At 61.4% G+C, this 224,377-nt stretch carries 218 protein-coding genes, 3 tRNA genes and 3 pseudogenes (2 of these 224 running past the window's edge); 97 read left to right on the top strand and 127 right to left on the bottom strand.

Annotated elements, in window-relative coordinates:
- Positions 1-114 carry the 5' portion of a nicotinate-nucleotide--dimethylbenzimidazole phosphoribosyltransferase gene (gene cobT, locus ACS3QZ_RS01375; protein WP_456036225.1) on the bottom strand. It extends 897 nt beyond the left edge of the window, so only the first 114 of its 1,011 coding nucleotides appear in the window; it begins with the start codon at positions 112-114; the stop codon falls past the left edge of the window.
- An 82-nt stretch (positions 115-196) separates the two neighbouring features.
- On the opposite strand from cobT, the gene ACS3QZ_RS01370 reads away from it, so the two are divergent.
- The gene (locus tag ACS3QZ_RS01370; protein ID WP_456036224.1) at positions 197-943 is read left to right on the top strand and encodes an adenosylcobinamide-GDP ribazoletransferase; all 747 of its coding nucleotides are present in this window, start codon (positions 197-199) and stop codon (positions 941-943) included.
- Positions 944-946: 3 nt separating this feature from the next.
- Here ACS3QZ_RS01370 and ACS3QZ_RS01365 read toward each other — a convergent pair whose 3' ends face one another.
- From ACS3QZ_RS01365 to ACS3QZ_RS01340, 6 genes are all read right to left on the bottom strand, one after another.
- The gene (locus ACS3QZ_RS01365) at positions 947-1,720 is read right to left on the bottom strand and encodes a potassium channel family protein (protein WP_456036223.1); all 774 of its coding nucleotides are present in this window, start codon (positions 1,718-1,720) and stop codon (positions 947-949) included.
- Positions 1,721-1,823: 103 nt separating this feature from the next.
- On the bottom strand, positions 1,824-2,333 hold the full coding sequence (locus ACS3QZ_RS01360; RefSeq protein WP_093093150.1) for a CarD family transcriptional regulator: 510 nt from the start codon (positions 2,331-2,333) through the stop codon (positions 1,824-1,826).
- A gap of 290 nt (positions 2,334-2,623) precedes the next feature.
- The gene (fdxA, locus tag ACS3QZ_RS01355; RefSeq protein WP_093093152.1) at positions 2,624-2,962 is read right to left on the bottom strand and encodes a ferredoxin FdxA; all 339 of its coding nucleotides are present in this window, start codon (positions 2,960-2,962) and stop codon (positions 2,624-2,626) included.
- Positions 2,963-3,012: 50 nt separating this feature from the next.
- Entirely contained in the window at positions 3,013-3,390 is a 378-nt protein-coding gene (locus tag ACS3QZ_RS01350; protein WP_456036222.1) for an RNA-binding S4 domain-containing protein, read from the bottom strand.
- A 3-nt stretch (positions 3,391-3,393) separates the two neighbouring features.
- On the bottom strand, positions 3,394-6,189 hold the full coding sequence (locus ACS3QZ_RS01345; RefSeq protein WP_456036221.1) for a helicase-related protein: 2,796 nt from the start codon (positions 6,187-6,189) through the stop codon (positions 3,394-3,396).
- Positions 6,190-6,220: 31 nt separating this feature from the next.
- Entirely contained in the window at positions 6,221-6,802 is a 582-nt protein-coding gene (locus ACS3QZ_RS01340) for a tetratricopeptide repeat protein (RefSeq protein WP_456036220.1), read from the bottom strand.
- A 70-nt stretch (positions 6,803-6,872) separates the two neighbouring features.
- Here ACS3QZ_RS01340 and ACS3QZ_RS01335 point away from each other — a divergent pair, with 70 nt between their 5' ends.
- The 3 genes from ACS3QZ_RS01335 to ACS3QZ_RS01325 all read left to right on the top strand — a co-directional run bounded on the left by ACS3QZ_RS01335 (position 6,873) and on the right by ACS3QZ_RS01325 (position 10,060).
- Positions 6,873-7,163 (top strand): SCP2 sterol-binding domain-containing protein, encoded by a 291-nt coding sequence (locus ACS3QZ_RS01335; protein WP_093093158.1) that lies wholly within the window; start codon positions 6,873-6,875, stop codon positions 7,161-7,163.
- Positions 7,163-8,101 carry an alpha/beta fold hydrolase gene (locus tag ACS3QZ_RS01330; protein WP_456036219.1) on the top strand — a complete coding sequence of 313 codons (939 nt, stop codon included), beginning with the start codon at positions 7,163-7,165 and terminating at the stop codon, positions 8,099-8,101. Before ACS3QZ_RS01335 ends, ACS3QZ_RS01330 begins: the two co-directional genes overlap by 1 nt.
- A 138-nt stretch (positions 8,102-8,239) precedes the next feature.
- Positions 8,240-10,060 carry a M3 family oligoendopeptidase gene (locus ACS3QZ_RS01325; protein ID WP_456036218.1) on the top strand — a complete coding sequence of 607 codons (1,821 nt, stop codon included), beginning with the start codon at positions 8,240-8,242 and terminating at the stop codon, positions 10,058-10,060.
- Here the strand turns inward: ACS3QZ_RS01325 and ACS3QZ_RS01320 are convergent.
- Complete coding sequence (locus tag ACS3QZ_RS01320) at positions 10,057-10,293, bottom strand: hypothetical protein (RefSeq protein ID WP_456036217.1); 237 nt, start codon at positions 10,291-10,293, stop codon at positions 10,057-10,059. The two genes, ACS3QZ_RS01325 and ACS3QZ_RS01320, sit on opposite strands and share 4 nt — an antisense overlap.
- A 48-nt stretch (positions 10,294-10,341) precedes the next feature.
- On the opposite strand from ACS3QZ_RS01320, the gene ACS3QZ_RS01315 reads away from it, so the two are divergent.
- Positions 10,342-11,121, top strand: coding sequence for an endonuclease V (locus ACS3QZ_RS01315; RefSeq protein WP_456036216.1), 780 nt, complete (start codon positions 10,342-10,344; stop codon positions 11,119-11,121).
- Here the strand turns inward: ACS3QZ_RS01315 and ACS3QZ_RS01310 are convergent.
- The 4 genes from ACS3QZ_RS01310 to rpoH form a co-directional block, all read right to left on the bottom strand.
- Positions 11,084-11,353 (bottom strand): DksA/TraR family C4-type zinc finger protein, encoded by a 270-nt coding sequence (locus tag ACS3QZ_RS01310; protein WP_456036215.1) that lies wholly within the window; start codon positions 11,351-11,353, stop codon positions 11,084-11,086. The two genes, ACS3QZ_RS01315 and ACS3QZ_RS01310, sit on opposite strands and share 38 nt — an antisense overlap.
- Before the next feature lie 97 nt (positions 11,354-11,450).
- Positions 11,451-12,422 (bottom strand): Gfo/Idh/MocA family protein, encoded by a 972-nt coding sequence (locus tag ACS3QZ_RS01305; RefSeq protein WP_456036213.1) that lies wholly within the window; start codon positions 12,420-12,422, stop codon positions 11,451-11,453.
- A 7-nt stretch (positions 12,423-12,429) separates the two neighbouring features.
- On the bottom strand, positions 12,430-13,383 hold the full coding sequence (locus tag ACS3QZ_RS01300) for a capsular polysaccharide export protein, LipB/KpsS family (protein WP_456036212.1): 954 nt from the start codon (positions 13,381-13,383) through the stop codon (positions 12,430-12,432).
- An 87-nt stretch (positions 13,384-13,470) separates the two neighbouring features.
- Positions 13,471-14,367 (bottom strand): RNA polymerase sigma factor RpoH, encoded by an 897-nt coding sequence (rpoH, locus tag ACS3QZ_RS01295; protein WP_456036211.1) that lies wholly within the window; start codon positions 14,365-14,367, stop codon positions 13,471-13,473.
- A 305-nt stretch (positions 14,368-14,672) separates the two neighbouring features.
- Here rpoH and ACS3QZ_RS01290 point away from each other — a divergent pair, with 305 nt between their 5' ends.
- Positions 14,673-15,164 carry a hypothetical protein gene (locus ACS3QZ_RS01290; protein WP_456036210.1) on the top strand — a complete coding sequence of 164 codons (492 nt, stop codon included), beginning with the start codon at positions 14,673-14,675 and terminating at the stop codon, positions 15,162-15,164.
- Between the two features lie 8 nt (positions 15,165-15,172).
- Here ACS3QZ_RS01290 and ACS3QZ_RS01285 read toward each other — a convergent pair whose 3' ends face one another.
- Positions 15,173-16,210, bottom strand: a complete 1,038-nt coding sequence (locus ACS3QZ_RS01285) for an RluA family pseudouridine synthase (protein WP_456036209.1) — start codon at positions 16,208-16,210, stop codon at positions 15,173-15,175.
- Between ACS3QZ_RS01285 and ACS3QZ_RS01280 the strand changes: the two genes are divergently transcribed.
- Complete coding sequence (locus ACS3QZ_RS01280; protein ID WP_456036208.1) at positions 16,209-16,502, top strand: DUF6476 family protein; 294 nt, start codon at positions 16,209-16,211, stop codon at positions 16,500-16,502. The two genes, ACS3QZ_RS01285 and ACS3QZ_RS01280, sit on opposite strands and share 2 nt — an antisense overlap.
- A gap of 87 nt (positions 16,503-16,589) precedes the next feature.
- On the opposite strand, the gene ACS3QZ_RS01275 is transcribed toward ACS3QZ_RS01280, so the two are convergent.
- From ACS3QZ_RS01275 to ACS3QZ_RS01240, 8 genes are all read right to left on the bottom strand, one after another.
- Positions 16,590-16,760: a hypothetical protein gene (locus ACS3QZ_RS01275; RefSeq protein WP_456036207.1), complete on the bottom strand. Its 171-nt coding sequence runs from the start codon at positions 16,758-16,760 to the stop codon at positions 16,590-16,592.
- A 103-nt stretch (positions 16,761-16,863) separates the two neighbouring features.
- Entirely contained in the window at positions 16,864-17,475 is a 612-nt protein-coding gene (locus ACS3QZ_RS01270) for a PKD domain-containing protein (RefSeq protein ID WP_456036206.1), read from the bottom strand.
- The gene (locus ACS3QZ_RS01265) at positions 17,466-18,269 is read right to left on the bottom strand and encodes a hypothetical protein (RefSeq protein ID WP_456036205.1); all 804 of its coding nucleotides are present in this window, start codon (positions 18,267-18,269) and stop codon (positions 17,466-17,468) included. The genes ACS3QZ_RS01270 and ACS3QZ_RS01265 overlap by 10 nt, the downstream gene beginning before the upstream one ends.
- Before the next feature lie 81 nt (positions 18,270-18,350).
- The gene (locus tag ACS3QZ_RS01260; protein WP_456036204.1) at positions 18,351-18,512 is read right to left on the bottom strand and encodes a hypothetical protein; all 162 of its coding nucleotides are present in this window, start codon (positions 18,510-18,512) and stop codon (positions 18,351-18,353) included.
- Positions 18,512-18,751: a hypothetical protein gene (locus ACS3QZ_RS01255; RefSeq protein WP_456036203.1), complete on the bottom strand. Its 240-nt coding sequence runs from the start codon at positions 18,749-18,751 to the stop codon at positions 18,512-18,514. The genes ACS3QZ_RS01260 and ACS3QZ_RS01255 overlap by 1 nt, the downstream gene beginning before the upstream one ends.
- Positions 18,748-19,119 (bottom strand): hypothetical protein, encoded by a 372-nt coding sequence (locus tag ACS3QZ_RS01250; RefSeq protein ID WP_456036202.1) that lies wholly within the window; start codon positions 19,117-19,119, stop codon positions 18,748-18,750. The genes ACS3QZ_RS01255 and ACS3QZ_RS01250 overlap by 4 nt, the downstream gene beginning before the upstream one ends.
- Positions 19,120-19,443: 324 nt before the next feature.
- Positions 19,444-19,520, bottom strand: a tRNA-His gene (locus ACS3QZ_RS01245).
- A gap of 44 nt (positions 19,521-19,564) precedes the next feature.
- A complete protein-coding gene (locus ACS3QZ_RS01240; protein ID WP_456036201.1) occupies positions 19,565-20,056 on the bottom strand; it encodes a GNAT family N-acetyltransferase in 492 nt (163 codons plus the stop codon).
- Positions 20,057-20,125: 69 nt separating this feature from the next.
- Here ACS3QZ_RS01240 and ACS3QZ_RS01235 point away from each other — a divergent pair, with 69 nt between their 5' ends.
- Positions 20,126-20,314 carry a DUF6324 family protein gene (locus ACS3QZ_RS01235; protein ID WP_456036200.1) on the top strand — a complete coding sequence of 63 codons (189 nt, stop codon included), beginning with the start codon at positions 20,126-20,128 and terminating at the stop codon, positions 20,312-20,314.
- An 84-nt stretch (positions 20,315-20,398) separates the two neighbouring features.
- Here the strand turns inward: ACS3QZ_RS01235 and ACS3QZ_RS01230 are convergent, their stop codons facing one another.
- Positions 20,399-20,851 (bottom strand): MmcB family DNA repair protein, encoded by a 453-nt coding sequence (locus tag ACS3QZ_RS01230; RefSeq protein WP_456036199.1) that lies wholly within the window; start codon positions 20,849-20,851, stop codon positions 20,399-20,401.
- 109 nt (positions 20,852-20,960) lie between these two features.
- On the opposite strand from ACS3QZ_RS01230, the gene ACS3QZ_RS01225 reads away from it, so the two are divergent.
- The 3 genes from ACS3QZ_RS01225 (at position 20,961) to ACS3QZ_RS01215 (ending at position 24,368) form a co-directional block, all read left to right on the top strand.
- Positions 20,961-22,472 (top strand): trimethylamine methyltransferase family protein, encoded by a 1,512-nt coding sequence (locus ACS3QZ_RS01225; protein ID WP_456036198.1) that lies wholly within the window; start codon positions 20,961-20,963, stop codon positions 22,470-22,472.
- Positions 22,473-22,756: 284 nt separating this feature from the next.
- Positions 22,757-23,575 carry a M90 family metallopeptidase gene (locus tag ACS3QZ_RS01220; protein WP_456036197.1) on the top strand — a complete coding sequence of 273 codons (819 nt, stop codon included), beginning with the start codon at positions 22,757-22,759 and terminating at the stop codon, positions 23,573-23,575.
- A 100-nt stretch (positions 23,576-23,675) separates the two neighbouring features.
- Positions 23,676-24,368: a nitroreductase family protein gene (locus ACS3QZ_RS01215; RefSeq protein ID WP_456036195.1), complete on the top strand. Its 693-nt coding sequence runs from the start codon at positions 23,676-23,678 to the stop codon at positions 24,366-24,368.
- Here ACS3QZ_RS01215 and ACS3QZ_RS01210 read toward each other — a convergent pair whose 3' ends face one another.
- The 4 genes from ACS3QZ_RS01210 to ribB form a co-directional block, all read right to left on the bottom strand.
- A complete protein-coding gene (locus tag ACS3QZ_RS01210) occupies positions 24,369-24,677 on the bottom strand; it encodes a hypothetical protein (RefSeq protein ID WP_456036194.1) in 309 nt (102 codons plus the stop codon). It abuts the gene before it with no gap.
- A 107-nt stretch (positions 24,678-24,784) separates the two neighbouring features.
- Positions 24,785-25,255 carry a transcription antitermination factor NusB gene (gene nusB / locus ACS3QZ_RS01205; RefSeq protein ID WP_456036193.1) on the bottom strand — a complete coding sequence of 157 codons (471 nt, stop codon included), beginning with the start codon at positions 25,253-25,255 and terminating at the stop codon, positions 24,785-24,787.
- Positions 25,252-25,803 carry a 6,7-dimethyl-8-ribityllumazine synthase gene (locus ACS3QZ_RS01200; protein ID WP_456036192.1) on the bottom strand — a complete coding sequence of 184 codons (552 nt, stop codon included), beginning with the start codon at positions 25,801-25,803 and terminating at the stop codon, positions 25,252-25,254. The genes nusB and ACS3QZ_RS01200 overlap by 4 nt, the downstream gene beginning before the upstream one ends.
- Before the next feature lie 3 nt (positions 25,804-25,806).
- A complete protein-coding gene (ribB, locus tag ACS3QZ_RS01195) occupies positions 25,807-26,928 on the bottom strand; it encodes a 3,4-dihydroxy-2-butanone-4-phosphate synthase (protein WP_456036191.1) in 1,122 nt (373 codons plus the stop codon).
- A gap of 220 nt (positions 26,929-27,148) precedes the next feature.
- Between ribB and ACS3QZ_RS01190 the strand changes: the two genes are divergently transcribed.
- On the top strand, positions 27,149-28,201 hold the full coding sequence (locus tag ACS3QZ_RS01190; RefSeq protein ID WP_456036190.1) for a proline racemase family protein: 1,053 nt from the start codon (positions 27,149-27,151) through the stop codon (positions 28,199-28,201).
- 118 nt (positions 28,202-28,319) lie between these two features.
- On the opposite strand, the gene ACS3QZ_RS01185 is transcribed toward ACS3QZ_RS01190, so the two are convergent.
- Entirely contained in the window at positions 28,320-28,910 is a 591-nt protein-coding gene (locus ACS3QZ_RS01185) for a riboflavin synthase (RefSeq protein ID WP_456036189.1), read from the bottom strand.
- Between the two features lie 146 nt (positions 28,911-29,056).
- Here ACS3QZ_RS01185 and ACS3QZ_RS01180 point away from each other — a divergent pair, with 146 nt between their 5' ends.
- The 3 genes from ACS3QZ_RS01180 to ACS3QZ_RS01170 all read left to right on the top strand — a co-directional run bounded on the left by ACS3QZ_RS01180 (position 29,057) and on the right by ACS3QZ_RS01170 (position 33,590).
- Complete coding sequence (locus ACS3QZ_RS01180) at positions 29,057-30,349, top strand: capsule polysaccharide biogenesis protein (RefSeq protein WP_456036188.1); 1,293 nt, start codon at positions 29,057-29,059, stop codon at positions 30,347-30,349.
- Positions 30,350-30,445: 96 nt separating this feature from the next.
- On the top strand, positions 30,446-31,594 hold the full coding sequence (locus ACS3QZ_RS01175) for a polysaccharide biosynthesis/export family protein (RefSeq protein ID WP_456036187.1): 1,149 nt from the start codon (positions 30,446-30,448) through the stop codon (positions 31,592-31,594).
- A 10-nt stretch (positions 31,595-31,604) separates the two neighbouring features.
- Positions 31,605-33,590, top strand: a complete 1,986-nt coding sequence (locus ACS3QZ_RS01170; RefSeq protein WP_456036186.1) for a capsule polysaccharide biogenesis protein — start codon at positions 31,605-31,607, stop codon at positions 33,588-33,590.
- On the opposite strand, the gene ribD is transcribed toward ACS3QZ_RS01170, so the two are convergent.
- The 15 genes from ribD to ACS3QZ_RS01095 form a co-directional block, all read right to left on the bottom strand.
- Positions 33,587-34,666, bottom strand: a complete 1,080-nt coding sequence (gene ribD, locus ACS3QZ_RS01165) for a bifunctional diaminohydroxyphosphoribosylaminopyrimidine deaminase/5-amino-6-(5-phosphoribosylamino)uracil reductase RibD (protein ID WP_456036184.1) — start codon at positions 34,664-34,666, stop codon at positions 33,587-33,589. The two genes, ACS3QZ_RS01170 and ribD, sit on opposite strands and share 4 nt — an antisense overlap.
- A gap of 20 nt (positions 34,667-34,686) precedes the next feature.
- Positions 34,687-35,154: a transcriptional regulator NrdR gene (gene nrdR / locus ACS3QZ_RS01160; protein ID WP_456036183.1), complete on the bottom strand. Its 468-nt coding sequence runs from the start codon at positions 35,152-35,154 to the stop codon at positions 34,687-34,689.
- A gap of 215 nt (positions 35,155-35,369) precedes the next feature.
- Positions 35,370-35,777 carry a secondary thiamine-phosphate synthase enzyme YjbQ gene (locus tag ACS3QZ_RS01155; RefSeq protein WP_456036182.1) on the bottom strand — a complete coding sequence of 136 codons (408 nt, stop codon included), beginning with the start codon at positions 35,775-35,777 and terminating at the stop codon, positions 35,370-35,372.
- A 38-nt stretch (positions 35,778-35,815) separates the two neighbouring features.
- Complete coding sequence (locus ACS3QZ_RS01150; protein WP_456036181.1) at positions 35,816-36,220, bottom strand: hypothetical protein; 405 nt, start codon at positions 36,218-36,220, stop codon at positions 35,816-35,818.
- A 49-nt stretch (positions 36,221-36,269) separates the two neighbouring features.
- Entirely contained in the window at positions 36,270-36,704 is a 435-nt protein-coding gene (locus tag ACS3QZ_RS01145) for a hypothetical protein (RefSeq protein ID WP_456036180.1), read from the bottom strand.
- A gap of 119 nt (positions 36,705-36,823) precedes the next feature.
- Positions 36,824-38,800 carry an RNA polymerase sigma factor RpoD gene (rpoD, locus tag ACS3QZ_RS01140; protein ID WP_456036179.1) on the bottom strand — a complete coding sequence of 659 codons (1,977 nt, stop codon included), beginning with the start codon at positions 38,798-38,800 and terminating at the stop codon, positions 36,824-36,826.
- 119 nt (positions 38,801-38,919) lie between these two features.
- Positions 38,920-40,866 carry a DNA primase gene (dnaG, locus tag ACS3QZ_RS01135; protein ID WP_456036178.1) on the bottom strand — a complete coding sequence of 649 codons (1,947 nt, stop codon included), beginning with the start codon at positions 40,864-40,866 and terminating at the stop codon, positions 38,920-38,922.
- Positions 40,867-40,909: 43 nt separating this feature from the next.
- On the bottom strand, positions 40,910-41,215 hold the full coding sequence (locus ACS3QZ_RS01130) for a hypothetical protein (RefSeq protein ID WP_456036177.1): 306 nt from the start codon (positions 41,213-41,215) through the stop codon (positions 40,910-40,912).
- Between the two features lie 40 nt (positions 41,216-41,255).
- Positions 41,256-41,807 carry a sarcosine oxidase subunit gamma gene (locus ACS3QZ_RS01125; RefSeq protein ID WP_456036176.1) on the bottom strand — a complete coding sequence of 184 codons (552 nt, stop codon included), beginning with the start codon at positions 41,805-41,807 and terminating at the stop codon, positions 41,256-41,258.
- On the bottom strand, positions 41,800-44,730 hold the full coding sequence (locus tag ACS3QZ_RS01120; RefSeq protein WP_456036175.1) for a sarcosine oxidase subunit alpha family protein: 2,931 nt from the start codon (positions 44,728-44,730) through the stop codon (positions 41,800-41,802). The genes ACS3QZ_RS01125 and ACS3QZ_RS01120 overlap by 8 nt, the downstream gene beginning before the upstream one ends.
- Positions 44,727-44,999, bottom strand: coding sequence for a sarcosine oxidase subunit delta (locus tag ACS3QZ_RS01115; protein WP_093093225.1), 273 nt, complete (start codon positions 44,997-44,999; stop codon positions 44,727-44,729). The genes ACS3QZ_RS01120 and ACS3QZ_RS01115 overlap by 4 nt, the downstream gene beginning before the upstream one ends.
- Positions 45,000-45,057: 58 nt before the next feature.
- Positions 45,058-46,314: a sarcosine oxidase subunit beta family protein gene (locus tag ACS3QZ_RS01110; RefSeq protein WP_093093227.1), complete on the bottom strand. Its 1,257-nt coding sequence runs from the start codon at positions 46,312-46,314 to the stop codon at positions 45,058-45,060.
- Between the two features lie 136 nt (positions 46,315-46,450).
- Entirely contained in the window at positions 46,451-47,413 is a 963-nt protein-coding gene (locus tag ACS3QZ_RS01105) for a hypothetical protein (RefSeq protein ID WP_456036174.1), read from the bottom strand.
- Positions 47,414-47,443: 30 nt separating this feature from the next.
- Complete coding sequence (locus ACS3QZ_RS01100; RefSeq protein ID WP_456036173.1) at positions 47,444-48,043, bottom strand: DUF6151 family protein; 600 nt, start codon at positions 48,041-48,043, stop codon at positions 47,444-47,446.
- A gap of 4 nt (positions 48,044-48,047) precedes the next feature.
- Entirely contained in the window at positions 48,048-49,478 is a 1,431-nt protein-coding gene (locus ACS3QZ_RS01095) for a Glu/Leu/Phe/Val family dehydrogenase (protein ID WP_093093231.1), read from the bottom strand.
- A gap of 334 nt (positions 49,479-49,812) precedes the next feature.
- Between ACS3QZ_RS01095 and ACS3QZ_RS01090 the strand changes: the two genes are divergently transcribed.
- The 3 genes from ACS3QZ_RS01090 to ACS3QZ_RS01080 all read left to right on the top strand — a co-directional run bounded on the left by ACS3QZ_RS01090 (position 49,813) and on the right by ACS3QZ_RS01080 (position 52,551).
- Positions 49,813-51,459 (top strand): pilus assembly protein TadG-related protein, encoded by a 1,647-nt coding sequence (locus ACS3QZ_RS01090; protein WP_456036172.1) that lies wholly within the window; start codon positions 49,813-49,815, stop codon positions 51,457-51,459.
- Positions 51,456-51,992 (top strand): TadE/TadG family type IV pilus assembly protein, encoded by a 537-nt coding sequence (locus ACS3QZ_RS01085; protein WP_093093235.1) that lies wholly within the window; start codon positions 51,456-51,458, stop codon positions 51,990-51,992. Before ACS3QZ_RS01090 ends, ACS3QZ_RS01085 begins: the two co-directional genes overlap by 4 nt.
- Positions 51,993-52,062: 70 nt before the next feature.
- Positions 52,063-52,551 (top strand): hypothetical protein, encoded by a 489-nt coding sequence (locus ACS3QZ_RS01080; protein ID WP_131814347.1) that lies wholly within the window; start codon positions 52,063-52,065, stop codon positions 52,549-52,551.
- Here the strand turns inward: ACS3QZ_RS01080 and ACS3QZ_RS01075 are convergent.
- The 3 genes from ACS3QZ_RS01075 to speB all read right to left on the bottom strand — a co-directional run bounded on the left by ACS3QZ_RS01075 (position 52,548) and on the right by speB (position 55,269).
- On the bottom strand, positions 52,548-53,018 hold the full coding sequence (locus tag ACS3QZ_RS01075; RefSeq protein WP_456036171.1) for a hypothetical protein: 471 nt from the start codon (positions 53,016-53,018) through the stop codon (positions 52,548-52,550). The two genes, ACS3QZ_RS01080 and ACS3QZ_RS01075, sit on opposite strands and share 4 nt — an antisense overlap.
- Before the next feature lie 106 nt (positions 53,019-53,124).
- Positions 53,125-54,168 carry an aldo/keto reductase gene (locus tag ACS3QZ_RS01070; protein ID WP_456036170.1) on the bottom strand — a complete coding sequence of 348 codons (1,044 nt, stop codon included), beginning with the start codon at positions 54,166-54,168 and terminating at the stop codon, positions 53,125-53,127.
- 141 nt (positions 54,169-54,309) lie between these two features.
- Positions 54,310-55,269 (bottom strand): agmatinase, encoded by a 960-nt coding sequence (gene speB / locus ACS3QZ_RS01065; protein WP_456036169.1) that lies wholly within the window; start codon positions 55,267-55,269, stop codon positions 54,310-54,312.
- 100 nt (positions 55,270-55,369) lie between these two features.
- Between speB and ACS3QZ_RS01060 the strand changes: the two genes are divergently transcribed.
- The 3 genes from ACS3QZ_RS01060 (at position 55,370) to metG (ending at position 59,136) form a co-directional block, all read left to right on the top strand.
- Positions 55,370-55,990 carry an ImuA family protein gene (locus tag ACS3QZ_RS01060; RefSeq protein WP_456036168.1) on the top strand — a complete coding sequence of 207 codons (621 nt, stop codon included), beginning with the start codon at positions 55,370-55,372 and terminating at the stop codon, positions 55,988-55,990.
- A gap of 83 nt (positions 55,991-56,073) precedes the next feature.
- Positions 56,074-57,345: an MFS transporter gene (locus tag ACS3QZ_RS01055; RefSeq protein ID WP_456036167.1), complete on the top strand. Its 1,272-nt coding sequence runs from the start codon at positions 56,074-56,076 to the stop codon at positions 57,343-57,345.
- Between the two features lie 78 nt (positions 57,346-57,423).
- On the top strand, positions 57,424-59,136 hold the full coding sequence (gene metG / locus ACS3QZ_RS01050) for a methionine--tRNA ligase (RefSeq protein ID WP_456036166.1): 1,713 nt from the start codon (positions 57,424-57,426) through the stop codon (positions 59,134-59,136).
- Positions 59,137-59,182: 46 nt separating this feature from the next.
- Here metG and ACS3QZ_RS01045 read toward each other — a convergent pair.
- The 3 genes from ACS3QZ_RS01045 to ACS3QZ_RS01035 form a co-directional block, all read right to left on the bottom strand.
- Positions 59,183-59,270 (bottom strand) — tRNA-Leu (locus ACS3QZ_RS01045).
- Between the two features lie 76 nt (positions 59,271-59,346).
- Positions 59,347-59,901: a tetratricopeptide repeat protein gene (locus tag ACS3QZ_RS01040; protein WP_456036165.1), complete on the bottom strand. Its 555-nt coding sequence runs from the start codon at positions 59,899-59,901 to the stop codon at positions 59,347-59,349.
- 37 nt (positions 59,902-59,938) lie between these two features.
- Positions 59,939-60,412 (bottom strand): Lrp/AsnC family transcriptional regulator, encoded by a 474-nt coding sequence (locus ACS3QZ_RS01035; RefSeq protein ID WP_165610035.1) that lies wholly within the window; start codon positions 60,410-60,412, stop codon positions 59,939-59,941.
- A gap of 105 nt (positions 60,413-60,517) precedes the next feature.
- On the opposite strand from ACS3QZ_RS01035, the gene putA reads away from it, so the two are divergent.
- Genes putA through ACS3QZ_RS01020 form a run of 3 tightly spaced genes read left to right on the top strand, consistent with a single transcriptional unit; the run spans position 60,518 to position 65,092 of the window.
- Complete coding sequence (putA, locus tag ACS3QZ_RS01030; protein ID WP_456036164.1) at positions 60,518-63,946, top strand: bifunctional proline dehydrogenase/L-glutamate gamma-semialdehyde dehydrogenase PutA; 3,429 nt, start codon at positions 60,518-60,520, stop codon at positions 63,944-63,946.
- 31 nt (positions 63,947-63,977) lie between these two features.
- Entirely contained in the window at positions 63,978-64,724 is a 747-nt protein-coding gene (locus ACS3QZ_RS01025) for a rhomboid family intramembrane serine protease (protein ID WP_456036163.1), read from the top strand.
- Positions 64,724-65,092, top strand: a complete 369-nt coding sequence (locus ACS3QZ_RS01020; protein WP_093093251.1) for a GFA family protein — start codon at positions 64,724-64,726, stop codon at positions 65,090-65,092. Before ACS3QZ_RS01025 ends, ACS3QZ_RS01020 begins: the two co-directional genes overlap by 1 nt.
- 78 nt (positions 65,093-65,170) lie before the next feature.
- Here ACS3QZ_RS01020 and ACS3QZ_RS01015 read toward each other — a convergent pair.
- A pseudogene (locus ACS3QZ_RS01015) lies at positions 65,171-65,963 on the bottom strand (inositol monophosphatase family protein).
- A gap of 186 nt (positions 65,964-66,149) precedes the next feature.
- Between ACS3QZ_RS01015 and curA the strand changes: the two are divergent.
- Positions 66,150-67,190 (top strand): NADPH-dependent curcumin/dihydrocurcumin reductase, encoded by a 1,041-nt coding sequence (gene curA, locus ACS3QZ_RS01010; protein WP_456036162.1) that lies wholly within the window; start codon positions 66,150-66,152, stop codon positions 67,188-67,190.
- A 202-nt stretch (positions 67,191-67,392) separates the two neighbouring features.
- On the opposite strand, the gene ACS3QZ_RS01005 is transcribed toward curA, so the two are convergent.
- Positions 67,393-68,427, bottom strand: a complete 1,035-nt coding sequence (locus ACS3QZ_RS01005; protein ID WP_456036161.1) for a Hint domain-containing protein — start codon at positions 68,425-68,427, stop codon at positions 67,393-67,395.
- A gap of 150 nt (positions 68,428-68,577) precedes the next feature.
- Positions 68,578-69,474, bottom strand: a complete 897-nt coding sequence (locus ACS3QZ_RS01000; RefSeq protein WP_456036160.1) for a LysR family transcriptional regulator — start codon at positions 69,472-69,474, stop codon at positions 68,578-68,580.
- A gap of 89 nt (positions 69,475-69,563) precedes the next feature.
- Between ACS3QZ_RS01000 and ACS3QZ_RS00995 the strand changes: the two genes are divergently transcribed.
- Positions 69,564-69,776 (top strand): hypothetical protein, encoded by a 213-nt coding sequence (locus ACS3QZ_RS00995; RefSeq protein ID WP_093093260.1) that lies wholly within the window; start codon positions 69,564-69,566, stop codon positions 69,774-69,776.
- A gap of 78 nt (positions 69,777-69,854) precedes the next feature.
- Positions 69,855-70,361 carry a GFA family protein gene (locus tag ACS3QZ_RS00990; RefSeq protein ID WP_456036159.1) on the top strand — a complete coding sequence of 169 codons (507 nt, stop codon included), beginning with the start codon at positions 69,855-69,857 and terminating at the stop codon, positions 70,359-70,361.
- Between the two features lie 4 nt (positions 70,362-70,365).
- Here the strand turns inward: ACS3QZ_RS00990 and ACS3QZ_RS00985 are convergent, their stop codons facing one another.
- Positions 70,366-71,271: a LysR family transcriptional regulator gene (locus ACS3QZ_RS00985; RefSeq protein WP_093093361.1), complete on the bottom strand. Its 906-nt coding sequence runs from the start codon at positions 71,269-71,271 to the stop codon at positions 70,366-70,368.
- 98 nt (positions 71,272-71,369) lie between these two features.
- Here ACS3QZ_RS00985 and metF point away from each other — a divergent pair, with 98 nt between their 5' ends.
- From metF to dtd, 4 genes are all read left to right on the top strand, one after another.
- Positions 71,370-72,236 (top strand): methylenetetrahydrofolate reductase [NAD(P)H], encoded by an 867-nt coding sequence (gene metF / locus ACS3QZ_RS00980; protein WP_456036158.1) that lies wholly within the window; start codon positions 71,370-71,372, stop codon positions 72,234-72,236.
- An 86-nt stretch (positions 72,237-72,322) separates the two neighbouring features.
- A complete protein-coding gene (locus tag ACS3QZ_RS00975; protein ID WP_456036157.1) occupies positions 72,323-72,829 on the top strand; it encodes a PaaI family thioesterase in 507 nt (168 codons plus the stop codon).
- Between the two features lie 141 nt (positions 72,830-72,970).
- Complete coding sequence (locus ACS3QZ_RS00970) at positions 72,971-73,888, top strand: carbohydrate kinase family protein (RefSeq protein ID WP_456036156.1); 918 nt, start codon at positions 72,971-72,973, stop codon at positions 73,886-73,888.
- Positions 73,876-74,313 (top strand): D-aminoacyl-tRNA deacylase, encoded by a 438-nt coding sequence (gene dtd / locus ACS3QZ_RS00965; protein WP_456036155.1) that lies wholly within the window; start codon positions 73,876-73,878, stop codon positions 74,311-74,313. The genes ACS3QZ_RS00970 and dtd overlap by 13 nt, the downstream gene beginning before the upstream one ends.
- A gap of 2 nt (positions 74,314-74,315) precedes the next feature.
- Here the strand turns inward: dtd and ACS3QZ_RS00960 are convergent, their stop codons facing one another.
- A complete protein-coding gene (locus ACS3QZ_RS00960) occupies positions 74,316-74,837 on the bottom strand; it encodes an alkylphosphonate utilization protein (RefSeq protein WP_456036154.1) in 522 nt (173 codons plus the stop codon).
- On the opposite strand from ACS3QZ_RS00960, the gene ACS3QZ_RS00955 reads away from it, so the two are divergent.
- On the top strand, positions 74,836-76,071 hold the full coding sequence (locus ACS3QZ_RS00955; RefSeq protein ID WP_456036153.1) for a glycerate kinase type-2 family protein: 1,236 nt from the start codon (positions 74,836-74,838) through the stop codon (positions 76,069-76,071). The two genes, ACS3QZ_RS00960 and ACS3QZ_RS00955, sit on opposite strands and share 2 nt — an antisense overlap.
- Here the strand turns inward: ACS3QZ_RS00955 and glpK are convergent.
- The 4 genes from glpK to ACS3QZ_RS00935 form a co-directional block, all read right to left on the bottom strand.
- Complete coding sequence (gene glpK / locus ACS3QZ_RS00950; protein WP_456036152.1) at positions 76,068-77,564, bottom strand: glycerol kinase GlpK; 1,497 nt, start codon at positions 77,562-77,564, stop codon at positions 76,068-76,070. The genes ACS3QZ_RS00955 and glpK overlap by 4 nt on opposite strands.
- A 178-nt stretch (positions 77,565-77,742) precedes the next feature.
- Complete coding sequence (locus ACS3QZ_RS00945) at positions 77,743-79,629, bottom strand: acyl-CoA synthetase (RefSeq protein WP_456036151.1); 1,887 nt, start codon at positions 79,627-79,629, stop codon at positions 77,743-77,745.
- A 257-nt stretch (positions 79,630-79,886) separates the two neighbouring features.
- On the bottom strand, positions 79,887-81,683 hold the full coding sequence (locus ACS3QZ_RS00940) for an ABC transporter transmembrane domain-containing protein (RefSeq protein ID WP_456036150.1): 1,797 nt from the start codon (positions 81,681-81,683) through the stop codon (positions 79,887-79,889).
- A gap of 313 nt (positions 81,684-81,996) precedes the next feature.
- Positions 81,997-82,070 (bottom strand) — tRNA-Gly (locus ACS3QZ_RS00935).
- A 259-nt stretch (positions 82,071-82,329) separates the two neighbouring features.
- Between ACS3QZ_RS00935 and ACS3QZ_RS00930 the strand changes: the two genes are divergently transcribed.
- Together ACS3QZ_RS00930 and ACS3QZ_RS00925 are read left to right on the top strand one after the other, a co-directional pair.
- On the top strand, positions 82,330-83,121 hold the full coding sequence (locus tag ACS3QZ_RS00930; RefSeq protein WP_456036149.1) for a DUF1194 domain-containing protein: 792 nt from the start codon (positions 82,330-82,332) through the stop codon (positions 83,119-83,121).
- A gap of 109 nt (positions 83,122-83,230) precedes the next feature.
- Positions 83,231-83,884 carry an SDR family NAD(P)-dependent oxidoreductase gene (locus ACS3QZ_RS00925; protein WP_456036148.1) on the top strand — a complete coding sequence of 218 codons (654 nt, stop codon included), beginning with the start codon at positions 83,231-83,233 and terminating at the stop codon, positions 83,882-83,884.
- 64 nt (positions 83,885-83,948) lie between these two features.
- Here the strand turns inward: ACS3QZ_RS00925 and ACS3QZ_RS00920 are convergent.
- From ACS3QZ_RS00920 to ACS3QZ_RS00900, 5 genes and pseudogenes are all read right to left on the bottom strand, one after another.
- Positions 83,949-84,352 (bottom strand): annotated as a pseudogene (locus ACS3QZ_RS00920) (transposase); the annotation flags it as partial.
- A 160-nt stretch (positions 84,353-84,512) separates the two neighbouring features.
- On the bottom strand, positions 84,513-85,934 hold the full coding sequence (locus ACS3QZ_RS00915) for a carbohydrate porin (protein ID WP_456036147.1): 1,422 nt from the start codon (positions 85,932-85,934) through the stop codon (positions 84,513-84,515).
- A gap of 89 nt (positions 85,935-86,023) precedes the next feature.
- Positions 86,024-86,758 (bottom strand): DUF3299 domain-containing protein, encoded by a 735-nt coding sequence (locus tag ACS3QZ_RS00910; protein ID WP_456036146.1) that lies wholly within the window; start codon positions 86,756-86,758, stop codon positions 86,024-86,026.
- Positions 86,759-86,789: 31 nt separating this feature from the next.
- Entirely contained in the window at positions 86,790-88,418 is a 1,629-nt protein-coding gene (locus ACS3QZ_RS00905; RefSeq protein WP_456036145.1) for an amidohydrolase family protein, read from the bottom strand.
- 37 nt (positions 88,419-88,455) lie between these two features.
- Entirely contained in the window at positions 88,456-90,018 is a 1,563-nt protein-coding gene (locus ACS3QZ_RS00900; protein ID WP_456036144.1) for an amidohydrolase family protein, read from the bottom strand.
- Between the two features lie 198 nt (positions 90,019-90,216).
- Here ACS3QZ_RS00900 and ACS3QZ_RS00895 point away from each other — a divergent pair, with 198 nt between their 5' ends.
- A complete protein-coding gene (locus ACS3QZ_RS00895; RefSeq protein ID WP_456036143.1) occupies positions 90,217-91,218 on the top strand; it encodes a helix-turn-helix domain-containing protein in 1,002 nt (333 codons plus the stop codon).
- 95 nt (positions 91,219-91,313) lie between these two features.
- Here the strand turns inward: ACS3QZ_RS00895 and ACS3QZ_RS00890 are convergent, their stop codons facing one another.
- A complete protein-coding gene (locus tag ACS3QZ_RS00890) occupies positions 91,314-92,033 on the bottom strand; it encodes a helix-turn-helix domain-containing protein (RefSeq protein WP_456036142.1) in 720 nt (239 codons plus the stop codon).
- 3 nt (positions 92,034-92,036) lie between these two features.
- On the opposite strand from ACS3QZ_RS00890, the gene ACS3QZ_RS00885 reads away from it, so the two are divergent.
- Genes ACS3QZ_RS00885 through ACS3QZ_RS00850 form a run of 8 tightly spaced genes read left to right on the top strand, consistent with a single transcriptional unit; the run spans position 92,037 to position 100,745 of the window.
- Complete coding sequence (locus ACS3QZ_RS00885; RefSeq protein ID WP_456036141.1) at positions 92,037-93,179, top strand: NAD(P)/FAD-dependent oxidoreductase; 1,143 nt, start codon at positions 92,037-92,039, stop codon at positions 93,177-93,179.
- On the top strand, positions 93,176-94,459 hold the full coding sequence (locus tag ACS3QZ_RS00880) for a TRAP transporter large permease (protein ID WP_456036140.1): 1,284 nt from the start codon (positions 93,176-93,178) through the stop codon (positions 94,457-94,459). Before ACS3QZ_RS00885 ends, ACS3QZ_RS00880 begins: the two co-directional genes overlap by 4 nt.
- A gap of 45 nt (positions 94,460-94,504) precedes the next feature.
- Entirely contained in the window at positions 94,505-95,479 is a 975-nt protein-coding gene (locus ACS3QZ_RS00875) for a TRAP transporter substrate-binding protein (RefSeq protein ID WP_456036139.1), read from the top strand.
- Between the two features lie 4 nt (positions 95,480-95,483).
- Entirely contained in the window at positions 95,484-96,005 is a 522-nt protein-coding gene (locus tag ACS3QZ_RS00870; protein ID WP_456036138.1) for a TRAP transporter small permease, read from the top strand.
- 1 nt (position 96,006) lies between these two features.
- Positions 96,007-97,455, top strand: coding sequence for a M81 family metallopeptidase (locus tag ACS3QZ_RS00865; protein WP_456036137.1), 1,449 nt, complete (start codon positions 96,007-96,009; stop codon positions 97,453-97,455).
- A 33-nt stretch (positions 97,456-97,488) separates the two neighbouring features.
- Positions 97,489-98,937, top strand: coding sequence for a M81 family metallopeptidase (locus ACS3QZ_RS00860; protein ID WP_456036136.1), 1,449 nt, complete (start codon positions 97,489-97,491; stop codon positions 98,935-98,937).
- 11 nt (positions 98,938-98,948) lie between these two features.
- On the top strand, positions 98,949-99,353 hold the full coding sequence (locus ACS3QZ_RS00855; RefSeq protein WP_456036135.1) for a RidA family protein: 405 nt from the start codon (positions 98,949-98,951) through the stop codon (positions 99,351-99,353).
- 3 nt (positions 99,354-99,356) lie between these two features.
- A complete protein-coding gene (locus ACS3QZ_RS00850) occupies positions 99,357-100,745 on the top strand; it encodes an FAD-binding oxidoreductase (protein ID WP_456036134.1) in 1,389 nt (462 codons plus the stop codon).
- 84 nt (positions 100,746-100,829) lie between these two features.
- Here ACS3QZ_RS00850 and ACS3QZ_RS00845 read toward each other — a convergent pair.
- The 7 genes and pseudogenes from ACS3QZ_RS00845 to ACS3QZ_RS00815 all read right to left on the bottom strand — a co-directional run.
- Positions 100,830-101,520, bottom strand: a pseudogene (locus ACS3QZ_RS00845) (IS5 family transposase); the annotation flags it as partial.
- A gap of 260 nt (positions 101,521-101,780) precedes the next feature.
- Entirely contained in the window at positions 101,781-102,950 is a 1,170-nt protein-coding gene (locus ACS3QZ_RS00840) for an L-lactate dehydrogenase (protein WP_456036133.1), read from the bottom strand.
- 27 nt (positions 102,951-102,977) lie between these two features.
- Positions 102,978-103,910: a 2-hydroxyacid dehydrogenase gene (locus ACS3QZ_RS00835; protein WP_456036132.1), complete on the bottom strand. Its 933-nt coding sequence runs from the start codon at positions 103,908-103,910 to the stop codon at positions 102,978-102,980.
- A gap of 7 nt (positions 103,911-103,917) precedes the next feature.
- The gene (gene ilvD, locus ACS3QZ_RS00830; protein ID WP_456036131.1) at positions 103,918-105,789 is read right to left on the bottom strand and encodes a dihydroxy-acid dehydratase; all 1,872 of its coding nucleotides are present in this window, start codon (positions 105,787-105,789) and stop codon (positions 103,918-103,920) included.
- Positions 105,790-105,804: 15 nt separating this feature from the next.
- On the bottom strand, positions 105,805-109,263 hold the full coding sequence (locus ACS3QZ_RS00825) for an indolepyruvate ferredoxin oxidoreductase family protein (protein ID WP_456036130.1): 3,459 nt from the start codon (positions 109,261-109,263) through the stop codon (positions 105,805-105,807).
- A 21-nt stretch (positions 109,264-109,284) separates the two neighbouring features.
- Positions 109,285-110,484, bottom strand: coding sequence for a serine hydrolase domain-containing protein (locus ACS3QZ_RS00820; protein ID WP_456036129.1), 1,200 nt, complete (start codon positions 110,482-110,484; stop codon positions 109,285-109,287).
- Positions 110,485-110,499: 15 nt separating this feature from the next.
- Complete coding sequence (locus ACS3QZ_RS00815) at positions 110,500-111,807, bottom strand: metal-dependent hydrolase family protein (RefSeq protein WP_456036128.1); 1,308 nt, start codon at positions 111,805-111,807, stop codon at positions 110,500-110,502.
- A 37-nt stretch (positions 111,808-111,844) separates the two neighbouring features.
- Between ACS3QZ_RS00815 and ACS3QZ_RS00810 the strand changes: the two genes are divergently transcribed.
- Positions 111,845-112,147 (top strand): antibiotic biosynthesis monooxygenase family protein, encoded by a 303-nt coding sequence (locus tag ACS3QZ_RS00810; RefSeq protein WP_456036127.1) that lies wholly within the window; start codon positions 111,845-111,847, stop codon positions 112,145-112,147.
- 14 nt (positions 112,148-112,161) lie between these two features.
- Here ACS3QZ_RS00810 and ACS3QZ_RS00805 read toward each other — a convergent pair whose 3' ends face one another.
- The 3 genes from ACS3QZ_RS00805 to ACS3QZ_RS00795 all read right to left on the bottom strand — a co-directional run bounded on the left by ACS3QZ_RS00805 (position 112,162) and on the right by ACS3QZ_RS00795 (position 115,063).
- Entirely contained in the window at positions 112,162-113,418 is a 1,257-nt protein-coding gene (locus ACS3QZ_RS00805) for a TRAP transporter large permease (protein WP_456036126.1), read from the bottom strand.
- Positions 113,415-113,969 carry a TRAP transporter small permease gene (locus ACS3QZ_RS00800; protein ID WP_456036125.1) on the bottom strand — a complete coding sequence of 185 codons (555 nt, stop codon included), beginning with the start codon at positions 113,967-113,969 and terminating at the stop codon, positions 113,415-113,417. The genes ACS3QZ_RS00805 and ACS3QZ_RS00800 overlap by 4 nt, the downstream gene beginning before the upstream one ends.
- Before the next feature lie 86 nt (positions 113,970-114,055).
- On the bottom strand, positions 114,056-115,063 hold the full coding sequence (locus ACS3QZ_RS00795; RefSeq protein WP_456036124.1) for a TRAP transporter substrate-binding protein: 1,008 nt from the start codon (positions 115,061-115,063) through the stop codon (positions 114,056-114,058).
- Between the two features lie 198 nt (positions 115,064-115,261).
- Between ACS3QZ_RS00795 and ACS3QZ_RS00790 the strand changes: the two genes are divergently transcribed.
- Positions 115,262-116,206 (top strand): LysR family transcriptional regulator, encoded by a 945-nt coding sequence (locus ACS3QZ_RS00790; RefSeq protein ID WP_456036123.1) that lies wholly within the window; start codon positions 115,262-115,264, stop codon positions 116,204-116,206.
- Between the two features lie 48 nt (positions 116,207-116,254).
- On the opposite strand, the gene ACS3QZ_RS00785 is transcribed toward ACS3QZ_RS00790, so the two are convergent.
- From ACS3QZ_RS00785 to ACS3QZ_RS00775, 3 genes are all read right to left on the bottom strand, one after another.
- Positions 116,255-118,855: an AAA family ATPase gene (locus tag ACS3QZ_RS00785; protein ID WP_456036122.1), complete on the bottom strand. Its 2,601-nt coding sequence runs from the start codon at positions 118,853-118,855 to the stop codon at positions 116,255-116,257.
- 3 nt (positions 118,856-118,858) lie between these two features.
- Positions 118,859-119,986: a metallophosphoesterase family protein gene (locus ACS3QZ_RS00780; RefSeq protein ID WP_456036121.1), complete on the bottom strand. Its 1,128-nt coding sequence runs from the start codon at positions 119,984-119,986 to the stop codon at positions 118,859-118,861.
- 95 nt (positions 119,987-120,081) lie between these two features.
- A complete protein-coding gene (locus ACS3QZ_RS00775; RefSeq protein WP_456039293.1) occupies positions 120,082-121,725 on the bottom strand; it encodes a sulfatase-like hydrolase/transferase in 1,644 nt (547 codons plus the stop codon).
- A 446-nt stretch (positions 121,726-122,171) separates the two neighbouring features.
- Here ACS3QZ_RS00775 and ACS3QZ_RS00770 point away from each other — a divergent pair, with 446 nt between their 5' ends.
- The 15 genes from ACS3QZ_RS00770 to ACS3QZ_RS00700 all read left to right on the top strand — a co-directional run bounded on the left by ACS3QZ_RS00770 (position 122,172) and on the right by ACS3QZ_RS00700 (position 139,521).
- Entirely contained in the window at positions 122,172-123,770 is a 1,599-nt protein-coding gene (locus tag ACS3QZ_RS00770; RefSeq protein WP_456036120.1) for an arylsulfatase, read from the top strand.
- A 77-nt stretch (positions 123,771-123,847) separates the two neighbouring features.
- Positions 123,848-125,524 carry an alkaline phosphatase family protein gene (locus tag ACS3QZ_RS00765; RefSeq protein ID WP_456036119.1) on the top strand — a complete coding sequence of 559 codons (1,677 nt, stop codon included), beginning with the start codon at positions 123,848-123,850 and terminating at the stop codon, positions 125,522-125,524.
- A gap of 12 nt (positions 125,525-125,536) precedes the next feature.
- Complete coding sequence (locus tag ACS3QZ_RS00760) at positions 125,537-126,523, top strand: AAA family ATPase (RefSeq protein ID WP_456036118.1); 987 nt, start codon at positions 125,537-125,539, stop codon at positions 126,521-126,523.
- A gap of 13 nt (positions 126,524-126,536) precedes the next feature.
- Complete coding sequence (locus ACS3QZ_RS00755) at positions 126,537-127,511, top strand: DUF58 domain-containing protein (protein ID WP_456036117.1); 975 nt, start codon at positions 126,537-126,539, stop codon at positions 127,509-127,511.
- The gene (locus ACS3QZ_RS00750; protein WP_456036116.1) at positions 127,508-127,993 is read left to right on the top strand and encodes a DUF4381 domain-containing protein; all 486 of its coding nucleotides are present in this window, start codon (positions 127,508-127,510) and stop codon (positions 127,991-127,993) included. Before ACS3QZ_RS00755 ends, ACS3QZ_RS00750 begins: the two co-directional genes overlap by 4 nt.
- On the top strand, positions 127,990-128,976 hold the full coding sequence (locus ACS3QZ_RS00745) for a VWA domain-containing protein (protein ID WP_456036115.1): 987 nt from the start codon (positions 127,990-127,992) through the stop codon (positions 128,974-128,976). Before ACS3QZ_RS00750 ends, ACS3QZ_RS00745 begins: the two co-directional genes overlap by 4 nt.
- Positions 128,973-130,496, top strand: a complete 1,524-nt coding sequence (locus tag ACS3QZ_RS00740; protein WP_456036114.1) for a VWA domain-containing protein — start codon at positions 128,973-128,975, stop codon at positions 130,494-130,496. The genes ACS3QZ_RS00745 and ACS3QZ_RS00740 overlap by 4 nt, the downstream gene beginning before the upstream one ends.
- 1,269 nt (positions 130,497-131,765) lie before the next feature.
- A complete protein-coding gene (locus ACS3QZ_RS00735) occupies positions 131,766-133,700 on the top strand; it encodes a HEAT repeat domain-containing protein (RefSeq protein WP_456036113.1) in 1,935 nt (644 codons plus the stop codon).
- Positions 133,701-133,860: 160 nt separating this feature from the next.
- A complete protein-coding gene (gene pcaF, locus ACS3QZ_RS00730; protein ID WP_456036112.1) occupies positions 133,861-135,063 on the top strand; it encodes a 3-oxoadipyl-CoA thiolase in 1,203 nt (400 codons plus the stop codon).
- A gap of 18 nt (positions 135,064-135,081) precedes the next feature.
- Complete coding sequence (gene paaA / locus ACS3QZ_RS00725) at positions 135,082-136,074, top strand: 1,2-phenylacetyl-CoA epoxidase subunit PaaA (protein WP_093095466.1); 993 nt, start codon at positions 135,082-135,084, stop codon at positions 136,072-136,074.
- Positions 136,075-136,098: 24 nt separating this feature from the next.
- Positions 136,099-136,383: a 1,2-phenylacetyl-CoA epoxidase subunit PaaB gene (gene paaB, locus ACS3QZ_RS00720; protein WP_093095465.1), complete on the top strand. Its 285-nt coding sequence runs from the start codon at positions 136,099-136,101 to the stop codon at positions 136,381-136,383.
- The gene (gene paaC / locus ACS3QZ_RS00715; protein WP_456036111.1) at positions 136,383-137,147 is read left to right on the top strand and encodes a 1,2-phenylacetyl-CoA epoxidase subunit PaaC; all 765 of its coding nucleotides are present in this window, start codon (positions 136,383-136,385) and stop codon (positions 137,145-137,147) included. Before paaB ends, paaC begins: the two co-directional genes overlap by 1 nt.
- Before the next feature lie 51 nt (positions 137,148-137,198).
- A complete protein-coding gene (gene paaD / locus ACS3QZ_RS00710; RefSeq protein ID WP_456036110.1) occupies positions 137,199-137,660 on the top strand; it encodes a 1,2-phenylacetyl-CoA epoxidase subunit PaaD in 462 nt (153 codons plus the stop codon).
- Between the two features lie 12 nt (positions 137,661-137,672).
- The gene (locus ACS3QZ_RS00705; RefSeq protein ID WP_456036109.1) at positions 137,673-138,749 is read left to right on the top strand and encodes a 2Fe-2S iron-sulfur cluster-binding protein; all 1,077 of its coding nucleotides are present in this window, start codon (positions 137,673-137,675) and stop codon (positions 138,747-138,749) included.
- Positions 138,750-138,762: 13 nt separating this feature from the next.
- Positions 138,763-139,521, top strand: a complete 759-nt coding sequence (locus tag ACS3QZ_RS00700) for a Phenylacetic acid catabolic protein (RefSeq protein WP_456036108.1) — start codon at positions 138,763-138,765, stop codon at positions 139,519-139,521.
- A 71-nt stretch (positions 139,522-139,592) separates the two neighbouring features.
- Here the strand turns inward: ACS3QZ_RS00700 and ACS3QZ_RS00695 are convergent, their stop codons facing one another.
- The 5 genes from ACS3QZ_RS00695 to paaG all read right to left on the bottom strand — a co-directional run bounded on the left by ACS3QZ_RS00695 (position 139,593) and on the right by paaG (position 144,383).
- A complete protein-coding gene (locus ACS3QZ_RS00695; protein WP_456036107.1) occupies positions 139,593-141,107 on the bottom strand; it encodes a hypothetical protein in 1,515 nt (504 codons plus the stop codon).
- A 132-nt stretch (positions 141,108-141,239) separates the two neighbouring features.
- Positions 141,240-141,836 (bottom strand): TetR/AcrR family transcriptional regulator, encoded by a 597-nt coding sequence (locus ACS3QZ_RS00690; protein ID WP_456036106.1) that lies wholly within the window; start codon positions 141,834-141,836, stop codon positions 141,240-141,242.
- Positions 141,837-141,839: 3 nt separating this feature from the next.
- The gene (gene paaK, locus ACS3QZ_RS00685; protein WP_456036105.1) at positions 141,840-143,150 is read right to left on the bottom strand and encodes a phenylacetate--CoA ligase PaaK; all 1,311 of its coding nucleotides are present in this window, start codon (positions 143,148-143,150) and stop codon (positions 141,840-141,842) included.
- A 17-nt stretch (positions 143,151-143,167) separates the two neighbouring features.
- Positions 143,168-143,593 carry a hydroxyphenylacetyl-CoA thioesterase PaaI gene (gene paaI, locus ACS3QZ_RS00680; protein WP_456036104.1) on the bottom strand — a complete coding sequence of 142 codons (426 nt, stop codon included), beginning with the start codon at positions 143,591-143,593 and terminating at the stop codon, positions 143,168-143,170.
- Between the two features lie 4 nt (positions 143,594-143,597).
- Positions 143,598-144,383: a 2-(1,2-epoxy-1,2-dihydrophenyl)acetyl-CoA isomerase PaaG gene (gene paaG, locus ACS3QZ_RS00675; RefSeq protein ID WP_456036103.1), complete on the bottom strand. Its 786-nt coding sequence runs from the start codon at positions 144,381-144,383 to the stop codon at positions 143,598-143,600.
- Positions 144,384-144,498: 115 nt separating this feature from the next.
- Between paaG and ACS3QZ_RS00670 the strand changes: the two genes are divergently transcribed.
- From ACS3QZ_RS00670 to mnmH, 3 genes are all read left to right on the top strand, one after another.
- Positions 144,499-145,695 carry a cytochrome P450 gene (locus tag ACS3QZ_RS00670; protein WP_456036102.1) on the top strand — a complete coding sequence of 399 codons (1,197 nt, stop codon included), beginning with the start codon at positions 144,499-144,501 and terminating at the stop codon, positions 145,693-145,695.
- A 12-nt stretch (positions 145,696-145,707) separates the two neighbouring features.
- A complete protein-coding gene (gene paaZ, locus ACS3QZ_RS00665) occupies positions 145,708-147,738 on the top strand; it encodes a phenylacetic acid degradation bifunctional protein PaaZ (protein WP_456036101.1) in 2,031 nt (676 codons plus the stop codon).
- 235 nt (positions 147,739-147,973) lie between these two features.
- A complete protein-coding gene (gene mnmH, locus ACS3QZ_RS00660) occupies positions 147,974-149,014 on the top strand; it encodes a tRNA 2-selenouridine(34) synthase MnmH (RefSeq protein ID WP_456036100.1) in 1,041 nt (346 codons plus the stop codon).
- Here the strand turns inward: mnmH and selD are convergent.
- The 6 genes from selD to ACS3QZ_RS00630 all read right to left on the bottom strand — a co-directional run bounded on the left by selD (position 149,001) and on the right by ACS3QZ_RS00630 (position 154,797).
- Positions 149,001-151,172 (bottom strand): selenide, water dikinase SelD, encoded by a 2,172-nt coding sequence (gene selD, locus ACS3QZ_RS00655; protein WP_456036099.1) that lies wholly within the window; start codon positions 151,170-151,172, stop codon positions 149,001-149,003. The genes mnmH and selD overlap by 14 nt on opposite strands.
- Positions 151,173-151,267: 95 nt before the next feature.
- Complete coding sequence (locus ACS3QZ_RS00650; RefSeq protein ID WP_456036098.1) at positions 151,268-151,657, bottom strand: carboxymuconolactone decarboxylase family protein; 390 nt, start codon at positions 151,655-151,657, stop codon at positions 151,268-151,270.
- Complete coding sequence (gene gst, locus ACS3QZ_RS00645) at positions 151,654-152,334, bottom strand: glutathione transferase, Atu5508 family (RefSeq protein WP_456036097.1); 681 nt, start codon at positions 152,332-152,334, stop codon at positions 151,654-151,656. Before gst ends, ACS3QZ_RS00650 begins: the two co-directional genes overlap by 4 nt.
- Before the next feature lie 60 nt (positions 152,335-152,394).
- Positions 152,395-152,805, bottom strand: coding sequence for a GFA family protein (locus ACS3QZ_RS00640; RefSeq protein ID WP_456036096.1), 411 nt, complete (start codon positions 152,803-152,805; stop codon positions 152,395-152,397).
- A 19-nt stretch (positions 152,806-152,824) separates the two neighbouring features.
- Positions 152,825-153,913 (bottom strand): aromatic ring-hydroxylating oxygenase subunit alpha, encoded by a 1,089-nt coding sequence (locus ACS3QZ_RS00635; protein ID WP_456036095.1) that lies wholly within the window; start codon positions 153,911-153,913, stop codon positions 152,825-152,827.
- A complete protein-coding gene (locus tag ACS3QZ_RS00630; RefSeq protein WP_456036094.1) occupies positions 153,910-154,797 on the bottom strand; it encodes a MurR/RpiR family transcriptional regulator in 888 nt (295 codons plus the stop codon). Before ACS3QZ_RS00630 ends, ACS3QZ_RS00635 begins: the two co-directional genes overlap by 4 nt.
- Before the next feature lie 70 nt (positions 154,798-154,867).
- Between ACS3QZ_RS00630 and ACS3QZ_RS00625 the strand changes: the two genes are divergently transcribed.
- The 6 genes from ACS3QZ_RS00625 to ACS3QZ_RS00600 all read left to right on the top strand — a co-directional run bounded on the left by ACS3QZ_RS00625 (position 154,868) and on the right by ACS3QZ_RS00600 (position 162,657).
- Positions 154,868-157,330, top strand: a complete 2,463-nt coding sequence (locus ACS3QZ_RS00625) for an FAD-dependent oxidoreductase (RefSeq protein ID WP_456036093.1) — start codon at positions 154,868-154,870, stop codon at positions 157,328-157,330.
- A gap of 94 nt (positions 157,331-157,424) precedes the next feature.
- The gene (locus ACS3QZ_RS00620) at positions 157,425-158,507 is read left to right on the top strand and encodes an alcohol dehydrogenase family protein (RefSeq protein WP_456036092.1); all 1,083 of its coding nucleotides are present in this window, start codon (positions 157,425-157,427) and stop codon (positions 158,505-158,507) included.
- A complete protein-coding gene (locus ACS3QZ_RS00615) occupies positions 158,504-159,103 on the top strand; it encodes a dimethylsulfonioproprionate lyase family protein (RefSeq protein ID WP_456036091.1) in 600 nt (199 codons plus the stop codon). Before ACS3QZ_RS00620 ends, ACS3QZ_RS00615 begins: the two co-directional genes overlap by 4 nt.
- Positions 159,100-160,212: a mandelate racemase/muconate lactonizing enzyme family protein gene (locus ACS3QZ_RS00610; protein ID WP_456036090.1), complete on the top strand. Its 1,113-nt coding sequence runs from the start codon at positions 159,100-159,102 to the stop codon at positions 160,210-160,212. Before ACS3QZ_RS00615 ends, ACS3QZ_RS00610 begins: the two co-directional genes overlap by 4 nt.
- A gap of 61 nt (positions 160,213-160,273) precedes the next feature.
- Positions 160,274-161,377, top strand: a complete 1,104-nt coding sequence (locus ACS3QZ_RS00605) for a mandelate racemase/muconate lactonizing enzyme family protein (RefSeq protein ID WP_456036089.1) — start codon at positions 160,274-160,276, stop codon at positions 161,375-161,377.
- 5 nt (positions 161,378-161,382) lie between these two features.
- Positions 161,383-162,657, top strand: a complete 1,275-nt coding sequence (locus tag ACS3QZ_RS00600; protein WP_456036088.1) for an aspartate aminotransferase family protein — start codon at positions 161,383-161,385, stop codon at positions 162,655-162,657.
- Here the strand turns inward: ACS3QZ_RS00600 and ACS3QZ_RS00595 are convergent.
- From ACS3QZ_RS00595 to ACS3QZ_RS00585, 3 genes are read right to left on the bottom strand one after another with little or no spacing between them, the layout of a single operon-like run.
- Positions 162,654-163,058 carry a c-type cytochrome gene (locus tag ACS3QZ_RS00595; protein ID WP_093095427.1) on the bottom strand — a complete coding sequence of 135 codons (405 nt, stop codon included), beginning with the start codon at positions 163,056-163,058 and terminating at the stop codon, positions 162,654-162,656. The two genes, ACS3QZ_RS00600 and ACS3QZ_RS00595, sit on opposite strands and share 4 nt — an antisense overlap.
- Positions 163,055-163,450, bottom strand: a complete 396-nt coding sequence (locus ACS3QZ_RS00590; RefSeq protein ID WP_456036087.1) for a c-type cytochrome — start codon at positions 163,448-163,450, stop codon at positions 163,055-163,057. Before ACS3QZ_RS00590 ends, ACS3QZ_RS00595 begins: the two co-directional genes overlap by 4 nt.
- Positions 163,451-163,478: 28 nt before the next feature.
- Positions 163,479-163,856, bottom strand: coding sequence for a c-type cytochrome (locus tag ACS3QZ_RS00585; RefSeq protein WP_456036086.1), 378 nt, complete (start codon positions 163,854-163,856; stop codon positions 163,479-163,481).
- Between the two features lie 131 nt (positions 163,857-163,987).
- On the opposite strand from ACS3QZ_RS00585, the gene ACS3QZ_RS00580 reads away from it, so the two are divergent.
- A complete protein-coding gene (locus tag ACS3QZ_RS00580; protein WP_456036085.1) occupies positions 163,988-164,401 on the top strand; it encodes a PaaI family thioesterase in 414 nt (137 codons plus the stop codon).
- A 13-nt stretch (positions 164,402-164,414) separates the two neighbouring features.
- Positions 164,415-164,861 carry a DMT family transporter gene (locus ACS3QZ_RS00575; protein WP_456036084.1) on the top strand — a complete coding sequence of 149 codons (447 nt, stop codon included), beginning with the start codon at positions 164,415-164,417 and terminating at the stop codon, positions 164,859-164,861.
- Here ACS3QZ_RS00575 and ACS3QZ_RS00570 read toward each other — a convergent pair.
- From ACS3QZ_RS00570 to ACS3QZ_RS00555, 4 genes are all read right to left on the bottom strand, one after another.
- Entirely contained in the window at positions 164,858-165,541 is a 684-nt protein-coding gene (locus tag ACS3QZ_RS00570) for an ABC transporter ATP-binding protein (RefSeq protein ID WP_456036083.1), read from the bottom strand. The genes ACS3QZ_RS00575 and ACS3QZ_RS00570 overlap by 4 nt on opposite strands.
- The gene (locus ACS3QZ_RS00565) at positions 165,534-166,811 is read right to left on the bottom strand and encodes a lipoprotein-releasing ABC transporter permease subunit (protein ID WP_456036082.1); all 1,278 of its coding nucleotides are present in this window, start codon (positions 166,809-166,811) and stop codon (positions 165,534-165,536) included. The genes ACS3QZ_RS00570 and ACS3QZ_RS00565 overlap by 8 nt, the downstream gene beginning before the upstream one ends.
- A 157-nt stretch (positions 166,812-166,968) precedes the next feature.
- On the bottom strand, positions 166,969-168,306 hold the full coding sequence (proS, locus tag ACS3QZ_RS00560) for a proline--tRNA ligase (RefSeq protein WP_456036081.1): 1,338 nt from the start codon (positions 168,304-168,306) through the stop codon (positions 166,969-166,971).
- A 315-nt stretch (positions 168,307-168,621) separates the two neighbouring features.
- On the bottom strand, positions 168,622-169,455 hold the full coding sequence (locus ACS3QZ_RS00555) for a helix-turn-helix transcriptional regulator (RefSeq protein WP_456036080.1): 834 nt from the start codon (positions 169,453-169,455) through the stop codon (positions 168,622-168,624).
- Between the two features lie 103 nt (positions 169,456-169,558).
- Here ACS3QZ_RS00555 and ACS3QZ_RS00550 point away from each other — a divergent pair, with 103 nt between their 5' ends.
- The 6 genes from ACS3QZ_RS00550 (at position 169,559) to ACS3QZ_RS00525 (ending at position 177,814) form a co-directional block, all read left to right on the top strand.
- Entirely contained in the window at positions 169,559-171,589 is a 2,031-nt protein-coding gene (locus ACS3QZ_RS00550) for an acyltransferase family protein (RefSeq protein ID WP_456036079.1), read from the top strand.
- A 64-nt stretch (positions 171,590-171,653) separates the two neighbouring features.
- On the top strand, positions 171,654-172,727 hold the full coding sequence (locus tag ACS3QZ_RS00545) for an AI-2E family transporter (protein ID WP_456036078.1): 1,074 nt from the start codon (positions 171,654-171,656) through the stop codon (positions 172,725-172,727).
- A 4-nt stretch (positions 172,728-172,731) separates the two neighbouring features.
- Positions 172,732-173,397 (top strand): HdaA/DnaA family protein, encoded by a 666-nt coding sequence (locus ACS3QZ_RS00540; protein WP_456036077.1) that lies wholly within the window; start codon positions 172,732-172,734, stop codon positions 173,395-173,397.
- Between the two features lie 130 nt (positions 173,398-173,527).
- Positions 173,528-175,702: an RNA degradosome polyphosphate kinase gene (locus ACS3QZ_RS00535; protein WP_456036076.1), complete on the top strand. Its 2,175-nt coding sequence runs from the start codon at positions 173,528-173,530 to the stop codon at positions 175,700-175,702.
- 52 nt (positions 175,703-175,754) lie between these two features.
- On the top strand, positions 175,755-177,296 hold the full coding sequence (locus ACS3QZ_RS00530; protein ID WP_456036075.1) for a Ppx/GppA family phosphatase: 1,542 nt from the start codon (positions 175,755-175,757) through the stop codon (positions 177,294-177,296).
- Between the two features lie 26 nt (positions 177,297-177,322).
- A complete protein-coding gene (locus ACS3QZ_RS00525; protein ID WP_456036074.1) occupies positions 177,323-177,814 on the top strand; it encodes a SixA phosphatase family protein in 492 nt (163 codons plus the stop codon).
- A gap of 96 nt (positions 177,815-177,910) precedes the next feature.
- Here ACS3QZ_RS00525 and ACS3QZ_RS00520 read toward each other — a convergent pair whose 3' ends face one another.
- From ACS3QZ_RS00520 to scpA, 6 genes are all read right to left on the bottom strand, one after another.
- Positions 177,911-178,273 carry a hypothetical protein gene (locus ACS3QZ_RS00520; RefSeq protein WP_456036073.1) on the bottom strand — a complete coding sequence of 121 codons (363 nt, stop codon included), beginning with the start codon at positions 178,271-178,273 and terminating at the stop codon, positions 177,911-177,913.
- 44 nt (positions 178,274-178,317) lie between these two features.
- On the bottom strand, positions 178,318-179,343 hold the full coding sequence (locus ACS3QZ_RS00515; protein WP_456036072.1) for an endonuclease/exonuclease/phosphatase family protein: 1,026 nt from the start codon (positions 179,341-179,343) through the stop codon (positions 178,318-178,320).
- Positions 179,343-180,020: a TerB family tellurite resistance protein gene (locus tag ACS3QZ_RS00510; RefSeq protein WP_093095390.1), complete on the bottom strand. Its 678-nt coding sequence runs from the start codon at positions 180,018-180,020 to the stop codon at positions 179,343-179,345. Before ACS3QZ_RS00510 ends, ACS3QZ_RS00515 begins: the two co-directional genes overlap by 1 nt.
- A 42-nt stretch (positions 180,021-180,062) precedes the next feature.
- The gene (locus ACS3QZ_RS00505) at positions 180,063-180,542 is read right to left on the bottom strand and encodes a GNAT family N-acetyltransferase (RefSeq protein WP_456036071.1); all 480 of its coding nucleotides are present in this window, start codon (positions 180,540-180,542) and stop codon (positions 180,063-180,065) included.
- On the bottom strand, positions 180,539-181,144 hold the full coding sequence (locus ACS3QZ_RS00500; protein ID WP_456036070.1) for a VOC family protein: 606 nt from the start codon (positions 181,142-181,144) through the stop codon (positions 180,539-180,541). Before ACS3QZ_RS00500 ends, ACS3QZ_RS00505 begins: the two co-directional genes overlap by 4 nt.
- A gap of 165 nt (positions 181,145-181,309) precedes the next feature.
- Positions 181,310-183,436, bottom strand: a complete 2,127-nt coding sequence (gene scpA / locus ACS3QZ_RS00495; protein WP_456036069.1) for a methylmalonyl-CoA mutase — start codon at positions 183,434-183,436, stop codon at positions 181,310-181,312.
- Between the two features lie 157 nt (positions 183,437-183,593).
- On the opposite strand from scpA, the gene ACS3QZ_RS00490 reads away from it, so the two are divergent.
- Complete coding sequence (locus ACS3QZ_RS00490; protein ID WP_456036068.1) at positions 183,594-184,055, top strand: DUF4174 domain-containing protein; 462 nt, start codon at positions 183,594-183,596, stop codon at positions 184,053-184,055.
- An 87-nt stretch (positions 184,056-184,142) separates the two neighbouring features.
- Here the strand turns inward: ACS3QZ_RS00490 and ACS3QZ_RS00485 are convergent, their stop codons facing one another.
- The 9 genes from ACS3QZ_RS00485 to ACS3QZ_RS00445 all read right to left on the bottom strand — a co-directional run bounded on the left by ACS3QZ_RS00485 (position 184,143) and on the right by ACS3QZ_RS00445 (position 190,856).
- Positions 184,143-186,191, bottom strand: coding sequence for an acetyl-CoA carboxylase biotin carboxylase subunit (locus ACS3QZ_RS00485; protein ID WP_456036067.1), 2,049 nt, complete (start codon positions 186,189-186,191; stop codon positions 184,143-184,145).
- A 138-nt stretch (positions 186,192-186,329) separates the two neighbouring features.
- Positions 186,330-186,536 carry a hypothetical protein gene (locus ACS3QZ_RS00480; RefSeq protein WP_456036066.1) on the bottom strand — a complete coding sequence of 69 codons (207 nt, stop codon included), beginning with the start codon at positions 186,534-186,536 and terminating at the stop codon, positions 186,330-186,332.
- 277 nt (positions 186,537-186,813) lie between these two features.
- Entirely contained in the window at positions 186,814-187,173 is a 360-nt protein-coding gene (locus tag ACS3QZ_RS00475) for a hypothetical protein (RefSeq protein ID WP_093095368.1), read from the bottom strand.
- An 87-nt stretch (positions 187,174-187,260) separates the two neighbouring features.
- Complete coding sequence (locus ACS3QZ_RS00470; RefSeq protein WP_165610109.1) at positions 187,261-187,407, bottom strand: hypothetical protein; 147 nt, start codon at positions 187,405-187,407, stop codon at positions 187,261-187,263.
- 202 nt (positions 187,408-187,609) lie between these two features.
- Positions 187,610-188,023, bottom strand: a complete 414-nt coding sequence (locus ACS3QZ_RS00465; protein ID WP_278247159.1) for a DUF6497 family protein — start codon at positions 188,021-188,023, stop codon at positions 187,610-187,612.
- A gap of 77 nt (positions 188,024-188,100) precedes the next feature.
- A complete protein-coding gene (locus tag ACS3QZ_RS00460) occupies positions 188,101-188,454 on the bottom strand; it encodes a hypothetical protein (RefSeq protein ID WP_456036065.1) in 354 nt (117 codons plus the stop codon).
- A complete protein-coding gene (locus ACS3QZ_RS00455; RefSeq protein ID WP_093095358.1) occupies positions 188,451-188,852 on the bottom strand; it encodes a cupin domain-containing protein in 402 nt (133 codons plus the stop codon). The genes ACS3QZ_RS00460 and ACS3QZ_RS00455 overlap by 4 nt, the downstream gene beginning before the upstream one ends.
- The gene (locus ACS3QZ_RS00450) at positions 188,849-189,298 is read right to left on the bottom strand and encodes a hypothetical protein (RefSeq protein WP_456036064.1); all 450 of its coding nucleotides are present in this window, start codon (positions 189,296-189,298) and stop codon (positions 188,849-188,851) included. Before ACS3QZ_RS00450 ends, ACS3QZ_RS00455 begins: the two co-directional genes overlap by 4 nt.
- Positions 189,299-189,323: 25 nt before the next feature.
- Entirely contained in the window at positions 189,324-190,856 is a 1,533-nt protein-coding gene (locus tag ACS3QZ_RS00445) for an acyl-CoA carboxylase subunit beta (RefSeq protein ID WP_093095356.1), read from the bottom strand.
- A gap of 179 nt (positions 190,857-191,035) precedes the next feature.
- On the opposite strand from ACS3QZ_RS00445, the gene ACS3QZ_RS00440 reads away from it, so the two are divergent.
- The 4 genes from ACS3QZ_RS00440 (at position 191,036) to ACS3QZ_RS00425 (ending at position 195,261) form a co-directional block, all read left to right on the top strand.
- Positions 191,036-192,250 (top strand): multidrug effflux MFS transporter, encoded by a 1,215-nt coding sequence (locus ACS3QZ_RS00440; RefSeq protein WP_456036063.1) that lies wholly within the window; start codon positions 191,036-191,038, stop codon positions 192,248-192,250.
- A 97-nt stretch (positions 192,251-192,347) separates the two neighbouring features.
- Entirely contained in the window at positions 192,348-192,767 is a 420-nt protein-coding gene (locus ACS3QZ_RS00435) for a VOC family protein (protein ID WP_456036062.1), read from the top strand.
- Positions 192,768-193,015: 248 nt separating this feature from the next.
- Positions 193,016-194,416: a helix-turn-helix domain-containing protein gene (locus ACS3QZ_RS00430; protein ID WP_456036061.1), complete on the top strand. Its 1,401-nt coding sequence runs from the start codon at positions 193,016-193,018 to the stop codon at positions 194,414-194,416.
- Positions 194,416-195,261: an alpha/beta hydrolase gene (locus tag ACS3QZ_RS00425; protein ID WP_456036060.1), complete on the top strand. Its 846-nt coding sequence runs from the start codon at positions 194,416-194,418 to the stop codon at positions 195,259-195,261. Before ACS3QZ_RS00430 ends, ACS3QZ_RS00425 begins: the two co-directional genes overlap by 1 nt.
- On the opposite strand, the gene ACS3QZ_RS00420 is transcribed toward ACS3QZ_RS00425, so the two are convergent.
- Positions 195,243-195,482 (bottom strand): HP1242/YdcH family protein, encoded by a 240-nt coding sequence (locus tag ACS3QZ_RS00420; protein ID WP_093095346.1) that lies wholly within the window; start codon positions 195,480-195,482, stop codon positions 195,243-195,245. The two genes, ACS3QZ_RS00425 and ACS3QZ_RS00420, sit on opposite strands and share 19 nt — an antisense overlap.
- Positions 195,483-195,583: 101 nt before the next feature.
- Positions 195,584-197,233 (bottom strand): choline dehydrogenase, encoded by a 1,650-nt coding sequence (betA, locus tag ACS3QZ_RS00415; protein WP_456036059.1) that lies wholly within the window; start codon positions 197,231-197,233, stop codon positions 195,584-195,586.
- 185 nt (positions 197,234-197,418) lie between these two features.
- On the opposite strand from betA, the gene betI reads away from it, so the two are divergent.
- On the top strand, positions 197,419-198,003 hold the full coding sequence (gene betI, locus ACS3QZ_RS00410) for a choline-binding transcriptional repressor BetI (protein ID WP_456036058.1): 585 nt from the start codon (positions 197,419-197,421) through the stop codon (positions 198,001-198,003).
- A 6-nt stretch (positions 198,004-198,009) separates the two neighbouring features.
- On the opposite strand, the gene ACS3QZ_RS00405 is transcribed toward betI, so the two are convergent.
- The 6 genes from ACS3QZ_RS00405 to ACS3QZ_RS00380 form a co-directional block, all read right to left on the bottom strand.
- Positions 198,010-198,228: a hypothetical protein gene (locus ACS3QZ_RS00405; RefSeq protein WP_456036057.1), complete on the bottom strand. Its 219-nt coding sequence runs from the start codon at positions 198,226-198,228 to the stop codon at positions 198,010-198,012.
- Between the two features lie 62 nt (positions 198,229-198,290).
- Positions 198,291-199,196, bottom strand: a complete 906-nt coding sequence (locus ACS3QZ_RS00400) for a DMT family transporter (RefSeq protein WP_456036056.1) — start codon at positions 199,194-199,196, stop codon at positions 198,291-198,293.
- Between the two features lie 76 nt (positions 199,197-199,272).
- Positions 199,273-200,205: a pirin family protein gene (locus ACS3QZ_RS00395; RefSeq protein ID WP_456036055.1), complete on the bottom strand. Its 933-nt coding sequence runs from the start codon at positions 200,203-200,205 to the stop codon at positions 199,273-199,275.
- Positions 200,206-200,303: 98 nt separating this feature from the next.
- Positions 200,304-200,756, bottom strand: coding sequence for a hypothetical protein (locus tag ACS3QZ_RS00390; RefSeq protein ID WP_456036054.1), 453 nt, complete (start codon positions 200,754-200,756; stop codon positions 200,304-200,306).
- Between the two features lie 12 nt (positions 200,757-200,768).
- Positions 200,769-201,131, bottom strand: a complete 363-nt coding sequence (locus ACS3QZ_RS00385) for a hypothetical protein (RefSeq protein ID WP_456036053.1) — start codon at positions 201,129-201,131, stop codon at positions 200,769-200,771.
- A gap of 71 nt (positions 201,132-201,202) precedes the next feature.
- The gene (locus ACS3QZ_RS00380; RefSeq protein ID WP_456036052.1) at positions 201,203-201,808 is read right to left on the bottom strand and encodes a LysE/ArgO family amino acid transporter; all 606 of its coding nucleotides are present in this window, start codon (positions 201,806-201,808) and stop codon (positions 201,203-201,205) included.
- An 88-nt stretch (positions 201,809-201,896) separates the two neighbouring features.
- Between ACS3QZ_RS00380 and ACS3QZ_RS00375 the strand changes: the two genes are divergently transcribed.
- On the top strand, positions 201,897-202,772 hold the full coding sequence (locus ACS3QZ_RS00375; protein ID WP_456036051.1) for a LysR family transcriptional regulator ArgP: 876 nt from the start codon (positions 201,897-201,899) through the stop codon (positions 202,770-202,772).
- Between the two features lie 171 nt (positions 202,773-202,943).
- Positions 202,944-204,023 (top strand): acyltransferase family protein, encoded by a 1,080-nt coding sequence (locus ACS3QZ_RS00370; protein WP_456036050.1) that lies wholly within the window; start codon positions 202,944-202,946, stop codon positions 204,021-204,023.
- A gap of 15 nt (positions 204,024-204,038) precedes the next feature.
- Here the strand turns inward: ACS3QZ_RS00370 and ACS3QZ_RS00365 are convergent, their stop codons facing one another.
- Together ACS3QZ_RS00365 and ACS3QZ_RS00360 are read right to left on the bottom strand one after the other, a co-directional pair.
- Positions 204,039-204,455 (bottom strand): VOC family protein, encoded by a 417-nt coding sequence (locus ACS3QZ_RS00365; RefSeq protein ID WP_456036048.1) that lies wholly within the window; start codon positions 204,453-204,455, stop codon positions 204,039-204,041.
- Between the two features lie 156 nt (positions 204,456-204,611).
- Positions 204,612-205,352: a YebC/PmpR family DNA-binding transcriptional regulator gene (locus ACS3QZ_RS00360; RefSeq protein ID WP_093095324.1), complete on the bottom strand. Its 741-nt coding sequence runs from the start codon at positions 205,350-205,352 to the stop codon at positions 204,612-204,614.
- A 132-nt stretch (positions 205,353-205,484) separates the two neighbouring features.
- Here ACS3QZ_RS00360 and ACS3QZ_RS00355 point away from each other — a divergent pair, with 132 nt between their 5' ends.
- Positions 205,485-207,257 carry an SLC13 family permease gene (locus tag ACS3QZ_RS00355; protein ID WP_456036047.1) on the top strand — a complete coding sequence of 591 codons (1,773 nt, stop codon included), beginning with the start codon at positions 205,485-205,487 and terminating at the stop codon, positions 207,255-207,257.
- Positions 207,258-207,443: 186 nt separating this feature from the next.
- Here ACS3QZ_RS00355 and ACS3QZ_RS00350 read toward each other — a convergent pair whose 3' ends face one another.
- The 4 genes from ACS3QZ_RS00350 to ACS3QZ_RS00335 form a co-directional block, all read right to left on the bottom strand.
- Positions 207,444-209,717 carry an NADP-dependent malic enzyme gene (locus ACS3QZ_RS00350; protein ID WP_456039292.1) on the bottom strand — a complete coding sequence of 758 codons (2,274 nt, stop codon included), beginning with the start codon at positions 209,715-209,717 and terminating at the stop codon, positions 207,444-207,446.
- A gap of 2 nt (positions 209,718-209,719) precedes the next feature.
- Complete coding sequence (locus ACS3QZ_RS00345) at positions 209,720-210,751, bottom strand: type I glyceraldehyde-3-phosphate dehydrogenase (protein WP_456036046.1); 1,032 nt, start codon at positions 210,749-210,751, stop codon at positions 209,720-209,722.
- Positions 210,752-210,940: 189 nt separating this feature from the next.
- Complete coding sequence (locus ACS3QZ_RS00340) at positions 210,941-211,615, bottom strand: SOS response-associated peptidase (RefSeq protein WP_456036045.1); 675 nt, start codon at positions 211,613-211,615, stop codon at positions 210,941-210,943.
- Positions 211,616-211,659: 44 nt separating this feature from the next.
- Positions 211,660-211,965 (bottom strand): DnaJ family domain-containing protein, encoded by a 306-nt coding sequence (locus ACS3QZ_RS00335; protein ID WP_456036044.1) that lies wholly within the window; start codon positions 211,963-211,965, stop codon positions 211,660-211,662.
- Positions 211,966-212,270: 305 nt separating this feature from the next.
- Here ACS3QZ_RS00335 and ACS3QZ_RS00330 point away from each other — a divergent pair.
- A protein-coding gene (locus ACS3QZ_RS00330; protein WP_456036043.1) for an IS5 family transposase occupies positions 212,271-213,028 on the top strand; the annotation gives its coding sequence in 2 pieces (ribosomal slippage) (positions 212,271-212,592 and positions 212,592-213,028; 759 coding nt in all).
- Positions 213,029-213,203: 175 nt separating this feature from the next.
- Here ACS3QZ_RS00330 and ACS3QZ_RS00325 read toward each other — a convergent pair.
- Positions 213,204-214,763, bottom strand: coding sequence for a bifunctional metallophosphatase/5'-nucleotidase (locus tag ACS3QZ_RS00325; RefSeq protein WP_456036042.1), 1,560 nt, complete (start codon positions 214,761-214,763; stop codon positions 213,204-213,206).
- Positions 214,764-214,875: 112 nt separating this feature from the next.
- Between ACS3QZ_RS00325 and ACS3QZ_RS00320 the strand changes: the two genes are divergently transcribed.
- The 3 genes from ACS3QZ_RS00320 to arsC are packed head-to-tail and all read left to right on the top strand — an operon-like array spanning position 214,876 to position 216,619.
- The gene (locus tag ACS3QZ_RS00320; protein ID WP_456039291.1) at positions 214,876-215,217 is read left to right on the top strand and encodes a DUF952 domain-containing protein; all 342 of its coding nucleotides are present in this window, start codon (positions 214,876-214,878) and stop codon (positions 215,215-215,217) included.
- The gene (locus ACS3QZ_RS00315; protein WP_456036041.1) at positions 215,214-216,272 is read left to right on the top strand and encodes a quinone-dependent dihydroorotate dehydrogenase; all 1,059 of its coding nucleotides are present in this window, start codon (positions 215,214-215,216) and stop codon (positions 216,270-216,272) included. Before ACS3QZ_RS00320 ends, ACS3QZ_RS00315 begins: the two co-directional genes overlap by 4 nt.
- Positions 216,269-216,619: an arsenate reductase (glutaredoxin) gene (gene arsC, locus ACS3QZ_RS00310; protein WP_456036040.1), complete on the top strand. Its 351-nt coding sequence runs from the start codon at positions 216,269-216,271 to the stop codon at positions 216,617-216,619. Before ACS3QZ_RS00315 ends, arsC begins: the two co-directional genes overlap by 4 nt.
- Positions 216,620-216,689: 70 nt before the next feature.
- Here arsC and ACS3QZ_RS00305 read toward each other — a convergent pair whose 3' ends face one another.
- The 3 genes from ACS3QZ_RS00305 to ACS3QZ_RS00295 are packed head-to-tail and all read right to left on the bottom strand — an operon-like array spanning position 216,690 to position 218,969.
- On the bottom strand, positions 216,690-218,030 hold the full coding sequence (locus tag ACS3QZ_RS00305) for an MATE family efflux transporter (RefSeq protein WP_456036039.1): 1,341 nt from the start codon (positions 218,028-218,030) through the stop codon (positions 216,690-216,692).
- Positions 218,023-218,544, bottom strand: coding sequence for a PaaI family thioesterase (locus tag ACS3QZ_RS00300; RefSeq protein ID WP_456036038.1), 522 nt, complete (start codon positions 218,542-218,544; stop codon positions 218,023-218,025). The genes ACS3QZ_RS00305 and ACS3QZ_RS00300 overlap by 8 nt, the downstream gene beginning before the upstream one ends.
- The gene (locus tag ACS3QZ_RS00295; protein WP_093095307.1) at positions 218,544-218,969 is read right to left on the bottom strand and encodes a PaaI family thioesterase; all 426 of its coding nucleotides are present in this window, start codon (positions 218,967-218,969) and stop codon (positions 218,544-218,546) included. The genes ACS3QZ_RS00300 and ACS3QZ_RS00295 overlap by 1 nt, the downstream gene beginning before the upstream one ends.
- Before the next feature lie 117 nt (positions 218,970-219,086).
- Here ACS3QZ_RS00295 and ACS3QZ_RS00290 point away from each other — a divergent pair, with 117 nt between their 5' ends.
- The 7 genes from ACS3QZ_RS00290 to ACS3QZ_RS00260 form a co-directional block, all read left to right on the top strand.
- Positions 219,087-219,464, top strand: a complete 378-nt coding sequence (locus ACS3QZ_RS00290; RefSeq protein WP_093095304.1) for a MerR family transcriptional regulator — start codon at positions 219,087-219,089, stop codon at positions 219,462-219,464.
- A 267-nt stretch (positions 219,465-219,731) separates the two neighbouring features.
- Positions 219,732-220,133: a MerR family transcriptional regulator gene (locus ACS3QZ_RS00285; RefSeq protein ID WP_093095302.1), complete on the top strand. Its 402-nt coding sequence runs from the start codon at positions 219,732-219,734 to the stop codon at positions 220,131-220,133.
- A 27-nt stretch (positions 220,134-220,160) separates the two neighbouring features.
- Positions 220,161-221,936, top strand: a complete 1,776-nt coding sequence (locus ACS3QZ_RS00280; RefSeq protein WP_456036037.1) for an acyl-CoA dehydrogenase C-terminal domain-containing protein — start codon at positions 220,161-220,163, stop codon at positions 221,934-221,936.
- A 40-nt stretch (positions 221,937-221,976) separates the two neighbouring features.
- The gene (locus ACS3QZ_RS00275) at positions 221,977-222,189 is read left to right on the top strand and encodes a hypothetical protein (RefSeq protein ID WP_093095300.1); all 213 of its coding nucleotides are present in this window, start codon (positions 221,977-221,979) and stop codon (positions 222,187-222,189) included.
- Between the two features lie 304 nt (positions 222,190-222,493).
- A complete protein-coding gene (locus ACS3QZ_RS00270; RefSeq protein ID WP_456036036.1) occupies positions 222,494-223,132 on the top strand; it encodes a glutathione S-transferase family protein in 639 nt (212 codons plus the stop codon).
- 14 nt (positions 223,133-223,146) lie between these two features.
- Positions 223,147-224,358: an acetyl-CoA C-acetyltransferase gene (locus ACS3QZ_RS00265; RefSeq protein WP_456036035.1), complete on the top strand. Its 1,212-nt coding sequence runs from the start codon at positions 223,147-223,149 to the stop codon at positions 224,356-224,358.
- A gap of 12 nt (positions 224,359-224,370) precedes the next feature.
- Positions 224,371-224,377: the beginning of a 3-hydroxyacyl-CoA dehydrogenase NAD-binding domain-containing protein gene (locus tag ACS3QZ_RS00260; RefSeq protein WP_456036034.1), read on the top strand. 2,189 nt of this gene lie beyond the right edge of the window; only the first 7 of its 2,196 coding nucleotides appear in the window; its start codon is at positions 224,371-224,373; its stop codon lies beyond the right edge, outside the window.

The following is a 224,377-nucleotide window of genomic DNA, read 5'->3' as shown; positions in this document are numbered from 1 at the left end:
CTTGGTCAACTGCCCATTGCGCTCTTCCGCCCCGCCCTGCGCCTTCTGGTCAATGCCCGGTGCGGCCAGAAGCAGGTCACGAAACGCGGCAAGGGTGGAAAAGTCGGCAGACATGGCAAAGCTCCTGTTGATCTCTTTGGTTCTGCGCTGTTTACCTGATTGCCAACGCCCGACAAGGCAGGAAATAGACACACCCATGTCCAGACCCGACACCACGTTCCGCGCAGGCGATATTCTCACCGCCATTGCTCTCCTGTCCCGACTACCGGTCCGTGCCGATTTTTCGCGCGGCGCGCAGGCGGCGTGGGCCTATCCCCTGACCGGCGCTGTGGTTGCGGCCCTTGCCGCCCTGCCGACGGCGCTTGCTCTATCGCTTGGGGTGCCGCCAACGCTTGCCGCGCTGGTCTGGCTTGCCGCCAACGTCATCCTGACCGGGGCCATGCATGAAGACGGTCTTTCGGACTGCGCCGATGGGTTCTGGGGAGGCTGGGAACGCGCCAGGCGTCTCGAGATCATGAAGGACAGCCGGATCGGTGCCTATGGCGTGATTGCCCTTTGCCTGTCGCTGATTGCGCGCTGGGGGGCCGTCGCAATTATCCTTCAGTCCACAGGATGGATCTGGGAGCTTGTCGCCGTTGCGATGCTTTCACGCGCGGCCATGCCCGCCCTGATGACCAGCCTGCCCCATGCCCGCGAAACGGGCCTCAGCCACGCACAAGGCCGCCCTGCCCCCCTGACCGCCCTTGTCGCGGCTCTACTCGCTATCGGCGCGACGGTGGCTCTCACCGGCCTTACGGTACTTGTTCTGGTCCCGCTTGTGCTTTTGGCCGCCGCGGCCTGTCGCGCAATCGCCCAAAGCAAGATTGGCGGACAAACCGGGGATGTTATGGGCGCAACCCAGCAAATCTGCGAAATCACCTTGCTGTTCGCACTGGCCTCCTGACGCTCAGACAAGCCCATCGGTCTCGATATGAATCGTGGCCCCACAATGCTTGCAATGCACCGCGTCGGGATCGTGCTTCATCAACCCGCAGCTCGGGCATTCGCACCGTACCTTGCGCGGCTGGAAAATGGCCTGCGCCAGCCGCACGAACAGCGCAACGCCAATCGCCATCACCGCGACAGAAAACAGCTTCCCGCCCGGCGTTTGCATGGTGATATCCCCGAACCCCGTCGTGGTCAGCGTTGCTACAGTGAAATAGAGCGCATCGATATAGGGCGTCTCGGTTGTCTCAAGATCTAGGAAAAACACCAGAATCGTCGTGGTTGTCACCATGATGAACACGAACAGGTTCACCGACGCGATCACCGTTTCCTCGTGATCCCGAAAAAATCGGCTGTCCCGGCGCAGATCGTTCATCAACTGGTAAGAGTGAATTAGCCTCAGCCCCCGCAACACGCGCAGGAACGCGACATTGCCCGACAGGAACGGATCGAGGAACAGCGTTACGATCACCACGAGATCGGCCAGGGTATAGAGGTGCATGAAATGCGCCTTGCGATCCTCGGCGATCCACAAGCGCGCCATGAAATCGGCCAGAATAAAAAGACCGACAAACTGGCTCAACCCGATCAGCCACGGGCCATGGGGCAGATGCGCCGTACCAATGAAAAAGAATATCGTGATCGCATCAAACAGGATCAACGCATAGCGAAAGCGCACCGACACGATGCTTTCGCCAGTATATAGTTCGCAAATTCTGTCTTTGAGAGTCTCCATCAGGAAACTAAACAGGCCCGGGTCAATTCGCGCAAGTATTTGGCGGCAAAGAAAAAGGCCGTTCCGGTACCGGGACGGCCAAAATCTGGGGCTGCGAACGGACTCAGGCCGCGCGCGAGACCAGCACTTCGTCTACCTGCTTGGCAGCGGCAACCTCGTCACCACCAGCCACGGCAGCCACTTCGCGCGTGAGACGCTCCAGCGCGGCTTCATAAAGCTGACGCTCAGAATAGCTCTGTTCACGCTGATCGTCGTTGCGATGCAGGTCGCGCACCACTTCAGCAATTGCGATCAGGTCGCCCGAGTTGATCTTCTGTTCATACTCCTGAGCGCGACGCGACCACATCGCCCGCTTGACCTTGGCCTTACCCTTCAGGGTTTTCATCGCCTGGCTCACCACATCCGGCGAGCTCAGTCCGCGCATGCCGATCTCGGTCGCCTTGTTGGTGGGCACCCGCAACGTCATCTTGTCTTTCTCGAACGAGATCACGAACAGTTCCAGCTCCATGCCGGCCACTTCCTGTTCCTCGATCGACACGATCTGACCCACACCATGGGCCGGATACACAACATAGTCATTCGGGCGGAATTCGTTCTTCTTGGCTTTCGTCATGCTATCCTTCCTAAGATACGCACCATTCGAACCAGACAAAAATACGCGCTCGGGAAACTGGGTTTTCCGAAACGGTATGTCCTCTGGTAATAAAAGCCACCCTTGGCAAAAGCGCAGGGATGGCTCGCAGGCAGTTATTTCCTTTGTAAAGGAAATATAACACGAAAAACGCCCCCTTTAAAGCTTAACAGCCAAAGGAAGGGCATTATTCCATTTTTTTCAGCCTTTTAGAGGCTGTTCCGTGGTACCGGAGGCCGAGAATCTGCGCGAATCGGTTAAGTGACCTAGGGTCAACCACCTTCGCCCGGCGCTTCCGAGAAGTATTTTTCCATCTTTCCGGGTTCGCCATCGCGTTCATCCGCGTCAGGCAGCGGATCTTTCTTGGTGATGATCACCGGCCAGATTTCCGAATACTTGCGGTTGAACTCGACCCATTTCTCCATGTCCGGTTCGGTATCCGGGCGGATCGCGTCCGCAGGGCACTCGGGCTCGCAAACACCACAGTCGATGCATTCATCAGGGTGAATCACGAGAAAGTTCTCGCCTTCATAAAAGCAATCCACCGGACAGACTTCGACGCAGTCGGTGTATTTGCAGGCAACGCAATTTTCAGTGACGATATAGGTCATGGCTCAGCTCATTCCCATCTGGTTTGACAGCCTGCCTAAATCAGCCTGCCCTAATCTTCAAGACGCGAAGCGCGCAAAGAAACAAGACTGCGACGATCTCGCTTGGTTGGGCGCCCTTTTTCCCCTGCACCCGGCGCGCGCGGAACGCTTTCCTGTTCCGGCGTCAAATCTTCATACAGGGTTTGCGCCTCGCTCGCAGGGCCACGCCGCTCTCCAAGCGCCAAAACCCGGATCACACGCACACGCCTGGCTTGGGGAAAAGTCAGCACATCGCCAGCCACGACACCATGGCTGGCCTTGGAGACCTTGGCGCTATTGACCCGCACATGGCCCCCCGTCACCAGCTTGGCTGACAGGCTGCGGGTTTTGAAGAACCGGGCCTGCCAGAGCCACTTGTCGAGGCGTTGCTTCGGACTCGGCGCGCTCACGCCTCAGTCCTTGGACTTCAGCCCCATCAGCGCTGCGGCAAAGGGGTTGTCCGGGTCGATCTTATCCTGCTTGGGCGGGCGCGCCTGATACTGTTTGGTCCCGCCATCGCGGCGCGGCCCCTTGCCCTTGGCGTTGCCACCTTTGGCCTGTGGTTTACCGCCCTTGCCACGCGGCGTACCCCCTTGGTCACGGCGCCCTTGACCACCGCGGCGTGGGCCACGGGTGTTCTGGCGGCCTGCCCACGTGAAGGTGTAGTAAACCTCCATCTCCGGCACTTCCGGCTCTGCGGCTTCCACTTCGGGCGCGGCTTCCACAACAGCCACCTCGGCCGCTGTGTCTTCGGCGACCTCTGCCTCAGGGACCGCTTCTGCCGAGGCATCTTCTGCCTTTTCGGTCTCGGGCGCAGCTTCGACCACGATCTTCACCTTCTCGCGCTCACCCTTCTCGGCCCGGTAGCCAAGGCCCTGCATCAGGTCGGCAAACTGTTCCAGCGTCATGCCGGTGATCGACAGCATGTCGGCCTTGGCCTCGAACCCGCCACGGCTGTCTTCAACGCGCAGCATATCGGCAAGACGTTCCAGCATGTCGATGCGGATCGCCCGTTCACCAGCGGCACGATAACCCGACATCGCATGATAGCCACGCGGCAGGCCCTGCCCGGACGGTACAGTCACCAGCCCTGGGGGCGGTGCTTCGGGGAATTCCTGCAATCCATTGGCCAGCGACCACAGCACCAGGCGCAGCCGCGTCGGTGCCGGCTTTAGCAACAGCGGCATGAAGATCGTGAACTGACCGAACCGGATCCCGTGCTTGCGCAGCGCGCCGCGCGCATCCTGATCCAGCTCCTTGACCTCGTCGGCAACGTCGCCGCGCGGAATGATCCCGAGGTTCTCGACCATGCGGAACGCAAAGCCCCGCGCCAAACCGGACAGCTCTTCGTCCCGGCTCAAGTTCAACAGCGGCTCGAACAGCGCGGCGACCTTACGGTCGATGAAGTGTTGCAGGCGGCGCTGCACCTTTTGCGCAACATCGGCCCCGGCTTCCTCGTCGACAAACACTTCGACCATCGGCTTCATCGGCTCTGCCCCGGCAACCAGTTTGCCTACGGCATGCTCGCCCCACATCAGGCCACCCTGCTCGGTAAAGTCGATTTCGGTATCGGGCGCGTTATAGAACCGGTCTGCCCGCAAATGGAACTGGGGCACCAGCGACTGCAACGCCGCCTGGCGCAACGTCTTGGCCTCCTGCCCGGTTTCTGCCTTGTCCGCGCTGAAACGGAACCCCTCGAGCCGTCCGACGAATTCGCCCTCAACGGTCACTTCACCCTTGTCGTTTACCTCGGCCAAAAGGGCCTCCTTCTGTTTGAGCCGGCGCAGCAACACGGATGTGCGCCGGTCCACAAATCTTTGAGTCAGACGCTGATGTAACGCATCCGACAGGCGGTCTTCTACAGCGCGAGTCTCGTCGCGCCAATGGTTTTCGTCATTTACCCAGCCTTTGCGCTGCGCGACATATGTCCACGTGCGGATAAACGCCAATCTTTTCGACAACGTGTCAATATCGCCATCTGTCCGGTCCAATCGCCGTACCTGCCGCGCCATCCAGTCGTCCGGCACCCGACCCCGTTCATGCAGATCGCAAAAAATACTCTCGATCATACCCGCATGTTCGGCGTGGCTGATGCCCCGAAAGTCGGGAATCCGGCACACATCCCACAACAGTTTGACCGAAGCACCGTCACTGGTCCGTGCGCGAATCTCCGCCTGTTTCTCCAGCGCCTTGAGCGCCATCAGGTCGTCTGCCTCGCGCGCCTTCATCAGTAACATGTCGTCCGGCGCCGTTTCCAGCGATGAAATCAGCGCGTCAATACTGCCGAAATCAAGCCGCGCATTGCGCCAGTTCAGTTTGCGGATCGGCGTAAAGCGATGCTCCATGATCGCCTCGGCCACCTCATCGGGCAATGCTGGCGCCTCTCCGGTCACGCCAAAAGTGCCATGGCTCATACCTCGGCCTGCCCGCCCGGCAATCTGGGCCAGTTCATTGGGCGCCAGCGGGCGCATGCGCCGTCCGTCAAATTTGGTCAAAGATGAAAATGCGACGTGGTCGATATCAAGGTTCAGCCCCATGCCAATCGCATCGGTGGCTACAAGAAAATCGACATCTCCGTTCTGATACATTTCGACCTGCGCGTTACGCGTACGCGGGCTGAGCGCGCCCATCACCACAGCCGCGCCGCCTTTCTGGCGCCTGATCAGTTCGGCGATGGCATAGACATTGTCGACCGAGAAGCCGACGATAGCCGAACGCGGCTGCATCCGCGAAATCTTGCGCGGCCCCGAATAGCTCAGCGTCGACATCCGCTCGCGCCGCACGAACTGGACCCCGGGCACCAGATCTGTAATCACGCCGCGCATCGTATCCGAGCCAAGGAACAGCGTCTCCTGCGTTCCCCGCGCCCGCAAAAGGCGATCCGTGAAGACATGCCCGCGCTCGGGGTCCGCACAAAGCTGGATCTCGTCAATGGCAAGAAAATCTGGCCCGATCCCCTCGGGCATCGCCTCTACGGTACAGACCCAATATTGCGTGCGGGGCGGCACGATCCGCTCTTCCCCTGTCACCAGCGCCACCACGGACGGGCCGCGCACGGCAACAATCCGGTCATAGACCTCGCGCGCCAAAAGCCGCAGCGGCAGGCCGATCACCCCGGTCCGGTATCCCAGCATCCTCTCGATGGCATAATGCGTCTTGCCCGTATTGGTCGGACCCAACACCGCCGTGATTTGCCGTTCCCCGGCCATGATATGCTGCCCGTTCTGGTCGTTGCGCGTCTTACAGTTCGCTGCCCCGAACCAGTGGCTCGAGTCGCGTCAAAGCCTCTGTTAGGCCCGGTTGATGGGGATGTATAGCCTTGACCTGCAGGTACGCTTCGTAGGCATCCGCGTTGCGCCCCATGGAATCAAGGATCACCGCCAACCCCATGATCGACTCGAAATGTTCGGGGTTGAGCGCCAGCGCCTGCTCCAAATCCCCGACGGCCGGACCATAAAGGTCGAGCGCGAAATAGGCCCGGGCCCGTTCCGCCCAACCCTGCGCAAATCCGGGCGCGTGATCGACGAGCGCCGTGAAATGCTCAACCGCAGTCGCTGCTTCTCCCAGCTCCATCGCTTTGCGGCCACGTCTAAGAAGATAGTCCGCCGTGGCCGACCCCGACAGGCTCCACGCCCGGCGCACCCGCTCGGCAATGGTTTCCGCCTGTGCTGGTTCGGCATCGCGCAGTTGCAGCAGCAGAGCGGGAACATCCTCGTCCACAAGCGCACCTTGCTGCGAAAGAACAACCGAAGGTTGCAAAAATATCGCGAACAGGCTACATGCCGTGACGACAGGTTTGAGATAACGCTTCAAGTTGACCATAACGTAAATCATTGTAGCCTGTGCACGCATGAAACCCAAGATGTGCACGACAAAGTGAAGGATCAAGCACATGAGCGATATCGTATCGGCCGCCGTGGCCGCCCTGCAAGAAAAACTGAGCGGTGACGCGTTCGATGGCTCCGCCAAGTTCGAGATCGAAGGCGAAGGCGCCATCGTGATCGATTCGGACGGCGTGCGCGCCTCAGATGAAGACACCGACGTGACCCTGTCGGCCGATGTCGAAACCTTCCAGTCGATACTCGACGGCGAACTGAACCCCACCGCCGCCTTCATGTCCGGCAAGCTGACCGTCGACGGCGACATGGGCGCCGCCATGCGTCTTGGCTCGGTCCTCGCCTGATGCACCTGCGCGACGCCCCCTTCTATCATGACGTCGCCGACGGCCCTGAAGCACGGGCCTGGTGGTTGCATTGCGAAGATGGCGTCCGCATTCGTATGGCATATTGGGCCAAGGAAGACGCGCGGGGAACGGTTTTCCTGTTCCCCGGTCGCACCGAATATATCGAGAAATACGGACGCTCCGCACATGATCTTGCCGCCCGCGGATACGCGCAGGTATCGGTCGACTGGCGCGGACAGGGTCTGGCAGACCGCCTGATCGATGACCGCCGCTCCGGCTATGTCCAGAACTTCACCGACTACCAACAGGACGTGGCCGCAATTCTCGAAGCCGCCGAACAGCTGGACTGCCCCAAGCCCTGGTATGTCGTGGCCCACTCCATGGGCGGCTGCATCGGCCTGCGCGCGCTGATGGAAGGCCTGCCGGTCAACGCCGCCGTCTTTTCCGGACCGATGTTCGGCATTCAGCTATCCGCCCTGATGCGCCCCGCGGCCTGGGCCATGTCCTGGGCAAGTTCCCGCACGGGCCAGGGACACCGCTACGCCCCCGGCACCAGCGCTCAAACCTATGTGCTCGATGCCCCCTTCGAGGGCAACACCCTGACCACCGATCCCGACATGTATCGCTACATGCAGGATCAGATGCACGCCTATCCCGACCTCGCGCTTGGCGGACCCAGCCTGCACTGGCTGCACGAGGCGCTGCGGGAAACCAAGACCCTGCGCATGCAGCCCTCTCCGGACTATCCCTGCATTACCTTCCTGGGAGACGCCGAAAAGATCGTCGATTCCGCTGCCGTCCACGACCGCATGCAGCGCTGGCCCAACGGAAGTCTCGAGCTCGTCCCCGGCGGCGAACATGAAGTGCTGATGGAAACACAGGCCAAGCGCGATGTCATTTTCGACCAGATCTGCGACCTGTTCGACGCCCACCGCTGATCCCGACTTTCTTTTTCCCCAAGTACCCTGGGGGAGTCGCAGCTTGTCTGCGACGGGGGCAACGCCCCCTTGCCCCTTGAACCTAGCTCGCCCCTCTGCCTATCTGTCACGAAACAGTTGCCTGAACAGGAGCCCCTCATGCTGCACCTTCCCTTCCCCGTCCGTGACGCCAACCCGACCAGCGGTTCGGAGGGACTGGGCAACCTGCCCGAATGGAACCTGAGTGACCTCTACACCGGCGACGACGCGCCCGAGCTTCTGGCCGATCTCGAGTGGCTCGAATCCGAATGCGCCGCCTTTGCCGCCGACTACGAAGGCAAGCTGGCCGAACTCTCCGCGGCCGATCTTTTGACCTGCGTGCAGCGCAACGAAAAGATTTCGCAGGTTTCGGGGCGCATCATGTCCTATGCGGGCCTGCGTTATTACCAGCTCACCACCGATGCCGAACGCGCGCAATTTATGGCCAACTGTCAGGAAAAACTGACGAATTTCTCGACGCCATTGGTGTTTTTCACACTCGAACTCAATCGGCTCGAAGACGAAAAACTCAGCGCGGCATTTGCGGAAAACGCCGATCTCGCCCGCTATGAACCGGTCTTCCGCCGCATCCGCGCCATGAAGCCCTACCAGCTTTCGGACGAGCTTGAGCGCTTTCTGCATGACCTCGGCGTGGTTGGCGACGCGTGGGAGCGTCTGTTTGACGAAACCATCGCCGGGCTTACCTTCGAAGTGGAAGGCGAGGAATACAACATCGAAGGCACTCTCAACTTCCTCACCGATCCCAACCGAGACAAACGTGAAGCAGCGGCCCATGAACTGGCGCGCGTCTTCAGCGACAACATCAAGATCTTCTCCCGCGTGCACAACACCGCCGCCAAGGAGAAGGAGGTCGTCGACCGATGGCGCAACATGCCGACTGCCCAGACCGGGCGCCACCTGTCCAATGACGTCGAGCCCGAGGTGGTTGAGGCCCTGCGCGACGCCGTGGTCGCCGCCTACCCCAAGCTTTCGCACCGCTATTACGAGCTGAAACGCAAGTGGCTGGGTCTGGACCGCATGCAGGTCTGGGACCGCAACGCACCCCTGCCGATGGAAGACCCGCGCACAATCTCGTGGGACGAGGCGCGCAAGATGGTGATGGACGCCTACACCGCTTTTGACCCGCGTATGGGCGATCTTGCCGAGCCCTTTTTCGACAAAGGCTGGATCGACGCCGCCGTGAAACCCGGCAAGGCCCCCGGCGCCTTTGCCCACCCGACCGTCACCAACGTGCACCCCTACGTGATGCTGAACTACCTCGGCAAACCGCGCGACGTGATGACCCTTGCCCACGAACTGGGCCATGGCGTGCACCAGGTGCTGGCCGCCGAACAGGGCGAAATGCTCTCATCGACCCCACTGACCCTAGCAGAAACAGCGTCCGTCTTTGGCGAAATGCTCACCTTCCGCAAGATGCTCGAAACTGCCGAGACCACGGAACAACGCAAGGTTCTGCTCGCAGGCAAGGTCGAGGACATGATCAACACGGTCGTGCGCCAGATCGCGTTCTATGATTTCGAATGCAAACTGCACGCCGCGCGCCGCGAAAGCGAGCTGACCCCAGACGACATCAACGCGCTCTGGATGTCGGTTCAGGCCGAAAGCCTTGGCGAGGCGTTCGACTTCATGGAAGGCTATGAGACTTTCTGGGCCTATATCCCGCATTTCGTTCACTCGCCCTTCTACGTCTACGCCTATGCCTTCGGCGACGGCCTCGTGAACGCGCTCTACGCCGTCTATGCGTCCGGCGCGCCGGGCTTCGAGGACAAGTATTTCGACATGCTCAAGGCAGGCGGCTCCAAGCACCACAAGGAATTGCTGGCGCCCTTCGGCCTTGATGCGTCCGATCCTAAATTCTGGGACAAGGGCCTGTCGATGATCTCGGATATGATCGACGAGTTGGAGGCGATGGAAGCCTAAATCTCCCATCGCACCTGCCCAATGGTGCGTGCGATTGGCAAATTGACCGGATTTGTCATGCCGGACAGGTTGAAAAACCTGTCCGGTTTTTGCTTAATGACCATCGCTTCTGAAATTGCCGCACCCTCTTCATTTTGAACCCATTCCGCTCTTTTCTCATCTGGCTTCTGGCCCCTTTGCCCCGCCTTCGCGGCGCCCCTCTTCGCTTTCGCAAAAAACTCGATGCCCGCCATCACGGCACAGATTACTACGCCGGATCCATCACCACGGCGGACAAGCTCATGTCGAGCGAGCGTACTCCGCTACCCGCACTCGTCTACCATGACTTTCGATTCACATGGCAAGGTCAGGAGTATCGCCTCTACTGGAACGATCGTTTTAAAGCCCACGCACCGCGCCACCTTGCTCACCCCTACCCGGTCTGGATCGATCCGTGGGACCTCTCCTCGGTCTGGTTCCTGACCAGCGAATGCAAAGTGACCCCTGTGCGCCAGGAGGCGGAAGAGGATGAGCCCGAAGAAGGTCCACTGGTGGCCATCGACGTGCACTATGACGGCGACAAAAGCGCCACCGCCGCCGCGGTTCTCTTCACGCATTGGCAAGCGGAGACCGCTTTCGACACAATTACGACAACTGTCTCGCCCATCGCACCTTACGAACCGGGCGCTTTTTACAAACGCGAACTGCCTTGCATCCTCGCTCTTCTCGAAAAGATGGAAACGCCGCCCTGCCTTGTCGTCATCGATGGCTATGTCACCCTCGGACCCAACGCGGTCGATGGCCTCGGCATGCACCTCTACCGGGCATTGAATGAGGAAATTCCTGTCATCGGTGTCGCCAAAAACCGGTTCAAAGACACGCCTCAAGAGGCGGAATTGCGACGCGGAGAAAGTAAACATCCGCTCTACGTGACGGCTGTTGGCGTCTCACAAGAGAGCGCCAAGGCCTTCATACGCTGGATGCACGGCGCGCACCGGATGCCCACCCTTCTTACGGCTGTTGATCGTCTGTGTCGCGACGGGACTACTTCAGCTGACTGTCCTTCGACCCCCGGCGATTGATCCCGCCGCGCGCTTTGAACGCACTGTCGCGTTCCTGCATACAGTCGATGCACAGCTTGACGCCGGGGATCGCCTTTCGCCGCGCCTCCGGAATTTCTTCTTCGCATTCGGCACAATGGGTCAGGCTCTCGCCCATAGGCGCCTTACGCGTCTTCATCCGCGCCAACTCGTCGTTGATCGACGCTTCGATCTGTTCACTCACCGCGCCATCGCGCGCCCAGCCTCCGGCCATGGCAGTCTCCTTTCGCGATCAGGGTAATCCCCCGCCGGGGTTTGGACAACGGGGTGGGCGGGCGGGCGTTGGCCAAACCCCGGCACCGCCCCCGCCCTCAAACCGCAGTCGCCAGCACGTCGTCAATCATCGCCTGCGTGCCACGCGCCTGCTCAAGCGTCCAGTCGAACGGCACCCCATCCAACAAGGTCCGAGCAAAGGCCTCGACCTGCAGGACATACTGATTCACCCCGGGAAACCGCTCGACCACAACACTCTTATCATTCCGCGCAAGGCGCAGCTCCGCCTGATCGAACACCCCTGCGTTGAACGGGCATGTCAGGCTCAATACCGCCTTGTCCCCATGGAAGTGCACCTCCTGACGCGGCGCCATCCGGGTCGAGACATAGCCCTGAAACCCGAATCCCGGAAACCGGAACGCCATCTCGGCAACAAGGTCGATTCCTTCCTGCATAGAAAGCCGCGCGTGATCCAGGTGCGCCGGTTCCTGCCCGGTTGCAAAGCGTGTTCCGCCAAGAATATAGACACCGATGTCGCGCAGCCCTCCACCCCCGGCAGCGGCCTGGTTGCGGATATTGCCTGCGTCGTCATTGAAATAGCTGAACACCGCGTTGACCTGAGCCAGCTCGCCGACCGCGCCCTCTGCCAGCAAGCGCTGTGCGCGTTTCCACTGCGGGTGATGCACGATCATGAAGGCTTCGGCCGCCAGCATCCCCGTCCGATCCCTTACAGCGATCAGCCGGTCGATCTCGTACACGTCCATCCCAACGGGCTTTTCGCACAACACCGCCTTTCCTGCCTCCAGAGCCCGGATCGACCACTCTACATGAAGGTGGTTCGGCAGCGGAATGTAAACCGCATCAATCTCGGGATCGGCCAACAAAGCCTCATAGCTCTCATGCACCCGCAGCCCCGGCGCAAAAGCCCGAAACCCGTTCGCCTTGTCGCCGTTCCGGGTCGCCAGTGCCACAAGCTCTGCGCCCTTGGCTGCGTGAATCGCCGGAGCCATGTGATTCAGGGCAAATTGCGCGGCCCCAAGGATGCCCCACCGCACGATTTCATTCGACATGTCTCGCCTACCCCCCGTTGACCCGCGCCAGTTCAAACCCGGTTGCTTCGATCCGCCGCACAACCTGCCCCACCACATCCGCGCGCCCGGCATCCACGCAATTCATGCGAAAATACCAATAAAGATACTTGGCATAGACCCGTCCCGCCGGGGCCTTGCCCAACAGGGCGATCAACTCGTCAGGTGCGCGCGCCGTGTCCGCAATGTGGTGAAAATCCGTCTGTCCACACAGGATCACCGGCTTGCGATGCATGTAGGCTTCGATCCCAACGGCCGAGTTGATGGTCACGACCCGCACGCAGGCCGAAAGAATGTCGTGAATATTGCCCTGGCTGATCACCAGTCGGGGGTGACGCGCCTGAACCTCAAGCAACCGCGCGAAAACCGCCTCTTCCATCTCGCGCGGATGCGGCTTGACCACCACCGGCCCCGGCCAGCCACGCAACGTGGCCTCCAGCATCTGCCAGCGGTCCATGAAACAGGTCTCGTCAACACCGCGATGCCCTTCGCTCTGAAAGAACACCGCGACGGCATTCTCCGGTATGTCCTCGCGGTCCTCGGGCTGCGCATAGCGCGACTGGCGCTGTTCGGCCCATCGGCCACGAAGCTTGCCCAAAAACGCCCTCGCCTTGTCACCATCCACCTTATGTGCGCGGAACGGCATGTCCCCGATCGAGGAATGAGCCCGGATGCCCTGCGGATCGAGGTTCCAGAACGGATAGACATAGGCCACGCCCGCATTGAGCGCCCTCGGATGCAATACGCGGCGGTGATTGAAGATATGGAAATCCCCGTCTTCGGCGATCCTCGCCCGGGGGTCCGATGCATCCACCTCTTCCAGCGTGCACCCGATTCCCAGTTCCTCGAACCCGTGTTGCAGCTTGCGATAAAACGGCGGCATCTCGCTGCGATCAAGCAGCCAGCCTGCCGGCAAGTGCAAAACCACCCCGCCGCTATTCATCACTGACCCCGCAATCCCACGACAACAAAAAGCCTCTCCCGCCCGTTGCGGAAGAGGCTATGTGTTTTCGAACAAGCTGCCAAGCCGTCAGGCCGAGGTCAGCATCCCGCGCGACGCCGCCAGTTCGCGCATCCGCTTCTGCAGCTTCTCGAAAGCGCGCACTTCGATCTGGCGAATACGCTCGCGGCTCACGTCGTACTGACCACTCAGCTCTTCGAGGGTCACGGCATTGTCCATCAGGCGGCGCTGAGTCAGGATGTCCTTTTCACGGTAGTTAAGTACATCCATCGCCTCGGCCAGCAACTCGCGCCGCGCAGCAAGCTCGTCGCGCGCCTCATAGTCCGACGCCTGGTCCGCGCTTTCATCCTCAAGCCAGTCCTGCCACTCCATCGAGCCTTCGCCGTCGCTGCCCACCTGGGCATTGAGCGATGCATCCCCGCCCGACATGCGGCGGTTCATCGACACGACCTCGTCTTCGGTCACACCAAGGTCATGCGCGATCCGCGCCACGTTGTCGGGATGCAAATCACCCTCTTCCAGCGCGCCGATCCGGGCCTTGGCCTTGCGCAGGTTGAAGAAAAGCTTCTTCTGCGCGCTGGTTGTGCCCAGCTTTACCAACGACCACGAGCGCAGGATATATTCCTGAATGCTCGCGCGGATCCACCACATGGCATAGGTCGCAAGCCGGAAGCCCTTTTCCGGGTCGAACCGCTTGACCGCCTGCATCAGGCCCACGTTCGCTTCCGAGATCACCTCAGCCTGCGGCAGGCCATAGCCGCGATAGCCCATGGCGATCTTGGCGGCCAACCGCAGGTGGGAGGTGACCATCTTGTGCGCCGACGCTGCGTCCTGTTCCTCGACCCAGCGCTTGGCCAGCATGTATTCTTCTTCCGGCTCCAACAGGGGGAACTTGCGGATTTCCTGAAGGTACCGATTAAGCCCGCCCTCTGGTGTCGGAGCGGGAAGATTCGCATAGTTGCTCAAAGCTCTCGGCCTCCCAATGTTTATTCCCTTAACATGGATTTAGTGAGCGCTAACGCCCATTCAAGACGTCTTGCGTTAATTTCCTGTTAAATTCTATCGCCGGATTGCGCTCGCCCCCAACACCGCAAGGGAAAAATCACGCACTTGTGTAAAGGCTGACGCATCATGGGCCCGGTATTGCCAAAATGCTACCCTTCCACAGCCCTTTTGCTGATGCAGGTATTTCTTCTGGTTCACGGGCGCAATCACGCCTTTGATAGGGTCAAAACACCGACCAAAGGTCCGATCTCGGGCAGGAGACAGACATGAAACCCCATTTGGGCGCCCTTTTGGGGCTTATGATTGCATCCGGCGCAGCCGCCGAAGGGTTGAGTCCAGATCGAATCTACATTCCGCTCGCGTCGTATCATTACAATCTGACGCCGCCCAATCCCGGCCAGAACAGCTGGAATGAATTCAATCCGGGGCTCGTTTTCACTTGGGAAGACCGCTTTGCCACGCTTGACTACAGCGTGGGTGCCTATCTCAACAGCTACGAAAAGATTTCGCCCATGGTATCCGTGGGCAAGTTCTGGGACGTCGGAAAAGTCGCTTTTGGCGGAGTACTGAGTTTCGTCGACTACGGCAGCAATGCCCGCCATTTCGACGTCACGCTGGGCAACAGCAATATCACCATCCTGCCCGCCATCCAGATCAACTACAAAAACGCCTTCCTTCAGGTCGTTCCAGCCCCACAATTTCAGGGCGAATCCGGCGCCGTTTTCGGGGTTGGAGCAACTTTTGCCCTAGGGCAATAGGGCGCGCTTCAACGCCCCTGCCCCCCCCCAAGCGCAACAAGCAGATCCGACATGTCTTGCGGCATCGGCGCTTCGAAACGCAACGACGCGCCCGTGACAGGATGCTCGAACCCGAGAACAGCCGCGTGCAGCGCCTGACGCGCAAAGCTGCGCGCCGCCAGCGCACCACATGTCCCGATCGCCTTTTCCGCCAGCTTGCGCCGCCCGCCATAAACCGGATCCCCGATCAACCCGTGTCCGGCATGGGCCATATGCACCCGGATCTGGTGCGTGCGTCCGGTTTCCAGCCAGCATTCCACCAGCGCGGCCACCGAAGGCTGCCCCAGCGGCTCCACGATCCGCACGCGCGTCACCGCATGTCGCCCGCCCTCGAACAGAACCGCCTGCCGCTGACGGTCAGTCTTGTGGCGAGCAAGGTGCGTGTTGATGCGCATGATATTGCCGGGCTCGAAACTCACGCCACGCACCCCACGCAGGCGCGGATCGTTGGCGTCGGGCACACCGTAACAGATCGCCCGGTAATAGCGCTCGACACTGTGCGCCTCGAACTGCGCCGCCAACCCCTGATGCGCCGGGTCGGACTTGGCCACCACCAGAAGACCGCTGGTGTCCTTGTCGATACGGTGCACGATACCCGGACGTTTCATGCCGCCCACACCGGAAAGATTGTCGCCGCAATGATGCATGAGAGCATTGACCAGCGTGCCATTCGGCGTGCCCGGTGCCGGATGAACGACCATGCCCGCAGGTTTGTTGATCACGATCAGGTCGCCATCCTCGAACACCACGTTCAACGGAATATCCTCTGGGCCGATGTGGCTCTCCTCAGCCTGCGGCACCGAGATTTCCACTGTGTCGCCCTCCGAAATCCCGGCCTTGGGATTACTGACAACCACCCCGTTCACGCGCACCGCCCCCTCCGCGATCAACCGCGCCAGCCGCGTCCGGGACAGGGATGCCGCCTCTGGCACATCGCGCGAAAGCGCCTTATCAAGGCGCTTGGGCGGGTTCTCCGCGATCTCGAAGGATACAAGGGCATTGGACATGGATCAGTCTCCGGAGCCGGTCGAACCGGCAAATCTGAAGGTCCTGCGCCTCATGGTGACGGGGCTGACAGGGGTGATGATTGTCGGGCTTGTAGTGGTGGTTGCCCTGATTGTCATCCGTTTCCGTGACAGTGGCCCGGTCCTGCCCGAAGACATCACCCTGCCCGACGGCGCACGCGCCCACGCGGTCACGGCCGCCGAAGGATGGTTCGCGGTTGTGACCGATGATGACCGCATCCTGATCTATGATCGCATCACCGGCGCGCTTCGACAGGAAATCGAGGTGAAATAGGGGCGCTGCCCCATCGCGGCAAGGCCGCGATTCCCCGGGATATTTCTGGCAAAAGGAAGACAGGAACCAGAATACGGCTTCTGCGCCTCAGCCGTGAAAATCAGCCAGAAAGACGGGCACCGGATTGGTGTATCCTTTGAGCTTCACGGGGGGGTGTTCGCTGATGACAAGGTCGTCATTCGCCAGGTCCGACGTCGCGCGATCCACCAGAACCGACCAAGGTCCCGTCTTGCCGCAAAGTCGCGCAGCAAGGTCCACCGTAGATCCATTCGCGAGCGCGCTCGCTCGGCCAGAGTGTCGCGGATCTCGACCCCGCTGCGCACGGCGCGATCCTCCTTGTCCTCACCCACGAGCATCGCCGTTAATTCGTCCCCCACGAACTTGTCAATGTCGCCGCCCGATCCGTGCCAGCATTAAAGGTGGCCCCGCTGTCATCCATGGCGCGCAGTGTCACATCGACGGCCACGGTGTTGTCAAAGCTGCGGCTCACTTCGGCCCCTTCCAGCGTCACCCCGTCCAAAAACTCCCAGAGCACCCGCGTGATTTGCCCATCCGCATCATAGGCCCCGGCTCGGAACACTACGGGATCCCCCGGGCAGACCGTCCGGTCCGGCCCGGCATCCGCCACTGGTAGCGCGTTGACTCTGGCATAAACCTCTTCGCGATACAGCGAATTGGCCAGAGCGCGCCCGTTATCGGTTATCACCGCCACGGGTAAGAGCCCCGGCGCCGTCAGGCGATGCGCCACCCTTTCGCCGGTCTTGCCTGTACTACCATAAAACGTCCAGACATGCGCGGCGATGCGCCCGTCAGGATCAACCGACGTCTCGGCATCCAGTACGAGCTCCTCACCCGGCGCGACCGTCAGGGCCGGCCCCGCATCCGCGATCGGGGCCGCGTTCACCGTCACCGTCATCGTATCGCGGTGGCCGCTCTGGGGCGCACCGTTGCCATCTTTGACCGTCAGTGCCACCTAGTACACGCCCGGTCGCGCGTAAGCGCGTAAGAAGGTACGGACGCGGTCCCTGCCCGGTGCGCCCGTCCCCGAACTCCCAGAGATACTGGGTAATCTGGCCGTCGATATCGCGACGCGCTGCCGTCAAACTGCACATCCGAAGCGGTCACGAACTGATCCGGCCCGGCGTTGGCAATCGGACGCGTATTCACGATCACCTCGTTGCGCGCTACCTGCGTGGCCGAGGCCCGAGTATTCTGTCCCAAGGCGCGCAAGCGCAGATCGGAGTACATCCGATTCAGGCGCAGATCCCCCGCCGATCCGTCGAAATTCTGAATGGTCCGCGGACCAGCCTCGGGGTTGAGGTATTCGACACGAGGCCCGATCGCGCCTCCGGGCCAACGGATTGTCGGTTGATAGGCCACCATGCGAAAACCTTCGGGGCGGCGATGCACATCCCGTGACAAGCTGACGCCCACGTTGAAGCCGTTTCCGTCATACCCGTCCACGCCCAACACGTCCAACCGGAACCACGCCCGGTCCCCGTTCACCTCCCCCTGCCGCGCACGCACCGGGCCCAGCGAAACCCATTCGCCATCCGTTTCCGGGTCGTCAAAGAAAATCCCCTCGCCCAGCACCTTGCCCGGCATCAGCGCAAGAACCTCGGCCTTGCACAGCTTCTTGGCGCGCGCGCCCGAGCGCACCGGCTCGGGCATCTCGACGCCACTAAAAGCCCCCTCGCCTCCTACAAGACGGAAAACCGTCTCGGTATTGCCATAACGACCATAGCGTAAATCGTGCGCGTCGCTCATATCCGGGTCGAAAATGCGCACATGGATCCTGTCGCGCAGATCTGTGGGAACACTGAAGAAAACCGTTTCCTTGTGGTCTATTTAGCCTTCCCGCGTCGGCGCGAGCACACCATAAACCGCCAGCAATCCCTGATCGGGCGGCGGCGCCATGTACTGGGCATGTGCCAGTCCCGCGCCCCCTGTGACCAGTGCCGCCAAAACTCCAGACCGCGGCGCGCGGCGCATCGTTTTCATCATCCACATCACCGGATCACCTCGTTTCCTGCATAATCCCGCACGATAACCTTGATGAGGCCGACCTCTCCGCTGGCGGTGGGCAGACTTGCCCGGCAGATACCGCCAGCACTGTCACAGCGAAGATATCCTTCGAATTCCTCGCCCCCAACCTCCACTAGATAGGTTGCGGCCTGCCGCAGCCCACTGGCATGACGCGCCTCAACCACGATCTCGATCGGACCGCCCTCTCCCGCTGGCCGCGTCACGCGCCAAAATGCACCCCCGGTTGCAGCGCCGCGACCGGGAACGAGGTGTCCTTGAGGCCCCATTCCGTTGACAGCATCCGGTTGAAGCCCGGATCGGCGGCCACCTCAAACCAGTTTTCCGCCGCATCGGGATACGCCTGCCAACCCAGATCGACCGCACTGCCATAAACATCGACCTTGTTGTCCGGTTTCGGCAGCAAGGTGCGCAGCCGCTCGAATTCCTCCAGGATGTCGTTGAGAAACCTGCCCGACCAGGCCACCTCGGTCGGATCGCGCCCCTCGACCTTGCCGTGGATATCCGTGATCAGCGCTTCGGCCGCCCGGTCGCGCAGCGCCACCGCGATTTCAAAGGCTTCGGTCGCATGCATGGTCACCGACCCGGCAAAGGCCACGACAATGGCCGCGCGCCCTATTCGTTTTCCAGTCGCAGGACCAAACGCTCCTGCACTCCTGCCAAAATGCGCGTTCAAAAAGCTTTTGAGGTTTTCATCCGCAGGCTTGCATCGTTCGGCAAATGCGACAATTTGGCGAGATTTTTCACGACTTCCGCATCTCGAGCAAAATTAACGAAAACAAAACCCCAAGGCCCGGACTATTGGGTCAGAACTGGAAGCAAATTCCAAAAAAATCTGCACATTATCATAGCGCAAGATAACGTCCCGACGGGGTGGCTATTCTGCTTTTGGTGGGAATGGTACCGCCTCCCCGGCTTGAACGGGGGACCTCTGGATCCACAATCCAGCGCTCTAACCAACTGAGCTAAGGCGGCACTGTTCGGGCGATTTATCGCCCCCCGCGCGCGAATGCAAGCACCTAAAATGCGATTTCCCAAGTTTGTTCGACCAGATCAACCCCGAAAGAGCGCACCGGCTTAGAAGACGTCACTTTCCACCCGTGCCCGGCATAAAGCGCACAGGCCGCGCGGTGACTTTCATGCGTCCAGAGCCGCATGCCGCGATACCCCTTGTCACGGGCAAACGCCATGCAGGTGCTCAGAAGCTTTCGTCCCAACCCCAGCCCACGCGCTTCCGGCAACACAAGAAACAGGCGCAGCTTGGCTTGCTCCGACTTCGGTCCTCGGACACAGAAAACACTGCCCAGCCGTGCGCCCGCACGCTCGGCAATCCAGCTGCTTTCGCACTCCGGGTCATGCGATTGCAGATAGTCCTGCAGGATATCGCGCACCAGCGGACCGAAGGTGTCGTCAAACCCCTCGTCCTGCGCATAAAGCCGGGCGTGCTCGTCGACCAGCCATTCCAGATCTCCCGCTTCAAACGGGCGCAACACGATATCGTTCTCGGACATGACACTCCCGCACTTCTTGCCAATCCCACGCTTTCACGCTACCCGAAAGTCAGTCACAGGAGAACCGTCATGGGCATCAACACCGAACGCGATATCGAGGCCAATCTTCAGATCGGACCGACCGACCAGGGGTTCGTGCGGATCTTTGTCGAAGCGGACGGGATCGAGATCCCCATGGATTTCGACCCTGACGAAGCCCGCGAAATCGCCGAAGAAATCCTCGCCGCGATCGCAGCCGCCGAGAAAGTCGGGACGTAGCATCACCGGATTCGGGGCGCTGCCCCATCGCGGCGGGGCCGCGATTCCCCGGGATATTTCTGGCAAAAGGAAAACAGGGACGCGTTATGCGTCATCCGGTAGCGCGGGTAGCTTGGGATCGCGGAACCGATGCAAGCGGCGGGCCGCGTCCATGGCGAATTTCTGAATCAGTTTCTTGCGCCGCGCGGAGGCCAGTTTGTCTTCGGGCCCCATGCGGATGATCTCGGCATCATATGCGTCGGCCATAATCAACCCGGTCCCTTCGGGCAAAAGATCGGTGGGAAAAGCGATATCCACCGCCCAGAAATAACGGTCACACCACTCCAGATAGCCCTGCCATTTTGAATCCGTCTGGAAATCGGCACGGCTGGATTTGCATTCGACCACCCACAGTTCTCCCTTTGGACCAAGCGCCATCACATCCACGCGCAATCCCCGCGCCGGAACGAATTCCTCGATCGACACAAAGCCGTGGCTGCGCAGGTGGCGACTGACACCGCGCGCCAGAAGCTGTCCGGGTTGCAAGTCCTGATCCATTCCCCATTGGTGAACAATTCATGAACAAAAGGCAAGCCCCGCATGTCGCAAACGGGCCAGAAACACGTGCCAAGTGACCTAGGCTGGTGCTGTTCAGACAGGAGACACCATGGCCCGCCGCCCTCGTCGCCAGCCAACGCCGCTTGTTCAGGATCGCCCCGAATGGCGCCAACTCCGGCATCCCTTCGCACCGCATGCGCTGTTTTCGGATGACGAGATCGCCGAAATCCACGCCATGGCGTTGCGCCTTTTGGAAGAGCTGGGCCTGTCGATCCTGCTGAAAGAGGCGCGCGACATCCTTGCAATAGGCGGCGCGCGGGTTGACGAGGACATGGTGTTCATCGGGCGCGATATGGTCGAGGCCGCCATGGCCTCGGCCCCCGCGTCTTTCCGCCTGCGCTGCTCCAACCCCGAGCGGGATCGCCAAATGGAGAACGGCGCACTTCTGTTCGGCCCAGGTTCTGGCTGTCCAAATGTTACCGACCGGATCCATGGCAGACGTCACGGCTCACAGAAAGACTATGAAAACACCGTACGCCTGACCCAGAGCTTTGACGTGTTGCACACGCTTGGACCCTGCTGCGAACCCCAGGACATTCCCGTGCACCTGCGCCACTATGGGCTGATGCAGGCGCAACTGACGCTCTCTGACAAGTTCCCTTTCATCTACGGGCGCGGGCGCGCGCAGGTCGAAGACGGGTTCGCGATGATCCGCACCGCGTTGGACCTTGATGAAGAGGCCTTCCTCAACAACGCCTGGGTCGAGACCGTGGTGAATACCAATTCGCCCCGCCTGATCGACAGGCCCATGGCGCAGGCGCTGATCGATTTTGCCCGCGCAGGACAGGTCGTGGTGATCACCCCCTTCTGTCTTTCCGGCGCCATGGCCCCCGTCACCGTCGCGGGTGCTTTGGTGCTGCAACATGCCGAGGCGCTTGGAGCGCTGGTGCTGAACCAACTGGCCCGCCCCGGCGCCCCGGCGGTGATTGGCGGGTTCGGCTCGAACGTGGACATGAAATCGGGTGCCCCGGCCTTTGGTACGCCGGAACATGTGCAGATGTCGATCGGCACCGGACAACTCGCCCGACATGTCGGCCTCCCGTGGCGCGGCGCGGCCGGAGCCGCCAGCAACACCGCCGACATGCAGGCCGCCGGTGAGACCCACATGTCGCTCTGGGGCAACCTCATGGCCAACGCGGGCATGGTCAAACACGCCGCTGGCTGGCTCGAGGGCGGTCTGACATTCGGCTTTGAGAAGTTCATCAACGATGTCGAGGCGCTGCAAACAATTGCCACGCTCTGCACCCCACCTGACACCAGCTCCGACTCACTCGGCTGGGACGCGCTGAACGAGGTCGCACCGGGCGGCCACTTCTTTGCAACGGCCCAAACCATGGACCGCTATGAAACCGCCTTTTACCCGCCGCTTGTTGCAGACCTTTCCAATCACGGTGCATGGGAAAAGAATGGCAGCCAGCGCTCGGACGAGCGCGCCACCGCAATCTGGCAACAGATACTCAAAGATTTCACACCCCCACCGGGAAGCTCCGAACGCTCCGCACGGCTGGAGCCATTCATCGCCCGGCGTCGCGCCGAGGGGGGCGCGCCGATTCTCGACTGACGCCCCTTGTGCGGCGCACGCACCCCGACTAGATAAGGCTTTGGCGGGTTCTGCCCTTCTCGTGATACGGTTGCATTCCGGTGGCCTTAAGCAATTCCGAGGGAGCTGGCTCTGTTCAGGTCCTGGCCTGATTACCTGGCGCCCACCTGTATATACAGGTCCTCGGGAATGAGATAACCCCACGGCTGCGTTTGCGGGCCCGCCACTTCCCCTTTGCATTTTGACGGTTGTTTTCCCTTTCGCAATGCCTAGCTTGAACTGGCAAACGCGCAGAGACGATCACCGTGCCCACACTTGTCATTTTACTGAGTCTCCTGGTTGCGATTGGCGTCGGCCAACAATTCTGGACCCGTCACCAGCATCGAAAAAGCCTTTTCACCACCCCTCTTGCGCAGGATGCCCGCGACATCGTCGCCGCGCAGGTGCCCCTGACTCGCAAGCTTCCGCCCGACATTCGCGTCAGGTTCGAAGGCAAGGTGAACGCCTTTCTGGACCAGGTGGATTTCATCGGCTGCAACGGACTAGAGGTCAACGAGGAAATGCGCCTTTCCATTGCCGCGCAAGCCTGCCTGCTGATCGCCAATACTGACACGTGGTACCGGCACCTGACCACGATCCTGATCTACCCCGGTGCCTTCAAGTCCCGCCAGGTCCGTCAACATGGCTTTGTCGTGACGGAACGCGAAATCGTGCGAAGCGGGGAAAGCTGGTCACGCGGGCCGGTGGTGCTCTCTTGGGCACATACCCAGCAAGGCGCACTGGATGACGCCGATGGACATAATGTGGTGCTGCACGAATTTGCCCACCAGATCGACGACCTGTCCGGGAATACTGACGGTGTGCCCAATCTCAATCCCGCGCAAAGCTATGCCGCCTGGGAGCGCGCCTTTCTCCCGGCCTACAACGCGCATGTCAAAAAGGTGATGGCCGGGCATCGCACTGTTCTTGACCCCTATGGGGCCGAGGGACATGAGGAGTTCTTTGCCGTCGCCGTTGAAGCTTTTTTTGAAACCCCGGTCACTCTCAAACAGGGCGAGCCGGACATCTACAAACAACTCTCCTTGTTGTTCCGCCTTGATCCCGTGACGTGGAACGCACCTTGAGACGCAGGCGGGTCCGCGAATCGTATTCAATCCAGCCTTGCACCTCGCCACGTTTGGGCACACGCTCTGGGCACCCCACGCCAACTACGAGCCGAGCGACATGTTTTCCCGTGACCACCTCACATTTGAGCCGATCCCCTTGCCCGACCACATCGACCTTAGCGATCCGGAAATGCGGGCAGCTTCCCAAGCCTTCTTCGACACCATGTCCAAACGTCATACGGTGCGCGATTTTGAGACGACACCCATTCCGCGTGACGTGATCGAAACCTGCATCGCAACAGCAGGCCGCGCCCCGTCTGGCGCCAATCACCAGCCATGGTCCTTTGCCGCGATTTCCAACCCCGAGCTCAAAGTCCGCATCCGTGCCGAAGCCGAAGAAGAAGAGCGCCGATTCTACGCAGGCGGTGCAGGTGATGAATGGATCAAGGCGCTGGAACCGATTGGCACCAACGACCAGAAACCTCATCTGACAGATGCTCCGTGGCTGATCGTGGTCTTTGCCCAGCGCTATGGCGAATTTGAGGACGGCACCCGCTACAAGAATTACTACGTGCCCGAGAGCGTCGGGATCGCCTGCGGCTTCCTGATTGCGGCCCTGCATCACGCGGGCCTTTCGGTGCTCACCCACACGCCCAATCCGATGAAATTTCTCAACGGCACGTTGGACCGTCCGGCTTCCGAGAAACCGATCATGATCCTTGCCGTCGGGCGCGCGGCGCAACACGCGACCATCCCGGCCGTGGCCAAGATCAAGAAGCCCCTGTCGGAAATCCTGTCTGTCTGGGAATGATCAGCGCCGCTTGGCTGCTACCTTAACCGGCGCCATCTCGCGTGGCATCACCGGCAGGTAATCCCGCTTGCCGCCGCCCGGCGTGTCGTCCCCGGCCATGCGCATGATCGTGATCCCGAACTGCACCCCGGCAAAGACGATACCGTTGAAGACCCAAAGCATCACCACCGCCACGATTCCGCCCGAGGTTGTGCTTACCAGATGCCAGAGGTTGCCCACATTGGCATAGAGCAGCAGCCCCACGAACAGGGCCGACAATCCGAACCCGGCGATAACTTGCGTGATGTAAAGGCGAATGAGCTTGGGCATGACAACGACTCCGCAGGAACAGGGCCAATGATATTCCAGTAGCCGCATATGGCAAGCCACTTCCGCCTGATGGCCCCATCCGCGCGGCTTCCCGCCGCGCAGATGCCTCAGAATGCCTCGGGCTTGGCCTCACGTGCCATGTGATCAAGCACCGCGTTGACGAATTTCGCCTCTTTGCCCTCGGGAAAGAACGCCTGCGCAATCGAGACGTATTCCACGATCACCACCTTGGGCGGCGTGTCCGACTGCAACAGCTCCGCACCGGCGGCCCGGAAAAGCGCCCGCAATGTCGGGTCGATCCGGTTAATCGGCCATTTTGCCACCAGCGCGCGGTCCGTCATCTGGTCAATCGGCGCCTGGTAGTTCACCGCGTCTTCCAGCGTCTTGATGAACAGCCCCTGATCGCCCTCGATCATGTCCGTGCTGTCATCCACCGCCGCGCCAAAGCGATAGTCGAGGAACTCCACCCGCACCTGGTCCACGGTCTGGCCCGAGCTTTCCATCTGGAACAGCGCCTGCACAGCATAAAGCCGTGCGGCAGATTTCATCTTGCGTTTCTGGTTGCCGGAAAGGGTCATGCGGTGGGGTTGTCCTTCAACTCGCCAGCGATCTTGTACTCTTCGGACTCGGGCAGAAAACCCACGCCCTTGCGCTGGCCGCCCCACTTACGGGCAAGCGCGATCAGATGCAAGGCCGCCGCAGCCGCCCCGCCGCCTTTGTTCTGATCTGCAGGATCAGCGCGCACTTCGGCCTGCGGACGGTTCTCCACGGTCAGGATACCGTTCCCAATGCACAAGCCCTGCAAACCCAACATCTGGATCGCGCGGCTGCTGTCGTTGCACACGGTTTCATAGTGCGTCGTCTCGCCACGAATGACACAGCCCAGCGCCACGTAACCGTCGAAATTGCTCATCCGTTCGGCAATGCCGATCGCCGTCGGAATCTCTAGCGCACCGGGCACCTGCACAACCTCATATGTTCCGCCAGCAGCCTCGATCTCGGCCTTGGCCCCGGCAAGAAGGTTATCGGCAATGTCTTTGTAGTAAGGCGAAATCACGATGCACAGCTTGACCGGCGCATCAAACGCGGCGCGCGGCATGATGTAATGTTTCTCGGCACCTGCCATCTCTTACCCTTTCGTCAGAATCGGGCGCGTGCCCACGATGCTCAGACCATAGGCGTCCAACCCAAGGTACTTGGTCTGGGGCGAATCCGTCAGCAACACCAATGCGCTCAGCCCCATGTTCGACAACATCTGCGCACCAAGCCCGGTGTGCTTGATGGTGCGCGGCCCTTCGTCCTCATCAGCATAAAGGCTATGCCGCGGTTCCCGGAACAGGCACACAACCCCGCGCCCCTCTTCCGCGATCAAGCGCATGGCCGAAGGCAGTTCATTGACCGATTTCGGACCCAGCCCCAACACGTCGCTCGCCTCGTGCAGCGCATGGGTCCGCACCAGAACCGGCTCGGGCGTGGTGACGTCCCCTTTGCTCAACACGACATGTTCGACGCCGTGGATCTGGTCGGTAAAGATCCGCATTTCCCAGTCGCCGCCATATTCCGACGTGACCGTCGTGCGCGAGGTTTCGACCACCAGGTTATCATTGCGCGACCGGTATGCGATCAGGTCGCTGATCGTCCCGATCCTGAGCCCGTGTTTCTGCGCAATCTCCACCAGCTCCGGCAGACGCGCCATGGTGCCGTCTTCGTTCATGATTTCGCAGATCACGGCACTCGGATGCAGCCCGGCAAGGCGCGAGATATCTACCGATGCCTCGGTATGCCCGGCCCGCACCAATACCCCACCCCGCTTGGCGCGCAGCGGGAAAACATGGCCCGGCGTGGCAAGTGACGCCATGGTGTTCTGTTCGTTGATCGCCGTGGCAATGGTCAGCGCCCGGTCGCCGGCTGAGATGCCTGTCGATACGCCCTCGCGCGCCTCGATCGACACCGTAAAGGCGGTTTCATGACGCGACGAATTGTTCACCGCCATCATCGGCAGCCCCAAACGGTCGATCCGCTCCGCCGTCATCGGCAGACAGATCAGGCCGCGCCCATGGGTGGCCATGAAATTGACAGCCGCCGCATCGGCAAACTCTGCGGGAATGATGAAGTCACCCTCGTTCTCGCGATCTTCGTGATCCACAAGAATATACATGCGCCCGTTGCGCGCATCCTCGATGATTTCCTCGATCGGGCTGATCGCATCGCGCAGGCTCTGCTCGACGGGGCCCGGCTTTTCAAAGGACATATGTGTTCTCCGGCCAGTATTGAGGCCCAGATATCCCAAGCCCCGCGCGATTGCCAGTCCCGGCACGGCCAAAGCGCGGCGAAACGCGACGGAACACCTGACTTTCTTTTTCGGGAAATACCCCGGGGGTGAAGATTGAAAATCCCTGATTTTCAAACGAGGGGGCTGGCCCCCTCCCTGCTCCCCGCCCTAAGCTTCCCCCACGTTGTCGGAGGTTCCCATGCGCACGACCCGTCTTCTCACCACCGTCGAAGCCCACGCCGAAGGCGAACCGGGACGTGTGATCACCGGTGGCCTGCCACATCTTCCGGGGCAAACCGTATTCGACAAGATGCGCCAAATGCAGGCCCACCATGACGATATTCGCCAGCTGATGCTGCGCGAACCACGCGGCCATCCGGCCCTCTGCTGCAATGCGCTGGTCCCGCCCAGTCACCCGGATGCGGACATGGGGTTCATCATCATGGAGCAAAGCGAATACCCGCCAATGTCCGGCTCGAACACGATTTGCGTGGTCACGGTGCTGCTGGAAACCGGCATCCTACCCATGGTCGAGCCGGTCACCGATCTGACTCTCGAAGCCCCTGCCGGTCTTATCAAGGTTCGCGCCAGCTGCGCGCATGGCAAAGTCACGTCCGTCACTTTTCGAAATGTGCCCGCCTTTGCGGTCCATCTCGATGCACGCATCGACGTGCCGGGGATCGGCCCGGTGACGGTCGACATCGCGTGGGGCGGGATGTTCTTCGTTCTGGCCGAGGCGGCCCCGCTCGGCATCGCGCTGGACGGCGACAATGGCGCCGAAATCCTGCGCGTCTCCGAAGCCATCCGCCACGCTGCCGCCGAGCAACTCCCCGTCGCCCACCCCGACAACCCGGCCATCACCGGCCCGACCATCACAAACCTCTGGGGGCCACCCACCGATCCCGTCACCCACGGGCGCGGCGCCATCACCCTGTCCACGGGGCCTTTCGACCCTGCCAGCCCGCACACCGCCTCCGGCATCCTCGACCGGTCTCCCTGTGGCACAGGGACCTGTGCGAAAATGGCTGTGCTGCACGCCCGGGGCGCACTTGGTGTCGGTCAGGATTATGTCAATGCGGGGCCGCTGGGCACCACCTTCACCGGGCGCATCGTCGAGGAAACCACTGTCGGCCCCTATAAGGCCATCGTACCCACCCTCTCGGGACAGGGCTGGATTTATGGCACGTCCGGTTTCATGCTCGATCCAACCGATCCGTTTCCCAAAGGGTACACAATTGGCGACATGTGGTGAGGTGACACATCCGCGCCGCACGCGTTAACGTTCGGTTCGCGCCCGAACCCGTGACCGACGCAATACCGACACGATACCGACGCAATACCGACGTGCCGTTCGGGGGCCTCAGGTCGTGTTAACCATTCATCTCCGCGAGCCGGGCCACGTATCGCGCCAGGGTGTCGATCTCGAGATTGACCCGATCCCCAACCCGCGCGTCACCCCAGGTCGTCATTTCCTTGCTGTGCGGGATGATGTTCACGCCAAAGTCGCACCCATCCACTTCGTTCACCGTCAGGGACGTGCCGTTGAGCGCGACGGACCCCTTGGGTGCAATGAACTTCGCCAGCGCTTTAGGCGCGCGGAAGGTGAAACGCGTGCTGTCGCCTTCATCCGTCATGGCAACAATCTCGGCCACGCCGTCCACATGGCCCGAGACAATATGCCCGCCCAGTTCATCTCCGACCTTCAGCGCGCGCTCAAGATTGACACGCTTGCCCACAACCCAGCCACCGAGATTGGTCTTCGAGACGGTTTCCGCACTGATTTCAACATCATACCAGTCATCGCCCAGCGCGATCACGGTCAGGCAAACGCCGTCACTGGCAATAGATGCCCCAAGGTCTATGCCCCCCGTATCATAGCGTGTCGCAATCCGCGCTCGCAGGTCGCCGCGCTTTTCCAAGTCGCGGATTTCTCCGATATCCGTGATAATCCCAGTGAACACAGGCCCATCCCCTCGTTTGATTGCCCAAGACCTATCCCTGTCGGCGCGCCCTGACAACCCGCCACGCGCTGGCATAATCTCCCCTTATTTCTGCCTCAACTTACCGCTAAGGTCCTGTCAAATACTCATGGACTATACAGGCAACCATGACGCATTCGAGTGGAGACAACCGGGTATTTCTGTTCCTGCAAGGGCCGCACGGGCCCTATTTTGCGGGGCTCGCCCGCATGCTGAAACGCTCTGGCGCCGCGGTCTGGCGGGTTGGCTTCAACGCCGGAGACCGTGCGTTCTGGCGCGACCGCAGCAGCTATATTGCCTTCACCGAGACACAAGAAAACTGGCCATCAACTTGCGAGTCCATCCTTGCAGACAAGGGCGTGACCGACATCGTTCTTTATGGTGACACACGTCCGATCCACGCACAGGCTGTCGCTATAGCAAAGGCCGCCGGTATCACCGTGCATGTCTTTGAAGAGGGGTATTTGCGCCCCTATTGGGTGACATATGAGCGTGGCGGTTCGAACGGCAACTCCCGGCTGATGCGGATGACGATCCCGCAGATGGAACAGGCGCTCGAAGGGTCCGACATGGAAGCGCCCCTGCCCCCCGGACACTGGGGCGACATGCGCCAGCATGTTTTTTACGGCGCGCTCTATCACTGGTTCGTCATGTTCGCGAACCGCACCTACCGCAATTTCCGCCCGCACCGCGCGCTTTCGGTAACGCGTGAGTTCCAGCTGTATCTGCGCCGCCTCATCTTGATGCCTGCTCAAGGGATCGAGCGCCGTTTGGCCACGATGCGCATCCGCTATGGTGGGTTCCCGTATCACCTCGCACTTTTGCAACTCGAACATGACAGCAGCTTCCAGATGCATTCGCCGTTTGCCTCCATGACGGATTTTCTTGCGCTGGTCATCGAGCAATTTGCGGCCGGGGCCCCGCGACACCACCACCTTGTCTTCAAAGCGCATCCGCTGGAGGACGGTCGCGTCCCCTTGCGTCACGAGATCGCCCGACTTGCTCGCGCGCATGGCATCAAAGGGCGGGTCCACTACGTCCGTGGCGGAAAACTGGCGCAACTTCTGAACGATGCCCGCACCGCCGTGACCGTGAACTCCACCGCGGCACAACAGGTTTTGTGGCGGGGTATTCCCATCAAGGTGTTCGGCAACGCAGTTTATAACCAGCCCGAATTCGTCAGCACCCAGCCTCTCAACGACTTCTTTTCCGGGGCCAGCCGACCAGACAACACCGCCTACAAAACATATCGACGGTACCTGTTCGAAACCAGCCAGGTACCCGGTGGGTTCTACTCTGCTCGCGGACGCCGACAGCTGCTTCGGCAGGTGGTCGACATGATGCTTTCGCCGCATGATCCTTATGACGCGCTGGAAACCGGAACAGCGGCTCCGAGGCAACAGTTGCGTCTGGTGAAGTAGGATACACAAGGTCTAGCGCTGGATTTTTGGTTCCGATTCCGGTAACTTGTCGGGAAAACCTGAGGCAGAATAATAACAGGTCGAGGAGACCGAGCAGTGAAACCCTTAGAAACCCGATGGGCGAAGTGCGCCGCCATCGTGGCCTTGGTGGCCATGGTGTCTTCCTGCACTCTTGTTCCGCGTTCTGGTCCGAACAAGCGTGAAATCTATGCTGGATCCGTGCAGCAAGAAGGCGACGCCTTTGTCGTTGCCGTCAATGACCGTGTCACGCGCGCAACCGCCGTTGTGCCGGCCTTGGGCTTCAGCCCGGAATTCCAGCGCGCCGGACAATTGGGCTCCGATACTATTCGCCCCGGGGACATCCTGTCGCTGACCATCTGGGAAAACGTCGACAAGCCGCTTCTCGGCCCCGAGGGACAGGTCGCCGCGATTCTGGAAGAAGTGCAGGTTGACGGCGCCGGGTTTATCTTCGTGCCCTATGCAGGGCGCATCCGAGCTGCCGGGAACACGCCCGAGAGCATTCGCAATATCATCTCCTCCAAACTGGAAGAGCAGACTCCTGATCCGCAGGTCGAGGTGCGCCGGGTCGCGGGCGACGGATCGACGGTTTCCCTTGTCGGCGCTGTTGGCGCGCAGGGTGTCTACCCGATCGAGCGCCCCACCCGCACGCTTTCCACCATGCTGGCCAATGCCGGGGGTGTGACCATCGTGCCCGAGATCGCGCAGATCACGGTTTTGCGTGGCAAGACAACCGGTAAAATCTGGTTTCAGGACCTTTACGATCACCCCGAATTGGACATAGCACTTCGCGGCGGAGACCGCATTCTGGTCGAAGAAGATACGCGCGCCTTCACCGCTCTGGGCGCCACGGGGACACAAAGCCGCGTGAACTTCACGACCAAGGACCTCTCGGCCATCGAAGCGATTGCCCAGGTCGGCGGGCTTTTGACTACCAGCAGCGATCCAACCGGTGTTTTTGTGTTCCGGAACGAGGCTGAACCAATTGCCAACCAGGTTCTGGGCCGCTCCGACCTTAGCGGCGCGCAGCGGATGGTTTATGTTCTGGACCTTACAAAACCAAACGGCATGTTCGTTGCCCGCGACTTCGTGGTGCGCGATGGTGACACGCTTTATGTCACCGAAGCGCCGATCACGACGTGGAACAAAACCATCGCCGCAATCACGGGTACTCTGACATCGGCAGACTCGCTGCTTAGCCTGGGTGCCATCGGTGGCGGAACCTGATCTAGACCAAATGCAAACAGCCGCCGGGGATCGTGCCCCCGAGCGGCTGTTCGCATTCAACGGCGGATTTTATACCCAACGCCGCCTTCGCCGAATATTAACACTTTGCGGGTACAAACTGAGCCTGGGACGCCCGACAAGCGAGGATCAGATTGCCGTCTGGGGTCAAAGCCCAACGTCGGGGCGCGGTCATGCAATGGCCCGCAAGACCGGTGCTGAGCTGCTGTTTGTCGAGGATGCTTTCATGCGTTCCGTGCATCCGGGAAGAGTGTCCAAAGAGCCGCCGCTGGGCTTGTTCATCGACCGCAAGTCCCCGCATTTCGACCCGGGCACGCCAAGCGATCTCGAGGCTTTGCTTGCAACCCACCCTTTGGACGACAGCGCGCTTTTGAACCGGGCGCGCGCGGCCATCGCCCGCATCCGGGAAAGTCACCTGACCAAGTATTCCGGGGTCGATCCGACCCTGCCCGCACCCGATCCGGGCTATGTCCTCGTGATCGACCAAACCCGCGGTGACGCCTCGGTAACGGCCAGCCAGGCCGATGATGCGCGTTTTCGCGAGATGCTGGTCATGGCGCAGGAAGAGCATCCCGGCTGCCCGGTCGTGATCAAGACTCACCCGGAGACAGCACATGGCCATCGCACGGGCTATTTTGGAACCGAAGACATCTCCGAACGGGTCAAACTGTGCACCGCGCCAATCAGCCCATGGGTTCTGTTCGAAGGCGCAGTCGGCGTTTACACGGTTTCTTCGCAAATGGGATTCGAAGCCATTTTCGCAGGCCACAAACCCCGAATTTTCGGTCAACCCTTTTATGCCGGATGGGGTTTGACCGTTGACGAGTTCCCCGTGCCGCGCCGCCAGCGCAAACTGACCCGCGCACAGCTCTTTGCCGCCGCCATGATCCTCTATCCGAAGTGGTATGACCCGTGCCGAGATCGCCTGTGTTCACTTGAGGACGCGATCAACCAACTGGAGGCCCAAACCCGGTGCTGGCGCGAGGATCGCCACGGCTGGAACGCCCATGGCATGCGACTGTGGAAACGCAAAGCGCTTCAGGAGTTTTTTGGAAGCGTCAAACCTGTTGTTTTCGACAAACCCGCCTCGGATCGACCGAACATGGTCTGGGCAAGCAAAACAGGCCCGGAGAGCGCCGTGAATGTCGAAGACGGATTCTTACGGTCGCGCGGGCTTGGCGCAGAACTGGTGCCACCCCTGTCTCTAGTCTGCGATGATTTGGGCATCTACTATGATCCCACTGTGGAAAGCCGGTTGGAACAGTTGATCGCCGCGCGCAGCGAACTGCGCCCCGACCTGCGGCATCGCGCCGAAGACCTCGTCATTGCGCTGCGACGGCTTGGACTCAGCAAATACAATCTGGATGGCGTCCGGTTAGATCTTCCCGAAGGGCACAAGATTCTTGTGCCGGGTCAGGTCGAAGACGACGCCTCCATCCTCACGGGTACAGAGACGATCACCAACAACCGCGCGCTTCTCGAAGCCACGCGCGCTGCGAATCCCGACGCGGTTCTGATCTACAAACCGCACCCGGATGTCGAAGCCGGATTACGCGAGGGGGATGTCCCCGACGCAGGGGAGATCGCCGATTTGGTGTTGCAGCAGGCCGACATGGCCGCCTTACTGGAGCAAGTGGACGAAGTCTGGACCATGACGTCGCTGACCGGTTTTGAAGCCCTGTTGCGTGGGTGCCGGGTGGTGACGTTCGGCGCCCCATTCTATGCCGGGTGGGGGTTGACCGACGACCGGGGCATCGTACCCGCGCGCCGTACGGCCACGCCGGATCTCGCCGGGTTGGTGCACGCCACGCTAATCGACTACCCACGCTACTTCGATCCCAAGAGCGGTCTGCCCTGCCCGGTCGAAACCGTACTTGAGCGTCTCTCAACAGGCGACATTCCGCATCCGGGTTGGATCAACCGCGTGATATCGAAACTTCAGGGACGATTTGCCAGTTATCAATCGCTTTGGCGCTAGACGGTTTCCTGTCGGTGCCAAACCGACATAGTGTCGTTGCCGATGGCCCTTTGGGACACCCTTTCGAACCGGGGCGCGGCCTGCAGGCGCTCTACCCCCATGGCACCAATTGCAGGATAGCCTTCTGCGCCAAGAATTAGCCCGGCCGAGAAAGTTACCAATTCGTCAACCAAATCCGCCGCAAGCAAGGATGCCGCCAACGCCCCGCCCCCCTCGCAAAACACGCGGGTAACTCCCCTGTCACCCAGCGCGGCAAGGACCGACGCAGGCGAAACATGTGCCCCTTCCAAAGCGCATGGCAGTAATTCTGCCCCGAGGTCCCGCCATGTCGCACGCAGTTCGGGGCTCGCATCAGGGCCGTGGGCGATCCACACCGGAATATCTTTGGCCGTACGCGCGAGGTTGCTCATCAACGGAATGTCAAGGCGCCGTGAGACCACGACACGCACCGGTTGGTGCCGCGCCCCCAGATCGCGCACGGTCAACGACGGATCATCCGCGCGCGCAGTGCCACCGCCAACCATGACAGCGTCGTGACGCATGCGCATCGCGTGAACTTGACGGCGCGCTTCGGGTCCGGTGATCCACTGACTTTCGCCTGTGGCCGTCGCGATCCGTCCATCAAGGCTACTGGCCAGCTTGAGTGTCACAAAGGGGCGACCAAGGTCGGTCTTGAGGAAGAAACCCTGCAAGTCGCGTGCGGCCTCGTCTTCCAGCACACCCGTCACGACCTCGATCCCGGCGGCCCGCAGCATCTCCAGCCCTTTGCCTGCGACGCGTGCGTCACTGTCTTTGACGGCGACCACCACACGGGCAATCCCTGCTGCAATCAGCGCGTCCGCACAAGGCGGGGTTTTTCCGTGATGCGCACAGGGTTCCAATGTCACATAGGCCGTGGCGCCCTTGGCACCGGTTCCTGCCTGGGCCAAGGCCTCTGTTTCCGCGTGCGGGCGCCCTCCCGGTTGCGTCCAGCCGCGCCCTACGATGCGTCCTTCATGTACGACAACGCAGCCCACAGCCGGATTGGGCCAACAATGCCCTTGCCCTCGCCGCCCAAGCTGCAGGGCCAGCGCCATATAGCGTGTGTCAGACAGGGTTATTCCTCGGATTGGGTGTCCGGGCGCAACTCGCTCACGAACTTGTCAAAGTCATCTGCGGCCTGGAAGTTTTTGTAAACACTTGCAAACCGGACATAAGCAACAGTGTCGATCCGGGCAAGCGCCTCCATAACGATCTCACCGATGGTTTTGGATTGAATGTCAGTTTCCCCCATGCTTTCCAGCCGCCGAACGATGCCGGATATCATCTGATCAATCCGATCCGGTTCGACCGGGCGCTTCTGCATAGAGATACGAATAGAGCGTTCCAGCTTGTCCCGGTCAAAGTCCTCGCGCCGTCCATTGGACTTGACCACGACCAGATCGCGCAACTGCACCCGTTCATAGGTGGTAAAACGTCCGCCGCATGCCGGACAGAACCGCCGCCGCCGGATCGAAACGTGATCTTCCGCGGGTCGTGAATCCTTGACCTGAGTGTCGATATTTCCGCAAAACGGGCAGCGCATGGGCTTTCCCCCTGTCCGATAGTCTGTGTTTTCCGCCGTGATATGGGGTTTGCCCCCACTTATCCACAGGCACTATAGGACAGCTACAACTCTTTGGGTAGTGGTCAAATGGCACCGCTATATCGGCCACGAACGGTAGAAATCGCCTTGTCAGCTATTCCATTTGGGCCAAGGCGACCTATTTCAATCTCGAAGGCCATCCAAAGCCTCGCAATTCATGCAGACAGATGCGCCGCCACGGTTCGACTGTGCGGCGCATTTCTGTGTTCGAAGAGATAGATCCCTTGCCAAGTGCCCAGCGCCAATCGCCCCTTCGTGACAGGTATGGACAGGGAAACCGGCATCATCGCCGCCTTGATATGGGCGGGCATATCGTCAGGACCTTCATAAGTGTGCGTGAGATACGACATCACCGGGTCCGTACTGGGCGGCACCAACCGGTGGAAGAAGTTGCGCAAATCCGTTTGTACTTCCGGATCCGCGTTTTCCTGGATCAAGAGACTGCACGATGTGTGACGCACAAATAGCGTAAGAAGGCCGGTTCCTTGCACCCAACGCTGCACCTCGCGCGTGAATTCGTAAAGCCCCTGGCCGTGTGTCGATATCTGAAACTGAGTCTGCATTCACAAAAGGTGACGTGCTCAGCTCAGCCCCGCAAGGCTCAGCCGTCGATTTCAAACACGCAATACCCCGTGCCTTGCCCAACTGTCATGTTGTTACCCACATCCGTCAAAGACAGTGTGCGCGGCCCTTTGAGCGATGCTGCAGCCTCCAGCACCGAATTCGATGGTCGGGTAGAAAAGGCGACCCCATCAATACCCGGCGTTGACAGGCTCGGACCGTAGCCGCGCGTGACGTATAAACGTTCTGTTACGCCAACTCCGCGACTGCGCGCGGCCCGAGCCGCGTCACACCAAATACGCGCGGTATCGGTCCCAAGCCGATCAACCACTTCAAACCCTTTGTTGCCTGGCAGGTCGTAAACCGGGTTGAGGAACAACGCTTGGGCGACCGCTGGCGTTGGGAAACAGAAAACAGGCAGCAAAATGAGTGACAGGCGTTTCATGGCTCCTCCGCGTAACATACCAATATTACGCGGTGATAGCGTGTTCGGATCAGTAGGTGACGCCCAAATTGCAGAACCCACGTGCGTGGCCGATGCTGAGGTTGTAGCCAACTCGTTTCACTGAAACCGAGTAATTGCCTCCATCACCGGGGCGACTGGCCTGTGCCAACACTTCCTTCGTTGGATTGATCGTGAAACCGACGCCATAGCGGTTTTTCTGACTGCGCGCCTTTCCAAGCGGGTAGAGAATATACATCCGGTCCGTCGCCCCAGCCCCCAGTCGCACCGCATAATTCCCGGCTTCGCACCAAAAGCGCTGTGGTCCGGTGCTTGGCCCTTCAATGACCTCGAAATTGCCTTTCCCCGGCAGTGGATTGACCTGAAGACGAGCGACCGCGCCAAAACCAATGCCGAACCCCTGCGCAGCTACAGCGCCTGCTGCTACTGAAAAGACAGCGCCAGCAATGATCTGTTTCAAAGCCATCTCGAACCATTCCCCTTTGAATGCCTCAGCATAGGCGCCAAGACGCGCTGCTGTCCAATCAAAGACACCCAACCAAAACATGATCGCAACCGAAAAAGGGGGCCGAAGCCCCCTCCCGATTATTGATCCAGGAAGCTCCTAAGCTTCCGGCTCCGGCTCGGGTGTTTCAGCTTCCTGAGCGCCTTGGCTTCGATCTGGCGAATACGTTCGCGGGTCACGCTGAACTGCTGGCCCACCTCTTCCAGCGTGTGGTCGGTGTTCATACCGATGCCAAAGCGCATCCGCAGAACCCGTTCCTCGCGTGGGGTAAGGCTGGCCAAAACCCGGGTCGTGGTTTCCTTGAGGTTTTCCTGAATGGCGCTGTCGAGTGGCAGTACGGCATTCTTGTCCTCGATGAAATCGCCCAGCTGCGAGTCTTCTTCGTCGCCAATCGGCGTCTCCAGCGAAATCGGCTCCTTGGCGATCTTCATCACCTTGCGAACCTTTTCGAGAGGCATCTGCAGCTTTTCAGCCAGTTCTTCCGGAGTCGGTTCGCGACCGATCTCATGCAGCATCTGGCGCCCGGTCCGGACCAGCTTGTTGATCGTTTCGATCATATGGACCGGGATACGGATAGTGCGGGCCTGGTCGGCGATCGAGCGCGTGATCGCCTGACGGATCCACCAGGTCGCATAGGTCGAGAACTTGTAGCCGCGGCGGTACTCGAACTTGTCCACCGCCTTCATCAGGCCGATGTTACCTTCCTGGATCAGGTCGAGGAATTGCAGGCCGCGGTTGGTGTATTTCTTAGCGATCGAGATCACGAGGCGCAGGTTGGCCTCGACCATTTCCTTCTTGGCCTGACGCGCTTCCTTCTCACCCTTCTGGACCTGCTGCACGATGCGGCGGAATTCCGAGATATCCAGACCGACATACTGGCCAACCTGGGCCATGTCGTTGCGAAGCTCTTCGACCTTTCCAACCGAGCGCTCCATGAACATCTGCCAGCCACGCCCCGGCTTCTGCGCCATATCATCCAGCCAGGTCGGATCGAGTTCGCGCCCACGATAGGCTTCGATGAACTCACGACGATTGATACGCGCCTGATCGGCAAGTTTCACCATGGCCGAGTCAATCTGCATCACCCGGCGGTTGATCCCATAAAGCTGATCAATCAGCGCTTCGATCCGGTTGTTGTGAAGGTGTAGTTCGTTCACCAGTTCGACAATCTCCGAACGCAGCTTCTGATAGGTGTCTTCTTCCTTGGAAGAGAACGAGTCATCCTCGTTCAGCGTTGCCGAAATCCGGGCGTCCTGCATTTCACTCAGAAGGGCAAAGTCGCGCGCAATGGTATCCAAGGTTTCCAGAACACGCGGCTTGAGCGCGGCTTCCATCGCCGCCAGCGACATGTTCGCCTGCTCGTCCTCGTCTTCATCATCTTCTTTGGCAATCGGATTGCCGTCGGCGTCAAGCTCTTGCTGGTCTTCTTTCTTGGGCGCTGTGGCGACGTTGGCGGCCTCGACCACCGGCTCTTCTTCGTCATCACCCATCTGGTTGCCAAAAGTGGTTTCCAGATCAATCACGTCGCGCAGCAGAATATCTTCGCTCAGGAGTTCGTCGCGCCAGATGGTAATCGCCTGGAACGTGAGAGGGCTTTCGCACAGTCCGGCGATCATCGTGTTGCGGCCGGCTTCGATGCGCTTGGCAATCGCGATCTCGCCTTCGCGGCTCAAAAGTTCAACCGAGCCCATTTCGCGCAGGTACATGCGCACCGGATCGTCTGTACGATCAAGCTTTTCGCTGGTCCCCGATGCTAGGGTCACACCACGATTGGCCGACGAGGTATCGACCACGGCGGTGGATTTCTGATCCTCTTCCTCGGCCTCCTCGTCCTCAATGATATTGATGCCCATTTCGGACAGCATCGACATGACGTCTTCGATCTGCTCCGAACTGACCTGATCGGGCGGCAACACCTGGTTGAGCTGATCGTAAGTGATGTATCCCTTTTCCCGAGCCTCGGCGATCATCTTCTTGACGGCGGCCTGGCTCATATCGAGTGAGATCTCGGCGTCCTGATCGGCGGGCTTCTGGTCGTCGTTGTCCTTGGCGGCCATGCGGGTGCTCCTGCAAATTCGGGCTGAGGGTGATTCGCGTAGAACGAATCAATATCGCGATAGGGTGATTCGCAACCCTGTTTACCCGTATTTCTTTACCTGTTCCTCACCAAAACGCGCTAGCCGCGACGCGGCTTGCCCCCTCGGGTGAAATCGATTCTCTCGGTCAGTGCATCCAATGCCGCCCTCTCATCCTTGTCGATGGGCGCTCCATTGGGGCCGACCTCGTATTCGCCGCTATCCTCCTGACGGCTGCGCAGCGCATTGTTGCGGGCTTCAGCAGCCTGCCCCAAGCGCCAAGTCACGGCTTCATCCGCGACCCCGAGCAGGTCTTCTTCGGCCTCGGCGATCTCGGCAAAAAGCCCTCGTTCGGTCTTGAGCTTGGCGAGCTCCTCGCCCAGCGTCATACGTGCGATATCCACGTCGCCGGGATGTCTGACCGCCGGGGTGATGGCGACATAGGGGTGCCGCAGCAGCTTTTCAACAGCCTCGCTCCCCAAAGCGGCCTCAACCGCTGCGCGAGGGTCGGGATTGTTGGCCACGCGCAACAACACGTCCCGGATACGCGCATTTTCTGGATCCAGACACTCCATGGTTTCTATTTCGTATTCGAAATCATCCAGGACTTCGGGGCTCAACAGAGCGACACTCAACACGACTGCTTCACGCAAACGGTGCTCAACCTGACCTTCGCTGGCTGCAAGCAACGACGACTTCGTGTGCATCTGCACTTTGGGTCCTTGCGCCCATTGCCCCCGACGCTGGGGGCTGCCCCCCCTACGCGGTCGGAACAACTCCCAGCGCATATCTTTGATGGCCTGTCCGTAATGGGCCCGGATCGAAGGGTCCTTGATCAGCTTGATCTTTTCGCGCAGTGCCTTGTCCAAAGCGGCCTTGCGCTCGGGACTGTCAAAGACCCTGCCTTCGATCTCGCGCTGCCAAAGCAAGTTGACCATCGGCATGGCCTGATCCAATACCTTCTGGACGGCCCCTGCCCCTTTTGCTTGGATGAGATCGTCGGGATCCTGCCCTTCGGGCATGATGGCAAAGCGGAGGGACTTGCCCGCCTCCAACAATGGTAGCGCGAGATCAATCACCCGCATCGCCGCGCGCAGACCGGCGGTATCGCCATCAAGAGCGATGATCGGTTCGTCGGCAATGCGCCACAAAAGCTGCAACTGGCTTTCCGTGATCGCCGTACCAAGCGGTGCCACCGAGGCCCCGAAGCCCGCCTCGACCAGCGCAATCACATCCATGTAGCCCTCGGCCACGATCAGGGGCTGCCCCTTCCCGGCGGCCTCGCGCGCGGGTCCGTGGTGATAGAGACTGCGCCCCTTGTCGAAAAGGTCAGTTTCGGGAGAGTTCAGGTATTTGGCATTGTCGTCGGGATCCATGGCCCGGCCACCAAAAGCGATGCAGCGCCCCCGGGCATCGCGAATTGGGAACATGATCCGGTTCCGGAACGTGTCATAGGGTTTGCCGCCCCTGTTCGACGGTTTCGCCAGCCCGGCCCCAAGGATCAGGTCGGGCGCCACCCCTTTGCCGGTCAGGTGATCCCACAGCCCCTGCCATCCCTCTGGCGCAAAGCCGATCTCGAACCGACCGCGCGCCGCTTCGTCCAGACCGCGCCGTTCAAGATAGTCGCGCGCCGCCCCACCGGCCCCGGTGTTCAGCATCAGGCGGTAGTGCTGAACCGCCATTTCCATGACCTCGGCAAGCTGGGTGCGCCGATCGGCCTTTTGCTGCGCGCGCGGATCACGCTCGGGCATCTGCATGCCGGCTTCGTCTGCCAGAATGCGGATCGCTTCCATGAATCCGACATTCTCGGTTTCCTGCACAAACTTGATCGCGTCGCCTTTGGCGTGGCAGCCAAAGCAATAGTAATAGCCCTTGCGATCATCCACATGAAAAGAGGCCGTTTTTTCATGATGAAACGGGCATGGCGCCCACATGTCACCCTTGCCCTGATTGGATTTGCGCGCATCCCACATAACCTTTCGCCCCACCACCTGTGTTAGGCTGGTGCGGCTGCGCAGTTCATCAAGGAAGCCGGGAGGCAAACTCATGGCGTTCAATATAGGAAGAGGCCGGGGACAGAGTCCAGCCGCGTCAGTTGTTGATACAGGTATCCAGATACGCCGCACCAGGATCCTGCTTCAGCTGCTTCCGGCTCAGCGAGTTATAGACCCAGTCAACAATGTGCGGAACTGCCGGAAGGTATTTCTCGGCAACGGATTCATCCTCGCCCGAAGTCATGATCGCCACAGCTTTCTTTTCGCTTTTGCGCTCCATGCGCAGTTCGGCAGCACGGGTTACGATTGCCGCCTGAAGTTCGCACTCTGCTTTCTTGCCTGCAAAGGCAGGGGCCGCCGCTGTGGTGGCAGCAACAATGGCAAATGCGGTCAGAAAGCGCATGGCAGAACTCCATTTCTCGGATCAGGTGACGACTTTGATGTCAGGATGCACGCCGCGCTGCAACCCCTATCATCGCAATCTCCAACTCGTGAACCAGCGTTTTGGCCATGGAGCGAAACGCCATGATCTGAAACCGGGCATCGCCGACACGGGTGATGGAGACCATCATGTGCTGCAACTGGCTGCGTGCTGTGTGCCCTTTTTTGAAATGCTCGCGACGCAGGTCCAGTGGAACGAGCCGCGCAAGAACATCCTCAGCCCCTTCCCCTTCGAGCAGGACGACCGCCCAGGCATCGGACTGATCCGTGAGGGCAGCGTGATCTGCCAAAGACAACGCAGGGTCGGGCCCAATCAGCATCACCTGCCTTTGCCCGAACCAGACCGCGCGCGCGCCTTCTTTCCCGGCACTGCGGTTCGGCCTTGGCAAGGCCATCCCGTGTTCAGTTTTCAAAACGTCCGACAATGCCGCTTCCTGCCCACGATATGGGGACAGCGATGTCATCGTTGCGCGCGTAGCTTCACTAAGGGTCAGACCGTCAACTTCCTTGGGCAACAAACCCTCACAGGGCGATTTCGCCAACAGTTCAGCCACGAACACGTCCTCCTTCAGGATCAAAGAACACTGGATCACAAACCTTGCAGCGGGTGGTTACATTCCGAAGATGATCCACCATCATGACCTCCTCACCATGTCGCGCCCGCCCGTTCCGAAGGAAACCCAAACCAAGGAAGCCGTCCAGCGTGGGCGAGAACCCGACCGAAGTGGTGTAGCCTTGCGCGTTTTCGCGCGTCGGGGCGGCGTCCTTCTCAAAGAGATGCGCTCCGGCGGTGATCTGCTTGACCGGACCAATCGGTTCCAGCCCCACCAGTTGTTCCCGCTCGGGTCCATTCAACCCGGGGCGTTCGCTCATAGTCTTGCCGATACAGTCCTTTTTCTGGCTGACCATCCGCTCCATCCCGATATCAAATGCCGTTACCCGCCCATGAATTTCGGCATGTGTAATAAAGCCTTTCTCGATCCGCAGCACGTTAAGTGCTTCCATCCCGTAAAGCCCACCGCCCAGCGCTTCGGCACGCGCGGTCAACAACCGGAACAGGCTGTCGCCAAAGCGGGAGGGCACAGAGATCTCGTAAGCATGTTCACCACTGAACGAAATTCGGAACAGACGGCCTCGCACGCCTTGGATGGTGACGCCCCCACATCCCATGAAAGGCCAAGTGTCGTGGTTGATATCTTCATCCACCAGCGCATCCAGCAATTCGCGCGATTTAGGCCCGGCCACCGCGAACTGCGCCCATTGCTCGGTGATCGAGATCATCGACACATCCAACTCCGGACACAGGCATTGATGCACATATTCAAGGTGGCGCATCACGAGACCGGCGGCAGCTGTGGTGGTGGTCATGACAAAGTGGGTCTCGCCAAGCCGAGCGGTCGTACCGTCATCCATTACGGTGCCGTCCTCGCGGAGCATCAAGCCATAACGCGTCCGCCCGACCTTCAACGTCGAGAACATGTTGGTATAGACAAAATCCAGGAATGCACCCGCGTCCGGGCCCTGAATATCAATCTTGCCAAGCGTCGACACGTCACAAACCCCGACAGCATTGCGCACCATATTGACTTCGCGGTCACAGGATTGTCGCCACGTAGTCTCGCCCGGCGCCGGGAAATAGCTAGGCCGGTACCAAAGCCCCGCCTCGATCATAGGGGCGCCGCGATCTACACTCGCCGCATGGCTGGTCGTGAACCTCTGAGGGGCGAACCCCGCGCCTTGCGCCGCTGCCCCCATGGCTGCGATCGACACGGGCACGAACGGGGGGCGAAACGTGGTCGTTCCGGTTTCGGGAATGCCTCTCCCAGTTGCATCCGCAAGCACAGCCAAAGCGGCCACGTTGGAGTTCTTGCCCTGGTCCGGTGACATGCCCTGCGTCGTATAGCGCTTCATGTGCTCGACGCTTGCGAAGTTTTCCTTCGCCGCCTGCTTGACGTCCTTGACGGTCACATCATTCTGGAAATCGAGCCACGCCCGCCCCTTGCCAGCGACAGCCCAAAGGGGAGACACACGATAGGGCGCGTCCTCGGCTTCGGGGATGTCGATCTTGTCGAACGCAATGCCCAAGGCTTCCAGCGCCACCTGCGCCGCCGCAACCCCCTCCTGCAGGGCGCCATGGGTCGTCAAGGTTCCGCGACAGGCGCCAGCAGTATCAAGCCCAGGAACCATCCCCTCAACTGGCACAAAGGACTGAATCGCTTCGCTCCATTGCGGGCGCCCGTTCATGTGGCAGGTCAAGTGCAGGCTGGGATTCCACCCGCCGGACACGGCAAGGCAATCGGTTTCAACCTTGTCCTCACCGCTCGCCGTTCGGAAAGTCACGCTCTCAAGCCCCCGGCGCCCGGACGTGTTACAGACTTCCGCGCCCCGATAGATCGGATAAGCGTTGTTCTCTGGGACGTCGCGCCGGCTATCGAAAACAGCCGCTATGTGAACGCCTGCATCGACAAGGTCCCGCGCGGTTCGGTGTGCGTCGTCGTTATTGGCGAACAAAGTGATACGTCGACCCGGCGCCACACCATAGCGGTTCAGATACGTGCGCACGGCGCTTGCGGTCATAATGCCGGGCCGGTCGTTGTTGCGAAACGCAATGGGCCGTTCAATGGCCCCGGCGCACAGGATCGCGCGCCTGGCGACGATCCGCCAGAAACACTCCAGCGGTTGCCCGCCGCGATCTGCAAGGTGATGCGCCACCCGCTCAAGCGCGCCATAGGTTCCTTGATCGTAGGCCCCGGTCACGGTCGTTCGGCGCATCAGCCGGACATTGGGCATCGCCTCCAGCGCATCCACGATGCTTTGGGCCCATTCCGCTCCCGGCATGCCGCCCACGGTTTCGACATCCCCGTTCAGACGCCCGCCGAACAGACTATCCTCGTCAGCCAGGATGACGTCCGCCCCAGTCTGTGCCGCCGTCAAGGCCGCCATCAATCCCGCCGGGCCGCCGCCGATCACCAGCAAGTCACAAAACGCAAAGGCTTTTTCATAGGCGTCCGGGTTGTGCTGGTGGCTCAGGGCGCCAAGTCCTGCAGAGCGGCGGATCACCGGCTCGTAGAGTTTTTCCCAGAAGGCACGCGGCCACATGAAAGTCTTGTAATAGAACCCCGCGCCCAGAAAAGGAGCGGCAAGGTCGTTCACGGATAGAAGATCCACCGTCAGGCTGGGCCAGCAGTTTTGCGGACGCGCCTCGAGCCCTTCGTAAATTTCCTGCACCGTTGCCCGCACATTCGGATCTTGCGCCGCTCCCGATCCGATGGTCACAAGCGCATTGGCCTCCTCGCTCCCCGCGCCCATCACGCCGCGCGGGCGGTGATACTTGAACGAACGCGCAACGACACGGATGTCATTGGCCAACAGCGCCGAGGCCAGCGTGTCGCCGGCAAACCCCTGATAGGTATGGCCATCAAAACGGAACGACACCCGCGCTTGACGATCGACCAGCCCTTTGCCCGCAATCCTCATCCCACGCTCCCTTTGACATCCGAGGCCAGAGCCGTTTCCAAAACCTCATGCGTCATCGTATTGCGGGTCACGACGATCCAAGCGCCGCAGCCCCCCTCATGTTGCCAAAGATCGCGGGTCACACCCGCCGGATTGTCTCGGTTGTGCAGGTAGTCATCCCACACAGCGTCACCAGCCTCGGGGTCAGGTCGCCGCAAGGCCACCGCATCCCCCATGTAATAGAACTCGCGCCGATCCCGCTCGCCGCACACAGGACAGGTCAGCCGCATGGCACCGCTCCCGCAACTTTATTTTGCCAAAAAAGCTCAAAAACCGACATCTTGCCCCTCAATGCAGATTGTGCTGAGAGCCGGTGCCCTCTTCGTCCATGATGCCGATCCCGGTGCGGAACCGGTCGAGCCGGTACTTTGCCGCCACTTCGTGCGGACGATCCGTTGCCATCAGATGCGCCATGCACCATCCCGAGGCAGGCACCGCCTTGAACCCGCCATAGTTCCAGCCGCAGTCGATATAGAGACCATCGATCCCTTCCATCTTGTCGATAATCGGAGATCCATCGGGTGTCATATCCATAATCCCGCCCCACGACCGAAGTACCTTCGCCTTACCGATCATCGGCATCAGCGTCATACCGGCCTCCATGACATGCTCTTTCATTGGGAGGTTGCCGCGTTGCGCATAGGACGCATAGAAATCGAGATCCCCTCCAAACACCAAACCGCCTTTGTCCGACTGGCTGATATAGAAGTGTCCCATGCCAAAACTGATCACATGGTCGATGACCGGTTTGAGCCCCTCGGTCACAAATGCCTGCAGGATGTGGCTCTCGATCGGCAGGCGCCGCCCGGCCATTGCCGCCACCTGCCCAGAACGCCCGGCGACAATGATCCCGACCTTCTTTGCCCGGATTGCACCTCTGGTGGTTTGCACTCCTTTCACGACACCGTTCTCGATGTCGATCCCCGTGACTTCACAATTCTGGACAAGGTCAACGCCACGGTCCGATGCACCCCGCGCATAGCCCCAGGCCACTGCGTCATGGCGCGCGGTGCCTCCACGGGGATGGTACAAGCCGCCATAGATCGGGAAACGGGTCTGCTCGAAATCCAGGTAAGGGAGGTGTTTGCGCACGCCATCTCGATCCAGCAGGATCGCATCATCCCCCTGGTTGACCATCATGTTACCCCGGCGCGCAAAAGCATCCCTTTGCCCGTCGCTGTGGAAAAGGTTGATCAGCCCGCGCTGGGAATGCATTACGTTGTAGTTCAGATCCTCTTCGAGACCTTCCCAGAGCTTGAGAGAGTGCGAGTAGAACTCGGAGTTTCCCTGCAGGAAATAGTTGGCGCGCACAATCGTTGTGTTTCGCCCGACGTTTCCGCCGCCAAGGTAACCTTTCTCCAAAACGGCGATGTTCGTCATTCCGTGGTTCTTTGCCAGGTAATAGGCGGTCGAAAGGCCATGTCCGCCACCGCCAATAATCACCATATCGTACTCGGGCTTGGGCTGGGCATCCCGCCAATGCGCCGACCAGCCCCTGTTGCCAGTCAACCCTTCCTTGATGACCTTCCAGCCTGAAAAGCGCATCCCTGTCCCCCGGGTGTTTGGATAACCTTACCCGTCATGAGTACAAACTGAGCTTCAAAAGACCAGAACGGAATCGACAGAAACGTGTCAATGGGCGACCACCGTCTGGAAATCGCCCCGCAAAGCGGTTCTCAGTTCAGAACATGAAGCGAAAGCTCAGACCAAGGATTGGTGCCACAACAAAGGACTGGGAGCTGACAAGAGTACCGGCGGTGTTTTCCAGTTTCAGTCTCCCATCGAGCTCTGCCCCTGCAAAAGCGCTGATCGAAGCTCCGGGATTGGGGGTATATACCAGCGACAGCACGACAGGCACGCTGGTGTCCTCGCCAACACCGCCAGGCGCCAGACCGGCATTATCCAGCCTGAACCGGCTTTTTTCCGAGCGCGCGATAAATGAAATTCTGGTGCGATCGGTAGCTTGATGACTGAGTGTGACCCCCGGACCTTGGCTCGCCCCCAGACCGGTACCGGTGCTCAGGTTCCATCGGGGCGCCATATCCCAACTGACCAGAAGGGCCGGAAAAAGATCCAGATCGTTACTGCCCAGTTGCGAGAAGGCGCCGAACGCCGGCCCGATCTCGAGTGTGTCTGAGATCTCCCAACTCACACCGGCAAAAACTCCATAGGTCACGCCGTCCGATGCGCTCGCATCGTTCTCGTAGTCCCAGCGTACAGAGGGAGAGATCAGCACCTTGGCGTGCTCACCTACCCCGAAACGAATGGGCGCCGAGAGGCGAATATCCCGCACATCTCCCCAAAGTGCTGAACCGATCGAGTTGAAGTCGTAGGAAAACCGGCCAAAGCTCGCAAGGACACCAAAGCTTGCCCCTTCGGGCGAGCGGTAAAGCGCGCCAACGCGCAAAAACTGGCGATCTACCGAAAAAGCCCCGCCGCCGCTCAGGTCTGTTTCGGACTGATAGACGGCAAGCCCATCGACGATCGCCGCCCACCCCGTCGTCTGTTGTGCCTCTGCTGCATTTGAAACGCCGAGCGCTGCTACTACCGTAGCCTTGAAAATCTCGCGTCTTTTCATTTTGCCCAATAGATCCTTCACCACATGAATGATTGCGTCCTGCTCATTCTTACGAAGGCCGATCAAACCTAGATGATCCGGATTACAAAAAAACTTTTAGAAACGCGTCGCTGCCCTGCGCTCATCCAAAGTAAGCACACGCGGCGAGACAATGGGCACGCCTCTTTCATCAAAAAGCGGATTGTCCCGCGCTGTTCCGCGCAGCTTCTCCAAAACGAGCCGCCGCATGATTTGCCACCCGGCCTTCAGGAAACCCCGATCCCGGAGCGTGCCGGGACCGGGTTGCGCCCCGGACGTGTTGACCACGGCAATAACCGGGCCAATCGCTTCGGCCGCGCCGTCGGCCCGAAGGGTCGGTGTCAAAACACCAACAAAGGCGAGTTTCCCCCTTGGCAGGGTGTTGAAAAGCGGGGTATTGCAGCACCCCGCATACCAACGCATCAGTCCCTTCGGGGACAGACGCAGACACGAAAGATGCTCTGCGCCGTCTTCGATCGACAAACGAGAAGGTGTCGTGTGATAGATGTCCGAGCCGCCCCTTGGCTTGAGCGTATCATCGGCACCAAGGTGGCGAGCGGCGGCCTGACAATCCTTGCAGTAACACATCAGGTGCGACCCCGATCCCGGTCCGACACCGGTAAGACGCGCCCGAAACAGGCCGCAACTGCAAGTTATGTCGAGGTCGCCTCCCTGCATGAAATTACAGCCCCTTTGCCCTGTAGCTTGCCGCCACCTTCCCAATCGACACGAGGTAGGCGGCGGTGCGCAAATCCTCCACATCGGCTCGGTCATGCCACACCTCTCGCATGGACTGGTAGGCGATGCGCATCGTGTCATCCAGCCCCGACCGCACCAGTTCCAGTTCATCCGCCCCGCGCAGATATTTCTGTTTGAACTCGGGGGACAGGGTGTAGGGAATTGCCGCCGCCTTGCTCAACTTTTCCAGCTCATCCACGACCAGCTGGTGCCGCGCTTCTTCCTGGCGGCGCTGCATGCGGCCAAACCGAATGTGGCTCAGGTTCTTGACCCACTCGAAATATGACACGGTCACACCCCCGGCATTGGCGAACATGTCCGGAATGATAACTGTCCCTTTGGCGCGCAAGACATCATCCGCCCCTGCCGTAATCGGACCGTTGGCGGCCTCGATGATCAGCGGGGCCTTGATGTTCTTGGCATTTGACAGGTTGATAACCCCCTCAAGTGCTGCCGGGATCAGGATATCGCACTCCTCTTCGAGCACCGCGGCCCCCTCGGCGGTGTGGGTCGCATCCGGGTATCCCGCCACACCGCCGTGTTTCACCAGCCATTGATAGACGGCATCCACGTCGAGCCCGGCCGGATTGAACAAGGCTCCGTCACGTTCGATGATACCAATGATCTTGGCCCCGTCTTCGTCGCTCAGGAACTTGGCCGCGTGGTATCCCACGTTACCCAGCCCTTGCACGATCACGCGCTTGCCATCCAGTTTTCCACTCAACCCGGCCTTGGCGACGTCGCGCTCATCCCGGAAGAATTCGCGCAAAGCGAATTGAACACCGCGCCCCGTCGCTTCAACGCGGCCAGAGATGCCACCTGCATTGAGCGGTTTGCCGGTAACACAGGCACGCGCATTGATGTCCGTTGTATTCATCCGGGCGTACTGATCGGCGATCCACGCCATTTCGCGCTCGCCGGTTCCCATGTCCGGAGCAGGCACGTTCTGGCTGGGGTGGATCAGGTCGCGCTTTGCCAGCTCATAGGCAAAACGCCGCGTGATCTGTTCCAACTCATGCTCATCATACTGTCGCGGATCAATGCACAAGCCGCCCTTGGAGCCACCAAACGGCGCTTCGACAAGGGCACATTTGTAGGTCATCAGCGCCGCCAGCGCCTCGACCTCGTCCTGGTTCACGGACGGCGCATAACGAATGCCCCCCTTGACCGGCTCCATGTGTTCGGAATGCACCGAACGATATCCTGTGAATGTTTGAATCTTGCCACGCAACCGCACACCGAACCGCACCGTGTAAGTGGCATTACACACTCTGATCTTTTCTTCGAGGCCGGGCGGCAGGTCCATCAGGGCAACCGCCCGGTTGAACATAAGGTCCACACTTTCGCGAAAACTCGGCTCTTTGACTGCGCCCATAAATCCTCTCCTGACACATTACCGACTGCGACTCGCTGCCGCAGCCCTATTAGATCGGACACTAAGCCCATTACCGCATCATTGACGAGGGAAGATTATTTTTTGGGCAGTTTTTTGAGGTTGGTTTCGACACTCGAAACAAACCCGCACCAGATGCAGTAATTGTCTACAAGTGGCTGTATAGAAAGGTCTTATTTAGAAGGGATTCCCAACCTCAACCGCTCTTTCGCCCAATTTTGGCCCAATTCCTAAAGGACATTGACTGTGGCGCATAGTGCCCCCTTGCGGGCGGCACACCCCAAAAACGCGCCGACGCGAGGTACCGAAGATGCGAATGAGTAAACGCCTTTTTCTGCAGGGCAACTGCGCAACAGAAACCGGGCAGCCGCTGGGCCGGTTGCAGGATCGCACCGCAAACTGGATGCACCGTTTTATCCGGGAGGAAGACGGCGTCATCGTTGGATTCGCAATCGCTCTTTTCCTGATCATGCTGATGGTCGGCGGGATGAGTGTTGACCTGATGAACACAGAGCGACAACGCACCAAATTGCAACACACACTCGATCGCGCCGTTCTTGCCGCTGCCGACCTCGATCAGGAAAGGGAACCGATCGAAGTTGTCGGTGACTATTTCGTCAAGGCTGGTCTCAGCGAGTATCTCAACAGCGTGACCGTCAATGAGGGGATCGGCTTTCGTGAAGTCACGGCCAAGGCCGCCGCATCCGTGGATACTGAATTCATGAAACTCGTCGGCGTCGATACCCTGGCCGCCCCGGCAGGAGGTACGGCGAGGGAAAGTATTGGCAATGTCGAAGTGTCTCTGGTTCTCGACATCTCGGGTTCCATGGGCTGGAACAGCCGCCTCGCCAACCTGAAGGTGGCGGCAAAAGACTTTGTTGAGACAATGCTCACCACCGCCGAGGCCGGGACTGTTTCGATCACGATCGTCCCCTATGCCACGCAAGTGAACGCTGGCGCGCAAATTCTGGATCAGTTGAATGTGTCCAGCGAACACAGTTACTCGCATTGCGTGAACTTTGTGTCGGACCAGTTCAGCAAAGCCTACTTCACACCCAACGAGCCGTTGGAACGCACGGCCCATTTCGACCCGTTCACCACGTCTGAAGATCCAATTCAACTGCCCGTCTGCCCGACGCGTGCAGGTTCGCAAATCCTGCCGTTTTCCAACGACAAGGCAGAGATTGATGCATTCATCGATTCCATGTCGGCCGGCGGCAACACGTCCATCGATCTTGGAGTGAAATGGGGATCTGTGCTTCTGGATCCAAGCACGCGCGACATTATCGACGGCTTGATCACCGCTGGGACCGTTGACGCCAATTGGACCGGTCGCCCCACCGACTACACAAATCCGAATGTTCTCAAGGTTCTTGTCGTAATGTCGGACGGCGAAAACACTGATCAGTACATGCTCAACCCGTCGATGCGCACAAGTCTGTCGGATGTCTGGTACAATGCTGAGGCGGACGTGTATTCCGTGTACCATTCCAATGGAACCTACAACTATTTTTGGCCACACATGAATGGCTGGTACGATCATCCCTATGGCGCCGGGGAAATGTATGTCTGCGACGAGAACTACAACTGTGCAATGCACCCCGAACCGGGAGATGCCGTTCAAGTGACCAACCAGGATTTGCTGGCACGTGCGTCCTTGAAGTGGATTGCCAGCAATCTGTTTTCCTTCAGCAGCAGCGCTTATGCGGACTGGTACACTTCGGCGTTTTCCAAAAAAGAATCCACGGCAAAGGATCAGTATACCAAGAACATCTGCGACATAACCAAGGATCAGGGAACGCTGGTGTTCGCCATTGGGTTCGAAGCACCGCAGCGCGGGCAGCGTGTATTGCAGGACTGCGCAAGCTCGGACAGCCATTACTTCGACGCGGAAGGGCTGGAAATTTCTGACGCCTTTGACGCCATCGCAACATCCATTCGCACGCTGAGGTTGACCCAATGATGTCGCTTGTTGGAAAAATCGCCCGCCGGTTCAAGAAAGACGAAACCGGTCATGTGACCGTCGAATTCGCCGTCATGGTGCCCGTGTTTCTGGTACTTCTGCTTTCCTCGGTTGAGGCCGGTATGCTGAACTTGCGCAATTCGTTTCTGGAGCGCGCGCTGGATGTCGTTGTACGGGATATCCGGCTGGGAACAGGCTACGAGCCCACACATGACGAGATCCGCGACCGGATATGTGAAGAAGCGCATTTCATTCCGAACTGTACCTCGAACCTGATGCTGGAGATGATCCAACTCAATCCGCGGGCCTGGACGGGCGTTCCCCCCGGAGCGACCTGCACGAACCGCGCCGAAGAGGTGCAGCCGGTCACCGAATTCCACGCGGGTGAGAGCAACGAACTCATGATCTTGAGGGCCTGTGCCAAGACCGAGCCGCTCTTCCCCACCACCGGCCTTGGCTACCATCTGGTCAAGGACAGCGCCGGTGACGTGTCAATGATCGCTATCTCCGCCTTCGTTCAGGAGCCCAAGTAACATGATGCCCTTTTCTCATATGAAGTCCTTCCTGGACCGGTTCCGCAGAGACACTTCGGGAACTGTGGCCGTGGAAACCGTTATCCTGGTGCCCATTCTGTTCTGGGCTTTTCTTGCCACGATCATGTTCTTCGACCTGTACAAATCGCGTTCCGCCGCGGACAAGGCCGCCTTTACGATTTCCGACATGCTGTCCCGTGAAACGGTGGCGATCAATCAGACCTATCTCGACAATACGCTCGACTTGTTCAACAATTTGGCGCGTTCAGATGGGCCCACCTCGCTGCGGGTATCGGTGTTCACTTACAGCAAGAAGGGCAACAAGTATCGCCTTGACTGGTCGCACGCCAGCGGCGGAGCGCAAACCCTGTCGAATACCGACCTGCCGACATACGTGCCGAATATTCCCACCCTGCTTTCCGGAGAACGCCTGATTCTCGTCGAGACATTCGGCAGGTACGATTCACCGATCGACATTGGTATCGGAGCCCTTGACATCAATACCTTTGTGTTCACGCGTCCCCGCTTCGCGCCGCTCCTTGCCTGGGAAAGGGTCTAGTCCCTTTCCGCAAGAAGGGCTTCGAGCATCTGCGCCATCACCTTGGATTGCGAACCGGGCGTAACGCCGCCAATGCCGACCCGGCGGCCCGTCGCCCACCAAAGCCCCGGTTGCCACCTGCGCGACCGGGGTTCTTTCAAGCGCAACAGGAACCCGTTCGACGGTTTCATCGCAAAAGTCCCGCGCTCGACGTAGGCAATCTGATCCACCGACGCAATCTCCTCACCAGACGAACTGCGCAGCCCCTTCGAAGTCAGCTGCACCTCGTGTTCCGTTGCTTTGCGGGTCGTTTCGGCCAACCAGAGGGCCGCCACCCCGAATACGATCAGGAAAACCTGCCACCCCAAAGACGGGGGTGTCGACAAGGCCAGGTAAATCAGCAGCCCTCCCAGCACTGCCATGACGCCGATCCCGAACCACCGTCGCGGCGCCGACGCGCGCACTACCGCCAAAACTTCGTCTTGCATTGTATTCTCCCGACCCAACTGCCCCGCCCTATCGCGGCACGCATCGCAAAAGCAAGTCCACTCCTGCTTCTCAATGGTCTCAAATACCCAATTCGTAACATCACGGCTAGTAAGGCATCGGATGAGATTTGTGCGCGTCGTCAATCTCCAACAACACCTCGTCACTCAATCGCAAACCATCAAGCGCCAGAATATGTTCGAGCTGGTCAAGATGCGTTGCCCCAAAAATGGAACTGCTCAGAAAGGGACGATGCAGTGTGAAGGCCAGAGCCATGTGCACCGGATCAATGCCGTAGCGTTGCGCGATGGCAAGATAAGCATCAATTGCATCGAATACACGCGGGGTGATCCGTCCGCCGAGGTTTTCAACCAGGGACTTGCGGGACCCTTCCGGGACGGCGCCATGCTGGTATTTGCCGGTAAGCAGGCCGGCCGCGAGCGGCGAAAACGCCAACAACCCGACGTCTTCGTTGACGCTCATCTCCGCCATATCCGTATCGTACAGGCGGCACAGCAGCGAATATTCGTTCTGCACCGATGCCGCGCGGGGCAAGCTGTTGGCCTCGGCAATACGCACCCATTGCGACGTTCCCCAAGCGCTTTCATTGGACAGACCGAACGCGCGAATACGTCCGCGATCCACTTCGCGCTGCAGAGCCCCAAGCGCATCCTCCATGTGAGACATCGTATCCGCATGATCCTGTTTCGAGGGATCATAGCGCCAGTTTTGACGGAACATGTAGGAGCCACGGTTTGGCCAATGAAACTGGTAGAGATCGATATAGTCCGTCTGAAGCCGTTTCAGCGACCCGTCAATCGCTTCCGGGATGGTCTTCGAGGCAATCGGGGCGCCATTGCGCACGTGTGCCAATCCCTGCCCCGAATGCTTGGTCGCCAAGATAACGTCAGCCCGCCGCCCGGTGCGCGCGAACCAGTTGCCAATGATCACTTCACTGCGCCCTTGCGTTTCCGCGCTGACCGGGTTGACCGGGTACATTTCCGCCGTGTCCACGAAATTGATCCCCGCCGCCAAGGCCATGTCGATCTGGGCGTGTGCCTCGGTCTCGTCGGTCTGAGTTCCGAAGGTCATCGTGCCAAGGCAGAGTTCGGACACGGTCATCCCGGTGCGGCCAAGAGGATTCATTTTCATGGCAGGTCATCCTGATATCTGTGCGTTTCCGACAGCCTAGGGGTTGGGTCGCCAAGTGCAAGCGGGTTGGGGGCGTTGCCCCCGCCGCCCCTGCGGGGCGACTCCCCCAGGATATTTCTGGCAAAAGGAAAAGCGAACGGATCAGGTCTGGGCACGGGCGTGGAAGATGAACCCCAGGAAGTTGAGAAGCACCTGTGCCGCGAGGATCGAGGTGGAACCGGTCGGATCGTAATCCGGGGCCACTTCGACGAGGTCGATCCCGACCACCTCGTGCCGTTGCGCCAGCTGTTGCAGCATCTCGAGTACGTCATAGTAGAGAAACCCGCCATGGCTCGGCGTGCCGGTTCCCGGAGCGATTGACGGGCAGAACGCGTCGATGTCGATGGTCACATAAACCCGCACACCCTCGGGGATGTGTGCAATGACGCCTTTGGGACCAAGGGCGCGGGCCTGCCGGACACTGAGGATGTCGCTGCCCATGTTGCGGGCATCTTCGTACCCCTCGCGGGCGGTGGAACTGACATTGCGGATTCCGACCTGCGTCAATCCGGTGACATAGTCCTTCTCTGCAGCCCGCCGCATCGGGTTGCCGTGGCCGTGGCGTACACCGTGACGTTCATCCACGAAATCGAGATGTGCGTCGATTTGCAGGATGTGGATGTCACCCTGCCCGTCAAACGCGTTGATGCAGGGAATGTTGACGGAGTGGTCCCCGCCAATCACAACGGGCAGTGCTCCGGCCTGAAGAATGGCACGGACCCCCTCTTCGATATTCGCGTGGCTTCTTTCGGTATCCGTGTGCACGATGTCCGCATCGCCGATATCCACCATCCGCACGGAGGCCGGAAGGTAGGTGGCATCGTCCTCGTGGTCATAGGCGCCGGCATGACCAAAGCTGAACAGGGTTGAGGCTTCGCGCACGGCGCGGGGACCGAAGCGGGCGCCGCTGCGCCATTGAGTGCCGAAATCGAATGGCGCTCCCATGATCGCGACATCGGCATCCAGCGTGGCCCAGTCCTCGACATACGGACGCTTGCCAAAAGTCGATATTCCCACAAATGGCAGGTTGAGCCTGCCGCCTTCATAACCGTGCGTTCCCATGATGCGCTCCTTTGTTTCGGGGTCGACGGTGGCGGAATTTCCGCGTTGGGTAAAGCCCTGCCGAATTGAGAACAAAGTGGGAACTTGCTATTCTGAAGCCATGGCGACTCATCTGCTCAAACGCGCGCCCGAACGCTCCCGCCCCATTCTCAGCCCCGCGCCGGGGGTGGCATTGGCGTTGGCACGGCTGCATGAAGCCTGTGGTCCGGCGCGCTACAGCTTTGCGTTATGGATGGCATCACAACGCCCCGGGCCAGTGTTCTGGATCGCCCCGGAATGGGGCGCTTCGCCGCTTAATGCGGATGGCATGGCGCGGTTCGTGCAGCCCGGGCGGGTGACTTTCATCACCCCCCGCCGCCCCGAAGATGTGCTGTGGTGCATGGAAGAAACGTTGCGTGCCGGACAGGTGCCGCTGGTGGTGGCCGACCTGCCCGGCCTGCCCGCCCTGACCCCGGTGCGGCGTCTGCACCTGGCTGCCGAAACCGGGGCGCGCGAGAGCGGGCAGGCTCCGCTCGGGCTGATCCTGACACCCGGTGAGGGCGGCGCGCAGGGGATCGAAAGCCGCTGGCATATGGCGCCCGCCCATACTGCGGGCGCCGAGGGCTGGCGGCTGACCCGTCTGCGGGCGCGCACTTCCCCGCGCCAGTCCTGGCATCTCAGTGGTTTACCGGACAAACCGCGGCTGAGCCCAACCGAACTGCACGAGAGCCTGAGTGCCTGAGCAACAGGGCGTGGACCAAAAACGACGCCCGAACGTCGAATAACCGCTTGCCACGCCGCGCCCGCCCGCGATGCTAGGGACTTATGCGCATGATGATTTCCTTTTCCGCCCTGTTCCTCTCCGTGATCTTTCTCCAATTGAGCACGGGCGGGGTGGGACCGCTTGATGCCCTTTCGGGCATCGCACTGGGCTTCACCACTTCACAGATTGGTCTCTTGGGGTCTGCGCATTTCCTTGGCTTTTTCATTGGCTGCTGGTGGGCCCCCCGCCTGATCGGCAGTGTGGGACATTCCCGCGCCTTTGCTGCCTTCACCGCAGCAGGCGCGATTGGCCTGATGGCGCATTTCATCATCATTGATCCCACGGCATGGGCCATCATGCGCGTTGCCTCGGGGTTGTGCGTCGCCGGGTGCTACACCGTGGTGGAGGCATGGCTGCAATCCAAGGTCACAAACGAGACCCGTGGTCGGGCGATGGGGACCTATCGCGTCGTGGATATGGGAGCTTCCCTCGCCGCACAGCTGGTAATCAGTGTTCTGGAACCCGCCATGTACCTATCCTACAACATCCTGGCGATCCTGTGCTGCGCCGCGATCCTGCCGCTCACCCTGACCAAATCGGAACAGCCGGAAACTCCGCATGCGCCCCGCTTGCGCCCGATGCTGGCGGTGACCCGCTCGCCTCTGGCGGCGGCTGGGGTGGTGGTGGCCGCGCTGAGCTCGGCCAGTTTCCGCATGGTCGGTCCGGTCTATGGCAAGGAGGTTGGATTGCAGACGGACCAGATCGCCTGGTTCCTTGCGGCCTTTGTTCTGGGCGGCGCATTGGCGCAGTATCCCGTGGGGTGGCTCGCGGACAAGTATGATCGCCGCTGGGTGCTGATCTGGTTGTCGGCGGCGGCGGTATTGTCTTGTTTTGCAACGATTTCCATAGGCGGCGGCAGCACCGCACTGGTCATGGGCAACGCCGTGATCTTCGGCCTGACCGCATTCCCGATCTATTCCGTGGCCGCCGCGCACGCCAACGACTTTGCCACGTCTGAAGAGCGCATCGAGCTGTCGGCGGCGCTGATGTTTTTTTACGCGATTGGCGCGATTGCGGCGCCGCTCTTTGCCTCAGGGCTGATTCAACGCTTTGGCCCTGCGGCCCTCTTCGTGATGATCGCCGCCGGACACGCCGTCCTGATCGTGTTCGGCCTGAGCCGGATGCGTGCCCGTCCCACGGTCGGACACCGCACACGTTATGTCTATGCGCCACGCACCTCTTTCATCATCGGACGATTGATGCGGCGGCAGCGGGAAGAACCGACGCGGGTTGAGGAAGAACACAACCGCGACGATGGCAAACCCTCCGGCTGAGCGAGCGACGCTCGACCCTCTGGCACTGCGCGCCGCTTTGGTCTAGATGGAGCGCAACAACACATCGAGGGAAAAGACATGGCGCGCCACCTGATCACTTCGGCCATTCCGTATATCAATGGCATCAAGCATTTGGGCAACCTCGTCGGCAGCCAGCTGCCGGCCGATCTTTTTGCCCGCTATCAGCGTGCGCGCGGCAACGAAGTGCTGTTCCTGTGTGCCACCGATGAACACGGCACCCCGGCGGAACTGGCTGCGGCCAAAGCAGGTCAGCCGGTCGCGGAATACTGTGCCGAGATGCACGCGATCCAGTCAAAAATCGCCGAGGGTTTCCGGCTGAGCTTTGATCATTTCGGGCGCTCCTCCAGCCCTGAAAACCACAAGCTGACCCAGCACTTTGCCGGGCGTCTGGCCGATCAGGGTCTGATCCGAGAAGTGTCGGAAACCCAGATGTATTCGCATGCCGACGGGCGCTTCCTTCCCGACCGGTACATCGAGGGCACCTGCCCCAATTGCGGTTTTGAATCCGCGCGCGGCGACCAGTGTGACAACTGCACGAAACAGCTTGATCCCACCGACCTGATCAATCCCTATTCAACGATCTCCGGGTCAACCGATCTGGAAGAGCGCGAAACCAAGCATCTATACCTGCGCCAGTCGGAGATGCGGGAAAAGCTGCAAACGTGGATCGACAGCAAAACCGATTGGCCCGTTCTTACCACGTCCATTGCCAACAAATGGTTAAACGACGGTGACGGGCTGCAGGATCGCGGCATCACCCGTGATCTGGACTGGGGCATCCCGGTCAAACGCGGCGACGAAGACTGGCCCGGCATGGAGGGCAAGGTCTTTTATGTCTGGTTCGATGCACCTATCGAATACATCGCCTGTTCGCAGGAGTGGGTCGACGCGGGCAAAGGCAGTGATTGGGAAAGCTGGTGGCGCACTGACAAGGGCGCCGAAGACGTGACCTATACCCAGTTCATGGGCAAGGATAACGTACCGTTCCATACCCTTTCGTTCCCTGCGACGATCCTTGGCTCGGACGAGCCATGGAAGCTGGTCGATTACATCAAGTCGTTCAACTACCTGAACTATGACGGCGGCCAATTCTCGACCTCGCGCGGGCGTGGCGTGTTCATGGATCAGGCACTGGAAATCCTGCCCGCCGACTACTGGCGCTGGTGGCTCCTGTCGAACGTGCCGGAAACGTCGGACAGCGAGTTCACCTGGGACAACTTCCAGGCGGGCGTAAACAAGGACCTCGCGGATGTTCTCGGCAACTTCGTCAGCCGCGTGACCAAGTTCTGCCGCTCGAAATTCGGCGAGGAAGTCCCGGCTGGCGGAACTTTGGGCGAAACCGAAACGGCCCTGATCGAGGAACTCACCACCCGCATCCGCGCCTATGAAGGCCACATGGCCGCCATGGAGGTGCGCAAATCGGCACAGGAGCTCCGCGCGATCTGGGTGGCGGGCAATGAATATCTGCAAACCGCCGCGCCGTGGTCGACCTTCAAGGAAGACCCGGAGCAGGCCGCAGCGCAGATACGCCTCGCGTTGAACCTGATCCGGCTTTATGCCGTGCTGTCATCGCCGTTCATTCCAGATGCAAGCGAGACCCTGATGGGCGCAATGCAAAGCGACGATTGGACGTGGCCGGATGACGTCCCGGCGGCGCTTGAAACCCTCGCCCCCGGTCACGCCTTTACCGTACCTGATGTGACCTTCCGCAAGATCAGCGATGACGAGCGCGAGGAGTGGCAGGAGCGGTTTGCCGGCAAGCGGGATTGAGGAAAATTCAGGGGCTTCGGCCCTTGTTTTTTCAGGACGTGTAGCATGGTACCCGCGGCCGGACTCGAACCGGCACGGCCCCTTCGGGCCTAGAGATTTTAAGTCTCCTGTGTCTACCATTCCACCACGCGGGCACTCACAACCGACCGATCCCGAAAAATCGGTTGCGCGACAATAGCGGTAATAAGACGGGTGTAAAGCGGCGAAACCCTACAAATCCTGACCGGATTTGTGTCGGTTTTCCGGAGCCCGCAAAAGCACCCGTTCAGGGAGCCACGGGTTCAGTTCAAGTGCCTCTGCCAAGGCGTCTTGCGCCTCGGCATCACGGCCCAATCCGATCAGTGAAAGCGCCCGCCCAGAGAGGGCCCCAATGTGGCGCGGCGACAGTTCCAGTGCACGGTCCAGATCCGGCAGCGCCGCCTCAAAATCCTGCCGCAGGAAATTGACAAAGGCGCGTTGGTTGTAGCCTTCGGCATAGTCCGGGCAGTAGGTCACGAGCGTGTCGAAATCCTCCTGCGCTCCGAGCAAATCCCACGCGGCACGTTTTCGCATGCCCCGGTCGAGAATTTCCTGGGCCGTGTCGTCCGGCGCATCGGCCCAATAGGCCCACATGTCATTGAGGTGTTGCTGCGCCGCGCCTTCGTTCGGAGCGGCCTGCACTTTTTCGATCAGCGCATTCAGCGCCTGTGAATGATCCGGACCGTCCGGACAGGCAAGGGCAAAACCCGGCAGGCACATGAATATCGACATTACCACGCGTTTCATGGCACAAGCCTGCCATGCGACGCGCAAAAGCACCAAGTCACATCTCTGCGAGGCCGGTATCCTTCACGGCTTCCATCGCTACGTAGGTCGAGGTGCTCGCCACATGCGGCAAGGCCGAGATCGCCTCGCCCAAAATGGCGCGATAGGCGGCCATGTTGGAGGTGCGGACTTTCAGAAGATAGTCGAAATGGCTGGCAATCATGTGTGCCTGTTCGATCTCGGGCACCTTGGCCACTGCGGCGTTGAAGGCGCGCAGAGCGGCTTCGCGGGTGTCGGTCAGCTTGACCTCGACAAAGGCGACATGGTCCAGCCCCAATCGCACCGGATCGAGCAGCGCCCGGTAGCCGGTGATCACGCCTTCTTTTTCAAGACGTCGCAATCGCGCCTGTGTCGGGCTTTTGGACAACCCAATCGCCTGCGCAAGATCCGTGATTGAAATGCGCCCGTCCGAAGCCAGGATTTCCAGAATCGCCCGGTCGAACCGGTCCAGCGCCACCTTGTCGTTTTGCACTATCTACTCCCATCATTTCAGACGAAATGCCCTGTCATTCAGCTCTCTTCGGGCAATCTGCCTGAGTTCATCTCCGTATACTAGGGAAAACCAATGGAGTGTGCCATGCCCCAACCCACGCAAGCCCGCCGCCGGATTGACACTGATACCTACCACGATGAAGCCGCTCTCTTGCAACAACTGGTTGCCGAGGCCGGGCTGAGCCCAGAGGATCGCGCGCGCATTGCTGATCAGGCCACGGACCTGGTGCGTGCCATTCGCGAGGCGACTAATCCGGGGCTGATGGAGGTTTTCCTTGCCGAATATGGCCTGTCGACCGACGAAGGCATCGCATTGATGTGTCTGGCCGAGGCTTTGTTGCGGGTGCCCGACGCGGAGACCATTGATGCGCTGATCGAAGACAAGATCGCTCCGTCCGACTGGGGACGTCATCTTGGGGCGTCAACTTCCTCGTTGGTCAATGCCTCGACCTGGGCGCTGATGTTGACGGGCAAGGTATTGGAGGATCGCGAACCCGGATTGATCGGCACCCTGCGCGGGGCGGTCAAACGTCTGGGCGAACCGGTCATCCGCACGGCCGTTGGGCGGGCAATGAAGGAGATGGGGCGGCAGTTCGTATTGGGCGAAAGCATCACCTCGGCCATGGAACGCGCGGCCAACATGGAGAAAAAGGGCTACACCTATTCCTATGACATGCTCGGCGAAGCGGCCAAGACCGACGCTGACGCGATGCGGTATCACCTTGCCTATAGCCGCGCGATCACAGCGATTGCGGCGGCCTGCACCCACGAGGACATCCGCCAGAACCCCGGCATCTCGGTCAAGTTGTCGGCCTTGCACCCTCGTTACGAGGTCGCCCAGCGCGCACGGGTGATGGACGAGCTGGTGCCGCGTCTGCGCTCGCTGGCGTTGTTGGCGAAATCGGCCGGCATGGGGCTCAATATTGACGCGGAAGAGGCCGACCGTCTGTCGATTTCAATGGATGTGATCGAAGCGGTCCTTGGCGAACCCGCACTGGCGGGCTGGGACGGGTTCGGGATCGTGGTTCAGGCCTATGGTAAACGCGCGGGCGCCACACTGGATTATCTTTACGAACTGGCAGTGCGGCTGGACCGGCGCATCATGGTGCGACTGGTCAAGGGCGCCTATTGGGATACCGAGATCAAGCGCGCCCAGGTGATGGGGATCGATGGATTCCCGGTGTTTACCCAAAAAGTGGCCACCGATGTCAGCTATATCGCCAACGCCCGCAAGCTTTTGCGCATGACAGACCGCGTCTATCCGCAGTTTGCCACCCATAACGCGCATACGGTAGCGGCCATTCTGGACATGGCCGACGACAATTCTTCGTTTGAGTTCCAACGCCTGCACGGCATGGGCGAAGCATTGCATGATATCGTTCTGAAGGCGCAGGACACACGCTGCCGGATCTATGCACCGGTTGGAGCACACCGCGACCTCTTGGCATATCTTGTGCGGCGGTTGCTTGAAAACGGCGCCAACAGCTCCTTCGTGAACCAGATCGTCGATGAGGACGTGCCCGCGGAGGACGTCGCCCGCGATCCTTTTGAACAGCTTGACGACCCCGCCCCGACAATCGCGCGCGGACCTGCGCTTTTTGAACCCGAGCGTGTGAACTCAACCGGGTTCGATCTGACCGACACACCGACGCTGGAAACGCTGGAAAACGCTCGCGCGCCGTACCGGAGTGCTGTATGGCATGCTACCCCTCTCATTGCGGGAGATGCCAAGCCAGAAGCCGCTGACGCGGTCGACAATCCCTATCTGCCATCAGACTCGCCGGGCAGTGTTGCCACGGCAAGTGCGGCGGATATCGAGACCGCTTTGGCCGCGGCGACGCCCTGGAATGAAAGCCCGCAAGCACGCGGAGAGATCCTGAACCGCGCTGCGGACCTGTATGAGGTGCATTTTGGAGAACTTTTCGCCCTGCTTGCGCGCGAGGCGGGCAAGACGCCGCTCGACGCAGTGGCGGAGTTGCGCGAGGCGGTCGATTTCCTGCGCTACTACGGCGCCAATGCTCCCGAAACCCCACCCGCGGGCGTGTTCACTTGCATCAGCCCGTGGAACTTTCCGCTGGCCATCTTCTCGGGACAGGTGGCCGCCGCGCTGGCTGCCGGAAATGCTGTACTCGCCAAGCCTGCGGATCAGACCCCGCTCATCGCCTATCGCGCGGTCGAGCTGTTGCATGAAGCGGGTGTTGCGCGCACGGCGCTGCAGTTCCTGCCCGGTGCTGGCGCTACGGTAGGTGCCGCGCTGACCTCCGATCCGCGCGTGAACGGTGTTGCCTTCACCGGCTCGACAGCGACCGCGCAACGCATCCGCGCCACCATGGCCGACCATCTTGCCCCCGGCGCGCCGCTTATTGCCGAGACCGGCGGACTGAACGCGATGATCGTCGATTCGACCGCCTTGCCTGAACAGGCCGTTACCGCGATCATCGAAAGCGCGTTCCAATCCGCCGGCCAGCGCTGCTCGGCCCTGCGTTGCTTGTACGTGCAAGAAGACATTGCCGACGGGCTTTTGACCATGCTCAAGGGTGCCATGAAAGAGTTAACGCTTGGTGATCCCTGGGCGCTTTCCACCGATAGCGGCCCGGTGATCGACGACACCGCGCGCCAGGGCATCGCCGATCACATCGCACGGGCGCAGGTTGAGGGGCGGGTTTTATTCCAGCTTCCGACGCCACAAACCGGCACGTTCATTGCCCCGACCCTGATCAAGGTTGGCGGGATTGCCGATCTTGAACGCGAGATTTTTGGTCCTGTCCTGCATGTCGCCACTTTCAAATCCGATGAGCTGGATCAGGTGATCGAGGCGATCAATGCCACGGGTTATGGGCTGACTTTCGGGTTGCAGACCCGGATCGACGATCGGGTACAGCATGTGTCTGACCGCATGCATGCGGGCAACATCTATGTGAACCGGAACCAGATCGGTGCCATCGTGGGGAGCCAGCCCTTTGGCGGTGAAGGGCTTTCCGGGACCGGTCCCAAGGCGGGTGGCCCGTTCTACCTGAGCCGTTTCGCCAGCGTGGAGCGGCGCAGGGTGAACGATGGTTGGGACGGGCCAATGCCAACGGACGTGCTGGTGCAAAAGATCGCGCTGGCCGATCCCGGCGCCCCCGAAACGACCACCACACTGCCCGGACCAACCGGAGAGTCGAACCGGCTGTCCACCTTTGCCCGCCCCCCGGTGTTGTGCCTTGGACCGGGACGCGAGGCGGCCGAGGCACAGGCCAGCGCCGTGCGCGCGCTTGGCGGACGCGCCGTCGCCGCCACGGGACCGGTGCAGCCGGGCACGCTTGAAACGCTGGCCGGCATCTCTTCGGTGATTTGGTGGGGAGAGGCGGATATGGCGCGGATCTATGATCGGGCGCTGGCACGGCGTGATGGCCCGATCGTGCCGCTGGTCACCGGCATGCCGGACGTAGCGCGGGTGCGTGGCGAACGGCATGTTTGCGTTGATACAACGGCGGCAGGCGGGAACGCCGCGCTTCTGGGCGGGGCGGCTTGACGCCCCACCCGTTTGGCCTCAGGGTCAGCGCATGTTTCCAATTCGTGACCACAACCCGTCAGGGCGGACGCCCTATGTCGTCTACGCCCTAATGATCCTCAATATCGCGATCTTCCTGAGCTATTGGCACCTGATGGGGGATGACCTGAAGCTGGCGATGTTCTTCCAGAAATGGGCGCTGATCCCCGGTGAAGTGACGCATGGCTATAGCCTGCATACGCTGATCACCTCGATGTTCCTGCATGGCGGTTTCATGCATCTTGCGGGCAACATGCTGTTCCTGTGGATCTTTGGCGACAACTTGGAAGACGAGATGGGCCATGTCGGTTTCCTCGTCTTCTACCTGCTGTCGGGGCTGGCCGCGAGCGCCGGACAGATCGTCGCCGCCCCCTTTAGCAACATTCCCATGGTCGGTGCGTCGGGCGCAATTGCAGGGGTGATGGGCGGATACCTGTTGATGTTCCCAAAGGCGCGCGTCGACATCCTTTTCATCATCATCATCTTTTTCAAGATTTTCACGGTTCCGGCCTGGCTCATGCTGGGCCTCTGGTTCACCTTCCAGATCTTTGGCGGCGCGGCGGCTGACATGGCGGGCGGCGGCGTGGCTTATTGGGCGCATGCAGGTGGGTTCGTGGCCGGAGCGATTCTTGCGCTGCCACTGTGGCTGCGCCGGGGCGGACCGCGTTTCTGGGCGGTCAACGAGGGCAAGCCGCCGCATCCCGAAGCCAAGTACCGGCTCTCGCAAAGTTCCATTCCAATCGTCCGGAGACGCCGCTGATGAGCCATAAACTGACTTGCCATTGTGGCGCCGTGGAACTGCGGGTGACGCTGAGCGATGGGCTGGAAACTGCGCGTCGCTGTGATTGCTCCTTCTGTCGCCGTCGGGGGGCGGCAGCCGTGTCTGCGCCGCTGGATGGGATCGAGATTCTGAAAGGGGCGGAGAACCTGACGCTTTATCAGTTCAACACCGGAACCGCGAAACACTATTTTTGCAAGACCTGCGGGATTTACACCCACCACCAGCGCCGCTCGAATCCGAATGAATACGGGGTCAACCTCGGCGCGCTGGAAGGGATCAATCCGCGTGATCTCGGCGACATACCGTGGGTGGATGGCGTGAACCATCCCAGCGATCAGACCGACTGATCCAATCTTTCTTTTTCCAGAAATACCCCGGGGGCGTCACAAGCCCGGCTTGTGACGGGGGCAGCGCCCCCTGCCTGCTCAACCGTTGCGGATGACCTTGGCGAATTGCGAAAAGATCGGCTCGTTGGAACAGACCACTTCGCCGTCTTCCAGAATATCCCCTTCGGGGTCAATCGGTTCGACGAACCCGCCTGCTTCCTTGACGATGATCATGCCTGCGGCAAGGTCCCACGCGTTCAGCGAGCGTTCCCAGAACCCCTCGTAACGTCCGGCGGCCACATAGGCCATGTCGAGCGCAGCCGCACCCCAGCGGCGCACACCTGCGGTGGCGGGCAAAAGCCGCGCGAGGTCCTGAAGGGTTGCAGGCAGGTCGGCGCGGCCCCCAAAGGGCAGGCCCGTGGCAAAGACCGAACTCGATCATGCGCGAGCGGCCCGAAACCCGGAGGCGCTGGCTGTCGTTGAGCCACGCGCCCTCACCCTTTTCGGCATAGAACATCTCGTCCTTGGCCGCGTCAAAGATCACGCCCGCAACCACTTTGCCCTTGTGCTCGAGTGCGATGGAGATCGCCCAGTGCGGCAGGCCGTGCAGGAAGTTGGTGGTGCCATCCAGCGGGTCCACGATCCAGCGGCGTGTCGGGTCCTTGCCCTCGATCTCACCGCCTTCTTCGGCCAGCCAGCCATAGGTCGGGCGCGCGCCAAGAAGCTCTTCCTTGAGGATTTCCTCGGCCCGCAGATCTGCCTTGCTGACGAAGTCACCTGCGCCCTTCATCGACACCTGAAGGTTCTCGACCTCGCGGAAGTCCTTAACCAGCGACCGGCCTGCTTTGCGGGCGGCCTTCATCATGATGTTGAGATTTGCGCTGCCTGGCATGGCTGGGGCTCCTTTTGGCTCAGAGCGCGCGTATACGCCGCAATTCCCCTTTTGCCAAGGGCCTTAGCCCGCTTGCCGTGTGCGTCCGGAACGCCACGTCACATGCCCGCGCGTCAAGCATGCCCGGGCTTGCCAAGTGCCGCCGGGAAACCCACCCTTGCTTGCAGCAGATAAAGGAGAGACGCCATGACAGACCAGATGCAGCGCATTGTGCTGGCCAGCCGCCCGAACGGCGAGCCAAAAGACGAGAATTTCCGACTGGAATCCGTGGACCTGCCAACTCCGGCGGAGGGTGAAATACTTATCCGCAATCACTATTTTTCACTGGATCCCTACATGCGCGGACGCATGGACGATGCCAAATCCTATGCCGCACCCGTGCCGATTGACGGGATGATGGAAGCGGGCTCGGTGGGCGAAGTGATTGTTTCCAACCACCCGTCGTTCCAGCCCGGCGAGTTCGTGTTTGCCATGACCGGCTGGGCCACGCACGGCATCGCCAAGGGTGCGGAGACCCGCAAGCTTGACCCTACGCTGGCCCCGATCACTACCGCGCTTGGGGTGCTGGGCATGCCGGGCTTTACCGGCTGGTATGGTCTGACCGAGTTGGGCAAGCCCAAGGAAGGTGAGACGCTGGTCGTCGCCGCCGCAACCGGCCCGGTCGGCTCGATGGTGGGCCAGGTGGCCAAGATGCGCGGGCTGAACGTGGTCGGCATCGCCGGTGGTGCGGACAAATGTCAAATGGCGACAGAGGTTTATGGGTTTGACGCCTGTGTCGACCACCGCGCTTATGACAGCGCCAAGGAGTTGCGCGCCGCACTCAAGGAACACTGCCCCAACGGGGTGGACATCTATTTTGAGAATGTCGGCGGCAAGGTGCTGGATGCGGTGCTGCCAATGATGAACCCGTTCGGACGCATTCCCCTTTGCGGCATGATCGCATGGTACAATGCAGGCGCGCTTGGCGGCGATGCCTCGATGGAAGCACTCACCGGGCCGCGCTTGTGGCGCACGATCCTTGTGAATTTCCTGTCGGTCAACGGTTTCATCATCTCGAACCACTTTGATCGCTACCCCGATTTCCTTCGGGAAGTGGGCCCGGCTCTGGCCACCGGCCAGATCAAGTTCGTCGAGGATGTTGCAGAAGGGTTGGAGAACGCCCCGGCCGCGTTCCGCTCCATGCTCAAGGGCGGCAACAAGGGCAAACAGATCGTCAAGGTGATCTGATTAACGAGACCTTGCTGCGGCGCGCCGGAGAATTTCCGGCACGCCGCGTGCGAATCGGCTGATCGACCTTGGTTAACAGGCAAAACCGGCTTCGGTTTTGCATCGGTATCACGTCGGTATTGCGTCGGTATGCGTACCCAAAATCGTGCGATGAACGTATCGGGCCACGCGGTGTTCCGGCGTTAACCTTTTTCTGTTCGCTTCAATGCAACAGAAGCTGCGCCTCCCGCCCTCGCAGGCTGGTGCGGGCGTCCTGGCCATAGGCGGTCAGGCCGATCTCCTGCAACTCGGGGAACAGCGTATAGATCTCGTCGCGACAAGCTTCGCCCATTGCCGTCAGGCCCTGTTCACCGGGCATGAAGCTTTCGCTGGGGATACCCTCGGCATAGACGATTTCATGGCGGTCGAACATGATGTGCACATAGGTCACCTCCCCACCTTCGATCTGGCGCACCGATCTGTCGTTCACGAGGCTCATGGCCGGGACCAGAACTTCGCGTTCGCCGAAATGCATCTGAACGCGCCAGCCTGCGACCAGCATCCTGTGCAGGGGGGAGACACGCAATGGCCGATCATTCCCAAGCGCGCCGGGTTCGAAATGGATCGGAGCAAGTTTGCCCTGCGCGGGCACGGTGCGCTGACCGGTCCAGCGCAGCGGCTGGAACCCGTTGTCCATGGTCAGGATCATGTCGCCCGGCAGAAGCTCTTCCACCGGGCGTTCGCCCTGCTGGGTGATGATCATGGTACCGGCGGTGAAACAGACGGCATAATCCCATTCCTGGCGACTGGACGTCAGCCCGCTCCAGGTATTGCCGATCAAGCTGTCCAGTGTCAGCGAGCGAATTGGCGCGGCTTCGAGCGCGGCCTGATCCGCATTGGCAGAGAATTCCGGCGCAAGGTAGGCGTTGCCATCGGTATCCTGAAAGATCACCGCAGAAATCGTGGCAGTGGTGCCGTCGACATAGGTGATCGTGGCCGAATAGACCGACGTGCCGTCAAAGGTCTGGGGGGCGCCACCGTCGACCGTGAACTGGTCGGCGGGACTGTTGTCCATATCGTAGAAAGTGCCGGGATCGCCGCTGGCGGAGATTTCGACAAAATCATTGACGAGCGCGTCGCCAGCCGACCCGAATGTCAGGCCAACCAGCGCGCTGGCGTTCTCGGCGGTGTTGTTGCCTTCGGATGTGTCCATATCGGCAAGCGCGCCCAAGGAAATGGCATTGAAGGTTGTTGGCATATGTTTTCAAGGACCCGAAAGTCCTCCCCCGAATGTGCTTTTGTGCAGACAAGGGAAACATGGCGGCCAAGCGTGGCCTGCGTCAGGGGGAGAATGGCGAAAGAATCGTCACGGCACTGCAAGTTTCATTCAAAAAACATGAAGTCGCGTCTAACGAAAGATCGCCGCATAGCGTGGCGCAAAGAAGCGGACAAATGTCTTGACCTCGGGGCGGCGCCAGGCGTCGGGCGCCACGAGAATATCGTGAGATGCGGTCAGTTCTTCCGGCGGATCGAAACAGCGGATCAGGGTCCCGGCCTCTTCCTCGGGGGCGACCAGCCGTACATTCATGAGCCCCAGCCCCTGCCCCGCGCGCACGGCGGTATCCTTCACCGCGACTTCGGAATAGGAGCGGGAGGCACGGTTGCCCGGAAGGTGGCGACAAATCCAATCATGCAACACCGGGGCGGTATCTTCGCGCTTCCATGACAGCACGGTATGGCCCGCCATCTCTTCGGGGCTGCGCGGCAGTCCGTATTTTTCTGCATAGGCCGGGGCGCCGTAGAGCGTGAATTGTGGATTGCTGACATGCCGACAGATCAGCGATGGGTCATGTTCCGACCAAGTTACACGCAGCGCAATATCCGCCTCGTTGGCCGTAAGATCGAGCAGGTTCAGAACGGCGAGGAATTCGAACTGAACGTCCGGGTACAGTCCTGAAAACTCGCTCAGAATCCGGGCCGCTGCCCCTTCGAGATTGGCAACGAAACCGGTTACTCGGATGGGGCGCGGACCCGCGATTGCCTGCGCCTGGTCGGAAAAGGCGGCTATCGTGTTGGCGACGGCCTCGGTTGCAGGCAGCAGGGACTGCCCCTCGGGCGTCAGCCGAAACCCGCGCGTGTCCCTTTCAAACAGCGTCAGGCCCAAGGCGTGTTCAAGCGCATCAATGCGCCTGGCCACCGTTGGTTGCGCCATGCCTAGATCACGCGACGCAGCAAGGGTCGACCCCGCGCGAGCCACGGAAAGGAAGACGCGCAGATCGGACCAGTTGCGAAAACGGTTATTCATTTTTGTAGAACAGCACAACTCTGCAGCGGATACCAAGCGAAATCGGCGCGGCGTAGCCTGATCAAGAGAGTTCCAAAGGAGAGTTCACCATGTTTGAGGTCACTGCCCCCCGCCCGTTTTTCCGCTTCGGCATCCTGTCTTTTTTTGAGCGTCGCCGCACGGGACGCCGCAATCCCGACAGTCCCGAGGACAATCGCGCACGTCGGGCTTTCATCCGTGAAATGATGGCCCGCAACCCGGATGCGTTTTCCAGCGATCTGGATGTGCAGGCGATGATGGGAGCATATCCGGGGCAATACTGATCGGGTGTTGTTGCTGCCCTACGGTCTGGTTAACCTGATCCATGGCGGGCGCTGTTGCCCCCACTCGGGATCGCTTGCATGGATCAAATCATCAGACGCGCGCGGTGCAGATGCGGCAAGGTTGTCTGCGAGGCGGTGGGCCCGCCGATCCTGACGGCTGTGTGTTACTGCGGCGATTGTCAGGCTGGGGGGCGCATGATCGAAGCGCGCAACGGCGCGGGCCCGGTGTTGGAGGCCGATGGCGGTGCGGCGTACCTGACCTATCGCGATGACCGGTTTCGCTGTGTCGCAGGCGCGGAGCTTTTGCAGGGGATCAAGCTGCGCGACAAGGCCCCGACCCAACGGTTCGTGGCTACCTGCTGCAATTCGGCAATGTACCTGAAGTTCAAGCCCGGCCATTGGGTGTCGACCTATCGCAACCGGTTTGAGGAGGGCGCCCTGCCTCCGGTTGAAATGCGCACCAACATTCGCAAGCGGCAGTCGGATTTGCCCCTGCCGCAGGATGCCCCGGCCTATCGCCGGTTTCCCATGCGTCTTTTCGGACGGCTGATCAAGGCGCGGCTCGACATGGCCTTGGGGCGCTAGGGCCTCAAACCTCCTGAAGCCGCCGCGCTTCTTCTCCCGCCAGACGGATGAGATCACGCATATAGGGTTTTTCCAGATCGTCGTTGCGTGTGGCGGCAAACAATTGCCGTGTGATGCCAGTTTCGGTCAGGGGACGAGTGACGTAATCCGAGGAGTACTTGACCTCGCGCACCACCCAATCCGGCAACACCGAGACCCCCCGGTTGGACGCCACCAGCAATAGGATCACCGCTGTCAGCTCTGCCTGCCGGATCGCCGCCGGTTCCACCTTGGCCGGGGTCAGAAGCTGCGAAAAGATATCGAGCCGCGCCCGCTCCACCGGATAGGTGATCAGGGTTTCCCCCCGGAAATCCTCGGCCTCGATCCAGGTTTTTTGAGCCAAGGGATGCTGGGCCGCCGCCACGAAGACGGGGTTGTAATCGAAGAGATGAGAGAAAGAGACGCCCGGCAGATCCTCGGGGTCCGAGGATACCACGAGATCGACCTCTTCCTTTTGCAGCGCAGGCATCGCGTCAAAGGCAAGTCCGGGGCGGATGTCGACATCCACGTCAGGCCAGGATTTGCGGAATTTCTCAAGCACCGGGAACAGCCACTCGAAACAGGCATGGCATTCGATCGCGATATGAAGCCGCCCCGAGCTGCCATCGCGCAGCCCGTTGAATTCGGCCTCAAGCGCTTCGACCTCGGGCAGGATCTTGTTGGCCAGCCGCAAGAGCCGCAACCCCGCCGCCGAGAGCTTCATCGGCTTGGAGCGGCGCACGAAAAGCTCCACCCCGGCCTGCTCTTCCAGCCCCTTGATCTGATGGCTGAGGGCCGACTGGGTGATGTTGAGTTGTTCGGCCGCCCGCGCCAGCCCGCCACATTCATGAATGGCGCGCACCGTGCGAAGGTGCCGGAATTCGATATGCATCTTCATATGAGACTCATGACGTTCTTGAGGATTATGAGTTTGCTCACATTTGCCATTTGTGAGACATGAGGGCAACAACAAGTTTTGGACCTGATAAAATGACCGCACCTCATATTTCCCTTGAATTCTTCCCGCCGCAGAATCTGGAAGCGTCGTTCCGACTCTGGGATACGGTTCAGGCCCTCGCCCCGCTTGACCCACGCTTTGTTTCGGTGACCTACGGCGCCGGTGGCACGACCCGCGACCTGACGCGCGATGCGGTGGCCACCTTGCACAAATCCAGCGGGCTGAACGTGGCCGCACACCTGACCTGCGTGAACGCCACGCGCGAAGAGACGCTGAAAATCGCGGATGATTTTGCCGCGGCCGGCGTGTCCGAGATTGTCGCCCTGCGGGGCGATCCGCCCAAGGGCAGCGCCGGGTTCGAACCCCATCCCGAGGGATTTGCCAACTCGGTCGAGCTGATCGCGGCGCTGGCCGACACGGGCAAGTTCACCATCCGCGTGGGCGCCTATCCCGAAAAACACCCCGAGGCGGCAAACCAGCAGGCCGATATCGACTGGCTCAAGCGCAAGATCGACGCGGGCGCAAGCGAGGCCCTGACCCAGTTCTTCTTCGAAGCCGAAACCTTCCTGCGGTTCCGGGATGCCTGCGCCAAAGCCGGGATCGACGCGCCGATCGTACCGGGCATCCTGCCGATCGAGAATTGGAAGGGTGTGCGTGGTTTCGCCCGCCGCTGCGGCACCGATGTGCCAGCATGGCTGGACGATGCGTTCGAAAAGGCTGTGCGCGACGGGCGCGAGGACCTGCTGGCCACAGCGATCTGCACCGAACTCTGCTCGGACTTGCTTGACGAAGGCGTCGAAGCGCTGCATTTCTACACGCTGAACCGCCCCGAGTTGACGCGCGACGTGTGCCATGCCCTGGGCGTGGTGCCCCAGGTAAGACTGGAAAACGTTGCGTAACGGAACGCGCCTATCGCAACCCCAAGGCTTGCGGACAGGCGCAATTTGCGGCCTCCTGAAAGGGAGGAGTTCAGGAGGCCGCGCCCATGCCCGACACGTTTCATCACTACGCCCAACGCCCCGAAGAACTGGCTGATCTCGACACGATCCTGTCGCGCTCGGGGCTCGACTTCATGCAGGACATCATCGAAGGGCGCCTGCCCGGCCCGCCCATCGGCCAGACGCTGGGATTCCGCCCCATTCACGCCGAAGAAGGCAAGGTGATCTTCGAGGGCACACCCGAGTTCAGGGTCATGAACCCGATCGGCACCGTGCATGGTGGCTGGTATGGCACCATCCTAGACAGCTGCATGGCCTGCGCCGTGCAAACCATGCTCAAGGCCGGCCAGATCTACACAACCCTCGAATACAAGATCAATATCATCCGCCCGATCCCGATCGGCACGCGGGTGCAGGCGATTGGCACCGTGCATCACGCAGGCCGCTCCACGGGCATAGCTGACGGGGAAATCAAGGGGGTGGACGACGGCAAGCTCTACGCCACCGGCTCCACCACCTGCATCATTATGGATGGCCCGCGCCACCAGCCCTGATCTTTCTTTTTCCAGAAATACCCCGGGGGTGAAGTTTGAAAATCCCTGATTTTCAAACGAGGGGGCTGGCCCCCTCCCCGGTTGCGTTTGCCGCGGCCTTGTCCCAAAGTCGCGCGACCTGCGCATGAAAGGGCTGGCGCGATGTTTCTCTGCTGCGGCGAAGCCGTGATCGACATGATCCCCGAAACCGCGCGCGATGGCGTTGCCGCGTTCCGCCCGGTGCCCGGCGGGGCGGCGCTCAACACTGCAATTGCACTGGCGCGGCTGGATCAGCCGGTCGGCTTTTTTGGCGGTCTTTCGGGTGACGCTTTTGGCCAGACCCTGCGGGAGGTGATGGCGCGCGAAGGCGTCGACCTCGCCCGTACACCCACACTCGACGCCCCGACAACACTCGCCTTCATCCATCGCACCGAGACCAGCCAGAGCTTCAGTTTCTACGATCAGGACAGCGCCACCCGAGGCCTCAGCCCCCTGCATCTTCCGCCGCTTGACGGCATCTCGACACTGGTATTCGGCGGGTTCTGTCTGATCCATCGCCCCGCAGCGGGGGCGTTCGAGGCGTTGATGCAGATGGCAGGCGCTGAGCGGGTGATCCTGCTCGACCCCAATATCCGCCCCGCGCTGATTGCAGATCAGGACGCGGATTACCGAAAGCGTCTCTCCCGGATGATGGCTATGGCGGATGTCATCAAGCTTTCGGACGAAGATATCGACTGGCTGCGGCCCGACCCGCCGGAACAGCTTTTGACCGGACGCGCCTCGGTGGTGATCCACACCCACGGCGCGGATGGTGTAACGCTGTTTACCCGCCACGGTGCCCAGCATGTCCCTGCACCAGCGGCAAAAGTCAGCGACACGGTCGGCGCGGGTGACACGTTCAATGCCGGGTTCCTGACCGGGCTTGCCCAAGCCGATCTTGCGACTCCCGCCGATCTTGCGCGGGCCGACCTCGCCACGCTCACGGGCGCGGCGGAGCTGGGTGTGCGGGCCGCAACGCTCTCTGTCACGCGCCCCGGCGCCAATCCCCCAACCTTGAAGGAGCTGTCATGCGCGCCTTGATCCAACGTGTTTCAGAAGCCTCGGTCACGGTCGACGGCGCCGTTATCGGCGAAATCGGCCCCGGCCTTCTGGTGCTGGTCTGTGCCATGCAGGGCGACAGCGAGACGCAGGCTGACAAGCTCGCGGCCAAAGTCGCCAAGCTACGCATTTTCACTGACGAGAACGGCAAGATGAACCGGTCGGTTCTGGACAATGGTGGCGCCGCGCTGGTGGTGTCGCAATTCACATTGGCCGCCGATACGCGCAGCGGCAACCGCCCCGGTTTTTCCACCGCCGCCGCCCCGGATGAGGGCGAACGGCTTTACGAGTATTTCGCGACCCAGCTGGCAGCCCAAGGCGTGCCCATCGCCAAGGGGCAATTTGGCGGCGATATGAAGGTACGGCTCTTGAATGACGGTCCGGTCACGATCTGGATGGAGGTCTGATCCTAGCTCTTTTTGACGAATTTCGTCAGGATCACGATGCGCTGCCCCTCGACCCGGCCTTCGATATGTTCGGCATTGTCCGGCACGAGGGAAATGTTGCGCACCGCCGTGCCGCGCTTGGCGGTGAAGCCCGCGCCTTTCACAGGGAGATCCTTGATCAGGACCACGCTGTCCCCGGCAGAGAGAATCGCGCCGTTGCTGTCGCGGTGCTCAAGCGCGTCGGGATCAGGCAAACCAGCTTCGGCCCAATCTTTCACATCCGGCTCCAGATAGGCGATCTCGAGCAGGTCCCGCGCCCAGACCGCCTCTCTCAGGCCCTTGAGCAGGCGCCACGCCACAACCTGCACCGCAGCCTCCGTGCTCCAGATTGCGTCATGCAGGCATTGCCAATGCGGTGCGTCGACGGGGCCGTTTACCACGCCGTCCTGACAGGTGGCGCAGAGCGCGATCTGGTCGTCACGCGGGGCGACCTGCACGGGCAGAACCGCGTCGGTCGCGGCACAGAGGGCACATTGGTCGGACATGGACAGACTCCTTGGATTGGCTGGCCATTGCATGACTGGGTTCGATCCGCTTGTCCATCCCGAACCGGGGCTGGTCAGCGCCGCGGGGCTGGGGCATTCTGCCACCCAAATGGGGGCGTTCATGGACCGTGCTGAAATTCTGAAAGACATCTGGCAGGCGGGCGTTGATGCGGTGCGCGGCGATCGCGCCGTGACAACGGCCCTGGCACGCGAACAGGTGGCCCGGCCCGATCGTATCCTCGCCGTCGGCAAGGCAGCCGCCAGCATGGCGCAGGCCGCGCGTGATTTCTTTGGCGGCGATATCCCGACGCTGGTCGTGACCAAATATGGCCACGCCGAGGGGCTTGATTCCGACATTGAGGTGATCGAGGCGGCCCATCCGGTGCCGGATGAAAACTCGCTGCGCGGCGGCAAGACGCTGTTTGACGCGGTGCATGGCATGGGCGCGGACACGCACCTGTTGATGCTGGTGTCCGGTGGCGCCTCGGCGCTGGCTGAATTGCCTGCTGCCGGTCTTTCCCTGCACGCGCTACAGGCCGAGAACAGCCGCCTTCTCGCAGAGGGGCTGGACATTCACGCAATGAATACGCGGCGGCGTGAGCTGTCCGAGATCAAGGGCGGCAAACTCCTTGCCCGGTTCCGGGGCGCGCTGGTGACAACGCTGGCGATCTCGGATGTCGAAGGCGACGCGCTGTCCGTGATCGGCTCCGGCATCGGGGACGCGCCGGATGCCGTGCGTTTTTCCTTTGATCCGTTCATCGTCGCATCCAACGCCATCGCCCGCGACGCCTGTGCCGCGCGCGCCAAGGCCCTTGGCATCCCGGTGCTGGACAACGCGGAAACGCTTTATGACGACGTTTTCACGCTCTCCGCCCGGCTTGGCCCGGTGTTTTGCCAAAGTGCCCCGGGCCTGCACATCCTGGGCGGGGAACCCACCGTCACTCTGCCCCCCGATCCCGGCGAGGGAGGGCGCAATCAGGCGCTGGCGCTGGCGCTGGCCGAAGAGATCGCCGGGCAGGAACGGCTCAGCGTTCTGGTGGCGGGCACCGATGGCACCGATGGGCCAACGACGGCTGCGGGCGGACTGGTGGATGGGGCGACATGGGGGGACGGCGCGCGCGCCGCGCTACGCGCCGCTGACAGCGGGCGTTTCCTGCGCAACCGGGGGGCGCTGTTCACTTCCGGCCCCACGGGCACGAATGTGATGGACCTTGCGCTGGCGCTCAAAACCTAGCTTTCGCCGGCGGCGACCAGTGTGGCCGCCACGGCGCGTTTCCAAGCCGCATAGCGCGCATCGCGCCAGTCATCGTCCCGCTCGGGCGTGAAACGGCGTTCCATCGCCCATGTCCCGGCAAACCCGTCCATATCCGGATAGACCCCGACCCGCATGCCCGCCAGCCACGCCACGCCCCTTGCCGTGCTTTCAAGCACTTCGGGGCGATCCACGGGCGCGCCGAGAATGTCACTGAGGAACTGCATGGCCCAGTCGCTGGCCGTCATACCGCCATCCACCCGCAATACGGTGTCGCCGTGAAATGTGAAATCCGCGTGCATCGCTTCCAGCAGATCGCGGGTCTGGAACCCGACGCTCTCAAGTGCGGCACGCGCGAACTCTGCCGGACCTGAATTGCGCGTGAGGCCAAAGGCCGCCCCACGCGCCTCGGGCGCCCAGTAGGGCGCGCCCAGCCCGGTAAATGCGGGCACAAGGATCAACTCCTGTCCCGGATCGGCCGCCTCGGCCAAGGCATGGGTTTCATGGGCATGCTCGATCAGCTTCACCCCGTCCCGCAGCCACTGCACCACGGCCCCGGCAATGAAAATCGCCCCCTCCAGCGCATAGGTCGGTTTGCCGTCAAGCTGGTAGGCGATGGTGGTCAGCAGGCGATTGGACGATGCAACCGGACTGTCCCCGGTATTCAAAAGCGCAAAACAGCCCGTGCCATAGGTCGATTTCAGCATGCCGGGTTGAAAGCAGGCCTGCCCGATGGTGGCGGCCTGCTGGTCCCCGGCTACGCCCCGGATCGGGATCGGCGCCCCAAAAATCTCCGGGTCGGTCTCGCCGTAATCATCCGCGCAGTCGCGCACGTCCGGCAACATCTGCATTGGCACGTCCAAGAGGGCACACATCTCAGAGGACCAATCCCCGGCGTGGATATCATACAGAAGGGTCCGCGCCGCATTGGTGGCATCCGTCGCATGCACACGCCCGCCGGTGAGACGCCAGATCAGGTAGCAATCCACCGTGCCAAAAAGCAGCTCCCCGGCCTCGGCCCGCGCGCGCGCGCTCGCCACGTTGTCCAGAATCCACGCCACCTTGGTGCCGGAAAAATACGGGTCGAGAAGCAGTCCGGTGATGTCGCGCACCCGCCCCTCGTGGCCCGCCGCCTTCAGTTCCCGGCACATCGCCGCCGTACGCCGATCCTGCCAGACAATTGCGGGATGCACCGTCTCCCCCGTCGCCCGATCCCAGACCAGCGTGGTCTCACGCTGGTTGGTGATGCCGATCGCGGCAATCTCCGCGACGTCAATGCCCGTACTGGCCATCACCTCTCGGCAGGTTTCGACGGTTGTGCGCCACAGGTCCGCCGGATCATGTTCGACCCAGCCCGATTGCGGAAAATGCTGGGCGAATTCCTCCTGCGCCGACGCCACCGGTCGCATCGCTCCGTCAAACAGGATCGCCCGGCTCGACGTGGTGCCCTGATCTATTGCCAGCACATGTCCCATGCGCCCCTCCCCTGATATCCGGGATCAGACTATTGCCGCCTTCCACCCCCTTCAATGTGAAAAGGGCGCAGCCACCGCCGCGCCCCTGCTCTTTCTTTTTCCCAAAATACCCCGGGGGGTGGCGTTTGAAAATGCGTGCATTTTCAAACAAGGGGGCTGGCCCCCTCCTGCGGTCAGCTTACACCCACTCCCAAGGGCGGGTGAACGCGCCCAGAACCTTGGCGACCTCTTCCTCGGACGCATCACCGTTGTTGCTCAGCTGTGCCACGAGCCCCCGTTTCTTATCATCCAGAACCGAGGTCACACGCGCGGGCACGCCTTCCTTTTCCAGCGCCGCATTGTAGACGCGGGTGATGGCGGATTTGCGCAGGTCGGGCTTGAACACTTTACCCACGGCCGTCTTGGGGAGTTCCGGCAGAACCTCGACATGCTTGGGATGGGCGGCGCGCTCATGAACATGAACCTTGCAATGCTCCATCAGTTCTTTGTCCGTCACCTTGCCACCTTCGACCAGTTCGACATAGGCACAGGGCACCTCGCCCGCGTGGGCGTCGGGCTGGCCGATGGCCCCGGCAAAGGCAACCGCCGGATGGGTCAGCAGCGCCTCTTCGATCTCGGCGGGGTCGATATTGTGACCGCCACGAATGATCAGATCCTTAGCGCGGCCGGTGATCCAGAGATACCCATCCGCGTCCACCCGGCCCAGATCGCCGGTGCGCAGGTATTTTTCCTTGTAGAAGAGATCCTTGTTCTTGTCGGTCTCGGTATAGGTGTTGCCCGCGAATACACCCGGGTTGGAGACGCAGATCTCGCCCACTTCGTCCGTGGCGCATTCCACCAGCCCGTCTTCGCCTTCGCGCACGATCCGCACGTCGGTATAGGGGAATGGCAGCCCCACCGAGCCAACCTTCTTGGCGCCGGTGGGCGGGTTGCAGGACACGAGACAGGTCGCCTCGGTCAGGCCATAGCCCTCGACCACGTCCACACCGCAGGCTTCCTCGAACCGCTTGAACAGTTCCATCGGCATCGGCGCGGATCCGGAGAAGGCCGTTTTCACGGTCGAGACATCCGCGTCCACCGGGCGCTGCATCAGCGCCGAAACGGCAGTGGGCACGGTGATCACGAAAGTGGTTTTCCAGCGTTCGATCAGCTTCCAGAAATTGTCGAACACCCCGTCGCCGCGATAGCCCGCAGGGGTCGGGAACACCACATGCGCGCCCGAGGAAATCACCGCCATGACAATCACATGCACGGCAAAGACATGGAACAGCGGCAGCGGGCACATGATGCTGTCTTTTTCCGTGAACAGCAGGCGATGGCCAAGCCAGCCGTTATAGACGATGCCGGAATACTTGTGCTGTGCCACCTTGGGCATGCCGGTGGTGCCGCCGGTGTGGAAATAGGCCGCGACGCGGTCCACCTTGCGGTCCTCGAAATCCAGCGTCGTGTTCTGCTTGCGCAGTTCCTTGTTGAACGGCTTGAGATCGGCGTGATGGGCCACAGCGTCCGGGTTCTTTGGCCGGATCAGCGGCACGATCCAGCTTTTGGGCGGCGTCAGATAGCGCACGAGGTCGACTTCCAGAACCGTGTGTACCTTGGGTGCATGACGCACAGCCTCGGCCACTTTCTGGGCCACATCGGTCTTGACGAAGGATTTGAGTGTCACCACCACCTTGGCGTTGGTTTCCCGCAGGATCGCAGCGATCTGTTCGGGTTCCAGCAGCGGGTTGATCGGGTTGACGATCCCGGCGATGGCGCCCCCCAGCATGGTGATCAGGGTTTCGTTCGAGTTGGGCAGGATATAGGCGATGGTGTCGTCTTCCTTGACCCCCAGCGAACGGAACAGGTTGGCGGCCTGCACAACCTTGTCGTGAAGCTGCGACCATGTCAGGGTTTCGGCCTTGTCATTGGGGCCCGACAAGAGCTGATAGGACACGGCCGGGCGGTCGGGATACTTGTCACGGGTCCGCGCCAGCATGTCATAGAGCGTCACCGGTAGGCCGCGATCCTCCCACGCCATTTCCTGTTCGATCTGTTTCAGGTCTTCGAGCGATGCGAAGCTCATATCCGGTCTCCCCCCGATGCTTTTTCTTGGCGTCCCGCGCCTGCGATGCGACGCATGGTTTGGTTTGCGTCAAAGATGCAGGCTAAATCCTAATCCCGCAAGCTTTTGACCAGCCCTAACCTAGGGTCATGAGCAGGCCGGGACGTTGCGTAAAACGCTGCGGGTACGCCAACAGCGCCGCTCAGACGGTGTTTGCCAGGAAAAAACGCCCCAAATTGGGTCGTTTTCCGAAATCTCAGCCGCCCGTTCAGAGCAGGTCAGACGCCCGCGCCATCCGTGAATTGCAAGCGCGCAAGCTTGGCATAAAGACCATCCTGGGCCACAAGGTCTTCGTGGCGCCCCTGGGCCACGATCCGGCCGTCTTCCATAACGATGATGCGATCGGCCTTCTTTACCGTAGCCAGACGGTGGGCGACGATGATCGTGGTCCGGGTCTGGGCCATTTCGTCCACCGCCTGTTGCACGAGGCGCTCGCTTTCGGCGTCAAGCGCAGATGTGGCTTCGTCAAGCAGCAGCACGGGCGCGTCACGCAGGATGGCGCGGGCGATGGCAATGCGCTGTTTCTGACCGCCCGACAGCATGACACCCCGTTCGCCGAGCGGGCTGTCATACCCTTCGGGCAGCGCTTCGATGAAGTCATGCGCCGCGGCGGCGCGCGCGGCGGTCTCAACCTCGGCATCGGTGGCGTCGGGGCGGCCAAAGCGGATGTTGTCGCGCGCGCTGGTGGCAAAGATCACCGGGTCCTGCGGCACAAGGGCAAGGTGATGCCGGAATTCATCGCGGGCCATGTCCGGCAGGGCCACACCGTCCAGAAGCACCCGGCCCGCCACCGGATCGTAAAAGCGCAGGATCATCTGGATGATGGTGGTCTTGCCCGCCCCGGAGGGGCCGACAAGGGCGACTGTTTCACCGGGTTTGATCGTCAGGTCCACATTGTCCAGCGCCGAAACGCCGGGGCGCGAGGGGTATTGGAAAGTCACGCCGTCAAAGGTGATCTCGCCCCGCACCGGGGTGGCAGGCGTCACCGGGTTCGCGGGGTCGGTTACGGCATCATCGGCGTGCAACAGTTCCACGAGCCGTTCCGTCGCCCCGGCGGCGCGCTGGAGCTCGCTCCAGATTTCCGAGAGCGCACCGACAGCCCCTGCAACCATGACGGAATAGATCACGAATTGCACAAGGACGCCGACGCTCATCCCACCGGCGCGCACATCGCGCGCGCCGATCCAGAGCACGACCACCACACCGGTAAAGATCAGGAAGATCACGATCATGGTCATCAGGGCGCGGGTGTTGATCCGGCGCATGGCGGCACGCAGCGACAGGTCCGTCACCCGGCCAAAGCCTTCGCGGACGGGGGCTTCATTGGTAAAGGCCTGCACGGTCTGCACCGACAGCAGCGCTTCGGACGCGGTGCCCGAGCTTTCGGCGATCCAGTCCTGGTTCTCGCGGCTCAGCTTGCGCAGGCGGCGCCCCAATACAAGGATCGGCACGATCACCATGGGCACGATCAGCAGCACCAGCAGCGTGAGCTTGGTCGAGGTATAGAGCATCAACACCAGCCCGCCGAGGAACAGCAGCATGTTGCGCAACGCGATCGACACGGATGACCCGATAACCGATTGAATGACGGTTGTGTCGGTGGTGATCCGGCTGAGGACTTCGCCGGTCATGATGCCTTCGAAGAACGCCGGGCTCATGCCGATCACGCGGTCAAAGACAGCCTTGCGGATGTCGGCCACGACAACTTCGCCCAAACGCGTCACCAAAAGGTAGCGCAGCGCCGTGCCTACGGCCAGAAGCGAGGCAAATCCAAGCGCGGCGAGGAAATACTTGTCCAGAAGCGCTTCGCTCTCGGTACCGAAGTTGTCCACCACCCGGCGCACCGCCATGGGTAGCATGAGCGACACGGTCGCTGTCAGGGTCAGCGCCAGGAGGGCCAGCACGACAAGCACGCGATAGGGTTTCAGAAACGGCCCCAGGCCACGCAATGCGCCCATGTGTTTGGACTTTTCGCGCTCCTGTTCGCCATTCTGCGGCTGCGGTCTTCTGGCCATGTGACTATCCCCGGCTTCGGTTTCCCGCGTTAGTGACCCCGACAGCGCCAAGGGTCAAGCCATCAGTTGCCGTATGCCGGGCCCGGCATTGTCCACAAGAGAGGGGCGAAGAACGCAAGGGCGCGAACGGCAAGGCGCGCACGTTGGGGTGTTTCGGATCAAGAGGGAGGTGATTTTGGAGCGGGCGGCGGGAATCGAACCCGCGTCATTAGCTTGGAAGACTAGCGCCCAAATCTCAATAAAATATTCAATTTCAATAGCATAACATACGTCATCGAACATCTTTGCAGGTAATGTGTCGGAAAAGAATTTCTGGAGCGGGCGACGGGAATCGAACCCGTATCTCTTGCTTGGAAGGCAAGGGTCTTACCATTACACAACGCCCGCTCAGCGTTCACCGGTACTATTCCATCGGTTTTCGGGCGTCAAGCTAGGAACGACAAACTCTCCGCAGGCTTCGAAACAAGCTGTATGACCTTGACCGAAATGCGCCAAAGTCAAGGGGGGCAGCCGACGAGGCTTCAAGACCCCTGCCCTGCTCGGGGACGCCAAACCGACACCTGTCCTAAATCGAATTACTGATCATGCTGTCCCTCACACCTTCTCGAGACTAGACAGCATCCCTCGTCTCTGGCGCAATGGTAGCATGCGACGCCTGCTTGCTTTCTGTCTTGCCCTCTGCGCCCCGCCCTTGGCTGCACAGCAGATGGTCGAGGTCGATGTCGAGCTGATCCTCGCCGTGGATGTGTCCCGGTCCATGACACCCGACGAGCTGGAAATTCAGCGCCGCGGTTATGCCGCCGCCCTCTCAAGCGATGCGGTCTACGGGGCCATTCGTGGCGGTATGATCGGCAACATTGCGGTGACATATGTGGAATGGGCCGGTGACAGATCTCAAACCGTGGTTATGCCCTGGACCCTGATCGACAGTCGCGACGCCGTCGAAGAGTTTGCGCGCCGTCTGACCACCTGGAACAGCCCGGGGATGCGGCGCACCTCGATATCCGGCGCGCTGCTCTACAGTGCGGAAATGTTTGAGGCCAACCGCTTCGTTGGCCTACGCCGTGTGATCGACATCAGCGGCGACGGTCCGAACAACCAGGGGCCACCCGTTACTCAGGCCCGCGACCGGGTCTTGTCGCAGGGCATCATCATCAATGGCCTGCCCCTGATGACAGAAGACGAAATGTCCTCGGTCTGGGGCATTCCCGATCTCGATGTCTATTACGCCAATTGTGTGGTGGGTGGTCCGGGCGCGTTTGTCGTGCCTGTGTTCAGCTGGGATCAGTTTGCCGCGGCCGTGCGTCGCAAGCTGGTTCTCGAAATCGCCGGGCACGCTCAGCGCCCCAAAGCCACGATCCAAAAGGCGCAGGCCTATGATTGCCTCATCGGAGAGAAGGTGTGGCAACGCAACCGCAGAAACTTTGACCTTCGGTAGGTTGGACACAGGGAGCTATCCATTACACACCGCGAGTTCAACGTGTTACCCTCGAATATATTGTTGTTCAGCGTTCTAGCGCCCGTCTTTCAGGTTGAGGAGATTATCGATGACAAAGCCACAAGCCGTGATCATTGGCGTGGGCGATGGTCTGTCCGCGGCCCTGGCCCGAAATCTCTCACCTGACTATGCGCTGACACTGGCTGCCAGAAGCTCGACCAAGATGGCCGTTCTCGCGCAAGAAACGAATGCACGCGCCATAACCTTGGATGCCACCGACGAAGCGGCAGTGGCGGACTTGTTCGATGGCCTGCCTGCCACCCCTCGGGTCGTGATCTACAATCCTTCGGCGCGCGTTCGAGACCCGATTGCAGAATTGTCGGCCGACGACGTGCGCAATGCAGTTGAGGTAACAGCAATCGGCGCGTTCCTTGCAGGCAAGCATGCCGCACGCCACATGCTGAACGCGGCTCCCGTCGATGGGACACGCGGGACGATCCTGTTCACAGGCGCATCCGCCGGTGTCAAAGGCTTTCCGCAGTCGGCGCCGTTTGCGATGGGCAAGTTCGCACAAAGAGGCCTTGCCGAAAGCATGTCCCGCGAATTGCACCCCCAGGGCATCCATGTGGCCTGGATCAACATTGATGGAGCGATCCTGAACCCGGGAAGAACGGAACCTTCTGACAAACCAGGCTCGATGCTGCGACCCGACGCCATCGCCCGCACCTATCGGCATCTGATCGAACAAGACCGGAGCGCATGAACGAACGAGATTGCCGTGCGCCCTTGGGTCGAGATCTTCTAAGGTGTTTTGATCACCGGCTCCTTAACATATCCTCGACCAGCCGATCTTCATCGGCCCGACCCCTAGGCAGCTCGCGTTGCGCGGATCGGAGCTGCCTCAACACGCAACAAGCACGACGCTCCGAGATCCGGAACTGGTTTCGCACATGATCAATGCAAGAACGACGATGTGTGGAGCTCAGAAATTTCCCATCGCAGCTTCCGACAGGATTAGCTTGTCCAGCGTCAGGTCAGACACAGCCTTTCTCAGCCGCTCATTTTCCTTTTGGAGACGTTTTAGTTCCCTCAGTTGGTCGGTTCCCGTCCCGCCATATTGCTTGCGCCAGCGATGATCGGTCTGCTCGGTTATACGAACCTCGCGGATTGTACCCACCCGCGCCATGCCTTACCCGACAAGCACCTCAACCTGCCGCAGCTTCGTGACTATTTCCGCAGGTTTGTGTCGCTTGTTTCCCGTCGTAAATCCTCCGTTTTCCTAAACTTGACACAGGATCACTTTAGCGGGGGAGGATCACTTCGTCGACACGGTCTGCATCCTTCCCGCAGGTTCCCTCGTCTGGAAATTCAGCGCAACGTTGGGATAACCGTCAGAAAGTTGCTTTAATTCGTAGCCCCGCAAACCATATCCCTGAAGCGTTAGGGTTTTGCGCAGGGTTGTGGACGTACTGAATTCCGGGGCTGATCTGGAGCCAGTCGATCGGCTGCCAGCGATAGTAAGCCTCAAGTGTCCCTTGCGTTCGCGCACGCCCGTAGACGTCACGATTTGGCCGCCCCCAGTTCAAACCAACGGTGAATTGATCAGTCGGGCGGCGGGGGCTAATGCCCAGACCAACGCTCAGAGACCGGTCCATCAATGCGCCGCCACCGTCAGCATAACCTAGTCTTACAAACGGGGTCAGAAGTTCCGAGGTTTTCCAACTTGCCGAAAATGCCGCGCCATGTCCCGATGCAATCCCGCTACTCTTTCGTTGATCAACGTGCCATATTGTCAGGTGGATATTGTCTCTAAACCTGTTCTCCCAAGACGAAAACCAGCCAACTTCCAAATGACTGAAGTACTCGTTTTTGTCGAAGAAGCTGGAAAAAGCATCCCTGGGATTGCCAGGATCGCCGTTTGCATCCGCAATACCGGCCAAGACATAGCCGCGATCCCCCCAGTTGAACCGAATGGCGGCTCCAAGGCCCTGATCCGGGGCGGGTATTGTCGGGTTGGTCGAAAACGCCAAGTTGGAAAACTCAGCCCAAGGATTGCCAAACATGTAGACATCGACATAATCCGTCACGTCCACAATTCCGAGAACCAACCCGATCCGGTTACTTGCAAGAGATTGTTGCCAATAGAGATTGGTCAACAACCAGCCTGCATCGCTATAGGTAAGCGCCGTGAGGCCCACATATCCGGCTTCAAATCCGAGAGCCTGAGGAGCGATTTTGGTTCCCGCCCTATGTCTGTTTTCTAACTTGAAGACGAGGCTACTGCCTGACCCGATGTGTTCGCCTTCGAAGTCAATGGATCCATAGGCGCGCGCCACTCCACCAACTGCGGAGCGAAACCCCATGCTGTTTGATGCGGTTTGCATCATGGTCGAATAGTCGAAGCCGAATTTCAATCGGTCTTGCCGGGACCCATTTCCCTTCTCTTCATCAGCTACAATGAGCGATACGCTGGCTGGTCCACCAATCCCATCGCCCGTGTCGTCTGCATAGGCCTGTCCAGTTGCAGTCAAGAACAACACCGTAAGGATGGTGTTCCGAACTCTCTTTGAAACACCCGACTTCTTTTTCATCCTAGAAAGATCAAGTAGAAAGGGATCGGTAGCGATGCTCCCCGAAAAAACACGACCATCCTCATCAATCCGGCGTATGAGTTTTTTGATGGGAAATTGCCACCCGGAGAGAAGGAGCACAAAGAAAAGGTAATCGTTACAGAGAACAACCATTCCGCTTTTCAGCAGGGACCGCCTAGGTATTTCACTTTTCTCAAAGGCGTCTATGTCCTTCCTAATCATCTTTCCCCCTATTTACGACCGTCAATTCAAACATCTGAAATCACTCAATTCACCGCCGGATTTCTGACAATGAGTTTCCTTCAAACGGTTCAATCCGCCCCTTGAGCGACGGAAATAGGATCGATCTCACTTCGCGCACCCTGATCGGCCCCGGTCCCGTGGACAGGACCTTTCGCGACAATTTGATCTGCAGATAGCTGCCACATGCTGAGCATCCGAGCGGTACCGTCTAGAAGGAAAATCGTCTCATCTCCCGGTTTCCGGAGCAATGTGCCAACGACAGAGACTGGCACATAGAGGTTCTGGGAGGGGAAGCTGCCACCATACCGCACGCGCACCAACTTGTTTGGCTCAGGCGCGGGCTTGTGGCTGCACAATCCCACCGAGGAAACCAGGTAGCCAACCGAGGCGCCGTCCGTGTCATTTCCAGCGGGGATCAAGAAACCGTCGAGCGCGACCTCGGCACCTTCATATTCGGAGTTGGTGGCCACTCGGGCGCGCTTGCGATTTGTGGCCACCTCCCAGCGGGAGGCCAGCAGCGCGTCTATGTCATACCCTTTGTTCTCCAGAGATTTGCGGGCCTCACGTACTTGTGCAGCAAGCCGGTCCCGCGTTTCGGCTTCGAACGTTTCTATTCTCAACCGTGCCTCGAGTCGCACGACAGTGCGCAGGTCTCCAAGATCGCTCAAGCCCATTTCCCGAAAAGGATCGTTAAAAGCCATGGCCGCGGGATCCGGCAACTTGTCGAAATTGATCTCGCGCGGCGCCGCGAACAGGGGAGCTGCGGCCAACAGGGCCGCCGCAGTTATCACGAGAAGTCGCATGTCAGATTCCCTTGAATGCATGAGACAAGCTTCAGTTGCCACCTTGCGCAGGAATGCCAGGCGCCACATCCGGCATGCCAGTCGAGAACTCGCGGTTCCACGCCTCTTCTGAAACCAGCTCGAAACGCGGCTTGTCTTCAGGCTCGAAGCGGATCGGCTGACCGGCGAAAACCTCTAGCAGCTCGTCATCTCGCACCGTCACCGCGCCGTTCACGATCACGGCCTTGAACCCGGTCGAGGGGATCGAGCCCTGATCATAGGTCGCATTGTCGGCAACTGTTTCGGGGTCGAACACCACGATATCGGCGATCATACCCTCCTGAATCCGGCCCCGCTCCTGCATGGCCTTCAGCCCCGTACGGCCCAGATGGTGCGCTGCGTTGTAGCTGAGGATCGACAAAAGCTGCATCATCGGTATGTCGTTTTCGCGCCCAAGGCGCAGTGTTGCAGCGCGCGCCCCGGCGCCGCGCGGATGCATGTTTCCCAACTTCTCAAATGGAGTATTCCAAGGCGCCATAAGAGGCTCCGCGAACATCGCATCGCTAGCCATTGTTGTCCCCCTGAGAGTCAACCATTTGACTGAGTCCTCTGGCGGAGTCTTGAACAACAGAATTTCCTGGGTCGGATTATCCTTCAGGACCTGATCGTATTTTTCCTGCGTATAGAAATCACCTGTAATCGGATCCTGCATCGTGTCTTCGTAGCGATGCCCCTGTCTTTCAACCCAGTTTTCGGGTTTGAGGAAGACTGCGTTCACCGTGGTCGATCCGGCGGAATAGGGGTAGATCTCTCCCCAGATATTGTGTCCGTTCTCCTGAAGCCGCGCGATGAGTTCATGCGTGAGTCGCCAGCCGGGATTGTTGAAGTGCTGCAGTATTGCGGGCGCGTTCAGAGCCAATGCATTGGCAATGACTTCTTGCGCGCCGACGTTTTCCAACACGTCGCCATCGGGTGTGAAACGCGTATGAACGGCCGTTTGGCGACCATATCGCGCGCCAACCTTCTGCACCTCGAACAGCTCACGCGTGGTGACACCATCGCGCATGTATCCCAATGTCGATCCGATACCGAGCGCGCCAGCCTGAAGGCCTTCGTCGATGATCTGCAGAATCTTGTTACCAGCGTCGTAATCAGCCTTGTCCAAACTCCAACCCGATCCCTTGCGGGAGGTAAGCGCCGCCGCCGGCCCCAGCAGAAGGGTTTCCTCGTCGTCGAAACCGTCGAGCACGATGGCGCGGGCTTGTTCGTGGCTGGAGGCGCACCCGAAATTCGCCTGGTTCTTGCCTTCGCGTTCTTCGTACCACCGCGCGATGAATGTTCCTGCGCAGCCCTCCTCGAGGTCCATGCTCGACGTCAGTCCGTCACGCAGGCCAAGCGCATAGCCCATCGGTTGTTGCCAGTGGAAATGCGTGTCGATGAATCCTGGTGCTACGATGTGACCCGTGGCGTCGATTTCCTCGGCCCCGGTCAGCGCGTCCTTGGAAATCTCGACGATGCGGCCATCTTTGACCCCGACGTTGGCGACTCCGTCATAGAGCGTCTCGGGGTCCATCACGCGACCGTTTGAAATCACGAGGTCATAGTCCTGCGCCCAAGTCGCGACCGGTAGCAGCATGCCCGCCACCATAGCCGTGGCGGCAAATTTTCTGAAAGTACTCACAAGTAGGTCTCCCAAATCTGGTTCATTCTCGGCGCGGTCAGTCGACTATGGTTTCGCGACGGATCGGCTGGCCATAGGCCGCGTCCAGCACCAGGTTGCCTTCCCGGACCGCAAGGCCGCCGTTAACGATCACCGTCTGAACTCCCACCGCGGGCTGATTGGCGTTTTCATAGGTTGCCATGTCGGCAATGGTCGCTGGATCAAAGATTACGATATCGGCGTCCATTCCAATTTGGATCCGGCCCTTGTTCTTCATCTGAGGCACGAAATCCTCCAGCGTCTGCGCCGGCATCAGGGACATTTTCCGGATCGCCTCGCTCATCGACAGGACGCCGCGCTCGCGCACATATGAGCGCAGGATTTTGGCGTAGGACCCGGCCGAACGCGGATGCGCAAACACGTTGTCGGGCAGCGGCCATTCGTCCCCGGTGTATGTCTGGATATTGCCGTCATCGTCAAAATACGACCAGAAAGTCGCGTCCGATGCGATCAGCGTCGCGGGATGGGCAACCGACAGGTCGAGCATCGCCAAGTCTTCGGGCTTCTCCTCGTCGAGGAAATGCCAGGTGATGAAGGTGCCGGGCTTATTCTTCTGGTAGTCCGCCAGTTGGTCTTCTGTCATCCGATCCTGGCCGAGCTGGAAGTTCTCGGATGTCGACTGCATCCGGTCGCGCCAATCAGGGCCGGTGAACATGGCAGCACCGACAACGGTGCTGGCCGCGCCGTAGGGATAGGCCTCGACGGTGATGTTGATGCCCTTGGCCATCGCTTCATCAACAAGGGCGAGCGTGGCCTCGATATCGGCCATCGAGGTGCTGTTGATATGGCAGATATGCATATGGGCGCCGGTTATCGCCGCATTCGAGATCAGTTCCTTGAGCGCCTCGAACGAGCTTTGCGGTTCGATGACGCTGGCATAGCGGACATGGGTGTAGGTCGCGACGCCATATTCGTTGGCCAGTTCGGCCAACGCGAAGTATTCTTTTTGACCGTATCCTGGCGCATAGCCCGCGTTGACCCCGACCCCAAGGGCTCCCTCCTTGAGCCCCTGTTCGACCAGCGACAGGATCCGCTCGGACTGGTCTTGGTCGGCTATGTCCATCTTCCAGTCGTTTTCGGATTGGGCATCCTGGAAGAACTCGATTGTCGCCAGCGGGTCGGTGTTGTCGAAGGTGGCGATCCGGCCATAGGTCCAGCCCGCCGCCGCGCCAAAGTTGATCGGCAGGTTCTTGGCAGCCTGCCCGTCGTACCAGTCGCCAATTGGCAACACGCCGGATTCAAGCTCGAGCGCTGTCGTCACCCCCTGCATGGCCTGCATCCGATAGTCGCCTATGCTCTGCCCGTGAGCGTGGAGGTCGATGAACCCCGGCGATACAACGTGGCCTGTGGCATCGATCACGGTGTCGCCTGCGAGAGGAAACTCGCTGATTGCAACGATCTTGCCGTTATCGACGGCGATATTTCGAATCGCATCCAGCCCTGTCTCAGGGTCGATCACGCGACCGTTCCGGATAACGATATCATTGGCCAAAACAGCGGTGGCCGTTGCGGCGAAAACGGCAAGGGCGCAGGTTGAGAGGAGCGCTTTTCTGAAGAGCATCGGGATATCCATTCGTATTCAAAGGAAAACTTCGACTTGCGATCCAGAGATTGACTCAGGGGTGTCGAAACACCGGTATCATTGAGCGACAGCTTGTAGCGAAATATGTCGTCAAATGTTGATTCCAGTTAGATCGCTCTACAAGATGCCGAAAACTGACCACTCCGCCGCGGAAAATCCGAAAAACAGGAGAAGCATATGGTTTCCAAAAAAATTGCCTTCAATCGCGCCGCGCAACTGTATGCCTTTGTGAAATCCTATGAGCGACGAGGCGGAAAAGCGGCCGCTTTGTTACGGGAGGTCGGGTTGGAACATTTTGATATACGCGATCACGGGGCTTTGATCGCAGGCAATGCTCTTTATCGGGCAGTTCAAAAGATGTCCGAACTTCTTGAAGATCCGTTTTTTGCGGCAAAAGCGATGGATGAATTCATCAAGTCAGGACCAATCTTCGTTCGCGAGAGCTACGAGGTATCGCACACCCTTGCCGAGTTCCTTCCGCTCGCCATCATCGAGCTCGACCGTCAAATCAACACCATCAGCTATTCCCTCCTTATCAAATCCGACGTAACGGTGGTACGGGGAGACCGGACCTTTTTGCCAACGGAGACGGTTACCCAAGCAGATGCAGCGGCGGTAACTATTTGGATTACCTTGCTTCACGAAACAGTTGGTATTGCGTTTGATCCCCGACGAATTCTCGTCTCTGCTCAGAGGCTCGACGGGGTTCCGCTCGATATCTTGCCGAAGCAGTCGCGCATGCAGCACGACTTGAACGGGGTCTCCGTCGCTTTTCCATCACAGTGGCTGGCCTGCCCTATGAAACTTGCCTGGCGCTTTCAAAAAACTGATCGCAGTGAATTTTCGGATCGGACCGGACCCGAGTCGATCCTAAGGTTCGTCGCTCAGGTGTGCCGAGACAACCTGAGCGACAAATCTTTTGGCATTGATGCCTTCTCAAACTTTCTGGGAGCGAAACCAAGGAACATACAGCGCCTTCTCAAGCAACTGGGAACGACATTCCAAGATATTCGCGACGATGTGAGGAAGGAAGCGGGGATAAAGCTTGTCGAACTGAACCCGGATATGTCGAACGACGAGATCGCCGATGCGCTGGGTTTCTCGAACGCTTCAAGCTTTTCTCGTGCATTCAAGCGATGGACGGACAAGTCCCCTTCAAAGTTTCGAAAAAAGAAATAGTCTGTATGCCGGTAAGCATTGACGAGTTCGAGTGGCGCCGCGGCTTTGCGGAAATATGCATAAGGCGATAAGTTGAGAGGTTTTTCGATCTCTTGTCAGATGTCGATGACGGTTTTCCCCGGCTTCCAGCAGACGCCCAAAACGGTTGCTTCCCGATCGCCGGTCGAAACGTAGGCATGCCCCACTCCGCTATCGAAATATATGCTTTCACCCTTTGCTAAAGTGACAGCATCGCGACCTTTGAGGTAAACTGTAACTTCGCCGTCGATAACATATATGAACTCCTCACCGGGATGAGCGATAAAGTCGTCAAAAGCTTCGAAACTGTTTGCCTTGATATGACCCACCATCGGAACCATGTGCTTGCCGGTCACGTCTGAGGCCAACATATCGTAATCGTACGTGGCCGAGCGGTGCAAAGGCGCTTCGCCCGCCCGGGTGACGGAAACGGTACCGGGTGCAAACCCTTCGGCTTCCGCATCGAACAGCTCGCCCACGTCCAGCCCGAGACCTTGAGCCAGGCGCATGAACCTATCATAGGTGAGCGAGATTTCGCCGCGTTCCATCTTGGAAATGGTTGAAATCGCGAGCCCGGTCCGCTCGGACACTTCCTTCAAAGTCCACTTTCGCACCTTCCGAATTTCACGGACACGCGCCCCGAGATCCATCTCTGTCGCGGTGGAGTTGGGCTCAAAGTCTTTTCGAAAATTCCGCATGTCATTTTTCCTATTGGAAAATTTTTTCTGTTTTCCTATTGGAAAATACAGTAGCGTTGCGAAACAGGAAATCAAACCGATTCTGACATGGGGCTGCATATCTTGACCGGAACACCGCTAGACTTCGACATCGCCGTCATCGGCGCGGGAATCGCAGGGGCTTCGGTCGCGGCCGAACTCGCGGCCTCGCGACGGGTGGTGCTGATCGAACAGGAAAGCCAGCCGGGCTACCACACCACGGGGCGGTCCGCGGCGGTCTATTCGCCCATTTACGGCCCGCAACCGATACGGGCCCTGACGCGCGCCTCGCTGGCGTTTTTCGAGCAGCCGCCCGAAGGTTTTGCCGATCACCCCCTCTTGTCCCCCATCGACGCGGTCTTCGTGGCCCGGGCCGACCAGGCGAGCGCGCTCGACGAAATGCTGGTCGAACTGGTCGACGCGTCGACGGTGCGGCGCATCGAAGCCGCCGAGCTATACGCGAGATTGCCATTGCTTCGGGATGGCTACGCGTTCGGCGCGATGTGGGACAGCGGCACCTCGGAAATCGACGTGGCGGCATTGCACCAGGGGTATCTGAGGTGCTTCAAGGCCGCGGGAGGCACGGTTCTGACCAGGGCGCCGGTCGCCGCGTTGACCCGGACCACAACCGATTGGCAAATCGACACCAGGCAGGGCGCAGTCACGGCGAAGATTGTTGTCAACGCCGCGGGCGCGTGGGCAGACGACGTGGGGCAGATGGCCGGTGCCGAGCGGATCGGCTTGGTGCCCAAGCGCCGCACGGCGCTGATGATCGATCCGCCGCAGGGCTGCGATCCGAGTGCGCTGCCGCTGGTCGTCGATGTCGAAGAACAATTCTATCTCAAGCCGGATGCGGGCAAGCTGCTGATTTCGCCTGCAAACGAAGACCCCGAGCCGCCGTGTGACGTGCAGCCCGATGAAATGGACATCGCGATCTGCGTCGACCGGATCGAAACGGCGTTCAATGTCTCTGTCCGCCGGATCGAGAACCCTTGGGCCGGATTACGCAGCTTCGTCGCCGACAAATGCCCGGTCGCCGGGTTCTCGGATCAGGCCGAAAATTTCTATTGGCTGGCGGGGCAAGGCGGATACGGCATCCAATCCGCCCCCGGTCTAGCGAAGTTCGCTGCCGCCGAGGTCATGGGCCAGGCCATTCCGGCCAACATCCTCGCCGAAAGGCTCGATCCCGAGACCATCCGGCCGGGACGAAAGGGGATAGGCGCATGATGTTGCTTGTTCCTGTCATTCTCGTTGTACTTCTAGCCTCGGGGTTGGGGCTGGCCTATGTGGTCGGCGGCACGGCGGTCATGTCATTCATATTCACGGATAACGCCCGCTACCTCGCAATTCTGCCGCAAAAGGTCTTCTCGCAGATCAGCGTCTTTGCCCTGCTGTCCATGCCTCTTTTCATCCTCGCGGGCGAGTTGATGAACCGGGGGGGGGTGACAAAGGCCCTGATCGACGTGTCGATGGCCATTGTCGGGCGTATCCGGGGGGGGCTCGGGCATGTTAATATCATGACCTCGGTTTTCTTCGCTGGCATTTCCGGTTCGGCCGTGGCGGATGCGGCGTCTCTTTCGAATACGCTTGTTCCGGCCATGGAACAGCGCGGGTATACCAAGCTCTACGCCGGGGCGATCACTGCAGCGTCATCGATCATCGGGCCGATCGTGCCGCCGTCGATCGTGCTGATCTTTTACGGCGCAATCATGCAGACATCCGTCGCCGCACTGTTCGTGGCGGGCATCCTGCCCGGTCTTTTGCTGGCTGGCGCCCTCTTTGCCATGAACGCCTTCTTCGCGATCCGTGACGACCATCCGCGCATCGAAAAGGGCGAGGCGCCGCCGGTGATCCCCGCCATCGGCCGAGCGCTTCCCGCGCTTCTGTTGCCGCTGATCATAGTCGGCGGGATCGTTCTTGGCTGGATGACCCCGACAGAGGCCGCCGCCGTGGCGGTGATCGTCGCCGCCCTGGCCGCGCTCTTCTATGAGGGGCTGAAGATGCAGGACGTGCTGGAAAGCCTGCGCCGCACCGCCATGCTGACCGGGTCGATCTTTGTCGTGCTTAGCGCCATCGCCGCCTTTGGGCACCTTGCATCTCTCGAAAAGGTGCCGCAGGCGATCTCGGCCTTGATAACCGATCTCGGCCTGGGTCCGGTCGGGTTCATGCTGGCGATGAACCTGCTGTTCATCCTGGCCGGCATGTTCCTGGATATCCCGATGGCGCTGGCCTTGCTGGTGCCGCTGCTAGCACCGGTTGCCCTGGCCAATGGCGCCGATCCGGTGCATCTCGGCATCGTGATCTGCTTCAACCTGACCGTCGGGCTGGTGTCGCCGCCGATGGGGGGCTGCCTACTGATCGTCTCGACCGTCACTGGGCTGAACTACTGGACGCTTGCACGCGCGATCATCCCTTTCGTCATCGTGGAAATCCTTGTGCTGGGGATTCTGGTCTTCGTTCCCGAGATCAGCCTCTTCCTGCCCAGGGTCTTTGGCTTGTGGAACTGAACTTGGAAATCCCCAGGAAACTGGGTCAAAAGAGGAGGAATTGAAATGTCATTCATGAGACTTATGGGGGCAGCGAGCGTTGCGCTGGCTGTCACCTTCACCGCGCCGGTCTCGGCAGAGGTCAAGATCGCGCTGGACACCGCGAAGGATCTCGAAAACTCGGGCTCTTATGTCTGGGCGCACGCCTTTGCGGAATACATGAACGCCAACGGCATGGACGCCGTGGAATACGAGCGCGGCGCGCTTGGCGGCGAGGCCGAGAAGATGGACCAGGTACAGCAGGGTCTGCTCGAGGTCTCGCTGTCTGACACCAAGGGCGTTGGCGCCCTAGACGGCAACCTTATCCCGGTCACCCTGCCCTATCTGTTCCCCAACTGGGACAGCATCACCAAGGGCCTCGAGAACGGAATGCTGGACAAGATCAACGCAGGCACTACGCCCCAGGGCGTGCGGGTGATCGGGCTGGCCGCACTGGGCTCGCCGGCCGGTATCTTCAACACCAAGCACCCGGTCGAGAAGGCCGCCGATCTTGCGGATCTGCGGATGCGTGCGCTGGATGATCGCCAGATCGCCATCTTCAAGCTGTGGGGCACCAACGGCACCGTCGTGGCATGGGACGAAGTGCCCAACGCGCTGCAAACCGGGATCGCTGACGGATACCTAAACCCCCCGATGGTGCCGATCATGTTCGGTCACACCGGGTTTATCAAGTACTTCACCGATGCCAAGGTTGCGCAGTCCAGCCGTACCGTGATCATTTCCGAAGACTGGTATCAGGGTCTGCCGGCAGACGAGCAGAAAATCGTGATGGACGCCGCGGCAGCCGCCAACAAGGCCAACGCCGAATGGCTGGCCGGCCGTTCCGCCGAACTCGACAAGCTGCGCGAAGCAGGCATTGAGGTGGTGACGCTCAGCGACGAAGCCTGGCAGGAGTTCAAGATGATGACGACTCCGGTGCACAACATGGTTCCGCTGCCCGAGGGCTCGCTGGACGCCTGGAAAACCGCGAGCGGGCTGTAATCCGATGCGCGCGGCGATTTCCCTGCTGGACCGGCTTTCGGCCTTTTTGAACCGGGTCGCGCTCTGGGGAGCCATACTGGCGGTGACATCTCTTGTTGTGATCGCCTTCTGGCAGGCCGCCGCGCGCTACGTGCTCGACGACCCCCCGGCCTGGACCGAGGAGCTTGCACGCTACCTCATGGTCTGGGCTGGATTGCTGGGCGCCTCCTGCGCCTTTCGCATCAATGCCGATCCCTCGCTGTTTCCCGCCGCACGCGAGCGCATGGACGGCCTCGGGCGCGTCTTCGCGGTCGTGCGGGCAGCCGGCACCTTCGTGTTCATCACTCCGATACTCTGGTACAGCGTTTTCGGGCTGAACGGAAAGATAACCTCGGGCTATATCGCCCGCAACACAAGAGTGACCGCCGAAACGCTGGATATTCCGATGTCCGTCTTTGCCATCGCGATTCCGGTTGGCTTCAGCCTGATCATGCTTCACTTGCTGGCAAACCTGGCAACGGCGCTGATGCAGCCGGAAGAGACATGACATGAAACTAATGATTGCCGCGCTGGCCACAGAAACCAACACTTTCTCGCCCATGCCGACGGGCCGGCTGGCCTTCGAGGCCGGGATGATCACGCGCGAGGCCACTAAGGCGCCGTGGAACCATTACTCGGTTGCGATGAGCGAATGGCGCCGAATGGCCGAAGAACGAGGATGGGAGGTGGTCGAAAGCCTGGCCGCCGCCGCGCAGCCCTCGGGCATGACGGTCCGCGAGGTCTACGAGGGGTTTCGTGACGAAATTCTGGCTGATCTGGCAACCCACAAACCTGATGTTTTCCTGATCGCTATGCATGGTGCAATGGTCGCCGACGGGTATGACGATTGCGAAGGCGATACGATCGCGCGCGCTCGGGCAATTCTGGGGCCAGACAAGGTGATCGGGGTGGAACTGGATCCCCACAATCACCTGACGCGAGCGATGCTCGAAAATGCGACGCTGATCGTGAACTTCAAGGAATACCCGCATGTCGACGCTGCAGACCGCGCGCGTGAAGTGTTCGCGATGGCGGCCGACGCCGCCGAAGGGAGAACGCGCCCGGTCATGGCGATGCACGACTGCAAGATGATGACGATCATCGAGACGATGAAGGAACCGGGGCAGTCCTATGTCCAGGCGATGAAGGACGCCGAATGGAAAGACGGCGTATTGTCGGTGTCGCTGACCCACGGCTTCCCTTGGGGGGATGTCGCCGATGTTGGCGCAAAGACGCTGGTCATCACCGATGGTGACGCAGACGAGGCAACCCGGGTTGCCAAGGAATTTGCGGATCGGCTCTGGGACATTCGCGATGGCTTGAAGAAGAACTATCCGGACATTCCGACCGCGCTCGATATGGCAGAAGCAGCGACCGAATTCCCTGTCACGCTTGCCGATATGGGAGACAACGCCGGCGGCGGGGCTCCGTCGGATGCGACGTTCTTTCTGCAAGAGATCCTGAAACGCGGAACGAAGGATATCGCGCTTGCGCTGTTCTGGGACCCAGTGCTGGTGGCCATGTGCCAGGATGCCGGTGTCGGTGCACTGATGCGGGTGCGTGTCGGAGGCAAGATCTGCAAGGAATCCGGCGATGCCGTGGATCTGGAGGTCACCGTGCGCGGCATTTGTGAAAACATGACCCAGAAGCTTGGCGAAACCGAGATGCTGGTCGGCAACGGTGTCTGGTTGGACGCCGACGGCGTACATCTGATCGTCTCGTCTAAACGCACCCAGTGTTTCTCGCCCTCGATCTTCGAAGATTTGGGGCTGGAAATCTCGACCTTGCGCATCATGGTCCCGAAATCCACGAACCACTTCTACAAGAACTTCGCCCGCGTAAGTTCGGAGGTGATCCACGTCCGGACGCCAGGGGCAGTGACTCCGGACATGACCATCATTCCGTTTACCAAGCGTGACGGGAATTTTTGGCCGAAGGTCGATAACCCCTTCGCCTGACCGCACCCATTTGACGACTAAGGATAGAACGCAATGAAGCTTCTGATTGCCTGCCTTGCTACGGAAACCAACACGTTTTCACCGATGCCCACAGGGCGGCTTGCCTTCGACGCGGCCATGATCTCGCGCGAGGCGACGAAACTGCCGGGGAACCTGTTCACGGCACCCCTGCATGAATGGCGCCGCATGGGCGAGGAAAAAGGCTGGGAAGTTGTCGAAAGCCTGTCCGCCGCCGCGCAACCCGCTGGGACCACCGTGCGCGCCGTCTACGAAGAGTTTCGCGACGAGATCCTTGCGGACATCGAGAAACATCAGCCCGACGTTCTTCTGATGTCGATGCATGGCGCCATGGTCGCCGACGGCTACGACGATTGCGAAGGCGACATGATGAGCCGCGCCCGCGCGATCATGGGGTCGGACAAAGTGATCGGGCTCGAGCTTGACCCGCACAACCACCTGACCCAGACCATGCTCGACAATGCGACGCTGATCATCAACTACAAGGAATATCCCCATGTCGACGCTCCCGAGCGAGCGCGTGAGCTGTTCGCAATGGCCGCCGATGCCGCCGAGGGCAAAACAAAGCCCGTGATGCGCACGCATGACTGCAGGATGCTGACCATCATCGAAACCATGAAGGAACCCGCGCAAACCTATGTGCACGCGATGAAGGACGCCGAGGGCAAGGATGGTGTTCTGTCCGTATCGCTGACCCACGGGTTTCCCTGGGCCGACGTCGCCGATGTGGGCGCCAAGACGCTGGTGATTGCCGATGACGACGCCGACAAAGCTGCCAGCGCGGCCAAAGAGTTTGCCGACAAGCTGTGGGATATCCGCGAAGGTCTGCGGATGAGCTATCCCGATATCCCGACGGCGTTGGACATGGTGGATGCGGCAACCGAGTTTCCGGTCATCTTGGCCGATATGGGCGATAATGCAGGTGGTGGCGCTCCTGCGGATTCCACGTTCTTCCTGCAAGAGATCCTCAAGCGCGGGATGAAGGATATTGCCCACGGCATCTTCTGGGATCCGGTGCTGGTGACCATGTGCCAGGATGCTGGTGTCGGTGCCCGCATGAAAGTGCGCCTTGGCGGCAAGATCTGCAAGGAATCCGGAGAGGCCGTCGATCTGGATGTGAACGTTCGCGCCATCCGCGAGAACATGATCCAGAAGATGGGCGAATCTCACATGCCCATGGGTACGGGTGTCTGGCTGGATGCCGACGGTGTGCACCTGGTCGTCTCGTCGCTCCGGACCCAGAACTTCTCACCCTCAGTCTATACCGAACTCGGGATCGACATCAGCGAGATGCGCGCTCTCATTCCGAAATCCACCAACCACTTCTACCAGAATTTCCAGGTCATCAGCCCGCAGGTGATCCATGTCCGCACGCCCGGCACGGTGACGCCCGACATGACCATCATTCCCTTTACCAAACGTGACGGGAATTTCTGGCCAAAAGTCGAAAACCCGTTCAAGTGAAGGAAAGCATCATGAGTGTACATCGCATCGGCACGCCCCCCGTTCTTCCCAACGGCGCGAAGGTGCCTCTTGTTCCGGCCACTCGCGTCGGCAACCTGATCTTCTGTTCCGGCGCCTTGGGCGTAGATGCTAACTTCAAGCTGGTCGAAGGCCGCGTCGGGGCACAGACCCGCCAAGCGATCGCCAATTTGGAAGCAGTTCTGGCCGCGGCCGGTGCGACTCTTGCCGATGTTGCCAAGACAACCGTATGGCTGACCGATCTGGCAAACTTCGCCGAGTTCAATGCCGCCTATGCCGAGGCATTCGGCGAAGCCTTCCCCGCGCGTTCTACAGTGACTTCTGCCCTGGCCATCCCCGGTGCTTTGGTCGAGATCGAGGCCATCGCCGCAATTCCAGAAACCGACAAGAAAAACTGACCCATGTGGACCACGGTTTGTGAGGTCATTTCAGCGCAAATTGGCGAGGACCGCATCGTCAAGCCCGAAGACGCTGAGGGGCGCCTGATCTCGGTCACCGGAGAGGCAATGCCGCCTGTCCCCATCCTGCGTCCGCGCGACAGCCAGGAACTGGCCAAGGCGTTGGAAATCTGCTCGGCACTCAAAACGCCTGTCATCCCGATGGGCGGCAGCACAGGTTTGGTTGGGGGTCTGCGGCACACCGGCAAGGAACTCTACCTGTCACTGGAACTGATGAACCGGATCGAAAACATCGATTCCGTCAATCGAGTGGCAACGGTTCAGGCGGGAGTAGTGTTGCAAAATCTTCACCAAGCTGCGGAAGACGCCGGCCTCTCGTTCCCGGTTGACCTTGGCGCGCGCGGAAGCGCCACGATTGGTGGCTTGATCTCGACCAATGCCGGGGGTGAAAAGGCGTTTCGCTTTGGCATGATGCGCGAGCAGGTTCTGGGGATTGAGGTGGTTACGGCTACGGGGCAGATCCTCGATCTGTCCAACTCGATGATCAAGAACAATACAGGCTATGACCTGAAGCACCTGTTCATCGGCGCCGAAGGAACGCTTGGCATCATTACACGCGTTCAACTTCGCCTTCGCCCGCAGTTGCCGATCGTCAACACCGCCTTCGCTCTCATTCCTGATTTTGCTTCGGCGGTGGAGTTGAGGAACCGCGTTGAAAAGGCTCTTGGCAATGATCTGACGGCCTTCGAGGTGATGTGGCCCGAGGTCTATGAGATGACCACGAGTCACCGGACCGGGCGGCTTCCCTTGCCGGTATCCCAAGGCATCTATCTTCTGTTTGAAAGCGAAACAGGTACGGCCCGGGACCCCGAAGCCTTCGAAACAGCAATGGCCGAGCTTTACGAAGACGGTCTTGTCGAGGACATGGCGATCGCTGCTTCCGAAGCCGATCGTCAGGGAATGTGGGCTATCCGCAACGACATTGAAGCCATCATACGAACCCTGGCGCCTTTGCTGGCCTTCGATGTTTCGCTGCCGGTTTCCAGCATGGGAGCTTGCGTTGAAGAGCTGGACAGGGAATTGAAGGCCAAATGGCCGGAAACCCGCTTTGCGCGCTTTGGGCACATGGGTGACAACAATCTGCATATCGTTGTGACCATCGGTCCGGACACGGTGCTTCAAAAAACTGAAATCACCACCGTGGTCTACAACCGTGTCACGGCGATGGATGGGTGTATCTCAGCCGAGCACGGCATTGGCGTGGATAAGTTGCCCTGGTTCGAAATGGGCAAATCCGCACCTGCCATCGCCCTTATGCGGACCATTCGCAACGCTCTGGATCCGAATGGCATCCTGAACCCGGGCAAGACGATCCCCTCTCTGGCAAAGTAGGCCTGACATGCATTTTTGGCTTCCACGCCCTGTCGTGATCGCTGGTCAACCAACCCGGCTAGTTGTTCAGGCACGGCCAGCCGTTCTCCGCATCGCGCGCCGCCAGTCCTTCAATCTGCCGAACATGATTTCGATTCGGTTGCGCCGTTTGTAACTACGCTTGTCGTGCTTTACGGGTTTCTTCCGCTGCTTCCGGCCAGAGATGCAGGCGCGTATCCCTTTGTCTTTCAACGCTTCCCGAAACCAATCGGCGTCATAGCCGCGATCCCCGAGCAGCCAATCGACATCCGGCAGGCTGCTCAGTAATGCTCGTGCGCCGATGTAGTCGCTGACCTGACCGGCGGCGACGAACAGGTTGAACGGACGTCCCAGGCTGTCGCAGATGGCATGCAACTTGGTGTTCATGCCGCCATTGGTGCGACCGATCAGGCGTCCTCGCCCCCTTTTTTGACGCCCAAACTGGTCGCGGTATGGTGGGCCTTCAGGTGGGAGGCATCAATCATCACAGTCTTCTCTTCGCCGTGGTCGGCTGCCAGACCTGCCGTCATCTGGGCGAAGATGTCCTTGTCGCTCCACCGCTTCCAACGGTTATAGAGGGTCTTTTGTGTGGGCCATAGGCGGTGGGAGAGTCGCGCCATCTCAACCCATTGCGATTGATGAAGATAATGCCGCTCAACACACGTCGATCATCAACGCGTGACTTACCGTGGGACTTGGGGAAGAAGGGTTCAAGACGCGCCATCTGCGCATCTGTGAGCCAGAAAAGATCAGACATGGTCACCGCTCGTTTATCGAACCGTAAATCATGCACCAACGCGGAAATCAATTGGTTCTGACCCTAAGGTCTTACCACTACACAACACCCGCTCAACGAGGATGGGTACGATTGCATTGAATTTCGGGCGTCAAGTTGGATCAGGCAACTTCCCGCATCCTTTGAAACAATCCTGCGCTTTTTGTTCCAGAGCGGGTTGTTCCCGAGCGGGTCGGAACTGGGTAATGCTGATTTTCACGCAGACAGGGGCCGCGTCGATTTCAAAGGTCTTTCACCTGCACAAGGTCCCCGGTGACGTCCGTCATGCGGGTCACACCGCACAGCGCCATGGCAACTTCGATCTCGCGCTTGAAGGCACCCAGAAGACTGGCCACGCCAAATTCGCCGCGAGCGGCCACGGCATAGGCCCAGGGACGGCCGATCATCACCCCTTGCGCGCCCAGTGCACGCGCCCTGAACACGTCAAGCCCGCTGCGCACCCCGCCATCCATCATCACCTCGGCGCGCCCGGCAAGTTTGTCGGCCACAGCAGGCAGGGCCGAAATAGACGAGGAAACACCGTCAAGCTGGCGCCCGCCGTGGTTCGACACGATCACTGCGTCCGCCCCGACATTCACCGCGCTGTCGGCGTCGTCGGGCGACAGGACCCCCTTGATGACCAGTTTGCCGTTCCAGATGCCGCGTAACCAAGCGATGTCTTCCCATGTCACCGACGGATCGAACTGGCGACCGACCCAGTCGCGATACTCGGGCAGGCTGGTGGCGGCGGGGACGTATTCTGCAAGATTGCCAAACAAGTGCGGTTTGCCGCGCAGCCCGACATCGACCAGCCATTGCGGATGCGTCAGGTATGACAGCGGACCGGCGCGCAACCGGCCCCATGGCGAGGCCCCTCCCGCGATTCCGTTGCGGGTGTCGCGGTGCCGCTCGCCTACCACGGCGAGGTCCACGGTAAAGACAAGCGTACGGACGCCAACCGCCCAGGCGCGGTTCAGCAGTTCCTCGACAATCTTGCGGTCACGCAGCATGTAGAGCTGAAACCAGAACGGTTTGTCCGAGACGGCGGCAACCTCCTCCAAAGAACAGATCGACATGGTCGACAGGGTCAGCGGCACGCCTACCGTGTCTGCGGCACGCTTGGCCTGTACTTCGGCGCGGCGGGCGAACATGCCGCACATGCCGACCGGGGCAAGCGAAACCGGCAAGGTGCAATCGGTGCCGACCATCGCGGTTGCCGTGTCCACCCCGGAGACATCGCGCATGACCCTTTGCAGCGGAGAAATCCGGGCAAAATCGCTGATGTTGCGGGCCAGCGTCCCCTCGCCATAGGCCCCGCCATCTACATAGTCGAAAAGCGGTCTGGGCATCCGGCGTTCGGCAAGCCGGCGATAGTCATTGCTGGTGACCGGGACGAGGTTCATCGTTGGCATGGCGGGGCTCCGATTGAAAGGTCGGGATCAGACCGGATCACGCGGGGTGCCGGTTTCGAGAAAGGCGACGATATTGGCGAGGACGCGGCGCACCATGTCGGTGCGGCATTCCACCGTGGCGCTGCCGATATGCGGTGTCAGAACAACGTCTTCGCGATCCCGCAGGCGCGGCGATACCTGCGGTTCGCCGTCAAACACGTCGAGTCCAGCAGCTGCAATGTGGCCTTGTTCGAGTGCGTCGCACAGGGCATCCTCATCCACGATCCCGCCGCGCGCGGTGTTGATCAGGATGGCCCCCTTGCGGGCTGCGGCAAGCGCGTCCGCCCCGATCAGGTTGCGGGTATCAGGCGTCAGCGCGGTGTGTACCGACAGGATGTCTGCTCCGACCATAAGCGCCTGCAACGTCTCCACGTATTCTGCGCCTGTCGCGGCCTCTGCCTCGGGGCGCCGGGTACGATTCCAGTAGCGGATCGCCATGCCGAACCCGGCGGCCCGGCGGGCCACAGCCTGGGCGATCTCGCCAAACCCGATCAGGCCTAGCGTCTTGCCGTGAACGCGCGTTCCCAAAGGCGCCCCCGCCCCGGATTGAGACCATTGGCCTGCGCGCAGAAAGCGCTCCCCTTCGCCAACCCGGCGACTGGCGGCGAGGATCAGGGCAAAGGCGAGGTCTGCCGTATCCTCGGTCACGACCGGCGTGTTTGAAACGGCAATGCCGCGCGCGCGGGCGGCATCACGGTCGATATTGTCGATGCCCACGCCGATATTTGCGATCAGGCCGACGCTATCGGGCAGCGCGGCAATCGCCTCGTCGCCCAGGGGATCAAGCGCCGTGGTGACATGCACCCGCGTGCCCTGTGGAATGTCCCGCACGGTGTCCACGGGCAGGAAGGTCACGCCCTGCCCTCCGGCCTCGATCGCCGGGAACGGAAGGGCACGCGACAGGGTGACTGTGATGCTCATTGCGTCTTTATCCTTCTGCCGAAAGCCGTTCCAGCCGGGCAAGGCGTTCGGTGTCACGCGCGCCGCCCTTGTCGGCGGAGGATGCCATCAGCCCATAAACCCGCAAGGATGTGGACACGTCACGCTGGCGCGTCGCGGGGCGCCACGCCTTGTCACCGCGCGCATTCATCTCGGCGCGGCGGTGGTCGAGTTCTTCCTGCGGCACATCGAGGGTAACGCTGCGGTTCGGGATGTCGAATTCAATCGGATCGCCGTCCTCAACGAGTGCGATCACCCCCCCCGAGGCGGCTTCGGGCGAGACATGGCCTACGGACAGTCCAGAGGTTGCGCCCGAGAAGCGCCCGTCGGTGATCAGGGCGGCTTTGTCACCCAGCCCACGCGCCCTAAGCATTCCCGTGGGGGTGAGCATCTCGCGCATCCCCGGCCCGCCGCGCGGCCCCTCGTAGCGGATCACGACCACGTGGCCCGCTTGCACGGTGCCGTTCTGAATCTTTTCCAGCGCTTCTTCCATGCTTTCGCTGACAATCGCGGTGCCCCGGAATTGCCAGAGCGCCTCTGGCACCCCCGCCGATTTCACAACACAGCTGTCAGGGGCAAGGTTGCCGCGCAAAACGGCCAAGCCGCCATCCTTGGTAAAGGCGTGTTCGGCGCTGCGGATGACGCCGTTCTCGCGGTCGGTGTCGAGCGATTTGAAGCGGCTCGACTGCGAGAATGCCTTGATCGAGCGGATACCGCCCGGACCGGCCGAGAACAACTTGCGGGCCTCGTCATTGTCCGGATTGGTAATGTCCCAGTCGCCACAATAGGCCGACACGGGCTGTCCCAGCGCGGTCGGGTTATCCGCGTTGTAGAGCCCGGCCTTGAGCAATTCGCTGGCTACGGCCATGACGCCCCCGGCGCGGTGCATGTCCTCGATAAAGACTTCATGCGCGGACGGGGACACCTTGCACAGGCACGGGGTTTCCCGGCTGATCCGATCGAAATCGTCGATAGTGAAATCGACGCCGCTTTCCTGCGCCACAGCCAGAAGATGCAGGATCGTGTTGGTCGATCCGCCAATCGCCATGGTCATACGTACGGCGTTTTCCAACCCCTCGCGCGAACAGATCGCGCGTGGCAAAACGCTGTCATCGCCGTCGCGATAATAGGCGTGCGCCATATCGACGATCCGGTGCGCGGCCTTTCTGAACAGGTCTTCGCGGTCGGTATGGGTGGCGACGATGGTCCCGTTGCCGGGAAGGGCCATGCCCAGCGCCTCGGTCAGGCAGTTCATCGAGTTCGCCGTGCCCATCAGCGCGCAAGAGCCACAGGTCGGACAAGCGCTTTCCTCGACGGCGTCGATCTCTTCCTGCGTGGCATCGGCAGCGCCCGCCACGTAGATCGTGTCGATCGCGTCGATCTTCATATGCTTGCCGCGATAGTCGAACTTGCCCGATTCCATCGGCCCGCCCGAGACAAAGATCGTCGGAATGTTCAGGCGGTTGGCCGCCATCAGCATGGCGGGCGTGATCTTGTCACAGTTCGACAGGCAGATCAGCGCGTCAATGGCATGGGCGTTGGCCATGTATTCCACCGCGTCGGCAATAATCTCGCGGCTGGGCAGCGAGTACATCATGCCTTCGTGGCCCATGGCAATGCCGTCGTCCACGGCGATGGTGTTGAACTCTTTCGGCACCCCCCCTGCCTTGCGGATTTCGCGGGCCACAAGGCGCCCCAGCGCCTGCAGGTGGACGTGGCCGGGCACCATTTCCGTGAACGAGTTGGCGATACCGATGATCGGGCGGCCGAATTCTTCGGGTTGCGTACCGGTGGCGCGCCAAAGTGCGCGCGCGCCCGTATTCATTGCGCCAACGGTGACCTTGTCTGATCTCAGTTTCATATCCGGTCCTTCCGGTCAGGCCGCGTTTGCGGCTGTGTTCGAGAGCGCCGCTTTCAGTTCGGCGCGGCGTTTTGTGGCGGCTTCGGCGTGGCGTTCTCGCACGTGGCCATAGCCGCGGATGTGTTCGGGCAGATCGAGAAGCTCGGTCAGTGTAGCCGCAGTGGCGTCGGACCAATTGGCCAGCGCAAAATCGATATCGGCCTCGTAGTCGGACAGGAGCCTGCGGGCGAGCTTGGCTTCGGCATTGTTGCGGAACGGATCCAAGACGGTGCCGCGCAGACCGCGCAGGCGGTTCAGCAGACCAAAGAAGCGCATCGCCGTCTTGCCTTTGACAGCACCTTTGACCGGTTTGCCGGTCTTGGGATCGGTTCCGCCATAGGGCCATGCGCCGAAATAGAAAGTCAGATCCATGTCGCCTTCGAAGGTCTCTTCAAGCTGCGCCTTGAACTCGGGACGGGTGTAGAGCCGTGCGACCTCCCATTCGTCCTTGACCGCCATCAGCTTGTAATACCCCTTGGCCACGGCCCGCCGCGCGGCCTCGGACAGGCCAGCCGCGGACACGCGATCCAACATGTCCGAATAGCGTTTCGCAAAGGCCGCGTTCTTGTAGGCGGTCAACTGCGCGACACGTTGCGCGATGACATCGTCAAGAGGAGTTTCGCGTCGGCTTTCCAGCAGGATCGGTGCACTGTCCCCGGCCAATTCCGCCGCGGCCTGCGGATCGGCCATGGCAAGGCGGCCCAGATCAAAGGCCCGCTTGTTCTTGTCGACGGCAACGCCATTAAGCTCGATCGCGCGGTGGATGGCTTCCAGCGAGAGCGGGATGCCGCCTTGTTGCCACGCGGCCCCCATGAGGAGCATGTTGGCAAAGACCCGGTCCCCCATGACCTTTTCGGCAAGGTGTTGTGCATCCATGCCGGTTGCCGCGTCGCCCAGCAATCGGGTCAACCGTTCCACCTGCTCGGCACCGTTCAGTTGCCAATCGGGATTTTTCGAGAAATCCGAGGTCGGCACTACGGTCGTGTCGGTCACGGCGACAGACTTGCCCGGCGTGAGCTTTGAGAGCGCCTCGTCCCCGGCTGCCACGACAAGGTCACAGCCGATCAGCGCGTCGGCTTCGCCGGTGGCGATCCGGGTGGCGCGCATGTCTTCCGGGGACAGAGCCAGCTTGATGTGGCTGTGTACAGCACCGTATTTCTGCGCCAGCCCGGTGATGTCGAGGTTGGACGAAAAATAGCCATCGGCATGAGCCGCCACGGCCAAAGTCTGACCAACGGTTACAACCCCTGCCCCGCCGATGCCGGACACCAGGATCGACCAGGACCCGTCAATCGCGCGGGGGCTGGGCATGGGCAGATGGCTGATGTCAATTGCGGCATCCGAGGCCTTGGCCTTTCGCGGCTGCGCACCTGTCACGGTTACGAAGGACGGACAGAACCCTTCGACACAGGAGAAGTCCTTGTTGCAGGAGGACTGGTTGATCTGGCGTTTGCGACCGAATTCGGTCTCCAGCGGCTCTATCGCCATACAGGCAGACACGGTCGAACAATCCCCACATCCTTCGCAGACCGCCGGGTTGATAAAGGCGCGCTTGTCAGGATCCACCCATTTGCCACGTTTGCGAAGACGACGGCGTTCGGTGGCGCAGGGCTGGTCATAGATCAGCACTGTGACACCGGGTTTCTCGCGCAATTCCTTTTGTGCCAGTTCAAGTTCGGTCCGCGGGTGCAGCGTGACACCACCGCCGATAATCGGCTTCCCCTCGAACTTGCCGGTCTCATCGGTGACAAGCGCGATCCGCTCGACGCCCTCGGCCTGCAGTTGTTCGACCATCTGTTCTGGGCTGATCTCGCCATCATGGGGCTGACCGCCCGTCATGGACACGAAGCCGTTATGCAAGAGCTTGTAGGTCATGGTGGCTTTGGCCGCGATCGCCGCGCGGATCGCCATCAGGCCGGAATGGAAATAGGTCCCGTCGCCCATATTGGCAAAAACATGCTTTTCGTCCGTGAACGGGAACTGGCCCAGCCACATGCCGCCTTCGCCGCCCATGTGAGAGACCGAGTTGGTCTTCATCGGGTCGCGCAACATCGCCATGGTATGACAGCCGATGCCAGCAAGGGCGCGGCTGCCGTCGATCACCTGCGTCGAGCGCCCGTGCGGACAGCCCGCACAGAAGGACGGAAGGCGCATGGCGCCTGCACCAAGCGCAGGAGGGGCTTCGGGCGGGTTGGGCAGTGACAGTCCGGCATCGGCGTCGGTCTCTTTCGCAACCCGCACCAGCACGCGAGTGATCATGTTGGGGTCGATCTCGCCATGTCCGGGAAAGGCACAGTCCCCCGCGTCCGAAGCATAGGCCTGGCCCTGGAAAGTCTTGCCCACGATGCGTGGGGAAAGGTCCGAGCCGTAGAGGATCGCGCGGATCTGATCCTCGAGAAGAGGCCGCTTCTCCTCGACCACGATCACAGTGTCGAGCCCCTTGGCAAAGGCGCGTATCGCGGCATCGTCCAGCGGCCAGACCATGCCAACCTTCAAAAGGCGGGTCGGCAAATTGCCCAGCCTGCCGTTCTTGTAACCGAGACCCGAGAGTGACTGGTTCAGGTCCTGCCATGATTTCCCGGCGGCAATGATGCCGATACGGGCATCTACCGCGCCGCTGATCCGGTTGAGATTATTGGCGCGGGCATACGCCAGAACCTTTTTCAGTTTCACGTCCCACAACAGCCGTTCCTGTTCCGGAATCGGGGTAAAGGGACGAATCGCGGTTTCGAACACATCGCCTTCGGGGAGAGCAATCTTGGGACTGTCGGGCGCAACGTGGACCGAACCGCCGCCCTCGACCACGTCTGTGACCAGTTTCATGCCAACCAAGGTCGAGGAATAGCGGCTGAGCGCGATGCCGTGCAGGCCAAAATCAAGCACATCCTGCGCATTTGCCGGGGCCAGAAGCGGCGCGCCGAGAGAAGCGAAGTTGAGGTCGGAATAGCAGGCCAGTGTCGAAGACTTGGCCCCGTGATCATCCCCCACCAGCAAAAGCGTGCCGCCCTTTGGGTTGGTTCCGGCAAGGTTGGCATGGCGGATCGGGTCCATCGACCGGTCCAGCCCCGGCGCTTTGCCATACCAGATCGAGAACACACCATCGACCTTGGCGCCCGGAAACAGGCCCACCATCTGGCTGCCCCAAGTGGCGGTGGCGGCCATGTCCTCGTTCAGCCCGGGCTGAAAGACGATGTTGTGCTCCTTGAGCGCGCCTTCCGCCTGCCACAGGCTCATGTCATAGGTCCCAACAGGAGAGCCGCGATAGCCCGAGATATAGCCGCCGGTGTTCAACCCCGCCGCGACGTCGCGCTTGCGCTGTTGGATCGGCAGACGCACCAGAGCCTGCATGCCAGTCATGTAGACCCAGCCCTCTTCCTGGGTCAGGCGATCTTCGAGCGTCATTTCAAGGCGTTTGGCAGGGACATGTTGGGTCATGGCATGGCTCCGTAGGCGGGATCAGGAGAGAAGGTCGGACGTTGCGATCGGGCGCAGGTAGCGCGTCAGCTGCATCTCGGCCGTTGTCGAAAAATATGCGATCACAAGGTCCCGATCCGGGGAAACGTACAGCCCCTGGTCCATGAAACCACCCTTGTAGAGGTCGCCATCGGGCCAGATGCAGTCCCACTGGCGGGCATTGCCCAGAATCGTGTCATCGCCAAGCCTGTCGACAAAAACCGGACCGTCATAGCCGTTCATGAAAAACGCCCTGTCGCGCACGCCAGACCGGATGCGGGCCAGCACGGCATCGTCCACCACCTGTTGTGTTGCCACGCGCGACCAGCTCGGCGTGTAAAGCATTCCGAACCGCGCCATGTCACGCAGGCGCGACGACACCACGCCATGCGCCAGCGCCACGCCATCCGGTGTCAGGTGGGCCTGGAACGGGCCATCGGCACGCATATGAGACCAGACATTGCGGCGGAACAGTTCCGCCCAGGGCAATCCGGAAACGGCTTCGGCGAGATAGACCAACACCTGTGTGCAGGGCGACCCGTATTCGAATTTTTCGCCGGGGGTGGCGACGCGACGGCTGGCCTGCAGCACTTCCAGCAGGGTTTCGACCCGGCCGTTGCGCGGGTGGTTGAACTCGGCCATGAAGGCTCGGATCGCGTTCGAGCCGGGGTCCGCGCGGGTCTCGTCGTTCTCTTCGCAATCCATGCCCGGCGTCATGTCCATCACGTCGCGCACGCTCACCGTGCCCCAATCCGTGTCGCGCAGGGCCGCCACATATGTGCCAATCCCCTTGCTTTCGTCGATCAGGCCGGCGTCGATCAGGTGTTCAACCATCAGCCCCGCCGTCGGCTTGGCGCAGGAAGCCCAGAGATGCGGCTGATCAGCCCGCAGGTCGGGATAACTTTCGGCAACGATCTTGCCCGACTTGATCACGACGATGCCACGCGCCCCGCTTTGTGGATGGGCAAGGAAGTCGCGCAGGGACAATGTGCCAAACGAGGTCTCGGCGGTGATATCCATCACAGCGTCGTTCGGTGCGTCGTCAAGCCCGCCCGGTGCATGGGGAGAATGGATCAGGGCCGTGGGCATGCATTCGGAAATATGGGTGCACCACCAATGGGCAACGTCTCCGCATTCCAGCAGCTTGGGAATCGAGACCTGAGACCGCATGCGGTACGCGTAGTCGGCAGATTGGTCAGACATGTCTTTCTCCAGAGGTTAACGCTGCAGCGTGTTTTTGTGGATCACGCCGTTCTTCATGATCAGGTCCAGGGTCTCAGCGGGACGGGTCAGTATCTCGATGTCATCAAGAGGGTTGCCGTCAATCAGCAGGAGGTCGGCAAAGGCCGCTTCCTCAATCACGCCCAGCTTGCCCTTGTAGGGGTTGCGCGGGCCGCTCATCGCCAGCAGTTCACCCGACAGCGCCGTTGCCTGGCGCATCACTTCGAAGGGCGTGAACCATTTTGTGCGGAGCTTGAATTCATCATTCACCCGGGCCAGCAGCTCCGGGTCGGTGATGATATCCGAACCAAAGGCGATCTTATCAAAGCCGATCTTCCTGGCGGCGGTCATCATCCGGTCAATGCCGTCATAGGCCTCGTCATGCTTGACCTTCTGGTCGTCGGTGTAACCCAGCGGGTGCTTGGTGTAGACGATGACTTGGGGCGACAGCCAGATGCCTTGTTCCTGCATCATGCGCAGGGTCGCTTCGGTGGCCAGGTTGGCATGCTCGACGCATTGCACCCCATTCTCAACGGCGCGCCGGATGCCTTCATCATGATATGCGTGGGTGCAGACATAGGTGCCCCAATCCTTGGCGGCGGCCACGGCTGCCTGCACCTCGGACGGCAGGAACTGGGTCACGTCCAGCGGGTCGGCATATGACCCCGTCCCGCCGGTGGTACAGATCTTGATCTGGGACGCGCCACGGCGGAATGCCTCGCGCACGGCGACCAAAACGCCGTCATGACCGTCGGCCACGGCAACCATGTGGTATTTCATCGGCACTGACGGCTCGTTCAGGATGGCCGCGCATTTGTGACAGTCCTGGCGGTGATCCGAATGGCCTGAGGTTTGCGAAATCATCGGGCCCGACGGATAGATGCGAGGACCGGCCAGCACGCCGGCATCAATGTTCTTCTTGAGCGAGAAGGTGTTGCCGCCAACATCCCGGATCGTCGTAAAACCATTCATGAGATAGGTTTCGGCAGCCGCAGTCGCCTTGTAAGCCCAGTAAAACTCATCAGATCCAAATGCCTCGGGAAAGGACATCTGGAACATGACATGAGCATGCGCATCTATGAAACCGGGGCTGAGCACCCGGCCTTCTGCGTCGATTTCGCGCCACCCGGCATCGGCGTCGATTCCTTTGGCAAGCTTTGCAATCCGGCCTTGCGCAACCAGCACGTCATACCCTTCCAGCAGGGTCTCGTCCTTGCCGTTAAAAATGCGCGCATTGCGGAAAAGGATGGGTGATCCGCTATCTTGCCCTAGTGTCGGACGGACATTTAGGTTCTTTTCAGGCATGACAGTTACCCCAATTTGTCCCCAGAAAGGCGCAGCCATGTTTCAGTCTATTCTTGTTGTGCGCGTTCAGCCCGGGAAGGGCCCGGCGGCCATGCAGATTTTCCACGACCGGGGTGTTCTGAGCGAATGCGCCGCGGCGATCCCCGGTTTCATCAAAGGCGCTTTGCATGCCAGCGTCGAGGATCCTGATCGCATCTGTATTCTTGGCACGTGGCGCGACGCCGAAAGCTACCGGGCGTGGGGCATTCACCCGGCACGCGCTGCGCAATTGGCGGATATCGGGCACCTGATCGCCGAGGTCGAGCTGGCCGAAATTTTCGGCCCGGCGTTCCAGGTTTGACACGACCGCTCCCATCACAGCAGTCCAAGTGAAAGCCACGGCACCAACGCAATGATCGCAAGGCCAACAATCATCACCGCGATATAGGGAAGAACCCCCATGAGGATGTCGCTGAACTTTTCCTTGAATGTCACCATGGCGACCATCAGGTTCATGCCCACGGGCGGCGTCAGGTAGCCGATTTCGAGGTTCACGATCATGATGATCCCGAAATGCACCGGATCAAAACCATAGGCTTGCGCCACCGGCATCAGAATCGGGGCAAGGATCAGGATGGCCTCGTTCGTGGTCATGAAGGCCCCTACGGCCAGCAGGAGCAGGTTCACGACCAGAAGCATCGTCCAGGGGTTGGTCAGGTACGTCTGGGCGATCTCGACCATCTGCGCGGGCACGCGGTATTCCGTCAGGATCAGGTTCAGCGACAGCGCCACCGCGATCAGCGGGAACAGCGCGCCGCCAAGCTTGGCAGTTTCGGTGACAACGTTGAAATAGTCGCGGATCTTCATCTCCTTGTGGACGAAGAATTCGATGACCAGCGCATAGACCAGGGCAACAGCCGCGCTTTCGGTGGGCGAGTAGTATCCCGAATAGATGCCACCGAGCAGGATCACCGGGAACATCGCGGCCCAGATACCGGCACGCAGCGCTGCCCAGAGTTCCGCCCAGTCCATCTTTTGCGCCGGGCGATGGCGGTTCGCCCACACCACGTAGGCGATCATGAGCGCGATCAGAACCAGTCCGGGCAAGACCCCGGCAAGGAACAGGTCAACGATCGACGTTTCGGTGACAAGACCATAAAGAATGAGCGGGATCGACGGCGGAATGATGATGCCGAGCGTGCCCCCCGACACCACGGTGCCAAGGGCGAAACGGTTGGTATACCCCGCTTCCTTCATCGCCGGGTAAAGCACCGAGCCGACGGCGATCATGGTCACGATGGACGAGCCGGAAATGGCGGCGAAGACGGCACAGGAAACGATCGCAGCAACGCCCAGACCGCCACGTGTCGGCGCCGTGATGGCGCGCACGATACGCACCAGACGACGGGCCGCCGTGCCCTCGGTCATGACCGCCCCACATAACAGGAACAGGGGCACGGACAGGATCAGCTCCTTGTTGAGCGACGTCCACATATCCTCGACGATGTAGTCAAGGTAGCCATGCCCCCAGACAAGGTGCACATAGGCAATCGCGGCCAGAAGGATGACGGTCAGGGTCTGTCGCAGGATGAGCAGACCAAAGACAAGGGCAAGAAGACCAAGCGCGCTCATTCCGGGATCTCCTCGCGTGCGGGGGCCGAGCCGGGCCAGATGAAAAAGATGACATAGCGCAGGGCCGCCGAGACGAAGCCGATCGGGATCGCCGCCTGAAAGATCCATACCGGCACGTCGAGGCCCGGCATCACGGTGCCGATGTCACGCGAGGCGCTGACAAAAACCCAGCCGTAATAAGCGACGGCCAGAAAGACGGCGGCACTCAGCCCATTGGCGATGCGGTCGACATGCGGCCCCCAGCTTGCGGGCACCCATTTGAAGGCGACGCGGGGCACGATCTGGGTGCCGGTGGCGACGCTGACGCCGAGCCCGGCAAAGGCCCCGATGACCAGAAGGAACAGCGAGATCTTGCGGGCGCCATAGATGCCGGTCGACCCCATGTCGAAACCCAGTGCCCCGCCCACGGGACCGATGAATTCACGGCCGGCGACATCGCCAAAGATCAGCACGCCGATCAGGGTAAATGCGATCACGGCGACCCAGCGTTCCAGCAGGTGCCAGACCTGCAAGAGCCGTGTCACGGGCATGGGAACGGTTTGATATGTCATGGGATCAGCTTTCCACGTGGCGCATGCGGCGCCCCGTTCACGCGGGGCGGCGCTTTTTTTTTCGTGTGGGATCAGGGTTGACCTGGTCAGCCCGAGCAGGCGGCCTTGGCCTCTTCCATCAACTGGAGAATGGCTTCGCCATCTGCGCCGTAATCTGCGGCCATGGCCGACCACCAGGGCGCCAGCTTGCCACGAATACCCGCCACCTGATCGTCGGTCAGGGTCACGATCTTGCCGCCCTGGGATGTGTGAAGCGCCCGCATCTTGTCTTCGAAGGCAAAGATCTCGTCCATGATCGCCTTGGACGCAAATGCATCGCGGGCGAACGCCCGTTTGATCGCGGCCTGGTCCTCGTCGCTCAATCGATCCATCACCCGTTGGCTCACGGCAAACATGCCGGGGCCGTTCGAATAGTTGTATTCATTCACGATCGGAAAAATCTTGCTCAGGCCGGAGGGGATGTAGAAGGTGTAGACCGTCGGGTAGACGTCAATCAGACCGGTCGACGCCGAGGACGCCGCTTCGCCGGGGCTGAGAGGAACGGGGTTTGCGCCAAAGACTTTCCAGTGTTCCGTGTTGATCCTGTTGACGGAAATACCAACTTTCAGCCCCTTGAGCTGATCGACATCGGTAATTTCGCGGTCCGACATCAGGTAACCATTGCCGACTTCGGCCCATGACCCGAAATACACCCCCTTGGGCGCAAGGCGCGTGCGGATTTCGTCTGTCAGGTACTTGTCCTGAACACAGGCACGCTGATCATTGTCGTCAAAATAGCCATAAAGCTGCATCAGGCCAACTTCGGGCGCCTGCTGACCGGCGGCGCTCACGGTGAAAAGACCCATCTCGATGCGCCCGCGCGCCAACTGCGCAAGCGTGTCGTTTTCCGTGCCCAGTTGCGAGTTGAAATAGGGCTCGACCTTGAGCCGGCCTTCGCTTTCTTCGGAAATCGCGGCGGCCAGACGATTGACCTGCGCCCCCCACGGGGTTTTCTCGGGGGCGGCGGTGGCCAGTTTCAGAACGGTTTCGGCTTGGGCAGTTGTCGCGGCGATTGCAACGACTCCAGCGATGGCGAGAGATTTGAGAATTGTCATGGTGCTCCTCCTGACGCATGTTGCGTTTTCGGTAGGAACATCAGTGTGAAGTTACATTCGCGCAAATTTATTTTTTGATATATAAAATTCACGCTATGAATGCTGATGCGTTTCTGCCCAAAATCAGCCACTTGCACCCCGCCCCGGCAGTGAACCGCCGCAGTACGCTGCCCATACGAACGACGAAAAGGATGGAATTTGCAGAATTTGACGCAGCTCCACCACTTCAAGCTGGTGGCACAGGAAGGGAGTTTTGCCCGTGCGGCCGAACTCGCCCACATCACGCAACCCGCCCTGAGCAATTCGATTAGAAGCCTCGAAACCCGACTGGGAATGACCCTTTTCGAGCGGTCCGAACGCCCGGTCAGGCTGACGGCGGCAGGCCGCAACATCATTGCCCGGGTCGAGGCCATCCTGTTTCAGTCACGCAACCTCGAGCAAACGCTTGCCAACCTGAACGCGGGAACCGGAGGGCATATCCGGCTCGGTGTGCCACCGGTGTTTTCCACAGCACTTGCCGGACCCATCATCGCGGAGTGGCACAATGCCTTTCCCAACGTGACCCTGGACATGATCGTGCGCGAAACGGTCGAACTCAAACCGGAACTGCGCGATGAACAATGTGATGTCATAGTTGCAGACATGCGCGACATGCGCGGTCATGTGGAGGACATGGACCTGATCCAACTGCCCCCGCAGTCGGGCGGTGCCTATTGCCGACCGGGCCACCCGATCCTGACAATCCGCAATCCCCTTCCGAGCGACCTGTCCCGATACAAATTCGCCGGTCCGCAGTTTCCCGAAGAGGTGCTGGGTGCGATCGCCGCATTTCTCGGGGTGGAGTGGACCAGAGGTCAACCGCTGATCTCCGTCACCAGCCACAACATTGCCGCGTTGCGTGATGCTGTCTCCGAGAGTGACCTCGTATTGCTGACGACCGCGGGTACCGTACGCAACCAGGTTTCGCTCGGGATCCTGAAGAAAATCCCGATCGACATTGGGGTGTCCGGAGTTTGGACCGTGGCGACATTGAAGGGCAAGGTGCATCATCCCGCCGTGCCGAGGTTGATTGACAAGATCGTCGACATCAGTCGCCGTGAACACGAAAACCGGATTGCCGCAGCGCGTCTTCCGAGCGCCTGACGGCGGGGATCAAGGCGGGTCGTTCCCCCTGCACGGCTGCGGCAGGCATCAGCCGACAGCGGGAGATATTGTCAGCAGGGTGCCCCCCAGTTCGCGGAACGCGCGTTGGCGGCAGGACAGGACGATCACCTGAACGTCCTCAGCCTGTAACGTCAGAGCATCGAACATCTGCATGATGCGATCGTCATCGGTGTAAACGATCGCATCATCGAGGATGACCGGCGCCGCGCGCCCCTCTCGCGCCAGAATGCGCGCGAAGGCAAGGCGCACCAACAGCGATAGCTGCTCGCGCGTCCCGCCCGACAGCATATCGACCTCTTCTTCGATTTCGCGGCGGGTAAGCCGGGTGATCATGCCGGTTTCGGCGTCCACCACGGGTGTCGCGTCCGGCCAGATCAGGCGCAGCAGTGGCACGAGTTCCTTGACCACGGGAGCGACGTGACGGTCGCGCGCCCCTGCCCGTGCGGTTTCCAGGGCAGACAAGAGACGCTGGTTGACCTTGATATCGAACTCGATGGCCGCCAGCGCCGCACGCGCCGACAAGAGCCGTTCCGTGGTCAGCGCCAGTTCTTCCTCGATCCCTTCCGAGCCGCGCTGACCGATGGCCGTATCCAGCCGGGCGAGCTCGATTTCGAGCGCCTGCGACCGTTCCCGCGTGGTGTCGATCACCGAACGCGCGCGTTTGTCTGCGGCTTCGGCGGCGCGCAGATCTGGCGCCTCGCGCCTCAGCGCGTCCAGCATGGCAGTGGCCCCGGCGAGCTCGGCTTGCAGCGTTTGGGCCAAGCCCCGCATCTCGTCCAAGGCCGCCGCCGCATCCGAATATGCCGACAACTCCGCCTGCGCGCGCGTGTGACGCCCTTGGGCGGCAGTGAGCGCCGCTTCGCTTCGGCTCAGCGCGTCGCGCGCCTCGGAAAGCGCCTGTCGCGCGGCTTCCAGCGCGATCTGGGCGCCGTTCCGAGCATCGCGCGTCGTGGCTTCCTCGGCCTCTGCTGTGACGAGGTCCGGCAGATCGGGATCCGGACCGGTGGGTTCGGGCAAACGGGCAATTGTCGTGCGCAACGCCTCCAGCCCGTCCGGCGCCAGCGCCTTGAGATCGGCCAGAAGGTCGCGTCTTTGCGCTTCTCGCGTGACGCGACACGTTGCGTCGGCGCGCGCGGCGGCCAAATCCGCATGCCCCGTCTCGGCCAGCGCCTTGGACAGAGCGGCTTGGGCCTTGGCCAGACTGTCGGCGCTGCCGCCTTCTCCGGGGCGGAACACGAGCTGCCCGACCCCTTCTATGTCAAAAATTGCGCGATCCGGCAGGGGGTGGGGCGTGTCCGGGGGAACGGTCTGTCCGTCCCGGGTGATGCGCGTATCCGCCCCCTTCGCATAGTGAATGGTCAGGGACGCCGCCGCCGCATCCCGGGCGCGCGTTGCAACCGAAACATCCCCGGTCAGCGCATCGAGCCGACGCAGCGTCTCTGCAGACAGCAATTGCGCGATCTGCGCGTCAAGCGCCTCGATGTGATAGCGTGTCTCGTCGGCCAACTTGAGCCTCTTCTCAAGCGCGGCACGTTCGGCGCGGGCGGCCTCGGCGCCCTGGGCGCGCAAGACCTGCTGCAGGGCGGCGGATGCCGCGCTGGCGGCCTTGGCCGCCCTGGTATCGGCGGCAAGGGCTGTTTCATGGCGCTGATCCGCGACTTCATATGCTGCGCGATCCTTCGCCACTTGCGTTGTTGCGGCATCAAGCGCCGCTCTCGCCGCGCGGGCCTCGCCCAGCGCCCGGTCCAGACGGTCAATCCTGTCAGCCGCGTTGTCATGTCTGGCCTTCAGGGTGTCGACCGTGCCGGCTGCGGTCCTGATCTTGTCGGCATGGGCCCGCGCGACGGCGAGCGCCTGCGCGGCGGTGGCGGCGGCCTTTTCGTCGGCCTGGCGGATTTCGGGTGCGCCGATTTCGGCCAATTCCGCACGCGCCTTGCGGCGGCGTGCCAGATCATCCTCTTGCGCACGCACCGACGTTTCGAGCGCGGCCTGTGCCTCTTCAAGGGTTGCGACCTCGTCGATACGGGCCTTGTAGGTGCTGTCCTTCTTCGGGCCACGCGATGTGATTTCCGCGTCCAGCGCCTTGCGCACAGCTGCGAGCGCCGCTTCCATGCGCCGCCCGCCGGTCATCGCCTCGACCTCGCCCGCGACCGAGTCCATGATGCCGCGCCGCGCGACCTGTTCGGCACCGCCCTCGGACATCTCCACAACACCCTGTCGCACCCATAAAAGCCCTGCAGGACCGCCCTGCGACTGGGCTCCGATCACCCCGGCAAGCTGGTCCTCGGCCTCGCCCGCCTGTGCGACAAGCGTCCCATTGCGATAGAGACGCGCAGCCTTTTCCGAGGCCTTGCGGCCCCAGCTTTTCTCAAGCCGCCACACATCTCCCGCGCTTTCGAAATCAACCGTGACCGAGGGGCTGCCCCCGGCATTGGGCACCAAGCCCTGCACAACCTTGTCAAACGAACGGTGGCTGGCAAAGAACGCCGCGTGCAGCGCGTCGAAGAAGGTGGATTTTCCGGCCTCATTCGCGGCCGTCAGCACGTTCAGCCCGCCACCAATGCCCGAGATTGCGACCGGGTCGATGAACTGGCGCACATTCCGGAGGGTAATCGCGGTGATCTTCATGGCTCAGACCTCGCGCACCAGTGACCACAGACGATTGAGCGCGGCCTGCGCCAGTTCGGCGGTCTCGGTGTCTCCACCTTCTTGCGTGGCTTCGGCAACGAGCGCGTCCACCGCCTCGCGCAACGCGCCGGACGGGGCAATCTGGTCGATATCCCCTGCCTCGTACTCTGTCGCCAGCTCCCCCTGATCCACTTCCAGAAGCGCAAAATCCGGGCACGCCTCGGCAATCGCGGCCTCGAGCGCCGCACGCTCAGAAAGGCGCAGGAACCCCTGTAATCGCGGCTTGAGAAGCTGGTCGCGCCGCGCGCTGCGATCGGTGGGCAAGAGCGCCTCGAACGCGCCTGCCACGTCCTGTCCCGGCGTCAGCGCTAGCGTGGGAGCCCCCCAGTCAAACCGCCCCGTGTCGACCTGCTCGATCCGAGGCAAGGCACCGGGGGCATCAAGCGTGACCACGTGGCAGGTGCCGCACCCGGCATGGCGAAAGCGGTCGCGTTCCGGACTGCCGGAAAACTGCACGCGTGGGCCGATGGACAAGGGACCGTGCCAGTCGCCCAGCGCGAGGTAATCCAGCCGCGCAGACTTGTCCCGGTCGGGCGGGATCGTGGCGGAACTGTCGAAATTCTCGCCGAAATCCACCACGCCGCCATGCGCCAGGCCAATCCGAAATTCATCAGTCGGGGTCGCACAATCGACCATCCACCCGGTCAGGTCGCGCCCCGGAAAGCGATGCGGCCAGGGCGACGGCAGAAGATGCACACCGGGCGCCATGGCCACGGGCGCCGCCCTGCGCAGCACATGCACGTTGTCCCCGGCCTCGTCTTCGAAACGCGCCCAGAGTTCTTCTCCACCCAAGCTGTCGTGGTTGCCCGGCAGAACCCACCAGTCCACATCATCCGCTGCGCGCATGGCGGTCGCCGCCTGTCGGCGCACCTGCTCGGACGGTCCGGTCGTGTCAAACGTATCGCCCGCCAAAAGCACATGCCCCGCGCCGTGCGCCCTCGCCACCTTGGCGAGCGTGGACAAAACCTCGTGGCGCGCCTCGATCAGCCGCCCCCGCAGGTCCTGGGGCATTCGCCCGAAGCCTTTTCCAAGATGCAGGTCCGAACTGTGCAGGAAGGTGAAGGCTGTCATTGGCGGTTCAAATCCCGTTCATCAAGGCGCACTCTGGGGCACCCGCCCAAGTGGTACCCGCCCGCGCGCCCCGCCGCAACGCAGGACCCGTTGTTTCAGCCCCCGACATAGCGTTTCGGCGCCGGGCCTCGGATTTTCTCGGTCAGTTCTTCGGGCACTTCCGACCCGTCCACGAGGAACGGCAGAATGCCCTTGCGCCCGGAGCGGCCCCGCATGGCCTTGATGTCGTCTTCGGAGCGGGTCACGCGCTGGGACATCCGCCGCCCCCATTGGGCAAGGTAGCCATATAGGCGGTCGATTTCGGCCGTGTGCGCCGTGCCCTTGGCCAGATCGTGGAATTCCTGCGGATCTTTCTCAAGATCAAACAGCATCGGGCGAAGACCGCCCTCGGCATGGATCAGCTTGAAACGCCCGTCAAACACCATGAAGAGGCGCGCGTCACGGGGTTCTAGCCCAAGTTTCACAGCCTGCGTTGTGGCCGAATAGTCATATTCCGAAATCGCGAAGTCGCGCCATTCAGGTGTCCGGCCTTCAAGCCATGGCAAAAGCGATCGCCCCTCGATAATGTGATCAGGCACCTTGCCCCCGGCGAATTCGACAAAGGTCGCCGCGAGGTCGATCGACTCGACGAGCGCGTCACAGGTCGTGCCGCGGGTGGCATCGGCTTCGCCGCGCGGGTCGTAAATGATCATCGGGATCTTGACCGAGGGATCGTGAAACAGGTCTTTTTCGCCCAGCCAGTGATCACCGAGGTAATCGCCGTGATCCGAGGTCAGAACGATCATCGTGGTGTCCATGCGCCCGGTGGCTTCGAGGTGATCCAGCAGCACACCCAACTGATCGTCACATTGCTTGATCAGCCCCATATAGGCCGGGATCACCTTCTGGCGCACATCTTCACGCTGAAAGGCCTGGGCGATCTTGTTCTCCATGTAGGCGCCGTAGACCGGCTGAGGGTTCTCACGCTCCACGTCGCTGCGCACCGCCTGCGGCACATGGTTTGCACCGTACATGGCGTGATAGGGGGCAGGCACGATATAGGGCCAGTGGGGCTTGATGAAGCTGACATGCGCGCACCAGCGCCCCTTGGCCTGGTCGATGAACTCGATGGCGCGTTGGGTCAGCCAGGGTGTCTCGCTGTCTTCCTCGCGGATATTGGCAGGTTTGTCGGCATTCTTGAACATCCAGCCCGAGGCGATGTCACCATTCTCATCGATCCCTGCGTTGGCGAAATCGGACCAAGGGTTTTCGGACGGATAGCCCTTGGACTTGAGATATTCGTTATAGGGCGAGCGTTTCTCGTCGTAGAACCCGTCCGGACCTTCGCCCCAGAGCCCATCGTCCCGTATCCAGCTGTCAAAGCCGCATTCCGCCTGCCGCGCGCCAATTTCGCTGTCCGGGCTCAGGCCGAGACGGGCCATTCCCTCGGCATCGGCCTTCATGTGGGTCTTGCCCAGAAGCCAGCAATCCATGCCAATCCGACGCAGGTGATCCCCGAGCGTCTGCTCGCCCACACGCAGGGGAAACCCATTCCACTGCGCCCCGTGCGACGAGGTATAGCGCCCGGTGTAGAAACTCATGCGCGACGCACCGCAGATCGGCGACTGCACGTAGGCGTTGGTAAAGCGCACGCCTTGTGCCGCGACCCGGTCAAAGTTGGGCGTGTCCAGATGCGGGTGCCCGGCGCAGCTCAGGTAATCGAACCGCAGCTGGTCATACATGATGAACAGGATGTTCATTTCCTTGTCGGACGCGCTGGAAGGGTCGGGCATGTCGGTCTCCTTGGTCTTTGGCCAGAGTGCCACAAAGCCCTTCATGATCCAGCGCAATTTTCGCTGCAAGGGCCGGCAGGTCGGCAAACTTATTAATATGTTCATTACTTTTTCGAATCAACTGTTGCGAAGAACCTGCCCGGGGAACCCGGGAAGAGTTGGTTCGACAGACTTCAAAACGGCGACGACGGGCCCCGCTGAATTCGGCACACCGACACTGACCATGCAAATAGGGTGAATCCAATCCAATTTCGCGTCATGGTTGATTTCAAGAACTGCGCAAGCAGTTTCGAAAAGCGAAACTATCTGGAAGAGTGGTGGAAAACGATCTGTTTCCCCTGCACACTCGTAACATTCTTGTGGCGAATGACGCCGCTGGACAAAACCAGTTTATGCGACGGGGAGATACGCGCATGTTATTTTCAGTAAGCCTGAGGCGACCTGTCCTCGCGGCTGCGTTTCTGATCGGGGGCATTGCCTCGGCAGCGCAGGCGCAGGACAAGCCAAATATTCTCGTGATCTGGGGCGACGATGTCGGCCAATCGAACATTTCGGCCTACACCCGTGGGCTCATGGGGTACCAGACCCCCAACATTGACCGGATTGCCGATGAAGGCATGATGTTCACCGACTATTACGGTGAACAATCCTGTACCGCGGGCCGCTCGTCTTTCATCATGGGCCAGTCGGTGTTCCGCACCGGCCTGTCCAAAGTGGGTTTGCCCGGTGCCAAGGAAGGCATGCAGGTCGAAGATCCCACCATTGCCGGCCTTCTCAAGGCCGAAGGCTATGCCACCGGACAGTTCGGCAAGAACCACCTTGGCGACCGGGACGAACACCTGCCGACCAACCACGGCTTTGACGAGTTCTTCGGCAACCTCTATCACCTCAACGCCGAGGAAGAGCCGGAGAATATCGATTATCCGAATGACGCCGTCCTGCCTGACGGATCGACCTTCCGCGAACGCTTCGGCCCGCGCGGCGTGATCAAGTCGTCGGCGGATGGCACGATCGAGGACACCGGCCCTCTGTCCAAGAAGCGCATGGAAACCGTGGATGACGAAACCGTCGCCGCCGCCATCGACTTCATCAAGCGCGCCGAGGACCAGGGCAAGCCTTGGTTTGTCTGGTGGTCAGGCACCCGGATGCATTTCCGCACCCATGTGGCTGATGACAAATGGGCCAAGGCCAACGAGATCGTCGGCAAGCAGGTCGACGAATACACCGCAGGCATGATCGAACACGACATGCATATCGGCGAGTTCCTTGCCCTTCTCGATGAGCTTGGCATTGCCGACAACACCATCGTGTTCTACTCGACCGACAACGGCCCGCACATGAACACATGGCCGGATGCGGCGATGACTCCGTTCTGGGGTGAAAAGAACACCCAATGGGAAGGCGGATGGCGCGTCCCTGCGATGGTGCGCTGGCCCGGAAAGATCGCAGCCGACACCGTTTCCAACGAGATCGTGCATCACATGGACTGGTTGCCGACCTTCCTCGCCGCAGCTGGCAACGACACCGTAAAGGAAGACCTGCTCGACGGGATTACCGTGGCCGAAGTGGGCGGCGGGCGTGACTATCGCGTGCATCTCGACGGCTACAACATTCTGCCGATGCTGACCGGGGAAACCGACAAGAGCCCGCGCCGCGAGATTTTCTATTTCACAGATGACGGCGACCTTGCCGCGCTGCGCTTTGGCGACTGGAAAATCACCTTCCTTGAGCAAAAGGCCTGGGCGACACTGCGTGCCTGGATGGAACCGCTGACGCCGCTGCGCGTGCCCCTTATCACCAACTTGCGCCGCGATCCTTATGAGCGTGCGTACCGGACCTCCAACACCTACTATGACTGGATGCTGGACCGTGCTTACATGCTTGTCCCGGCGCAAGCCTACGTGGCCCAGTTCCTTGAGACCTTCAAGGAATACCCACCACGCCAGGAGGCTGCGAGCTTCAGCCTCGACAAGGTCATGGAGAAGCTGACAGCGCCTCCGGGTACGCCGTAAGCCACTGACAAGATAAAAAAGGCGCCCGCCCGCAATTGCGGGCGGCGCCATTGCATTTACAATGAGCAGGATTCATCATGAGATTTGCATGTGGCGCAATAGCATTGGCATTGGCCGCGTCATCGGTCGGGGCACAGGAAACGCCTCGCCTCATTCTTCAGATTACGGTCGACCAGTTGCGCGGCGATATGATCGACCGTTTCGAGACCGGGCTTGGCCCGAAAGGGTTCCACTATCTGATGGATGCCGGAGTGTATTACGTCAACGCGCATCACCGCCACGCCAACACCGAGACGATCGTTGGCCACACCACGCTGGCTACCGGCGCCGATCCGGCAATCCATGGCATGGTGGCAAACCTCTGGTTCGACCGGGCCACCGGCTCACAGGTCTATAACGTGCAGGACCCAGACTATTCTTTGATCGGGGCCGCCGGGGTGGATGCCGAAACCGAGATTGATCCAACCCAGCGGGCGGCAACCACCGACGGGCGCTCTCCGCGCAATATCCTGACCACCACCATTTCCGACGAGATCGGCATGCATTTCGGGCCAAAATCCAAACGGTTCGGTGTGTCGATCAAGGATCGCGGCGCAATTGCCATGGCCGGGCACGGCGGGCAGGCTTACTGGTTCTCCAAGGCCGAAGGCCGCTTCGTCACCTCGACATTCTACCGCGGCGACTATCCCGGCTGGATGGCGGACTGGCACGCCAAAGGGCTTGTGAACTCTTACGCAAACACGTTCTGGATGTTGCGTGATGACGTTCACACCTACATGTTTGGCGCGCATGACGACCAGCCATGGGAAACCGACTTTCCCGGCTTCTACCGTGTCTTTCCGCATGATTATGGCCCGGTGGACAGCAAATATTTCACCACCCTGCTCACCCTGAGCCCCGCCGGTGACGAATTGACCGTGGATTTCGCCAAAGCGCTGATCGACGCCGAAGAGTTGGGACAGGACGACATTCCCGATTACCTGTCGGTCAGCCTGAGTTCCACGGATTATGTTGGCCATATCTTCGGCCCCTCGTCGCTGGAGGCCGAGGACAATATCCGTCGCCTCGACGACACGTTGGCGCGCCTCCTTGCCCATGTCGACGCCCGTGTCGGACTGGACAAGACACTCGTCGTGCTTTCAGCCGATCATGGTGGGCCGGACAATCCGGGCTATCTGGCCGAACAGGGCCTCAAGGCAGAGCTGTTTGATTTCGAACGGGTTGATACCGAACCCGGCTTCGTGCGTCTCAACGCCGACCTTGGAGCAAGCCGGGAGTTGATCCGCAACTTTTCCAATCCCTATATCTACCTGAACCGCGAGGAAATCGCAGCGCGCGGGCTTGATCTGGTCGAGGTTGCCGACAAGGTCGCAGAAGAGCTGGAGCGGCTACCTGGCATCGCCCGCGCCATTTCAAGCGAGCGGTTGCGCCGCGGGCAGATCGCCAGCGATTTTATTAACGATGCCATCCGAGCCAATTTCCACCCGGTGCGTTCAGGAGACATCTACGTGGTGTTCGAACCGCACTGGTTCATCGCCGATTTCGACGGTCTGACCGTGGCGGCATCACACGGCTCGCCCTGGACCTACGATACACACGTGCCGATCATCATCGCCGGCCCCGGCATCCCCCATGCCCGCGTGGCGCGCACCGTCGACACCGTCGACGTTGCGGCCACCATTGCCGCCTATGTCGGCGCCAAGCCCCCCTCCGGTGCAACTGGCCAGCCGCTCGTCGAAGCCCTCCCCCGATAGAAGGATCACCCCATGACCCCTTTGCAGCAGATCGACGCCCTGCGTGAGCGGATCGGCGGGTCGATCATCGGACAGCGTGACGTGATCGACCGCCTTCTGATTGGCCTGCTGGCCAATGGCAATCTTCTGATCGAAGGCTTGCCGGGGCTTGCCAAGACCCGCGCGATCAAGGCGCTTGCCAAGAACCTTGAATGTGATTTTTCCCGCATCCAGTTCACGCCCGACCTTTTGCCAGCCGACGTGACCGGCACCGAAATGTATCTGCAGACACCAGACGGGCCCAGCTTTCAATTCCAGCAGGGGCCGATCTTTGCCAACGTGGTTCTGGCTGACGAGATCAACCGCGCCCCGGCCAAGGTGCAGGCCGCGCTTTTGGAAGCAATGGAAGAACGACAGGTCACGGTGGCCGGGACGACGCATAAAATGGCGCCGCTTTTCATGGTGATGGCCACGCAGAACCCGATTGAACAGGAAGGCACCTACCCCCTGCCCGAGGCCCAGATGGACCGGTTCCTGATGCACGTCATGATCACCTACCCGCCGCTGGCCGACGAGGTCGAGGTGATCCGGCTGGTCCGGGGCGAGGAACAGGCTGCACAGAAAGATGCCTCCAAGGCGGACTGCGATAAACCCGCGCCGATCCCGCAAGAAGCCGTGTTCGCCGCGCGGCGCGAGATCGCGGCGATCCACACCTCGGACGCGATCGAGACCTATATGGCGACGCTGGTGCAGGCGACGCGCACGCCGGGCGCGTTCTCTGCCGATCTGGCGCGCTGGATCGAGGTCGGGGCCAGCCCGCGCGCCTCGCTGGCGCTCGACCGCTGTGCGCGGGCGCATGCGTGGATGAAGGGGCGCGACTATGTCGATCCCGAGGATATCCGCGCCATCGCCGGGGACGTGTTCCGACATCGTTTGACCCTGACCTATGAAGCGCAGGGCGAAGGCACCAGCGCGGATGCGGTGGTGGCCGAGATGCTGGCACAGGTGGCCCTGCCCTAAAGGAGCGTCAAGGATGGACCGAGCCGCCAGACTGCGCACCGGCACATTGCACCGGCCCAAGACGCCGCAGGAGGATCCGCGCATTCACGTCTCGCTTGCGGGGCTGCGGGCGCTGGAACCGCGTGCGCGCGCCCTGTCTTTCACGTCGAAACAACCCGCGCGTAGCGCTTTGAATGGCCGCCATGCCTCGCGCATTCGCGGGCGCGGGCTCGATTTTCTGGAACTGCGCGACTACCTGCCCTCGGACGATGTGCGCGCGATTGACTGGAAGGTGACAGCGCGCACCGGCAAACCGCATGTGCGTGTCTTTACCGAGGAACGCGACCGCCCGACGCTGATCGTTGTGGATCAGCGCATGTCGATGTTTTACGGCAGCGTGCACAACATGAAATCCGTGACCGCTGCCGAGGCCGCCGCGATCACCGCATTCCGCGTCCTTTCACAGGGCGACCGGGTGGGCGGGATTGTCTTTGGCGACGATCATCTTTCGGAAATCCGCCCCCGGCGCGACACGGCGACGCTGGACCGGTTCCTGATTGCCCTCACGCGGGCCAACTCGATGCTGCATGCCGAAGCCCCGTCCCGCGCCCCTATGGCGATGAATGACGTGTTGCGATCGGTCCAGAAGATCGCGCCACGCAATCACCTCGTCATCGTGCTCAGCGATTTTGACCAGATCGACGACGACACGCGCCTTTTGATGTCGGGCCTGTCTCTGCATAATGATCTGGTGCTGGGCCTTGTGACCGACCCCTCGGCCAGCGTTCTGCCCAAAGGGGCGCGACTGACCGCGTCGGATGGCGTGCTGCAGGCGGAACTTGATCTCGGCGACGACCACGTGCGCCAAAACCTGATCGAGTATTCGCAGGGGCGGCTGGCGGAAATCCTCGACTGGCAGATGAAGATGCGCCTTTCGGTGCTGCCGCTGACCAGCGCCGAGGACACCCTGCCCCAGTTGCAGCGCCTGCTCGGGGTGCCGCCGCGATGAGCAAGACCGCAGACACCGTCGAATACGTGACGCTGGTCGATCTGATCAACCAGCTGCAGGAGGTGCCGGACCCGGCGCCGGTGTCGATGGTGCCCCAGACACAAGGCTGGATCGTGCTGGCCGGGTTTCTATTGGCCGCGCTGCTGCTTTTGCTGCGCGCCGTGCTGCGCCGCCACCGGGCCAATGCCTATCGCCGCGCGGCATTGGCGGCGTTGCGTGATGCAGGGGATGACCCCGTTGCGGTGTCTGCCATCCTCAAGCGCGCGGCATTGGCGGCCTTTCCGCGTGCGCAGGTTGCGTCGTTGACGGGGAACGGATGGTTGGCCTTTCTCGAAGACACGAGCCAAGCGGCAGGGTTCAGGGATGGCCCCGGACAGGCGCTTGCCGATGCGGCCTATTCCCCCAATCCCCAGCTGGTACCAGGCCTGAACGCGCTGGCCTGTGACTGGGTGCGTGGGCATGTGGTGGGGGCGCGCGCATGATCTCGCTCGCCGCGCCTTGGGTGCTTGCCCTTCTGCCCCTGCCCCTGTTGATCCATCGGCTTGTGCCGCCCTATCGCACGCGGACAAGCGCTCTGCGCCTGCCCTTCTTTCGCCGTCTGAGCGATGCCGCAGGCAGCGCCCCACGCCCCGGTGCCGCCGTGATTGCCCGCAGTCGGGTCCAGATGGGCACCGCCATTGCGGTCTGGTGCCTGCTGATCCTTGCGCTGGCGCAACCACAGCGCCTTGGAGAACCGGTCGAGATCACCAAGGCCGGGCGCGATGTGGTCTTGGGCATCGACATATCGGGCTCAATGGACACGGTCGATTTCCCCGGCCCTGACGGCAAACCACAACAGCGGCTGGCCGCCGTGCGCGACGTGGTGGCGGGCTTTGTCGAGGGGCGTGAAGGTGATCGCATGGCGCTGATCGTGTTTGGCAGCCGGGCCTTTGTGCAAACCCCGCTGACCGCCGATCTTGAGACCGTGCTGGCCTTGCTGGACCAGACCGAGGTCGGCATGGCGGGACCGCATACCGCGCTGGGGGATGCAATCGGGCTTGCCATTCGCACCTTTGAGGCCAGCGAGATTGACCAGCGCCTGTTGATCCTGTTGTCGGATGGCAATGACACCGCGAGCCGCATGAGCCCGGTCAATGCCGCCGAAATCGCGGCGGATCGCGGCGTGGAAATCTATGCCGTCGGCGTGGGAGATCGCGCCGCCAGCGGCGAAAACCGGCTGGATATGGGCCTGCTGGAAGACCTCGCGCGGCGCACCGGCGGGGCGGCGTTTTTTGCCGGGGACAGCGCCGCGCTTTCGCAGGTCTATGACCGCATTGACGCGCTGGCCCCGCGCGATATCGAAACCCTGTCGCACCGCCCGCGTGTATCGCTCTCGCACTGGCCTCTCTTGCTGGCAGCACTTCTTGGGTTGGGTGTGCTGGCCGGACTGCATCTGAGCGGCATAAGACGGAGGGCACCGTCATGACCGGCCTTGAAACCGCGCTCTCCGCTTTTCACTTCCTGCGTCCGCTGGTGCTTCTCGGGCTTGTGCCGCTTGCGGTGATCTGGTGGCGCGTGCGGCGCCCCGATGCGCCGCAAACTCAGGCCAGCGACGTGATGGCTCCGCATCTTCAGGCGGCGCTGACCATCGGACAGGGCGACCGGAAACGCTGGCAGCCAATTGATCTTGTCGCGCTTGGGCTGACGCTGATCCTCGTGGCGGGCGCGGGTCCGACATGGTCGCGCGTTCCCCAACCCTTCGCCGCCCAGACCGCGCCGATGGTGATCGCACTCAAGGTGACGCCGTCAATGATGGAAACCGATGTGGCCCCCTCGCGGCTGGCGCGTGCCAAGCAGAAAATCCGCGACCTCCTCGAAATGCGGGCCGGGGCGCGCACCGCGCTGATCGCCTATTCCGGCACCGCCCATTCCGTCGTGCCGATGACCGAGGATGGCGCCGTGATCCAACCCTATCTCGAAGGGCTGGACCCCGAGGTCATGCCCAGCGAAGGCGACGCGCCCAGCGCCGCCATGGCGCTGGCGCTCGACATGCTAGCCCGTGAAGACACACCGGGTGGCGTGTTGTTTTTGCTCGATGACATGAGCTTGCCGGAAGCCGACAGCATTGCCGAACTGGCCGGGTCGACCCCGCTGGCGGTGCTCACGCTTTTACCCGAGGATCACGCCATCCCCGCCCTCTCGGGCCTCTCCGCACGGGTGGTGGGTGTAACCCCGGATACCAGCGATCTGGGGCGGTTGGAGCGTGGCTTCGAGGCCGCATATCGTCAGGCCCAGCTCGAAGACGCGGCCCAGCCGTGGCAGGATCGCGGGGCGTGGCTGGCGTGGCCCGCCGCCCTGCTTCTGTTGCTGTGGTTCCGGCGCGGGGTGAGCATGGTCTGGGGGCTTTTGCTCGCGGTCTGGCTGACCCTGCCCGCGTCCGAGGCACAGGCCGGGGGTTGGCGCGACTGGTTCCTGACACCGGACCAGCAAGGTTGGCTGGCCTTCCGATCCAAGGATTATGCCAGCGCGGCGGATCACTTTGCCGATCCCTACCTGCGCGGGATCGCGCAATATCGCAGCGGCCAATACGAAGCCGCCGCCCAAACCTTTGCCAGGATCGAGACGGCCGATGCCGCCTTTGCGCAGGGCATGGCCCATATCAAATCACGCGGCTATCGCGACGGGGTACGCGCCTTTGAACGGGCGCTGGAAATTGACCCCGATCATGCCGGCGCAAAGGCCAACCTGCCCGTGGCCAAGGCCATCGTGACCTATGTCGAGGAAACCCGCGAACAGTCGGACACTGGCGAAGAGTCGGGGATCGGGGCCGATGACGTGGTGTTCGACAATGAGTCCGGTCGCGGCGCAGACACCCAGATCGACGCGGCGCAAGAAGACACGCCCCAGCACCTATCCACCGAACAGTGGATGAACTCGGTCGACACCCGTACGGGCGATTTCCTGCGCCAGAGGTTCCGGCTCGAAGCGGCGGAGGCCAATCAATGATGCGCCTGTTGCTCGCCTTCGTTTTCTCGTTCTGCACCACGCTCGCAAAGGCGCAGGACACACCGGTTCTTGAGGTCGAACTCTCCGAAACCGAAACCCTGCCCGGTCAGCCGCTCACGCTGCGGATCACGGTCCTGGTGCCGACATGGATGCCCGAACCACCCGTCTGGCCAAGTTTCGAGGCCCCCAACCTCATGGTGCGCCTGCCCGAACGCGCCAGCACCTCGACCAGCCGCAGGATCGACGGGGAAACCTGGTCGGGGATTTCGCGCCGCTACCAGATCACGCCGATGGTGCCGGGAACGGTGCGCCTGCCCGCCCAGACCCTGACCGTTGTCTATGCCGATCCGCCCAATGACGCCCCGCTGCGCGCGGAGCTTGCCATTGAGGCGCGCAACATTACCGGCATCTTGCCCAAGGGGGCCGAGGGACTTGATCCCTTCATCGCCGCGCGGGCGCTGCGTCTGACACAAACCATTGAAGGCACGAGTGAGGGCCTGCAGGCGGGGGACAGTTTTTCGCGGGTGATCACGGCGGAAACCGAGGGGCTGTCGGGGATATTTTTGCCCGAGCTGACGCCCGACGCGGGGCTGTCGGGGGTACGGGCCTATCCTGAAACGCCCGAGGTCAGCGACAAGGACAATCGCGGCAAGGTGATGGGGACGCGGCGCGAAACGACCGTTTACATGGCCGAGGGGGGCGTTGATGGCGCGCTGCCCGGTGTTACGCTCGACTGGTACAACATCGCCAGCGGAAAGGTCGAAACCGCCACGACCGACCCGATCCCGGTATCGGCCACCGCCCCGCCCGCGCCACCCGAGCCACGCGACTGGCGGCGGATCGGAACGCTGGGTGTTGTGGCGGCGCTCGCAAGTCTGCTCGTGACATGGCTGATCCGCCGCCTGACCCCGCCTTTGCGCCGCTGGCATGCAGCGCACCGACAGCGCTATCTCGACAGTGCGCGGTTTGCTTGGCGGCACCTGCAAGAGGCCCGGCGGCAGCGTGATCTGGGGGCAACCCGCGCCGCGTATGATCTGTGGCGGGCGCGCAGCCCAGTTCAGGATGCCGGTTTACACGCCCGGATCGAGGCGACATTCGAAAACATCGGTGCCGCACGCTACGGAGCCCATCCCGACGCGCAGGAAGATCGCTATTGGCAATCCCTGTCGGGCCTGTTTCACTTGACCCGGCGGGCCACCCGGCGGCACGCGCCCAAAACAGGCGCCCTGCCTGCCCTGAACCCGACGGCACCATTGAAGAAAGACATTCATGCCCATTTTCCCGACCGCCACGCCCCGGCCTCTTCCTGTCCTGCTGGCCACCCTGTTCTGGATCCTGCTGTCCCTTGGCGCGTTGGCAGAGCAGGACGGGTATGTCGGCTCGACCATCTGCGCCGACTGTCACGTCGACGAAACGCGCGCATGGCAATCGTCCCATCATGCGTTGGCATGGCGGATGCCGGGGCCGGACATGCTGGTCGGGGCGTTCGAGGGCGAGGTTTTCGAACATGACGGAATGCGCGCCGAGTTCTGGCGTGAGGGCGACACGCGCCATGTTCGGGTGACGGAAAAGGACGGCGTGACAACTGAATACAAGGTTCACTCGGTTGGTGGCGCCGCGCCATTGGAACAGCTCTTGCTTGAGACCGAGCCGGGACGTTTGCAGAGCTTTGACGTGGCCTGGGATGTCGACGAAAAGCGCTGGTTCCACATCTATCCCGATCTCGACCTGCCACCGGGAGACGGGTTGCACTGGACCGGGCCTTACAAGAACTGGAACGCCCGATGCGCGGAATGTCACGCAACGGGATACGTCAAGAATTTCGATCCACCTTCAGCCAGCTACAGCTCGACACAAATCGAGATCGGCGTGGGCTGCGAAGCCTGCCATGGCCCCGGCGCGCAACACCTTGAACTGGTCAAAGGCGACCACAGCGGTGACATGCCGAAATCCTACGGTTTCGACGTCGATTTCTCCGATACAGAGGCCGGCATGCAGCAATGCGCTGGTTGCCATTCCCGGCGCGAGGCTTTCGGCGGCGGTAGCCCACTGCCCGGCACAGCCTTTCACGATGCCTATAACCTCGCCCTGCTGCGCCCCGGCACCTATCACCCGGACGGGCAAATCCTGGACGAGGTCTATGTCTACGGCTCGTTCCTGCAATCGAAGATGTATGCCAAGGGCGTTGGCTGCGGCAACTGTCATGACCCGCATAGCAATGAGCGCGTCGCCGAAGGCAACGCGGTCTGCACACAATGCCATTCACCTGCCGGGAACCCGGATTTTCCTTCGTTGCCGCTCGCAAACTATGACGACCCGTCCCATCATCGCCATGCCACCGACAGCGACGGCGCGGCCTGCGTGTCCTGCCACATGATCGAGCGGACCTATATGGGCATCGACGACCGGCGCGACCACAGTTTCCGCATTCCGCGCCCTGATTTGGCCGCCGATACTGGCGCGCCGGACGCCTGCACCGACTGTCATACGGACCAATCCCCGAAATGGGCCGCCGATGCCATTGCCGAATGGCACCCCGAGGGCCGTTGGACACAGCCGCACTATGGAACCGCGCTGGCCAAGGGGCTGGCCGATCCGGTGGCGGGGGCCAAGGGGCTGATTGACTTGGCCGGGGATGGCGAGGTCAACGCCCTGGCCCGCGCCACCGCGCTCTGGGTGCTGTCCAATGCGGGCGATGCGGTGCATATCGACGACATCGCCCCCCTGTTGAAACACGGCGACCCGCTGATCCGCGCCAATGCCGTGAGCGCGCTGCGCGCCATCCCGGCAACGCTGGCCGCCCCGTATCTGGTCACCGCACTGGAAGACCCGTCGCGCAATGTGCGCCTTGCGGCGGCGCGCGCCGTTGTGACCATCCCGCCGGACAGCGCGCCTGCCGCCCTGCGCCCGGCCTATGGCGCGGCTTCGCGCGCGATGGTGCAGTTCCTCAAGAACCAGTTCGATTTCCCCGAAGCCCACCTTCAGATCGCGGGCATCGCGCTGACCCAGCGCGAATTCGCTTCGGCGGAACGCGCGTTTCAGACCGTGGTGGCGCTTGACCCGCACCATGGCGACGCGTGGGTCATGCTGGTGCGGATCGCCGGGGCCCTGCGCGGCGCAGACGCGGCGCGCAAGGTGCTGGCAGAGGCATTGGAGCGCCTGCCCGACAACCCGGCGCTGCTGGACCTCGCCCGCCAGCTTTGAGGCGGCTTCCTCTGCAAGGGAAGCAGGGGTATCCGTCGATATGTTACGCACCAAACGAAATTACTTAACTTCTGTAACTTCTCTATTGCGCCGAATCAGATTCCGAGATATCCCAACCGTGCGGTCAGCTAATCGAACAGGACCCGTAGGAGGAATTTTCATGGACGCATTCATCTGCGATGCCACGCGCACCCCGATCGGGCGCTATGGCGGCGCCTTGTCATCCATTCGCACTGACGATCTGGCGGCTTTGCCGATCGCGGCCCTGATGGAACGCAACCCGCAAGTGGACTGGGCAAGCATCGATGACGTGATCTATGGCGATGCGAACCAGGCGGGTGAAAGCAACCGGAACGTGGCCCGCATGGCGGCCCTTCTGGCGGGCTTGCCGACGGATGTGCCGGGCACCACGATCAACCGCCTCTGCGCTTCGGGAATGGACGCGGTGGGCATGGCCTCGCGCGGTCTGAAGGCTGGCGATTATGACATGGCCATCGCAGGCGGCGTCGAAAGCATGAGCCGCGCCCCCTTCGTGATGCCCAAGGCCACCAGCGCCTTCACCCGCGCCAACGCGGTCTATGACACCACCATTGGTTGGCGCTTTGTGAACAAGAAGATGCACGCGATGTACGGCACCGACTCGATGCCGCAGACGGCCGACAACGTCGCCGCCGACTACAACATTTCCCGCGAAGATCAAGACAAGTTCGCCGCCAACAGCCAGGCCCGCTGGGCAGCGGCGCATGAGGCAGGCATCTTCAAGGACGAGATCACCCCGGTGTCCGTGCCTCAGCGCAAAGGCGACGCGATCGTTGTCGACACCGACGAACACCCCCGCCCCGGCACCGATGCCGAGAAACTGGGCAAGCTCAAGGGCGTCAACGGCCCTGACCTGTCCGTGACCGCAGGCAATGCCAGCGGCGTGAATGACGGAGCGGCGGCGATCCTGATGGCCACCGGCGCGGCGGCTGCAAAGAACGGCCTCAAGCCGATGGCCCGCGTGGTCGGCATGGCAGCCGCTGGTGTGGAACCCCGCGTGATGGGCATTGGCCCGGTCCCGGCGACCCGCAAGGTTCTGGCGCGCACCGGACTCACCATCGAACAGATGGATGTGATAGAATTGAACGAAGCCTTCGCCAGCCAAGGCCTGGCGACGTTGCGGGAGCTTGGCGTGGCCGATGACGCCCCCCATGTGAACCCCAATGGCGGTGCCATCGCACTTGGCCACCCGCTCGGCATGTCGGGCGCCCGGCTGGTTCTGACCGCCGCCTATCAATTGCAACGCACCGGCGGGCGCTATGCGCTTTGCACCATGTGCGTCGGAGTTGGACAGGGCACCGCCCTGATTCTTGAACGTGTTTAATCGGGAGGAGAGACCGATATGTATGCACAAATGATCAAGACCGCCTCGAACAGCGTCAAATCGCGCGATGAAATGTCGCCCGAGGAAGCCGCGTTTCAGGACAAGATCGACAATGACATCAAAATCGAACCGCGTGACTGGATGCCCGAGGATTATCGCCGCACCCTGATCCGCCAGATCGGCCAGCACGCCCACTCGGAAGTGGTTGGCCAGCTGCCCGAGGGCAACTGGATCACCCGCGCGCCGACGCTGGAACGCAAGATGATCCTGCTTGCAAAGGTACAGGACGAAGCCGGCCACGGTCTCTACCTCTACTCGGCCGCCGAAACGCTGGGTGTGAGCCGCGACGAGATGGTCGAGATGCTGCACGAAGGTCGCATGAAGTATTCGTCGATCTTCAACTACCCGACGCTGAACTGGGCCGATATCGGCGCGGTGGGCTGGCTGGTTGATGGCGCGGCCATCGTGAACCAGGTGGCGCTGCAGCGAACCTCCTATGGTCCCTATTCGCGCGCCATGATCCGGATTTGTAAGGAAGAAAGCTTCCACGCACGTCAGGGCTATCACGCGATCATGAAAATGGCCTTTGGCACCCCCGAACAGAAGAAAATGGCTCAGGACGCGGTCAACCGTCTGTGGTTCCCGGCGATCATGATGTTCGGCCCAAATGACAGCGAATCGACCCACTCGGAACAGTCGATGGCATGGAAGATCAAGGTGAAGTCCAACGACGAGCTGCGCCAGCAATTTGTCGACCAGACCGTGCCGCAGATCGAATACCTTGGCCTCGACCTGCCCGATCCGGGCATCAAGTGGAACGAGGAACGCGGTCACTATGACTTTTCCGATCCCGACTGGTCGGAATTCTTCAACGTAATCAAGGGCAACGGCCCCTGCAACGTCGATCGCATGAACGCCCGTGTGAAAGCATGGGAAGACGGCCAATGGGTCCGCGACGGGCTGATGGAACACGCCCGCAAACGCGCCACCCGCAAAGTTGCCGCAGAATAATCAGAGCTAGGAGGAGATCAGCTCATGAAAAACGAATGGCCCCTCTGGGAAATCTTCATCCGCGGTCAGCATGGCATGAGCCACCGTCACGTGGGTAGCCTGCACGCCCCCGACGCCGATATGGCGATCAAGAACGCCCGCGACGTCTACACCCGCCGCAACGAAGGCGTGTCGATCTGGGTGGTGGAAGCCAAGCACATTTCCGCAACCGCACCGGGCGAAAAAGGCCCGCTGTTCGAACCCTCGGAGTCGAAGGTCTACCGTCACCCGACCTTCTTCGACATCCCCGAAGAAGTGGGGCATATGTAATGACTGTCGATAAGGGTAAACTGCTCCAGTTCCTGCTGCGCATTGGCGACAGCACGCTGGTTCTGAGCCATCGCGTCTCTGAATGGTGCGGCCACTCGCCGATCCTCGAAGAGGATATCGCTCTGGCCAACACCGCGCTGGACCTGATCGGCCAGTCGCAGATGTGGCTGGGCTACGCTGCCGAAGTCCAGGGCGAAGGCAAGAGCGCCGACGACCTCGCGTTCCTGCGCGACGCCTGGGATTTCCGCAATGTATTGCTGACCGAACTGCCCAACGGCGATTTCGGCCGCACGCTTCTGCGCCAGTTTCTGTTCGATGCCTTCCAGTCGGTCCTGATGGGGCGCCTGATCAAGTCTTCGGATGAAACCGTGGCGGGCATTGCAGCGAAGGCCAGCAAGGAAGTCGCCTATCACGTGGAACGCTCGGCGGACACGGTGGTTGGCCTTGGCGACGGCACCGCCGAAAGCCATGCCCGCATGCAGGAAGCGCTTGAGTACCTCTGGCCCTACGTGGGCGAGATGTTCGAAAGCGACGAAGTGGACGCCGCCATGGCCGAAGCCGGTATCGCCCCCGACCCCGCAAGCTTGCGCGAAGAATATGACGCGCTGGTAGGCCGGGTTCTGGCCGAAGCCACGCTGACCATCCCCGAGGGCAAGTTCGCTCACAAGGGCGGTCGCACCGGCTATATGCACACCGAACATCTCGGGCATCTTCTGGCCCAGATGCAGTGGCTGCAACGCGCCTATCCGGGTTGCGAATGGTAAGCCAAACGGGGCTCTGACCCTCAGAGCCCCACCCGCGCAAGGACATCTAAAATGACCCAGCCAAGTGTGAAACAGGTCTGGGAATGGTTGGAGACCATCCCGGACCCGGAAATCCCGGTGATCACGATCGTCGATCTCGGCATCATTCGGAACGTGGAATTTGACGGCGACACCTGCGTTGTCTCTGTCACCCCAACCTATTCCGGGTGCCCGGCCACCTCCATGATCAACATGGATATCGAGACCTGCCTGCGCGATCACGGGCTGACCAAGATCGAGCTGAAACAGCAGATCAGCCCGGCCTGGACCACTGACTGGATGTCCGACGGCGCGCGCGCCGCGCTGGAGAAATACGGCATCGCCCCGCCCCAACCGGCGGGTGGTCCAAAACGCTGCCCGCGTTGCGGCGGCGATCACCTCGAAAAGCTGAGCCAGTTCGGCTCGACCCCGTGCAAGGCACAATGGCGCTGCCAGGACTGTCTTGAACCCTTTGAATATTTCAAGTGCATCTGAGGGAGGAGCCCCATGGCACGTTTTCACGATCTGGAAGTCACCGACATCCACAAGACCATCCGCGACGCTGTTGTCGTGACCCTGAAACCCGTCAACGGCGCGGCCGAGGAATTTGATTTCACCCAAGGCCAATACCTGACCTTCCGGCAGGATTTCGACGGCGAGGAACTGCGCCGCTCGTATTCGATTTGCGCCGGGAAAGACGAAGGCATTCTGCAGGTCGGCATCAAGCGTGTTGACGGCGGGGCGTTTTCGACATGGGCCAACGAAGAGCTCAAGGTCGGCGACACGCTTCAGGCCATGCCCCCCATGGGCGGCTTCTTTACCGCTTTGGACGCGGCCAACGAAAAACAGTATCTCGGCTTTGCCGGTGGTTCGGGCATCACGCCTGTCCTGTCGATCCTGAAAACCACATTGGCGCAGGAACCGAAAAGCACCTTCACGCTGGTCTATGCCAACAAGGGCGTGAACACGATCATGTTCCGCGAGGAACTGGAAGATCTCAAGAACACCTACATGGGCCGTTTCAACGTGATCCACGTTCTTGAAGCGGACGCGCAGGAAATCGACCTGTTCACCGGGCTTGTGACCGAAGAGAAATGCGCCCAGCTGTTCAAGACCGGCTGGATCGACATCACATCAGTCGACACCGCCTTCATCTGTGGCCCCGAGCCGATGATGCTGGGCATCGCCAGCGCCCTGCGCGCGCACGGTCTTGATGACGCACAGATCAAGTTCGAGCTTTTTGCCTCGTCCCAGCCGGGCCGCGCCAAGAAAAAGGCCGTCAGCAAGGATGCCGCTTCGGGCGCCAACCAGGCCACTGCGGCGATCACGCTCGATGGCTCGACCCAGACGATCCAGATGCCGAAAGACGAAACCATCCTCGACGCCGCGCTGGCGGGCAACATGGACGCGCCTTATGCCTGCAAGGCCGGTGTGTGTTCGACCTGCCGCTGCCGTGTTCTGGAAGGCGAAGTGGAAATGGTCGCCAACCATGCGCTTGAGGACTACGAGGTAGAAAAGGGCTATGTCCTCTCCTGCCAGTCCTATCCCGTGACCGACAACGTCGTTGTCGACTTCGACCAGTAAGGGAGGAAAGACAATGACCGAAGAAATGAGCCTCGACAGCTATCTCGCCCAGGGTGGCGTGCTGACCAACCCGATGAACGTGCCGCCACGCTACCGTGCGGAACTGATGAAGCTGATGACCACTTTCGTGGACAGCGAACTGGCCGGTGCCGCGGGCTTTGCCGACGTGATCAATGCCGGCCCCGGCATCAAGGAACGCATCGCCGCGGCCAAGATCGTGCTGGAAAAAACCGACAACGCCAACCGCGTGCTGAAGGTCATGGGTGAATTCGGCGTGGACGGTGACCGCTATGCCAACCACCACCCGTGGACCGCGCGGCTTGACCGCGACGCCGATATCGGCGCCAGCCGCACTGATCACGACATGCGCCTTGCGGTGTTCAACTATCCGCTGAACGGCTGGTCCGACGCGGTGGTGATGAACCTCCTGATGGGACGCGCCGTGGCCGTGCAGATGGCAGAGTTCTCGTTGGTGTCCTACCAGCCGCTGGCCGAAGCCTTCCGCGCCATTGCGCCGATCGAAGCGCGCCATGCGGAACTGGCCGAAGAGGGCCTGACCAAGCTTGTCGATGGTGGCAACGCGGACGGCCTGCAAGCTTCGGTGGACTATTGGTGGCCCCGCGTGGCGGCCTCGTTCGGCGCGGCGGATTCGACCAAAGCCGACAGCCTCAAGAAGATGGGCCTGCGCAAGTCGACCAATGCCGAGCTCCGCACACGCTGGGAAGCCGAGGCCAAGGCCGTGCTGGACAAGCTGGGCCTCAAGGCGGGCTAAGCGGCCCGCGACATTGCGAAATGCCGGAAAGCGGCGTCCCGATCGGGGCGCCGCTTTTTGCATGCACGGCGTCAGGGGTTGTGGCCATCCCACGGGTGGTTGAGAAACTTGGCGCTGACGTAACCCTGTTTACCCGCCGCATCTTCCACCCGATACCAGATTGCATTATCCTCGAAACACTGGGACACCGCCTCCCGGTCACGTCGGTATTGCGCCTTGTCGTCATAGTCCCAATAGCGACCCAACGCCTGGCATGCTGTCCGGCACCGGGCGCGGGTCGCATCAGACCCGACCAGCCGCCCACCGCGTTCAAGCGACCACAAACGGGTGTTTCTGGGCGCTTCAGCCACCACGCGCGCGCTGAAGTCCGCAGCATCCCGGATATTGGCAAAGTTATCGACCCGCGTGACGACCATGCCCTGCCCCTCGCTGACACCACAGCCGCCATAGATCGGCATGTCGAAACGCGCGTTGATGTCCGGCGCCTCGGCAGCCACCTGCGCGGCATAGGATGGAAGCGTGCGCAACGGTGTGTCAGGGGGGAACATGGCGATGGCGGGGTTCGCGCTCATATTGGCAAAACTCACGTCCCTGCCGGTAATGTCGATATCGCAATGTTCCCCAATCGCGCGGGTTTCATGCAGCGTTCCCCCACAAGCCTGCACCACGCCCCATTCCAACCCGGATGGCGAGACATCGAACTGCACGCGACATTCCCGGTCGCCCATACCGTCTACACGCCCAATCACAAAGTAGGTGTCTCCCGGATCATCGGCGCGCACGCGCACCCGCGCCACTGCGGATTTGAGGTAGTTGATGCCATCCCGATCCGTGGCGATGGACAGGTCCGCCCCGGGCACCTGCGTCAGCCACTCCGAAAGGTTGTCACAGGCGATCAGCGCCTCGCGCGGGCTGACTTCGGTGGGCACGGGAAAGCCCGTCACATCAATCTTCCAGCGTCCGGCCTTGCCCACGGTGTCGATATAGAAAAAATCCTCACCCTCATGCGCGAACATCGCCTCCATCAGGTCCGCCTCGACCATCGGCACCGCCACGTAATTCTGCATCCGGTTAGCCAGTTGCACGAACTGCAACGTCGCCTCAAGTGCGAGCTGGAACGAGCGGTTCACCACCTCCGCCGAATAGCTGCCCCCCGACGGCAGGCTGAACTGCGGCCTGTGAAACCCAAGGGTGCCATTCACGTGCAAACTGCGATTGATGGTGAAATCCTCGATCAGCGCTCTTGTGCCCATCATGAAAACCACCGCACAGGCCGACAGGCACTTATCCCCGTCCCCCACCGCGGTGCCCACGTAATTCTGTTCAAGGTAATCCGCGATCTTGACGGCTTCTCCAAGCGATCCTCCGGGGCTGTTCAGGCAAAGCACAACGTCGCCGGTGCCTTCCTCGTGGTTGGACGGCTTCAGATGTTGCTGTGCAAAAGACTGAAATCGCTCGAAATCACCACGTTCGATGGTGCCTTCCATGCGGGCCATGCACCCGTTCGTGGTATCGGGTGAAAACGTCGCGGCGGCTGCCGGAAACCCGAAATTGCATAACAGCAGAGCGGCAATAATCCTGAACATGCCCACCATCCTTCTTGCCTGAGTTTACCCACAGGCTAAGTCGAAGATGCGGGAGTCCGCAACATGTTCATGGGCTCGCAGGACCGGGCGCCCCCAGCATCAAACGGGAAACGGACCGGTATCCTGTCGGGTTCAGATTGTGGGCACACCGCCCAGTGTCAGGTTGCTGACCAGCCGCGCATAGTCTTCTCGGGCCTGCGTGCCTGCACCGGTATTCCACATGTAATACCAGTTGAGCATGCCAAAGACCGACATCGTCGCCGCCCGCAACTTGGCATTGTCGGCGCCAAGCACGTCGGGTGCGGCCTGCTCCAGGATATCGCTCAGGAACGTCACCATATCACGCTGGTATCCGCGCAGAACCTTCTGCTGTTCGGGCGGCAGCATCTCGACACCGTTGATCTGGACGCGGTGTTCGTCATCCGCGCCCTGATACGCCATCAGGATTTCGCGGACCACGCGGAACACCTTTTCCTGCGGGTCCAACCCATCAAGGTCGATCCCGCAGATCCGGTCGCGCAGCGCGCTCAGGTAGGTTTCAAGGATGTCATAGAGAATGGCATCCTTGCTGTCGTAGTAGTGATAGATATTGGCCTTCGAAATCCCGCAGTCGCGCGCCAGCATCGACATCGAGGCCCGGTCAAAGCCCTCGTTGGCAAACACCCGGGCCGCAGCCTTGAGGATGTTCTCGCGTTTCTGGTCGTGGTCCTTTGCGATCGTTCTGGCCAAAACTCACTCCTTGTCGCGGTTGTCGACGACGCGCTTGGCTTTGCCTTGGCTACGTTCGACGGCTCCCGGGTCTCCTACGATAATCTCGGTGGAAACGCCAACAATGTCCTTGATCCGTTTGGTCAGCATGCGCGCCGCAGCCGTCTTGGACAGGTTATCAGTCGAATCCGCCGCGGCCTCGACAAAGACCCGCATCGCGTCCATGCGACCGGACTTGTAAAGCTCGATCTGGAAATGGCTGGACAACCCGCCGGTTGCCAGAACCTGCTCCTCGATCTGGGTCGGGAACACGTTCACACCGCGCAGAATGATCATGTCATCGCTGCGACCGGTGATCTTTTCCATGCGCCGCATGCTGCGCGCGGTGCCCGGCAACAACCGGGTCAGATCGCGGGTGCGATAGCGGATCATTGGCAGACCTTCCTTGGTCAGCGTGGTAAAGACCAGTTCGCCCATCTCTCCATCCGGCAGCACTTCGCCCGTGGCCGGATCAATGATCTCGGGCAGGAAGTGGTCTTCCCAGATGACCGGGCCATCCTTGGTCTCGACGCATTCATTGGCCACACCCGGTCCCATGATTTCGGAAAGTCCATAGATATCAACCGCATGCATGTCGAATGCCTCTTCGACTTCCTTGCGCATCGCGTCCGTCCAGGGCTCGGCCCCGAACACGCCCACCTTGAGCGAGCAGTCGCGCGGGTCCATGCCAACCTTGTGATACTGCTCAAGGATGTTGAGCATGTAGGACGGCGTCACCATGATCCCGTCGGGCTGGAAATCGGTGATCAGGCCCACCTGTTTCTCGGTCTGCCCGCCCGACATCGGCACCACGGTCGCGCCAAGGCGTTCGATGCCGTAATGCGCGCCAAGGCCGCCGGTAAAGAGGCCGTAGCCATAGGCGTTGTGCACCATGTCGCCCTTGCGCAGGCCCGCGGCCCGCAAGCTGCGCGCCACAAGGTCGGCCCAGTTCGAAATGTCATTCGCGGTATAGCCCACCACGGTCGGTTTGCCGGTCGTCCCTGACGAAGCGTGCAGGCGCATGATCTGCGAACGCGGCACGGCAAACAGGCCAAACGGGTAGTTGTCGCGCAAGTCGTTCTTGTAGGTGAACGGGAATTTAGACAGATCGGCCAGCGATTGCAGATCATCTGGGTGCACGCCGGCGTCGTCAAACCGCTGCTTGTACATCGGCACGTTGTCATAAGCATGACGCACCGACCATTTCAGGCGCTCCAGCTGCAGCGCGCGGATCTCGTCGATCGAGGCAATCTCAATCGGGTCCAGAATATCACGGGGGGGTGTCAAATCCTGCATATCTCTCCTCCTTTCGACTATTCGTCGAACAAATTGCCCTTGATCTGACGCGAGAACCCACGGAACTCGGCGATCAAGGCGCCGTCTTGATTGGTGACTTTAACGTCGTAAATGCCGCTGCGCCCGGTCTGGCTGACTTCGCGCGCATCGGCGGTCAAAATATCGCCCTCGCGCCCGGGCGCGATGTAGCTGATCATGTTGTGCTGGGCCACGGTCGACAGGTTGCGGCTGTTGCAGGCAAAGGCAAAGGCGCTGTCCGCCAGCGTGAAGGTCACGCCGCCATGGCAGATGCCATGGCCGTTGCAATGCTCGGGGCGCACCGCCATGGTCAGCACCGCCCGGCCTTCGTCGATCCCGGTGATCGCCATGCCCATATGCTGGCTGGCGCGGTCGCTGGCCCACATAGCGGCAGCGGATTTCTCGGCGCGTTCCTTCGGCGTCATGGTCTCAGCGCCCCTGATAGTTCGGCTTGCGCTTGTTCAGAAAAGCAGAAACACCTTCGGCATAGTCCGCGCTGAACCCGCATTGCTTCTGGCACTCGGCTTCCAGTTCAAGCTGATCCTCAAGCGTGTTCATGCTGGCCGCCTGGATCGCCGCCTTGGTCAGGCCCAGCCCCACGGTCGGCCCGTTGGCGAGCTTCTCGGTCAGCTTGCGCGCCGCGTCCATCAGTTCCGCGTCCGGCAGCGCTTGCCAGATCATGCCCCACTCTGCCGCCTGCGCCGCCGTCACCGGCGCACCGGTCATGGCCAGCGCCTTGGCGCGGGCTTCCCCGAGAAGACGGGTCAGCGCCCAGGTCCCCCCCGCATCCGGCACAAGGCCGACATTTGCAAAGGACTGGATGAATTTTGCACTTTCACCGGCCAGAACAATGTCACAAGCCAGAGCGATATTCGCCCCCGCTCCAGCGGCCACGCCATTAACCGCGCAGACAATCGGCATGTCCATCTCGCGCAAAAGCTTGATCAGCGGGGAATAGAAGGTCCGGATCGTGATCGAAAGATCGGCCGGTTCCTTCATCGCCGACGGGTCCACATCGCCCAGATCCTGTCCGGCACAGAACCCGCGCCCCGCCCCGGTTAGCAAGACCGCCCGCGCACCCGCGTCCCACGCGGTCTCAAGCGCCTTGCGCAGCGCAAGATGCATCTCGTCGTTGAAACTGTTGAGCCGATCCGGGCGGTTCAGAGTCACCTCGACCCAATTGCCATGCCCTGTCACAAGAATCGTTTCGCTCATGATGCCTCCTCTGCACCCTGTCTGGGCCTCGTCCCGAGTCTTTACTTGCATAAACCGAACGGTTGGTCAATAAATAACGAGAAGATGATTCCGCTCCTTGGGAGGAGAGCGAACCATGTCCGATATCCTGACACTGACGGCCCCGCCCGCGGGGTTCCACGAAAACCCCTATCCGATCTACGCGCATTTGCGTGAAGAGGCCCCGGTCTGTGCACAGCCTGACGGGTCGTTCATCCTGTCGCGCTACGCCGATCTCGACATGGTCTATCGCGACACGGACACGTTCATCTCGGACAAGAAGGCTGTGTTCGGTCCGAAATACGGCGTTGATTCTCCGCTTTACGAGCACCACACCAACTCGCTCGTGTTCAACGACCCGCCGCTGCACACCCGCGTGCGCAAGGTGATGGTCGGAGCGATGAACCCCCGCGCCCTGGCGCAGATGGAACCGGGTCTGGTGACTCTGATCGACTCGCTGCTGGACGAGATGGCCGATCAGGCCGAGGTCGAACTGATCGAAGCCTTTGCAGGGGCGATTCCAATCGAGGTGATCGGCAACCTTCTGGGCATTCCGCGCGACGAACGCGACCCGCTGCGCGACTGGTCTCTGGCCATTCTCGGCGCATTGGAACCGGCGCTGACAGACGAACAACTGGCCACCGGCCATCAGGCCGTCACCGATTTCAAGGCCTTCCTGCGCCACATCATCGAAGACCGCCGCGCCCATCCGGGCGATCCGGAAACCGACGTGCTCACGCGCCTGATGCAGACGACCGGGGATCACCTCACCGAGGTCGAGCTTTACCAGAACTGCATTTTCATCCTGAATGCGGGTCACGAAACCACGACCAACCTGATCGGCAATGCCATTGCCCTTCTGGATCAGTACCCTGCCAAACGCGCCGAATTGCTGGGTAATCCGGACCTGATCACCACCGCCGTCGATGAATTCCTGCGACTGGAAAGCCCCAACCAGTTCGGCAACCGCCTGACCACGCGCGACATCACCCTGCACGGCGTCACCATTCCGGCAGGCACCGACCTGCATCTCTGCATGGGTGGCGCCAACCGCGACCCACGCCAGTTCGACAGTCCCGACGAGATGCAGCTTGACCGCCGCCCCAACAAACACCTCGCCTTTGCGGGCGGCGCCCATACCTGCGTCGGCCTGACACTGGCCCGCATGGAGGGGCGCATTGCCGTGGGCCGCTTCCTGCAACGTTACCCGAATTACCACCTGACACCCGGCGCACAGCGCGGGGGACGCATCCGCTTTCGCGGTTACGCCCGCCTGCCCGCCACACTGACCTGAGGACCAAGACTTATGACCGTACAGAACATCTCCAGCTTTGCCGCCGGCCAATGGATCGCCCCCGGCGCAGGCGCGCGCAACATCGCCAGCGCCATCACCGGCGACGTCATCGCCACCGCGGGCAATGATGCGCTCGACGTGCAGGCCATGCTGGATTACGCCCGCAACGTTGGCGGTCCGAACCTGCGCAAGCTGACCTTCCATGACCGCGCCCGCATGCTCAAGGCACTGGCCATGCACCTGCGCGAACATCGTCAGGCGATGTATGACCTGTCCTTTGACACCGGCGCGACCCAGTCCGATCACATGATCGACATCGACGGCGGCATCGGCACGATGCTGGTCTTTGCCTCCAAAGGCCGCAAGGAGATGCCCGACAGCCACGTCTATCTCGACGGGGAAATCGAGCAGCTGTCGCGCAATGGCACCTTCCTAGGCCAACACATCTGCACCCCGCTGCAGGGGGTTGCGATCCATATCAACGCCTTCAACTTCCCTGTCTGGGGCATGCTTGAAAAGCTCGCCCCTACCCTGCTCGCCGGGGTTCCGGCCATCGTGAAACCGGCCACCAACAGCTGTTACGTGACTGAACTTTGCGTCAAACTGATGATCGATTCCGGCATCCTTCCTGCAGGCGCGCTGCAGCTGGTTTCCGGCGGTTTGGGCGACATGCTGGATCACCTCACCTGTCAGGATGCCGTGGCCTTTACCGGCTCGGCCGACACCGCGCTGAAACTACGCTCCAACCCGCTGATCCTTGGAAACAACACCCGGTTCACATCCGAGGCCGACAGCCTCAACGCCTCGATCCTTGGCCCCGACGCGATCCCTGGCACACCCGAGTTTGACCTCTTCGTCAAGGAAGTCAGCCGCGAGATGACCACCAAGGCAGGGCAGAAATGTACCGCCATCCGCCGTATCATCGCGCCCCAGAACAGTGTCGAGGCGCTGATCGAAGCGCTCTCGGCGCGGCTCTCGAAAACCGTGATCGGCGATCCCCGCCTTGAAACCACCCGCATGGGGGCGCTGGTCTCGGGCAGCCAGAAGCGCGACGTGCTGGAAAAGGCCGCGCTGATCGGGACCGAGGCCGAGCGCGTCTTTGGCGATCCCGACAACTTCACCGTCGAAGGGGCCGACGCCGAGAAAGGCGCCTTTGTGCCGCCAATGCTGTTCCATTGCGCCGATCCCGACAACGCGCAGCGCGTGCATGACACCGAGGCCTTCGGCCCGGTCAGCACCGTCATGGGCTACCGCGACCTTGATCACGCGATTGCGCTGGCCAACAAGGGGCAAGGCTCGCTTGTCACCTCCTGCATTACGCACGATCCGACCGTCGCGCGCGAAGTCGCCATCGGCGCAGGCGCCTTCCACGGGCGCATATACTTCAACAACCGCGACTCGATGAAGGAAAGCACCGGCCACGGCTCGCCCCTGCCCCACATGGTGCATGGCGGCCCCGGTCGCGCCGGTGGTGGCGAGGAACTCGGCGGTATTCGCGGCGTAAAACACTACATGCAGCGCACCGCGATTCAGGGCTCGCCCGATATCCTGTCGGCGATTGGCGACAAATGGGTGCCGGGAGCGGCAGAGATCACCGAAGAGGCCCACCCCTTCACCCGGAAATTCGGCGAACTGTCGGTTGGTGAAACCCTGCACACCGCGCCGCGCACCGTCACCATGGACGACATCGAGCATTTCGCCAACTTCACCGGCGACACCTTCTATGCCCACATGGACGAAGAGGCCGCCCGCCGGAACCCGTTCTTCCCGGGCCGCGTTGCACATGGCTACCTGCTCCTGTCCTTCGCCGCCGGCATGTTCGTGGAACCCAACGAAGGTCCGGTTCTGGCCAATACTGGTCTCGATGGCCTGCGTTTCATGAAGCCTGTCTCGGCGGGTGACAGCATCAAGGTGCGTCTGACGGTCAAGAAAAAGACCAAGCGCAACGATGAATATGGCGAAGTCCGCTGGCACGTCACGCTGACCAATCAGGATGACGAAATGGTGGCGGAATATGAACTGCTGACCATGAACGCTTACTGAAGAAAAGCCGGGCAGCGCCCGACCGAGGGTGGGCGCTGCTCCGCATAAGTAAGTCACTTTGTCTCGCGCAGCTCTGATCAACTCAGAGCATCAAACCACCCTCCCAAAAGCGCCCGCCCAAGGGGCGGTCGGGCGCTGCCCGGCGGCGTGAGTGCACGCCTTGATTCCGGGCGAGGTGCTGGCCATCCCCGCTCCATCAAGCTATCACCGGGCAGCCCAACCGACGGACTGCCCCATGCCCCAAGAGCTGACCACCCTTTCCGACCTCGCCACTCTCCCGTTTGACGAGATCATCGACGTCCGCTCGCCTGCCGAATACGCCGAAGACCACATCCCCGGCGCGATCAACCTCCCGGCACTGTCGAACGAGGAACGTGCCCGTGTCGGCACGATCTACGTGCAGGACGATCCCTTCAAAGCGCGCAAGATCGGTGCCGCGCTTGTCTCGCACAACGTCGCCGCCCATCTCGAAGGTCCGCTGGCCGACCGTCCGGGCGGCTGGCGCCCGCTGGTCTATTGCTGGCGCGGGGGTCAGCGCTCCGGTTCGGTCGCCATTATCCTCAAACAGATCGGCTGGCGCGCCGACACGGTGGACGGTGGCTATCAGCGCTATCGCCGTCTTGTCGCCAAGGCGCTCTATGACGCGCCCATGCCCTGCCCGGTGGTGGTGATCGACGGCGGCACCGGCACGGCCAAGACCCGCCTTCTCGACCACCTCGCAGCCCAAGGCGCGCAAACACTCGACCTCGAAGCCATGGCCGAACATCGCGGCTCGCTCTTTGGCCCGATGAGCGCGCATCAACCCAGCCAGAAAACCTTTGAAAGCCGTCTGGCGATGGGTATGGCGCGGCTTGATCCGTCCCGCCCGGTCTATGTCGAAGCCGAAAGCTCCAAGATTGGACGCCTGATCATTCCGCCAACCCTGTGGCAGGCCATGATCGCCGCGCCCAACCTGCGCCTCACCGCGCCGCTTGCGGCGCGCGCGGATCACTTGCTGACCGCCTATCCCGACATGATCGAAGATTCTGACAAGCTTGATCAGGTCCTGCAGCAACTCGTGCGCTATCACGGGCATGAGCAGGTGGCCAAATGGCGCGAAATCGCCGGAACAGGAGACTTCCGCACCCTCGCCCAACAGCTGATCGAGACACACTACGATCCGCGCTATACCCGCATCAGCCGCGCCCACGCGCCTGATGCCACGCCGTTTGACCTGCCGGACCTGAGCGACGACACGCTCGCGGTCTGCGCCCGCAAGATCATCACCCTGCAGTAATCGCAGGCGCGCCCGTTTCAAGACGCCCGATCACCGCCGCCTGATGGCCCTTGGCCCGCAGCGCCTCAACCAGAACCCCGGCGGTTCCGGCCTCCACCGCCGCCAAAAGCCCGCCTGCCGTCTGCGGATCATGCAACAACGCGCCACGCGCACCCGTCGCGCCAAAAACCGGCGCGCTGTCGGCATTGGCCTGCCAGATGGTCGAACGATGCCCCGCCTTGGCCAACTCCAACGCCCCCGGATAGACCTGCACCGCCTCCAGATCGAGCGTCGCAGCCACACCTGACGCCCGGCACATCGCCATCAGATGCCCGGCCAGCCCGAACCCGGTCACATCCGTCATCGCATGTGCGCCCTCAAGGATTGCCGCCGCACCCCCCTGCGGGCGCGCCATCTCGGCAAGCACCGCCTGCACATCCGCGCCTCGCGCCTTGCCCTGCATCTCTGCGGCCAAAACCGTGCCCGACCCGATGGGTCGCGTCAGGATCAGCACATCGCCGCCCCGCGCCCCGGCATTGCTGATCGCCGAGCCCTCGACCAACCCGGTCAGGGTCAGCCCGATGGTCAACTCGCTGCCCATGGTCGAATGCCCGCCCACAATCTCGGCCCCCGACGCGTTCAGCACCTCCCCAGCCTCGCGCAGGATCTCGGCCATGCTGCGCGCCTGCAAAGCCGCGCTCATCCGCGGCAAGGTCACGGACATCAGCGCACCTTGCGGCGCGGCGCCCATGGCCCAGATATCGCCCAAGGCGTGCACCGCCGCAATCCGCGCCATTAGACCAAAATCCTCGGAAAAGGCGCGCAAATGATCCGTCGTCACCACCTGCTGCACGCCCCCCACCAGCAAGACCGCCGCATCGTCACCGGGACCGGAAAGCACATCCGCCCGCCCCAATCGCGGCAGGCTTTCCAACACCCCGGACAAAGTCCCCGGCCCCACCTTTGACCCACAGCCCCCGCACAAAGGTTGTTCCGGCACCGCCTCCAGCGCCACCTCACGCGGTGGATTTGGCGCGGTCATCGCGGGCAAATGGCGGAACTTGTCCATGAATTTCTGATCAATGTGATCCTTCCAGCGCCACAGCGCCGGACCGGACAGCGTACGCCCCCATTTCTCCGCCACGGCAGATTTCCCACCCAGCGAGATCAGCTTGAGGTAATCCTTTTGCGGCCGGAACGCGCGTGCCTGTCCCCCCGACAGGACCGCCCGCAGATTGTCATGCAACACCTTGCCCGCACGTACCGCAAACACACCGGCCTTGGGGCGCGGCGTCGCCCCCATATGCGCGCAATCACCCACCGCAAAAAGATCGTCCAACCCCTCGACCTGCAGGCTGTCACGCACCCGCACAAACCCGTCTTCGGTCAGGGGGAGCGCGCTTTCGGCCAGCCAGCCATGGGCAAACGCGCCTGCGGCACCGACCGTGAACCGACTTGGCACCGATGTGCCGCCCTTGAGCATGACCCGCTCTGCCTCGACCTGCGCCACCTGCGCGTTGGTCATGACCTCAACGCTCAGATCGCCCATTGCGCCCAACAAATGCCGCTCCGCCGCCGCCGTGCGCCCGGTGATCTTTGGCCCCGCCTCGATCACCGTCACCTTGCCCGCGCATCCCCGCGTGCCCAGCGCATGGGCCATGGCCAGCGCCAGCTCGCTCCCGGCCACGCCACCCCCGATGACCGCCACCTCGGGTGCAACATCCCCCTTGGCAGCCGCGTCGAGAAACGCCGCCCAGCGGCTCGCGTAGACATCCAGCGGCTTGGCGCCTAGCGCATGCTCCCCAAACCCTTCGATCCCCGGCATCTCGGCATGGATTCCAACGTCAATCGACGCCACATCATAGCCGATTTGCCCCCGCCCCTTCACGGCGATCGTCCGCGCCACAGGGTCAATCCCCTCGGCAGGCGCCATGATCAGCCGCGCCCCGGCAAAACGCGCCAGTTTCACAAGGTCGATATCAAGATCATCGCGCGCATAATGCCCGGCGATATGGCCGGGCAACATGCCCGAATAGGGCGCTGTGGGGCCGGGATTGATCAGCGTCACCCGCACGCCGGGCAAGGGGCGCATCCCCCACATGCGCAGCACAAGCGCATGGGCATGGCCACCGCCAATCAGAACAAGATCGCGGGTCAACTGAACGGGGGACGACATCATCGGAACAGCTTCCTTTTGCACTCTCCCGTCCGATATCGCATTGGCGCGCGCATGACCACGGGCGCCGGAACGATCCGTGGGAATCTAGGTGGCCCTCAGAGCAACCCACGCTCTTCCAGCACTTTGCGCGCCACGCGGAAACACTCCAGCGACTGCGGCACGCCGCAATAGATGCCGACCACGTGAATGATCGCGCGCACTTCTTCTACCGTGACGCCATTGTTGAGCGCGCCATTGAGGTGAATTTCCCATTCATGCATCTTGCCCAGCGCCCCGAGCATGGCGAGGTTCATCATCGACCGGGTCTTGGGTTCGATCACGTCATCGCCCCAGCCAAAGCCCCAGCACCACGCCGTCATCGCCTCCTGAAAGGGGCGTGTAAAATCGTCTGCGGCGGCAAGGTTCTTTTCCACGTACTCCGCGCCCAACGTCCCCTTGCGCTGTTCCAACCCTTTCAGGAACAGGTCTTCGTCAAACAGGCTCATAAGTCTTCTTTCCCTTCCAGCATGTCCAAGATGGACGCCTCAATCTCACCCGCACAATAGCGCGCCGGGCCATCGTCCCACGCCGCAAACAGAGCCGCAACCCGCGGCGTCTGCGCAACCCGATCCACAAGCGCCGCAACGGTTGGCGCATGGGCCGCCAGAACCGGGCGCAACCCCGGCAAACAGCGCACCATGTTGTGCCAAAGCCCGGTCAGAATCAGCTGCGACAGGTCAATCTCGCCCGCATCCAGTGCCTCGTCGATCACCAGCCGTTCATTCAGCGCCATCCAGCGCGGCAGGCGGATCGCGACAAAATCATCCCACGCCGCCCGATCCCACATTTGCGCGCCATGGCCACGGGTAACTTCCACCAAGATGTCGGAAGCATCACAAACCAGCCGCAATTCCGTGTCCGGCACCCGGCTCAGCCCGTGCTTGCGCCCAAGATACATGGTGATCGCCGGCAACTGGCTGATCCAGCGCCCCGCCTTGCGATCCTCCAGCAGGGGCGGTGCCATGAACGGATAGGGAAGGTTCCCGACCGCCTGCCCTTTCAGCGCGCCCACCTCTTCCCAATCCGCCTCACGCCAATCCACACCGGCATGGGCAAGGATCACGCGAATGATCTGCCCCCGGAACGGGATCGGCCAGTAATAAAGAGCATAGGGTGCCGTCATGCCAATTCTCCTCAAACCACCATGCAAGCGTATCAGGATCGCACAGGATCGCCCAAGCGATCAGGCCACCGGCTGCGCGCCATCGGCAGACGCGGCAAACTTGGGCAGGTCGTCGGCAATCGCCAGCCAGGGAAGGCGCTCGGCCCAGTGGAAGTGCGCCTGTGGTTCAAACTGCGCCGGATCGTCCAGCGTCGCGGCATAGAGATGGGTCTCCTCCGGCCAGGCCTCGGATTGATAGGTCATCTGGGTGCCACATGCCGGACAGAACTTCCGGCGCACTCTCCCGCCAGATGTCACGTAGTCGGCCAGCGTCCCGGACCAGCGCACGCTGTCCCGCACCACACCGAAGAACGAGGTGAAAGGGGCCGAGGTCGCCCGCCGGCAACTGTCACAATGACAATGCCCGGCCCAAAGCACCGGCGCATCCGTTTCCCAGCGCACCTGCCCGCAAAAACACCGCCCCGTCCTCATCTCCGATCCCTCCTTGCCGCTACTCCACCGCCGCGCGCATCCACTGCTGCAGCCGCGCAATCGAATGTTCCGAGTGTACGCCGCATTGCGGGTCCAAAACCAGCGGTCCGGGTCGATACCCGCGCGAGGCCAGCCCGCGCTGCACGCTTTCGACCAGCCGGATATCCTCTTCCACGGTGGTTTCGCGATCCTGCACCGCCAATGCCCGGATCACGTCACTCTCTACGCCACCCGCGGTGTACCAGCCGCGCCAGACCGTGCAGCGATCCACCTCTTCGGCGCGCCAGTGATAGGTATTGAGCACATTGCCCGGATAGCACTGGAACGAGAACATCGGCCACAGGAACCAGCTTTGATAATCCCCGGCATGGGCCACGGACATATCCACCGGATAGGTCATCTTCTCAAGGCTCTGACATTCCGTGGTGTGGCGCAGCACATAACCGCCGCCCGCGTCGGGCTGAATGTCATAGGTCTCGGGTTTGACCACCCCCTCGGCAAAGGTCGGATGGTTGATCGGGCAATGATAACATTCCGAGTAATTCTCGACCGACACTTTCCAGTTGCAGTTTTCGGGCACCTCCACCCATTCCAGCGGCGCGAGTTCCTTGATCCAGGGCACAAATTCCAACAGCTCGGCGCGCACCCCCGGATACCAGTCATCCATTGGCGCGGCGGCGTCATCGAGATTGACAAACAGGAAACCGAGAAAGTCTTCGCTGCGCACCTCGGTCAGGCATATCTCCGAACGGTCAAACCCCGGCACTGCCTTGATATTCGGCCCCGCCCGCAGGCCGCCGCTCAATTCATAGGTCCACGCATGATAAGGACAGACCACAACCCGCGTATTGCCCCGCCCCGACACCATCTCATGCGCACGGTGCTGGCAGACATTGTAGAACACCCGCACCACCTCGTCCCGCCCACGAATGGCAAACAGGCTTTCTCCGGCAATCTCGAAGGCAGCGTAATCCCCGACATTGGGAATATCCGACAGGTGCAGCGCAAATTGCCACGTAGACGCCAGAAGCCCCCGCATCTCTTGGGCATAGATCGCCGGATCGGTGTAATAACGCGCCTCAAGCGAATGGACGGGGCTGTCGCTCATGGCATGTCCTCCTGATAAATCCCCAACTGGTGACGGCGCTCATGGAACTTCTCGACCCGCGCCACGATCTCGGGACTGGCCGAGGCGATCACGAAACTCAGCAAGGTTTCCAGCAGGGCGATGGTCGACACCGAACTGGGAAAGAACTGCGGCGTATCAGCGGCCACGACAAAGCCATGCGCGGCTCCGCGAATGATCGGTGACGCGGGCGAATCCGAAATCCCGATCACGCACATCCCCTGTTCGCGCGCCACCTCGACCGCCTCGACAACTTCGCGCCGATACGGCGCACAGGTGATGGCAATCAGCACGTCGCGCTCATCTGCCCAGGCAATGTCATCCACCGGCGTCGATCCCGGGCGGGGGATGGCGTGGAACTGCACCATGCCGGTGCTGGCCAGATAGGTGAAATTGCGCGCGTTGGAATTGTTGACCCCCACGCCCAGCGTATAGACATTGCGCGAGTTCCAGATCGCCTCGGCCGCCACGCGCAGCGCCTCTTCACTGATCCCAGCGAAGGTCTCTTCGATGTTGCGCAGGGCCGCGCTCACCATGTCGGCATAAAGCCCGCCCAGCGCCCCCTGCCGCCGGATATCCTGCAACCACCGCGCCCGATCCGGGAAAGAGGCCGTCCCACGCCGAATCGCCTCGCGGAACGGTTCGCGGAAATCCTCGTAGCCCTCGAACCCCACCTGCCGCGCCATGCGCACGACGGTGTTTGGCTTGACCTTCGCCGCCTCGGCAATCTCGCGCACGGTCGACACCCCCACATCACGCGGGTTTTCAAGCACATAGCGCGCCACTTTCTGCGCCTCGGGCGTCAGGTCATCCCACTCTTCGGAAAGGCGGCTCAGCACGGTTTCTGATACATTTGTGTCATTCATGATTGACGATGGTACAAATGATTGCCTAGCCTGTCCACAAGAAACAACCGTACCAGAGCGAGTCGGCCTCATGTCCTCATCTTCCCTTCCAAGCCACGCCCGGGTCGTCATTGTTGGCGGCGGCGTCATGGGCGTCGGCCTCGCCTATCACCTTGCGCATGAAGGCTGGGGCGCCCACACGGTGCTTCTGGAAAAGGCCGAACTGACCTCCGGCTCCACGTGGCACGCCGCGGGCCAGATCACGCATTCGACCTCGTCTTTCTCGCTTGGCAAATGTGTCGATTACAACATCGGCCTCTATTCCGGCGGGCTGGAGCAGGAAACCGGTCAACCCGTGACATGGCACGGCTGCGGGTCCTTCCGGCTGGCCTATACCGAAGACGAAATGGACTGGCTGCGTCACACCCTGTCGGTGGGGCGCTCGCTCGGTTTCAACATCGAACTGGTCGGCCCCGACCGTGTCGCCGAGTTGCACCCTTTCTACAATCTCGAAGGCGTCCAAGGCGCACTCCACACCCCCGATGACGGCCATGTCGATCCGACCAACGTGACCATGGCCATGGCCGCCGGCGCGCGGGCCAAAGGCGTGCGCATCATCCGCCGCTGCCGCGCCAGCAACATTTTCAAGCGCGGCCATGAATGGGTGGTCGAAACCGATCAGGGGACGATCACCTGCGAACACGTGGTCAATGCGGGCGGCACCTATGCCCGCCAGATGGGCGACTGGTCAGGGCTGCAACTGCCCATGACCTCGATGACGCACCACTATTTCGTCACCGACGAAGTGCCGGAATTCCGCGACCTGCCCACGGAACTTCCTGTCATCCGAGATGACAAAAAGGTCTCAGGCTATATCCGCATGGAGCAGAAAAAGGGCCTGATCGGCATCTATGAAAAAGCCAACCCCAACGCGGTCTGGCTCGATGAATGCCCGTGGGAGTATGAGAACTGGCTGTTCGAGGCCGATTATGACCGCGTCATGCCATGGCTGGAAAACGCGCTCGACCGGATGCCGATCTTTGCCGATCTCGGCATCACCCGCGACGTGCACGGCGCCATCTCGCACCCGCCCGACGGCAACCCGCTGATCGGCCCCGCACCGGGCGTGGAAAATTACTGGTGTTGCTGCGGCACCCAGATCGGCATCGGCTGGGGGCCGGGCCTGACCCGCGAACTGGCCCGCTGGATGGTGCATGGCGCCGCCGATATTGCCATGCGCGACTATGACCCGCGCCGATTTGGAGAATACGCCACCCCAGAATGGCAGGTGATCAAGGCCAAGGAAGACTATTGCCTGCGCCACGAAATCCCCTTTCCGCATTTCAACCGCCTTGCGGGGCGCCCGGTGAAACCCTCGCCCCTGCATGACCGCCTGAAAAAGACAGGCGCCGTGCATGAAGAAGTCTTTGGCCATGAACGCCCCCGCTGGTTCGCCCGCGACGGCGTGGAACAGCGCGATCACTACAGCTTCACCCGCAACGTGGTGCACGACATGGTCGCCTTTGAATGCAAGGCTGTGCGTGAACGGGTCGGCCTCATGGACGTGACCGCCTTTACCAAGGTCATGGTGGAAGGTCCCGACGCCTATGCCCTGCTCGACCGCCTCACCGCCAATCGCATGCCACAAAAAAACGGCGCGATCACCCTGACCCATATGCTCAACCGCCGCGGTCGGATCGAGCTGGAAACCACGATCCTGCGCATGGCCGATGACCAGTTCTATCTCGTCTGCGCCGCCTTCTTCGAGCAACGCCTGCTCGACCACCTGCACCGCCACCAAGGCGATGCCGACGCCACCATCACCTGCCTTTCCAGCGACTGGTCGGCGCTTTCGCTGAACGGCCCCCTGTCCCGCGACGTGCTCTCGCAATGCACCGACGCAGATCTTTCCAACGCCGCCTTCCGCTGGCTCTCGGCCCGCGAAATCACCGTTGCGGGCCATAAAATCTGGGCCTTCCGCATGTCCTATGCCGGGGAACTGGGCTGGGAGTTGCACATGCCCAACGCCGCCGCCCCCGCGATCTATGACGCGCTCTGGCAGGCGGGCCAGCCTCACGGCATCGCCAATTACGGCTCTTTCGCCATGAACGCCCTGCGCATGGAAAAGGCCTTCCCCGGCGCAGGCGAACTCACCAACGAAGTCACCCTGCCCGAAGCCAATGTCATGCGTTTCGTGAAACTCGACAAGGACTACCTCGGGGCCGAAGCAACCCGCACCAGCGCCCAATCCAACCTGCCATGGATCTGCACCTATCTCGAAATCGACCCCGACGGGACAAATGATGGCCACGGCGGAGAAGCCGTTCTTCTGAATGGCACCGTGGTCGGCTCCACCGCCTCCGTCGTCTATGGCCATACCGTCGGCAAGATCCTCGCCTTCGCTTACCTGAAACCCCACGCCGCCACGCCCGACACAAACCTCACAGTGATCATCGCAGGCCGCCCCCGCGCCGCCCGCGTCCTGGCCGAGGCCGCATACGACCCGCAGGCCACCCGCCCCCGCACCGACAACACGCAAGAGGCCGCAGAATGACCCGTTTTTCCTTTGGCCCAAAATATCCCGGGGGAGTCGCCCCGAGGGCGACGGGGGCAGAGCCCCCGGCTCCCCATCCACGAGGAACCACTCCATGACCATTCACGCCACCATGCAGGCGATGCTGCTCACCGGCCACGGAGATCTGGACGCTTATGACTGGCACGAGGACTGGCCCACCCCCACCCCCGCCCCCGGCGAGGTGCTGATCAAGGTCGGCGCCTGCGGCCTCAACAATACCGACGTCAATACAAGGTCGGGCTGGTACTCCAAGGCCGTCGGTGACGCGACCACCGGCGGCGCCTTTGACGCGGTCGATGAAGACGACCCGACATGGGGCGGGCGTCCGCTCACCTTCCCGCGTATCCAGGGCGCCGATGTCTGCGGTCAAATCGTTGCCGTTGGCGACGGCGTTGACCCGGCCCGCATCGGCGAACGCGTCCTGACTGACAACTGGCTGCGCGACCCCTACGACCCACAGAACAAGGAAAAGACCGGCTATTTCGGCTCCGAGCGCGATGGCGGCTTTGCGCAATATGCCACCATCCCCGCCAGCAATGCCCTCGCCATCTCCTCCCCGCTCAGCGACGCGGAACTGGCCACCTTCTCCTGCTCCTACTCTACCGCCGAAGGCATGCTCACCCGGGCCAACGTGACCAAGGCGGACACCGTGCTGGTCCCCGGCGCCTCGGGGGGCGTCGGTGGCGCGCTGGTGCAGCTTGCCAAACGCCGCGGCGCGCGCGTGATCGCCATGGCCTCGGAAACCAAACACGCCGAGGTCGCCCAACTCGGCCCCGACCGCATCCTGCCCCGCGCGCCCGACAACCTGCGCGCCGCGCTCGCGAATGAAAAGATCACCGTGGTCGCCGATATCGTCGGCGGCCCCGATTGGCCAAAGCTGATCGACATCCTTGAACGCGGCGGGCGATACACCTGTTCGGGCGCCATTGCCGGACCGCTGGTCGAACTGGACCTGCGCACCTTCTACCTGCGCGACCTCACCTTCACCGGCTCGACCGTGATCCCGCCCGAGGTGATGCAGAACATTATCCGCTACATCGAGGCAGGTGAAATCAAACCGGCGCTGGCCGCCACCTACCCGCTCAGGGACCTGCGCACCGCGCAGGCGGCCTTCATCGCCAAAAAACACACCGGCAACATCGTGGTGATCCCATGACCCGCACAGTCTTTGACCACCTCCTTGACGAAGCCCGCCGGGTGCACGATGCCGACCCGCGCATGACAGAATTCTGCCCCTTCCCCGATGACATCCGCCCCCAGCCGGTCACCCCCTTTCACATCCCGGCCAGCGATCTGATGCAAAACGATCCGGCACTCAGCACCACCCGCTTTGCACCCTTACGCGACGCGTTCATCGCCGCCGCCCCGCACGCACAGTGGCGCGAGACCTACAAGGGCACGGATATCGGCGAAGACTTCATGACCCGCTTCGGCTGTTATTGCCTGATCGGAGACGGCGGTCCCTTCCACAGCGATCAGATGCGCGCCTGGGTGGTCTATATGCCCGCCCACCTGCATTATCCCTGGCACCACCATCCCGGCGAAGAAGCCTACCTGATCCTCGCCGGTCAGGCAGAATTTGCCCGCGGCGACGAAGCCCCCGAAACGCTTTTCCCTGGCGACATCGTTTGCCACGAAAGCAATCAACCTCACGCCACCGACACAACCCACGCGCCCCTGCTGGCCTATGTGGTCTGGCGTAATGGCTTTGATGCCGCCCCGGTCCTGACCCCGTCCGAGACCCCGACATGAAACTCACCCGCATCACCGTCTTTCACCGCGACCTGCCGCTGGAACATCCCTACTGGCTCTCTGGCGGACGGCTGAAATTCGAAACGCTCGATGCCACCTTCGTCAAACTGGAAACCGACGCAGGGCTCGCCGGCTGGGGCGAAGGCACACCATGGGGCCACACCTATGTGCCCGCGCACGGCCCCGGCATCCGCGCCGGGATCGAAACCATGGCCCCCTTCATCCTCGGGCTTGACCCGCGCCACCTTCTTGAGGTCGAGCGCGCCATGGACCTCGCCCTGCCCGGGCATCTCTATGCCAAATCGCCGATCGACATGGCCTGCTGGGACATCGCCGGACAGGCCGCCGGCCTCTCCATCGCTGCCCTGATGGGCGCGCACGCAAACCGCCCCATCCCCATCGCCTCCTCCGTCGGGGCGAAAACCATCGAAGAGACCCGCGCCGTGATGGACCGCTACCGGGCGCGTGGCTATATCGCCCATTCGGTCAAGATCGGCGGCGACGTGGCTCGCGACATCGCCCGCATCCGCGATGTCGAAGCCCGGCGCGCCGAAAACGAGATCATCCTCTATGACGTCAACCGCGGCTGGACGCGGCAACAGGCCCTGCGCGTCATGCAGGCCACGGAAGATTTGAATGTCATGTTCGAACAGCCCTGCGAAACGCTGGATGATATCGCCGCGATCCGCCCCCTGCACAGCGCCCCGGTCTCGGTCGACGAATCCCTCGTCACCCTGCAAGACGCCGCCCGCATCGCCCGCGACGGACTGGCTGAGGTCTTCGGGATCAAGCTCAACCGCGTCGGCGGCCTCACCAAGGCCGCCCGCCTGCGCGACATCGCCCTTACCCATGGCATTGACATGTTCGTCATGGCCACCGGCGGCTCCGTGCTGGCCGACACCGAAGCCCTGCACCTCGCCGCCACCATCCCCGATCCTGCGTGCCATGCGGTCTGGGCCTGTCAGGACATGATCACCGCCGAAATCGCAGGCGGGCGCGGCCCCCGCGCCACCAACGGCCACCTCACCCTGCCCGACACGCCCGGCCTTGGTATGCATCCCGACGAAGAGGCCCTTGGCCCGCCCACCGCCATTTACGAGGTGCCCTGATGCTTCCTTTTGCCAGAAATATCCCGGGGGTGCGGGGGCAGAGCCCCCGTGCGACAGCCCCATGAAACTCACCCGCATCTCCCTCTGGCACGTGCCGCTCACCAGCCACGCGGCCTATCACATGGCCGATGGCAAGACCTGCGACACGGTTGAAACCGCGGTGCTTGCGCTCGACACCGACACCGGTCTGACTGGCTGGGGCGAAGTCTGTCCGATCCCCCACTACCTGCCCGCCTATGCGCGTGGCGTCGCACCCGCGCTGAGCGAACTTGCCCCGGTCCTCATCGGTGCCAACCCGATTGGACCCGAAGCGCTCATGGCCCGCGCCAACGCCCATCTGCAGGGGCATGTCTATGCCAAATCCGCCCTCGACATCGCGCTCTGGGACCTCACCGGACAGGCCGCCAACCTGCCACTCTTTGCGCTGCTCGGCGGACAACAGGCCGCGCACATGCCGCTCTATCACTCCATCACCTGCATCGCGCCTGACGACATGGCCGCCATTGCGCGCGAGGCGCAAGCCACTGGAATCACACAGTTTCAGGTCAAGCTTGGCGCATCAGGCGACTGGCAAACCGATGTCGAACGCCTGATCAAGGTGCGCGAGGCCGTCGGCCCCGGCCCGCTGGTCTATGGCGACTGGAACTGCGGCGCAACCTCGCTTGAGGCGACGCGCGTGGGCCGCGCCGTGGCGCATCTCGACATCATGCTTGAACAGCCCTGCGCCACGCTGGCCGATTGCGCCCGCGTGCGCGCCGCCACAAACCTGCCGATGAAACTCGACGAAAACGCGCATGACACCGCCTCCCTGCTCGAGGCGCACCAGCTTGGCATCATGGACGCCGTGGCCCTCAAGCTGTCCAAGTTCGGCGGCCTCTCCGCCACCCGCGCCGCACGTGATCTCTGCCTGCATCTGGGCGCAAAACTCTGCATCGAGGATACATGGGGTTCCGACATCACCACCGCCGCCCTCCTGCATCTCGCGGCCAGCACCCCGCCTGCGCGCCTGCTCAACACCTGCGACCTTTCCGGCTATGTTGCCCCGCGCCTCGCGCCCGACGGCCCCACCCGCGACAATGGCCAGATTGTACCGCCCAGCGGCCCCGGTCTTGGCATTTCCCCTGATCGCACCGCGCTTGGGGCGCCCGACCTCATTCTGGAGTGACTGACATGCACCCGATTGCATCCGAAACCGACTGGGCCGCCCGCGCCCGCGCCGTCTTTCCCGCAGGCGGGCTCGGCAATTTCGACCCCTCGATCTGCATCGCTTCGGGTCAAGGCGCCCGCGTCACCGACACGAACGGCCAGACCTATGTCGACTATCTGATCGGCTCCGGCCCGATGCTTCTCGGCCACAACCACCCGGAAGTGATCGACGCCATCTGCGCACAGCTGTCCCATGGCATGACCTTCTTTGCCAACAACCCCTTTGCCATCGAGCTTGCCGAAGAGATCTGCGCCGCCGTGCCCTGCGCTGAACAGCTCCGCTTTCTCGCCTCGGGTGGCGAGGCCGACATGTACGCCATGCGCCTCGCCCGCGCCTTCACTGGGCGCGACCGGATCATCAAGTTCGAAGGCGGTTATCACGGCATGTCCGCCGAGGCACAAATGAGCCTCGCCCCCGAACACCGTGCGAATTTCCCCCAAGCCATCCCCGACAGCGCCGGCATCCCCGCCGCCGTCGCCGCAGACATGCTGATCGCGCCATTCAACGATATCGACTATATCCGCTCGCTTTTGGCCGAATACGGGCCACAGGTTGCCGCGATCATCGTCGAACCCCTGCAGCGCATCATCCCGCCCGCCCCCGGTTTCCTGCAAGCCTTGCGCGACGAGGCCGACAATCATGGCTGTCTTCTGATTTTTGACGAGGTCGTCACTGGCTTTCGCTTTGCCTATGGCGGCGCGCAGGCGCTTTACGGCGCGACCCCCGATCTCTGCACGCTGGGCAAGGTGATCGGCGGCGGCATGCCCCTTGCCGCCATCGCCGGGCGCGCCGACATCATGGCCCATTTTGACAAATCCAAGGTCGGTGCCGAGAATTGGCTGATGATGCTGGGGACGCTCTCGGGCAACCCGGTCGCTGCCGTGGCCGGACTCAAAACGCTGGAAATCCTGCGCCGCGACGGGGCCTATGACACCCTGCGCCAGCGGGGGGAAGAGGTCATGGCCATGACCCGCACCGCGCTGGATGCCTCGGGACACCCCTACCAGATTGTCGGAGACCCCACCCTGTTCGAAGTGGTTTTCACCGAGAATCCGGTGCGCGATTACCGCGATGTGCAATCCTCCAACACGGCACGCGCCGCCGCCTATAATGCAAGCCTGCGCGCCAACGGCATCTTCAAATCGCCCGGCAAAACCTATCCCTGCCTCGCGCTCACCGATGACGATCTCGCGCGCACGCAATCCGCCATCACCGCCGCGGCACAGGCGCTTTCCTAACGCTGGATGCTCTCAAGATAGGCCAGCAGCGCCGCCAGAGGGCGCGGCGTCGGCGTCATCACCCCGTCACCTGTGTCCACGGGCACAAGATCGCCCTCCAGAAGCGCGCCGAATTCCGGCATATCCACTCCGGCAATCGCGTCCCGCTCATAGCCGTCGATCTGGCTCAACACCTCGGCCACGGGAAATGCCCCCCCGGCCCTCCGGGAAATCTGTGTCAGATCGCTGGGCCGGGGGCGCAACCCGGCGGCAATCGCTCCGTCTCCGCGCCCACCCGCGCCATGGCACAGCGCGCAGTTCTCGGCAAAAATCGCTTCCCCTTCAGGGGCTTCGGGCATTTCCGCCTCGGCGCAGGCCATCGCCCCGACGCCCAGAGCGGCCGCCATCATCCAGTATTTCATTTCTGTACGCTCTTGAGATATTCCACGAGGTCCGCAACCGGTTTCGAGGTCATGATCGGCTGCCCGCTATCGGTCTTCATCGCCACGTCGAACCCTTCGAAAAAGTCGCCATAAACCGGCATCGGGCTGCCATGGCTGACCAGCGGATCGCGCCCGTCAATGCGTTGGATCACCCGAACAAGCGGAAACGCCCCGCCATTGCCTGCGCTCAAGCTGGTCAAATCCGCCGGTTTGATCACCATCACCCCGGCCATCGGCCCCTGCCCGGTCAGGTCAATCCCGTGACAGGTGGCGCAATGATCCATGTAAAGCGCGGCCCCGTCCTCGGCGTCCCCGGCGATACAGGCCCCGGACATCCCCATGATCAGGAACGAAAAAATCAGTTTCTTCATAGCTATACCCCTGTTGACTGCGCCCGGCTCACCGCTGGAGGGTCTCGAGATAATCCACCAACGGACCAAGCTGCAACTCTTCTCCCCCCAAACCGGGGCCAAATTCAGGCATCGCGCCGCTAAAATCTTCAGACCGCGAATGCCCATCGATAATCTCGGTCACATACATCGCCGGAAACGTGCCGCCATTATTGCGCGCCAGAATCGTCAGATCCGTGGGCGGCTTTAGCAACTTGTCCGCAAACGGCCCATCGCCCAATCCGGTATCCCCATGACATTGCACGCAATTTCGCTCGTATACGCCGCGCCCCTGCGCCACGTTGATGCCACAGGCCACCACCAAAAGCGGCAGGCCCAATGCCGTGATCCATCCTGTCAGTCCCGCCCGCATGGCATTCTTTCCCATCTTGCGCCCTTTCTCAGGGTCTCATGTTCCCGCTGCACCGACCTTGATCCCGATCATAGCGCGTGACATCCCCGCCCGCGCCCGCCATTCTCGGCATCAACACGCCGCCGCGAAACATCTTGGAGACGCGCATGACCATGACCCCGGCCGACGCCCAGTCGGTGCTCGAACACGCCTTTGCCCCGTGGGTCAAGGCGCTTGACCTGACCATAACCGATATCACGCCCCAAGGTGCAACCCTGACCATGCCGATCACCGACGATCTGGCCCGGATCGGCGGCATCATTTCCGGTCAGGCGCTGGCGGCAATGGCTGACACGTCGATGGTTTTTGCCGCGATGGGGTTCCTTGGCGAACCCAAACCGGTGGCCACCACCAATCTCGACACCGTGTTCCTGCGCCCCGGTACGGGTGATCTGATCCGTTGCGACGCCGAGATCGTGCGCGCGGGAAAGGCGCTGATCTTCTGTCGCGCCTCGATGACGGCCCTGCCTTCCGACAAGCTGGTCGCCACTGCCACGGCGACCTTCTTCCTGCCTTCCTGACACGAGCCCGCCGATGCCCCCGACAACTACCTACGCCCTCACCATGCTGGCCGCCGGGATCGGCATCCCGGTCCTCGCCGCCCTCAACGCCGCGCTGGGTCAGCGCCTCGGCTCGCCATTGGCGGCGGGCGTGATCCTGTTCGTGGTCGCTTTCCTGTCCGCCGTGATCGTTGCCGGGGCCAGCGGCCACCTGCCGAGGATCTCCGGCGCAGCAGCCGCCCCCAAACACCTGTTTCTGGCGGGCTGTCTCGTCGCCTTCTACGTGCTCTCGATCACGTGGGTCGCGCCCAAATTCGGTATCGGCAACGCGGTGTTCTTCGTGCTTCTGGGACAGTTGATTTCCGCCGCCGCAATCGACCATTTCGGCCTCTTCGGCGCGCAGGTCTCCCCGCTCTCGCTCGCCCGTGCCGGGGGGATCGGTCTCATGGCGGCCGGCGTCTGGCTCACGCAACAGGCCTAGGCGTCGACCAAAACCCCGTCCTGAAGCCGCAAAACACGATCCATACGCGCCGCCAGCTCCATGTTATGCGTGGCAATCAGCGCCGCCAGCCCCGTGCCGCGCACCAGCTCCATCAAGGCGCCAAACACCTGGTCGGACGTGCCGGGATCAAGGTTTCCCGTCGGCTCATCTGCCAGCAAAACCCGTGGTTTATTGGCCAAAGCTCGACAAAAGGCGACGCGCTGCTGCTCGCCGCCCGACAGGGCCGCGGGCCGATGCGTCGCACGGTCCGCCACACCCACGCGCCCAAGCAGTTCCATCGCCCGTTTTTCGGCGTCATTGCGCGCCACGCCATTGGCCAGCTGCGGCAGAACCACGTTCTCCAGCGCATTAAACTCGGGCAGCAAGTGGTGGAACTGGTAGACAAATCCCACATCCCGCCGCCGCGCCACCGTGCGCCGCCGGTCCGAACGCCCGCTGAGGTCCTGCCCGCCAATTTCAACTGCCCCTTCGTCCGGCTGATCAAGCAAACCCGCGATATGCAAGAGCGTCGATTTCCCGGCCCCCGACGGTGCGACAAGCGCCACCATCTCGCCCGAGGACAGGCTCAGATCAACTCCGCGCAATACATGCACTTCGCTTGGCAAACCCTTGTTATAGCGCTTGGTAATCCCTTTCAGAGACAGCACAACATCACTCATAGCGCAGCGCCTCCACCGGGTTCATCCGCGCCGCGCGCCGGGCCGGAAAGATTGTCACCACAAAAGACAGGCCCAACGACAGGAAAACCGCGCTCAAAACATCGCCCAATTCAAGCTTGGCAGGCAGGTGATAAATCCCCCGAATGGCCGGATCCCACGTGCCACCGCCCATCATCATGTTTACAAATCCGAACACCGTGTCGATATAGATCGCAAAAAGGCATCCCAGAACGACGCCAAAAATGGTTCCAAGAAGCCCGGTAAACGCCCCGCAGATAAAGAAGACTCTGAGCACCGACCCTTCGGTCAAACCCATGGTGCGCAGGATGCCGATATCACGCCCCTTGTTCTTTACCAACATTATGAGCCCCGAGACGATATTCATGGTCGCGATCAGAACAAGGATCGACAGGATGATGAACATCACGTTGTCCTCGACCTCCAGCGCCCTCAGAAAGCCGCCCGAGGCGTCCCGCCACGTCCAGACCAGCGCCCTTTCACCGGCCGCCCGCATCAACGGCACGGCCATTTGATCCACCGCTTCGGGCGCTTCAACCATCACTTCAATTTCGTCCGCCACCCCATCACGATTGAAAAAGGATTGCGCCTCGGTGAACGGCAGATAGACCCGCGTCCGGTCGATGTCATAACGCCCGGCAGAGAAGATATAGACCACCTCATAGGCATTCACGCGCGGCGAGGTGCCGAAGGCTGTTTTCACGCCGTTGGGCGAGATAATCTTGATCCGGTCGCCCACAGAGGCGCCCAGTTCGCGCGCAACCCCCGAGCCAATTGCGATGCCTTCGCCAAACCGCGCGATATCGCCGTCCCCTGTCTCCGGGTCTGCAATCCGCGGCAGCTCGGCAAGGTTTTCCGCCCGGATTCCAAAAACTTCCACCCCGGCGTTACGGTTGCGCAGGTTGGCCATCACCTGCCCCTTCACCAAGGGTGCGGCCCGCGTCACGCCGGGAACCGCGCGCAATCGCTCGGCCATCCCGTCAAAATCGGAAATCGAGCGGTCGACCTTGCCGCCTTCACTGACCAATCCGCTCTGATAGATCGTCACATGCGCGTTGGCGCCCAGAATGGTATCGACAAATTCGGCCCGAAACCCCGAGCGCACAGACAATGTCGCAATCAACGCAAACACGGCCAACGTGATGCCGATCAGGCTGATCCACGTCATCACGCTCACGCCGCCCTCGGCGCGCCGCGCGCGCAGGTAGCGCCAGGCAATCATCCACTCAAATGGGGCAAAAGGGGCGGTCATGTCTGCTCCGGTTCTTGTTGCGCGCGACCCTAGGCGCGCACCTGACCATGGTCAAGCGCGGCCCATTCACTTCATTTTGCCAGAAATACTCCCGCTGGAAGCGGCCGGGGCCGCCAGGCGGCCCCAAAAACCTGCGCGCCCCAACGGGGCGCACAATTTACAAACCGGCGTAGATCGCGGCCACTTTCTCCACCGCCTGCTCGGGCGGCAATTCTTCACTTTCCCCGGTACGACGACAAGTGAGTTCTACCACCCCGTTCTTCAACCCACGCGGCCCCACCGTGATCCGCCAGGGCAGGCCGATCAGGTCCATGGTGGCAAACTTGCCCCCGGCCCGCTCGTTGCGGTCATCATAAAGCGGCTCCAGCCCCAGCGCGGTCAGCGACTTGTAAAGCGCCTCACAGGCCGCATCCGCCTCGTCGTCGCCCTGCTTGAGGTTGACGATCCCGCAATGGAACGGCGTCACACCCTCAGGCCAGATGATGCCCTTGTCGTCATGGCTGGCCTCGATGATCGCCCCCAAGAGACGCGACACACCAATCCCGTGCGAGCCCATATGGACGGGCACGCTGGTGCCATCGGGCGTCTGCACCGTCGCGCCCAGCGCTTCGGAATACTGCGTGCCGAAGTAAAAGATCTGACCCACTTCGATGCCCCGCGCCACGCGGCGGCGCTCTTCGGGCAGTTCGTTGAAAACGGCTTCGTCATGGGTCTCATCCGTGCGCGCATAACGGCTGGTGAACTCTTCGAGCACCGCCTGGCACTGTTCCACGCTGTCAAAGTCGATCTCTCGGTTACCGAACTTCAGATCGGTGATCTCTGCGTCATAGAACACTTCGCTCTCGCCGGTCTCGGCCAGCACAAGGAATTCATGCGTGTAATCGCCGCCGATCGGCCCGGAATCCGCGCGCATCGGGATCGCCTGCAGCCCCATCCGCTCATAGGTGCGCAGATAGCTCACCAGGTGGCGGTTATAGGCGTGCAGCGCGTCTTCCTTGGTCAGGTCAAAGTTATAGCCGTCCTTCATCAGGAACTCGCGCCCCCGCATCACGCCGAAACGCGGGCGGATCTCGTCACGGAACTTCCATTGGATCTGGTAAAGGGTCAGCGGCAGGTCCTTGTAGCTTTTCACATGGCTGCGGAACACATCCGTGAACATCTCTTCGGCCGTGGGCGAAAACAGCATGTCGCGCCCGTGCCGGTCCTGCATGCGCAGCATCTCTTCGCCATAACCGTCATAACGTCCCGACTCGCGCCAGAGGTCCGCCGATTGCAGCGTCGGCATGAGCATCGGGATATGGCCCGCACGCACCTGTTCCTCGTGCACGATGTTTTCCAGCTTGCGCAGCACCTTGAAGCCCAGCGGCAGCCACGAATAGATCCCTGCGCTGGCCTGTTTGATCATGCCGGCGCGCAACATGTAGCGGTGGCTGACGATCTGGGCCTCTGCAGGGGTTTCCTTGAGCACGGGCAGGAAATAGCGGGACAGGCGCATGTGCACTCCTTGCGACACTTGGACGGTTCATTCGCCCTGTCGTTTATGGCTTTGCGCCCGCCCGCACAAGAGCCGCCTTGACGCAAGATACATCCTGGGGAAGTGAAAGATGCGCTGCCCCTCTTCTGGGGAAAGAGGGACAGCGCGAATGCGGCGGGAACGGCCGGATCAATTGACCTCACCACATGCTACTCCGAAACCGGCTGCCCGGCTTCAACTCACGGAATACCAAAAGTATGTCAACATTCCCGGATTTCAACCACTGCGGATTTCCGCACTGGCAGAAAGTGGCCCAACCGTCCGATAAAGGCCCGTTCAGGCCCCGGATTCGTGCTGCACGAACAACTGGTTGAGAAAACTGACCTTGGCAACAGCATGAGCGGTGGTTTCCACGTTCAGACGGTCGCGCGCCGCGCGCAGGTGTTTTTCTACGGCGCTGCGCGACAGCCCGGTCAGGATACAGACATCCGCCATCGCCTTGCCATCCGCGATCCAGCCCAGGATTTCGCTCTGGCGCGCCGTCAGCCGCGCCCGGTCAACCGGCAGGGGCATCTGGCTGAGTTTGAGATGCAGAACATGCGTCAATGCCATCAAACCGGCCTCGTGGGCGAGCCAATGCGCATCCACCTCCTGCTGGCGCACCCCCACACGCGCCGCCAAGGCCATTGCCCCCTTCGAGCGCGGCGTGTTGACCGGGAAGCTGACCGTGTATCCCGCGCGATGACGTCCGCTCCCGAGCTGGTCCATGACTGCACATTCATCCGCGCTCAGCCGCCCGGCCCGGCGCTCTTCGCGCACCCAGCCCCAACTGCAGGCGCCGACATTCTCGCGCACCCAGCGAAAATCCGCGCTCCTGAGATAGAGCCCGCTGGTGTGATAGTGCTTTATCGCCTCAAGCGCGTGGGTACTCAGGAAAAACGCATCCGCGGGATCACCGATCCCCACCCCGACGCGGTAGCGGGTATACCCATAGTTCACGCGCTCGAACCCAAACGCACCCAGCGCCTCAATACCGATGCGCCAGGCCATTTCGACCGTGCGCGCTTCGGCAATCCGGTTGATCTGCGCCAGCGTATCCGCCGCGCTGACCGACCCGGCCAGTCGGCCTTCGGGCGACTCGTCGGAAAAAAACTCGTTGATACGCGTCATCCTCAAAGGGCTAGCCGCCCCGCGCCCGATTGTCGAGCGCAAGGCGGCATTGCCTTGATCTGCAGCCATGCTAGAAGGCGACAAACAGACAGGCAGCCCCATCATGGCACGCGCATACAGAACCGATATCGACGGGCTTCGCGCCATCGCCATCCTTGGCGTGGTGCTCTACCATATCGGGCTCAAGCAGATGTCGGGCGGGTATGCCGGGGTCGACGTGTTCTTCGTCATCTCGGGCTACCTGATCGGCGGCAATATCCTTGATGACCTTGCCGCCGGGCGGTTCAGCTTCCGCAATTTCTACACTCGGCGCGCAAGGCGCATTCTGCCTGCGCTGGTGGTCATGGTTCTGGTGGTGATGGTGCTGGGATGGTTCACCCTGATGCCCCACCCCTATCGCTACATGGGCGGGGCCGCCGTGACCGCGCTCCTGTCCTTGTCCAACATCTGGTTCCTGACCCGGATCGACTATTTCAACCCCGACGCGCTGCTGGACCCGCTGATCCATACTTGGAGCCTCGGGATCGAGGAACAGTTCTACCTCATCATCCCCCTGCTGCTGCTGCTCCTGTGGCGTTGGCGGACCGGCCTGATCGCGCCCGTGCTGCTTGGCCTGATCGTCCTCAGCCTCGCACTCGCCGTCACCAGAAGCGGCGAATACCGCACCGAAGCGTTCTACCTGCTGCACACCCGCGCTTGGGAGCTGCTGGCCGGGGTCGTCGTCGCCTGGTCCGAGCGCAATCGTCCCCTGCGCGCCGCCTTGCACACACCTCTCTATGCCGTCGGACTGATCCTGATCCTTGCCGGACTCTGGATCGTTCCCCCTGCCGCCCCCTGGCCGGGTCTCTGGACGCTGCCAACGGTGGTCGGCACGGCTCTTATTCTCGTGGCCCCGCAGGCGACAGCCCCTTTGCGCGCGCTTCTGGCCAACCCGCCCATGCGTTTCGTGGGTCTGATCTCCTATTCTCTCTACCTCTGGCACCAGCCGGTGATCAGCATGCTCAAGGCGTCGAATTTCTGGCCCGCGACGCTTTCAGGCGTGCTTTTGGTCCTTGCCCTGATGATCGCCGTTGCCACGCTCAGCTGGCGCTTTGTCGAACAACCGTTCCGCACCCCCGGCCCCCTGCCCCGGTTCAAGCCCCGCCTGCTCATGGCCAGCGCCCTTGCGATCCTGATGATCGCCATCGGTGGCGAGATCACCGAAGGCTACCCGAAACGCATGCCGCCCCAGGTGCTCGACGTGCTCGCGATGCGCCAATCCTGGAGTCCGACCTACCGCAAATGCCTCTATGTGCGCAGCGAAGTGCCCGGCATCGACCTTTCGACCTCTTGCCGCTTTGGGCCCGACAAACCAGAGACCATTGCCGTCTGGGGCGACAGCCATGCCGCCCGCCTTGCCGAGCCGCTGGCGGATGACCTTGCCAAGCGCGGCCACTCCGTCCGCCAACTCACCCTGTCAAGCTGCATGCCGATCTCGGGCTTGATCATCCACGGCCAGACCCGCGCCCAGCAATGCCCGGTGTTCAATGACCTTGTGGAAACCTATCTCGACGCCCATCCCGAGATCACCCGGATCGTGCTTTTTGCACATTGGAAGAAATACATGTTCAACGACACCGGCCCCAACATGTTCGGCTATGTGGGCGAGGACGGGGTCTATGCCAGACCGCTGGACGCATCGGGCCCCAACACCCGCGGCCTGCGGGAACAGGCCATTGTCAATCTGTTTGCCGCCCAGTTGCAGCGCATCTCCAAGGGGCGGCAGGTGATCCTCGTGCTGCCGGCGCCACGTCCGCTGGTCGATATTCCACGCTACTACGCAACCCGGATGTGGTGGGGCAGCCCGCTGCCCGAAAAAGAGGGTTTCCCCCGCACCTACGAAAACGCGCTGGCGACTCCCCTTCGTGACATCTTTGCCCGCGCCATCACGGCCGCCGACCTTCCCGGCGAAGCCATCACCGTGATCGATCCGGCCGATTTCTCCTGCGACGCGACCACCTGTGACGTGATCCGCGACGGCAATCTGCTGCTCAGCGATGAGAACCACCCCTCCCTGCCGGGGCTGGACCTGTTCATCCCTGCCATAACAGAGGCAATCACGGGGCCCGTCACGCGATCTAACTCAACCGATTAACCGCTCCGGCCTTGAATCTGCGGCCGGATTGGTCACATTCAATGCAAACAAACAGGGGACAGTCATGGCCTTGCCCGTGCGCGACCAGCTCAAATACTGGAGTTTGGCCGCGATTATCTTTTTCGTTGCGCTCTGGTATCTGGGCGACATCATGCTGCCCTTCATCCTGGGCGGCGCCATTGCCTATTTCCTTGATCCGGTTGCGGATCGCCTTGAAAACATGGGGTTCTCGCGCACAACGGCCACCGTGATCATCACGCTTGTCTGCCTTCTGACCTTCGTGATTGCTATCCTCGCCGTGGTCCCGACGCTGATCAATCAGGCCGTCGCGCTTGTCGAAGTCATGCCCGAGCTGTTCAGCGATTTGCGCAACTTCGTGGCCGCCAAACTCCCCAGCCTGTCCCAACCCGATTCCGTCATCCACAAATCGCTCGCCTCGCTGGGCGCCATGGTGCAGGAGCGCGGCGGCGAGTTGCTGTCCGGGGTCCTGAACTCGGCGCTTTCGGTGATCAACATCGTCATGCTGCTGGTGATCGTACCGGTCGTAGCGTTTTACCTGCTGCTGGACTGGGACAACATGGTGGCCGAGATCGACCGCCTCCTGCCGCGCGATCATGCCCCGGTCATCCGTCTGCTGGCGCATGACATCAACCTGACGCTGGCCTCTTTCGTGCGCGGCATGGGCACGGTCTGCCTGATCCTCGGCACCTACTATGCCGTGGCGCTGATGGTGGTCGGGCTGCAATTCGGCCTTGTCGTCGGCTTCATTGCCGGGCTCGTGACCTTCATCCCCTATCTCGGCGCCCTGATTGGCGGCGCATTGGCGATTGGCCTCGCCCTGTTCCAGTTCTGGGGCGACTGGGTCTCGATCGGACTGGTCGGCGGCATCTTTGCCATCGGACAGGTGATCGAGGGCAACGTGCTCACGCCCAAGCTTGTCGGCAACTCCGTCGGCCTGCACCCGGTCTGGCTATTGCTGGCCCTGTCGATTTTTGGGGCGCTGTTTGGCTTTGTCGGCATGTTGGTGGCCGTCCCGGTCGCCGCCGCGCTCGGTGTGCTTGCACGTTTCTTCACCGGCCAATACATGACGTCCCGGCTCTATCTCGGCCTCAGTGCCGATCAACAGGACAAAGACTGACCCCATGGCTGAACAACTGCCATTCGACCTGCCCGTCCGGGCAGCACTCGGGCGTGATGATTTCTTCGTCAGCCCCGCCAACGCCATGGCGCTGGGGCTGGTGGAAAGCTGGCCCAACTGGGCGGGGAACAAGCTGATCCTCTCCGGCCCGAGCGGCGCGGGCAAAACCCACCTCACCCATGTCTGGGCCGCGCTGTCCGGCGCGCGCATCGTCTCGGCATCATCGCTTTCGACAGAAACCATCCCCGACCTTGCCGCCGGCCCCGTCGCGGTCGAGGACGTACCCGCCATCGCCGATGATCCCGAGGCCCAGACCGCCCTGTTTCACCTGCACAACCTCACGCTGGCCGAAGGCCACTCCCTGCTGCTGACCGGCGAAGGCGAACCGGGCCACTGGGGCCTGACCCTGCCCGACCTCAAAAGCCGCATGATGGGCACCACCGTCGCCACGCTTGAACAACCCGACGACATGCTCCTTATGGTCGTTCTGGCCAAACAGTTTGCCGACCGCCAGCTTGTGCCGACGCCGGATACCATCCCCTACCTGCTCAAGCACATGGACCGCTCCTTTGCCGCCGCTACCGAACTGGTCGCGGCGCTGGATCAGCTCTCGCTGAGCGAAAAACGCCCGGTCACGCGCGCGCTTGCCAAACGCATCCTCTCGGACTAGGCGCCAAGGCGTTTGAAAAGCCATGCAAGCGGTTTCCGAACCGCTTGCCCCACGGCTAACCCGCTGGACGTCCAGAAAAAACACGCCTAGTGTTACGATCCCGTTACCCACTCCCTATATTGTTCGTATCATGACCCAAGCCGACTTTCTGAAATCCGATTTCCCCGCCCCGATCGACCTGCCAGAAATTGATCTTTCCGGCCCGGGACGGTTCTACAACCGCGAACTCAGCTGGCTGGGCTTCAATTGGCGCGTGCTGGAAGAGGCCGAAAACCCCCGCGTCCCCCTGCTCGAACGCTTGCGGTTCCTGTCGATCTCGGCCACCAACCTTGACGAATTCTACACCGTGCGCGTCGCAGGCCTGCGCGAGCTGGTGCGCGAGAACAATTCCACCCCGGCCCAGGACGGGCTGAGCCCCGCCGAACAGCTTGTCCTGATCAACGACGATGCGCGCAACCTGCTGCAAAGCCAGCAGCGCATGTTCATCGCCCTGCGCGCCGAAATGGAATCCGAGAACATCCATATTCTCGACCACAAATCCCTGACCGATGACGACAAGACCCATCTGGAATCCGTCTTTCTGAACAAGGTGTTCCCGGTGCTTTCGCCGCTCGCCATCGACCCGGCGCACCCGTTCCCCTTCATCCCCAACACCGGCTATTCTCTGGCGCTGCAACTGGAACGCAACAAGGACAAGCGCGCGCTTCAGGCGCTTCTGCCAATCCCGCACCAGATCGACCGCTTCATCTTTCTGCCCGCCCCCGAAGGCACCACCCGCGCCCTGCCGCTCGAAGAACTGCTGCTCCTGCATCTGGACAGCCTGTTCCCCGGCTACAAGGCCAAGGGCCACTGTGCCTTCCGCGTGCTGCGCGACAGCGATCTCGAGGTCGAGGACGAGGCCGAAGACCTCGTGCGCGAATTCGAAGTTGCCCTGAAACGCCGCCGCCGCGGCGAAGTCGTGCGCATGAAGATCTCGACCGACGCCCCCAAGTCGCTCAAGGCGCTGATCATGGACGAACTGCACGTCACCGACGACGAGGTGGTCGAGATCGACGGCATGATCGGCCTCGCCGACCTCAAGGAGCTGGTGCTGGATGAGCGCCCGGACCTGCTCTGGCCCTCCTTCACGCCGCGCGTGCCCGAACGGGTACAGGATTTCGACGGCGACATGTTCGCGGCCATCCGCCAGAAGGACATGCTGCTGCACCACCCTTATGAAACCTTCGACATGGTGGTGCGTTTCCTGCAGCAGGCCGCCCGCGACCCCGACGTCGTCGCGATCAAGCAGACGCTTTACCGAACCTCCAAGCTGTCGCCCATCGTCGAAGCATTGTGCGAGGCCGCCGAGGACGGCAAATCCGTCACCGCGCTGGTCGAACTCAAGGCGCGGTTTGACGAGGCCGCCAATATCCGCCAGTCCCGCCGGCTGGAACGCGCCGGGGCGCATGTGGTCTATGGCTTTCTCGACCTCAAGACCCACGCCAAGATTTCCACTGTGGTGCGCCGCGAAGGCGACCAGCTTGTGACCTACACCCATTATGGCACCGGCAACTATCACCCGATCACGGCCAAGATCTACACCGATGTCAGCTTCTTCACCTGCGACACCGAACTGGGCCGCGACGCGACCAAGGTGTTCAACTATCTTTCAGGCTACGTGGAACCGGAAAAGCTCGACAACCTCGCGATTTCCCCGATCTCGCTGAAATCCCGCCTGCTCGAGATGATCGCCGCCGAAAGCGAACACGCCCGGGCCGGGAAACCGGCCGAGATCTGGGCCAAGATGAACTCGCTCATCGACGCTGAGGTGATCGACGCGCTCTACGCCGCCAGCCAGGCCGGGGTAAAGATCAGCCTCGTTATTCGCGGCATCTGCGGTTTGCGCCCGGGCATCAAGGGGCTCAGCGACAATATCCGCGTCAAATCCATCGTCGGGCGGTTCCTTGAACATTCCCGCATCGTCTGTTTCGGCAATGGCTACGGGCTCCCCCACAAGAAAGCGCGCGTCTTCATCTCGTCCGCCGACTGGATGGGCCGCAACCTCAACCGCCGCGTGGAAACACTGGTCGAGATCAACAACGCCACCGTCAAGGCCCAGATCGTGAGCCAGGTCATGGCCGCCAACCTGGCTGACGTGGCCCAAAGCTGGGTGATGAAGCCCGATGGCTCGTTTGAACGCACCCTGGTCCCCGAAGGCGAATTTGCGTTCAATTGCCACAGGTTCTTCATGGAGAACCCTTCTTTGTCGGGCCGTGGCTCTGCCGGCGCCTCGGATGTGCCCAAACTGACCCATACCGAAGATTGACCCGGTCCCGTCACTGGCGCACATTGAGACAGGCACGTATTCGGGGAACGGCATGGACGGTAATTCGGAACCCGCAAAAGACTGGGCGCTCTTTGGGCGTCCGCTTTTCAACGACCCCGAGGCACGCGCGCTGTCGCGCGTCGGCGTGGTGGATGTGGGCTCCAACTCGGTCCGCCTCGTGGTGTTTGACGGCGCCGCGCGCAGCCCGGCCTATTTCTACAATGAAAAGATCATGTGTGCGCTGGGTGCCGGACTTGGCGAAACCGGCCACCTCAACCCCGAGGGTCGCCGCCGCGCCCTCGCCGCGATCCACCGCTTTCAGCGGCTCGCCGACGGCATGGGGCTCGATGGGCTGACCGCCGTCGCTACCGCAGCCGTGCGCGAAGCTGATGACGGGGCCGAATTCTGCGCCGATGTGCTGCGCGAAACCGGCGTCACCATCCACGTGATCGACGGCCGCGAAGAGGCCCGCCTTTCGGCACAGGGTGTGCTTCTGGGCTGGCCCGGCGCCTACGGGCTGGTCTGTGACATCGGCGGCTCGTCGATGGAACTGGCCGAGATCAACAACGGCGAGGTCGGCCGCCGCGTCACCTCCCAGTTGGGTCCGCTCAAACTGCGCGACCTCAAGGGCGGCAAAAAGGGCCGCAAGGCGTTTATCGACGAAACGCTGGATCGGCTTCAGGCCGAGATGGGCACCCAGAACAACCGCCTCTTCCTTGTCGGCGGCTCCTGGCGGGCCATTGCCCGCATCGACATGGAGCGGCGCAACTACCCGCTGCACGTGCTGCACGAATACCGCATGAGCGGCAAATCGGTGCGGGCCACCGCCCGCTACATCGTCGAAAACGACCTTGAAGAGCTGCGCGCGCGCTGCGGCATCTCCTCAAGCCGCATGGAACTCGTCCCCATCGCCATCGAAGTGCTCAAAGGCGTCGTGCGCCGCTTCAAACCGCATGACATCGCCGTCTCCAGCTACGGCATCCGCGAAGGCATGCTCTATGAACAGATGCCCGACCGCCTGCGCGCCCGCGACCCCCTGATCGAAGCCTGCCGCTTTGCCGAGGCCAAGGACGCTCGCCTGCCCGGCTTCGGCAAATCGCTCTATTCCTTCGTCCATTCCCTGTTCCGCTCCGCCAATCACGAACGCAAACGCCTGATCAAGGCCGCCTGCCTCTTGCATGACGTGAGCTGGCGCGCGCATCCCGACTACCGTGCCCAGACCTGTTTCGACGCCGCCACCCGCGCCAATCTGGGCGGTCTGAAACATTCCGAACGGGTGTTTCTCGGCCTCGCCCTGCTGCACCGCTACCGCAACAAGCGCGAAGGCACCGGCTTTGAGGCCCTCTCCGGGCTGCTCGACGAAAAGAACCAGCTTCAGGCGGAAATTCTCGGCAAGGCCATGCGCCTTGGCGCGATGCTCTGGATTCAGAACCGCGACGACATGGGGTATCTCAAATGGCACCCCAAGAAACGCGAACTGCACCTGATCCTGCCCGCCGCCGCCGAGCCCCTGTTCGGCGAGGTGGCCGAGGCCCGGTTCCACTCGCTCTGCAGCGCCCTTGACGCCACGCCCCATGTCGAGATCACCGGCTGACAGCCACGTCAAAAGAGCAGAGGACCATGAACAAACCTGTCAAAACCCTGCTTCTGCTCCTCACCCTGTGGCTCGCCGCCCCCCTCCATGCGCAAGAGCTGGTGCTTGCCATCCGCCATGCCGAAAAACAGGACGGCCGCGACCCTGCGCTGACGGAAGACGGACGCGCGCGCGCCGCCAACTGGGCCACGATGCTGCGCCCTGTTGGCCTCGATGTCGTGATCACCTCCGAGGCCCGCCGCACGGTGGAGACCGGCACCCTCATCGCCAGGGCCCTCGATCTGCCCCTGATCTCATTTCCCGCCAACGCGCCTTCCGCGCTTCTAGATGCTCTGGATTTCGATCACGAAGGCGACCGTGTGCTCATCGTCGGTCATGTCGAAACCCTTCCCGGCATCCTGACCGCGCTCGGCGCGCCGGATCCGGTTGAGATGACACAGGCGCAATTCGACCGGCTCTTCATCCTGAACGCCCCCAACAGCGGCGGCGCGACACTCAATGAACTGCGCATGCCCTGACGCACGCGTGCCCGGTCCCCCACTTCCTTTTGCCGCAAATATCCCGGGGGTGAAGGTTGAAAATGCCCGCATTTTCAACCGAGGGGGCTGGCCCCCTCAGATGTCGGTTTCACCCTCTTCGGGCGTATCAATCTGTTCCTCGGGCTGTCTGCGCCGCAGGATGATATCGCCGTTGGGCAACATTTCCGGCGGATGATAGGCGCTCCAGTCCTCAACCTTCTCCATCAGGTCCCGAAACGCCGGCCCCATCTCAACAAAGAATGACCGCATCTGCGGCCCCATCTCCTCGGCAAAGCCCTGCAACCCTTCAAGGGCGGGCTCCATCTGTTGCTGCAATCCCTTAAGGAACAGGCGCGCGCCCTCTTCCATCAGGCTCGTGCCCGAATCCTCTTCGCTGCCCTGCGCTTGGGCCATGACGGGGGCCACCGGTGCGGCCAGCGCCGCACAAACTGCAATCACAAATACTCTCATGGCATCAAATATGGGTCTCGAGCCCCGCCATTTCAAATGTCGATATCCAACACCACCGGAAAATGATCCGACGCGGTCAACAGCGCCTCTCTCAACTCCCGCACCTTCCAGCAATCGTGGTCGTCAAACGGATGCCAGATCCGCCAGACCGGTTCTCGCGCCCGCAGGTCCTCCGACACCATCACGTAATCCAGCAGCGCCTGCAGATACCGCCCCTGCTTGGGCAGAAAGAACCGCGCCGAGGTCGGCACCGGCCCCAGCCGCCGCTTCAACGCCTCGCGCGCGTGGGGATCAAACAACCCCAACGGCCCCTCTTCCCCCATGACGATCTCGATCGAGGACCGCCCGAACAGGTGTTCATATTCATCCAGCCCCGGCCCGTCATTGAGATCGCCAAGCAGAATGAGCGATTCTCCCGTCCGCAAATGCGCCTCGATCCGTGCCCGAAGCCAGATCGCCTGCGCCAGCTGCTTGCGTCGGTTGGCAATCGACAACCGCATCACCTGGTCGCGGTTGCGCGCCCCATGCGGGGCCTTGGACTTGAGATGTGCCCCGATCATGCGCAGCTCGGTCCCCTTTGCCGTGCGCACCGCCAGTTCCAGCGGCGGCTTGGAAAAGCTCACAAGGTCTTCGGTCGCGTCAATATCGAGGTCAATCCGAAACACCCCGTCAAAGCGCGGCGCATCGCCCGCGCCTTTCTTGCCTGTTTCCTCGCCAACCGGATCGTGGCGCGCGCTCAACACGTCCGGATCATAAAGAAGCGCAATCTCCTGCTGGGTGTCATTCATGAACCCCATCACCGCCTTGCGCGTGCGCAGGTCAAAGGCACGGGCAAAATCTTCCAGTGCGGCCACCGCATCGCGCCGCCCATTCTGGTCCGGCGCCTCGATGATCATGACCGCATCCGCATCCATCGCCGTGAACACGATGCCCAGCGCCTCGGCCTGCTGGGCGCGGGTCACGTCCTGCCGCCCCGACCAGCGATCATCCACGACAAGCTTGTCACGCGCGTCAAACAGATTGTTGAACCACTCCACGTTATACGTGGCGATCCGCATCACGCGGCCTCGTTGATCTGGTCCCAGGCGCGGTTGATGTCGATCATCCGCTTCTCGGCAAGCCGGATCGCTTCTTCCGGCACCCCGCGCGCAATCATGCTGTCCGGGTGGGTTTCCCGCACCAGCTTGCGCCAGGCCTTGCGAATCTCGACAAGCGGCATGTCCGGCGTCACGCCCAGCACGCTATAGGGGTCCGGCTCCGCATCCGGCACGTAACGCGCCCGCATCGCCTGAAATTCCGGTTCGGGAAATTCAAGGATTTCCGCAACCCGCGCAAGAAAAGCATCTTCGGCCGGGTGATATTCGCCATCCGCCACCGCGATGTGGAACAACCCCTCCATCAGGTCACAGAAGCCCTGATTACTTGGCCCGAACAACCCCTTGATCCGATGGGCATATTCCTCGAAACCCGACACGTCCTGCCGCGCAAGGTTGAACACCCGCGCCGCCTGCGCCTCGTCCTCGCGCGCGATCTGGAACACTTCGCGAAAGGCCGTCACCTCGTCGCGTGTCACCAGCCCGTCGGCCTTGGCCATTTTCGCGCCAAGTCCGATCACGGCAATGGTGAAGGCAATCGAGCGCTCCGGCGGCGTGCTCAGCCGCTCGAAAACGGCCGCCAGCCCCTCGCCCTTGGCAAGGGCGGACAAAGCATCGGAAATACGGGTCCAGATCGACATGTTGCGACCATATCCTTTGCAAACGCAGAAGTCAGCGCCGCATCACAGCATTTTTTGCATCAAGATCAAATCCATCCAGCGGCCGAACTTGCGACCCACCTCGGGCATCCGCCCGACATGCCGAAATCCCATGGCCTCGTGAAAGGCGATTCCTGCCGCGTTCTCCCCGGATATCCCGGCCACCAGAACATGCGCCCCGTCCTGGCGTGCGCCCTCTTCAGCCGCCGCCATCAAGGCGCGGCCCACGCCCCGCCCCCGTGCCACCGCGTCCAGATGCACCGTGTGTTCGAAACTGTGGGCATAACCCACGCCGCCGCGAAACTGTGCCCAGGTCGCAAACCCCGCCACGACGCCCTCCAATTCGGCCACGACCCAGGCCCCCGGACGCGCTGCAATCAGCCCCGCGACTTCCTCAACCGGCTTCTCGACACTGTTGAACGTGCTCACACCGTCCCGGATTTCCCGGTTCCAGATCCGCGCAATCGCCGCCGCATCCCCCGGCTTTGCCTGACGCAGCTTCATGCCAGCACCCTGACCCCGTGCGGCGTGTCGAACGCGGCGCGCAACGCGCTTTCGCCCTCCACGAACACCACCCGCGCATCGTCCAGGGCCACCGCAGCCTGCAACGCCGCCGCCTGCGGATGCGCCACCTCAAGACGCCGCAAGGAACAGCCCGACGGCGCCAGAAGCTCTGCCGGCGTCACTGCCACATCCCATTGAATCAACGCCGGAAAGCAATTGTCATACGGCAACACGCCGCTCCCGGGCACCGCCATCCGCCAGCGCAGATCGCCCCGCCTCAACGCCACCGGCGCCCCGGCATCGACATTCAGCCCCGCCAGCGCCGCATCCATATCCGCCACCCGGCAGATCCAGTTCTGCAAACGCGGCCCGCCGGAAAACCGATCGAGATCAAACCACCTCGCCTGCCCCGGCTTCGGAGCCTCCGGGTCAATCGCAATCGCCTCAAGGTACAACCCACCCCCAAGCCCCAAAAGCCGATTATACGTGCCAAAATGATCATGCTTGCCACCGGGCAGCATCTCCACCCCAAGCGCCTCTTCAACATGCGCCACCGCCGCTTCCAGCGTCTCCCCGGCCACTGCCAGATGATCCAGTTCCATGCGCGCCTCCCTCACGTTACCTGCCCGCATAAAACGCCTTCCCTGACCAAGTTGAAAGCCCTTTCACAAACAGGAAAAGGCGCCGCCCATCCGGACCGCGCCTCTCTCTTCATTTTGCCGGAAATACTCTGCGGGGGTCCGGGGGTGCAAAACCCCCGGCTGCCCTTACCCGCGCGCTTCGCGGATCAGCTTCAGGATATCCTGCGCGGCTTCCGGGATATTGGTGCCGGGCCCAAAGATCGCCTTCACACCCGCCTTCTGCAGGAATTCGTAATCCTGCTGCGGGATCACCCCGCCACAGATCACGATGATATCTCCCGCATCCTTGGCCTTCAAAGCCTCGATCAGTTGCGGTGCCAGCGTCTTGTGGCCCGCCGCCTGGCTCGAAATCCCGACCACGTGCACGTCATTGTCCACCGCGTCCTGCGCCGCTTCGTCCGGTGTCTGGAACAGCGGCCCCACGTCGACGTCAAAGCCGATATCGGCAAAGGCCGTCGCGATCACCTTGGCGCCCCGGTCATGCCCGTCCTGCCCCATCTTCACGACCAGCATCCGCGGACGGCGCCCCTCGTCGGCGGCAAAGTCCTCGACCGATTTCTGGATCGCGGCAAAGCCTTCGTCGCCCTCGTAGGCGGCGCCATAGACCCCGGCCAGCGTCTTGACCTCGGCGCGGTGACGTCCGAATTCCTTTTCCATAGCCATGCTGATTTCCCCAACAGATGCCCGTGCCCGCGCTGCCTCCACAGCGGCGGCGAGCAGATTGCCTCCCTCTTTTGCAACCCGCGTCAGCTCGTTCAGCGCTGCCTCGCAGGCGGCGTTGTCGCGCGTCGCACGGATTTTCTCGAGACGGGCAATCTGGCTTTCACGTACGGCCACGTTGTCCACGTCCAGAATGTCGATCGGGTCTTCCTTGTCCTTGCGGTACTTGTTGACCCCGACGATCACCTCGTCGCCCTTGTCGATCATCGCCTGACGGGTTGCGGCCGATTCCTCGATCCGCAGCTTCGGCATGCCGCTGGCCACGGCCTTGGTCATGCCACCCATCTCCTCGACCTCTTCCATCAGCGCCCAGGCTTTCTGGATCAGCTCATCGGTCAACGCTTCAACATAATAGGAGCCAGCCAGCGGATCGACCACGTTGGTCACGCCGGTCTCTTCCTGCAGGATGAGCTGCGTGTTGCGCGCAATGCGGGCCGAGAAATCGGTGGGCAGCGCGATGGCTTCGTCAAGCGCGTTGGTGTGCAGCGACTGAGTGCCTCCCAGAACCGCCGACATCGCCTCGTACGCGGTGCGGATCACGTTGTTATAGGGGTCCTGCTCCTGCAGAGACACGCCCGAGGTCTGGCAGTGGGTGCGCAGCATCTTGGAGCGTTCCGACTTGGCGCCGAACTCGGTCATGATGCGGTGCCAGAGCGTGCGCGCCGCGCGCAGCTTGGCCGCTTCCATGAAAAAGTTCATGCCAATGGCAAAGAAGAACGACAGGCGCCCAGCGAACTTGTCGACATCCATGCCCGCATTCATCGCCGCACGCACATATTCGCGCCCGTCTGCCAGCGTATAGGCCAGCTCCTGCACAAGGTTCGCGCCCGCTTCCTGCATGTGGTAGCCGGAGATCGAGATCGAGTTGAACTTGGGCATCTCATTCGAGGTATACTCGATGATGTCCGAGATGATCCGCATCGACGGTTCGGGCGGATAGATATAGGTGTTGCGCACCATGAACTCTTTCAGAATGTCGTTCTGAATGGTCCCGGCCAGAAGCGCCTTGTCATGGCCCTGTTCTTCACCGGCCACGATATAGTTCGCAAGGATCGGGATCACCGCGCCGTTCATGGTCATCGACACCGAAACCTTGTCGAGCGGAATGCCGTCGAACAGGATTTTCATGTCCTCGATGCTGTCAATCGCCACACCGGCTTTGCCAACATCGCCCACAACGCGCGGGTGATCGCTGTCATAGCCGCGGTGCGTGGCAAGGTCGAAGGCCACCGACACGCCCTGCTGACCGGCGGCAAGGTTGCGACGGTAAAAGGCGTTGGATTCTTCTGCGGTCGAGAAGCCCGCATATTGACGGATCGTCCAGGGGCGTCCGGCATACATCGTCGCCTTGGGGCCGCGCGTGAACGGGCCAAAGCCCGGCAGGCTGCCCATGTGGTCCAGCCCGTCGGTGTCTTCCTCGGTATAAAGCGGTTTGACGTCGATGCCTTCCAGCGTCTTCCAGGTCAGATCGTCCAGCGGGCGCCCGCGCAGTTCCTTCTCGGCCAGTTCGGCCCATTTCTTGGTATCGGTCATATCCAATTCCTCGTCCATGTCTCACGCGGCCCCGCCCATGCGGGCGTCGGCCATTTTTCCTCCGCCGGGTCAGGCGGACATAAAATTCCCGTGGCTTTCCAAATTGCCTGTCGCAAATTGGGCGCCACCCCATATATTGGACTGAGCAGGAGAGATCATGACCCACCGCTTAGCCCTTGTTCTATCTGTCTTTCTGGCCGCTCCCGCCGCCATTGCACAGGCCGCCGAAACCGATGCGCAAGCGTCGGAAGACGCGCTTTTCCAGAATGGCGAAACCGCCACGCTGGAGGAATTCCGTTGGATCAAACGCCCGCTGGTGATCTTTGCCGACACCGACCGCGACCCGCGTTTCGCGCAACAGATGGAACTGTTGAACGCGCTCCCAGAAGAGCTTGCCGAACGCGACGTGGTGGTGCTTACCGACACCAATCCGGGCGCGAAATCGGCATTGCGCGAAGCGCTGCGGCCGCGCGGCTTCATGCTGGTGCTGATTGGCAAGGACGGCAATCCGTACTTGCGCAAACCTTTCCCTTGGGACGTGCGCGCCATCTCTGCCTCAATCGACAAGATGCCGCTGCGCCAACAGGAAATCCGCGACAGCCACCGCCCGTCCCGCTGAGACGGGACATGCGCGGCGCACAAGGCTCCCCCGCCCCGGATGTGATCCGGGGCTTCGTGCCATATGTGTCGCCGCGCAGACATCGCCTTATTCGAACTCCATGATCACGTCGTCCACGGCAAGGCTGTCGCCCGCTGCGGCGTTGATCTTGGAGACGACACCGGTCTTTTCGGCGCGCAGGATGTTTTCCATCTTCATGGCTTCCACAGTGCACAGCGCCTGACCTTCCTGCACTTCCTGACCCACTTCCACGTCGACCTTCACGATCAGACCCGGCATCGGGCAGAGCAGCAGCTTCGATGTATCGGGCGCCACTTTCTCGGGCATCAGCTTGGCCAACTCGGCCTGACGCGGCGTGCGCACATGCACAGCCAGATCAGCCCCACGCGAGCGGATACGGAACCCGCCCGAGATCTTGCCAACCTTCAGAACCAGAAGCTCCTTGCCGACCTTCACTTCGGCCAGCTGATCGCCCGGCGTCCAGTCCGAGGTCACGCGCAGCTTGTCGCCCTCACCGAACTTGACGGTCGAGCCCTTCTTGTCGGCCTTGATCTTGACCGGGAACTCTTCGCCCTGCAGCGTCACGACCCATTTCGTGCCAACGCGGCGCTCGTGGTTGTCCATGCGGCCCGACACGCGGGTGCGACGGATTTCCGCCACGCGATGCATCGCCGCAGTGGCCGCCGCGATCTTCTTGAGCGTGTCGCTCGGCAGGGTCACACCTTCGAACCCTTCGGGATATTCTTCCTCGATAAAGGCCGTGGTCATGTCACCGCTGATGAACTTCGGATGATCCATCACCGCGCTCACGAAGGGCAGGTTGTGGCCAATGCCTTCCAGCTCGAACCCGTCGAGGGCGTTGCGCATCGCCTCAATCGCCTCGTCACGGGTCGGGGCCCATGTGCAGAGCTTGGCGATCATCGGGTCGTAATACATGCTGATCTCGCCGCCTTCATAGACGCCGGTATCGTTACGCACGGCAAAATCCTTGCCCTCGATCGCCTTGTCGGCCCATTTGCCATTGTCCTGCATCGGACCGGCCGCCACTTCGGCGGGCGGGCGATAGCGGGTCAGGCGGCCAATCGACGGCAGGAAGTTGCGATAGGGGTCTTCGGCGTAAACGCGGTTTTCAATGGCCCAACCGTTGATGCCCACATCGTCCTGCGTGATGCTCAGCGGCTCGCCTGCCGCGACGCGGATCATCTGTTCAACAAGGTCGACACCGGTGATCAGCTCGGTCACGGGGTGTTCCACCTGCAGACGGGTGTTCATTTCAAGGAAGTAGAAGTTCTTGTCGCCATCGACGATGAATTCCACCGTCCCGGCGCTGGCATAACCCACCGCCTTGGCCAACGCGACCGACTGTTCGCCCATCGCCTTGCGGGTGGCTTCATCAAGGAAGGGGCTCGGCGCCTCTTCCACAACCTTCTGGTTCCGACGCTGGATCGAGCATTCGCGCTCGTTCAGGTAGATGCCGTTGCCATGCGCGTCGCACAGAACCTGGATCTCGATGTGACGCGGCTGGGTGACGAATTTCTCGATGAAAATCCGGTCGTCACCAAAGCTGTTCGCGGCTTCGTTCTTCGAGGACTGAAAGCCTTCGCGCGCTTCCTGATCGTTCCACGCGATCCGCATGCCCTTGCCGCCGCCACCTGCAGACGCCTTGATCATCACCGGATAGCCGATCTCGTTCGAAATCTTCACGGCTTCATCCGCGTCTTCGATCAGCCCCATGTAACCGGGCACGGTCGACACGTTCGCGTCCTGTGCGATTTTCTTCGAGGTGATCTTGTCGCCCATGGCTTCGATCGCACCCTTGGGGGGGCCGACAAAAGCCACGCCTTCGGCCTCAAGCGCCTCGGCAAATTTCGAGTTTTCCGACAGGAAGCCGTAACCGGGATGCACCGCCTGCGCGCCGGTCTGACGGATCGCATCCATCACCTTGTCGATGACGATATAGGACTGGTTCGCCGGGGGCGGGCCGATATGCACGGCCTCATCGGCCATCTGCACATGCAGCGCCTGCTTGTCGGCATCCGAATAGATGGCCACGGTCTTGATGCCCATCTTACGGGCGGTCTTGATCACCCGGCAGGCAATCTCGCCACGGTTGGCAATCAGGATCTTGTCGAACATGTCATGTCCCTTCTGGTTCTTGTCCCGCGCGACACGGTCGCGCCGGAATTGGCAACAAAAAAGCCACCTGCGCCCGGCAGGGCACAGATGGCGTGTTCATTTTCGATCAGCCCAAACCGGGCCGAGGAATTCAGTCGATCAGCACTTGCCAGGGTTTTCCTTGCAATAGATGACGTTTGCGGCGCTCCCGACAAGCGCACCCGCGGCGACGCTGCCCCCGACAACGGCTGACGTGGCCGCACCGGCGCCCGCACCGATGAGCGCCTGCTCACCGAACGTGTCTCCACAGCCCGACAGGCCAACCGCGGCCACGCCGGCAAGGGCGAATTTCCAAATTTTTGACATTTGCCTGTTTCCTCTGTTCGGCCGGGCATTCCTCCCGACATTCTGACCGCATTATACGCCACGGTTTCACTAGAAAAAACGGGTGATCCCGCAGGGACGCCACAGGACCACCCGAAAGGGGAAGGGTAACGGAATACACTGTTACAGGAGCGGACCCGAACAAGCCCGTACTCCACATGGTCCATATTGGCATGGTTTCGTGTCATCTCAACGGCTTGCGCCGCGAGTTTCTGACCTTGGGCCGCTTTCTGCCCATTCTGCGCGTGGATCGGCAAAATCATGCCCACCCCCCATCAATCGCATCCGGGAACGAGGCCCGCGCCACGTCCACGTCGATCACCAGCAGCGCTTCGTAATCCTCGGGGTCGAAATTGTCGGGGTCCACCGGCTTCACTTCGCGCCCGAAAAGCCAGCTCAGCCGCCCGGCATCAAGGTTGCCCCGCTCAAACGGCTGGTCCCCGAAATGATCCCACAACGCGGTCATGAACCCGGCATCCGCGCGCCGGTCGGCTGGACGGCGGTCCTTGAACCGTTCGCGCCGGGTGATCGGCGTGGCGCCCTTGGGGTTGGCGCGGCGAATGACAAACTGGAAATCCGTACCCGGAAGACGTCCCGGAAAGCCCTTGTGCTTGATCATGCCGCGCTCCTCCGGATGACAGGAGCGTTCTGGCTCAGGGCTGGGCGGACAGGCCCGAGGGCCTGCCCGAATCGCTTGGCGCCAAGCTTACTTGTACTTGCCGGTGTAAACCGGTTCCTGCGAGATCGGCTCGGGGTCGACCACGACATATTCTTCAACCTGTGCGGTGTCTGCGCAGGCTGCGACAAGTGCAACAAGGCCAAGGGCCAGGAATGCTTTGATGCTCTTTGACATCTGTTTCTCCAGTTCTTGTTTTCATTGGAAACAGGGCCATACGACCCTGCCTGCCCCACGATCGCCCAAGGACGACGTGACCGGAGAATAGTGGATTCTACTGCAAAAAGATACGGATAGGGCGCCAAGCTAATGTGATGTGGCCGCAAAGCCGCAATCACTCCCCTGCCTGCATTCCTTTGCGCAAGATATTGTGGTGTCATCAGAAACCCTCCCAGATACAGGTGCCGTCTTGCACCGTGAAGGCTTCGAAATATTGCGTCGCGAGCGTGTCCATGACGCCGAATTCCGTTTCCCGGTCGGCCATCGAAATGACGACCTGATCCACCGTTTCGCCTTGCGTGGTCAGATACGGCACCGCAACGCCAATGCACAGGTGGAAAAAGTCGTCTTCGATCTCGGCGAACTCGACCCCCTGCCGGATCAGCGGCATGATATAACGGAACCGCGCCACCCGCAGCTTGTCATCGCGGGTCTCAAGCAGGATTTCCTGAAGGTGAATCTCGTTGCCGGAGGGCACGGCCGGTGTCTCCTCCAAAACCCCGGCCGCGGCCGCGCCACAAAGGGCCCCTCCAAACGCGGCGAATCTCGCTACTGCGCCCACAGTATGGCACATCCGGCGCGGAAAATCCGCTGCCGTATGGGGGCGGGACTTAATATTCCCGCCGAACAAATTCCATGCAGCCCGCCCGGTCATGACTGCCCCCCTGACCGGCGCGCATAGCGGATCCACCGCGACCGCCGTTCGGGGTGCTCAAGCACGTCCCGGATCATGTTTTCCACGTATTCCCGGCTGAATGCACCGGCGATCTCGCCCCCCGCCGTGACATGCAACTGCCCTGCCTCGCGGCGCACCTGCACCACCGGCGAAAACCCACGCAGCCCCTGGAGCGCGCGCCACATGTCCTGCCGGACCTGGTGCGCGACGCGAAGCCGCCCGGCATCCGGCAACTCGGTGCGCGCCGCCACATCCAGCCGCGCGCGGTTGCGCCGCGCCAGCGTCAGGGTTTCCCCCTCGCTCAGGATATGCCAGCCCGTCCGGCTCATTCCGGTGCGTCCTCGTCATTGGTGGCAAATTCTGCCGGGCTGATGATCTCGATCAGCTCCATGTCATCGGAATGACGGCATTCGCGATGCCTGATCCCCGGCGGTTGCAAAACACAGGACCCGGCGCGCAGCATGTGCTCGCCCTGCCCCTCGTATTCGAACACGACCCAGCCCTTGGTCACATAGACCATCTGGAAGTCCAGCTCATGGGAATGCCATGCTCCGGGGCTTTCCATCCCCGGCACGGCCCGGATCACATGCGCCCCGAACTTGCCCTTGGTGGCCGATTGGATGCCAAGGTCGCGATACTCAAAGAACGCCCGCAGCCCCTCGCCCACGAAGGGCGAGTCATCGGCGTGGGATACGCTGAAGGCTTGGTTGTTCCAGAGTTGGGTCATGGCGAACTCCAAATCACAATTATCAACATTAAGAAAAGCGAGCCATATCCGGACGCTAAAGAGATGATGATAGGCTTCTCGAATCTTGAGATATGACCAGTTATCCAATCCTCACTGAGCTGAATGTTGGATCGTGCCATTTGGCTTTCGTACCAAGCCATATAGATTGATCCCCTGCTGCCAGAGCCATAGCCCTCGGCGGAGGTGAGCACTTCTCTCGCGTGAAACCCCGCAACAAGCGCCCACATCCACCATGCAATTGCCACTCCAATGAAAAGGGAGACCAAAGCAGTCGTAGCGACCAGAGAAAGAAGAAGACTATCAATTTGCGAGATAAACCGCAGTTGGGCGAGCACGATACCTAATGGCACCGCGAAAACCCCGATTTGGGTGCGGGTCTGCTTTGAAAGCAGGTCCAATGCATCCAGGTACGCTTCTTCTTTCATTTTTTGATCTCAAACGCCTTCCCGCTTACAACGGAATGTTGTCGTGCTTCTTCCACGGGTTCTTGACCGACTTATTGCGCAAGCTGGCAAAGGCCCGTGCCACCCGTTTGCGGGTGCCGCGCGGCTGGATCACCTCGTCGATGAAGCCCCGCTCTGCGGCCACGAAGGGCGTCGCAAACCGGTCTTCGTAATCGGCGGTGTGCTTGGCGATCTTCTCGGCATCGCCCAAGTCGGCACGATGGATGATCTCGGTCGCGCCCTTGGCGCCCATCACCGCGATTTCCGCCGTCGGCCAGGCATAGTTGAAGTCGCCACGCAGGTGCTTGGACGCCATCACGTCATAGGCGCCGCCATAGGCCTTGCGGGTGATCACGGTCACTTTCGGCACCGTCGCTTCGCCATAGGCAAAAAGAAGCTTCGCACCGTGCTTGATCACGCCGCCATATTCCTGAGAGGTCCCCGGCAGGAAGCCCGGCACGTCAACCAGCGTCAGGATCGGGATTTCGAACGCATCACAGAAGCGCACGAACCGGGCGGCCTTGCGCGACGAGTCGATATCAAGACAGCCCGCCAGCACCATCGGCTGGTTGGCCACGACACCCACGGTCTGCCCTTCAAGGCGGACAAAACCGGTGATGATGTTCTTGGCGTAATCTTCCTGGATCTCGTAGAAATCGCCCTCGTCCGCCAGCTTCACGATCAGCTCTTTCATGTCGTAGGGCGTGTTGGGGTTCTCGGGTACCAGCGTATCCAGCGAATCTTCGATCCGGCCCGGCTCGTCAAAGAACGGGCGGACGGGCGGCTTTTCGCGGTTGTTTAGCGGCAGGAAGTCGACAAGGCGGCGCACTTCGGCAAGCGCCTCGACGTCGTTCTCGAACGCGCCATCCGCGACCGAGGATTTCTTGGTGTGAGTCGACGCCCCGCCCAGTTCCTCTGCGGTCACCACTTCGTTGGTCACGGTCTTCACAACATCCGGGCCGGTCACGAACATATAGGACGTGTCTTTCACCATGAAGATGAAGTCGGTCATCGCCGGAGAATACACCGCACCACCGGCACAGGGGCCCATGATCACGCTGATCTGCGGCACCACGCCCGAGGCCATGATGTTGCGCTGGAACACTTCGGCATACCCGGCAAGCGAGGCCACGCCTTCCTGGATACGGGCACCGCCCGAATCATTGAGACCAATCACAGGCGCGCCGTTCTGTACGGCCATGTCCATGATCTTGCAGATCTTTTCCGCGTGGGTTTCCGACAGCGACCCGCCGAACACGGTAAAGTCCTGGCTGAACACGTAAACCATGCGGCCATTGATCGTGCCCCAGCCGGTGATCACACCGTCGCCTGCGGGCTTGTCCTTTTCCATTCCGAAATCGGTGCAGCGGTGCGTCTTGAACATGTCGAACTCTTCAAACGAGTCCTCGTCCAGAAGCAGTTCGATCCGCTCGCGTGCGGTCAGCTTGCCCTTGGCGTGCTGACTGTCGATCCGGCGCTGTCCGCCGCCCAGCCGGGCCACTTCCCGGCGTTCTTCCAGTTGCTGGAGAATATCTTTCATGGCATGTCCCCTATGATTTGAAAGAGACCATAGCCGCGCCGGCCCTCCATACAAAGCTTAATTCGGCAAATTTGCAAAGTCTGGAAAACCTTTTGACTGAATACTGCAAAACAGCAAAAACTACACAAATCAAATACCAATGATGGACAACGCGGCGTCCAGCACTTACCTCTGAACTCATGAGTTCAAAACCGCGCGGTCAGTTCCTCGACCGCTCCACGCCACCGAACATTTTCACGCTGATCCTTCTGGCCGGGATTTCGGCGCTGAGCATGAACATCTTCCTGCCCAGCCTGCCCAGCATGACGGCGCATTTTGACACGGAATACAGCGTCATGCAGCTTTCCGTGGCGGTCTATCTCGGTGTGAATGCCGTATTGCAGATCCTTGTCGGGCCGATCTCGGACCAGCTCGGGCGCCGCCCGGTGATCCTTGGCGGCATGGTGCTGTTCCTGCTCGCCACCCTGGGCTGCATCTTCGCCACCAATGTCACCCTGTTTCTGACCTTCCGCATGATGCAGGCCGCGGTCGTGGTGGCCATGGTACTGAGTCGCGCCGTGGTGCGCGACATGGTCCCGGCAGACGAGGCCGCCTCGATGATCGGCTATGTGACCATGGGCATGACCATCGTGCCGATGCTGGGGCCGGTCTTTGGCGGGTTACTGGATCAGGCTTTTGGCTGGCAGGCCAGCTTCTGGCTGCTGTTCGCGGTGGGCCTGCTGATTCTCGTGCTCACCTGGGCGGATCTTGGCGAAACCAAGCAAAGCAGCGGCCTTTCGCTTGCCAGGCAGTTCCGCGAATACCCCGAGCTGCTCACCAGCCCGCGCTTCTGGGGCTATTCGCTGGCCAGCGGCCTGAGTTCGGGGGCCTTCTTTGCCTATCTCGGCGGGGCGCCCTTTGTGGCGACCGATATCTACGGGTTGTCCCCGGCCCTTATGGGTCTCTATTTCGGCGCCCCGGCGGTGGGCTATTTCATTGGCAACTACCTGTCAGGGCGCTTCTCGGTCCGCTTCGGGATCAATCGCATGGTCGTCGCAGGCTGCGCCATCGCCGCCGCCGGGATCGGCGTTCTGATCCTGATCGTATTTGCCGGCGCCGGAAGCGCCGAACTGTTCTTTGGCATGATGACATTTGTCGGCCTTGGCAACGGGCTGACCATCCCCAACGCCACATCGGGCGCACTGTCCGTGCGCCCCCATCTTGCGGGCACCGCATCGGGCCTGTCCGGCTCGATCATGATCGGCGGCGGCGCAGGGCTGTCGGCGCTGGCCGGGGCCCTCCTTGTGCCGGGGTCCGGCCCGCTGCCGCTCTTGTGGATCATGTTCGCCACCAGCTTTGCGGGCTTCCTGACCATCCTCGCCGTGATCCGCCGCGAACGCCGCCTGCACCTTTGACGACCAACGCGTCATCGCGGCAAGTTTCCACTTCCTTGCGCCCTTTGCGCAATGCTACCACGGGCCATCAAGGGGCAGCAGACCACAGGCAAGCCGGATGAAACTGGAATTCCATCACATCAACTTCGTGGCCGACGATGTCGACCGCATGCATGATTTCTATACCAACGTGCTGGGTTTGGACGACATCCCCCAGAAAAACTTTCCGCGCACCCAAGCCGACAGCACCTCGGGATATGATGGCAAGATCCGCTTCGCCACCGAAGGCAAAATGGAAATGCACCTTGCCGAACGCGCCTTTGACGTGGCTTTCAAAAACGGTCGGGTCATCAACCCGGTTGAACGCGGCCATATCGCCTTTCGCACCGATGACCTTGCCGCCTTTCTTGCCATCCTTGACGCGCGCGGCATCCCCTATTCCGACTATGGCACCGCCTTTGCCAAGGAATGGCATCAGGTCTTCTTCCATGACCCCGAGGGCAACGTGATCGAGGTCCATCAACAGGTAACACCCTGATGGGCGAACACCCGCGATCAATTCCTCATAATTGGTAAAGCGCGCCGCGTTAACGTCGGCAGATTCCGGCAAAACCCAAATCCATACCGACGCAATACCGACGTGATACCGACACGTTACCGAACCCGGATTCGCCAGCAAACACTGGGTTAACCCCCGATTCGACGGCGCCGTCACATCGCCACTGGCGTACGGTGCTTTGCAAAGCTATCTTTGCAGCTACGCAAACCCAGTGACCGGAGCCCGCCTTGCCCACTCAGAAACTCTATGCCGGCGCCAAGCTGCGCGAGATCCGCACCCGGCTCAGCCTCACGCAAAAGGACTTCGCCCAGAAACTTGGCGTGTCCCTGCCCTATCTCAACCAGATGGAAAACAACAACCGCCCGGTGTCGACCACGGTGGTTCTGGCATTGGCACAGGAGTTCGGCCTTGATGTCACCGAGCTGTCTACGGGGGACAGCGAACGCCTTGTCTCGGACATGCGCGAAGCACTGGCCGACCCGGTTCTGGCCGAAACCTCGGCCCCCCTGGCCGACCTGCGCCTGACCGCCTCCAACGCCCCGGCACTGGCGCGCGCCTTTCTGGAACTGCACCGCGCCTATCGCCAAACCCATGAACGCCTCGCCTCGCTTGACGAGGCGCTGGGGCGGCAGGATGTGCAGATGCAGGCCAGCCCCTGGGACGAGGTGCGCGACTTTTTTCATTATTGTGACAACTACATAGACGCCGTCGACCGCGCCGCCGAACATTTCGCGGTTCAGGCGCCGGATCAGGGCGGCGTGCGCGCCACGGCGATCTCGGCCCTGCGCAACAAGGGGATTTCCGTGTCCTATTCGGACATTGAACCCCTGCGCCAGTTCGACCCGGAAACCGGGCGTCTGCAAATCTCACGCTATGCCCAGCCCGAAACCCAGACCTTCCAGCTCCTGTTGCAAGTGGCGCTCCTGCAAAGCGACAAACTGCTCGAAGCCACGCTGGACCTTGCCCGTTTCCAGACCGACGCCGCCCGCGCGATTGCCAAGATCGGACTGGCCAATTACTTCGCCGGTGCGGCCCTGATGCCCTATGCCACCTTCCTCGATGCCGCCCGCGAAACCCGCCACGATCTGGAGCTCCTGTCACACCGCTTCGGCGCCTCGATCGAGCAGGTCGCCCATCGCCTCAGCACCATGCAGCGCCCCGGCGCCAAGGGCATTCCCTTCTTCTTCGTGCGTGTCGATCAGGCCGGGACCATCACCAAACGCCACTCGACAACCCGCCTGCAATTCGCCCGCTTCGGCGGCGCCTGCCCCCTGTGGAACGTGCACCGCGCCTTCGAAACTCCGGGCCGCTTCCTGCGCCAGCTTGCCGAGACGCCGGACGGGGTCCGCTACATATCGCTCGCACGCGACGTGTCGAAATCGGGGGGGCATTACGGCGCACCGGTACGGCGCTACGCGATTTCCCTGGGATGCGAAATCCGCCACGCGGACGCGCTCGTCTATGCCGACCACATGGACATCTCGAACCCGCAAGCCTTTGCCCCAATTGGGATTTCCTGCCGGATTTGCGAACGCACCCATTGCCACCAACGCTCGGTGCCCCCGCTTGAGAGGCGCCTCACGATCAACGAAAACGCCCGTGGCGTCCTGCCCTACGAGGTGGGGTGATGCGCCTTCTCTTCAGGCTCCTGACGCTTGTCGTCTTGGGCTCTTTTGCGATGATCGCCCTCTCGAGCGTGGCCGAACGCTTTGTGCTCTACCCTTTTAACTCCTCCCATGTGGCACCGACCGATGCGGGTCTCTCCGGTGTCACCGAGTACCGTTTTGACAATGATGGCGAGACCCTGATTGCTTGGACCGCCGATCCAGCGCCGGGCAAACCGGTGATCCTCTATTTCCACGGCAACGCCGGAAACCTCGCCGCCCGCGCCGGGCGTTTTCGTCGCTTCCTCGACCGGGGCTATGGCCTTTTCGCACCCGCCTATCGCGGCTCATCAGGCAGCACCGGCACCCCTTCCGAGGCCGCGCTGACTTGGGACGCTGAAACCGCCTATCATGCGCTCTTCACCCGCTTCCCCGACCTTCCCGCCGCACGCGTGGTTCTCTATGGCGAAAGCCTCGGAACCGCCGTCGCCATCGCGCTGATGGCCACCCCGTCCACCAACCCGGACAAGGGCCACGGCCCGCCCGCAGCCATCATCCTCGAAGCGCCCTTTACCTCGATCCCAGCCTTGGCCGAGCACCACTATCCGGGCACAGGGGAACTCGCCGAAAGCCTTGAAAACCAATGGCCCAGCCTTGATCAGGCCCGGGTGCTGACCCCGCCGCTCCTGATCCTGCACGGCACCAAAGACGACCTTATCCCAATAGAAATGGGGCGACAGATTTTCGCTGCCGCCCCATCCCGAAGGAAAGACTTCCTGACAGTCAAAGGCGCGGGCCATACCGACCTGTGGCGGTCCGATACCCTGCCACGCCTCTGGCGCTTTATCGATCAGTTCGCCTTGAGATAGGCGTAGATCTCGTCCTTGAGCGCCGCGCGCCGCTTACGCAGATCCACCTCGGAAAGTTCTTCGCGCGGTTCAACGTTGGTTTCGGCGCGGTGCACCTTGCGATTCAGCTCGTGGTATTCCTCGTGCATCTTGGCGTAATGGGCATCGCTGACCTTCAGCGCGCTCATCTTTTCAACGAATTCCGGAAATTCCTCGGCCAGTTCATGGGGGGTGTGAGACATTGTTTGCGCTCCTGTTTTGTTCTGTTTGACAAAACCGTATCGGTGCCGGGTCGGCACCCGCTTTGACAGGGATCAAACAGCCCGCGCAAAACGCACAAAAATCACCTCTGAGCGGCCTGCCAACCGGGGTGGAACCACGGTTCGTCATTGGCCGATGGCAAACGCCGCCCCAACAGGTGGTCAGCCGCCTTTTCGCCCGTCATGATCGACGGTCCGTTGAGGTTGCCATTCGTGATGCGCGGGAAGATGGAACTGTCCGCCACGCGCAAGCCCTCGACCCCGATCACCCGGCATTCGGGGTCGACCACGGCGCCCGGATCATCCGCCCGGCCCATCTTGCAGGTGCCACAGGGATGATAGGCGCTCTCTGCATGCTCGCGGATGAACCCGTCTAGCTCGTCATCCGTTTGCAAAGCTGCGCCGGGTTGGATTTCGTGCTTCACGAAAGGCTTCATCGCGTCCTGTTCAAAAATCTCGCGTGTCAGCCGCAAACAGGCGCGGAAGTCGATCCAGTCCTGTTCTTCGGACATGTAGTTGAAAAAGATTTTCGGGGCCGCCTTGGGATCTGCCGAGGCCAGCGTGACCTCGCCCCGCGACCTGGCCCGCATTGGCCCGACATGGGCCTGAAACCCGTGCCCCTCGGCTGCCGCCTGCCCGTCATAGCGCACGGCGATGGGCAGGAAATGGTACTGGATATCGGGATAGTCGATCCCCGCCCGCGACCGGATAAAGGCCGCGCTTTCGAACTGGTTCGACGCGCCAAGTCCGGTTTTCGTAAACAGCCACTGCGCCCCGATCAGCCCTTTGCCGATCAGGTTCCAGTACTTGTAAAGCGTGATCGGCTGCTTGCTGGCATATTGCATGTAGACTTCAAGGTGGTCCTGAAGGTTCTGCCCGACGCCCGGCCGATCCGCCACCACGTCGATGCCATGCGCGGCCAGATGCGCCGCCGGGCCGATCCCCGACAGCATCAGCAGCTTGGGCGAGTTCAGCGACGACGCAGCAAGCACCACCTCGGCATTGGCCCGGATCACCTGCACCTTGCCGCCCCGCTCGATCTCGACCCCGACGGCGCGCCCGTCTTCGATCACGACCTTGCGCGCCAACCCGCGCACCAGGTCACAGTTCTCACGTTTCAACGCCGGTTTGAGATAGGCATTCGCCGCCGACCAGCGCTGCCCCTTCCAGACCGTCATTTCCATGGCGCCAAAGCCTTCCTGCTGGCGGCCGTTATAGTCATCCGTCACCGGGTAGCCGGCCTGTTCCCCGGCCTTGACGAAAGCCGCATGCAACGGGTTGTTGCGCGGCCCGCGCGTGATGTGCAACGGCCCATCCGTCCCGCGGAAACCGTCCGAATTCTCGCCTCCGTGCCAATGCTCCATGCGCTTGAAATAGGGCAACACGTCGGCATAGCCCCACCCGGTCGCGCCGCTTTCGGCCCAGTGATCATAATCGCCCGCATGACCGCGCACATAGACCATGCCATTGATCGAACTGGACCCGCCGATCACCTTGCCGCGCGGGCAGACCAACTCGCGCCCGCCAAGGTGCGGTTCGGGCACACTTTTGTAGCCCCAGTCATAAAGCGACATGTTCATGGGATAACTCAGAGCCGCAGGCATCTGGATCAACGGCCCCGCATCGGTGCCGCCATGTTCGATCACCAGAACCGATTTACCCGCCTCGCTCAGACGATAGGCCATGGCGCAGCCCGCGCTCCCGGCCCCGACAATCACGTAATCCGCCTGCATCCGCCTTCTCCGCATTTGATCGGACGCGCCCCTTTGCAAGCGCTCCGGCCCATCCCTTTCAACCACTCCGACCGCGCCGGATCGGGTCACGTTAGCATTCGACTTCAATTTTTTAAATGGGCATTCAAATTTTTTATTTAAACAACAATATTGCGTCCCCCGCCCCAAGCGGCCACAGTTGATCCATGGGCCGAACACGTATCCGCGACATCCGCCATCAGGAATTGATCGAAGCGACCATCACCGCCGTGCATCAGCGCGGCTATGCGGTTGTCACCATGGCAGAAATTGCCGCGCTGGCCGGGGCTTCGGCAGCGTCGATCAACTATTATTTCGGGTCCAAGGAACGGTTGATGGAGGCGACCATGCGCCACCTGATGACCATGCTGAAAGAAGCGATGCTGGAACGCTACGCCTTGGCCAAGTCGCCGCATGATCGTTTGATGGCGGTTCTGGATGCCAACTTTTCCGACCGGCTCTACACGATCGAACAATGTTCACTCTGGGTGCAGTTCTGGGGTAGCGCCCCCTATGTGCCGACGCTGGCCCGCCTGCACCAGATCAACCGGGCGCGCGTCACCTCGCATTTTCGCGCCGAACTGAGCGCACTCCTGCCTGAAAACCGCCGCGAAACCGTGCGCGTGGCCCTGCAAAGCTATATGGATGGTGTCTGGCTCGAAGCGGCGCAATCGGCAGTCAGGCTCGATCCCGTCCAAGCGCGCGCCGAGGCCCGCAAGGTCGCGGACCTGCTTCTGACCTCCGACGTCTGATCCCTGTCAGCGCCGGTATACCAGCGGGTTCGGGTTGCCGAAATAGATCAGCTCCAGCCGATCCTCGGACACATCCTCAATAAGGTAACAAAAGCTGTCGCGGCTTTCCGGGTCGGCCTGGATCATCACCGGGCCGACATCGGGCGCATCCTCACAGCGCGGCGCGATCTGGGCAAAGAGCCAAGCCCGACCATGGCCCCAAAAACGCTCCAGAGAATAGTCCACCGCACAAAGAAACCCTCCAATAAATGAAGGAACCCTAACCCCGCCTTGCAAAATCCCCAGGATCAGAGCTTGGTCTGCCCCACCAGCGGTGTGATCTGGCGCCGGTTCAGCACCGCTTCGCGCCACGTGATAAAGCTGATCGCCCCGATGATCACCAGCCCGCCGACGATCACCCAGATATCGGGAGACTCGTTGAACAGCACCAGCCCCAACAGCACCGCCCAGACCAGTTGCAGAAAGCTGACGGGCTGTGTCACCGTCACCGGCGCGGCGGCAAAGGCCATCGTCATCGTGTAGTGCCCCGCCGTCGCGAAACAGGCGACAAGAAACAGAACACCCAGCTCCCAGGGTGTCGGCGTCACCCAGACAGCCGCAGCCGCCGGGGCCAACCCGATCGTTACCGTAATCGACAACATGCCTACGACCACGGCTGGGCTGGCCTCGTCGCTCAACACCTTCGCCAACAGGTATCCCCCGGCAAAGAAGAAGGCAGTGAACAGCATGGCAATATGCCCCATGTCCAACTCGCGAAACCCGGGGCGCAGGATGATTGCCGTCCCGATCAGCGCCACGACCACCGCCATGATCCGACGCAGGGCCAGCTTTTCCCCGAGAAACAGCGCCGCCCCCACCGTCACATACACAGGCGCAAGATAATTCATCGCCGTGACCTCGGCCAAGGGAATACGCGCCATGGCAAAAAACCACAGGATCACACCCCCGGTGTGCAGCACCCCACGCAAGCCAAACAGCCCCAGCTGGCGCCGGGTCAGCCGCGCCCGCCGGATCGGTCCGATCATCGGCAAAAGGAAGACAAGACCCAGCGCATAGCGCAGGAATGCCGCTTCGGCTGCCGGAATTCGAATACCAACCAGCTTTACAAGCGCGGTGACGGCCACGAAACACAGGCCCGTCACCAACATCCAGAAGATGCCGATAACAGGGCGATGGGCGGGGTTCTCAGTCATGGCGCCACACCACCATGTTTGCCGCCCCTTGTCGAGATAGGAAACAGGTTAACGACCTTGCGTTCTTCGCATGGCTTCAGGGCAAGGGAATGAACTCATCCGCGTCGCCGGGCGGCAGATGGAACCGCCCGTTTTCCCAATCTCCCTTGGCCCAGGCCTGTTTTGCCTCTTCGATCCGCTCCTTGGACGAAGCCACGAAATTCCACCAGATATGGCGCGGTCCGTTGAGCGTCTCGCCCCCCAACGCCATCAGCCGCGCACCCTGCTCTCCGGCTGTGACGGTGATCGCATCGCCGGGGCGAAACACCATCATCCGCCCCGCTTCAAACCGCTCTCCGGCAATCTCGACCGAGCCTTCGGTCACGTAAAGACCGCGATCCTCGTGGTCCTCGGGCATCGGCAGCTTGGCCCCGGCCTCAAGGATCACGTCCGCATAGAAGGTCTCGGAAAAAAGCGTCGCCGGAGCCCTTTCGCCCCAAGCGGTGCCAAGGATCAGCCGCACCTCTTTGCCCTCGCCCTCGAGCACGGGCAAAGCCTCTTTGCCGTGGTGCTCGAACATCGGCGCGTCATCCTCGTGATCCTCTGGCAGAGCAATCCACGTCTGGATACCAAACAGGCTGCTTGGCGCGGCGCGCGTGGCCGCGCTGGTGCGTTCGGAATGGGTCACCCCGTTGCCCGCCACCATCCAGTTCACCTCGCCGGGATAGATCATCTGATGGGTGCCAAGGCTGTCGCGATGCTCGAACTCGCCCTTGTAAAGATAGGTCACGGTCCCGAGCCCGATATGCGGGTGGGGGCGCACGTCAATACCTTTCCCTGTCAGAAACTCCGCCGGTCCGGCCTGGTCGAAAAATATGAACGGCCCCACCATCTGGCGCCGTGGTGCAGGCAACGCCCGGCGCACTTCGAACCCGCCCAGATCACGGGCGCGCGGAATGATCACGGTTTCAATTGACTCCAGATCACCCGCGTCGGGGCAATGCGGTTCCAGCGTAGGGTTCCAGCTCATGTCGGCACTCCTCCTTGTGACCCTTCAGCATATGGGGGCAGACCGCCCGCCCCCAAGCTTCGAAGACGCACATGGGCTGTGCAGCGAAGGGACGACGATCAGGGAAGCTCGAAAATCTGCCTTCCATAACCCGGATCATCCACCTCCACACGGTCCTTGTGCCATGTCCATTCAACCGGGTTGCAGTCTTCGGTATATGTACCCCGCCCGATCTCTCGCCCGCTGGTCAGATCGATCACGACCTGATCCACCAGCGTCACAAGATAGGACGTGCCCGGCTCACCCGCAAAAAAACGCATGACCCCGACACGCCCGCCATATTGTGGCAAAGCCCTCCAGAACAAGATTTCAGGCCGGCCGGGCGAATGCATATCCAGCCGCACGGTCACATCCGGATACCGTGCCGATTCCGCGACATAACCATTGTCCCCCGCTTCGACCCTCCAACCGCTGGCTGAAGCAGACGGCGCGGGCACAGGGCATTGCGCCCACATGGGGGCGGCCATGCCCATCAAGGCCGCCACGGCATATGCCGCAAACTTGATGTTCATGTCCGTTCCGCCCTAGCGCAAAAGATCGTCCACGATCCCCACAGCATCCACGACGGTCGACAAGTCATCCGTCACTTCAAGGATTTCATTATCCACCCGGATATACCGATTTCCCTTGCCCGGTGGCTTGAGTTTCCACTTGGACAGGTCGCCAATATCCTTGTACTTCAGATCCCCCGGCAGCTTGGCCCCACGGGTATAGCGTTTGATCTGCCCCGGCGGGATCGCCTTTGGGCCCTTCCCCGGCTTGTCCAGAATCTGGCCGCTGGCCCCTTTTTTGTTGCCCTTGCCCGGTTTGTCCTTGGCCATCGCCATATCCGCCGTGCCAAGGCCCAAAGCCAACGCCGCCGTGATCATCACCCCTGTTCGGTACATTTTCGCGCTCCCTGAATATTTCCAAGGATCAGCAAACCATACTCGCACCCGATGCGGCAAGCCCGCCCCGGTCACGAAGTGAACAGCACCAGTTTTGTCGCAATCGCCCACATGGTCAGCCCCACCAGAACGTCCAGCCCCTGCCATGCCCGCGCGCTCGTGAACACAGAGCGCAGCAGCCGCGCGCCAAAACCCAGCGAAAAAAAGAAAGCGAAACTGCTCAGAGCTGCGCCAACCCCAAAGGCCCAGGCCGGGTTGTACTGCGCCGAGATGCCCCCGAGCAGGACCACTGTATCGAGATAGACATGCGGATTGGCCCAAGTGAGCAGCAGACAGGTGGTCAATGCCCCTTTGAGCGAACCTGCCGTGCGCCCCTTGTCCTCAAGCTTGCCCTCCCCCTGAAAGGCAGCACGGAAATTCATTGCACCATAGACAAACAGGAACCCCGCCCCGCCCCACCGCACCAGCGTCAAGGCCCAAGGATTGGCCGAGACCAGCGCCCCGAACCCCGCCACCCCGGCGGTGATCAACAGCGCGTCCGAAATGGCGCAGGTCAACACCAACGGCAGCACGTATTCGCCACGCAGCCCCTGCCGCAGCACAAAGGCATTCTGCGCCCCGATCGCCATGATCAGCGAAAACCCCAGCGCAAACCCCGCGATACCTGCCTCGATCATCTGCAATCCCTCTTTGTGCCGGGTCTTGCCTACGCCGCTCCGCCACATTACACAAATTAAGGATTCTACCCTGACATAAGTTTGGCTAATGCAAATCGATTACGCCCAACTCTCTGCACTGGCGGCGATCCTGCGCACGGGAAGCTTTGACGGTGCGGCTGCGGCGCTTGGCATCACTCAATCCGCCGTCTCCCAGCGGCTCAAGGCGCTCGAAGAACGGGTCGGCACGCCGCTGGTGCTGCGCGGCCAGCCCTGCAGCGGCACCGAAACCGGGCGCCGTCTGGCCGCGCATCTCGATCAGGTGGGCCTGCTGGAACAGGATCTCGCCCGCGACCTTGCAGGTCTCACGCCCCGCACCGCACGTCTGCGCGTTGCGGTCAATGCCGACAGCCTCGCTACATGGTTCCTGCACGCGGCCGCGCGGGTGCCCGACATCCTTTTCGACCTCGTCGTCGACGATCAGGATTTCTCCGCCGACTGGCTGCGCCGGGGCGAAGTCGTGGCCGCCGTCACCGCCCATGAAACCCCGGTCGCCGGGTGCGACAGCCACCCCCTTGGCGCGATCCGCTACCTTGCCACCGCAAGCCCGGCCTACATGCAACGCTGGTTTCCTGAAGCGGTAACTGCCGAAAACATCGCCCGCGCGCCGATGCTGCGCTTTGATGCCAAGGACCGCCTGCAACAGATCTGGATGACCCGGCATCTGGGCCGCGCCCCGACACCGCCCAGCCACCGCCTGCCCTCCTCACAAGGCTTCGTCGAGGCCTGCCTTCTCGGGCTGGGCTGGGGCATGAACCCCGAGGCACTGGTCGCCGATCACATCGCCTCAGGACGTCTCGTGCCGCTCCTGCCCGACGCCCCCCATGACGTACCGCTCCACTGGCAGGCCTCGCGGCTGGTCGCCCCCGCCCTGGCACCACTGACCCGCGAAGTCCGCCGCGCGGCCAGGTCGACCCTGATCTGATCCTCTGATCGCGGCGAACGTACCTCTTGTGCACAAGCCGCCTTTTCAAAGGGACCTGTCGTGAAAACGACCGGCGTGGGCCTGTTTTTTGCCCCGTTTGCGTGCAAACTGTCCCCGCAAAGACCGATTTCAAAGCACCCTTTCCGCACCGGACTTGCAAGAGGCCCTCGCATGACTGCACATTCCCTGCCTGACCAGACCCGCGCCGCCATGCGCATCGAAGTCGACACCATCCGGGCCATCGTCTGCTTCATCCTCGTCCTGCACCACATGGTTGGCATTTCCCCCGCTTACGGGCTGGAACTGCCTTGGGAAAACACCGTCAGCATCGTCAGCCACACCACGCAGGACATGCGCATGCCGATCTTCAGCTTCATCTCCGGCATGGTCTTTGCCCGCGCCACCGGGCTCTTGCCCGATGCACGCACCGTGATCCGCAAGAAGGCCCGCCGCCTGTTGTTGCCCATGGCCGTGGTCGGCTCGCTGTTCTGGCTGGCGCGCTTTGTCACCGGGGGAGATCCGATGCCTTATCCGATGATCTTCGTGACCTCCTTTGCCCATTACTGGTTCCTGCAGGCCAGCTTCCTGATCATGACCGCCTTTGTCTTGCTCACCTGTGCGATCGGCGGTCCGCGCCACAAGGCCGTGGCCATGGGGCTTGGCGTCTTGGGCATCCTGTGGTGGGGCTTTGCCATCCTGCCCTTCCCCATGACCAACTGGTTCTCGATCGTGAACGCCGTGTTCCTGCTGCCGTTCTTCATGTCGGGGTATCTGCTCACGCAAACCCCGGAGCTGCGCCAGAAACTGCGCACACACACGCTCGCCCGTCCGGTCGGCGCGGCGCTCCTTTTGATTGGCCTCGCCATCGGCTGGAACATCGCCACCCACAGCCTTGACCTGACCGGACTACCCCGCCGCCTGATCGCCATCTACCTTGGCTTTTCCGCCTGTTTCGGGCTGATCATGCTACGCCTGTCCTCGGGTTTTCTTGCGCGGATCGGCGCCTATTCCTACGCGATCTACCTGTTCCACGTCTTCTTCACGGCGCTGACCACGAAACTCTGGCACGCCACCGGCCAACCGATCCCCCTGCTCGCCGTCGTCCTCCTTGGTCTGATCCTTGGCACGGGCGGACCGATGATTCTGCAAAACCTGATCCTGCGCTGGCCTCTGGCCGGGGCCGCCTGCCTTGGCCTGCCGCTCGACAAACTGCGCGCGCGCAAACTGGCCACGCAACCCAGCGGCGCATAATCCCGCTGCTTCGCGCTAGCCGTCGCGCCCCGGCTCTGCCGGGTTGCTTGAAAAAAGCGCGATCTTGTTGCCCTGAGGGTCACGCAGGTATCCCACGTAGAACCGCGGCCCGTAATCCGCCCGAAAGCCCGGCCCGCCCTCATCCGTTCCCCCCGCCGCAAGAGCCGCCGCATGCAGCGCGCGCACCTGCTGTTGCGTTTGTGCTTCAAACGCAACCATCGCGCCATTGCCAGCCGAAGCAGGCCGCCCGTCAAAAGGCGGTTTGACATAGAAATCCGGCAAAACCTGAGTCTGCCCTTCGTCAACCGGGAGCGAGAAACTCAGCCCCTCCGGCCCCTCCTCCAACCCAAATCCAAGCGCCGGCAGGAAGGCCAGGTAAAACCGCTTTGCCGCCGCGATGTCATCCGCACCAACCGTCACATAAGAAATCATCCGTCGCCTTCTCCTCACAAGATGGGGTATGACCGGCCTCCGCACCGCCCCAATCACGCCTTACGCCATGATTGGCCCAATGCGCTGACCGGGCAACGAAAAAGGGGCGCGCCCCGTGGCACGCCCCTTTGAAAACTCGCAGGATGCAACCGACCCTCAAAGCTGGTCCATCACCTCGTCGCTGGCTTCAAAGTTGGCGGTGACGCGCTGAACGTCGTCATCGTCTTCCAGCGCATCAATCAGCTTCATCAGCTTCTGCATGCCTTCAAGGTCCATCTCGGTTGTCGTGGTCGGCTTCCAGACCAGCTTGGTCGACTCACTCTCTCCCAGCGCGGCCTCAAGCGCGTTCGACACCTCGTTCAGGTCGGTATCGGCGCACCAGATGACATGCCCGTCTTCGCTGCTTTCCACGTCTTCCGCGCCCGCTTCGATGGCCGCTTCGAAAATCGTGTCCGCATCGCCCGCATCCGCCGGGTACACCACTTCGCCCTTGCGGTCGAACATGAACCCGACCGAGCCGGTTTCACCAAGGTTGCCGCCATTCTTGGAAAAGGTCGAGCGCACGGTCGACGCGGTGCGGTTGCGGTTGTCGGTCATCGCTTCGACGATCACCGCCACGCCGTTGGGGCCATAGCCCTCGTAACGGATTTCTTCGTAATCATCGCCGTCTCCGGCAACTGATTTCTTGATCGCGCGGTCGATCACGTCCTTCGGGACCGACTGCGACTTGGCCTCTTTTACCGCCAGACGCAGACGCGGGTTCTTGTCCGGGTCGGGATCGCCCATCTTGGCGGCGACGGTGATCTCCTTGGAAAGTTTCGAAAACAGCTTGGAGCGCGCCGCATCCTGACGCCCTTTACGATGCTGAATGTTTGCCCATTTACTGTGGCCGGCCATGTTTCGCCTCCGGTAATCTTCTGCGCTTGGTCGCTTTGTCGCCGCTTCTATAAGGCAGACAGACCAAGACCCGCAAGCAGCTTGCATTCTCATGCCTGCTGGGCTTGGATCGGGAAAACACTTGGGGCGCGCATGACCACTGATCAGATCATCCTGTTTTCCCTTTTTGGTGGCGTTTTTGTCATGCTGCTCTGGGGCCGGTTCCGCTATGACCTCGTAGCCTTTTCGGCGCTTCTCATCGGCGTGGTACTGGGCGTTGTTCCGGTCAAGGATGCCTTTACGGGCTTTGGCCACCCGGCCACGATCATCGTCGCGCTGGTGCTGGTAGTTTCGGCCGGGCTGGTGCGCTCGGGCGCGGTGTTCCTGATCACCCGCACGCTGGTCGACAGCGCCCGCAGTCTTGGCAGCCATATCGCGATCATCGGCAGTATCGGCGCCGTTCTCTCGGCCTTCATGAACAATGTCGCCGCCCTTGCTCTCCTGATGCCAGTCGACATCCAGACCGCCCGCAAGGCCGGGCGCAGCCCCGCCAAGTCCCTGATGCCGCTCAGCTTTGCCACCATCCTCGGCGGCATGGCCACGCTGATCGGCACGCCTCCCAACATCATCATCGCCTCGATCCGCGAAGAATCCCTTGGTGCGCCCTTCAAGATGTTCGACTTTGCCCCGGTCGGCGGCCTGACCGCGCTTGCGGGGCTGGTCTTTGTCGCCCTGATCGGCTGGCGCCTGATTCCTGACCGCGAAGATGCGGGCAAAAAGGTCTCGGATCTCGGCCAGTATATTGCCGAACTGACCATTCCGACCGAGAGCAAGCTGATCGGCAAGCGGGTCGCCGAGCTCGGTGAACAGGCCGAGGAAAGCGACGTCGCTGTTCTTGGCCTGATCCGCGACGGCAAGCGGCTCTATGGCGCGGCGCGCAACTATACCCTGCGCGAGGGCGATGCGCTCGTGCTCGAAGCCACCCCGGACGCGCTCGACGAATTCCGCTCGGCCCTGTCGCTGAAATTTGCCGATGAGAAACGCGAAGAGCACCTCAATGCCGCAGGCGACGGGCTTGATATCATCGAGGTTGTCGTTCCCGAAACCGCCCGTATCGCGGGCAAGACCGCGCAATCTCTGGGTCTGGCGTGGCGTCAGGGCGCCGTGCTCATGGGCATCTCGCGCAAGGGACAGCGCATCCGCAGCCAGATCCGCAAAACCATCGTCGAACCCGGTGACATCCTCCTCATCCTCGTGCGCAAGGATTCGGGGCCGGACGTTATCGACTGGCTGGGATGCCTGCCGCTGGCCGATCGGGGGCTGGTCATAACGGCCGACTCCAAGGTCTGGCTCGCCATCGGCCTCTTTGCAGGCGCGGTGCTGGCCGCTTCGCTCGGGCTGATCTACCTGCCGATTGCGCTGGGTCTGGTGGTCGTGGCCTATGTGCTGGCCAAGATCATCCCGATTTCCGAGATCTACAACCACATCGAATGGCCCGTCGTGGTGCTGCTCGGCTCCATGATCCCGCTCGGCGCCGCACTGGACAGCTCCGGCGGCACCGCGCTCATTGCCAATTCGCTGGTCTCGCTTACCTCTGGCCTCCCGGCCTGGGCGGTGCTCACGGTGCTGATGCTGGTGACGATGACACTCTCGGATGTGCTCAACAACACCGCCACCACCATCGTCGCCGCCCCGGTGGGCATCCAGATGGCGCAATCCCTTGGCGTTTCGCCCGACCCCTTCCTGATGGCCGTCGCGGTTGCGGCAAGCTCGGCCTTCCTCACCCCCATCGGGCACAAGAACAATACCCTTGTCCTTGGCCCCGGAGGCTACCACTTCGGAGATTACTGGCGCATGGGCCTGCCGCTCGAGGTGATCGTGGTCGCCGCGTCGATCCCGGCAATCCTGCTGTTCTGGCCCCTCTAGAGGCCGTTAACCAAAACAAAAGCGCGCCACGTAAACCGTGGCGCGCTTTTCTGTTCTCTCCTGCTCACACCGACCCAATACCGACGTGATACCGACGCAAAACCGAACCGGCTTTTACCAGTAAATTCAGAGATTTACCTTTGAGTCGCACGGGGAAGTCACATCCCCCGCGCAACACCGGCGTTCTTAGCCGTAACTGGATACATCCGTCCCGGCGAGTGCTGCGGTATTAAGCAACCCACGCACGGTGATCGACGGTGTCACGATATGCGCCCGGTTGCCCATCCCCATCAGGATCGGCCCCACTTCCAGACCATCTGCCACGGATTTCAACACGTTACGCGTCGCCCCGGCGGCATCGGTGTTGGAGTAGACCAAAACGTTCGCCTTGCCCGTCAGACGCCCGTCCGGGAACAGACGGTCCCGCAGATCGGGATCAAGCGCGGCGTCGGTGTGCATCTCACCTTCATATTCAAAGTCCAGCTCATGCGCATCCAGCGCCTTGAGCGCCCCACGCATCACCCGCCCCGAGTGGCTGTCGAGATTGCCAAACTGGCTCCCCGAACACAGCGCGATCTTGGGGTCCACGCCAAAGCGGCGCACATGCCGCGCAGCCGCGATCACCGTCTCGGCCACCTGCTCGGATGTGGGCTCGATATGGATATGGGTGTCTGCCAGGAACAAAGCACCTTTATCCAGCAAAATCAAAGACAAGGACGCCACCGGATGCAGATCGTCATTGGCCAGGACCTGCGTGACATAGTTCAGATGCCAGCGGTATTCGCCAAATGTGCCACAGATCATGCTGTCCGCATCACCCCGGTCCACGGCGATCGCCGCAATCGCAGTGGCATTGGTACGCAAGATCGCCTTGGCCGAATCCGGCGTTACCCCGTCGCGACGCATCTTGCGATGATAATGGGTCCAGTAGTCCCGGAACCGGTCGTCTTGCTCGGGGTTGATCAATTCGAAATCGACACCCGGCTTGATCTTGAGGCCCGTGCGCTTCAGACGATGCTCCACAACCTCGGGCCGCCCGATCAGGATCGGCGTATCCACCGTTTCCTCGATCATCGCCTGCGCCGTGCGCAGCACGCGTTCGTCTTCGCCTTCCGCAAAGACAATCTTGCGGCGCGTGCGGCTGGCTGCCTCGAAAACGGGACGCATGATCATCGAGGACCGGAATACCTGCGCCTCAAGGCGGTCTTCATATTCAAAGAGGTCGATTTCCTTGGTCGCCACGCCGGATTCCATCGCCGCACGGGCCACAGCCACGGCGATCGTCGGCAACAGGCGCGGGTCAAACGGCTTGGGAATCAGGTAGTTGGGCCCAAAGGACAGTTCTTCTCCGCGATAGGCCACCCCCACCTCGGCGCTGGTGGTTTCCCGCGCCAGAGAGGCAATCGCCTCGACACAGGCCAGCTTCATCGCGTCATTGATCTCGGTCGCACCCACATCCAGCGCACCCCGGAAGATGAACGGGAAACACAGCACGTTGTTGACCTGGTTCGGATAATCACTGCGCCCAGTGGCGATCAACGCGCCCGGCGCCGCTTCGCGCGCCTCTTCGGGCATGATTTCCGGTGTTGGATTGGCCAGCGCAAAGATGATCGGATCGTCCGCCATCTGCTCGACCATTTCCTTGGTCAACAGGCCCGGCCCCGACACGCCAAGGAACAGGTCTGCACCTTCCATGGCTTCCATGGTCGTCCGCTTGGGCGTGTCCTGCGCAAATTCGGCCTTTTCGGGTGTCAGGTCGTTGCGCTGCTTGTGCACCACGCCCTTGGAATCCAGCATCAGGATATTCTCGTGCCTGACCCCCATGGTCATCAGCATCTTGAGACAGGCAATCCCCGCCGCCCCCGCGCCCAGCGCCACAACCTTGATCTCATCGACCTTTTTATCGGCCACGATCAACGCGTTATAAGCCGCGGCCGCCGCAACGATGGCGGTGCCGTGCTGGTCATCGTGAAAGACCGGGATGTTCATGCGTTCTTTACAGATACGCTCTACAAGAAAACAGTCGGGCGCCTTGATGTCCTCAAGGTTCACCGCGCCAAAGGTCGGCTCCAGCCGGCACACCAGATCGGCGAGCTTTTCCGGATCGGGCTCGTTCACCTCGATATCGAAACAGTCGATCCCGGCGAATTTCTTAAACAGGACGGCCTTGCCCTCCATCACCGGCTTACTGGCCTGCGCGCCGATATTGCCAAGACCCAGTACCGCCGTACCGTTCGAGATCACCGCGACAAGGTTGCCCTTGGCGGTGTAACGCGTGGCGTCTGCCGGGTTCTTCTCGATCTCGAGACAGGCTTCGGCCACACCCGGACTATAGGCCCGGCTGAGGTCGCGGCCCGTGGTCATGGGCTTGGTTGCGCGGATCTCCAGCTTACCCGGCTTGGGAAACTCGTGATATTTGAGAGCTGCCTCGCGGGCGCTTTCACGCGCCTTGTCATCCATTGTCATGTCTTACTCCCGGTTTCCCCTCGCACGGCGCCACGCCGCCCCATCAATCTTGCCATATCCAACATACGGTTGGAAAATCCCCACTCATTATCGTACCAGCCAAACACTCGCAACAGGCCACCCACAGACACCGACGTCTCGCGCCCACTCAGGATCAGCGACTCCGGACGCGCCCGAAGGTCGGTCGAAACCAGCGGTTTCGTGGTCCAGCCGATCAGCCCGTCGCGCGCCGCTTCCGCCTTCAAAAGCGCGTTCACATCGGTGGCGTTTGTTGGCTTATCCGTTTGTATTGTCAGGTCTATTGCCGACACGCTTGCCGTCGGCACCCGGATCGCCCGCGCCTCGACCCGCCCTTTCAGATGCGGCAGCACCTTGTCGATCAGACGCTGCGCCGACGTCGTCGTGGGAACCATCGACAGAGCCGCCGCCCGGCTGCGCGCCAAATCGCCGCGCGGCTTGTCGACGGTGGGTTGGCTGCCGGTATAGCAATGCACCGTGGTCATGTGGCCGCTGATCAACCCATAGGCGCCATCCAGCACCTTGAGCAGCGGCGCCAGCGCGTTGGTGGTGCAGGACGCGTTCGAAATGATCCGATGATCGCCCATCAGCGCTTCATTGGCCCCCATCACCACCGTCATGTCCGCCTCGTCCGACGGCCCCGAGATGAGCACCGATCCGGCCCCCGCCTGCAACCCGCGTTCCGCCACGGCCCGAGCCCCGGCCATGCCGGTACATTCCAGCACGACATCCACTCCCCTCAAGTCAAGCGCGGTCAGGTCGCGTTCGCCATGAAACGGGATGGTATGACCGTCGATGATCAGGCCCTTGTCGCCATGCGCGACCGATCCGGTGTAGGCACCAAAAACACTATCATATTCAAAAAGATAGGCACAGGTTTCCAACGGTTCGATGTCGTTGATCCCGACAATCTCCACATCCGGAAAATCGCCGCGCGCCCAAATCCGCAACAGGGTCCGGCCAATGCGCCCGAACCCGTTGATGAATATCCGAACCTGGTCTTGCGCCATGTCATGGCCCCCACAGTCTTCCTGACGCCTATTGAACGGTTTTGCACCCGAAAGACCACCCCGAAAAACAGCCCGGATTCGTGAATCACTTTCCGCAAAAACGCCACCGGCGCATTTTCTTTTTCCGGAAATACCCCGGGGGTGAGGTATGAAAATGCCCGCATTTTCGAACCAGGGGGCTGGCCCCCTTCACCCCGGCCTGTCCCGCACGACCGGCTCGATCAAGTGCGCCCCCTCGGCCCGGTTCGAATTCACCGCCCGGTCCACTGGATGAAAGGTCAGAAGATCCTCGTCCGGCGCCCGCATCAACCGCGCCGCGCCATGCCCCTCTTCGCCCAGCCACAGCCCCCAATCCTTTTGCGCGATGACGACAGGCATTCGGTGGTGAATCCGCGACATCGCCGCGTTGGCCCCGGTCGTCACAATCGCGCAGGTCTCCAGCGGCGTGTCGCCCTTGTCCCAGCGCTGCCACACCCCGGCCAGCGCCAATGTCTGCTTCCCCTGGATGTACCAGGGCCAGCGCCCCCCGTCGCCGTCCTTGGTCCATTCATAGAACCCGCTGACAGGGATCAGGCATCGCCTTTCGCGACACGCGGCGCGAAAGGCCGGTTTCTCGGCAATGGTTTCGGCCCGCGCATTGATCAGAAGCGGCCCGTCAGAAGGCCCGTTGTACCAATGCGGCAGGAACCCCCAGCGCATCGCCACCAACCGCCGCTGTGCCCCTGCCCCACCAATGACACTATGCACCTGATTTGTCGGGCAAACATTGTAGTTGGGCACATTGGGCAGGTCATTCGCCGGAGCTGCCGCAAACAGCTGCGCCATCGCATCCGTGGGCAAGGTGATCGCAAATCGTCCGCACATCGTCCGTCACATGCTCCGTCATCCCTCCGCCACGGGGGCGGCTCCTAGCGATGGGCCTTGCGGGCCAGCTCAATGCGCGCTTCCATCATCGACATCTCTTTCATGATGTCCCGCCGCCGGGTCCTATCGCCCGTTTCGCGCAGCTCTTCACGCAGTGCTGCCAGTTCCCGCGACAGCGACACGAATTCCGGCACCGCGCCGTTTTCCCTGATCAGCCGGTTGATGAGCGCGTTCTCCGGGTCTTCCATGTTGGGCAACGGTTTTCCCGCGCCTTCGAGATTGTCGAACGCGCCCGCTTCCTCCGCCTCGCGGATTCTCTGGTTGATCAGGTCGATCAGAGGATGATCCATGCAAACCTCAAACAAAAATCGCCTCCGACAGTCTCATGGCGACCGACACATGCGTCAAGTTCGGTTTTGGGGTCTAACCAAATGAGAAAAATTTCGGCGCTGTTGCCAAACCCCTTCGCTCAATCCAAAGATCAAGCCCACTCACGGACGGGTCTGCACAACAGCGCCGCAGATCAATTGGGGTACCCCCAAAAGGACTGGCAAGTTCAACCTCAATACTGGTTACGCCATTAGAACTCTAGGGTCAGGACCCATTGATTTCCGGTTGGCGGCATGATTCACGACTCGAAAAACGAGCGGTAAACATGTCTGATCTTTTCTGGTTGAGCGACGCGCAGATGGCGCGCCTTGAGCCCTTCTTCCCCAAGTCCCATGGCAAACCTCGTGTGGATGATCGCCGGGTGCTGAGCGGCATTATCTTCATCAATCGCAACGGGTTACGATGGCGTGATGCTCCCAAGGAATACGGCCCGCACAAGACACTCTACAATCGCTGGAAGCGTTGGAGCGACAAGGGCATCTTCGCCGAGATGCTGATTGGTTTGGCTGCTGATCATGGTGAAAAGAAAACGGTCATGATCGACGCCACCTATCTGAAGGCTCATCGCACGGCGTCCAGTCTGGGCGTGAAAAAGGGGGGCGTGGGCGTCTGATTGGGCGCACCAAGGGCGGCATGAACACAAAGCTGCACGCCATTTGCGACAGCCAAGGACGTCCTCTGAACCTCTTTGTGACAGCCGGTCAGGTCAGTGATTACACCGGCGCACGGGTTCTCGTTGGCAGCCTGCCAAAAGTAGATTGGCTGCTCGGAGATCGTGGTTACGACGCCGATTGGTTCAGAGAAGCTTTGAAAGACAAAGGGATACGCGCCTGCATCCCCGGTCGAAAACAGCGGAAGAAAACGGTGAAGTACGACAAGCGCCGCTTCAAACGGCGCAACCGCATAGAAATCATGTTCGGCAGGCTCAAGGATTGGCGGCGGGTCGCGACCCGTTACGACAGATCCCCAAAGGTATTCCTGTCAGCCATCGCGCTGGCGGCACTCGTCATTTTCTGGCTATGAGTCCTGACCCTAAGAATAGATTTTTTACCAAATTGCCAATAACGCGAATAGTAATACGCGTCCAAACCCCAAGCGATCCGAATGTGCCGGAGCCAATCGCACGGGAGAAGGAGGTATCGAGCGCAGCTGAATTTTACAGCCACATAACGCGCGCCCGACACGTTGCCCTCAGGCTTTATTTTGCCACGATCCGTCCGTCCAGATAGGGTTTGAACGGCCCCTGCGCAGCGAGATACTCGGCCGTGACATCAGCCAGATCGGGGCCGAAATCATAGGCATTCATCGCGTCGCGGAACATCTTGTAACCGTCCCCACCGTTGCGGACATAGTTGTTCGAGACCACGCCATAGACCTTGTCCATCTCGATCGGCTTGCCGCCCACCATGACGTCGCTGATCCGGCTGCCTGCCGGCTGACTGACGTCAAACGCATAGGTCATCCCCGCGACCTGCGCGAACCGCCCGGCACCTTCCTCATGCTGGCTGACCCCGTTTTCAAGCGCGGCCACGATGGTGGCGCCCGTCACCTGGAACGTACTCAGTGTGTTCTGGAACGGCAGCACGGTCAGCACCTCGCCCATCGTCACTTCGCCCGCGTCGATCGACGCCCGGATGCCGCCGCCATTCTGAATGGCAATCTCGACCCCTTGATCCTTGACCCGGTCCAGCATGGCATCCGCGATAAGGTTACCCATGGAGCATTCTTGCGACCGGCAAGACCCGCGTTCGCCGTCGATGGCCTCTGCCGTTTCGGCCACAACACGGCTGCGGATTTCCTCGAGCGGTTCAGCCGCCTTGGCAATGCGCGCCTTGGTGTCCGCGTCTTCGGCCACCGCCGCGTCCATGATGATCGGCTCACCCGTCGCTTCAACGACTTCGCCCGCATCATTGAACGTGACGTTCAACTCTCCCAGGAACTTGCCATAGGCATAGGCCGACACGATCGCAGTCGATCCGACCATGGTCGGATACGGCCCTTCGGCGCGGTCCGAGGTGTTTGACAGGTACGTGTTGGAGTGCCCTCCCACGATCACGTCGACGCCGGTGGTTTCTGCCGCCACGCGCTGATCCACGCCGTAACCGGAATGGCTTAGCACGATGATCTTGTTGACCCCCATCTCGGTCAGCTTGTCCACCTCTCCCTGCACCGCATCCACCGGATCGGTGAAGATCACGTTCGGCCCCGGGCTGGCCAACTCATCCGTATCCTGTGGCGTCAGGCCGATCAGGCCGATCTTCTCGCCGTTTTTCTCGATCACGGTCGACTTGCGCAACGCGTCCTTGAGCAACTCCTCGCCGCTGACATCCGCATTCGACATCAGCACCGGGAAATTCACCGCATCCATGAAGCCGCGCAACACCTCAGGCCCATCGTCGAATTCGTGGTTGCCCACGGTCATCGCGTCATAGCCCATCTTGTTCATCATCTCTGCGGCCAACTTGCCCTTGTAATAGGTGTAGAACAGCGTGCCCTGGAACTGGTCCCCGCCGTCGACGAGGATCGAATTGTCCGACCGCGCCCGCGCCGCTTCAAGCGCCGTAACAAGCCGCGCCGAGCCGCCAAAGCACTTGCCCTCGGCATTGCTTTCTTCTGAACACCCCGAGTCATATTTCGAGATCGGCTCGAACCGGGCATGGAAATCATTTGTGTGCAAAATCGTCAGCGAGTAGTCGGCCGCCGCCATACCCGCCGTCACGGCCAGGGCCGCTGCACCCGTCATCAAACGAGCTTTCATGAGAATCCCCTCTCTGTTGTCTTGTTATGTGGAAATGTTGCCCTTTGCGCCCTCCCCCTGTCAAAGCCTTAGAGCGCTTGACCTTGCTGCCCGCGCGATGCATGTGAACGCCATGCTGATCTTCAAGATATTCCGGGCCGAGGAATGGGCGGCCCTGCGCAGCGCCGGCCACACCGCGGGCGCCCCCGTCGATATTGCCGATGGCTTCGTACATTTCTCGACCGCCAAACAGGTCGGTGAAACCGCAGCCAAGCATTTTGCCGGTGAAGACAACCTCTTCCTTTTGGGGCTCGAGACCGACGCGCTGGGCGACGCGCTCAAGTGGGAACCTTCCCGGGGCGGCGCGCTCTTTCCCCATCTCTACCGCGACCTGCAACTGTCCGATGTTGTCTGGGCGCAACCGCTGCCACTTGTCGACGGCACGCATCAGTTTCCCGCAGGAGTAGGCATATGAAAGCGCTTGAATCCCTTGGCATGAAGGCCTTGCGCAGCATGGACCCCGAGGCCGCGCATGGCCTTGCCATCCGCGCCCTGCAGATGGGGCTGGCTCCGGCCCCCGGAAAAATCACGTCGCCGCGCCTCAAAACCACACTCGCAGGGATCGCCCTAACGAACCCGGTTGGCCTCGCCGCGGGTTTCGACAAGAACGCCACCGCGCTCAATGGCCTCGCCCGCGCCGGTTTCGGCTTTTTCGAGGTTGGCGCCGCCACCCCACGCGCCCAGCCCGGCAACCCCAAACCACGCCTCTTTCGCCTGACCGAAGACGCTGCGGCCATCAATCGTTTCGGCTTCAACAATGACGGTATGGACGCGATTGCCGAGAGGCTGGCGAACCGCCCGACGGACGCCGTGATCGGCCTCAACCTCGGCGCCAACAAGGACAGCGACGACCGTGCCGCCGATTTCGCCCGCGTGCTCGAACGGTGCGGCGCGCATTTGGATTTTGCCACGGTGAACGTCAGCTCGCCCAATACCGAGAAACTGCGCGACCTGCAGGGCAAATCCGCCCTCACCGCGCTGCTTTCGGGCGTGATCAACACACGCAATGCCCTGCCCCAACCGATCCCGGTCTTCCTCAAGATCGCGCCCGATCTCAACGACACAGAGCTCGCCGAAATCGCCGATGTGGCGCAGGACACCGGCATTGACGGCATCATCACCACCAACACGACCCTGTCGCGCGACGGCCTGCAAAGCCGCCACCGCGACGAGACAGGCGGCCTTTCGGGCAAGCCGCTGTATGACAGGTCGACACGCGTTCTGGCGCGCATGAGCCAGCTCACCGATGGCCAGATCCCCCTGATCGGCGTGGGTGGCATCGCCTCGGCGAAAGACGCCTATGCCAAGATCTGCGCCGGCGCCACGGCGGTACAGCTTTACACGGCGCTGGTTTATGGCGGGCTCTCGCTGGCCGAAGAGATCATCCGGGGGCTCGACGCCCTCCTGAAGGCCGACGGCTTTGCCAACGTGACAGACGCGGTCGGCAGCAAACGAGAGGACTGGCTATGATCACCATCTGGCACAACCCGCGCTGCTCGAAATCGCGCCAAACCCTTGCCCTGATCGAAGACCGGCTCAAAAACAGTGGCGATGTCACCATCCGCCGCTACCTCGAAGATGCACCAAGCGCGGAGGAGATCACTGCCGTGCAGGCCCTGCTCGGCCTGCCGCTGATCGAGATGATGCGCCCCAAGGAGGCCCGCTTCAAGGAACTGGGGCTGAGCAAAACCGACGACGCGGCCACCCTGCTGGCTGCCATGGCGGACAACCCGGTTCTGATCGAACGTCCAATCGTGATCGCCAACGGCAAAGCCGCAATCGGGCGCCCGCCCGAGGCCGTGCTCGACATCCTCTGACCCGGCGCGCGCCCTCATCCACTTTCTTTTTCCAAAAATACCCCGGGGGAATGTTGGAAATCTTCGATTTTCAACGTGGGGGCAGCGCCCCCGCCCCTCTTTCCGCCAGCGCCTCCAGCCGCGGGTAACGTACCCCCAACGTCACCCCGCGCGCCACGAAGCTGATCAGCAGTGCAAGCCACAATCCGTGATTGCCCCAAAGCGGCACCAACGCCCAGACCGCCACCACATAAACGATCAGTGACAGCACCATCATGTTGCGCATGTCCCGGCTCTGCGTCGCGCCGATGAAGATCCCGTCCAGCATCCAGCTCGCCACACCAAGCAAGGGCGCGGCCACCATGTACGGCAGGTAATCCCGCGCCGCCGCGCGCACATCCGGCGCCGTAGTCATCAGGTCGATGATCATGCCGCCCGCCAGCGCAAATGCCATCGATAACACGACCACGCAAAACAGCCCCCAGCCGCTCGACAACAGCGCCGCGCGCCGCAATCCCGCCCGGTCCCGCGCGCCCAGCGCCTGACCGACCAGCGCCTCGACCGCAAAGGCGAACCCATCGAGCGCATAGGCCGTGATGTGCAGGAACTGCAGCAACACCTGGTTGGCGGCAAGCGCGACATCCCCGAAATCCGCACCCAAAAACAGGAAGGATACGAAGATCGCCTGCAACATCAGTGAGCGCAGCAGGATATCGCGGTTCACGGCAGCCACCTCGATCAGGCGGGCGCGGTCAAACACCCGGGCCCAATCCCGCCACGCAGGGCTTTGAAACGCATCCCGACACAGCCAGAAGGCCAGCGCAAACCCGCTCCACTCCGCAAGGAAGGTGGCGAAAGCCACCCCTTCGACGCCCCAGCCCAACCCAAGCACGAACCACAGGTCCAACAGGATATTGAGCCCGTTCATCCAGACCTGAATGATCAGCACAGCCCGCGCCCGCTCCAGAGCGATCAACCAGCCCGTCAACCCATAAAGCCCGATCGCCGCAGGCGCGGACCACACGCGGACCGACAGGTAATCCCGCGCCAGCCCCTCGACCTCGGGACTGGCTGGCGACACGTAAAACGACGCACGAAACAACAGCGTTTGGGTCAGGATCACCAACACACCGCCGGCGATTCCGATCATCAGCGCACGCACGAGCAGGGCTGCAACTTCGCCACTCTGCCCCGCCCCGTGCGCCTGGCTGGTCAGCCCGGTGGTCCCCATGCGCAAAAAACCGAAAACCCAGTAAAGCGCTGACAGGATAATCGCGCCGATCCCCACTGCGCCGATGGGCGCCGCCTCGCCCAGCTGTCCGACCACGCCGGTATCCACCGCACCCAGAATGGGCACGGTGGCGTTGGCCAGAACGATGGGCAAGGCATTGCGCAGAATGCGGCGATGCGTGACGGGGCCGAGGTCAGCCATCCCTGTCGGCATCGCGCGGGGGCATCAGGAAATGCCCCGTCGCCTGCGCGAAAAGCACCGCCCGCTGATCCTGCCAGGCTTCGACATGCACCGACGCATAGCGGCGGCCCGACCGGTTCACACGTGCCCGCGCATAGGCATCGCGCGGCAGACCCGAGCGCAGGTAATCGACGGTGAAATCAATTGTCTTGGGCAGGCGCGGCATATGACCAAGCGACAGCTCTTCGAAATCAATCCGACCGGTCTCGATGTCATCCCACATCACCGACCATGCCAGCCCGATCACTGCCGTGGTCTCAAGGAATCCCGCGGTGACACCTCCATGGATCGCTGGCAGGATCGGGTTGCCGATCAGCTTCTCATCAAAGGGCAGGATCGCCGTAAGCTCATCGCCGCGCCGCTCGAACTCGATGCCGAGAAACTGGATGTAAGGCACCCCATGCACAAGCGCGCTCAGCGCCGCATCGCGCCGTTGTTTGACAACCTGAACCGGTTCGGGACGTTTGCGTGCCATCATTTGATCCCCTCGACCGTAAAGGCGCCCGTCGCGGTCGCGACCGGGTTCTCTGCATCATCATCCACCGCCGTGGCCCGAACGAAAGCCACGCTGCGGGTGATCCGGTAACACTCGGCGCGGGTATGAATGGTCTGTCCGGGCGTCGCCGCCCTCATGTAATCTATTCTCAGGTCAATGGTTGCCGTGCCTGACGGAGAAGCCGGGTGGCTCATCGCCGCCGCCCCGCAACAGGTATCCATCAATGCCGACACCGCTCCGCCATGTATGACACCGGTTTCGGGATCCCCCACGATTCTGAGATCATAGGGCAACATCATTTCCGCAACGCCCGCCCCGATATTGGTCAGTTTCATGTTGAGCGATTTGCAATGCGGGATCGCATTGATGAACTGCTCTGCAATCTTGGATTTGTCCGGGGTCATTCGCTGCTCCGCGTTTCGTTTGCATATTTATGAGCGCCATTTCCCGGAATGGGCAAGGGGGCGGTTGCTCTTGCTGCAGATGCGAATTAAGTTTTCCCGACAAGGGAGAACTGCCAGATGTCCGAAACTCGCCTGTCTTTCAAGGAAATGTGCGCACGATTCGACGTCACGCCGAGAACGTTACGTTACTATGAGTATATCGAGCTGTTGCGGCCCGATCGCGAGGGCAGATCGCGTTACTTCGGTCCCCGCGAAGTGGCCCGCATGACGTTGATCATGCGCGGACGCAAGTTCGGGATCAAACTCGAAGACATCCGCCAGTGGTTGCTGATCTACGAAAACGAGGGCACCGAGGCGCAGATGCGCGCCTTTATCGACATGGCAGATCGTCAATATGCCGAGCTGCTCGACCAGCGTTCACAGCTGGACGACGCCATGAACGAGCTGAAATCCCTGCGTGACGAGACCGCCGGCTTCCTCGAAAAATCTGGCTGACCGCGCAAAACGGCTGCCAAACGCAACGTCACAAAATCGCGACTTCCCTTCTCTGCCCGCACGTCCAAAGCCAAGACGTGCGGTTTTTTGTTTTTATTTTCAACAACTAAACACAGCCGACACCGGCAATACATGCTCATCTTAGATGGGCAGCCGCGTCACCCCCAAAGTGACGCAACGTCTTACTTACGTCAACGTAAACCTCTATTGTAACCAACGGGGCATATCCCATTTTGTCTGATGAGAGACGAAGCCGAGGACGATACGATGAGTGAAAATCTTCTGACCATCCGCGAGATGTGCGACACCTACGACGTGACCCCGCGCACCTTGCGTTTTTATGAAGCCAAGGAACTTCTGTTCCCGATCCGCGAAGGCCAGAAACGGCTTTTTACCAAGCGGGACCGCGCCCGGCTCAAGCTGATCCTGCGCGGCAAACGGTTTGGGTTCTCACTCGAGGAAATCCGTCAGCTTCTTGATCTTTATGACATGGGAGACCAGCAGGCGACGCAGCTACAGCGCACCTACGAAGTGGCCCAGCAGCGCCTGCAGGACATGGAAGAACAGCGCGACGAGTTGAACGAGGCGATCGACGATCTCCGCGAACAGCTCAAGTGGGGCGAAAAAATCCTCGCCTCCTTCGCTGAAGAAAAAAAAGCCGCTGAGTAAGTCAGAGCAATTCAAGGGAAGAGATTCATGCCCACCTATACCGCCCCCGTCAAAGACATGCAGTTCGTACTGCACGACGTCCTGAACATCTCGCAGTCGGACATCCCCGGCTATGACGAGCTTGAGGCCGAGTTCACCAACGCTGTCCTCGAAGAGGCCGGCAAGCTGACCGGTGAAGTGCTTGCCCCGCTGAACGTCGTGGGCGACCACGAGGGCTGCCGCCTCGAGAACGGCGTTGTCTACACCCCGACCGGCTTCAAGGACGCGTTTGAACAGGTCAAGGAAGGCGGCTGGACCGGGCTCGACATGCCCGAGGAATACGGCGGCCAAAACATGCCCTACGTGCTGGGCACCGCCGTGGGCGAAATGTTCTCGGGCTCAAACCAGGCGTTTACCATGTACCAGGGCCTGACCCACGGCGCGGCGTCGGCGATCCTCGCGCATGGCACGGACGAACAGAAGAACAAGTGGCTGCCCAAGATGGTATCCTGCGAATGGACCGGCACCATGAACCTGACCGAACCGCATTGCGGCACCGATCTGGGCCTGATGCGCACCAAGGCCGAACCACAGGGCGACGGCACATACAAGATTTCCGGCCAGAAGATCTTCATCTCGGCGGGCGACCACGACATGGCCGACAACATCGTGCACCTCGTTCTGGCCAAGATTCCCGGCGGCCCCGAAGGCATCAAGGGCGTGTCGCTCTTCATTGTCCCCAAGTTCAAGGTTGATGACGAGGGCAACATCGGCGCGCGCAACGGCGTGTCAGTGGGCAACATCGAGAAAAAGATGGGCATCCACGGCAACTCGACCTGTGTGCTGAATTATGACGAGGCCGAAGGCTATCTGCTGGGTGAAGAACACAAAGGCATGCGCGCCATGTTCACCATGATGAACGAAGCGCGTCTCGGCGTCGGCATGCAGGGCCTGTCGCAGGCCGAAGCCGCTTACCAGAACGCGGTGGCCTATGCCAAGGACCGCCTGCAGGGCCGCGATGTGACCGGCGTCAAGAACCCCGACGGCCCCGCCGACCCGCTGATCGTGCACCCGGATATCCGCCGCTCGCTGATGGACCAGAAAAGCTTTGTCGAGGGCGCACGCGCCTTCATCCTCTGGGGCGCGACAATGATCGACGCCGCCCACCGCAAGGGTGACAAGGATGCCGACGGGCTGGTCAGCCTGCTGACCCCGGTCATCAAGGGCTTTCTGACCGACGAAGGTTACGACATGACGGTTCAGGCCCAGCAGATCTATGGCGGACATGGCTATATCGAAGAACACGGCATGAGCCAGTTCACCCGTGACGCACGGATCGCGATGATCTACGAAGGCGCCAACGGCGTTCAGGCGCTCGACCTCGTCGGCCGCAAACTGGCGCAGGACGGTGGAAAGCACGTCGTGGCCTTCTTCGAACTGGTCAAGAATTTCTGCAAGGACAACAGCGATGACGAAGCCCTCAAGGACTTCATCGACCCGCTGAAAGCGGCGTCCAAGGATCTTCAGGCGGCGGGCATGTACTTCATGCAGAACGGCATGAAGAACCCCAACAACGCGCTGTCGGGATCTTACGACTTCATGCACATGTTCGGCCACGTCTGCCTCGGCCTGATGTGGGCGCAGATGGCCAAGGCCGCGACGTCACAACTGGCCGCGGGCACCTCTGACGCCGCGTTCTACGAGACCAAGCTGACCACCGGGCGCTACTATATGGCGCGTCGCCTGCCCGCGACCGCAATGCACCTCACCCGTATCCAGTCGGGTGCGGACACGGTCATGGCGCTGGACGCAGAAGCGTTCTGATACACGGTGCGTGACATCACGCACCCTACGGAGGAGAGACATGCCAAAACGCTTTCGCCTGACCCGCCGTTTCCCGGTCGCCATGACCGAGGATGGCTATCGCAAGCTCAGAAGCTTCGCGGCAGAGGCCGGGTTGGACGAAGGCGAGGCACTGTCTTTCCTGTTCGAAAACTTCGACAGCGTGACCGACGGGGAGATGCTGGCGATGCGGCTGCGCATGTTCAATTCGGAACTGGAGGCGCGAAAACGGTGATGAGGCAGGTGCTTCCTTTTTTGGCACCTGAGACAGTCGCCTTAAGTGAATTTGAGTATTTTTGGCAAAATGAAGAAGCAAGTCCACTCCACCACCCGACCCGACCGCCAGGCGGAACGCAGGCGGAATGGCAGAGCTTCACCTTGCACGGCCATCGGCTCTCCAGCCTGCACCAAAAAAGGCAGAGAACTGCATTAACCTTAATGAACGGTGAAACCGCGCCCCCTTCATTTTGCCGGAAATACTCCACGGGGGTGCGGGGGTGTGAACACCCCGCCGCGACATTGGAAACTGGGAGGGTCCTATGACAATCAAACTGTATTGCTTCGGAGAAAGCGGCAACGCCTACAAGGCCGCGCTCGCACTTGAGCTGTCCGGGCTCGATTGGGAGCCGGTCAAGGTCGATTTCTTCGCCGGCGAAACCCGCACGCCGGAATATCGCAGCACTGTCAACGAGATGGGCGAAGCTCCGGTGCTGGTCGACGGAGATTTCCGCACCAGCCAGTCGGGCGCAATCCAGGCTTATGTGACCGAAAAATCCGGCAAGTTCGGCGGCAAGGACCGCGACGAGAACTACGAGATCTTCCGCTGGGTGCTCTGGGACAACCACAAGCTCTCGTCTCAGGCCGGCATGACCCGGTTCCTGATGAACTTCCTGCCGGAACAACATCGCAACGCCGATGTGATTGCCTTCAATCAGGGCCGTCTCAAAGCCGCCTATGACGTGCTCAACACCCATCTTGAGGGGCGCGACTGGATTGTCGGGGACGGCATGACCAATGCCGATCTCTCCTGCTGCGGCTATCTCTTTTACCCCGAACCTTTCGGGTTCGATCGCGCCGACTGGCCCAATATCGACCGTTGGCTGTCCAACATCCAAGAAACACCGGGGTGGAAACACCCCTATGACCTGATGCCCGGTTCCCCCGCGGACCGCGCCTGATCAAGGAGATTCAAATGACCGAAGCCTATATCTATGACGCCGTGCGTACACCGCGCGGCAAGGGCCGCAAGGACGGCGCCCTGCACGAGGTGACGTCTGTCCGCCTCTCGGCCAACGTGCTGAACGCTCTGAAAGAGCGCAACAATCTCGACGGCCACGCGGTCGAGGACGTGATCTGGGGCAATGTCACCCAGGTCAAGGAACAGGGCGGCTGCCTCGCGCGGACCGCTGTCATGGCCTCTGATCTGGATGAATCCATTCCCGGCCTCGCCATCAACCGTTTTTGCGCAAGCGGCATGGAAGCCGTGAACCTTGCTGCCAACCAGGTCAAAGGTGGTGCAGGCGACGCCTACATCGCCGGTGGCGTTGAAATGATGGGCCGCGTGCCGATGGGCTCGGACGGCGCCGCAGTTGCCGTCGATCCTTCCGTCGCCATGGACGAGTATTTCGTGCCGCAGGGCATCTCGGCCGACATCATCGCGACCGAATACGGGTTCACCCGTGATCAGGCCGACGCATTGGCCGTCGAATCCCAGCGCCGCGCCAAGGCCGCCTGGGACGACAACCGCTTTGCCAAGTCGATCATCACCGTGCGCGACGTGAACGGCCTGCCGATCCTGGATCATGACGAATACATGCGCCCCGGCACCGACATGCAATCGCTCGGTAGCCTCAAGGCCTCGTTCGAGGAAATGGGCAAGGTCATGCCCGGCTTCGACAAGATTGCCCTGATGAAATACCCGCATCTCGAAGGCATCAACCACATCCACCACGCCGGCAACTCGTCGGGCATCGTGGACGGCTCGGCCGGTGTTCTGATCGGCAATGAAGAATTCGGCAAGAAATTCGGCCTCAAGCCGCGTGCCCGCATCCGCCAGACCTGCAAGATCGGCACCGATCCGACGATCATGCTGACCGGCCCTGTTCCGGCCACCCAGAAAATTCTGGCCGACAGCGGCATGGCGATCTCCGACATCGACCTGTTCGAAGTGAACGAAGCCTTTGCCTCGGTCGTGCTGCGCTTCCAGCAGGCATTCGACGTCGATCCCGAGCTGGTCAACGTTAACGGCGGGTCCATCGCCATGGGCCACCCGCTGGGCGCCACCGGCGCAATCATCATCGGCACCCTGCTGGACGAGCTCGAACGCTCGGACAAGGAAGTGGGCCTTGCCACCCTCTGCATCGCATCCGGCATGGGTGCGGCCACCATCATCGAGCGCGTGTGAGGAACAAGAACAATGACTG

Source organism: Shimia sp. W99 (assembly GCF_053851455.3).
The sequence above is the reverse complement of the archived record's forward strand: the minus strand, read 5'-3'. Positions and strand labels throughout refer to the sequence as shown.

What these genes read in the sequence shown, in the direction of transcription:
- ACS3QZ_RS01370 (WP_456036224.1), top strand. Translation starts at nt 197, where the DNA reads ATGTCCAGACCCGACACCACGTTCCGCGCAGGCGATATTCTCACCGCC.
- ACS3QZ_RS01365 (WP_456036223.1), bottom strand. Translation starts at nt 1,720, where the DNA reads ATGGAGACTCTCAAAGACAGAATTTGCGAACTATATACTGGCGAAAGC.
- ACS3QZ_RS01360 (WP_093093150.1), bottom strand. Translation starts at nt 2,333, where the DNA reads ATGACGAAAGCCAAGAAGAACGAATTCCGCCCGAATGACTATGTTGTG.
- fdxA (WP_093093152.1), bottom strand. Translation starts at nt 2,962, where the DNA reads ATGACCTATATCGTCACTGAAAATTGCGTTGCCTGCAAATACACCGAC.
- ACS3QZ_RS01345 (WP_456036221.1), bottom strand. Translation starts at nt 6,189, where the DNA reads ATGGCCGGGGAACGGCAAATCACGGCGGTGTTGGGTCCGACCAATACG.
- ACS3QZ_RS01340 (WP_456036220.1), bottom strand. Translation starts at nt 6,802, where the DNA reads ATGGTCAACTTGAAGCGTTATCTCAAACCTGTCGTCACGGCATGTAGC.
- ACS3QZ_RS01335 (WP_093093158.1), top strand. Translation starts at nt 6,873, where the DNA reads ATGAGCGATATCGTATCGGCCGCCGTGGCCGCCCTGCAAGAAAAACTG.
- ACS3QZ_RS01330 (WP_456036219.1), top strand. Translation starts at nt 7,163, where the DNA reads ATGCACCTGCGCGACGCCCCCTTCTATCATGACGTCGCCGACGGCCCT.
- ACS3QZ_RS01325 (WP_456036218.1), top strand. Translation starts at nt 8,240, where the DNA reads ATGCTGCACCTTCCCTTCCCCGTCCGTGACGCCAACCCGACCAGCGGT.
- ACS3QZ_RS01320 (WP_456036217.1), bottom strand. Translation starts at nt 10,293, where the DNA reads ATGGCGGGCATCGAGTTTTTTGCGAAAGCGAAGAGGGGCGCCGCGAAG.
- ACS3QZ_RS01315 (WP_456036216.1), top strand. Translation starts at nt 10,342, where the DNA reads ATGTCGAGCGAGCGTACTCCGCTACCCGCACTCGTCTACCATGACTTT.
- ACS3QZ_RS01310 (WP_456036215.1), bottom strand. Translation starts at nt 11,353, where the DNA reads ATGGCCGGAGGCTGGGCGCGCGATGGCGCGGTGAGTGAACAGATCGAA.
- ACS3QZ_RS01305 (WP_456036213.1), bottom strand. Translation starts at nt 12,422, where the DNA reads ATGTCGAATGAAATCGTGCGGTGGGGCATCCTTGGGGCCGCGCAATTT.
- ACS3QZ_RS01300 (WP_456036212.1), bottom strand. Translation starts at nt 13,383, where the DNA reads ATGAATAGCGGCGGGGTGGTTTTGCACTTGCCGGCAGGCTGGCTGCTT.
- ACS3QZ_RS01290 (WP_456036210.1), top strand. Translation starts at nt 14,673, where the DNA reads ATGAAACCCCATTTGGGCGCCCTTTTGGGGCTTATGATTGCATCCGGC.
- ACS3QZ_RS01280 (WP_456036208.1), top strand. Translation starts at nt 16,209, where the DNA reads ATGGATCAGTCTCCGGAGCCGGTCGAACCGGCAAATCTGAAGGTCCTG.
- ACS3QZ_RS01285 (WP_456036209.1), bottom strand. Translation starts at nt 16,210, where the DNA reads ATGTCCAATGCCCTTGTATCCTTCGAGATCGCGGAGAACCCGCCCAAG.
- ACS3QZ_RS01265 (WP_456036205.1), bottom strand. Translation starts at nt 18,269, where the DNA reads ATGAGCGACGCGCACGATTTACGCTATGGTCGTTATGGCAATACCGAG.
- ACS3QZ_RS01260 (WP_456036204.1), bottom strand. Translation starts at nt 18,512, where the DNA reads ATGTGGATGATGAAAACGATGCGCCGCGCGCCGCGGTCTGGAGTTTTG.
- ACS3QZ_RS01250 (WP_456036202.1), bottom strand. Translation starts at nt 19,119, where the DNA reads ATGCATGCGACCGAAGCCTTTGAAATCGCGGTGGCGCTGCGCGACCGG.
- ACS3QZ_RS01240 (WP_456036201.1), bottom strand. Translation starts at nt 20,056, where the DNA reads ATGTCCGAGAACGATATCGTGTTGCGCCCGTTTGAAGCGGGAGATCTG.
- ACS3QZ_RS01235 (WP_456036200.1), top strand. Translation starts at nt 20,126, where the DNA reads ATGGGCATCAACACCGAACGCGATATCGAGGCCAATCTTCAGATCGGA.
- ACS3QZ_RS01230 (WP_456036199.1), bottom strand. Translation starts at nt 20,851, where the DNA reads ATGGATCAGGACTTGCAACCCGGACAGCTTCTGGCGCGCGGTGTCAGT.
- ACS3QZ_RS01225 (WP_456036198.1), top strand. Translation starts at nt 20,961, where the DNA reads ATGGCCCGCCGCCCTCGTCGCCAGCCAACGCCGCTTGTTCAGGATCGC.
- ACS3QZ_RS01215 (WP_456036195.1), top strand. Translation starts at nt 23,676, where the DNA reads ATGTTTTCCCGTGACCACCTCACATTTGAGCCGATCCCCTTGCCCGAC.
- ACS3QZ_RS01210 (WP_456036194.1), bottom strand. Translation starts at nt 24,677, where the DNA reads ATGCCCAAGCTCATTCGCCTTTACATCACGCAAGTTATCGCCGGGTTC.
- nusB (WP_456036193.1), bottom strand. Translation starts at nt 25,255, where the DNA reads ATGACCCTTTCCGGCAACCAGAAACGCAAGATGAAATCTGCCGCACGG.
- ACS3QZ_RS01200 (WP_456036192.1), bottom strand. Translation starts at nt 25,803, where the DNA reads ATGGCAGGTGCCGAGAAACATTACATCATGCCGCGCGCCGCGTTTGAT.
- ribB (WP_456036191.1), bottom strand. Translation starts at nt 26,928, where the DNA reads ATGTCCTTTGAAAAGCCGGGCCCCGTCGAGCAGAGCCTGCGCGATGCG.
- ACS3QZ_RS01190 (WP_456036190.1), top strand. Translation starts at nt 27,149, where the DNA reads ATGCGCACGACCCGTCTTCTCACCACCGTCGAAGCCCACGCCGAAGGC.
- ACS3QZ_RS01180 (WP_456036188.1), top strand. Translation starts at nt 29,057, where the DNA reads ATGACGCATTCGAGTGGAGACAACCGGGTATTTCTGTTCCTGCAAGGG.
- ACS3QZ_RS01170 (WP_456036186.1), top strand. Translation starts at nt 31,605, where the DNA reads ATGCAAACAGCCGCCGGGGATCGTGCCCCCGAGCGGCTGTTCGCATTC.
- ribD (WP_456036184.1), bottom strand. Translation starts at nt 34,666, where the DNA reads ATGGCGCTGGCCCTGCAGCTTGGGCGGCGAGGGCAAGGGCATTGTTGG.
- nrdR (WP_456036183.1), bottom strand. Translation starts at nt 35,154, where the DNA reads ATGCGCTGCCCGTTTTGCGGAAATATCGACACTCAGGTCAAGGATTCA.
- ACS3QZ_RS01155 (WP_456036182.1), bottom strand. Translation starts at nt 35,777, where the DNA reads ATGCAGACTCAGTTTCAGATATCGACACACGGCCAGGGGCTTTACGAA.
- ACS3QZ_RS01150 (WP_456036181.1), bottom strand. Translation starts at nt 36,220, where the DNA reads ATGAAACGCCTGTCACTCATTTTGCTGCCTGTTTTCTGTTTCCCAACG.
- ACS3QZ_RS01145 (WP_456036180.1), bottom strand. Translation starts at nt 36,704, where the DNA reads ATGGCTTTGAAACAGATCATTGCTGGCGCTGTCTTTTCAGTAGCAGCA.
- rpoD (WP_456036179.1), bottom strand. Translation starts at nt 38,800, where the DNA reads ATGGCCGCCAAGGACAACGACGACCAGAAGCCCGCCGATCAGGACGCC.
- dnaG (WP_456036178.1), bottom strand. Translation starts at nt 40,866, where the DNA reads ATGAGTTTGCCTCCCGGCTTCCTTGATGAACTGCGCAGCCGCACCAGC.
- ACS3QZ_RS01130 (WP_456036177.1), bottom strand. Translation starts at nt 41,215, where the DNA reads ATGCGCTTTCTGACCGCATTTGCCATTGTTGCTGCCACCACAGCGGCG.
- ACS3QZ_RS01120 (WP_456036175.1), bottom strand. Translation starts at nt 44,730, where the DNA reads ATGAGGATTGCGGGCAAAGGGCTGGTCGATCGTCAAGCGCGGGTGTCG.
- ACS3QZ_RS01115 (WP_093093225.1), bottom strand. Translation starts at nt 44,999, where the DNA reads ATGCGGCTGACCTGTCCTGTGTGCGGCGAGCGGGATCGGCGCGAGTTC.
- ACS3QZ_RS01110 (WP_093093227.1), bottom strand. Translation starts at nt 46,314, where the DNA reads ATGCGCTTTTCAGGCTGGAAGGTCATCAAGGAAGGGTTGACTGGCAAC.
- ACS3QZ_RS01100 (WP_456036173.1), bottom strand. Translation starts at nt 48,043, where the DNA reads ATGCAGGGAGGCGACCTCGACATAACTTGCAGTTGCGGCCTGTTTCGG.
- ACS3QZ_RS01095 (WP_093093231.1), bottom strand. Translation starts at nt 49,478, where the DNA reads ATGGGCGCAGTCAAAGAGCCGAGTTTTCGCGAAAGTGTGGACCTTATG.
- ACS3QZ_RS01090 (WP_456036172.1), top strand. Translation starts at nt 49,813, where the DNA reads ATGAGTAAACGCCTTTTTCTGCAGGGCAACTGCGCAACAGAAACCGGG.
- ACS3QZ_RS01085 (WP_093093235.1), top strand. Translation starts at nt 51,456, where the DNA reads ATGATGTCGCTTGTTGGAAAAATCGCCCGCCGGTTCAAGAAAGACGAA.
- ACS3QZ_RS01075 (WP_456036171.1), bottom strand. Translation starts at nt 53,018, where the DNA reads ATGCAAGACGAAGTTTTGGCGGTAGTGCGCGCGTCGGCGCCGCGACGG.
- ACS3QZ_RS01070 (WP_456036170.1), bottom strand. Translation starts at nt 54,168, where the DNA reads ATGAAAATGAATCCTCTTGGCCGCACCGGGATGACCGTGTCCGAACTC.
- speB (WP_456036169.1), bottom strand. Translation starts at nt 55,269, where the DNA reads ATGGGAACGCACGGTTATGAAGGCGGCAGGCTCAACCTGCCATTTGTG.
- ACS3QZ_RS01060 (WP_456036168.1), top strand. Translation starts at nt 55,370, where the DNA reads ATGGCGACTCATCTGCTCAAACGCGCGCCCGAACGCTCCCGCCCCATT.
- ACS3QZ_RS01055 (WP_456036167.1), top strand. Translation starts at nt 56,074, where the DNA reads ATGCGCATGATGATTTCCTTTTCCGCCCTGTTCCTCTCCGTGATCTTT.
- metG (WP_456036166.1), top strand. Translation starts at nt 57,424, where the DNA reads ATGGCGCGCCACCTGATCACTTCGGCCATTCCGTATATCAATGGCATC.
- ACS3QZ_RS01040 (WP_456036165.1), bottom strand. Translation starts at nt 59,901, where the DNA reads ATGAAACGCGTGGTAATGTCGATATTCATGTGCCTGCCGGGTTTTGCC.
- putA (WP_456036164.1), top strand. Translation starts at nt 60,518, where the DNA reads ATGCCCCAACCCACGCAAGCCCGCCGCCGGATTGACACTGATACCTAC.
- ACS3QZ_RS01025 (WP_456036163.1), top strand. Translation starts at nt 63,978, where the DNA reads ATGTTTCCAATTCGTGACCACAACCCGTCAGGGCGGACGCCCTATGTC.
- ACS3QZ_RS01020 (WP_093093251.1), top strand. Translation starts at nt 64,724, where the DNA reads ATGAGCCATAAACTGACTTGCCATTGTGGCGCCGTGGAACTGCGGGTG.
- curA (WP_456036162.1), top strand. Translation starts at nt 66,150, where the DNA reads ATGACAGACCAGATGCAGCGCATTGTGCTGGCCAGCCGCCCGAACGGC.
- ACS3QZ_RS01005 (WP_456036161.1), bottom strand. Translation starts at nt 68,427, where the DNA reads ATGCCAACAACCTTCAATGCCATTTCCTTGGGCGCGCTTGCCGATATG.
- ACS3QZ_RS01000 (WP_456036160.1), bottom strand. Translation starts at nt 69,474, where the DNA reads ATGAATAACCGTTTTCGCAACTGGTCCGATCTGCGCGTCTTCCTTTCC.
- ACS3QZ_RS00995 (WP_093093260.1), top strand. Translation starts at nt 69,564, where the DNA reads ATGTTTGAGGTCACTGCCCCCCGCCCGTTTTTCCGCTTCGGCATCCTG.
- ACS3QZ_RS00990 (WP_456036159.1), top strand. Translation starts at nt 69,855, where the DNA reads ATGGATCAAATCATCAGACGCGCGCGGTGCAGATGCGGCAAGGTTGTC.
- ACS3QZ_RS00985 (WP_093093361.1), bottom strand. Translation starts at nt 71,271, where the DNA reads ATGCATATCGAATTCCGGCACCTTCGCACGGTGCGCGCCATTCATGAA.
- metF (WP_456036158.1), top strand. Translation starts at nt 71,370, where the DNA reads ATGACCGCACCTCATATTTCCCTTGAATTCTTCCCGCCGCAGAATCTG.
- ACS3QZ_RS00975 (WP_456036157.1), top strand. Translation starts at nt 72,323, where the DNA reads ATGCCCGACACGTTTCATCACTACGCCCAACGCCCCGAAGAACTGGCT.
- ACS3QZ_RS00970 (WP_456036156.1), top strand. Translation starts at nt 72,971, where the DNA reads ATGTTTCTCTGCTGCGGCGAAGCCGTGATCGACATGATCCCCGAAACC.
- dtd (WP_456036155.1), top strand. Translation starts at nt 73,876, where the DNA reads ATGCGCGCCTTGATCCAACGTGTTTCAGAAGCCTCGGTCACGGTCGAC.
- ACS3QZ_RS00955 (WP_456036153.1), top strand. Translation starts at nt 74,836, where the DNA reads ATGGACAGACTCCTTGGATTGGCTGGCCATTGCATGACTGGGTTCGAT.
- ACS3QZ_RS00960 (WP_456036154.1), bottom strand. Translation starts at nt 74,837, where the DNA reads ATGTCCGACCAATGTGCCCTCTGTGCCGCGACCGACGCGGTTCTGCCC.
- glpK (WP_456036152.1), bottom strand. Translation starts at nt 77,564, where the DNA reads ATGGGACATGTGCTGGCAATAGATCAGGGCACCACGTCGAGCCGGGCG.
- ACS3QZ_RS00945 (WP_456036151.1), bottom strand. Translation starts at nt 79,629, where the DNA reads ATGAGCTTCGCATCGCTCGAAGACCTGAAACAGATCGAACAGGAAATG.
- ACS3QZ_RS00940 (WP_456036150.1), bottom strand. Translation starts at nt 81,683, where the DNA reads ATGGCCAGAAGACCGCAGCCGCAGAATGGCGAACAGGAGCGCGAAAAG.
- ACS3QZ_RS00930 (WP_456036149.1), top strand. Translation starts at nt 82,330, where the DNA reads ATGCGACGCCTGCTTGCTTTCTGTCTTGCCCTCTGCGCCCCGCCCTTG.
- ACS3QZ_RS00925 (WP_456036148.1), top strand. Translation starts at nt 83,231, where the DNA reads ATGACAAAGCCACAAGCCGTGATCATTGGCGTGGGCGATGGTCTGTCC.
- ACS3QZ_RS00915 (WP_456036147.1), bottom strand. Translation starts at nt 85,934, where the DNA reads ATGATTAGGAAGGACATAGACGCCTTTGAGAAAAGTGAAATACCTAGG.
- ACS3QZ_RS00910 (WP_456036146.1), bottom strand. Translation starts at nt 86,758, where the DNA reads ATGCGACTTCTCGTGATAACTGCGGCGGCCCTGTTGGCCGCAGCTCCC.
- ACS3QZ_RS00900 (WP_456036144.1), bottom strand. Translation starts at nt 90,018, where the DNA reads ATGCTCTTCAGAAAAGCGCTCCTCTCAACCTGCGCCCTTGCCGTTTTC.
- ACS3QZ_RS00895 (WP_456036143.1), top strand. Translation starts at nt 90,217, where the DNA reads ATGGTTTCCAAAAAAATTGCCTTCAATCGCGCCGCGCAACTGTATGCC.
- ACS3QZ_RS00890 (WP_456036142.1), bottom strand. Translation starts at nt 92,033, where the DNA reads ATGCAGCCCCATGTCAGAATCGGTTTGATTTCCTGTTTCGCAACGCTA.
- ACS3QZ_RS00880 (WP_456036140.1), top strand. Translation starts at nt 93,176, where the DNA reads ATGATGTTGCTTGTTCCTGTCATTCTCGTTGTACTTCTAGCCTCGGGG.
- ACS3QZ_RS00875 (WP_456036139.1), top strand. Translation starts at nt 94,505, where the DNA reads ATGTCATTCATGAGACTTATGGGGGCAGCGAGCGTTGCGCTGGCTGTC.
- ACS3QZ_RS00870 (WP_456036138.1), top strand. Translation starts at nt 95,484, where the DNA reads ATGCGCGCGGCGATTTCCCTGCTGGACCGGCTTTCGGCCTTTTTGAAC.
- ACS3QZ_RS00865 (WP_456036137.1), top strand. Translation starts at nt 96,007, where the DNA reads ATGAAACTAATGATTGCCGCGCTGGCCACAGAAACCAACACTTTCTCG.
- ACS3QZ_RS00860 (WP_456036136.1), top strand. Translation starts at nt 97,489, where the DNA reads ATGAAGCTTCTGATTGCCTGCCTTGCTACGGAAACCAACACGTTTTCA.
- ACS3QZ_RS00855 (WP_456036135.1), top strand. Translation starts at nt 98,949, where the DNA reads ATGAGTGTACATCGCATCGGCACGCCCCCCGTTCTTCCCAACGGCGCG.
- ACS3QZ_RS00850 (WP_456036134.1), top strand. Translation starts at nt 99,357, where the DNA reads ATGTGGACCACGGTTTGTGAGGTCATTTCAGCGCAAATTGGCGAGGAC.
- ACS3QZ_RS00840 (WP_456036133.1), bottom strand. Translation starts at nt 102,950, where the DNA reads ATGCCAACGATGAACCTCGTCCCGGTCACCAGCAATGACTATCGCCGG.
- ACS3QZ_RS00835 (WP_456036132.1), bottom strand. Translation starts at nt 103,910, where the DNA reads ATGAGCATCACAGTCACCCTGTCGCGTGCCCTTCCGTTCCCGGCGATC.
- ilvD (WP_456036131.1), bottom strand. Translation starts at nt 105,789, where the DNA reads ATGAAACTGAGATCAGACAAGGTCACCGTTGGCGCAATGAATACGGGC.
- ACS3QZ_RS00825 (WP_456036130.1), bottom strand. Translation starts at nt 109,263, where the DNA reads ATGACCCAACATGTCCCTGCCAAACGCCTTGAAATGACGCTCGAAGAT.
- ACS3QZ_RS00820 (WP_456036129.1), bottom strand. Translation starts at nt 110,484, where the DNA reads ATGTCTGACCAATCTGCCGACTACGCGTACCGCATGCGGTCTCAGGTC.
- ACS3QZ_RS00815 (WP_456036128.1), bottom strand. Translation starts at nt 111,807, where the DNA reads ATGCCTGAAAAGAACCTAAATGTCCGTCCGACACTAGGGCAAGATAGC.
- ACS3QZ_RS00810 (WP_456036127.1), top strand. Translation starts at nt 111,845, where the DNA reads ATGTTTCAGTCTATTCTTGTTGTGCGCGTTCAGCCCGGGAAGGGCCCG.
- ACS3QZ_RS00805 (WP_456036126.1), bottom strand. Translation starts at nt 113,418, where the DNA reads ATGAGCGCGCTTGGTCTTCTTGCCCTTGTCTTTGGTCTGCTCATCCTG.
- ACS3QZ_RS00800 (WP_456036125.1), bottom strand. Translation starts at nt 113,969, where the DNA reads ATGACATATCAAACCGTTCCCATGCCCGTGACACGGCTCTTGCAGGTC.
- ACS3QZ_RS00795 (WP_456036124.1), bottom strand. Translation starts at nt 115,063, where the DNA reads ATGACAATTCTCAAATCTCTCGCCATCGCTGGAGTCGTTGCAATCGCC.
- ACS3QZ_RS00785 (WP_456036122.1), bottom strand. Translation starts at nt 118,855, where the DNA reads ATGAAGATCACCGCGATTACCCTCCGGAATGTGCGCCAGTTCATCGAC.
- ACS3QZ_RS00780 (WP_456036121.1), bottom strand. Translation starts at nt 119,986, where the DNA reads ATGACAGCCTTCACCTTCCTGCACAGTTCGGACCTGCATCTTGGAAAA.
- ACS3QZ_RS00775 (WP_456039293.1), bottom strand. Translation starts at nt 121,725, where the DNA reads ATGAACATCCTGTTCATCATGTATGACCAGCTGCGGTTCGATTACCTG.
- ACS3QZ_RS00770 (WP_456036120.1), top strand. Translation starts at nt 122,172, where the DNA reads ATGTTATTTTCAGTAAGCCTGAGGCGACCTGTCCTCGCGGCTGCGTTT.
- ACS3QZ_RS00765 (WP_456036119.1), top strand. Translation starts at nt 123,848, where the DNA reads ATGAGATTTGCATGTGGCGCAATAGCATTGGCATTGGCCGCGTCATCG.
- ACS3QZ_RS00760 (WP_456036118.1), top strand. Translation starts at nt 125,537, where the DNA reads ATGACCCCTTTGCAGCAGATCGACGCCCTGCGTGAGCGGATCGGCGGG.
- ACS3QZ_RS00755 (WP_456036117.1), top strand. Translation starts at nt 126,537, where the DNA reads ATGGACCGAGCCGCCAGACTGCGCACCGGCACATTGCACCGGCCCAAG.
- ACS3QZ_RS00750 (WP_456036116.1), top strand. Translation starts at nt 127,508, where the DNA reads ATGAGCAAGACCGCAGACACCGTCGAATACGTGACGCTGGTCGATCTG.
- ACS3QZ_RS00745 (WP_456036115.1), top strand. Translation starts at nt 127,990, where the DNA reads ATGATCTCGCTCGCCGCGCCTTGGGTGCTTGCCCTTCTGCCCCTGCCC.
- ACS3QZ_RS00740 (WP_456036114.1), top strand. Translation starts at nt 128,973, where the DNA reads ATGACCGGCCTTGAAACCGCGCTCTCCGCTTTTCACTTCCTGCGTCCG.
- ACS3QZ_RS00735 (WP_456036113.1), top strand. Translation starts at nt 131,766, where the DNA reads ATGCCCATTTTCCCGACCGCCACGCCCCGGCCTCTTCCTGTCCTGCTG.
- pcaF (WP_456036112.1), top strand. Translation starts at nt 133,861, where the DNA reads ATGGACGCATTCATCTGCGATGCCACGCGCACCCCGATCGGGCGCTAT.
- paaA (WP_093095466.1), top strand. Translation starts at nt 135,082, where the DNA reads ATGTATGCACAAATGATCAAGACCGCCTCGAACAGCGTCAAATCGCGC.
- paaB (WP_093095465.1), top strand. Translation starts at nt 136,099, where the DNA reads ATGAAAAACGAATGGCCCCTCTGGGAAATCTTCATCCGCGGTCAGCAT.
- paaC (WP_456036111.1), top strand. Translation starts at nt 136,383, where the DNA reads ATGACTGTCGATAAGGGTAAACTGCTCCAGTTCCTGCTGCGCATTGGC.
- paaD (WP_456036110.1), top strand. Translation starts at nt 137,199, where the DNA reads ATGACCCAGCCAAGTGTGAAACAGGTCTGGGAATGGTTGGAGACCATC.
- ACS3QZ_RS00705 (WP_456036109.1), top strand. Translation starts at nt 137,673, where the DNA reads ATGGCACGTTTTCACGATCTGGAAGTCACCGACATCCACAAGACCATC.
- ACS3QZ_RS00700 (WP_456036108.1), top strand. Translation starts at nt 138,763, where the DNA reads ATGACCGAAGAAATGAGCCTCGACAGCTATCTCGCCCAGGGTGGCGTG.
- ACS3QZ_RS00695 (WP_456036107.1), bottom strand. Translation starts at nt 141,107, where the DNA reads ATGTTCAGGATTATTGCCGCTCTGCTGTTATGCAATTTCGGGTTTCCG.
- paaK (WP_456036105.1), bottom strand. Translation starts at nt 143,150, where the DNA reads ATGCAGGATTTGACACCCCCCCGTGATATTCTGGACCCGATTGAGATT.
- paaI (WP_456036104.1), bottom strand. Translation starts at nt 143,593, where the DNA reads ATGACGCCGAAGGAACGCGCCGAGAAATCCGCTGCCGCTATGTGGGCC.
- paaG (WP_456036103.1), bottom strand. Translation starts at nt 144,383, where the DNA reads ATGAGCGAAACGATTCTTGTGACAGGGCATGGCAATTGGGTCGAGGTG.
- ACS3QZ_RS00670 (WP_456036102.1), top strand. Translation starts at nt 144,499, where the DNA reads ATGTCCGATATCCTGACACTGACGGCCCCGCCCGCGGGGTTCCACGAA.
- paaZ (WP_456036101.1), top strand. Translation starts at nt 145,708, where the DNA reads ATGACCGTACAGAACATCTCCAGCTTTGCCGCCGGCCAATGGATCGCC.
- mnmH (WP_456036100.1), top strand. Translation starts at nt 147,974, where the DNA reads ATGCCCCAAGAGCTGACCACCCTTTCCGACCTCGCCACTCTCCCGTTT.
- selD (WP_456036099.1), bottom strand. Translation starts at nt 151,172, where the DNA reads ATGATGTCGTCCCCCGTTCAGTTGACCCGCGATCTTGTTCTGATTGGC.
- ACS3QZ_RS00650 (WP_456036098.1), bottom strand. Translation starts at nt 151,657, where the DNA reads ATGAGCCTGTTTGACGAAGACCTGTTCCTGAAAGGGTTGGAACAGCGC.
- gst (WP_456036097.1), bottom strand. Translation starts at nt 152,334, where the DNA reads ATGACGGCACCCTATGCTCTTTATTACTGGCCGATCCCGTTCCGGGGG.
- ACS3QZ_RS00640 (WP_456036096.1), bottom strand. Translation starts at nt 152,805, where the DNA reads ATGAGGACGGGGCGGTGTTTTTGCGGGCAGGTGCGCTGGGAAACGGAT.
- ACS3QZ_RS00635 (WP_456036095.1), bottom strand. Translation starts at nt 153,913, where the DNA reads ATGAGCGACAGCCCCGTCCATTCGCTTGAGGCGCGTTATTACACCGAT.
- ACS3QZ_RS00630 (WP_456036094.1), bottom strand. Translation starts at nt 154,797, where the DNA reads ATGAATGACACAAATGTATCAGAAACCGTGCTGAGCCGCCTTTCCGAA.
- ACS3QZ_RS00625 (WP_456036093.1), top strand. Translation starts at nt 154,868, where the DNA reads ATGTCCTCATCTTCCCTTCCAAGCCACGCCCGGGTCGTCATTGTTGGC.
- ACS3QZ_RS00620 (WP_456036092.1), top strand. Translation starts at nt 157,425, where the DNA reads ATGACCATTCACGCCACCATGCAGGCGATGCTGCTCACCGGCCACGGA.
- ACS3QZ_RS00615 (WP_456036091.1), top strand. Translation starts at nt 158,504, where the DNA reads ATGACCCGCACAGTCTTTGACCACCTCCTTGACGAAGCCCGCCGGGTG.
- ACS3QZ_RS00610 (WP_456036090.1), top strand. Translation starts at nt 159,100, where the DNA reads ATGAAACTCACCCGCATCACCGTCTTTCACCGCGACCTGCCGCTGGAA.
- ACS3QZ_RS00605 (WP_456036089.1), top strand. Translation starts at nt 160,274, where the DNA reads ATGAAACTCACCCGCATCTCCCTCTGGCACGTGCCGCTCACCAGCCAC.
- ACS3QZ_RS00600 (WP_456036088.1), top strand. Translation starts at nt 161,383, where the DNA reads ATGCACCCGATTGCATCCGAAACCGACTGGGCCGCCCGCGCCCGCGCC.
- ACS3QZ_RS00595 (WP_093095427.1), bottom strand. Translation starts at nt 163,058, where the DNA reads ATGAAATACTGGATGATGGCGGCCGCTCTGGGCGTCGGGGCGATGGCC.
- ACS3QZ_RS00590 (WP_456036087.1), bottom strand. Translation starts at nt 163,450, where the DNA reads ATGAAGAAACTGATTTTTTCGTTCCTGATCATGGGGATGTCCGGGGCC.
- ACS3QZ_RS00585 (WP_456036086.1), bottom strand. Translation starts at nt 163,856, where the DNA reads ATGGGAAAGAATGCCATGCGGGCGGGACTGACAGGATGGATCACGGCA.
- ACS3QZ_RS00580 (WP_456036085.1), top strand. Translation starts at nt 163,988, where the DNA reads ATGACCATGACCCCGGCCGACGCCCAGTCGGTGCTCGAACACGCCTTT.
- ACS3QZ_RS00575 (WP_456036084.1), top strand. Translation starts at nt 164,415, where the DNA reads ATGCCCCCGACAACTACCTACGCCCTCACCATGCTGGCCGCCGGGATC.
- ACS3QZ_RS00570 (WP_456036083.1), bottom strand. Translation starts at nt 165,541, where the DNA reads ATGAGTGATGTTGTGCTGTCTCTGAAAGGGATTACCAAGCGCTATAAC.
- ACS3QZ_RS00565 (WP_456036082.1), bottom strand. Translation starts at nt 166,811, where the DNA reads ATGACCGCCCCTTTTGCCCCATTTGAGTGGATGATTGCCTGGCGCTAC.
- proS (WP_456036081.1), bottom strand. Translation starts at nt 168,306, where the DNA reads ATGCGCCTGTCCCGCTATTTCCTGCCCGTGCTCAAGGAAACCCCTGCA.
- ACS3QZ_RS00555 (WP_456036080.1), bottom strand. Translation starts at nt 169,455, where the DNA reads ATGACGCGTATCAACGAGTTTTTTTCCGACGAGTCGCCCGAAGGCCGA.
- ACS3QZ_RS00550 (WP_456036079.1), top strand. Translation starts at nt 169,559, where the DNA reads ATGGCACGCGCATACAGAACCGATATCGACGGGCTTCGCGCCATCGCC.
- ACS3QZ_RS00545 (WP_456036078.1), top strand. Translation starts at nt 171,654, where the DNA reads ATGGCCTTGCCCGTGCGCGACCAGCTCAAATACTGGAGTTTGGCCGCG.
- ACS3QZ_RS00540 (WP_456036077.1), top strand. Translation starts at nt 172,732, where the DNA reads ATGGCTGAACAACTGCCATTCGACCTGCCCGTCCGGGCAGCACTCGGG.
- ACS3QZ_RS00535 (WP_456036076.1), top strand. Translation starts at nt 173,528, where the DNA reads ATGACCCAAGCCGACTTTCTGAAATCCGATTTCCCCGCCCCGATCGAC.
- ACS3QZ_RS00530 (WP_456036075.1), top strand. Translation starts at nt 175,755, where the DNA reads ATGGACGGTAATTCGGAACCCGCAAAAGACTGGGCGCTCTTTGGGCGT.
- ACS3QZ_RS00525 (WP_456036074.1), top strand. Translation starts at nt 177,323, where the DNA reads ATGAACAAACCTGTCAAAACCCTGCTTCTGCTCCTCACCCTGTGGCTC.
- ACS3QZ_RS00515 (WP_456036072.1), bottom strand. Translation starts at nt 179,343, where the DNA reads ATGCGGATCGCCACGTATAACGTGGAGTGGTTCAACAATCTGTTTGAC.
- ACS3QZ_RS00510 (WP_093095390.1), bottom strand. Translation starts at nt 180,020, where the DNA reads ATGTCGATCTGGACCCGTATTTCCGATGCTTTGTCCGCCCTTGCCAAG.
- ACS3QZ_RS00505 (WP_456036071.1), bottom strand. Translation starts at nt 180,542, where the DNA reads ATGAAGCTGCGTCAGGCAAAGCCGGGGGATGCGGCGGCGATTGCGCGG.
- ACS3QZ_RS00500 (WP_456036070.1), bottom strand. Translation starts at nt 181,144, where the DNA reads ATGGAACTGGATCATCTGGCAGTGGCCGGGGAGACGCTGGAAGCGGCG.
- scpA (WP_456036069.1), bottom strand. Translation starts at nt 183,436, where the DNA reads ATGACCGATACCAAGAAATGGGCCGAACTGGCCGAGAAGGAACTGCGC.
- ACS3QZ_RS00490 (WP_456036068.1), top strand. Translation starts at nt 183,594, where the DNA reads ATGACCCACCGCTTAGCCCTTGTTCTATCTGTCTTTCTGGCCGCTCCC.
- ACS3QZ_RS00485 (WP_456036067.1), bottom strand. Translation starts at nt 186,191, where the DNA reads ATGTTCGACAAGATCCTGATTGCCAACCGTGGCGAGATTGCCTGCCGG.
- ACS3QZ_RS00480 (WP_456036066.1), bottom strand. Translation starts at nt 186,536, where the DNA reads ATGTCAAAAATTTGGAAATTCGCCCTTGCCGGCGTGGCCGCGGTTGGC.
- ACS3QZ_RS00475 (WP_093095368.1), bottom strand. Translation starts at nt 187,173, where the DNA reads ATGATCAAGCACAAGGGCTTTCCGGGACGTCTTCCGGGTACGGATTTC.
- ACS3QZ_RS00470 (WP_165610109.1), bottom strand. Translation starts at nt 187,407, where the DNA reads ATGTCAAAGAGCATCAAAGCATTCCTGGCCCTTGGCCTTGTTGCACTT.
- ACS3QZ_RS00465 (WP_278247159.1), bottom strand. Translation starts at nt 188,023, where the DNA reads ATGTGCCATACTGTGGGCGCAGTAGCGAGATTCGCCGCGTTTGGAGGG.
- ACS3QZ_RS00460 (WP_456036065.1), bottom strand. Translation starts at nt 188,454, where the DNA reads ATGAGCCGGACGGGCTGGCATATCCTGAGCGAGGGGGAAACCCTGACG.
- ACS3QZ_RS00455 (WP_093095358.1), bottom strand. Translation starts at nt 188,852, where the DNA reads ATGACCCAACTCTGGAACAACCAAGCCTTCAGCGTATCCCACGCCGAT.
- ACS3QZ_RS00450 (WP_456036064.1), bottom strand. Translation starts at nt 189,298, where the DNA reads ATGAAAGAAGAAGCGTACCTGGATGCATTGGACCTGCTTTCAAAGCAG.
- ACS3QZ_RS00445 (WP_093095356.1), bottom strand. Translation starts at nt 190,856, where the DNA reads ATGAAAGATATTCTCCAGCAACTGGAAGAACGCCGGGAAGTGGCCCGG.
- ACS3QZ_RS00440 (WP_456036063.1), top strand. Translation starts at nt 191,036, where the DNA reads ATGAGTTCAAAACCGCGCGGTCAGTTCCTCGACCGCTCCACGCCACCG.
- ACS3QZ_RS00435 (WP_456036062.1), top strand. Translation starts at nt 192,348, where the DNA reads ATGAAACTGGAATTCCATCACATCAACTTCGTGGCCGACGATGTCGAC.
- ACS3QZ_RS00425 (WP_456036060.1), top strand. Translation starts at nt 194,416, where the DNA reads ATGCGCCTTCTCTTCAGGCTCCTGACGCTTGTCGTCTTGGGCTCTTTT.
- ACS3QZ_RS00420 (WP_093095346.1), bottom strand. Translation starts at nt 195,482, where the DNA reads ATGTCTCACACCCCCCATGAACTGGCCGAGGAATTTCCGGAATTCGTT.
- betA (WP_456036059.1), bottom strand. Translation starts at nt 197,233, where the DNA reads ATGCAGGCGGATTACGTGATTGTCGGGGCCGGGAGCGCGGGCTGCGCC.
- betI (WP_456036058.1), top strand. Translation starts at nt 197,419, where the DNA reads ATGGGCCGAACACGTATCCGCGACATCCGCCATCAGGAATTGATCGAA.
- ACS3QZ_RS00400 (WP_456036056.1), bottom strand. Translation starts at nt 199,196, where the DNA reads ATGACTGAGAACCCCGCCCATCGCCCTGTTATCGGCATCTTCTGGATG.
- ACS3QZ_RS00395 (WP_456036055.1), bottom strand. Translation starts at nt 200,205, where the DNA reads ATGAGCTGGAACCCTACGCTGGAACCGCATTGCCCCGACGCGGGTGAT.
- ACS3QZ_RS00390 (WP_456036054.1), bottom strand. Translation starts at nt 200,756, where the DNA reads ATGAACATCAAGTTTGCGGCATATGCCGTGGCGGCCTTGATGGGCATG.
- ACS3QZ_RS00385 (WP_456036053.1), bottom strand. Translation starts at nt 201,131, where the DNA reads ATGTACCGAACAGGGGTGATGATCACGGCGGCGTTGGCTTTGGGCCTT.
- ACS3QZ_RS00380 (WP_456036052.1), bottom strand. Translation starts at nt 201,808, where the DNA reads ATGATCGAGGCAGGTATCGCGGGGTTTGCGCTGGGGTTTTCGCTGATC.
- ACS3QZ_RS00375 (WP_456036051.1), top strand. Translation starts at nt 201,897, where the DNA reads ATGCAAATCGATTACGCCCAACTCTCTGCACTGGCGGCGATCCTGCGC.
- ACS3QZ_RS00370 (WP_456036050.1), top strand. Translation starts at nt 202,944, where the DNA reads ATGACTGCACATTCCCTGCCTGACCAGACCCGCGCCGCCATGCGCATC.
- ACS3QZ_RS00365 (WP_456036048.1), bottom strand. Translation starts at nt 204,455, where the DNA reads ATGATTTCTTATGTGACGGTTGGTGCGGATGACATCGCGGCGGCAAAG.
- ACS3QZ_RS00360 (WP_093095324.1), bottom strand. Translation starts at nt 205,352, where the DNA reads ATGGCCGGCCACAGTAAATGGGCAAACATTCAGCATCGTAAAGGGCGT.
- ACS3QZ_RS00355 (WP_456036047.1), top strand. Translation starts at nt 205,485, where the DNA reads ATGACCACTGATCAGATCATCCTGTTTTCCCTTTTTGGTGGCGTTTTT.
- ACS3QZ_RS00350 (WP_456039292.1), bottom strand. Translation starts at nt 209,717, where the DNA reads ATGGATGACAAGGCGCGTGAAAGCGCCCGCGAGGCAGCTCTCAAATAT.
- ACS3QZ_RS00345 (WP_456036046.1), bottom strand. Translation starts at nt 210,751, where the DNA reads ATGGCGCAAGACCAGGTTCGGATATTCATCAACGGGTTCGGGCGCATT.
- ACS3QZ_RS00340 (WP_456036045.1), bottom strand. Translation starts at nt 211,615, where the DNA reads ATGTGCGGACGATTTGCGATCACCTTGCCCACGGATGCGATGGCGCAG.
- ACS3QZ_RS00335 (WP_456036044.1), bottom strand. Translation starts at nt 211,965, where the DNA reads ATGGATCATCCTCTGATCGACCTGATCAACCAGAGAATCCGCGAGGCG.
- ACS3QZ_RS00325 (WP_456036042.1), bottom strand. Translation starts at nt 214,763, where the DNA reads ATGAAAGCTCGTTTGATGACGGGTGCAGCGGCCCTGGCCGTGACGGCG.
- ACS3QZ_RS00320 (WP_456039291.1), top strand. Translation starts at nt 214,876, where the DNA reads ATGCTGATCTTCAAGATATTCCGGGCCGAGGAATGGGCGGCCCTGCGC.
- ACS3QZ_RS00315 (WP_456036041.1), top strand. Translation starts at nt 215,214, where the DNA reads ATGAAAGCGCTTGAATCCCTTGGCATGAAGGCCTTGCGCAGCATGGAC.
- arsC (WP_456036040.1), top strand. Translation starts at nt 216,269, where the DNA reads ATGATCACCATCTGGCACAACCCGCGCTGCTCGAAATCGCGCCAAACC.
- ACS3QZ_RS00305 (WP_456036039.1), bottom strand. Translation starts at nt 218,030, where the DNA reads ATGGCTGACCTCGGCCCCGTCACGCATCGCCGCATTCTGCGCAATGCC.
- ACS3QZ_RS00300 (WP_456036038.1), bottom strand. Translation starts at nt 218,544, where the DNA reads ATGGCACGCAAACGTCCCGAACCGGTTCAGGTTGTCAAACAACGGCGC.
- ACS3QZ_RS00295 (WP_093095307.1), bottom strand. Translation starts at nt 218,969, where the DNA reads ATGACCCCGGACAAATCCAAGATTGCAGAGCAGTTCATCAATGCGATC.
- ACS3QZ_RS00290 (WP_093095304.1), top strand. Translation starts at nt 219,087, where the DNA reads ATGTCCGAAACTCGCCTGTCTTTCAAGGAAATGTGCGCACGATTCGAC.
- ACS3QZ_RS00285 (WP_093095302.1), top strand. Translation starts at nt 219,732, where the DNA reads ATGAGTGAAAATCTTCTGACCATCCGCGAGATGTGCGACACCTACGAC.
- ACS3QZ_RS00280 (WP_456036037.1), top strand. Translation starts at nt 220,161, where the DNA reads ATGCCCACCTATACCGCCCCCGTCAAAGACATGCAGTTCGTACTGCAC.
- ACS3QZ_RS00275 (WP_093095300.1), top strand. Translation starts at nt 221,977, where the DNA reads ATGCCAAAACGCTTTCGCCTGACCCGCCGTTTCCCGGTCGCCATGACC.
- ACS3QZ_RS00270 (WP_456036036.1), top strand. Translation starts at nt 222,494, where the DNA reads ATGACAATCAAACTGTATTGCTTCGGAGAAAGCGGCAACGCCTACAAG.
- ACS3QZ_RS00265 (WP_456036035.1), top strand. Translation starts at nt 223,147, where the DNA reads ATGACCGAAGCCTATATCTATGACGCCGTGCGTACACCGCGCGGCAAG.